The sequence below is a fragment of the Nocardioides sp. zg-1230 genome, assembly GCF_013155335.1.
GTDB lineage: Bacteria > Actinomycetota > Actinomycetes > Propionibacteriales > Nocardioidaceae > Nocardioides.
In genome coordinates, this window is sequence record NZ_JABJQZ010000002.1 from 1 (window position 1) to 226,580 (window position 226,580).

Annotated in this window: 206 protein-coding genes (1 of these 206 running past the window's edge); 110 read left to right on the plus strand and 96 right to left on the minus strand. The window is 72.2% G+C overall.

Annotated features, from left to right (window positions below):
- Both HOO61_RS08065 and HOO61_RS08070 read right to left on the minus strand, forming a co-directional pair.
- On the minus strand, positions 1-1,055 hold a 1,055-nt coding region (locus HOO61_RS08065), incomplete at its 3' end, for a DUF222 domain-containing protein (RefSeq protein WP_172258221.1).
- Between the two features lie 46 nt (positions 1,056-1,101).
- Complete coding sequence (locus tag HOO61_RS08070; RefSeq protein ID WP_172258222.1) at positions 1,102-2,121, minus strand: IS30 family transposase; 1,020 nt, start codon at positions 2,119-2,121, stop codon at positions 1,102-1,104.
- A gap of 199 nt (positions 2,122-2,320) precedes the next feature.
- On the opposite strand from HOO61_RS08070, the gene HOO61_RS08075 reads away from it, so the two are divergent.
- From HOO61_RS08075 to HOO61_RS23700, 4 genes are read left to right on the plus strand one after another with little or no spacing between them, the layout of a single operon-like run.
- The gene (locus HOO61_RS08075; RefSeq protein ID WP_172258223.1) at positions 2,321-4,000 is read left to right on the plus strand and encodes an ATP-binding cassette domain-containing protein; all 1,680 of its coding nucleotides are present in this window, start codon (positions 2,321-2,323) and stop codon (positions 3,998-4,000) included.
- On the plus strand, positions 3,997-5,013 hold the full coding sequence (locus HOO61_RS08080; protein ID WP_172258224.1) for a GNAT family N-acetyltransferase: 1,017 nt from the start codon (positions 3,997-3,999) through the stop codon (positions 5,011-5,013). The genes HOO61_RS08075 and HOO61_RS08080 overlap by 4 nt, the downstream gene beginning before the upstream one ends.
- A gap of 52 nt (positions 5,014-5,065) precedes the next feature.
- Entirely contained in the window at positions 5,066-6,088 is a 1,023-nt protein-coding gene (locus HOO61_RS08085) for a hypothetical protein (protein WP_172258225.1), read from the plus strand.
- A complete protein-coding gene (locus HOO61_RS23700; RefSeq protein ID WP_216658749.1) occupies positions 6,085-7,359 on the plus strand; it encodes a glycosyltransferase in 1,275 nt (424 codons plus the stop codon). The genes HOO61_RS08085 and HOO61_RS23700 overlap by 4 nt, the downstream gene beginning before the upstream one ends.
- Here HOO61_RS23700 and HOO61_RS08095 read toward each other — a convergent pair.
- From HOO61_RS08095 to HOO61_RS08135, 9 genes are all read right to left on the minus strand, one after another.
- On the minus strand, positions 7,356-8,594 hold the full coding sequence (locus HOO61_RS08095) for a WD40 repeat domain-containing protein (protein ID WP_172258226.1): 1,239 nt from the start codon (positions 8,592-8,594) through the stop codon (positions 7,356-7,358). The genes HOO61_RS23700 and HOO61_RS08095 overlap by 4 nt on opposite strands.
- Before the next feature lie 36 nt (positions 8,595-8,630).
- Entirely contained in the window at positions 8,631-9,782 is a 1,152-nt protein-coding gene (locus HOO61_RS08100) for an acyl-CoA dehydrogenase family protein (protein ID WP_172258227.1), read from the minus strand.
- The gene (locus HOO61_RS08105; protein ID WP_172258228.1) at positions 9,782-10,939 is read right to left on the minus strand and encodes an acyl-CoA dehydrogenase family protein; all 1,158 of its coding nucleotides are present in this window, start codon (positions 10,937-10,939) and stop codon (positions 9,782-9,784) included. Before HOO61_RS08105 ends, HOO61_RS08100 begins: the two co-directional genes overlap by 1 nt.
- A gap of 21 nt (positions 10,940-10,960) precedes the next feature.
- Positions 10,961-12,112 (minus strand): acyl-CoA dehydrogenase family protein, encoded by a 1,152-nt coding sequence (locus HOO61_RS08110; RefSeq protein WP_172258229.1) that lies wholly within the window; start codon positions 12,110-12,112, stop codon positions 10,961-10,963.
- Positions 12,113-12,236: 124 nt separating this feature from the next.
- The gene (locus HOO61_RS08115) at positions 12,237-13,550 is read right to left on the minus strand and encodes a S1C family serine protease (RefSeq protein ID WP_172258230.1); all 1,314 of its coding nucleotides are present in this window, start codon (positions 13,548-13,550) and stop codon (positions 12,237-12,239) included.
- A gap of 87 nt (positions 13,551-13,637) precedes the next feature.
- A complete protein-coding gene (locus HOO61_RS08120) occupies positions 13,638-14,168 on the minus strand; it encodes a GNAT family N-acetyltransferase (protein ID WP_172258231.1) in 531 nt (176 codons plus the stop codon).
- A gap of 21 nt (positions 14,169-14,189) precedes the next feature.
- Positions 14,190-14,732, minus strand: coding sequence for a SigE family RNA polymerase sigma factor (locus HOO61_RS08125; RefSeq protein ID WP_172258232.1), 543 nt, complete (start codon positions 14,730-14,732; stop codon positions 14,190-14,192).
- 1 nt (position 14,733) lies between these two features.
- Complete coding sequence (locus tag HOO61_RS08130) at positions 14,734-15,450, minus strand: hypothetical protein (RefSeq protein WP_172258233.1); 717 nt, start codon at positions 15,448-15,450, stop codon at positions 14,734-14,736.
- Positions 15,451-15,575: 125 nt separating this feature from the next.
- On the minus strand, positions 15,576-17,891 hold the full coding sequence (locus tag HOO61_RS08135; RefSeq protein ID WP_172258234.1) for a helix-turn-helix domain-containing protein: 2,316 nt from the start codon (positions 17,889-17,891) through the stop codon (positions 15,576-15,578).
- A 261-nt stretch (positions 17,892-18,152) separates the two neighbouring features.
- Between HOO61_RS08135 and pulA the strand changes: the two genes are divergently transcribed.
- Positions 18,153-23,906 carry a pullulanase-type alpha-1,6-glucosidase gene (gene pulA, locus HOO61_RS08140; protein WP_367650081.1) on the plus strand — a complete coding sequence of 1,918 codons (5,754 nt, stop codon included), beginning with the start codon at positions 18,153-18,155 and terminating at the stop codon, positions 23,904-23,906.
- Positions 23,907-23,946: 40 nt separating this feature from the next.
- Here pulA and HOO61_RS08145 read toward each other — a convergent pair whose 3' ends face one another.
- Positions 23,947-25,251 carry a citrate synthase gene (locus HOO61_RS08145; protein WP_172258235.1) on the minus strand — a complete coding sequence of 435 codons (1,305 nt, stop codon included), beginning with the start codon at positions 25,249-25,251 and terminating at the stop codon, positions 23,947-23,949.
- A gap of 117 nt (positions 25,252-25,368) precedes the next feature.
- A complete protein-coding gene (locus tag HOO61_RS08150) occupies positions 25,369-26,694 on the minus strand; it encodes an FAD-dependent oxidoreductase (protein ID WP_172258236.1) in 1,326 nt (441 codons plus the stop codon).
- 247 nt (positions 26,695-26,941) lie between these two features.
- Between HOO61_RS08150 and rplM the strand changes: the two genes are divergently transcribed.
- The 4 genes from rplM (at position 26,942) to HOO61_RS08170 (ending at position 29,896) form a co-directional block, all read left to right on the plus strand.
- Positions 26,942-27,385 carry a 50S ribosomal protein L13 gene (gene rplM, locus HOO61_RS08155; protein WP_172258237.1) on the plus strand — a complete coding sequence of 148 codons (444 nt, stop codon included), beginning with the start codon at positions 26,942-26,944 and terminating at the stop codon, positions 27,383-27,385.
- Between the two features lie 14 nt (positions 27,386-27,399).
- The gene (gene rpsI / locus HOO61_RS08160) at positions 27,400-27,900 is read left to right on the plus strand and encodes a 30S ribosomal protein S9 (RefSeq protein WP_172258238.1); all 501 of its coding nucleotides are present in this window, start codon (positions 27,400-27,402) and stop codon (positions 27,898-27,900) included.
- Positions 27,901-28,006: 106 nt separating this feature from the next.
- A complete protein-coding gene (gene glmM / locus HOO61_RS08165; RefSeq protein ID WP_172258239.1) occupies positions 28,007-29,353 on the plus strand; it encodes a phosphoglucosamine mutase in 1,347 nt (448 codons plus the stop codon).
- Positions 29,354-29,365: 12 nt separating this feature from the next.
- A complete protein-coding gene (locus HOO61_RS08170) occupies positions 29,366-29,896 on the plus strand; it encodes a hypothetical protein (protein ID WP_172258240.1) in 531 nt (176 codons plus the stop codon).
- On the opposite strand, the gene HOO61_RS08175 is transcribed toward HOO61_RS08170, so the two are convergent.
- Positions 29,893-30,243, minus strand: a complete 351-nt coding sequence (locus HOO61_RS08175; RefSeq protein ID WP_172258241.1) for a hypothetical protein — start codon at positions 30,241-30,243, stop codon at positions 29,893-29,895. The genes HOO61_RS08170 and HOO61_RS08175 overlap by 4 nt on opposite strands.
- A gap of 139 nt (positions 30,244-30,382) precedes the next feature.
- Between HOO61_RS08175 and HOO61_RS08180 the strand changes: the two genes are divergently transcribed.
- On the plus strand, positions 30,383-31,375 hold the full coding sequence (locus tag HOO61_RS08180; protein WP_172258242.1) for a GNAT family N-acetyltransferase: 993 nt from the start codon (positions 30,383-30,385) through the stop codon (positions 31,373-31,375).
- Here HOO61_RS08180 and HOO61_RS08185 read toward each other — a convergent pair whose 3' ends face one another.
- Positions 31,376-31,759 (minus strand): helix-turn-helix domain-containing protein, encoded by a 384-nt coding sequence (locus HOO61_RS08185; RefSeq protein WP_253942235.1) that lies wholly within the window; start codon positions 31,757-31,759, stop codon positions 31,376-31,378.
- Positions 31,760-31,842: 83 nt separating this feature from the next.
- On the opposite strand from HOO61_RS08185, the gene HOO61_RS08190 reads away from it, so the two are divergent.
- Positions 31,843-32,427 carry an NAD(P)-dependent oxidoreductase gene (locus HOO61_RS08190; protein WP_172258243.1) on the plus strand — a complete coding sequence of 195 codons (585 nt, stop codon included), beginning with the start codon at positions 31,843-31,845 and terminating at the stop codon, positions 32,425-32,427.
- A 193-nt stretch (positions 32,428-32,620) separates the two neighbouring features.
- On the opposite strand, the gene coaA is transcribed toward HOO61_RS08190, so the two are convergent.
- The gene (coaA, locus tag HOO61_RS08195; RefSeq protein ID WP_172258244.1) at positions 32,621-33,649 is read right to left on the minus strand and encodes a type I pantothenate kinase; all 1,029 of its coding nucleotides are present in this window, start codon (positions 33,647-33,649) and stop codon (positions 32,621-32,623) included.
- 65 nt (positions 33,650-33,714) lie between these two features.
- Between coaA and glmS the strand changes: the two genes are divergently transcribed.
- From glmS to tsaD, 9 genes are read left to right on the plus strand one after another with little or no spacing between them, the layout of a single operon-like run.
- The gene (gene glmS / locus HOO61_RS08200; RefSeq protein ID WP_172258245.1) at positions 33,715-35,559 is read left to right on the plus strand and encodes a glutamine--fructose-6-phosphate transaminase (isomerizing); all 1,845 of its coding nucleotides are present in this window, start codon (positions 33,715-33,717) and stop codon (positions 35,557-35,559) included.
- A gap of 15 nt (positions 35,560-35,574) precedes the next feature.
- Positions 35,575-35,928: a holo-ACP synthase gene (locus tag HOO61_RS08205; RefSeq protein ID WP_172258246.1), complete on the plus strand. Its 354-nt coding sequence runs from the start codon at positions 35,575-35,577 to the stop codon at positions 35,926-35,928.
- A gap of 9 nt (positions 35,929-35,937) precedes the next feature.
- Entirely contained in the window at positions 35,938-37,338 is a 1,401-nt protein-coding gene (locus tag HOO61_RS08210) for an NAD(P)H-hydrate dehydratase (protein ID WP_172258247.1), read from the plus strand.
- An 8-nt stretch (positions 37,339-37,346) separates the two neighbouring features.
- Positions 37,347-38,543: an alanine racemase gene (alr, locus tag HOO61_RS08215; RefSeq protein ID WP_172258248.1), complete on the plus strand. Its 1,197-nt coding sequence runs from the start codon at positions 37,347-37,349 to the stop codon at positions 38,541-38,543.
- Positions 38,540-39,607 carry an alpha/beta fold hydrolase gene (locus HOO61_RS08220; protein ID WP_172258249.1) on the plus strand — a complete coding sequence of 356 codons (1,068 nt, stop codon included), beginning with the start codon at positions 38,540-38,542 and terminating at the stop codon, positions 39,605-39,607. The genes alr and HOO61_RS08220 overlap by 4 nt, the downstream gene beginning before the upstream one ends.
- Complete coding sequence (gene tsaE, locus HOO61_RS08225; protein ID WP_172258250.1) at positions 39,604-40,494, plus strand: tRNA (adenosine(37)-N6)-threonylcarbamoyltransferase complex ATPase subunit type 1 TsaE; 891 nt, start codon at positions 39,604-39,606, stop codon at positions 40,492-40,494. The genes HOO61_RS08220 and tsaE overlap by 4 nt, the downstream gene beginning before the upstream one ends.
- A 23-nt stretch (positions 40,495-40,517) precedes the next feature.
- The gene (gene tsaB, locus HOO61_RS08230; RefSeq protein ID WP_172258251.1) at positions 40,518-41,156 is read left to right on the plus strand and encodes a tRNA (adenosine(37)-N6)-threonylcarbamoyltransferase complex dimerization subunit type 1 TsaB; all 639 of its coding nucleotides are present in this window, start codon (positions 40,518-40,520) and stop codon (positions 41,154-41,156) included.
- Positions 41,153-41,608: a GNAT family N-acetyltransferase gene (locus tag HOO61_RS08235; protein WP_172258252.1), complete on the plus strand. Its 456-nt coding sequence runs from the start codon at positions 41,153-41,155 to the stop codon at positions 41,606-41,608. The genes tsaB and HOO61_RS08235 overlap by 4 nt, the downstream gene beginning before the upstream one ends.
- Positions 41,601-42,647, plus strand: coding sequence for a tRNA (adenosine(37)-N6)-threonylcarbamoyltransferase complex transferase subunit TsaD (gene tsaD / locus HOO61_RS08240; protein ID WP_172258253.1), 1,047 nt, complete (start codon positions 41,601-41,603; stop codon positions 42,645-42,647). Before HOO61_RS08235 ends, tsaD begins: the two co-directional genes overlap by 8 nt.
- A 71-nt stretch (positions 42,648-42,718) precedes the next feature.
- On the opposite strand, the gene HOO61_RS08245 is transcribed toward tsaD, so the two are convergent.
- Both HOO61_RS08245 and HOO61_RS08250 read right to left on the minus strand, forming a co-directional pair.
- Positions 42,719-44,230, minus strand: a complete 1,512-nt coding sequence (locus HOO61_RS08245) for a hypothetical protein (RefSeq protein ID WP_172258254.1) — start codon at positions 44,228-44,230, stop codon at positions 42,719-42,721.
- On the minus strand, positions 44,230-44,676 hold the full coding sequence (locus HOO61_RS08250) for a hypothetical protein (protein WP_172258255.1): 447 nt from the start codon (positions 44,674-44,676) through the stop codon (positions 44,230-44,232). Before HOO61_RS08250 ends, HOO61_RS08245 begins: the two co-directional genes overlap by 1 nt.
- A 116-nt stretch (positions 44,677-44,792) precedes the next feature.
- Between HOO61_RS08250 and HOO61_RS08255 the strand changes: the two genes are divergently transcribed.
- Positions 44,793-45,452 (plus strand): hypothetical protein, encoded by a 660-nt coding sequence (locus tag HOO61_RS08255; protein WP_172258256.1) that lies wholly within the window; start codon positions 44,793-44,795, stop codon positions 45,450-45,452.
- A 6-nt stretch (positions 45,453-45,458) separates the two neighbouring features.
- Here the strand turns inward: HOO61_RS08255 and HOO61_RS08260 are convergent, their stop codons facing one another.
- Complete coding sequence (locus HOO61_RS08260) at positions 45,459-46,703, minus strand: hypothetical protein (protein WP_172258257.1); 1,245 nt, start codon at positions 46,701-46,703, stop codon at positions 45,459-45,461.
- Positions 46,700-47,245, minus strand: coding sequence for a SigE family RNA polymerase sigma factor (locus HOO61_RS08265; RefSeq protein ID WP_172258258.1), 546 nt, complete (start codon positions 47,243-47,245; stop codon positions 46,700-46,702). The genes HOO61_RS08260 and HOO61_RS08265 overlap by 4 nt, the downstream gene beginning before the upstream one ends.
- 165 nt (positions 47,246-47,410) lie before the next feature.
- On the opposite strand from HOO61_RS08265, the gene HOO61_RS08270 reads away from it, so the two are divergent.
- Together HOO61_RS08270 and HOO61_RS08275 are read left to right on the plus strand one after the other, a co-directional pair.
- Positions 47,411-48,580 (plus strand): S-(hydroxymethyl)mycothiol dehydrogenase, encoded by a 1,170-nt coding sequence (locus HOO61_RS08270; RefSeq protein WP_172258259.1) that lies wholly within the window; start codon positions 47,411-47,413, stop codon positions 48,578-48,580.
- Positions 48,577-49,197: an MBL fold metallo-hydrolase gene (locus tag HOO61_RS08275; protein WP_172258260.1), complete on the plus strand. Its 621-nt coding sequence runs from the start codon at positions 48,577-48,579 to the stop codon at positions 49,195-49,197. The genes HOO61_RS08270 and HOO61_RS08275 overlap by 4 nt, the downstream gene beginning before the upstream one ends.
- Before the next feature lie 6 nt (positions 49,198-49,203).
- Here HOO61_RS08275 and HOO61_RS08280 read toward each other — a convergent pair whose 3' ends face one another.
- Entirely contained in the window at positions 49,204-49,764 is a 561-nt protein-coding gene (locus HOO61_RS08280) for a TOPRIM nucleotidyl transferase/hydrolase domain-containing protein (protein WP_172258261.1), read from the minus strand.
- A gap of 83 nt (positions 49,765-49,847) precedes the next feature.
- Between HOO61_RS08280 and HOO61_RS08285 the strand changes: the two genes are divergently transcribed.
- Together HOO61_RS08285 and HOO61_RS08290 are read left to right on the plus strand one after the other, a co-directional pair.
- On the plus strand, positions 49,848-50,306 hold the full coding sequence (locus tag HOO61_RS08285; protein WP_172258262.1) for a GNAT family N-acetyltransferase: 459 nt from the start codon (positions 49,848-49,850) through the stop codon (positions 50,304-50,306).
- Between the two features lie 31 nt (positions 50,307-50,337).
- Positions 50,338-52,128, plus strand: a complete 1,791-nt coding sequence (locus HOO61_RS08290; protein ID WP_172258263.1) for a glycoside hydrolase family 3 N-terminal domain-containing protein — start codon at positions 50,338-50,340, stop codon at positions 52,126-52,128.
- Between the two features lie 25 nt (positions 52,129-52,153).
- Here the strand turns inward: HOO61_RS08290 and HOO61_RS08295 are convergent, their stop codons facing one another.
- A complete protein-coding gene (locus HOO61_RS08295) occupies positions 52,154-53,344 on the minus strand; it encodes a methyltransferase domain-containing protein (protein ID WP_172258264.1) in 1,191 nt (396 codons plus the stop codon).
- Between the two features lie 189 nt (positions 53,345-53,533).
- On the opposite strand from HOO61_RS08295, the gene groES reads away from it, so the two are divergent.
- The 3 genes from groES (at position 53,534) to guaB (ending at position 57,203) form a co-directional block, all read left to right on the plus strand.
- Positions 53,534-53,827, plus strand: coding sequence for a co-chaperone GroES (groES, locus tag HOO61_RS08300; protein ID WP_056605525.1), 294 nt, complete (start codon positions 53,534-53,536; stop codon positions 53,825-53,827).
- 137 nt (positions 53,828-53,964) lie between these two features.
- Positions 53,965-55,587: a chaperonin GroEL gene (gene groL, locus HOO61_RS08305; protein WP_172258265.1), complete on the plus strand. Its 1,623-nt coding sequence runs from the start codon at positions 53,965-53,967 to the stop codon at positions 55,585-55,587.
- A 113-nt stretch (positions 55,588-55,700) separates the two neighbouring features.
- Positions 55,701-57,203: an IMP dehydrogenase gene (gene guaB / locus HOO61_RS08310; protein ID WP_172258266.1), complete on the plus strand. Its 1,503-nt coding sequence runs from the start codon at positions 55,701-55,703 to the stop codon at positions 57,201-57,203.
- Positions 57,204-57,210: 7 nt separating this feature from the next.
- Here guaB and HOO61_RS08315 read toward each other — a convergent pair whose 3' ends face one another.
- Both HOO61_RS08315 and HOO61_RS08320 read right to left on the minus strand, forming a co-directional pair.
- Positions 57,211-58,836: a CHAP domain-containing protein gene (locus HOO61_RS08315; RefSeq protein ID WP_172258267.1), complete on the minus strand. Its 1,626-nt coding sequence runs from the start codon at positions 58,834-58,836 to the stop codon at positions 57,211-57,213.
- Positions 58,837-58,983: 147 nt separating this feature from the next.
- Entirely contained in the window at positions 58,984-60,207 is a 1,224-nt protein-coding gene (locus HOO61_RS08320) for a GAF domain-containing protein (RefSeq protein WP_172258268.1), read from the minus strand.
- A gap of 103 nt (positions 60,208-60,310) precedes the next feature.
- Here HOO61_RS08320 and HOO61_RS08325 point away from each other — a divergent pair, with 103 nt between their 5' ends.
- The 4 genes from HOO61_RS08325 to HOO61_RS08340 all read left to right on the plus strand — a co-directional run bounded on the left by HOO61_RS08325 (position 60,311) and on the right by HOO61_RS08340 (position 65,817).
- Positions 60,311-62,146 carry an NAD(P)/FAD-dependent oxidoreductase gene (locus tag HOO61_RS08325; protein WP_172258269.1) on the plus strand — a complete coding sequence of 612 codons (1,836 nt, stop codon included), beginning with the start codon at positions 60,311-60,313 and terminating at the stop codon, positions 62,144-62,146.
- A 26-nt stretch (positions 62,147-62,172) separates the two neighbouring features.
- Positions 62,173-62,856 carry a TetR/AcrR family transcriptional regulator gene (locus tag HOO61_RS08330; protein ID WP_172258270.1) on the plus strand — a complete coding sequence of 228 codons (684 nt, stop codon included), beginning with the start codon at positions 62,173-62,175 and terminating at the stop codon, positions 62,854-62,856.
- Between the two features lie 94 nt (positions 62,857-62,950).
- Positions 62,951-64,060: a GuaB3 family IMP dehydrogenase-related protein gene (locus tag HOO61_RS08335; RefSeq protein ID WP_172258271.1), complete on the plus strand. Its 1,110-nt coding sequence runs from the start codon at positions 62,951-62,953 to the stop codon at positions 64,058-64,060.
- 44 nt (positions 64,061-64,104) lie between these two features.
- Positions 64,105-65,817, plus strand: coding sequence for a glycerol-3-phosphate dehydrogenase/oxidase (locus tag HOO61_RS08340; RefSeq protein WP_172258272.1), 1,713 nt, complete (start codon positions 64,105-64,107; stop codon positions 65,815-65,817).
- Here the strand turns inward: HOO61_RS08340 and HOO61_RS08345 are convergent.
- Entirely contained in the window at positions 65,814-66,341 is a 528-nt protein-coding gene (locus HOO61_RS08345) for a hypothetical protein (RefSeq protein ID WP_172258273.1), read from the minus strand. The two genes, HOO61_RS08340 and HOO61_RS08345, sit on opposite strands and share 4 nt — an antisense overlap.
- Before the next feature lie 122 nt (positions 66,342-66,463).
- Between HOO61_RS08345 and HOO61_RS08350 the strand changes: the two genes are divergently transcribed.
- From HOO61_RS08350 to guaA, 3 genes are all read left to right on the plus strand, one after another.
- Positions 66,464-68,080, plus strand: coding sequence for a succinic semialdehyde dehydrogenase (locus tag HOO61_RS08350; protein ID WP_172258274.1), 1,617 nt, complete (start codon positions 66,464-66,466; stop codon positions 68,078-68,080).
- Position 68,081: 1 nt separating this feature from the next.
- A complete protein-coding gene (locus HOO61_RS08355; RefSeq protein ID WP_172258275.1) occupies positions 68,082-69,791 on the plus strand; it encodes a GMC family oxidoreductase in 1,710 nt (569 codons plus the stop codon).
- A 255-nt stretch (positions 69,792-70,046) separates the two neighbouring features.
- Entirely contained in the window at positions 70,047-71,624 is a 1,578-nt protein-coding gene (guaA, locus tag HOO61_RS08360; RefSeq protein ID WP_172258276.1) for a glutamine-hydrolyzing GMP synthase, read from the plus strand.
- A gap of 174 nt (positions 71,625-71,798) precedes the next feature.
- Here the strand turns inward: guaA and HOO61_RS08365 are convergent, their stop codons facing one another.
- A complete protein-coding gene (locus HOO61_RS08365; protein ID WP_216658750.1) occupies positions 71,799-72,416 on the minus strand; it encodes a pyridoxamine 5'-phosphate oxidase family protein in 618 nt (205 codons plus the stop codon).
- Positions 72,417-72,609: 193 nt separating this feature from the next.
- Here HOO61_RS08365 and HOO61_RS08370 point away from each other — a divergent pair, with 193 nt between their 5' ends.
- The 12 genes from HOO61_RS08370 (at position 72,610) to HOO61_RS08425 (ending at position 85,932) form a co-directional block, all read left to right on the plus strand.
- Positions 72,610-74,322, plus strand: a complete 1,713-nt coding sequence (locus HOO61_RS08370; RefSeq protein ID WP_172258277.1) for a sodium:solute symporter family protein — start codon at positions 72,610-72,612, stop codon at positions 74,320-74,322.
- An 11-nt stretch (positions 74,323-74,333) separates the two neighbouring features.
- Complete coding sequence (locus HOO61_RS08375; RefSeq protein WP_172258278.1) at positions 74,334-74,654, plus strand: hypothetical protein; 321 nt, start codon at positions 74,334-74,336, stop codon at positions 74,652-74,654.
- Positions 74,655-74,674: 20 nt separating this feature from the next.
- Entirely contained in the window at positions 74,675-75,931 is a 1,257-nt protein-coding gene (locus HOO61_RS08380) for an aldolase (RefSeq protein ID WP_172258279.1), read from the plus strand.
- A 3-nt stretch (positions 75,932-75,934) separates the two neighbouring features.
- Entirely contained in the window at positions 75,935-76,789 is an 855-nt protein-coding gene (gene pucL, locus HOO61_RS08385) for a factor-independent urate hydroxylase (protein ID WP_172258280.1), read from the plus strand.
- A complete protein-coding gene (gene uraD / locus HOO61_RS08390) occupies positions 76,786-77,325 on the plus strand; it encodes a 2-oxo-4-hydroxy-4-carboxy-5-ureidoimidazoline decarboxylase (protein WP_172258281.1) in 540 nt (179 codons plus the stop codon). The genes pucL and uraD overlap by 4 nt, the downstream gene beginning before the upstream one ends.
- The gene (uraH, locus tag HOO61_RS08395) at positions 77,325-77,645 is read left to right on the plus strand and encodes a hydroxyisourate hydrolase (protein ID WP_172258282.1); all 321 of its coding nucleotides are present in this window, start codon (positions 77,325-77,327) and stop codon (positions 77,643-77,645) included. The genes uraD and uraH overlap by 1 nt, the downstream gene beginning before the upstream one ends.
- A gap of 2 nt (positions 77,646-77,647) precedes the next feature.
- Positions 77,648-78,988, plus strand: a complete 1,341-nt coding sequence (gene allB, locus HOO61_RS08400; protein ID WP_367650082.1) for an allantoinase AllB — start codon at positions 77,648-77,650, stop codon at positions 78,986-78,988.
- Positions 78,985-79,824 carry a bifunctional allantoicase/(S)-ureidoglycine aminohydrolase gene (locus HOO61_RS08405; RefSeq protein WP_172258283.1) on the plus strand — a complete coding sequence of 280 codons (840 nt, stop codon included), beginning with the start codon at positions 78,985-78,987 and terminating at the stop codon, positions 79,822-79,824. The genes allB and HOO61_RS08405 overlap by 4 nt, the downstream gene beginning before the upstream one ends.
- Before the next feature lie 130 nt (positions 79,825-79,954).
- Complete coding sequence (locus tag HOO61_RS08410) at positions 79,955-81,337, plus strand: FAD binding domain-containing protein (RefSeq protein WP_172258284.1); 1,383 nt, start codon at positions 79,955-79,957, stop codon at positions 81,335-81,337.
- The gene (gene xdhB / locus HOO61_RS08415) at positions 81,334-83,709 is read left to right on the plus strand and encodes a xanthine dehydrogenase molybdopterin binding subunit (RefSeq protein ID WP_172258285.1); all 2,376 of its coding nucleotides are present in this window, start codon (positions 81,334-81,336) and stop codon (positions 83,707-83,709) included. The genes HOO61_RS08410 and xdhB overlap by 4 nt, the downstream gene beginning before the upstream one ends.
- A 1-nt stretch (position 83,710) precedes the next feature.
- Positions 83,711-84,538: a xanthine dehydrogenase accessory protein XdhC gene (gene xdhC / locus HOO61_RS08420; RefSeq protein ID WP_172258286.1), complete on the plus strand. Its 828-nt coding sequence runs from the start codon at positions 83,711-83,713 to the stop codon at positions 84,536-84,538.
- Positions 84,535-85,932 carry a guanine deaminase gene (locus tag HOO61_RS08425; protein ID WP_172258287.1) on the plus strand — a complete coding sequence of 466 codons (1,398 nt, stop codon included), beginning with the start codon at positions 84,535-84,537 and terminating at the stop codon, positions 85,930-85,932. The genes xdhC and HOO61_RS08425 overlap by 4 nt, the downstream gene beginning before the upstream one ends.
- Here the strand turns inward: HOO61_RS08425 and aceB are convergent.
- Positions 85,889-87,469, minus strand: coding sequence for a malate synthase A (gene aceB, locus HOO61_RS08430; protein WP_172258288.1), 1,581 nt, complete (start codon positions 87,467-87,469; stop codon positions 85,889-85,891). The genes HOO61_RS08425 and aceB overlap by 44 nt on opposite strands.
- A gap of 203 nt (positions 87,470-87,672) precedes the next feature.
- Here aceB and HOO61_RS08435 point away from each other — a divergent pair, with 203 nt between their 5' ends.
- From HOO61_RS08435 to map, 6 genes are all read left to right on the plus strand, one after another.
- Positions 87,673-88,770, plus strand: a complete 1,098-nt coding sequence (locus tag HOO61_RS08435) for a substrate-binding domain-containing protein (RefSeq protein WP_172258289.1) — start codon at positions 87,673-87,675, stop codon at positions 88,768-88,770.
- A 90-nt stretch (positions 88,771-88,860) separates the two neighbouring features.
- Complete coding sequence (locus HOO61_RS08440; RefSeq protein ID WP_172258290.1) at positions 88,861-89,637, plus strand: ATP-binding cassette domain-containing protein; 777 nt, start codon at positions 88,861-88,863, stop codon at positions 89,635-89,637.
- A 20-nt stretch (positions 89,638-89,657) separates the two neighbouring features.
- Complete coding sequence (locus tag HOO61_RS08445) at positions 89,658-90,938, plus strand: sugar ABC transporter permease (protein WP_172258291.1); 1,281 nt, start codon at positions 89,658-89,660, stop codon at positions 90,936-90,938.
- Between the two features lie 8 nt (positions 90,939-90,946).
- Positions 90,947-92,179 (plus strand): ROK family protein, encoded by a 1,233-nt coding sequence (locus HOO61_RS08450; protein ID WP_172258292.1) that lies wholly within the window; start codon positions 90,947-90,949, stop codon positions 92,177-92,179.
- 50 nt (positions 92,180-92,229) lie between these two features.
- On the plus strand, positions 92,230-92,931 hold the full coding sequence (locus tag HOO61_RS08455) for a hypothetical protein (protein WP_172258293.1): 702 nt from the start codon (positions 92,230-92,232) through the stop codon (positions 92,929-92,931).
- 10 nt (positions 92,932-92,941) lie between these two features.
- The gene (map, locus tag HOO61_RS08460; protein ID WP_172258294.1) at positions 92,942-93,712 is read left to right on the plus strand and encodes a type I methionyl aminopeptidase; all 771 of its coding nucleotides are present in this window, start codon (positions 92,942-92,944) and stop codon (positions 93,710-93,712) included.
- A 12-nt stretch (positions 93,713-93,724) separates the two neighbouring features.
- Here map and HOO61_RS08465 read toward each other — a convergent pair whose 3' ends face one another.
- The 4 genes from HOO61_RS08465 to HOO61_RS08480 all read right to left on the minus strand — a co-directional run bounded on the left by HOO61_RS08465 (position 93,725) and on the right by HOO61_RS08480 (position 99,762).
- Positions 93,725-95,875, minus strand: a complete 2,151-nt coding sequence (locus tag HOO61_RS08465; RefSeq protein WP_172258295.1) for an MMPL family transporter — start codon at positions 95,873-95,875, stop codon at positions 93,725-93,727.
- Positions 95,876-95,959: 84 nt separating this feature from the next.
- Positions 95,960-97,033 carry a hypothetical protein gene (locus HOO61_RS08470; protein ID WP_172258296.1) on the minus strand — a complete coding sequence of 358 codons (1,074 nt, stop codon included), beginning with the start codon at positions 97,031-97,033 and terminating at the stop codon, positions 95,960-95,962.
- 36 nt (positions 97,034-97,069) lie between these two features.
- A complete protein-coding gene (locus HOO61_RS08475) occupies positions 97,070-97,909 on the minus strand; it encodes a glycerophosphodiester phosphodiesterase family protein (protein WP_172258297.1) in 840 nt (279 codons plus the stop codon).
- A complete protein-coding gene (locus HOO61_RS08480; RefSeq protein WP_172258298.1) occupies positions 97,906-99,762 on the minus strand; it encodes a long-chain fatty acid--CoA ligase in 1,857 nt (618 codons plus the stop codon). The genes HOO61_RS08475 and HOO61_RS08480 overlap by 4 nt, the downstream gene beginning before the upstream one ends.
- 89 nt (positions 99,763-99,851) lie before the next feature.
- Between HOO61_RS08480 and HOO61_RS08485 the strand changes: the two genes are divergently transcribed.
- Positions 99,852-100,388 carry a DUF2243 domain-containing protein gene (locus HOO61_RS08485; RefSeq protein WP_172258299.1) on the plus strand — a complete coding sequence of 179 codons (537 nt, stop codon included), beginning with the start codon at positions 99,852-99,854 and terminating at the stop codon, positions 100,386-100,388.
- On the opposite strand, the gene HOO61_RS08490 is transcribed toward HOO61_RS08485, so the two are convergent.
- Positions 100,348-100,857: a metallophosphoesterase gene (locus HOO61_RS08490; protein ID WP_172258300.1), complete on the minus strand. Its 510-nt coding sequence runs from the start codon at positions 100,855-100,857 to the stop codon at positions 100,348-100,350. The two genes, HOO61_RS08485 and HOO61_RS08490, sit on opposite strands and share 41 nt — an antisense overlap.
- A gap of 54 nt (positions 100,858-100,911) precedes the next feature.
- On the opposite strand from HOO61_RS08490, the gene HOO61_RS08495 reads away from it, so the two are divergent.
- Complete coding sequence (locus tag HOO61_RS08495) at positions 100,912-101,193, plus strand: hypothetical protein (RefSeq protein WP_172258301.1); 282 nt, start codon at positions 100,912-100,914, stop codon at positions 101,191-101,193.
- On the opposite strand, the gene HOO61_RS08500 is transcribed toward HOO61_RS08495, so the two are convergent.
- The 3 genes from HOO61_RS08500 to HOO61_RS08510 form a co-directional block, all read right to left on the minus strand.
- Entirely contained in the window at positions 101,153-101,551 is a 399-nt protein-coding gene (locus HOO61_RS08500) for an HNH endonuclease (RefSeq protein ID WP_172258302.1), read from the minus strand. The genes HOO61_RS08495 and HOO61_RS08500 overlap by 41 nt on opposite strands.
- Before the next feature lie 20 nt (positions 101,552-101,571).
- Entirely contained in the window at positions 101,572-103,014 is a 1,443-nt protein-coding gene (locus tag HOO61_RS08505; protein ID WP_216658751.1) for a glycoside hydrolase family 32 protein, read from the minus strand.
- A 101-nt stretch (positions 103,015-103,115) separates the two neighbouring features.
- Positions 103,116-103,730 (minus strand): maleylpyruvate isomerase N-terminal domain-containing protein, encoded by a 615-nt coding sequence (locus HOO61_RS08510; RefSeq protein ID WP_172258303.1) that lies wholly within the window; start codon positions 103,728-103,730, stop codon positions 103,116-103,118.
- Between the two features lie 71 nt (positions 103,731-103,801).
- On the opposite strand from HOO61_RS08510, the gene HOO61_RS08515 reads away from it, so the two are divergent.
- Positions 103,802-104,245 (plus strand): hypothetical protein, encoded by a 444-nt coding sequence (locus HOO61_RS08515; RefSeq protein WP_172258304.1) that lies wholly within the window; start codon positions 103,802-103,804, stop codon positions 104,243-104,245.
- 48 nt (positions 104,246-104,293) lie between these two features.
- On the opposite strand, the gene HOO61_RS08520 is transcribed toward HOO61_RS08515, so the two are convergent.
- The 5 genes from HOO61_RS08520 to HOO61_RS08540 form a co-directional block, all read right to left on the minus strand.
- Positions 104,294-104,611 (minus strand): hypothetical protein, encoded by a 318-nt coding sequence (locus tag HOO61_RS08520; protein WP_172258305.1) that lies wholly within the window; start codon positions 104,609-104,611, stop codon positions 104,294-104,296.
- Between the two features lie 38 nt (positions 104,612-104,649).
- Positions 104,650-105,465, minus strand: a complete 816-nt coding sequence (locus HOO61_RS08525; RefSeq protein ID WP_367650083.1) for a phosphotransferase — start codon at positions 105,463-105,465, stop codon at positions 104,650-104,652.
- A 130-nt stretch (positions 105,466-105,595) separates the two neighbouring features.
- On the minus strand, positions 105,596-106,144 hold the full coding sequence (locus HOO61_RS08530) for a DUF6308 family protein (RefSeq protein ID WP_172258806.1): 549 nt from the start codon (positions 106,142-106,144) through the stop codon (positions 105,596-105,598).
- Positions 106,069-106,824 carry a DnaB-like helicase C-terminal domain-containing protein gene (locus HOO61_RS08535; RefSeq protein WP_172258307.1) on the minus strand — a complete coding sequence of 252 codons (756 nt, stop codon included), beginning with the start codon at positions 106,822-106,824 and terminating at the stop codon, positions 106,069-106,071. The genes HOO61_RS08530 and HOO61_RS08535 overlap by 76 nt, the downstream gene beginning before the upstream one ends.
- A gap of 170 nt (positions 106,825-106,994) precedes the next feature.
- The gene (locus HOO61_RS08540) at positions 106,995-108,290 is read right to left on the minus strand and encodes a DUF222 domain-containing protein (RefSeq protein ID WP_367650084.1); all 1,296 of its coding nucleotides are present in this window, start codon (positions 108,288-108,290) and stop codon (positions 106,995-106,997) included.
- Positions 108,291-108,598: 308 nt separating this feature from the next.
- Between HOO61_RS08540 and HOO61_RS08545 the strand changes: the two genes are divergently transcribed.
- Positions 108,599-108,874, plus strand: a complete 276-nt coding sequence (locus tag HOO61_RS08545; RefSeq protein WP_172258308.1) for an excalibur calcium-binding domain-containing protein — start codon at positions 108,599-108,601, stop codon at positions 108,872-108,874.
- A 47-nt stretch (positions 108,875-108,921) separates the two neighbouring features.
- On the opposite strand, the gene HOO61_RS08550 is transcribed toward HOO61_RS08545, so the two are convergent.
- A complete protein-coding gene (locus HOO61_RS08550) occupies positions 108,922-109,131 on the minus strand; it encodes a hypothetical protein (protein ID WP_172258309.1) in 210 nt (69 codons plus the stop codon).
- Between the two features lie 138 nt (positions 109,132-109,269).
- A complete protein-coding gene (locus HOO61_RS08555; protein ID WP_172258310.1) occupies positions 109,270-110,622 on the minus strand; it encodes a hypothetical protein in 1,353 nt (450 codons plus the stop codon).
- Positions 110,623-110,743: 121 nt separating this feature from the next.
- Here HOO61_RS08555 and HOO61_RS08560 point away from each other — a divergent pair, with 121 nt between their 5' ends.
- Together HOO61_RS08560 and HOO61_RS08565 are read left to right on the plus strand one after the other, a co-directional pair.
- Positions 110,744-111,979 (plus strand): NAD(P)/FAD-dependent oxidoreductase, encoded by a 1,236-nt coding sequence (locus HOO61_RS08560; protein ID WP_172258311.1) that lies wholly within the window; start codon positions 110,744-110,746, stop codon positions 111,977-111,979.
- A complete protein-coding gene (locus tag HOO61_RS08565; RefSeq protein ID WP_172258312.1) occupies positions 111,976-112,914 on the plus strand; it encodes an NAD(P)/FAD-dependent oxidoreductase in 939 nt (312 codons plus the stop codon). Before HOO61_RS08560 ends, HOO61_RS08565 begins: the two co-directional genes overlap by 4 nt.
- Here HOO61_RS08565 and HOO61_RS08570 read toward each other — a convergent pair.
- From HOO61_RS08570 to HOO61_RS24820, 3 genes are all read right to left on the minus strand, one after another.
- Positions 112,907-114,493: a RecQ family ATP-dependent DNA helicase gene (locus HOO61_RS08570; RefSeq protein ID WP_216658753.1), complete on the minus strand. Its 1,587-nt coding sequence runs from the start codon at positions 114,491-114,493 to the stop codon at positions 112,907-112,909. The genes HOO61_RS08565 and HOO61_RS08570 overlap by 8 nt on opposite strands.
- Positions 114,494-114,589: 96 nt before the next feature.
- Positions 114,590-114,961 (minus strand): hypothetical protein, encoded by a 372-nt coding sequence (locus tag HOO61_RS08575; RefSeq protein WP_172258314.1) that lies wholly within the window; start codon positions 114,959-114,961, stop codon positions 114,590-114,592.
- A gap of 22 nt (positions 114,962-114,983) precedes the next feature.
- Positions 114,984-115,781 carry a DinB family protein gene (locus tag HOO61_RS24820; protein ID WP_172258315.1) on the minus strand — a complete coding sequence of 266 codons (798 nt, stop codon included), beginning with the start codon at positions 115,779-115,781 and terminating at the stop codon, positions 114,984-114,986.
- A 55-nt stretch (positions 115,782-115,836) separates the two neighbouring features.
- Here HOO61_RS24820 and HOO61_RS08585 point away from each other — a divergent pair, with 55 nt between their 5' ends.
- Positions 115,837-116,724 carry an alpha/beta fold hydrolase gene (locus HOO61_RS08585; protein ID WP_172258316.1) on the plus strand — a complete coding sequence of 296 codons (888 nt, stop codon included), beginning with the start codon at positions 115,837-115,839 and terminating at the stop codon, positions 116,722-116,724.
- On the opposite strand, the gene HOO61_RS08590 is transcribed toward HOO61_RS08585, so the two are convergent.
- The 5 genes from HOO61_RS08590 to HOO61_RS08610 are packed head-to-tail and all read right to left on the minus strand — an operon-like array spanning position 116,714 to position 120,741.
- Positions 116,714-116,929 (minus strand): amphi-Trp domain-containing protein, encoded by a 216-nt coding sequence (locus tag HOO61_RS08590; protein WP_172258317.1) that lies wholly within the window; start codon positions 116,927-116,929, stop codon positions 116,714-116,716. The genes HOO61_RS08585 and HOO61_RS08590 overlap by 11 nt on opposite strands.
- Positions 116,930-116,959: 30 nt before the next feature.
- Positions 116,960-118,108: an acyl-CoA dehydrogenase family protein gene (locus HOO61_RS08595; RefSeq protein ID WP_172258318.1), complete on the minus strand. Its 1,149-nt coding sequence runs from the start codon at positions 118,106-118,108 to the stop codon at positions 116,960-116,962.
- Positions 118,101-118,805, minus strand: coding sequence for a hypothetical protein (locus HOO61_RS08600; RefSeq protein WP_172258319.1), 705 nt, complete (start codon positions 118,803-118,805; stop codon positions 118,101-118,103). Before HOO61_RS08600 ends, HOO61_RS08595 begins: the two co-directional genes overlap by 8 nt.
- Positions 118,802-119,713 (minus strand): oxygenase MpaB family protein, encoded by a 912-nt coding sequence (locus HOO61_RS08605; RefSeq protein ID WP_172258320.1) that lies wholly within the window; start codon positions 119,711-119,713, stop codon positions 118,802-118,804. The genes HOO61_RS08600 and HOO61_RS08605 overlap by 4 nt, the downstream gene beginning before the upstream one ends.
- Complete coding sequence (locus HOO61_RS08610; RefSeq protein WP_172258321.1) at positions 119,701-120,741, minus strand: LLM class F420-dependent oxidoreductase; 1,041 nt, start codon at positions 120,739-120,741, stop codon at positions 119,701-119,703. Before HOO61_RS08610 ends, HOO61_RS08605 begins: the two co-directional genes overlap by 13 nt.
- 50 nt (positions 120,742-120,791) lie before the next feature.
- On the opposite strand from HOO61_RS08610, the gene HOO61_RS08615 reads away from it, so the two are divergent.
- A complete protein-coding gene (locus tag HOO61_RS08615) occupies positions 120,792-121,304 on the plus strand; it encodes a Gmad2 immunoglobulin-like domain-containing protein (protein WP_172258322.1) in 513 nt (170 codons plus the stop codon).
- A 22-nt stretch (positions 121,305-121,326) separates the two neighbouring features.
- Here HOO61_RS08615 and HOO61_RS08620 read toward each other — a convergent pair whose 3' ends face one another.
- The 3 genes from HOO61_RS08620 to HOO61_RS08630 form a co-directional block, all read right to left on the minus strand.
- Positions 121,327-121,998, minus strand: a complete 672-nt coding sequence (locus HOO61_RS08620) for an alpha/beta hydrolase (protein ID WP_172258323.1) — start codon at positions 121,996-121,998, stop codon at positions 121,327-121,329.
- Positions 121,998-122,564, minus strand: a complete 567-nt coding sequence (locus HOO61_RS08625; protein WP_172258324.1) for a hypothetical protein — start codon at positions 122,562-122,564, stop codon at positions 121,998-122,000. Before HOO61_RS08625 ends, HOO61_RS08620 begins: the two co-directional genes overlap by 1 nt.
- Before the next feature lie 75 nt (positions 122,565-122,639).
- Positions 122,640-123,182 (minus strand): YbaK/EbsC family protein, encoded by a 543-nt coding sequence (locus HOO61_RS08630; protein ID WP_367650085.1) that lies wholly within the window; start codon positions 123,180-123,182, stop codon positions 122,640-122,642.
- 77 nt (positions 123,183-123,259) lie between these two features.
- Between HOO61_RS08630 and HOO61_RS08635 the strand changes: the two genes are divergently transcribed.
- Both HOO61_RS08635 and HOO61_RS08640 read left to right on the plus strand, forming a co-directional pair.
- Entirely contained in the window at positions 123,260-124,288 is a 1,029-nt protein-coding gene (locus HOO61_RS08635) for a glycerophosphodiester phosphodiesterase family protein (protein ID WP_172258326.1), read from the plus strand.
- A gap of 35 nt (positions 124,289-124,323) precedes the next feature.
- Positions 124,324-126,039 carry an aminotransferase class V-fold PLP-dependent enzyme gene (locus HOO61_RS08640; protein ID WP_367650086.1) on the plus strand — a complete coding sequence of 572 codons (1,716 nt, stop codon included), beginning with the start codon at positions 124,324-124,326 and terminating at the stop codon, positions 126,037-126,039.
- A gap of 21 nt (positions 126,040-126,060) precedes the next feature.
- Here the strand turns inward: HOO61_RS08640 and HOO61_RS08645 are convergent, their stop codons facing one another.
- On the minus strand, positions 126,061-126,375 hold the full coding sequence (locus HOO61_RS08645) for a hypothetical protein (RefSeq protein WP_172258327.1): 315 nt from the start codon (positions 126,373-126,375) through the stop codon (positions 126,061-126,063).
- Between the two features lie 11 nt (positions 126,376-126,386).
- The gene (locus HOO61_RS08650; protein WP_172258328.1) at positions 126,387-127,682 is read right to left on the minus strand and encodes a PspC domain-containing protein; all 1,296 of its coding nucleotides are present in this window, start codon (positions 127,680-127,682) and stop codon (positions 126,387-126,389) included.
- A gap of 156 nt (positions 127,683-127,838) precedes the next feature.
- Between HOO61_RS08650 and HOO61_RS08655 the strand changes: the two genes are divergently transcribed.
- From HOO61_RS08655 to HOO61_RS08685, 7 genes are all read left to right on the plus strand, one after another.
- A complete protein-coding gene (locus tag HOO61_RS08655) occupies positions 127,839-129,221 on the plus strand; it encodes an ATP-binding protein (RefSeq protein WP_172258329.1) in 1,383 nt (460 codons plus the stop codon).
- A complete protein-coding gene (locus HOO61_RS08660) occupies positions 129,218-129,883 on the plus strand; it encodes a response regulator transcription factor (protein WP_172258330.1) in 666 nt (221 codons plus the stop codon). Before HOO61_RS08655 ends, HOO61_RS08660 begins: the two co-directional genes overlap by 4 nt.
- Before the next feature lie 97 nt (positions 129,884-129,980).
- Complete coding sequence (locus HOO61_RS08665; RefSeq protein WP_172258331.1) at positions 129,981-131,417, plus strand: APC family permease; 1,437 nt, start codon at positions 129,981-129,983, stop codon at positions 131,415-131,417.
- Position 131,418: 1 nt separating this feature from the next.
- Positions 131,419-131,871, plus strand: coding sequence for a universal stress protein (locus tag HOO61_RS08670; RefSeq protein WP_172258332.1), 453 nt, complete (start codon positions 131,419-131,421; stop codon positions 131,869-131,871).
- A gap of 35 nt (positions 131,872-131,906) precedes the next feature.
- Positions 131,907-132,260, plus strand: a complete 354-nt coding sequence (locus tag HOO61_RS08675) for a hypothetical protein (RefSeq protein ID WP_172258333.1) — start codon at positions 131,907-131,909, stop codon at positions 132,258-132,260.
- Positions 132,261-132,296: 36 nt separating this feature from the next.
- Positions 132,297-134,705: a DNA helicase PcrA gene (gene pcrA, locus HOO61_RS08680; RefSeq protein ID WP_172258334.1), complete on the plus strand. Its 2,409-nt coding sequence runs from the start codon at positions 132,297-132,299 to the stop codon at positions 134,703-134,705.
- Positions 134,706-134,973: 268 nt separating this feature from the next.
- A complete protein-coding gene (locus tag HOO61_RS08685) occupies positions 134,974-135,222 on the plus strand; it encodes a hypothetical protein (RefSeq protein ID WP_172258335.1) in 249 nt (82 codons plus the stop codon).
- A gap of 257 nt (positions 135,223-135,479) precedes the next feature.
- On the opposite strand, the gene HOO61_RS24825 is transcribed toward HOO61_RS08685, so the two are convergent.
- Together HOO61_RS24825 and HOO61_RS08695 are read right to left on the minus strand one after the other, a co-directional pair.
- A complete protein-coding gene (locus HOO61_RS24825) occupies positions 135,480-136,247 on the minus strand; it encodes a M23 family metallopeptidase (RefSeq protein WP_216658754.1) in 768 nt (255 codons plus the stop codon).
- A 219-nt stretch (positions 136,248-136,466) separates the two neighbouring features.
- Positions 136,467-137,801: a deoxyribodipyrimidine photo-lyase gene (locus HOO61_RS08695; protein WP_172258336.1), complete on the minus strand. Its 1,335-nt coding sequence runs from the start codon at positions 137,799-137,801 to the stop codon at positions 136,467-136,469.
- 126 nt (positions 137,802-137,927) lie between these two features.
- Between HOO61_RS08695 and sucC the strand changes: the two genes are divergently transcribed.
- Positions 137,928-139,097: an ADP-forming succinate--CoA ligase subunit beta gene (gene sucC / locus HOO61_RS08700; protein WP_172258337.1), complete on the plus strand. Its 1,170-nt coding sequence runs from the start codon at positions 137,928-137,930 to the stop codon at positions 139,095-139,097.
- Between the two features lie 17 nt (positions 139,098-139,114).
- Complete coding sequence (sucD, locus tag HOO61_RS08705; RefSeq protein WP_172258338.1) at positions 139,115-139,996, plus strand: succinate--CoA ligase subunit alpha; 882 nt, start codon at positions 139,115-139,117, stop codon at positions 139,994-139,996.
- Positions 139,997-140,014: 18 nt separating this feature from the next.
- Here the strand turns inward: sucD and HOO61_RS08710 are convergent, their stop codons facing one another.
- The 3 genes from HOO61_RS08710 to HOO61_RS08720 are packed head-to-tail and all read right to left on the minus strand — an operon-like array spanning position 140,015 to position 143,645.
- Positions 140,015-140,236 (minus strand): hypothetical protein, encoded by a 222-nt coding sequence (locus HOO61_RS08710; RefSeq protein ID WP_172258339.1) that lies wholly within the window; start codon positions 140,234-140,236, stop codon positions 140,015-140,017.
- Positions 140,237-140,240: 4 nt separating this feature from the next.
- Positions 140,241-141,695 (minus strand): hypothetical protein, encoded by a 1,455-nt coding sequence (locus HOO61_RS08715; protein ID WP_172258340.1) that lies wholly within the window; start codon positions 141,693-141,695, stop codon positions 140,241-140,243.
- Between the two features lie 51 nt (positions 141,696-141,746).
- Positions 141,747-143,645 (minus strand): hypothetical protein, encoded by a 1,899-nt coding sequence (locus tag HOO61_RS08720; RefSeq protein ID WP_172258341.1) that lies wholly within the window; start codon positions 143,643-143,645, stop codon positions 141,747-141,749.
- Positions 143,646-143,757: 112 nt separating this feature from the next.
- Between HOO61_RS08720 and HOO61_RS08725 the strand changes: the two genes are divergently transcribed.
- The 6 genes from HOO61_RS08725 (at position 143,758) to HOO61_RS08750 (ending at position 149,857) form a co-directional block, all read left to right on the plus strand.
- Complete coding sequence (locus tag HOO61_RS08725; protein ID WP_172258342.1) at positions 143,758-145,059, plus strand: DUF6350 family protein; 1,302 nt, start codon at positions 143,758-143,760, stop codon at positions 145,057-145,059.
- A 2-nt stretch (positions 145,060-145,061) separates the two neighbouring features.
- Positions 145,062-146,252 carry a YibE/F family protein gene (locus HOO61_RS08730; RefSeq protein WP_172258343.1) on the plus strand — a complete coding sequence of 397 codons (1,191 nt, stop codon included), beginning with the start codon at positions 145,062-145,064 and terminating at the stop codon, positions 146,250-146,252.
- An 11-nt stretch (positions 146,253-146,263) separates the two neighbouring features.
- Positions 146,264-146,881 (plus strand): phosphoribosylglycinamide formyltransferase, encoded by a 618-nt coding sequence (gene purN / locus HOO61_RS08735; protein ID WP_172258344.1) that lies wholly within the window; start codon positions 146,264-146,266, stop codon positions 146,879-146,881.
- A gap of 102 nt (positions 146,882-146,983) precedes the next feature.
- Positions 146,984-148,570 carry a bifunctional phosphoribosylaminoimidazolecarboxamide formyltransferase/IMP cyclohydrolase gene (gene purH, locus HOO61_RS08740; RefSeq protein ID WP_172258345.1) on the plus strand — a complete coding sequence of 529 codons (1,587 nt, stop codon included), beginning with the start codon at positions 146,984-146,986 and terminating at the stop codon, positions 148,568-148,570.
- Positions 148,571-148,620: 50 nt separating this feature from the next.
- The gene (locus HOO61_RS08745; protein ID WP_172258346.1) at positions 148,621-149,469 is read left to right on the plus strand and encodes a bifunctional methylenetetrahydrofolate dehydrogenase/methenyltetrahydrofolate cyclohydrolase; all 849 of its coding nucleotides are present in this window, start codon (positions 148,621-148,623) and stop codon (positions 149,467-149,469) included.
- A 1-nt stretch (position 149,470) separates the two neighbouring features.
- Positions 149,471-149,857 (plus strand): DUF3017 domain-containing protein, encoded by a 387-nt coding sequence (locus HOO61_RS08750; RefSeq protein WP_172258347.1) that lies wholly within the window; start codon positions 149,471-149,473, stop codon positions 149,855-149,857.
- 46 nt (positions 149,858-149,903) lie between these two features.
- Here HOO61_RS08750 and HOO61_RS08755 read toward each other — a convergent pair whose 3' ends face one another.
- Positions 149,904-150,890: a malate dehydrogenase gene (locus tag HOO61_RS08755; protein WP_172258348.1), complete on the minus strand. Its 987-nt coding sequence runs from the start codon at positions 150,888-150,890 to the stop codon at positions 149,904-149,906.
- A 112-nt stretch (positions 150,891-151,002) separates the two neighbouring features.
- Here HOO61_RS08755 and HOO61_RS08760 point away from each other — a divergent pair, with 112 nt between their 5' ends.
- A complete protein-coding gene (locus tag HOO61_RS08760) occupies positions 151,003-151,695 on the plus strand; it encodes a hypothetical protein (protein ID WP_172258349.1) in 693 nt (230 codons plus the stop codon).
- Between the two features lie 6 nt (positions 151,696-151,701).
- On the opposite strand, the gene HOO61_RS23710 is transcribed toward HOO61_RS08760, so the two are convergent.
- Positions 151,702-152,826: an aquaporin gene (locus HOO61_RS23710; RefSeq protein ID WP_216658758.1), complete on the minus strand. Its 1,125-nt coding sequence runs from the start codon at positions 152,824-152,826 to the stop codon at positions 151,702-151,704.
- A gap of 171 nt (positions 152,827-152,997) precedes the next feature.
- Here HOO61_RS23710 and HOO61_RS08770 point away from each other — a divergent pair, with 171 nt between their 5' ends.
- The 5 genes from HOO61_RS08770 to HOO61_RS08790 all read left to right on the plus strand — a co-directional run bounded on the left by HOO61_RS08770 (position 152,998) and on the right by HOO61_RS08790 (position 157,574).
- Positions 152,998-155,211 carry an NADP-dependent isocitrate dehydrogenase gene (locus HOO61_RS08770; protein ID WP_172258810.1) on the plus strand — a complete coding sequence of 738 codons (2,214 nt, stop codon included), beginning with the start codon at positions 152,998-153,000 and terminating at the stop codon, positions 155,209-155,211.
- Positions 155,212-155,230: 19 nt separating this feature from the next.
- A complete protein-coding gene (locus tag HOO61_RS08775; protein WP_172258350.1) occupies positions 155,231-155,446 on the plus strand; it encodes a DUF6498-containing protein in 216 nt (71 codons plus the stop codon).
- A complete protein-coding gene (locus HOO61_RS08780; RefSeq protein WP_172258351.1) occupies positions 155,443-155,916 on the plus strand; it encodes a DUF6498-containing protein in 474 nt (157 codons plus the stop codon). The genes HOO61_RS08775 and HOO61_RS08780 overlap by 4 nt, the downstream gene beginning before the upstream one ends.
- A 103-nt stretch (positions 155,917-156,019) precedes the next feature.
- A complete protein-coding gene (locus tag HOO61_RS08785) occupies positions 156,020-157,264 on the plus strand; it encodes an MFS transporter (RefSeq protein ID WP_172258352.1) in 1,245 nt (414 codons plus the stop codon).
- A gap of 151 nt (positions 157,265-157,415) precedes the next feature.
- Entirely contained in the window at positions 157,416-157,574 is a 159-nt protein-coding gene (locus HOO61_RS08790) for a hypothetical protein (protein WP_172258353.1), read from the plus strand.
- A gap of 49 nt (positions 157,575-157,623) precedes the next feature.
- On the opposite strand, the gene HOO61_RS08795 is transcribed toward HOO61_RS08790, so the two are convergent.
- Positions 157,624-158,493, minus strand: coding sequence for a lipase family protein (locus tag HOO61_RS08795; protein WP_216658759.1), 870 nt, complete (start codon positions 158,491-158,493; stop codon positions 157,624-157,626).
- Positions 158,494-158,959: 466 nt separating this feature from the next.
- On the minus strand, positions 158,960-160,015 hold the full coding sequence (gene trpS, locus HOO61_RS08800; RefSeq protein WP_367650087.1) for a tryptophan--tRNA ligase: 1,056 nt from the start codon (positions 160,013-160,015) through the stop codon (positions 158,960-158,962).
- Between the two features lie 60 nt (positions 160,016-160,075).
- On the opposite strand from trpS, the gene HOO61_RS08805 reads away from it, so the two are divergent.
- The 3 genes from HOO61_RS08805 (at position 160,076) to HOO61_RS08815 (ending at position 162,872) form a co-directional block, all read left to right on the plus strand.
- A complete protein-coding gene (locus HOO61_RS08805; protein ID WP_172258354.1) occupies positions 160,076-160,585 on the plus strand; it encodes a 2'-5' RNA ligase family protein in 510 nt (169 codons plus the stop codon).
- A 4-nt stretch (positions 160,586-160,589) separates the two neighbouring features.
- Positions 160,590-161,636, plus strand: a complete 1,047-nt coding sequence (locus HOO61_RS08810) for a YihY/virulence factor BrkB family protein (RefSeq protein WP_172258355.1) — start codon at positions 160,590-160,592, stop codon at positions 161,634-161,636.
- A gap of 294 nt (positions 161,637-161,930) precedes the next feature.
- Positions 161,931-162,872 carry a hypothetical protein gene (locus tag HOO61_RS08815; RefSeq protein WP_172258356.1) on the plus strand — a complete coding sequence of 314 codons (942 nt, stop codon included), beginning with the start codon at positions 161,931-161,933 and terminating at the stop codon, positions 162,870-162,872.
- Between the two features lie 220 nt (positions 162,873-163,092).
- Here HOO61_RS08815 and HOO61_RS08820 read toward each other — a convergent pair whose 3' ends face one another.
- The 3 genes from HOO61_RS08820 to HOO61_RS08830 are packed head-to-tail and all read right to left on the minus strand — an operon-like array spanning position 163,093 to position 166,617.
- On the minus strand, positions 163,093-163,836 hold the full coding sequence (locus HOO61_RS08820) for a succinate dehydrogenase/fumarate reductase iron-sulfur subunit (RefSeq protein WP_172258357.1): 744 nt from the start codon (positions 163,834-163,836) through the stop codon (positions 163,093-163,095).
- Positions 163,836-165,857 (minus strand): fumarate reductase/succinate dehydrogenase flavoprotein subunit, encoded by a 2,022-nt coding sequence (locus HOO61_RS08825; protein ID WP_172258812.1) that lies wholly within the window; start codon positions 165,855-165,857, stop codon positions 163,836-163,838. The genes HOO61_RS08820 and HOO61_RS08825 overlap by 1 nt, the downstream gene beginning before the upstream one ends.
- Positions 165,858-165,897: 40 nt before the next feature.
- Complete coding sequence (locus HOO61_RS08830) at positions 165,898-166,617, minus strand: succinate dehydrogenase cytochrome b subunit (RefSeq protein ID WP_367650088.1); 720 nt, start codon at positions 166,615-166,617, stop codon at positions 165,898-165,900.
- A gap of 175 nt (positions 166,618-166,792) precedes the next feature.
- Between HOO61_RS08830 and HOO61_RS08835 the strand changes: the two genes are divergently transcribed.
- The 4 genes from HOO61_RS08835 to HOO61_RS08850 are packed head-to-tail and all read left to right on the plus strand — an operon-like array spanning position 166,793 to position 171,014.
- On the plus strand, positions 166,793-167,593 hold the full coding sequence (locus tag HOO61_RS08835; RefSeq protein WP_367650089.1) for a hypothetical protein: 801 nt from the start codon (positions 166,793-166,795) through the stop codon (positions 167,591-167,593).
- Positions 167,594-169,459: a fumarate reductase/succinate dehydrogenase flavoprotein subunit gene (locus HOO61_RS08840; protein ID WP_253942236.1), complete on the plus strand. Its 1,866-nt coding sequence runs from the start codon at positions 167,594-167,596 to the stop codon at positions 169,457-169,459.
- Positions 169,460-169,483: 24 nt separating this feature from the next.
- On the plus strand, positions 169,484-170,260 hold the full coding sequence (locus HOO61_RS08845) for a succinate dehydrogenase/fumarate reductase iron-sulfur subunit (protein WP_172258359.1): 777 nt from the start codon (positions 169,484-169,486) through the stop codon (positions 170,258-170,260).
- A gap of 4 nt (positions 170,261-170,264) precedes the next feature.
- On the plus strand, positions 170,265-171,014 hold the full coding sequence (locus HOO61_RS08850; RefSeq protein WP_172258360.1) for a glycoside hydrolase family 16 protein: 750 nt from the start codon (positions 170,265-170,267) through the stop codon (positions 171,012-171,014).
- Between the two features lies 1 nt (position 171,015).
- Here HOO61_RS08850 and HOO61_RS08855 read toward each other — a convergent pair whose 3' ends face one another.
- Positions 171,016-172,227 carry a hypothetical protein gene (locus tag HOO61_RS08855; protein ID WP_172258361.1) on the minus strand — a complete coding sequence of 404 codons (1,212 nt, stop codon included), beginning with the start codon at positions 172,225-172,227 and terminating at the stop codon, positions 171,016-171,018.
- Between the two features lie 147 nt (positions 172,228-172,374).
- On the opposite strand from HOO61_RS08855, the gene HOO61_RS08860 reads away from it, so the two are divergent.
- The 4 genes from HOO61_RS08860 to HOO61_RS08875 all read left to right on the plus strand — a co-directional run bounded on the left by HOO61_RS08860 (position 172,375) and on the right by HOO61_RS08875 (position 178,621).
- Entirely contained in the window at positions 172,375-174,195 is a 1,821-nt protein-coding gene (locus HOO61_RS08860) for a methylmalonyl-CoA mutase family protein (RefSeq protein WP_172258362.1), read from the plus strand.
- Positions 174,192-176,381 carry a methylmalonyl-CoA mutase gene (gene scpA, locus HOO61_RS08865; RefSeq protein ID WP_172258363.1) on the plus strand — a complete coding sequence of 730 codons (2,190 nt, stop codon included), beginning with the start codon at positions 174,192-174,194 and terminating at the stop codon, positions 176,379-176,381. Before HOO61_RS08860 ends, scpA begins: the two co-directional genes overlap by 4 nt.
- Positions 176,381-177,370, plus strand: coding sequence for a methylmalonyl Co-A mutase-associated GTPase MeaB (meaB, locus tag HOO61_RS08870; RefSeq protein ID WP_172258364.1), 990 nt, complete (start codon positions 176,381-176,383; stop codon positions 177,368-177,370). Before scpA ends, meaB begins: the two co-directional genes overlap by 1 nt.
- A 63-nt stretch (positions 177,371-177,433) precedes the next feature.
- On the plus strand, positions 177,434-178,621 hold the full coding sequence (locus HOO61_RS08875; protein ID WP_172258365.1) for an amidohydrolase: 1,188 nt from the start codon (positions 177,434-177,436) through the stop codon (positions 178,619-178,621).
- A 3-nt stretch (positions 178,622-178,624) separates the two neighbouring features.
- Here HOO61_RS08875 and HOO61_RS08880 read toward each other — a convergent pair whose 3' ends face one another.
- From HOO61_RS08880 to HOO61_RS08920, 9 genes are all read right to left on the minus strand, one after another.
- Complete coding sequence (locus tag HOO61_RS08880; protein ID WP_172258366.1) at positions 178,625-179,785, minus strand: HAMP domain-containing sensor histidine kinase; 1,161 nt, start codon at positions 179,783-179,785, stop codon at positions 178,625-178,627.
- A 103-nt stretch (positions 179,786-179,888) separates the two neighbouring features.
- Positions 179,889-181,412 (minus strand): Ppx/GppA family phosphatase, encoded by a 1,524-nt coding sequence (locus tag HOO61_RS08885; protein ID WP_172258367.1) that lies wholly within the window; start codon positions 181,410-181,412, stop codon positions 179,889-179,891.
- A complete protein-coding gene (locus HOO61_RS08890; protein ID WP_172258368.1) occupies positions 181,409-183,148 on the minus strand; it encodes a SulP family inorganic anion transporter in 1,740 nt (579 codons plus the stop codon). Before HOO61_RS08890 ends, HOO61_RS08885 begins: the two co-directional genes overlap by 4 nt.
- A 51-nt stretch (positions 183,149-183,199) precedes the next feature.
- The gene (locus tag HOO61_RS08895; protein ID WP_172258369.1) at positions 183,200-184,006 is read right to left on the minus strand and encodes an adenylate cyclase; all 807 of its coding nucleotides are present in this window, start codon (positions 184,004-184,006) and stop codon (positions 183,200-183,202) included.
- A 155-nt stretch (positions 184,007-184,161) separates the two neighbouring features.
- Positions 184,162-185,298 (minus strand): CDP-glycerol glycerophosphotransferase family protein, encoded by a 1,137-nt coding sequence (locus HOO61_RS08900; protein ID WP_172258370.1) that lies wholly within the window; start codon positions 185,296-185,298, stop codon positions 184,162-184,164.
- Between the two features lie 111 nt (positions 185,299-185,409).
- Positions 185,410-186,711, minus strand: coding sequence for an ABC transporter permease (locus HOO61_RS08905; RefSeq protein WP_367650090.1), 1,302 nt, complete (start codon positions 186,709-186,711; stop codon positions 185,410-185,412).
- Positions 186,708-187,988 (minus strand): ABC transporter permease, encoded by a 1,281-nt coding sequence (locus HOO61_RS08910; RefSeq protein ID WP_172258371.1) that lies wholly within the window; start codon positions 187,986-187,988, stop codon positions 186,708-186,710. Before HOO61_RS08910 ends, HOO61_RS08905 begins: the two co-directional genes overlap by 4 nt.
- On the minus strand, positions 187,985-189,508 hold the full coding sequence (locus tag HOO61_RS08915) for an ABC transporter ATP-binding protein (RefSeq protein WP_172258372.1): 1,524 nt from the start codon (positions 189,506-189,508) through the stop codon (positions 187,985-187,987). The genes HOO61_RS08910 and HOO61_RS08915 overlap by 4 nt, the downstream gene beginning before the upstream one ends.
- A 254-nt stretch (positions 189,509-189,762) precedes the next feature.
- Complete coding sequence (locus HOO61_RS08920; RefSeq protein WP_367650091.1) at positions 189,763-190,878, minus strand: BMP family protein; 1,116 nt, start codon at positions 190,876-190,878, stop codon at positions 189,763-189,765.
- A 165-nt stretch (positions 190,879-191,043) separates the two neighbouring features.
- On the opposite strand from HOO61_RS08920, the gene HOO61_RS08925 reads away from it, so the two are divergent.
- The 3 genes from HOO61_RS08925 to HOO61_RS08935 all read left to right on the plus strand — a co-directional run bounded on the left by HOO61_RS08925 (position 191,044) and on the right by HOO61_RS08935 (position 194,479).
- Complete coding sequence (locus HOO61_RS08925; RefSeq protein WP_172258374.1) at positions 191,044-191,472, plus strand: cytidine deaminase; 429 nt, start codon at positions 191,044-191,046, stop codon at positions 191,470-191,472.
- A complete protein-coding gene (locus tag HOO61_RS08930; RefSeq protein ID WP_172258375.1) occupies positions 191,472-192,770 on the plus strand; it encodes a thymidine phosphorylase in 1,299 nt (432 codons plus the stop codon). Before HOO61_RS08925 ends, HOO61_RS08930 begins: the two co-directional genes overlap by 1 nt.
- Before the next feature lie 116 nt (positions 192,771-192,886).
- On the plus strand, positions 192,887-194,479 hold the full coding sequence (locus tag HOO61_RS08935) for a VWA domain-containing protein (protein ID WP_172258376.1): 1,593 nt from the start codon (positions 192,887-192,889) through the stop codon (positions 194,477-194,479).
- A gap of 21 nt (positions 194,480-194,500) precedes the next feature.
- Here HOO61_RS08935 and HOO61_RS08940 read toward each other — a convergent pair whose 3' ends face one another.
- Positions 194,501-194,953: a MaoC family dehydratase gene (locus tag HOO61_RS08940; RefSeq protein ID WP_172258377.1), complete on the minus strand. Its 453-nt coding sequence runs from the start codon at positions 194,951-194,953 to the stop codon at positions 194,501-194,503.
- A 49-nt stretch (positions 194,954-195,002) separates the two neighbouring features.
- Between HOO61_RS08940 and HOO61_RS08945 the strand changes: the two genes are divergently transcribed.
- Positions 195,003-196,079 (plus strand): adenosine deaminase, encoded by a 1,077-nt coding sequence (locus HOO61_RS08945; protein ID WP_172258378.1) that lies wholly within the window; start codon positions 195,003-195,005, stop codon positions 196,077-196,079.
- Here HOO61_RS08945 and HOO61_RS08950 read toward each other — a convergent pair.
- Positions 196,066-196,680: an ATP-binding protein gene (locus HOO61_RS08950; protein WP_172258379.1), complete on the minus strand. Its 615-nt coding sequence runs from the start codon at positions 196,678-196,680 to the stop codon at positions 196,066-196,068. The genes HOO61_RS08945 and HOO61_RS08950 overlap by 14 nt on opposite strands.
- Before the next feature lie 97 nt (positions 196,681-196,777).
- Here HOO61_RS08950 and HOO61_RS08955 point away from each other — a divergent pair, with 97 nt between their 5' ends.
- Positions 196,778-198,445, plus strand: coding sequence for a substrate-binding domain-containing protein (locus HOO61_RS08955; RefSeq protein WP_172258380.1), 1,668 nt, complete (start codon positions 196,778-196,780; stop codon positions 198,443-198,445).
- 287 nt (positions 198,446-198,732) lie between these two features.
- Here the strand turns inward: HOO61_RS08955 and HOO61_RS08960 are convergent, their stop codons facing one another.
- The 3 genes from HOO61_RS08960 to deoC are packed head-to-tail and all read right to left on the minus strand — an operon-like array spanning position 198,733 to position 202,022.
- Positions 198,733-199,593 (minus strand): aldehyde dehydrogenase family protein, encoded by an 861-nt coding sequence (locus HOO61_RS08960; RefSeq protein ID WP_172258381.1) that lies wholly within the window; start codon positions 199,591-199,593, stop codon positions 198,733-198,735.
- Positions 199,590-201,035, minus strand: coding sequence for an aldehyde dehydrogenase family protein (locus tag HOO61_RS08965; protein ID WP_172258382.1), 1,446 nt, complete (start codon positions 201,033-201,035; stop codon positions 199,590-199,592). Before HOO61_RS08965 ends, HOO61_RS08960 begins: the two co-directional genes overlap by 4 nt.
- Before the next feature lie 9 nt (positions 201,036-201,044).
- Entirely contained in the window at positions 201,045-202,022 is a 978-nt protein-coding gene (gene deoC, locus HOO61_RS08970; protein WP_172258383.1) for a deoxyribose-phosphate aldolase, read from the minus strand.
- A gap of 51 nt (positions 202,023-202,073) precedes the next feature.
- Here deoC and HOO61_RS08975 point away from each other — a divergent pair, with 51 nt between their 5' ends.
- Positions 202,074-202,712: a hypothetical protein gene (locus HOO61_RS08975; protein WP_172258384.1), complete on the plus strand. Its 639-nt coding sequence runs from the start codon at positions 202,074-202,076 to the stop codon at positions 202,710-202,712.
- On the opposite strand, the gene HOO61_RS08980 is transcribed toward HOO61_RS08975, so the two are convergent.
- Complete coding sequence (locus tag HOO61_RS08980) at positions 202,696-203,367, minus strand: TetR/AcrR family transcriptional regulator (protein WP_367650092.1); 672 nt, start codon at positions 203,365-203,367, stop codon at positions 202,696-202,698. The genes HOO61_RS08975 and HOO61_RS08980 overlap by 17 nt on opposite strands.
- 89 nt (positions 203,368-203,456) lie before the next feature.
- Here HOO61_RS08980 and HOO61_RS08985 point away from each other — a divergent pair, with 89 nt between their 5' ends.
- Positions 203,457-204,398: an NAD(P)-dependent alcohol dehydrogenase gene (locus HOO61_RS08985; protein ID WP_172258385.1), complete on the plus strand. Its 942-nt coding sequence runs from the start codon at positions 203,457-203,459 to the stop codon at positions 204,396-204,398.
- Here the strand turns inward: HOO61_RS08985 and yidC are convergent.
- The 3 genes from yidC to HOO61_RS09000 are packed head-to-tail and all read right to left on the minus strand — an operon-like array spanning position 204,388 to position 207,259.
- Positions 204,388-205,185 (minus strand): membrane protein insertase YidC, encoded by a 798-nt coding sequence (yidC, locus tag HOO61_RS08990; protein ID WP_172258386.1) that lies wholly within the window; start codon positions 205,183-205,185, stop codon positions 204,388-204,390. The genes HOO61_RS08985 and yidC overlap by 11 nt on opposite strands.
- Before the next feature lie 56 nt (positions 205,186-205,241).
- Positions 205,242-205,550, minus strand: a complete 309-nt coding sequence (locus HOO61_RS08995) for a hypothetical protein (RefSeq protein WP_172258387.1) — start codon at positions 205,548-205,550, stop codon at positions 205,242-205,244.
- Positions 205,551-205,594: 44 nt separating this feature from the next.
- Positions 205,595-207,259 carry a phospho-sugar mutase gene (locus tag HOO61_RS09000; RefSeq protein WP_172258388.1) on the minus strand — a complete coding sequence of 555 codons (1,665 nt, stop codon included), beginning with the start codon at positions 207,257-207,259 and terminating at the stop codon, positions 205,595-205,597.
- A gap of 104 nt (positions 207,260-207,363) precedes the next feature.
- On the opposite strand from HOO61_RS09000, the gene HOO61_RS09005 reads away from it, so the two are divergent.
- Positions 207,364-207,735 carry a VOC family protein gene (locus tag HOO61_RS09005; protein ID WP_172258389.1) on the plus strand — a complete coding sequence of 124 codons (372 nt, stop codon included), beginning with the start codon at positions 207,364-207,366 and terminating at the stop codon, positions 207,733-207,735.
- A gap of 8 nt (positions 207,736-207,743) precedes the next feature.
- On the opposite strand, the gene HOO61_RS09010 is transcribed toward HOO61_RS09005, so the two are convergent.
- Complete coding sequence (locus HOO61_RS09010; protein ID WP_172258390.1) at positions 207,744-208,580, minus strand: NYN domain-containing protein; 837 nt, start codon at positions 208,578-208,580, stop codon at positions 207,744-207,746.
- A gap of 150 nt (positions 208,581-208,730) precedes the next feature.
- On the opposite strand from HOO61_RS09010, the gene HOO61_RS09015 reads away from it, so the two are divergent.
- Complete coding sequence (locus HOO61_RS09015; RefSeq protein ID WP_172258391.1) at positions 208,731-209,375, plus strand: MOSC domain-containing protein; 645 nt, start codon at positions 208,731-208,733, stop codon at positions 209,373-209,375.
- Between the two features lie 132 nt (positions 209,376-209,507).
- On the plus strand, positions 209,508-212,693 hold the full coding sequence (locus HOO61_RS09020) for an amidohydrolase family protein (protein ID WP_172258392.1): 3,186 nt from the start codon (positions 209,508-209,510) through the stop codon (positions 212,691-212,693).
- 70 nt (positions 212,694-212,763) lie between these two features.
- Here the strand turns inward: HOO61_RS09020 and tpx are convergent, their stop codons facing one another.
- Positions 212,764-213,261, minus strand: a complete 498-nt coding sequence (gene tpx, locus HOO61_RS09025; protein WP_172258393.1) for a thiol peroxidase — start codon at positions 213,259-213,261, stop codon at positions 212,764-212,766.
- 40 nt (positions 213,262-213,301) lie between these two features.
- Between tpx and HOO61_RS09030 the strand changes: the two genes are divergently transcribed.
- The gene (locus tag HOO61_RS09030; RefSeq protein ID WP_172258394.1) at positions 213,302-214,621 is read left to right on the plus strand and encodes a DUF2252 domain-containing protein; all 1,320 of its coding nucleotides are present in this window, start codon (positions 213,302-213,304) and stop codon (positions 214,619-214,621) included.
- A gap of 17 nt (positions 214,622-214,638) precedes the next feature.
- Here the strand turns inward: HOO61_RS09030 and HOO61_RS09035 are convergent, their stop codons facing one another.
- The 6 genes from HOO61_RS09035 to HOO61_RS09060 are packed head-to-tail and all read right to left on the minus strand — an operon-like array spanning position 214,639 to position 218,872.
- The gene (locus tag HOO61_RS09035; RefSeq protein ID WP_172258395.1) at positions 214,639-215,631 is read right to left on the minus strand and encodes an aldo/keto reductase; all 993 of its coding nucleotides are present in this window, start codon (positions 215,629-215,631) and stop codon (positions 214,639-214,641) included.
- A gap of 34 nt (positions 215,632-215,665) precedes the next feature.
- Complete coding sequence (locus tag HOO61_RS09040; RefSeq protein ID WP_172258396.1) at positions 215,666-216,040, minus strand: MerR family transcriptional regulator; 375 nt, start codon at positions 216,038-216,040, stop codon at positions 215,666-215,668.
- A 48-nt stretch (positions 216,041-216,088) separates the two neighbouring features.
- A complete protein-coding gene (locus HOO61_RS09045; protein ID WP_172258397.1) occupies positions 216,089-216,712 on the minus strand; it encodes a hypothetical protein in 624 nt (207 codons plus the stop codon).
- A 28-nt stretch (positions 216,713-216,740) separates the two neighbouring features.
- Positions 216,741-217,538, minus strand: a complete 798-nt coding sequence (locus tag HOO61_RS09050) for an NAD(P)-dependent oxidoreductase (RefSeq protein WP_172258398.1) — start codon at positions 217,536-217,538, stop codon at positions 216,741-216,743.
- 8 nt (positions 217,539-217,546) lie between these two features.
- Complete coding sequence (locus HOO61_RS09055) at positions 217,547-218,374, minus strand: purine-nucleoside phosphorylase (RefSeq protein ID WP_172258399.1); 828 nt, start codon at positions 218,372-218,374, stop codon at positions 217,547-217,549.
- Between the two features lie 45 nt (positions 218,375-218,419).
- A complete protein-coding gene (locus HOO61_RS09060) occupies positions 218,420-218,872 on the minus strand; it encodes a gamma-glutamylcyclotransferase (protein ID WP_172258400.1) in 453 nt (150 codons plus the stop codon).
- A 67-nt stretch (positions 218,873-218,939) separates the two neighbouring features.
- On the opposite strand from HOO61_RS09060, the gene lpdA reads away from it, so the two are divergent.
- Positions 218,940-220,340: a dihydrolipoyl dehydrogenase gene (gene lpdA / locus HOO61_RS09065; protein ID WP_172258401.1), complete on the plus strand. Its 1,401-nt coding sequence runs from the start codon at positions 218,940-218,942 to the stop codon at positions 220,338-220,340.
- Positions 220,340-221,731, plus strand: coding sequence for an NAD(P)H-quinone dehydrogenase (locus HOO61_RS09070; RefSeq protein ID WP_172258402.1), 1,392 nt, complete (start codon positions 220,340-220,342; stop codon positions 221,729-221,731). Before lpdA ends, HOO61_RS09070 begins: the two co-directional genes overlap by 1 nt.
- Here HOO61_RS09070 and HOO61_RS09075 read toward each other — a convergent pair.
- Entirely contained in the window at positions 221,667-222,575 is a 909-nt protein-coding gene (locus HOO61_RS09075) for an Fpg/Nei family DNA glycosylase (RefSeq protein WP_172258403.1), read from the minus strand. The two genes, HOO61_RS09070 and HOO61_RS09075, sit on opposite strands and share 65 nt — an antisense overlap.
- 115 nt (positions 222,576-222,690) lie before the next feature.
- Here HOO61_RS09075 and HOO61_RS09080 point away from each other — a divergent pair, with 115 nt between their 5' ends.
- Positions 222,691-223,926 (plus strand): SpoIID/LytB domain-containing protein, encoded by a 1,236-nt coding sequence (locus tag HOO61_RS09080; RefSeq protein ID WP_172258404.1) that lies wholly within the window; start codon positions 222,691-222,693, stop codon positions 223,924-223,926.
- Complete coding sequence (locus HOO61_RS09085) at positions 223,923-224,867, plus strand: SGNH/GDSL hydrolase family protein (protein ID WP_172258405.1); 945 nt, start codon at positions 223,923-223,925, stop codon at positions 224,865-224,867. The genes HOO61_RS09080 and HOO61_RS09085 overlap by 4 nt, the downstream gene beginning before the upstream one ends.
- Here HOO61_RS09085 and HOO61_RS09090 read toward each other — a convergent pair.
- Positions 224,854-226,580 carry the 3' portion of a pyruvate carboxylase gene (locus HOO61_RS09090; RefSeq protein WP_172258406.1) on the minus strand. It continues 1,666 nt past the right edge of the window, so the window shows 1,727 of its 3,393 coding nt (coding positions 1,667-3,393); its start codon lies off the right edge, out of view — the gene reads right to left on this strand; its stop codon occupies positions 224,854-224,856. The genes HOO61_RS09085 and HOO61_RS09090 overlap by 14 nt on opposite strands.

The following is a 226,580-nucleotide window of genomic DNA, read 5'->3' on the forward strand; positions in this document are numbered from 1 at the left end:
TAGGCATCGGTGGCCAGCTGGGTGTTGAGGTCAATGACCGGCTTGATCGTGACCTTGGTGCCGGAGTCGCCGCACCATTCCTGCACCTGCTCGAGCAGGACGAGCCGCTGGCCCTCCTCCAGACGGCCGGTGCGGCTGAACACGGTGGTGTCGCCGGAGAAACCCCCGTCGGAGTGGGCGTCGAAGTGGGCGTGCAGGACGACCTCACGTGCCGCGGGCAGGCGTTGCGGGTCGGCTCCGGCTCCGGTGAGGTCGAGGGCGGTCTGCGTCCTCGCGAGGTCGCCGAGGGCCTTGGCCCGTCGAGCATCAAGGGGCAGTGCGGACCCGAGGGCCTTCTGCATCTCGGCGCCGCGCGCCACCGCACGGTCGAAGTCGAGGGCGTCAGCGATGTCGACATCGGCCTCGATGCGCATGGTGCCGGCGAAGTGCACGTCCTGGGTGTCGATCGTGACGTGACGTGGGTCGACGTGGAGGTAGCCGTCCTCCGGATCCTGGGTCGGATCCGCGACAGCGAGGTCGTAGCGCTTGATCGCCTCCGCGACCAACCGGTCGAGCTGCGCCGGCCCCACCCGACCGGCGACCGCGGCGACCTGCGCGTCCACGAACCCGGCCGCCTCCTTGGTCAGAGCAGGCGAGGAGTGGATGGTGGCCTCGGCCACCGCCCGCGCCTTCCACGCCGGAACCCGACCCGCGTGGACCTGCGCCCACAACCGGGGCAGGCGGTGACGCAGCTCGAGCGCGTGGCCGATCAACTTCTTCGCCGCGGTCGACGACATCCCGAGCACCCCGCCGAGCTCGGCCACGCAGAACTCCGCCACCAGCGGTGTCCCCTCGCCGGCGATGGGTTCCTCGTGCTCCAAGCCCGGCACGGTGAACGACGCGGCGTCGTGGATCGACTCCGGCGGATGGAGGTCGGCCCAGGCCGCGGCGAGGACGAGCTGGCGAGCGGCCTCAGCGTGCTCGATCTCGCGGGAGGCCCTGATCGCGGCGAGCAGGTGGGTAGCCGCGAGGTCCTCGACCCCGCCTGCCTCCGCCGCTGCCAGCGCTTCGCTCATGTGTTCGATTGTACGGAAGATCACCGACACCGGCCACGGCGCGGACTCAAACGGCTGTTGCAACGAGCCTCTGGTTGAGGGCCTGGCCGGGAGTCTGCCATTCCAGGGTCTTGCGGGGGCGCGTGTTGAGCTTCAAGGCGACCGAGTCGCAGTCGGTGTCGGTGAGGTGACGCAGGTCCGCGCCCTTGGGCCAGTACTGACGCAGCAGGCCGTTGGTGTTCTCGTTCGTCCCGCGCTGCCAAGGCGACTGAGGGTCGCAGAAGAAGATCGGCATCCCGGTCTCGGTCCTGAACCTGGCGTGCTGGGCCATCTCTGATCCGCGGTCCCAGGTGATCGACTTGCGCAGCTCCAGCGGCAGGGTCGCGATCATCTCGCTCAGCTTCATCCGAGCGATCTCCGCGGTGTGCCGACCCGGTAGCGGTGCGAGGAGCACAAACCGTGAGGACCGTTCCACCAGCGTGATCACCGCACCCTTGCCCGTGCCGCCGAGCAGCAGATCGCCTTCCCAGTGCCCGGGCACCGCCCGGTCCTGGGCCTCGGCGGGGCGCTGTGAGATCCGGATGTCGTCAGTGATCCCGAGCGTGACCCGCTTCGCGCCACCTGTCTGGGGCTTGCGGCGCTGCCGCTGGCTGCGTAGGTGCGCGGTCAGCTCGCCCTTGGTCTGGACGAACAGCGACTGGTAGATCGTCTCGTGCGACACCCGCATCCTCAGATCGCGTGGGAACAACACCGGCAGTATCGCCGCGATCTGCTCCGGGGACCAGTCGTCCTTCAGCAGCTCCCACACCTTCTCCCGCAACGGCGCATGGTCCAGCCGCCGCGCCTTCGGCCGGCGGGCCTTCCTGGCGGCCTCACGCTGGGACCACTTCGCGGAGTACTTCACCCGATAACCACGCCCGCCGGCGCGTGCCGTGCGAGCACGCGGGGACCGCGTCCCGAACGACCCCGCACGCCGGAGCTCCCGCGAGATCGTCGACGGATGCTTGCCCACCAACGCCGCGATCGTCGCCTGCGGCAACCCCGCCATGTACGCCCGCTCAATCACCAACCGCTGATCCGCGGTCAACCTCACTCCCGGCACGCGCCGCAACCTCTCACTCACGATCGAGTTGCAACAACCGATTGAGTTCACCCGGTTGTGGACGGTTCCTGGCCAGCCCTTCTCAGGTGGTTCTGTGACTGGTTTTCGTCCGTCCTCGACCAGCGACGGCAGTCGCGCGGATATCCACGCGACGGGGGACCGGGTGGCTTGCGAGAATGCCGCCGTGGGTCACGTGGATGTCGCCGGGGTGCGGTACGAGCTGCCGGACGGGCGGGTGCTGCTCGACGATGTCAGCTTCCGGGTCGGGGACGGGCAGAAGGTCGCGCTGGTCGGCGCCAACGGCGCGGGCAAGACCACGCTGCTGCGGATCGTCACGGGTGACCTGAAGCCGCACGCCGGTGTGGTCACGCGCTCGGGCGGGCTCGGGGTGATGCGCCAGTTCGTCGGTCACGGGGGTGCCGACGAGACGGTCGCCGACCTGCTGCTGTCGGTCGCGCCCGCCGACGTACGTCGCTGGTCCGAGGAGGTCGCGGCGCAGGAGCTGCGGCTCATGGACGACGACAGCGAGCCGGTGCAGATGGCGTACGCCGAGGCGCTGGGCCACTACGGCGACGTCGGTGGCTACGACCTCGAAGTGGTGTGGGACAAGGTCACCACCGCGGCGATGGGGCTGCCCTACGACCGGGCCCGCTACCGCTCGCTCACCACCTTGTCGGGAGGCGAGCAGAAGCGGCTGGTCCTGGAGTACCTGCTGCAGGGTCCCGACCAGGTGCTGCTGCTCGACGAGCCCGACAACTACCTCGACGTGCCCGGCAAGATGTGGCTCGAGGAGCGCATCCGCGAGTCGTCCAAGACGATCCTGTTCATCAGCCACGACCGCGAGCTGCTCAACAACACCGCCACCCGCATCGTGACGGTCGAGCTCGGCAGCGCCGGCAACCTCGTCTGGACGCACCCCGGGGGCTTCGCGAGCTACCACGAGGCGCGCGCCGAGCGGTTCGAGCGCTTCGAGGAGCTGCGCCGCCGCTGGGACGAGGAGTACGCCAAGCTGCGCACCCAGATGCTGATGTACAAGCAGAAGGCGGCGTACAACTCCGACATGGCCAGCCGCTACCAGGCGGCGCAGACCCGGCTGAAGAAGTTCGAGGAGGCGGGGCCGCCGACCGAGCAGCCGCGCGAGCAGCAGGTGAAGATGCGGCTCAAGGGCGGCCGCACGGGCAAGCGGGCCGTGGTGTGCACCGACCTCGAGCTGACCAATCTCATGAGGCCGTTCGACCTCGAGGTCTGGTACGGCGAGCGGGTGGCCGTGCTGGGCTCCAACGGCTCCGGCAAGTCGCACTTCCTGCGCCTCCTCGCCGCCGGCGGCAGCGACCCCGACATCGAGCACCAGCCCGTCGGCGTACCGCCTGCACCGGTCGCGCACACCGGCAGCGCCAAGCTCGGGGCGCGGGTGCGGCCGGGGTGGTTCGTGCAGACCCACGAGCACCCCGAGCTCGTCGGGCGCACCCTGCTGGAGATCCTGCACCGCGGCGACGACCACCGTGACGGCATGGGGCGCGAGGCGGCCAGCCGCGTGCTCGACCGCTACGAGCTCGCGCACGCCGGCGAGCAGCGGTTCGAGTCGCTCAGCGGTGGCCAGCAGGCGCGGTTCCAGATCCTGCTGCTCGAGCTGTCCGGGGCGACGCTGCTGCTGCTCGACGAGCCCACCGACAACCTCGACGTGCAGTCCGCCGAGGCCCTCGAGGCCGGGCTCGAGGCCTTCGACGGCACCGTGCTGGCGGTGACGCACGACCGGTGGTTCGCCCGCGGCTTCGACCGCTTCCTGGTCTACGGCGCCGACGGCGAGGTCTACGAGTCCGACGGTCCGGTCTGGGACGAGGGCCGGGTGTCCCGCGCCCGATGAGCGTCACGATCACGCCGGTCGACCCGGCCGACGACGCCGCCTTCGGCGCCTGGCACCACGTCTACGAGACCTCGGCCCGCCACGAGCTGGGCGAGGTGGCGACGCCGTGGCAGCTGGAGGAGCTCCGGGCGATGGTGCAGGCAGGGGGCAGCCACAGCTGGTCGGGCGCCTGGTCCGCCGTGGTGGACGGCGACACGGTCGGTGCGGGCTGGCTGCGCACGCCCCTGCTGGACAACATCGAGCTGGCCGAGCTCGACGTCCACGTGCTGCCCGCCCTCCGCCGCCGGGGCATCGGGACCGCCGTCCTGGCGCGGCTCGACGAGGAGGCCCGCTCGCGCGGGCGCCGCGTGCTGACCGGGCTCTCGTCGTGGCCCTACGACGCCGGCTCGGACGGTGCCGGCGCACCGGGTCCGGAGTTCGCCCGGGCACGGGGCTTCGACCTCGCCCTGTCGGAGGTGCAGCGCGAGCTCACGCTGCCGGTCGCCGACGACCTGCTGTCCGGGCTGGCCGACAACGCGGCCCGCGCCCACGCGGCGTACACCCTGCGCTCGTGGAGCGGGCCGGTGCCCGACGACCTGCTGCAGGGGTGGGCCGAGATCACCTCGACCCTCGCGACCGAGGCGCCGACCGGCGACCTCGAGCTCGAGCCGGAGGCGGTCAGCACCGAGGCGGTGCGCGAGCGTGAGGCCACGATCGCCCGGCAGGGGCGCAGGAAGTACAACACCGTCGCGCTGTCGGCGTCCGGCGAGGTGGTCGCCTACTCCGACCTCGCCACGACCGTGCACGAGCCCGGCCGCGCCTACCAGTGGGGCACGCTCGTGCGGCGCGAGCACCGCGGCCACCGGCTGGGCGTGGCCGTGAAGGTGGCCGCCCTGCGCCTGCTGCAGCGCGAGCGCCCCGACGTCACCCGCCTGACGACGTACAACGCCGAGGTCAACAGCCACATGATCGGCGTCAACGAGGCGCTGGGCTTCCGGCCGGTCGCACGGCTGGGGGACTTCCAGCGGACCTGACCCACGCTTTGGGGGGAGCACGGGTCTGTCCAACGTGGATGAGGATGAGGGGATGCTCAGGCCCGCCTCCCACCTCCGCGACGCGGACCCCTCGGCGCCGCACCACCTGCTGCTGGGGCCCGACACGCACGGCGTCACGCGGTACGCCGGCGAGGTGGCCGACGCTGCCCGGGCGCCCGTCGTCCGCGACGTCGCCGAGCTCGTGCCCGGCGCGGCGGTGCACCTGCACCTCACCGACCGGCTGCTGGGCCGCGACCCGCGCGACGCGGCGGCAGCCGTGGAGCAGCTGGCCCGCCGCGTGCGGCTGACCGTGACCCTGCACGACGTCCCGCAGCCGACCGACGGGCCTGTGTTCGCCGCGCGCGCCGAGGCGTACGGCCGGATCGTGCGCGCGAGCCACGCGTGGGCGACCAACTCGTGGCACGAGCACGCGCTCGTCGACCGGTGGATCGCCGCCGGCGCCCGCGGCACGGTCATCCCGCTGCCCGTGCACGCCACGCCGGGTCCGGCCGGTCCGTCCCGCGCGGTGGCCGGGCTCGTCCCGGCGGAGCCCGTGGTCGGCGTCTTCGGCTTCGTCTACCCAGGCAAGGGCCACCGCCAGGTGGTCCGTGCGGTCGCCGCGCTGCGCCGCGCGGGCACGATGGCGTCCGTGCGCGTGCTCGGCGACGCCGCGCCGGGTCATGCCGACGAGGTCGAGGCCCTGGTGCGCACCAGCCGCGAGCGCGGCGTCCCGGTGGAGGTCACCGGCCGGGTCGTCGAGGACGACCTGGTCCGCGCCCTGCGCGACGTGTCGGTCGGCGTGACGGCGCACCGCAACGTGTCCGCCTCGGGCAGCCTGAACTCCTGGATCGCCGCCGGTCGACGTCCGCTCGTGCGCGACGGGTCGTACGCCCGCGAGATGGCCGCGCTCCGCCCCGGGACCCTCAACCTCTTCGACGACGCCACCCTCGTGCCGTGCCTCGACGCCGCGCTGCGCCGACCGACCTCGACGTGGACGTCGCCGAGCGCCGACCTCGGCCCGCGCCTCGAGGAGACGGCGGCGGCCTACCGCGCGTGGTGGGCGTCGGTCGGATGACCGCCCCGCCCTGGGGCACGTCGGTGCCGGGGAACCGCTGGGACCTCGCCCCCGACGGCACGCACCGGCGACGGGTGTCGGTGGTGATCACCCACTTCGAGCAGCAGGACGAGCTCGACCGCACGCTCGCCGCGCTCCGCCGCCAGACCCGCCCGCCGGACGAGGTCGTCGTCGCCGACGACGGGTCGGCGACGGCGCCCGAGGTGCCTGCCGGAGTACGCCTCGTGCGGCAGCACGACGACGGCTTCCGGGCGGCGGCCGCGCGCAACCTCGGCGTCGGAGCGAGCACCGGCGAGCTGCTGGTGCTGCTCGACGCCGACACGACGCCCGAGCCGCACTTCGTGGAGCGCATGGTCGCCCTCCCCGAGGCCCTTCCCGAGGCGCTGGTCGTGGGACGCCGGCGGCACGCCGACCTCGCCGGCACCGCTCCCGACGGATCGATCGAGGAGGTCGCACCCCCGCGGGAGCTGCCGGAGCCGGCCTGGCTCCGCGAGGCGTACGACGACAGCCGGGACCTGCTCGGCGCCGACCACACCAGCCACCGGTTCGTCATCAGCGCCGTGCTGGCGTGCAGCCGGTGGTGGTACGACGAGGTGGGTGGCTTCGACGAGACGTTCAGCTCCTACGGCGGGGAGGACTGGGACTTCGCCCACCGCTCCTGGACCGCGGGCGGGCTGGTGGCTCACCGTCGCGACGCCGTCGCCTGGCACGACGGTCCCGACGCCGGCGCACGCGACCTCGACCCGGACGCGCTCCTGGCCGAGACAGTGGCCGTCGCCGACCGCACCTCCGCGCCCGGCACCACCTGGCGCGGTCTCGGGCGTGGCCCGGCCGACCTCGTCGTCACCCTCGCCCCGACGCTCGGTGACGCCGAGCTGCTCGTGACCGTCGACTCGCTGTTGGCCGCGTTGCCGCGCGCCGTCGTACGCCTCCCCGAGGGGCACCGCGAGCTGGTGGGCGCCGACCCCCGTGTCGTCCCGGCCGAGCAGGACGTGCCCGCCTCGGCGCGGCTGCACCTCCAGGTGCGGCAGGGCCTCAGCGGGGATCCAGCGGCGTGGACCTCGCTCGTCGACGGCCTCGACGGGTGCACCGGTTCCCGCGAGCTGGTCGGCGGCCGCGCCGAGCTGCAGGACCTGCGCCTGCAGCGCCGGGCCGCGCGGTGGGGGCGGCCCGACCTGGCGCCCGCGGGCGCGCCCCTCGACACCTCGCTGCGCCCGTGGACCGAGGACGTCACCCTCGCGGCGTGGCTCGGCGGCTGGGCGGGGCGCTAGGACCGACGGGCGCGGCGGGTCGCGAGCCGCGCCAGGGCCCAGGCCAGCAGGCCGGCGGCCACGGCGAGGACGCCGCGGGCCGGCCACGGCCAGGGCCCGCGGTCCACGGTGTCGGGATCGACGACGGTGAGGGTCTCCGCGACCGACGACGCCAGCTGGAAGCGGCCCACGCCGTAGGACGTGAGGTCGGACATCCGCATGAGGGTGCGCGGCTCGGCACCGTCCAGCGGGACGCCCGAGAGCGTCTGCTGGTCGTCCCCGCAGCACGTGTCGGTGCCGTCGACGGCCAGCACCGTGAGCACCTCGTCCGGGCCGGACCAGCCCAGCACGCGCCCCGGGCCGGTGAGGTCGAGCAGGAGAGGGTCGGGCACCTCGCCGCGGCCCCCGGTCGCGTCGACGAAGGCCAGCCCCGTCGGGATGCCGGGTGCCTCCACACCCGGCGACGCCGGGGCCGGCTTCGTCGTCGTGACCGCGAGCAGCCGGCCGTCGGGTGACCAGGCCGCCGGCCCGGCCAGCACGCCGCCGACCTGGAGGCTCCGCTCGGCACCGTCCTGCAGGTCCACGACGCTGACCACCCCGGACTGGTCGACCGCGACCTCCGACCCGTCGGGGGAGAAGGCCGCCCCGGTGGACGACCGGTCGAGCTCGAGCACCTCGGCGGTGTCGTCGGTGAGGTCCAGCACCGCGACGTCGCCGGTGATCCGGCCGCCGGAGTAGGGGTTGGTGGCCTCGTCGGAGACCAGGCTCGCGAGCGTCCGACCGTCCGCGGACCAGGCCACCGGTACGACGCTGCGACCGGTGGGGAGCGGGTGGCGGGTGGTCTCGCCGGTGGCCAGGTCGACCACGACCACGTCGGGGCGGTCCATGTCGTGGTCGCCGACCGCCACCCGGGTGCCGTCGGGCGACAGCAGCATCGGCGCCGGGTCGCCCTGGGTCTCGCCGCCCGCCCGCTCCTCGGCCACGTCGACGCGGCGGTAGCTGTCGCCACCGGCCCCGAGCACGACCGCCTGCGGGAAGTCGAGGAACTCGACGCCGTAGCCGTGCTGCCACAGCGCGACGACGGGCCCCGGTGGCGACGCCGACACCGACCCGGTCAGGTGCGAGTAGCCCGCCATCTCCTGCGGCACCGCGGGCGTCGCGGCGGGCGCCGGGCTGTCGCCCGGTCCGGTGAGCACGACGACGAGCGCGGCGACGGCCAGGCCGACGACGGGAGGCACTGCGGCTGCCGGGCGCACGGCGGGAGTCTAGGGGCGTACCAAGGCCTTGCTGCGTCAGCCGAAGGCGCTGATGCCCGTCTCGGCGCGGCCGATGATGAGCTTCTGGATCTGCGAGGTGCCCTCGTAGAGCGTCATCACGCGTGCGTCGCGCAGGTACTTCGCGACCGGGAAGTCGTCGACGTAGCCCGCCCCGCCGTGCACCTGGATCGCGTTGTTCGCGGCGCGCACGGCGGCCTCCGAGGCGAACAGCTTGGCCTTCGACGCCGCGACCCCGAAGGGCTCGCCGCGGTCGATGAGGTCGGCGCACCGCCACGCCAGCAGCCGGGCGGCGTCGGCGTCGAGCGAGATGTCGGCGATGAGGTCCTGCACGAGCTGGAAGGACGCGATCGGCTTGCCGAACTGCGTGCGCTCGCCGGCGTACGCCACCGACGCCTCGAGACAGCCCTGCACGATCCCGACGCAGCCCGAGGCGACGGCGAGCCGGCCCTTGTCGAGCGTGCCCATCGCGATCCGGAACCCGCGGCCGACCTCGCCGAGCCGAGCCGAGTCCGGGACGCGTACGCCGTTCAGGAACAGCTCGGCGGTCGCCTGGCCGCGCAGGCCGAGCTTGTTGCGCACCTCGCGCGCCTCGAAGCCGGGGGAGTCGGTCGGGACGAGGAACGCCGTCACGCCCCGCGGGCCGTCGTCGCTGGTGCGCGCGAAGACGAGCGCCACGTCGGCCCACGTCCCGTTGGTGATGAAGAGCTTCTGGCCGTCGAGCACCCAGTCCGACCCGTCGCGGACGGCGCGGGAGGTGAGGTTGCCCGCGTCGGAGCCGGTCCCGGGCTCGGTGAGGCCGAAGCAGCCGAGCGCCGTCGCCGACGCGAGCCGGGGCAGCCACTCCTGCTTCTGCTCCTCGGTCCCGTGGTCGAGGATCGACTTGCCGACCAGCCCGCTGCTGACCGACACGATGCCGCGAAGCGCGGAGTCGGCGCGGCCGAGCTCCTCCATGGCCAGCGAGTAGGTGACGTAGTCGCCGCCCACCCCGCCGTACTCCTCGGGGATGGTGAGGCCGAAGAACCCCAGCTCGGCCATCTTCGGCACGATCGCGAGGTCGACCGACTCGTCGTGGTCCCACCGCATCCGGTGCGGGACCGCCTCCCGCTCGAGGAAGTCACGGGCCAGGTCGCGGAAGGCCTGCTGCTCCTCGGTCAGGGAGAGGTCCATCAGATGGCGTCCACGAGCTCGTGGTCGGCGACCCGCGCGGACAGGCGGGTGAGGTGGTGGCCGGCGTTGCCCAGCCACTGCTCGAGCACGGTGAGGTGCGCGGTGCCGACGCCGACGGCGTACTCCGCGGTCATGCCGATGCCGCCGTGGAGCTGGATCGCCTCCTGCCCGATGTGGCGCGCCGCCCGGCTCACCTGGAGCCCGACGCGGTCGGCGGCGTCGGCCACCGCCTCGCGGTCTCCGCCGGCGATCGTCATGGTGGCCCAGTCGATGGTGCTGTGGGCGAGCTCGAGCGAGACGTACATGTCGGCGGCGCGGAAGGTGAGCGCCTGGAAGGTGTTGAGCGTGACGCCGAACTGCTTGCGGCTCTTGAGGTACTCCGTGGTGGCGCGCACCTGGCTCTGCATCACGCCGAGCGCCTGGTTGGCGCCCATGATCCGGGTCAGGTCGCTGATCGTGGCGATGCTGGCCGACAGGTCGCGGCCGGGCTCGCCCAGCGGCGTCGCGGCACTGCCCTCGAAGCGCACCGTGGCCGCCCGGGTCAGGTCGGCCGCGGCGTAGCCGGTGACCGACGCGTCGGCGGCGTCCACGAGGAAGACGCCGGTGCCGCCGTCGGGCAGCGCCGCGGTCACGACGAGGTGGTCGGCGGACGCGGCCCCCATCACGGGGTCGGCGACGCCGTCGAGGGTCCAGGCCGCTTGTCCTGAGCCTGTCGAAGGGCCCGAGTCGGACGCACGTACGCCGTCGGCGCCCGCGGACCAGCGGCCGCCGGGCGAGGTGTCGGCCACGGCGAGGAGGACCTCGCCGGCGCTGAGGCGGCCCAGCAGGTCGGCCTTCTGCTCGGTCGTGCCGACCGCGGCGACCAGGCCGCCGGCGTGGACCACCCCGGACAGGTAGGGCTCGGGGGCGAGCACGCGCCCGAGCTCCTGGCACACGATCCCGATCTCGACGGGGCCGGCGCCGACCCCGCCGTCGGCCTCGCTGAAGGGCAACCCGAGGACGCCCATCTCGGCCAGGCGGCCCCAGAGCGCACGGTCGAACCCCGGGTCGTCGGCCACCGTGCGGCGCCGCGCCTCGTGGTCGGCGTACGTCGTCGCGAGCAGGCCGCGGACGGCCTCGCGCAGGGCCTGCTGCTCGTCGTCGTAGGTGAAGTCCATGCCAAGTCCTCTCCGGGCCCCTCAGAGTCCCAGGATCGTGCGGCTGATGATCTGGCGCTGGATCTCGTTGGAGCCGCCGTAGATCGAGGCCTTGCGCAGGTTGAGGTAGGTCGGCGCGGCCCGCCTCGCCCAGCCCTCCTGGGGCGAGTCGTCGCCCGCGCGAGCCGCGAGCGAGGCCGGGCCGGCGAGGTCGAGGGCGAGCTCGCTGACGGCCTGCTGGAGCTCGGTGCCCCGGAGCTTGAGGACCGACGAGGCCGGGTGCGGCGCGCCGTCGGACGAGTGGGCGACCACCCGCAGCGCGGTGAGCTCGAGCGCGAGCAGGTCGTTCTCCAGCTCGGCGACGCGGGCGCGGACCAGCGGGTCGTCCATCAGGGGGCCGGCGTTGACCTTCAGGGCGGCGAGCGCCCGCTTGGTCGCACCGACCGGCGCCACGCCGACGCGCTCGTTGCCGAGCAGGAACTTGGCGATCGTCCAGCCGCCGCCCCGCTCCCCGACCAGCAGGTCGCCCGGCACCCGCACGTCGGAGAACCACACCTCGTTGACCTCGTGGCCGCCGTCGATGAGCTCGATCGGTCGCACCTCGACGCCGGGCGTGGTCATGTCGATGAGGAGCATCGAGATGCCGGCCTGCTTCTTCACCTCTGGGTCGGTGCGGACGAGCGTGAAGATCCAGTCGCCGTGCTGGCCCAGCGTGGTCCACGTCTTCTGCCCGTTGACGACCCAGTCGTCGCCGTCGCGCACCGCGGTCGTGCGCAGGCTCGCGAGGTCGGAGCCGGCGTCGGGCTCGGAGAAGCCCTGCGACCACCAGATGTCGAGGTTGGCGGTGGCGGGGAGGAAGCGCTCCTTCTGCTCCTGCGTGCCGAAGTGGGCGATCACGGGCCCGATCATGGACGCGTTGAACGCCAGCGGGATCGGCACGCCGGCGCGCTGCATCTCCTCGTGCCAGAGGTGCCGCTGGAGCTCGGTCCAGTCCTGGCCGCCCCACTCCACTGGCCAGTGCGGCACGGCGAGGCCCTCGGCGTTGAGGGTCTGCTGGGCCTCGACGATCTGGTCCCGGGTGAGGTGGCGCCCCTCGAGGACGGTGTCGCGGATCTCCTGCGGGACCTTGGTGGTGAAGAACTCCCGCATCCTCGACCGGAACTCCGCGTCGGCGGGGCTGAGCTCGAGCTGCATGTGACTCCTCGGGTGGGGCGGCTGGCCCCATCATGTCGGTCGCCCGGTAACGGGTCCACGCACGCACTCCCGCCCCCAGCTGGTGGGGGCGGGAGTGCGGTGTCGGACCCGTCGGCGGGGTGACTCAGCCCTGGGCTGCGTCGGAGTCGAGCACGAGGTCGGCGCTCTGCTCCTCGCCGCCGCTCGTCCAGGTGACGGTCACCGAGTCGCCGGGGCGGTAGGAGCGGATGGTCGCCACGAGGGAGTCGGCGCCGGTGATCCGCTGGTCGTCGACCCGGGTGATCACGCTGCCGGCCTCCAGTCCTGCCTTCTCCGCCGTCGAGCCCGCCGTGACCTCGCGCACCACCGCACCCGCGGCGTCGCCGGTCTGCGGGTCGCCGACCGACACGCCGAGTCGCGCGTGGGTGGGGGTCTCGCCGGCGGCCATCTGGTCGACGATCGGCATCACCTCGTCGATCGGGATCGCGAACCCGAGACCGATCGAACCGCCCTGCGCCCCTCCGTAGGGGGACTGCGACGCGGCCGTCCGGATCGAGGAGTTGATGCCGACCACGGCTCCGGTCATGTCGACGAGCGGACCACCGGAGTTGCCCGGGTTGATCGCGGCGTCGGTCTGGATCGCGGGGTACGTCGTGGAGTTGCCCTGGTCGTCGGAGCCGACGTTGACCGGCCGGTCGAGCGCGCTGACGATGCCGCTGGTGACGGTCGCGTCGAGGCCGAAGGGCGAGCCGATCGCGACCACGCCCTCCCCGACGCCGAGGTTGGCCGACTTGCCGATCGTGGCCGGGGTGAGGTCGGTGACCCCCTCGGCCTGGATGACCGCCGTGTCGGTGAGCGGGTCGGTGCCGAGGACCTCCGCCTCCGCGCTCGTCCCGTCGTCGAACGACACGGTGACGCCGCCCGCCTCGGCGCCCTCCACCACGTGGTTGTTGGTGAGGATCGTGCCGTCCGCGGTCAGGATGATGCCCGAACCCGAACCGGCGCCCTCGGCGGTGGTGACGTCGATCTTCACGACGCTGGGCAGCACCTTCTGGGCCACCGACTCGACCGACCCGTCGGCCGGCGGCGCCTCCGACTGCGAGGAGACCTGCGACGTCGACACGGGGCTCGCCGCGGACGAGCCGTCCGACCCGTCCTGGGTGGCGTCCCACCAGGCGGCGCCACCGATGCCGGCCCCTCCGCCGACCAGCAGGGAGGTGGCGACGACGGCGGCGACCAGGCCCGCACGCCCCCGGCTGCGATCGCGCGGCGGCGCCTGGGTGGGGTGCTGGACCGGGAGACCCGCCTGGGCGCCGTACGTCGGCGGGATCGGCTGCGTGTGGTGCGCGTCCGTGCCGGACCACCCGGAGGAGGCGCGCTGGTAGGGGTTGTCGTCGGCCGGTCGCGGGTGCTGCGGCTGCTGCGGGCCGCCGTACTGGGGGGTCTGTCCGTCGCTCATGTCATCGACGATGCGTCGGGACCCTGTGGATGCCCTGAGAACGGGCTGGGAAGGTGCAGAGACCTCGCCGCGGATCACGGGGAGACCTCAGCGGGGCAGGTCGGGTAGTGCCAGCCACTCGGCCCAGGGGAGGTCGCGCCCGACGTAGCGGGGCTGCTCCAGCGGCCACTCCGTGGCGATCCACCGTGGCACGAGCTCGTCGAGGGCCGCCTCGAGCTCGGTCCCCACGCACTCGTCCACGACCCACCACGAGATCTCCGCGTCGGCGCCGGGCTTCTCGGGCGGGTCGATGTAGACGCACCCCAGCAGCGCCGTCTCGTCGGTGTCGAACAAGGCGTAGTTGAACGACTCGTGGGTCTCCATCTCGGCAGCGTGGCGGGCGAGGTCGGCGCGGTCGGCCTCGTGCGTCATGTCGGCGGGCGGCCAGCCCCACGCCTCGCCGTAGATGCTCCAGAGCCGCTCGCGCGAGCCCATCACGGCGACCATGTCGAGGTCGGTGTCCTCGGCCCGGATCGGCCGCAGGTGGTGGCCGAACGGGACCTCGACCCGGGTCGGGTGGCGGAAGTCGGCGGGCAGCCAGGTCGTGCCGGCGGGGCCGGTGCTGGGCGTGGACGACATGGGGACGGTCCTCTCTGGGGATCAGCGTGCCGGCTCGGCGGCGAGCCGGCGGAGTGCCGCGAGACCGCGGCTGGTGTTGGACTTGACGGTGCCGGTCGAGCAGCCGAGCACGGCGGCGGTCTCGGCCACGCTGAGCTGCTCGTAGTAGCGCAGTGCGACGGCGGCGCGCTGCTGGGGCGGGAGCGCGAGGACGAGGTCCCAGAGGTGCCCGGCGGTCTCCGGGGTCGCCTCCGGCCAGGCGACCGGCCAGGCGACCGGGTGGGCGGTCCGGCCGGTCTCGGGCACGGCGGCCGAGGCGACCTCGTCGCGCCGCCACGGCTGCCGCTGCCAGCTGACGTACTGGCGGGTGATGGTGCGCCGCACGTAGGCGTCCGCCGCGGCGCCCTCGCGGATGCCGTCCCAGCGGGGGAGGACCCGGACCAGGGAGTCCTGGAGCAGGTCCTCCGCGCTGTGCGGGTCGCCCGCGACGGCGTGCGCCCACCGGAGGAGCGCGGGCCGCCGTGCGGCGACGTACGACGCGAAGTCGGGCGCCGCCCGCACCTCTTCCTCCACGATGGAGGTCATCTCAGGCCCGGCGCGCCTGAGACGAGCGCAGGAGCGCGATCGAGACGACGACCAGCCAGATCGGGCCGGTCATGCCCGCCATGTACTGCACGGGGCTGACCAGGAACAGCGTGGTCAGGCCGCCGAGCACCAGACTGGTCCAGCCGACCCAGCGGGCGAACGTGCCCTGCTTCAGCGCGGCGCTCGCCATGGCGAGGGCGGTGAGACCGATGCCGCCCCAGAGCCACGGGATGGTGCCGACCCAGTGGCCGAAGAACGCGACCGACTCGGGGACGAAGGCATCGTCCGGGGCGGCGAACGCGAAGGCGAACTCGGTGGTCAGGCCGGCGCCCATCAGCTGGGCGACGCAGACCATCACGAGCCCGATCGCAGCGACGCCCGGCACGATGCTGTCGGGGTGCGTGCGCTTCTGCAGGTGCCGGTGCAGGCCGGCCGCGAACACGACCAGCAGGGCGCACGAGACCATCGTCGCGGTGTGGAACGTCAGGATCTGCGGGACCAGGTCCGAGGTGGCCTCGGCGATGGCCACGGGGTCCCCGTCGTTGGCGGGGTCGTAGACCGCGTCGACCAGGCTGCTGGCCACGACGGATGCGACCCCGGCGAGACCGGCGCCGAGGCCCGCCAGCACCCACCCGCGGCCGGGCGGCCGTGTCGGTGCGCCGGTGCTGGCGTCACGGTGCGGACCGGACGCGGTGGACGGATCGAGCGTGGTGCTCATCTGCAGCTCCTCAGGTGGTGGGGCACGGGTGCGTGCCGTGCCACCACCCTCAGCGCCTACGACGCCGTCGACCACGGACAGCTGCAGGTGTACGAGGGGTGTACGGGCCGCTGTCAGGCCCGCCGTCAGGCCGGGTCGGGGCTGCGCAGCATCGCCGCGGCCTGCACGGGGGAGAAGCCGCGCCCGGTGTCGAGGGCGTCGTCGTAGCGGTCGGCGCCGAGGTGCGACCGCGCGTCGTCGGCCGCTGCGGTGATGGCGTCGGGGTCGGGCCGGTAGTAGCCGTAGCCCTGCGCTCCCTGCGCCTCGCGGATCGCCTGTGCGGCACCGAGCAGCAGCGGCACCCGCGCGTGCTGGTCGGAGGCCGCGGCGAGCACCGCGCCCGCGTCGAGGAGGTAGGCGAGGTTGGCCTGGTCGCCGGTCTCCAGCGACAGCCGGGTGCTCTCCTCGAGGTGGCGGCGGGCGGCGGCGTGGTCGCCGCGCCCGAGCTCGACCTGGAAGAGGTTGTAGAGCGCGATGTAGGACGACAGCCGGTCCTCCCGGCTCGTCGCCGATTCCAGCCCGGCCTCGATGAGCCGCACGGCCTCGTCCGCGTCGCCCTCGAGGAGTGCCACCGTGCCCAGCCAGACGTGCGTCAGCCCCCAGGTCCACTGGACCTCGGGGCCGGCGACCTCGGCGTGGCGCCTGGCCGCCTCGAAGCGTTCGCGGGCCACGACGAGATCGCCGTCGACGAGAGACACCAGGCCCTCGCCCGCCACGGCGTTGGAGAGGATCGCCGGGTCGGCGCCGGCGCGCTCGTGGGAGCGTGCCCACCATCTGGCGGCCGCTCTGACGTCGTCCATGGCGAAGGCCATCGTGGCGGCAGCGAGTGCAGCGCGGGCGTGCACGTCGTCGGGCAGGTCCGCGGCGTGGTGGAGGGCGGTCTCCGCGAACTGCCGGCCGTGGTCGTGGTCGCCGCGCAGCCACCAGTAGAGCCACAGCTCCCATGCCATCCGGGCGGGGGTCTCGACGTCACCGGCCGCCAGGGAGCGCTCGGCGGCCGCGGTGAGGTTGGCGTGCTCGAGGTCGATGCGGTTGAGCGCCGCGACCTGGCCGCCGTCGCGGTAGCTCGAGTGGTTGGCCTCGGCGACCGTGAGGTAGTGAGCCGCATGGGCCCGCGCCGCCTCCTCCCACTCGTCCGCCTCGCGCAGCAGGTCGCGGGCGTACTGGGCCACCGGCTCCAGCATCCGCACGCGACCCGAGCTCCCGGCAAGGACCAGGGAGTGCTCGACCAGCTCCTCGAGGCTGGTCACGACCTCCTCACGGGCGATCCCGACCCGGGTGGCGATCGCCTCGAGGTCGACCAGGGTGGTGCCGCCGACGAAGACGCCCATGAGCCGCAGCAGCCGGCGGGCCGGCGCGTCGAGCAGGCCCTGGCTCCAGTCGAGCGTCGCGCGCATCGTGCGCTGGCGCGGCGGGAGGTCGCGTGGTCCGGCCTGCAGCGCCGTGTCGAGCCGTTCGAGCAGTGACCCGGGGTCGAGCAGCCGCGCCCGGGCGGCGGCGAGCTCGAGGGCGAGTGGCAGGCCGGAGAGACGCTCGCAGGTGGCTCCGACGGCCACGGCGTCGGCGGGGTCGGCGCCCCAGCCGGGGTTGACCCGCTGCGCGCGGTCGAGCAGGAGCAGGGCGGCGGGGGAGGGCGTCCCGTCCGGGTGGTCCTCCACCTCGAGCGGTTCCACCGCGTACTCCGTCTCGCCCCGCACCCGCAGGGGCGCCCGGCTGGTCGCCAGGACGGACAGGTCGGGCACGGCCTCCACGATCGCGGCGACGGCCGGCGCCGCGTCGAGGAGGTGCTCCACGTTGTCCAGCACGAGGAGCAGGTTCGAGCCGCGCAACCGGTCGACGATGTCGTCGCTGACGGACCGCGACGGGTCGCGGGTGGCGTCCACGGCGTCGGCGACCGCGGGGAGCAGCTGGCCGGGCTCGAGGAGAGGCGCGAGCTCGACCAGCCGTACGCCGTCGGCGTAGCGGTCGCGGACCGCTGCCGCGGCGGCCAGGGACAGGCGGGTCTTGCCGACGCCGCCGGGGCCGCTGAGCGTGACGAGACGGCTCGTGCGGAGCAGGTCGGCCACCCGCCCGACGTCGTCGTCGCGCCCGATCAGCGGCGAGGCCGGGACCGGCAGCTCCCGTCTGCCGACGGTGGCGCCGGCCGTGGTCGTGGCGGCAGCGCGCGTCCGGGAAGGGACGGCCGCGAGCAGCGCCGCTCGCTGCTCCTCGGAGAGGTCGAGGGCGGTGGCGAGCGCGCGCAGGGTGTGGGGGTAGGGACGCGTGCGGGTGCCCCGCTCGAGGGCGCTGATCGCGTGCGGGCTCAGGCCGGCGCGCTCGGCGAGCTCCTCCTGGGAGAGCCCGGCATCCTCGCGCAGCGCGCGCAGCACCGTGCCGAGGGTGGTGTCCCCACGTGTCCCCACGTCACCTCCGTGACCGCCCCGTCGTCCCCCGTCGCCCCGAGTAGGTCGAGAGTGTAGTGACCGGAGCGGGTCGGATGAAGCACCAGAAGGGTGGGCCGAGGGGGTCGATCCGGGTGGTTCCTGCAAGATCGGGGGTCCGCGCCGCGGGACGGACATGAAAGATCTTGCAGGCCTTGCAAGTTCTCTCAGGCGGACCTTAGTGTGACCGGCGCCACCCCGGCCATCCGCGGCCGGGGGCCTCGCATCGTCTCGGGAGCCATCGTGCGTCGTTCGTCCCCTGCCCTCCTCGGCCTGGCCACCCTGGCCACGCTCGTCGCCTCGCTGGCGCCCCTCACCCCCGCCCGCGCGGACCATCGGGCGGAACCTCCGTCCTCGGTCACGCTCGTGGGCAGCCTCCAGGACGAGGTCGGGTGCGCCGAGGACTGGGCGCCGGCCTGCGAGGCCTCGGGCCTCGACCGCCTGCCCGACGGCTCGTGGGAGCTCCAGACCGAGGTGCCTCCCGGCACCTACGAGTACAAGGTCGCGGTCAACGGCTCCTGGGAGGAGAACTACGGCGTCGGTGGCGCGGCCGACGGCCCCAACCTGCCGCTGGTGCTCGAGCACCCCACGCGCCTGCACTTCACCTACGACGACGCGTCCCACCGGGTCGCGGTGGCGCCGGCCGATCAGCCCTCCGCCACCCCGACCCAGGCCGACCGCGCACTCGCCGGCACGTCGCTGCGCGGCCCGCTGACGCGGGAGAACTTCTACTTCGTGATGGCCGACCGCTTCGCCAACGGCGACCCGGCCAACGACGCGGGCGGCCTGACCGGCGACCGGCTCGCGACTGGCCTCGACCCCACCGACAAGGGCTTCTTCCACGGTGGTGACGTGCAGGGCCTCTCCGACCGCCTCGACTACATCGCCGACCTCGGCACGACCGCCATCTGGCTGACCCCGAGCTTCAAGAACCGGCCGGTCCAGGGGAGCGGCTCCGACGCCAGCGCCGGCTACCACGGCTACTGGGTCACCGACTTCACGCAGATCGACCCGCACTTCGGCACCAACGCCGAGCTCGAGGCCTTCATCGACGAGGCGCACGGGCGCGGCATCAAGGTCTTCTTCGACATCATCACCAACCACACCGCGGACGTCATCGACTACGCGGAGGGGGAGCACGGCTACGTCAGCAAGGCCGACGCGCCCTACGTCGACGCCTCCGGCGCGGAGTTCGACGACCGCGACTTCGCCGGCACCGACGACTTCCCGGCTCTCGACGCGGCCACCTCGTTCCCCTACACGCCGACGTTCCGCAACGAGGCCGACCGCACGGTCAAGGTCCCGGAGTGGCTCAACGACACGACGAACTACCACAACCGCGGCGACTCCACCTTCGCCGGCGAGTCGTCGACGTACGGCGACTTCGTCGGCCTCGACGACCTGTTCACCGAGAAGCCCGAGGTCGTCGAGGGCATGACCGACATCTACGAGACGTGGGTCGACCTCGGCATCGACGGCTTTCGCATCGACACTGCCAAGCACGTCAACATGGAGTTCTGGCAGGAGTTCGCCCCCGCGATCCGCGAGCACGCCGCCTCGATCGGCAACGACGACTTCTTCGCCTTCGGCGAGGTCTACGACGCCGACCCGGCCTACCTCTCGACCTTCAGCACCGAGGGTCGCCTCGACGCCACGCTCGACTTCGGGTTCCAGGACCGGGCCGTCGGCTTCGCCAAGGGCGGGGCGACGACGCGGCTGCGCGACTTCTACGCCGCCGACGACTGGTACACCGACACCGACTCCAACGCGTACGCGTCGCCGACGTTCCTCGGCAACCACGACATGGGCCGGATCGGCACGTTCTTGAAGGGCGCCGACTCCGTGCTGGAGCGCGACCGGCTCGCGCACGCGCTGATGTTCCTCACCCGCGGCCAGCCGGTCGTCTACTACGGCGACGAGCAGGGCTTCGTCGGCGACGGCGGTGACAAGGACGCCCGTGAGGACATGTTCCCCAGCAAGGTCGCGTCCTACAACGACAACGACCTCATCGGCACCGACGCCACGACGGCCGTGGACAACTACGACACGGGACACCCGCTCTACCGCACCATCCGGAGCCTGGCGACGCTGCGCCGCACCTACCCGGCGCTCGCCGACGGCGCGCAGCTGCACCGCTACGCCTCGAGCGAGGCCGGGGTCTACGCCTTCAGCCGCATCGACGCCCGCGAGCGCCGCGAGCTGCTCGTCGCGGTCAACAACGCCACCACCGCGAAGACGGTCACCGTCGGCACCGAGATGCGTCGCAGCTCCTTCAGGCAGGTCTGGCCGGCGGGCCGCGAGTCGCTCCGCACCGACGCCGAGGGACGTACGACGATCACGGTCCCGCCGCTCTCGGCGGTGGTGTGGCGCGCGGCCGGCCGCCTCCCGGGACGTTCGGAGGCTCCGGCCGTGCAGTTCCAGAAGCCCTCGGCCGGCGGCACGGTCGGCGGTCGCGCCCCGGTCACGGTCGGCGTACCGGACGGCGGGTTCAACCAGGTCACCCTCGCGTGGCGTCGAGCCGGCGCGGACGGGTGGACCCCGCTCGGCACCGACGACAACGCGCCCTATCGCGTCTTCCACGACGTCAGCAGCCTCGCGGACGGCTCCCTCCTGGAGTACCGCGCGGTCCTGCGCGACAGCAGCGGCAACCTGTCGGCAGCCTCGACGTACGCCGTCGTCGGCGACCCCGAGACCGAGCCGACGCCCGGTGGCGGCGGCACCGGCGGGCCGGTCACCCAGCCCGGCGCGGTCTCGATGCCCGGCAGCCACAACTCCGAGATCGGCTGCCCGGGGGACTGGCAGCCCGACTGCGCCGAGGCCCAGATGTCGCTGGACCCGCAGGACCTGGTGTGGAAGCGCACCGTGTCGCTGCCCGCCGGCAGCTACGCCTACAAGGCCGCGATCGACGGCTCGTGGGACGAGAACTACGGCGCCGGCGGCAACCCCGGTGGGGGCGACATCCCGCTCGCGTTGGACGCGCCGCGCGACGTGACGTTCTACTACGAGCACGGCTCGCACTGGGTCACCACCGACGCCAACGGCCCGATCGTCACGCTGGCCGGGAGCATGCAGTCCGAGCTCGGCTGCGCCGGTGACTGGGCGCCCGACTGCATGCGCGGCTGGCTCAAGGACCCCGACGGCGACGGCACCTTCACGTTCACCACGACCGCCCTGCCCGCCGGCAGCTACGCCACCAAGGTCACCCACGGACTGTCGTGGGACGAGAACTACGGCGACGGCGGCGCGGCCGGTGGAGCCGACATCGCCTTCGACGTCCCCGCCAGCGGGGTCGAGATGGTCTTCACTTACGACGTGGCGACCCACCGGCTCACCGTGTCCAGCCGCGCCGCGGGCGCGTCGCCGGACCTCTCGAAGGCGAAGGCCCAGTGGCTGCGTGAGGACCTCGTCGCCTGGGACGTGCCCGACCCGGGGTCGCGCCGCTACCGCCTGCACTGGTCGCAGGCCGGGGGCCTCGGCGTCGACGCCGAGGCCGTCACCGGCGGGTCCAGCGCGCCGCTGACCCACGACCCGGCCGGCCTGCCGGCGGACGTGCTCGCCGACTTCCCGCACCTCGCCGGCTACGAGGCGTTCCGGCTCGACCGGGCGACCGCGCGCCGGGTGCCGGACATCCTCACCGGCCAGGTGGCCGTGGCGTCGTACGACACCGGTGGCGTGCTGAACGACGCCACCGGTGTCCAGCTGCCCGGCGTGCTCGACGACGTGTACGACGACGCGGCCGACGCCGACCTCGGCGTCACGTGGCGCGGCAACCGGCCGACCCTCACGCTGTGGGCGCCGACGGCGCAGGACGTCACCGCGACCGTCGCGGGACGGCGGGTACCGATGACGCGTCGACGCGACGGCACCTGGACCGCGTCCGGGCCGGCGTCGTGGCGCAACGCCCGCTACACCTACGACGTCACGGTGTACTCCCCGGCCGCCGGGAAGGTCGTCACCAACCGGGTGACCGACCCCTGGTCGGTGGCGCTGACGACCAACTCCGAGCAGTCGGTCGTCGTCGACCTCGCCGACCCGGCTCTCGCGCCGGCCGGCTGGTCGCGGACCCGGGCGCCCGTTGTGGCGGAGCCGGAGGACCGCAGCGTCTACGAGCTGCACGTGCGCGACTTCTCCATCGGCGACGAGACCGTCCCGGCTGCCGAGCGCGGCACCTACCTCGCGTTCACCCACGACGACACGGCCGGCATGCGCCACCTGCACAGGCTCGCCGACGCCGGGCTCAACACCGTCCACCTGCTGCCCGCCTTCGACATCGCGACGATCGAGGAGCGGCGCTCGGCGCAGCAGACCCCGGCCTGCGACCTCGCCTCGCTCCCGCCCGACTCGACGCGCCAGCAGGAGTGCATCGACGCCGTGCGCCAGCGCGACGGCTTCAACTGGGGCTACGACCCGCTCCACTACACCGCTCCCGAGGGGTCCTACGCGACCGACCCGGACGGGCCCGGACGCACGGTCGAGTTCCGCCGGATGGTCCAGGGCCTCAACGGCGCCGGGCTCCAGGTCGTGATGGACGTCGTCTACAACCACACCGCCGCGAGCGGCCAGGACCCGAAGTCGGTGCTCGACCGCGTCGTCCCGGGCTACTACCACCGCCTCGACGCGAAGGGTGCCGTCGAGACCTCCACCTGCTGCTCCAACACCGCGACGGAGCACCGCATGATGGAGAAGCTGATGATCGACTCCGTGCTCACGTGGGCGCGGGACTACAAGGTCAACGGCTTCCGCTTCGACCTGATGGGCCACCACTCGCTCGAGAACATGACGCGGCTGCGGGCTGCGCTCGACGGGCTCACCGTCAAGCACGACGGCGTGGACGGAAAGTCCATCTACCTCTACGGCGAGGGCTGGAACTTCGGTGAGGTCGCCGACGACGCCCGGTTCGTACAGGCCACCCAGGCCAACCTCGCGGGCTCCGGGATCGGCTCGTTCAGCGACCGGTTGCGCGACGCCGTCCGCGGCGGCGGTCCCTTCGACGAGGACCCGCGCGTGCAGGGCTTCGGCTCAGGGCTGTTCACCGACCCGAACGGGGCGCCCGTCAACGGCACCGCGGAGGAGCAGCGGGCGGACCTGCTGCACGCGCAGGACCTGGTGAAGCTGGGCCTGGCCGGCAACCTGGCCGACTTCTCCTTCCGCAGCTCCGACGGCGAGGACGTCCTCGGGTCCGAGGTGGACTACAACGGACAGCCGGCCGGCTACGCCGCCGACCCTGCCGAGACCGTCACCTACGTCGACGCCCACGACAACGAGACGCTCTTCGACTCGCTCGCCTTCAAGCTGCCGCAGGGCACCTCGATGGCAGACCGGGTCCGGATGAACACGGTGTCGCTGTCGACGGTCGCGCTGTCGCAGGGCGTGGTGTTCTGGCACGCCGGCACCGACCTGCTGCGCTCCAAGAGCCTGGACCGCAACTCCTACGACTCCGGCGACTGGTTCAACCGCGTCGACTGGCAGCGTCGGGAGAACACGTTCGGCTCCGGGCTCCCGCTCCGCGCGGACAACGAGGCCAAGTGGGACTTCATGCGCCCGCTGCTCGCCGACCCCGCCCTCGACCCGACGCCGGCCGCGATGGACGAGGCGCACACCCGCGCCCTCGACCTGCTGCGGATCCGTACGTCGTCGCGCCTGTTCCGGCTCGGCAGCCTCGAGGCGATCCAGGCCAAGGTGTCCTTCCTCGACGCCGAGCCCGGTGTCGTCGCGATGCTCGTCGACGACACGGCGGGGTCCGACGCCGACCCGGGGCGTGACGGCGTGCTGGTCGTCATCAACGCCGGTGCCGCCCCCACCACGGTCGCGGGCACGGGGTCCGGCTGGACGCTGCACGACGTGCAGGCCTCCGGCACGGACGCGGTCGTGAAGGGGAGCACGGTGGCCGCGGACGCCGTGACGGTCCCGGCGCGGACCACTGGGGTGTGCGGGCGCTGCGCAAGGGCGCGGCGGCGCATCCTGACCCCGAAATGCAGCCGAGTCGGCGCATCCTGACGTTCGCGGTGTCAGGATGCGCCGACTCGACGCGTGTGGCTCAGGCCCAGCGCTCGGACGCGGCGGTGAAGGTGAGCTCGCGGTCGCCGGTGTAGATCTGCTTGGGGCGGGCGATCTTCTGGTCCTTGTCCTGCACCAGCTCGGACCACTGCGCCAGCCAGCCCGGCGTACGGCCGATGGCGAACAGCACGGTGAACATCTCCGGCGGGAACTGGAAGGCCTCGTAGATCAGGCCCGAGTAGAAGTCCACGTTGGGGTAGAGCTTGCGCTTGACGAAGTACTCGTCCTCCAGCGCGATCTTCTCCAGCTCGAGCGCGATGTCGAGGAGCGGGTTGGTGCCGGTGACCTCGAAGACGTCCTCGGCGGACTTCTTGATGATCTTCGCGCGCGGGTCGTAGTTCTTGTAGACCCGGTGGCCGAAGCCCATCAGGCGCTCGTTGCCGTCCTTCACGCCGTCGATGAAGGCGGGGATGTTCTCCTTGCTGCCGATGCGCTTGAGCATCCGCAGCACGGCCTCGTTGGCGCCACCGTGCAGCGGGCCGTAGAGGGCGCCGATGCCGGCGGACACGGCCGAGTAGGGGTCGACCTGCGAGGACCCGACGGAGCGGACCGCGTTGGTCGAGCAGTTCTGCTCGTGGTCGGCGTGGAGGATGAAGAGCACGTCGAGGGCCTTGACCAGGCGCTCGTCGGCCTCGAACTTCGACTCGCTCATCTTGAACAGCATCGAGAGGAAGTTCGCGGTGTAGCCCAGGTCGTTGTCCGGGTAGACGTAGGGCTTGCCCTGCGCGTGGCGGAACGACCAGGCGCCGAGGGTCGGCATCTTCGCGATCATGCGCACGATCTGCATGTGCCGGTTGTCGGCGTCGCTGATGTTGCGGGCGTCGGGGTAGAACGTCGACAGCGCGCCGACGGAGGCCATCAGCATGCCCATCGGGTGGGCGTCGTAGCGGAAGCCCTGCATGAACGACTTGACGTTCTCGTGCACGAACGTGTGGTAGGTGATCTCGTGCACCCAGGAGTCGTACTGCTCCTTGGTGGGCAGCTCGCCGTGGACGAGGAGGTAGGCCACCTCGAGGAAGTTGGACTTCTCCGCGAGCTGCTCGATGGGGTACCCGCGGTACTCCAGGATGCCCTTGTCGCCGTCGATGTAGGTCACCGACGAGCGGCACGAGGCGGTGTTGACGAACCCGGGGTCGTAGGTCGCGAGACCGGGCTGCTCCTCATCGAGGCGGATCTGCCCGAGGTCCTTGGCGGCGATCGTGTTGTCGGTGATCGCGATGTCGTACGTCTGACCGGTCCGGTTGTCGGTGACAGTCAGGGAATCCTTGGCCGCAACGTCGGTCACGTCGGCTCCTGTTCATACGTCTTTGTACGTCTGTGGGGTCCCCTCAACCTAGACCGGAGCCCGTGACGACCGCGAATCAGGTGTCCAGCGTGGGACGTCCGGTGGCGACGTACGACGTCAGCGTCCCGCGACGCGGTGGGCGACCCGGGCGATGCGGCTGGTGCGCGGCAGGCCGGCGTCCTCACGACGGTCCGCGGCGCGGTAGAGGCCGTACAGCGCGTGCACGCCGGCCCACCTCAGCGGCTCCGGCTCCCACCTCCGCACGCGGTGCCCGGTCCACGGCAGCCGGGTCAGCTCGGTGTCGTGGCCGAGCACCAGGTCGCGCAGGGTGCGACCGGCCAGGTTGGTGGCGGTGAGCCCCGAGCCGACGTAGCCACCGGCATGGCCGAGGCCCGTCGCCGGGTCGTACGCCACGCTGGCGCTCCAGTCACGCGGCACGCCCAGCACGCCGCACCACGCGTGCTCGAGCCCCACGTCGGCAAGCGAGGGGAAGAGGGCCGTCAGCGTCGACCGCAGCTGCTCGACGGTCCGGTCCTGGGTGCGGCCGTCGACGTCGGTGCGCGAGCCGAAGCGGTACGGCACGCCGCGTCCGCCCATCGCGATGCGGCCGTCGGCGGTCCGCTGGGCGTAGCAGTAGGCGTGCGCCTCGTCGCCGAGCAGCTCCTCGCCCTCCCACCCGATCTCGCGCCACTGCGCCGCGGTGAGCGGCTCGGTGACCACGATCGCCGAGTTCATCGGCAGCCAGTCGCGCCGGTGGCCGGCGAGCCCCGCGGTGAAGCCCTCCAGGCACCGCAGCACCACCGGGGCGCGCAGGGTGCCGCGCGCGGTGACGACCGTGCCGGGGGAGACCGACGCGACGCGGGTGCCCTCGTGGATGCGTACGCCGCGCTCCCGCACGACGCGGGCGACACCGGCCACCAGCTTCGCCGGCTGCACCCGCGCGCAGTCGGGGTCGAGGTGGCCCGACACCGCCCCGGCCACCCGGATCCGCTCGGCCACCTGTGCCGCGCTGAGCTCGCCGGCGAGGCGTCGGCGCTGGGCCTCCGACCGCGCGACGGTCAGCACGCCGCCGCGGACGATGTCGGCCTCGATGTCCTCCCGTGCCGCCTCGCCGATGACCTCGTCGACCGTGGCGCGGAGCGCGTCGCGCAGACGTCGGACGCCGTCCTCGCCCGCCACGGCGGCGTACGTCCGCGCACTGCCGGCGAGCTCGCTGGACAGCCACCCGCCGTTGCGGCCCGACGCGCCGAAGCCGGCGAACTCCGCCTCGACCACACGGATGTCGAGGGTGGGGTCGGCCTCGACGAGGTAGTACGCCGCCCAGAGGCCCGTGAGGCCGCCGCCGACGATGGCGACGTCGCACGTGTCGTCCCCACCGAGAGGGTCCGTGCGGGTGGGCAGCCCGACCTGCTGCCACCAGAAGGACACGCCGCCGTTGCGCACGCGGTCATCATGGCCTCTGCCGTTGTGACCGCCGTTTTGACCCTCCCGCTCGGCGCGCCGTAATCTTGCTGGTCGCGACTCCTGCCGCGTCCGCCCCTCCGGGTGCGGGTGCAGATCCGGACGTCATCCCTCGTCTCCCGCTCGTGGAGCGGGGGAGCGATCCGGGCCGTGTTCGTCAGAAGCCGCAGCAGCACCAGCCGGCCCTCGTCCGGGGGCCGGGACCAACGAACCAGAACGGGATACCGCCGTGCGCACGTACAGCCCCAAGCCCGCTGACATCCAGCGCGAGTGGCTCGTCATCGACGCCACCGACGTGGTCCTCGGACGCCTCGCCGTCCAGACCGCCAACCTCCTCCGCGGCAAGCACAAGCCGACCTTCGCTCCTCACATGGACATGGGCGACTTCGTGATCATCGTCAACGCCTCCCAGGTGTCGCTGTCGGGGACCAAGAAGACCACCAAGATGGCCTACCGCCACTCCGGCTACCCGGGCGGCCTCTCGGCCACCCCGTTCGGTGAGCTCCTCGAGAAGGACGCCCGCAAGGCCATCGAGAAGGCCGTGTGGGGCATGCTCCCGAAGAACAAGCTCGGTCGCCAGATGCTGAAGAAGCTCAAGGTCTACGCCGGCCCCGACCACCCGCACGCGGCCCAGAAGGCCATCCCGTTCGAGATCTCGCAGATCTCCCAGTGACTGAGGACTCACAGATGACTGAGAACACCACCGAGGTCGAGGAGACCTTCGAGGCGAACGCCGAGGGCGTTTCCTACACCTCCGAGAGCGACGCCTCCGCCGACACCCCCGCCCGCCCGGCCACCATCGCGCCCGCCGGTGCGACCGGCCGCCGCAAGGAGGCCGTCGCCCGCGTGCGCATCGTCCCCGGCACCGGCGAGTGGACCATCAACGGTCGCTCGATGGACAGCTACTTCCCCAACAAGCTGCACCAGCAGATCGCCAACGAGCCGTTCGTCGAGCTGCAGCTCGAGGGCCGCTTCGACGTGATCGCCCGCATCCACGGCGGCGGCATCGCCGGCCAGGCCGGCGCGCTGCGCCTCGGCGTGGCCCGCGCGCTCAACGCCGTCGACGTCGAGGCCAACCGCCCGGCGCTCAAGAAGGCCGGTCTGCTCACCCGCGACGCCCGCGTCGTGGAGCGCAAGAAGGCCGGTCTCAAGAAGGCCCGCAAGGCCTCGCAGTTCAGCAAGCGCTGACCCAGCCTGCACCTCGAGGCCCGCACCGTCGTTTCGACGGTGCGGGCCTCGTCGCATGTCCTCTCGGTTCGGTGCCGGGTGCCGCGGACCCGTAGGCTCCCGGGCCATGACGCGACTCTTCGGCACGGACGGGGTCCGGGGCCTGGCCAACGCTGACCTCACGGCCGAGCTGGCCCTCGACCTCTCCGTCTGTGCGGCACACGTCCTGGCCGACCGCGGCGAGTTCGAGGGACACCGCCCCCTTGCCGTCGTGGGCCGCGACACACGCATCTCCGGTCAGTTCCTCGAGGCCGCGGTCGTCGCCGGCCTCGCCTCTGCCGGGGTCGACGTGCTCCTGCTGGGCGTGCTGCCGACCCCCGGCGTGGCCTACATGACCGACCGGCTCGGCGCCGACCTCGGCGTGATGCTGTCGGCCTCCCACAACCCGATGCCCGACAACGGCATCAAGTTCCTCGCCCGCGGCGGGCACAAGCTCGACGACGCGATCGAGATCGCCATCGAGCGCCGGATGGGGGAGCCGTGGCAGCGGCCCACCGGCGGTGCCGTCGGCCGCGTCGACGTCTACGAGAGTGCCGTCGAGGAGTACGCCGCACACCTCGAGAGCACGATCAGCCACCCGCTGGTGGGGCTCAAGGTCGTCCTCGACTGCGCCGAGGGCGCCGCGCACGCGGCGGGTCCGCGGGCGCTCGAGGACGCCGGCGCGACCGTGATCGCGATCCACGCCGACCCCGACGGCCTCAACATCAACGACGACTGCGGCTCCACGCACCTCGGCGACCTGCAGAAGGCCGTCGTCGAGCACGGCGCCCACGCCGGCTTCGCGCTCGACGGTGACGCCGACCGCTGCCTCGCGGTCGACGCCGAGGGCAACGTCGTCGACGGCGACCAGATCCTCGCCATCTTGTCCCTCTCGCTGCTCGAGCAGGGACGGCTGGCCAAGGACACGGTGGTCGCGACCGTGATGAGCAACCTCGGCTTCGTCCAGGCTATGCGCGCCGGCGGGGTCGGCGTGCGCCAGACGAAGGTCGGCGACCGCTACGTCCTCGAGGCGATGAAGGTCTCCGGCTACAACCTCGGCGGCGAGCAGTCCGGCCACGTCATCCTCAGCGACCACGCCACCACCGGTGACGGCATCCTCACCACGCTGCACGTCATGGAGCGGATGGCCACCACCGGGCGGTCGCTGGCCGACCTCGCCGCGGTGATGACCCGGCTCCCGCAGGTCCTCCTCAACGTCTCCGGCGTCGACAAGTCGCGCGCCGACGAGGACGCCGTGCTCGCCGCGGCCGTCGCCGAGGAGGAGGCCGTGCTGGGGGAGCGGGGCCGCATCCTGCTGCGCCCCTCGGGCACCGAGCCGATCGTGCGGGTGATGGTCGAGGCGCCCACCGAGGACGAGGCCGAGGGCGTCGCCTCGCGGCTCGCCGACGTCGTACGCCGCCAGCTGGCGCTGTAGGCAGCGTCTGCTGTGACCGACGATCCACGGCCCGGCTTCGAGGAGCGGGAGGCTCAGCACCGCGGCTGGCTCTCACCTGGTGACGTCGCGTTCGGGGTCGGGATGGGGCTGGTGCTCGCCGTGGTGCTCGTCGCCCTGATGCCCGGCACGCGCGTTCACCTGCTGGGCGGGACCGACCAGACGGAGACGACGGTCGTCGCCGTGCGCGAGGGCCCCCGCCCCGGGGAGGACGACCGCACCCTGACCTCCTACGAACTGCGCTGGTCCGAGGGCGACGACGTGCGGACCGCCACGTTCCGTCGCTCGGGGCCCGCGAAACGTGAGGTCGGCGACACCTGGACGATGTGGGTCTCACCGGACGGCTCGTCGATGGAGACGAGCTCACCGCTCGCCACCTGGCTCTGGCTGGGGATCGGCCTGCCCGCCTTCGTCCTCCTGATCGGAGCGATCGTGCGTTGGCGGGGGCGCGTGATGGCGAGGTCGGCGGTCCGCGAGGCCGACCGGATCGAGGCGGCACGCCGACGTCGCGCCGCGCGCCGCTAAGCCCCGCGCAGGGCACCGAGCCGGCGGGCGGCCTCGCGGGCCGCGGCAGCACGCTCGGGGACCGAGCAGGCGTACGCCCTCCCGGCGTCGTGCAGCGCAGCGATCTCCGCGTCGAGGATCGCGAGCTCGTCGGCCTCGCTCAGCACGCGGCGCTCGGCCTCGGCGGCCCCGACGCCGACGGGTGCGTCCTCCAGGGCGCCGGCGACGCGCTCGGTCGGCACGGCCTCGGCGTTCTCCAGCGCCGCGAGCGCGGTCCGCAGGGTCGACACGGTCTCGGCGTCCCGGGCGCGGCGGGCGTCGAGCAGCGCCGCACGGAGCCGGCTGCGGAGCGGCGAGTCGGTGGTCATGCCGCCACCCTGTCCGAGTGTCCCGCGCCGCGCACCCGGATATCTGAGGACACCACGGACGTCCACGGCCCGACCTGACGTCCACCACGTCCTCAGATATCGGCGTGCGCGCGCAGGGGTGCGCGGCTACGGTCACCGCGTGGTCGACATCGAGCAGATCAACCCGCGCAACGAGGCAGCGCTGCGGGCGTGGTGGGAGGTCGGGCACGCTGCCACCGCCGACCGGCCCGGCACGCCGTGGCCGCTGTGGGAGCAGAGCCGCATCGGGCTGCCGGCGGACAACCCCGAGCGCTCGACCACCCTGCTGGGGGCGATCGACGGCCGGGTGATGGTCGGGGCCGGGATGGCGATCATCACCTCGCAGGACAACCTGCACCTCGCCGGCTCGGCGGTGTACGTCGACGCGGGCCGGCGCCGTGAGGGGATCGGGTCCGCACTGCTCGCCGAGATCGAGGTCATCGCGGGCGGGCACGGTCGCACCACCCTCACCGGCGAGGCGTACCTGCCGCCGGGAGGAACGGCGCCGGCGGAGGCGTTCGCCCGCGCGCGCGGCTTCGAGGTGGCCAGCCGGGAGTCCATCAAGGAGATCGCGGTCGCCGACTACCTCGACCGTCGCGAGTCGCTGGCGGCTCAGGCGCCGACGCCCGACGGCTACCGGATCATCACGTTCGACACCGTCTGCCCCGAGGAGCACGTCGCCTCCTTCGGTCGGCTGCTCGGGATGCTGTTCTCCGAGATCCCGCTGGGCGACCTCGACCTCCGGGCCTCGGAGTGGACGCCCGAGCGCATCCGCGAGGCCGAGCAGCTGCAGGTGTCGGTCGGCCGGCACGTGCACACCGCGATGGCGCTCGCCCCCGACGGCTCCGTGGCCGGCGTGAGCGACGTACGCGTGAACGACACCGACCCGGCGCACGCCCAGATCGGCATCACCCTCGTCGACCCGGCCCACCGCGGCAAGCGGCTCGGGCTGGCGTTGAAGCTCGCGACCCACGACCTCGCGGTGGCGACGTACCCCGACCTGGTGTCCGTCGACACCTCCAACGCCGAGGTCAACACCCGGATGAACGCCGTCAACGAGGCGCTGGGCTACCGCACCATCGAGACGCTGCTGGAGCTGCAGAAGCGGCTGTGATCAGCGCGCGTCCGCGCTGTCGTCGTACGCCGCACGCGCCCCGAGGATCTGCGTCAGGTGGGTCTCGGCCCAGTCGGTGAGCGTCTGGATCGGGCCGCCGAGCGACGCGCCGAGGTCGGTCAGCTCGTAGTCCACCCGGGGCGGCACCTGGGCGTGCACCGTGCGGGTGAGCAGGCCGTCGCGCTCCATCGCGCGCAGGGTCTGGGTGAGCACCTTCGCCGCGACCCCGCCGATGCGCGCCCGGAGCTCGGTGAACCTCAACGGGCCGTCACGGAGGGCGCCGATGACCAGGACGGTCCACTTGTCGCCGATGCGGTCGAGCACGACCCGGGTGGGGCACTCGGGGTCGAAGGCGTCGCCGCGGTCGTCACGCATGGTTACCATGAGGTACTTATAGCACGTTGAAGTGCTTGGTTACCAGTGGTTACCGTCAGTGGTCCACCCCTCTCCTCACCGAAGGACACACCATGAAGATCGCCCTGTTCGGAGCCACCGGCATGGTCGGCTCCCGCATCGCCGCCGAGGCCACCGCCCGTGGCCACCAGGTCACCTCGCTCAGCCGGTCGACCGGCGCCGACATGGCCGACGCCGCGGCCGTGCGGGACGCCGCCGGGTCGCACGACGTCGTCATCTCCGCGACCGGGCCGAGCCGCGCGGGCGAGTCCCACGAGCCCTGGCTCGCCTCCGTCTCCACGCTGCTCGAGCACGCGGGCGACACGCGGGTGCTCTTCGTCGGTGGCGCCGGCTCGCTGCTCACCCCCGACGGCACCCGGCTGCTCGACACCGACGGGTTCCCCGAGGAGTACAAGGCCGAGGCCACCTCCGGTGCCGCCGCGCTCGACCTCTTCCGCACGGCGCCGGAGTCGTGCGACTGGACCTTCCTCAGCCCCGCGCCCGTCATCGCACCCGGCGAGCGCACCGGCGCCTACGCCACCGCCCTCGACACCCCCGCCGGCGACTTCATCAGCGCCGAGGACTACGCCGTCGCCCTCCTCGACGAGATCGAGCAGCCGCGCCACCGGCGCCAGCGCTTCACCGCGGCCGCGGCCTGAGCGACGTACGCCGGCGTCGGAGTCCCGGCTGTCCGGGGTGCTCCGGCACCGTCCCGGTCATCGAGCTGGCCCGGTAGATCGTGGAGTCCTGAGGTCACCCGGTGACCTCAGGACTCGACGATCCCGTGTGACCTCCCGCCCAATCCCCTCGCAGTCGTCGCGGCAGCCTCGGATGAGGCGTGCGGCAGACCTCTCAGAGCTTGCGCAGGCGCACGTAGCGCACGGAGTGGTCGGCGTCCTTGCGGAGCACCAGGTTGGCGCGGGAGCGGGTGGGAGCGACGTTCTGCACGAGGTTGGGCTCGTTGATGGAGTCCCAGATGCGGGTGGCCTGGTCGACGGCCTCGTCGTGGGAGAGGGCGGCGTACTTGCGGAAGTACGACGCCGGGTCGCGGAAGGCGGTCTCGCGCAACCGCAGGAAGCGGTCGACGTACCAGCGCTTGATGTCGGTCAGCGCGGCGTCGACGTAGACGGAGAAGTCGAAGAAGTCGCTGACCGCGAGGCCGGTGCGGCCGTCGTCACGCATGCGGGCGGGCTGCAGGACGTTGAGGCCCTCGACGATCACGATGTCCGGGCGCTTGACCACGACCTTCTCGTCGGGCAGGACGTCGTAGACGAGGTGGGAGTAGATCGGCGCCTCGACCTCGTCGCGGCCCGACTTGATGTCGATGACGAACTTGAGCAGCGCCCGGCGGTCGTAGGACTCCGGGAAGCCCTTGCGGTGCAGGATGCCGCGGCGCTCGAGCTCGGCGTTGGGGAGCAGGAAGCCGTCGGTCGTCACCAGCGCGACGTTGGGGTGCTCGGGCCAGTGGGCGAGCATCTGCTGCAGCACGCGGGCGGTGGTCGACTTGCCGACCGCGACGGAGCCCGCGAGCCCGATCACGAACGGCGTACGCGGTGGGGTGACGCGGTGCAGGAACTCCTCCTGCTCGCGGTGCAGCCGGGAGTTGGCCGCGACGTAGAGGCTCAGCAGGCGCGAGAGCGGGAGGTAGACCTGCTCGATCTCGCGCAGGTCGAGCTGGTCGCCGAGGCCGCGGAGCCGGGCGACCTCCTCGCGCGTCAGCGTCGTCTCGGCCTTGCCGGCGAGCTGCGCCCACGCGGCCCGCTCGAGCTCGACGTAGGGGGAGGTCTCATTGCCGTTGGGATTGCCGTTGGGATTACCAATGGGATTGCCGTTTGGGGTGCCGTCGGCGCCGCCGTTGGAGGGCGGTGCGACCTCGGACATGGGTGCGATTGTGGCACCGCACGGGGGCGCAGCCGTGCAGCGGCCTGCCGATAGACTCCCCGGCCATGTGTGGAATCGTCGGGTACGTAGGTGCCAAGCCGGCCGAGGGCGTCGTGATCGAGGGCCTCAGGCGTCTGGAGTACCGGGGCTACGACTCCGCCGGGATCGCGCTCGTCGACGGCGGCTCGATCGTCTCCGACAAGCGCGCGGGCAAGCTGGCCAACCTCGAGAAGGCCATCGCCGACTCCCCGCTGCCGCAGGTCACCACCGGCATCGGCCACACCCGCTGGGCCACCCACGGCCCGCCGACCGACCGCAACGCCCACCCCCACCTCGGACGTGAGCGCCGGGTGGCACTCGTGCACAACGGCATCATCGAGAACTTCGCCGAGCTGCGCGCCCGCCTCGAGTCCGAGGGCGTCGAGATGGCCTCCGACACCGACACCGAGGTCGCGGCCCACCTGCTCGAGGAGCAGCTCGAGACCGGCGTCGACCTGACGGTCGCCATGCAGAACGTCTGCCGCGGCCTGCACGGCGCCTTCACCCTGGTCGCCGTCGACTCCCAGGACCCCGACCGCGTCGTCGCGGCCCGCCGCAACAGCCCGCTCGTGGTCGGCATCGGCGAGGGCGAGAACTTCCTCGGCTCCGACGTCGCGGCCTTCATCGAGCACACCCGCGAGGCGATGGAGCTCGACCAGGACCAGGTCGTCACCATCACCCGCGACGGCGTCAGCGTCTCCGGCTTCGACGGCACGCCCGCCGAGGGCCGGCGCTACCACGTGGACTGGGACCTCTCCGCCGCCGAGAAGGACGGCCACGACTGGTTCATGCGCAAGGAGATCTTCGAGCAGCCGCGCGCCGTCGCCGACTCGCTCCTCGGGCGCCGCGGCACCGACGGCCTGCTGCAGCTCGACGAGATGCGGCTGTCCGACCAGGACCTGCGCGACATCGACAAGATCATCATCATCGCGGCCGGTACGTCGTTCTACGCCGGCATGGTGGCCAAGTACGCCATCGAGCACTGGTGCCGCATCCCCGTGGAGGTCGAGCTCGCCAGCGAGTTCCGCTACCGCGACCCCATCCTCACCGCCTCGACGCTCGTCGTGGCGATCAGCCAGTCCGGCGAGACCGCCGACACCCTGCAGGCGATCCGCCACGCCCGGGTGCAGCGCTCGAAGGTGCTGGCCATCTGCAACACCAACGGCTCGACCATCCCGCGCGAGTCCGACGGCGTGATCTACACGCACGCCGGGCCCGAGATCGGCGTGGCGTCCACGAAGGGCTTCCTGACCCAGCTCGTCGCTTGCTACCTCCTCGCGCTCTACCTCGCGCAGGTCAAGGGCACCCGCTACGGCGACGAGATCTCCCAGGTCATGGACCAGCTCGAGGAGATGCCCGGCCACATCGAGACCGTGCTCGCCAAGGCGGAGGAGGTCTACGCCCTCGCCCGCGACCACGTCGACAACCGCTCGGTGCTCTTCCTCGGTCGCCACGCCGGCTACCCGGTGGCCCTCGAAGGGGCGCTCAAGCTCAAGGAGATCGCGTACCTCCACGCCGAGGGCTTCGCGGCCGGCGAGCTCAAGCACGGCCCCATCGCGCTGGTGGAGGAGGGCCTGCCGATCCTGTGCGTCGTGCCGCCCCGCGGCCGTGACCAGCTGCACGACAAGATGATCAGCGGCATCCAGGAGGTGCGTGCGCGCGGCGCCCGCACCCTCTGCCTGGCCGAGGAGGGCGACACCACGATCACCCCCTACGCCGACGTGCTGATCACGCTGCCGCAGGTGCCGGTGCTGCTCCAGCCCCTCGTCGCCGTCGTACCGCTGCAGCTGTTCGCGTGCGAGCTGGCCACCCAGCTCGGCCACGACGTCGACCAGCCGCGCAACCTCGCCAAGTCCGTCACCGTCGAGTAGGCCGGGAAGGTTCCCGTGCCCGTCATCGGCGTCGGCATCGACGTGGTCGACATCGACCGCTTCGTCCAGTCCCTCGAGCGCACCCCGTCCCTGCGGGGGCGGCTGTTCACCGACGACGAGGCGTCGCGCCCACCGGCGTCGCTGGCGGCGCGCTTCGCCGCGAAGGAGGCGATGGCCAAGGCGCTCGGGGCGCCCGTCGGGATGGCGTGGCACGACGCCGAGATCGTCTCGGAGGAGACCGGGCGCCCGCGGTTCGAGATCCGCGGGACGGTCGCCGCCCGCGCGGAGGCGCTCGGGGTCGCCCACGTCCACGTCTCGCTGTCGCACGACGCCGGGATCGCCTCGGCCGTCGTGGTCCTGGAGAGCTGAGGAGCTGCCGTGCTGCGCGCCCACCTCGTCGAGGACGTACGTCGTGCAGAGGCGGCCGTGATGGCACGCCTGCCCGACGGCGCCCTGATGCAGCGCGCCGCCGCAGGCCTGTCCGCCGCCGTCCTCGACCTGCTCGGCGGCGGCTACGGCCGGCGGGTGCTCCTGCTCGTCGGACCCGGTGACAACGGTGGAGACGCCCTGTGGGCCGGCGCGCGGCTCGCAGCGCGCGGCGCGGCCGTCGAGGCGGTCCTGCTCGCCGACCGCGTGCACGCCGCCGGGCTCGCCGCGTTCGAGGCCGCCGGCGGACGGGCGACCCGCGACCTCGACGTCCTGCACCCTGCTCCCGACGTGCTCATCGACGGCATCGTCGGCATCGGCGGTCGTCCGGGGCTGCGGCCGGACGCGATGGCGGCGCTGGAGCGCTTCCCCGCGGTGCCCGTGGTGGCGGTCGACGTGCCGTCCGGGGTCGACGTCGACGGCGGCACCCTCGACGGTCCGCACGTCGGCGCCGACCTGACGGTCACCTTCGGCACCCACAAGGTCGCCCACCTCGTCGACCCCGCCTGCCTCGCGAGCGGCACCGTCCACCTCGTCGACCTCGGCCTCGACGAGACCGACCTGGGCGCCCCGGCCGTCGAGGCGCTGCAGCCCGCCGACGTGCGTGAGCTGCTGCCGCGGCCCGACGTCGTCGCCCACAAGTACACCCGCGGCGTCGTCGGCGTCCGCGCGGGCTCGGGCACCTACCCGGGTGCCGCGCTGCTCGCCGTCGCCGGAGCCAACACGGGGCTGGTCGGGATGGTGCGCTACGCCGGGCCGCACGCCATTGCCGACACGGTGCGCAGCGCGCACCCCGAGGTGGTCGGCGAGGGCCGCGTCCAGGCCTGGGTGGTCGGTCCCGGCGGTGGCGACGACGCCGGCACGATGCTGGCCGAGGCCCGCGCCGACGACGTACCGGTCGTCGTCGACGCCGACGCCCTGCGCCACGTCGACGGTCCGCTGCCCGGCGCCGTGCTGACCCCCCACGCCGGCGAGCTGGCCGCGATGCTGGGGGTCGAGCGCGAGGAGGTGGAGGCCTCGCCGCTCGCGCACGCGCGCGCCGCGGCCGACCGCTTCGGCTGCGTGGTGCTGCTCAAGGGCCACCACACCCTCGTCGCGGACCCGGACGGACGGGTGCGCGTGACCACCACCGGGGTGCCGTGGCTCGCCACCGCCGGGGCCGGCGACGTGCTCGCCGGCCTGGTCGGGGCCCTCCTGGCCGTCGGGCTCGCGCCGTACGACGCCGCGTCCGTCGGGTCGTGGCTGCACGGGGCCGCCGCCACCCAGGCGGCCGGAGGAGGACCGCTGACCGCGAGCCGCGTCGCGGTCCAGATCCCGCGGCTGGTGCGCGACACGCTGCAAGGTTTGGGATGATCGCTCGCATGAGCGATCCCGTGCCCTCACGCGCCGAGATCGTCGTCGACCTCGCTGCCGTTCGGCACAACGTCCGCATCCTCAAGGACCTCGTGAGCGTCGACGGTCCCGTCCAGCTGATGGTGGTCGTCAAGGCCGACGGCTACGGGCACGGCATGGTCGAGGTGGCCGCCACCGCCCGCGACGCAGGCGCCGACTGGCTCGGCGTCGCGACCCTCGAGGAGGCGCTCGCCCTCCGCGCCGCGGGCGACCACGGTCACCTGCTCTGCTGGCTCAGTGCCCCCGGTGACGACTTCGCCGCTGCCGTCGAGGCCGGGATCGAGCTGACCGCCTACTCCGTGGCCGAGCTCGAGGAGATCGCCGCGGTCGGCCCCGCGCGCGTGCAGCTGAAGGTCGACACCGGCCTGTCGCGTGGAGGAGCGCCCCGCTCGGAGTGGGAGCACCTGTTCGCGGTCGCGAGCGACCTCGAGCGACAGGGGCGGATCACGGTCACCGGCCTCTGGTCGCACCTCGCCGCCAGTGACGAGCCCGCCCACCCGGCCAACGACGCCCAGGAGGCGGCGTTCCGCGAGGCACTCGCGCTGGCCGACGCAGCGGGGCTCGACCCTGACGTCACCCACCTGGCCAACTCCGCCGCGGCCCTGCTGCGGCCCTCGTCGCACTTCGACCTGGTCCGCTGCGGCATCGCGACGTACGGCCTCGACCCGGCGCCCGGCACCACCCCACGCATCGGGCTGCGGCCCGCCATGACCGTCCGCGCCCGGCTCGTGATGAGCAAGGTCGTGCGGGCCGGGGAGGGGGTCTCCTACGGGCACACCTGGCACGCCGACGAGGACACCTCCATCGGGGTCGTGCCCGTCGGCTACGGCGAGGGGGTCCCGCGGGCCGCCGGCAACACCGCCCACGTCTGGGTCGAGGACTCGCAGCGACCGATCCGCGGCCGGGTGTGCATGGACCAGCTCGTCGTCGACCTCCACGGCGAGCTGCCGCCGACCGGGACCGAGGTCGTCCTCTTCGGCCCGGGCGACCGTGGCGAGCCCACCGCGCAGGACTGGGCCGACGCCGTCGACACGATCAGCTACGAGATCGTGACCCGGGTCGGCGGTCGGCTGACCCGCCGGCACGTCGACACGGACACCGACATCGACATCGAGACCGACCCCGACACCGACGAGACCGAGGTCTCCGGGAGGGCCACCCGTTGAGCATCAAGGGCCGCATCTTCGGCACCGTCGTGGGCGCAGCCGGCCTGGCCGCTGCTGCCGGCGCCGTGGGCATCGCGCGCCAGAACCGCGTCATCGGCAACCGTGTCGCCGGCGAGGAGGTGGAGTTCGGTGAGCTCCACAGCGCGCCGCGTGTGGTCGTCACCGACGACGCGGTCGACCTGCACGTCGAGATCGACGAGCCGGAGGACTTCGGTGGCCTGCCCGCCACCGACGACGACCTCACCGTCGTGTTCGTGCACGGCTACTCCCTCAACCTCGACTGCTGGCACTTCCAGCGCGCCGCCTACCGCGGCCAGGTGCGCACGGTCTTCTACGACCAGCGCAGCCACGGCCGGTCGGCACGCTCCGACGAGGAGCACTGCACGATCGAGCAGCTCGGCCACGACCTCCACCGCGTCATCGAGCACACGGTGCCGGGCCGGTGCGTGGTCGTCGGCCACTCGATGGGCGGGATGAGCGTCATCTCCCTCGCCGAGCACTACCCCGAGCTGTTCGGAGACAAGGTGGTCGGCGCGGCCCTGATGTCCACCACGGCCGGTGGCCTCGACCCCGGTCGCATCCTGTTCCCGATGCTGCCACTCGGCCTCGGTGGGCGGTTCGTCGGCCGCGCCGTGCGCACCCTCGACCGCGGGCACAAGATCGTCGACCTCGCCCGCGCGTGGGGCCACGCAGTCGCCGACGTGTTCACCGACCGCTACGCGTTCGGGACCGACCCCGTCCCCGCCTCGCACGTCGAGTTCGTCTTCTCGATGCTCGACGCGACGCCGTTCGCGGTGGTGGCCGACTTCTACCCCGCCTTCGCGACCCTCGACCACTTCGACCACCTCGAGCCGCTCGGCCGCGTCCCGACGTCGATCATCTGCGGCACCGAGGACAAGATCACCTCCATCGGGCACAGCCGCAAGCTGCACAGCCGGATCCCGGGCTCGAGCCTGCTGGAGTGCGAGGGCGCCGGTCACATGGTGCTGCTGGAGCAGCACAAGCAGGTCACCGCCGAGCTCGACGACCTGATCTCCCTCGCACAGGGGCAGGGTCTGCTGTGAGCGTCGTCGTACGCCGGGTGGGTCCCGAGGCGGCCGCCGAGGTGCTCGCGGTCGTGAAGGCGGCGTTCGGGGCACGGCCCGTGCTCGACCCGCCGGCCGACGCGCTCGGCGAGGACCTCGGCTCCGTACGGCGCCTGCTCGCCCGGCGCGGGGGACTGCTCGCCGTGCTCGACGACCGGCCCGTGGGATGCGTCGTCCTCGACCCCGACCCCGACGGGCTGGTGCTGCGTCGCTTCGGGGTGACGCCCGACGCCCAGGGCAGGGGGGTGGCCTCCGCGCTGGTGGAGGCCGCCGTGGAGGCGGCCACCGGCCGCTCGGCGGTGCGGGTCGTCGCCCGCGAGGAGCTGCCCGGCACGGTCGCCTTCTGGGAGGCCCACGACTTCGTCGTCACCGGGGGCACGAGCCCCTACGTCGAGCTCGCCCGGTGGCTCGGCACGACCTTCGACGCCCCCGACGCCGAGACGATGCGTGACCTCGGCGCCCGCGTGGGCTCGGGCCTCGTCGCCGGCGACCTCGTGGTGCTGACCGGCGAGCTGGGGGCCGGCAAGACCACCTTCACCCAGGGCCTCGGGGAGGGCCTGGGAGTGCGCGGGGGCGTGACCTCACCGACGTTCGTCATCGCCCGTGTGCACCCGGCCCTGGGCGACGGGCCCGACCTCGTGCACGTCGACGCCTACCGCCTCGGCGGTCTCGACGAGCTCGACGACCTCGACCTCGACGCCTCCCTCGACTCCGCCGTGACCGTGGTGGAGTGGGGAGCCGGCCTGGCCGCGAGCCTCGCCGACTCGCGACTCGAGGTCGTCATCGAGCGCGCCGTCGGCCACGCACCGACCACCGACGAGCTCGACCCACGCCGGGTTTCGCTGCGCTGGATCGTCGGCTCGTAGCCTCGACCAGTAGCCTCGGCGCCGTGCTCCTCGCCTTCGACACCGCGACCCCGCTGGTCTCCGTCGCCCTCCACGACGGTGAGCGGGTCGTCGTCGAGCACTCGTCCGAGCAGCCGATGAAGCACGGCGAGCACCTCGCGCCGCTCATCGAGCGCTGCATGGGCGAGGCGGGCGTCGTCCGGCAGGACCTCACGGCCGTCGCCGTCGGGGTCGGCCCCGGTCCGTTCACCGGGCTGCGCGTCGGCGTGGTCACCGCACGCACCCTGGGGTTCGTGCTGGACGTCCCGGTCTACGGCGTCTGCTCCCTCGACGCCGTCGCGCTCGAGGTCGTCGGCAGCCGCACCACGCCCGGCAGCTTCCTCGTCGCCACCGACGCGCGACGCAAGGAGGTCTACCTCGCCTCCTACGACGCGGACGCCCGGCGCCTCGAGGGGCCGGTCGTCACCCGGCCGGCCGAGGTCGCCACCGACGCTCCCGTGGCGGGCGCCGGCCCCGAGCTCTACCCCGACGCGTTCACGCACGCGATCGCCCCCGTCCGGCCGAGCGCTGGCTGGCTGGCTGCGGGCGTCGTGTCCGAGCTCGTAGACTTGCTCGACCCCGAGCCCCTCTACCTGCGCCGCCCCGACGCGGTCGCCGGCGCACCCAGAAAGCCCGTGTCGTGATCCGACCTGCCACCCTCGCCGACCTGCCGGCGCTCGTCGCCCTCGAGCAGGAGCTGTTCGGACCCGACGCGTGGAGCGAGGAGCTCGTCCGCCAGGAGATCGAGGGCCTCGGGCGCCGCTTCGTCGTCGCCGACGACCTCTCCGGCTACGCCGTCACGATGACCGCGGGCGACATCGTCGACCTGCTCCGCATCGGCGTACGTCCCGACGCACGGCGCACCGGCATCGCCTCGCGACTGCTCGACGAGCTCCTCGTCGACACCGAGGGCGCCTCGCGGATGCTGCTGGAGGTGAGCGTGGCCAACGCCCCTGCCCTCGGGTTCTACGTGGCGCGGCAGTTCAGCGTGATCGACGTGCGCCCGCACTACTACCGCGACGGGTCCGAGGCGTTGGTGATGTGTCGCTGGTTGCCGGGCGCCGCCCGCGAGCACACGGCGACGGCCCATGACTGACGAGCCGCTGGTCCTCGGCATCGAGACCTCCTGCGACGAGACGGGGGTCGGCATCGTCCGGGGGCACACCCTGCTGGCGGACACGGTCGCCAGCAGTGTCGAGGAGCACGCCCGCTTCGGCGGCGTCGTGCCGGAGGTCGCCAGCCGCGCCCACCTCGAGGCGATGGTCCCGACGATCGAGCGCGCCGCGGAGACGGCCGGCATCGCGCTCAGCGACATCGACGCCGTCGCCGTCACCAGCGGCCCCGGCCTGGCCGGGGCGCTGCTGGTCGGCGTGGCGAGCGCGAAGGCACTGGCGCTCGGCCTGGGCAAGCCGATCTACGGCGTCAACCACCTCGCTGCGCACGTCGCGGTCGACCAGCTCGAGCACGGTCCGCTGCCCGAGCCGTGCCTGGCCATGCTCGTCTCCGGTGGCCATTCGAGCCTGCTGGAGGTCACCGACGTCACCGTCGGGGTCGAGCCCATGGGCTCGACGATCGACGACGCGGCGGGGGAGGCCTTCGACAAGGTCGCCCGGCTGCTCGGCCTGCCGTTCCCCGGCGGGCCCCACATCGACAAACAGGCGCGCAGCGGCAACAGCGTCGCCATCGACTTCCCGCGTGGTCTCACCAGCCGCCGCGACCTCGAGCGGCACCGCTTCGACTTCTCCTTCTCCGGGCTCAAGACCGCCGTTGCGCGCTGGGTCGAGACGCAGCAGCGTGAGGGCGCCACGATCGACGTCGCCGACGTCGCGGCGTCCTTCCAGGAGGCGGTGTGCGACGTGCTGACCCGCAAGGCGATCGACGCGGCCACCAGTCGCGGGATCGAGGACATCCTCATCGGCGGCGGTGTGGCCGCCAACAGCCGGCTGCGCGCGATGGCCGAGGAGCGGGCCGCAGCGCAGGGCATCCGCGTGCGCGTGCCGCGGCCGGGCCTGTGCACCGACAACGGCGCCATGGTCGCCGCCCTGGGTGCCGAGCTCGTCGCCCGAGGTCGTACGCCGTCCCTGCTCGACCTGCCGGCCGACTCCTCACAGCCGATCACCACCGTCGTCGCCTGACGGGCCGACATGACGAAGGCCCCCGCCCGAGAGCGGGGACCTGCATCACGAACACCCGAACGAGGCGATGCTCAGTCGAGGACTCCGGGAGCGACGTCGTCGTCACCGAGCCAGTCCTGCTCGTAGACGAGGCTGTCGCGCTCGGTCGCCTGGTCACGGTCGCCCTTGCGGCCGCCGCGACCCGAAGCGCCGCCGGCACCCGCCCCGCGAGCACCGCTCGAGCCCCGGCCACCGGAGCCCTGGGCAGCGCCGCGGCCACCGGCCGAGCCGGCCGCGCGACCGCCGGCGGAGCCGGCGCCACGGGCGCCGGCAGCACCCGCGCCGCGGGCGGAGGCCGACCCGGCGCCGCGGGCAGCAGCGGAGGAGCCGGCCGAGGCGCCGCGGGCAGCCGGGCTGCCGGCCGACGCGCCGCGTGAGGCTGCCGAGCCGGTGGCGCCGGCGGGACGCGAGAGCGCACCCGCGCTGGCGCTGCGACCGGTCGCGCCGATCGGGCGGGCCGGCGAGCCGCCGGTCGGGGCAGGAGCCGAACCGGCGCGGATGCCGCCGGCCATGCCGCTGGCGCCGCCGGCGGCACCCGCAGCGCCCAGGGCAGCCGCGTTCACGCCGCCGGTCGACCCGCCAGCCGTCACGCCGCCGGGAGCCTGCCCCGCGGTGGGGTTGTAGGTGACCCCGCTCTGGGACGAACCGCCCACGGTGGTCGTGGGGCCCGGGACGTCGGTCGGGTGCGTCGGGTGGGTCGGGGTGGTGATCGGGTTGCGCGGCTGCTGCGGGTCCACCGGGTCCACCGGGTCCACCGGCTTCTCGGGTCGCTCGGGCTTCTCGGGCCGCTCGGGCTTCTCGGGGTCCTCCTCGAAGACCGGCTCGCCCCGGACGACGCCGTCGGTCCGAACCCCGGTCTCGCCACCGGGACGGTCTGGAGTGGTCGGGTCGGGCGTGCCGGGGGTCGAGGGCGTCACGGGGAGCGAGGGGCTGGACGGGCTGCTGGGCACGGACGGCGGCGGCTCGGTCGGGTCGGGCTGTCCGTGGATCGCCTTCATCGGCGGGATCGAGCCGAGGAACACGGCGTCGAGCTTCTGCGTCCACTGCGCGGCCGCGGCCTCCTGTGCCGCCCGGGCCGCGTTGTAGGACGCCATCTCCTGGTTGGCGGCCTGCCGCTTGGTGGCCTCGGCCTGGATCTCCTCCGGCGTGGGCGGTGCGCCCGGCGACGGGGTGGGTGCCGTGTAGGGCGGCGGCTGCTGGAGGTCGGCCATGCCCGCCTCGGCGGTCTTGGCGTTGGCCATCACCCGCGCGGTGTCCTTGAGCGCGTCGCCGCCGGCGACGAGGCGAGTGCCCTTCTCCTCCATGCTGGACGACGACGCCTCGAAGGCCGCCAGCAGGGCGTCGGCCATCATCCCGGACAGGCCGCCCTCCTGGCCCTCGCCCTCACCGTCGCGGACCTGCCTGGCGCCGCGGCGCAGGACCTCGGCGGTCTCGGCGAGGATGTAGCCGCAGTGCCTCCAGTTGTCGCCCGCGAGGTCGCTGGCCTCGTCCTTGGCGCCCGTGAGGTAGGTGCGCAGGCGGGCGCGCTCGGGTCCGTGGGTCATCAGGCACCGTCCCCTGCGGCCGGCGGCTCGGTGTACCGGCCGTCGCCCATGGTGCTGCTCGCGGACTGGTCGCGCGCGTGGTCGATGGTGTCGTTGACCTGGGCGAGCGCGGCCGCACGAGTCGTCATCTCGGCGTTGGTGCTGCCGTCGACGCCCTGGACCTCGTCGGCCCAGAGCTTGATGGCGTCGCTGTAGCCGCGCAGGGAGTCGGCGAGCTTCTGGAACTCGTCCTCGGCCTCCTGGTGCGCCATCTGGGCGTTCACGCCGAGGCGGTGGCCGGTGGTGGAGCCGCCGAAGTGCTCCGTCCCCACGGGGGTGACCCTCGTGCCACCGAGGCCGTCGGAGGTGCTGGTCAGCAGTGCGGTGATGCTCTGGATGAGGCTCTCGGGCGCGTTGATGCCCCTCATCACATCGGTCACGAGTCCTACGTCGGCAGCGGTCAGCATGCGTCCCCCATTCCCGCCGCTCGAGACGGCGAAACCACTTGTGCGGCGCATTTTCACAGATCATCCCGTCCGGTCGCGAAACGTGCGCGAAGTGCTGGGTCCGCTACCGTCTGGCCGTGCGACGACGACTCGGGGGTACGACGATGGGTGGACGCGGAACCGTGCCCGTGGCGGTCTCGATCCTGGCGGTGCTGGCGCTCGGCGCGTGCGGGGGCGGCGACGGCGGGACCGACCCGTCCGGTGCCGAGACCTCGTCGGCGTCCCCTACCGACGACCCCACGGAGAGCCTGACCCCGAGCCCGACCGAGCCGCTGCTCGTGCCCGAGACCGAGACGGCCGAGCCCGCCTCCGGACCGCGGCTCGAGGTCAGCGACATCCGGGTGAACATCCCCAAGGGCTGGTACCAGACCTTCGACTCCGTCGTCGTCGACTCCGCCCTCGGGCGTGTGGACGGCAAGAGCGGCGGCGTGCTGCTCAGCGTGGTCGCGACGGGCGGTGACGTGCTGACGCCGAAGCAGGCGGAGAAGTACTTCTGGACGCGCGGGCGCAAGCCGAAGGGCTACGAGAAGCAGGACGACGTCCTCATGGGCGGGCTCACCTCCGGCTACTACACCGCGAGGGACAAGTACTACGACATGCACGCCGCCACGCTGTGGGAGGACAACCACGTCACGAAGGTCCAGGTGAACTTCGACCTCGAGGTGCCGGACGAGGTGCAGCAGGAGCTGTTCCAGTCGGTGATCGCGAGCTACTCCAGCCCGCGGATGCGCTTGTGATCTCCCTCAGCCGGGTGTGACGCCGGGAGCGGCGAGCTTGAGCGCGACATCGCCGGGGGCGACGTCGAGGCCCTCGCCGCCGACCCGCTCGACGGTGCCGTCGAGCCCGAGCCGTACGACGTACTGCCGCTGGTTGGTCACGAGCGTCGCCACGACCGTGCCGTCGTCCTCCCAGGCCACCTCGGGGTTGATGGCGACGACGCCGGTCCGGGCTCCGGCCACCTCGAAGTCGACGACTCGCTCGCCGGTCGCGGCGTCGAGGACCGCCAGTGTGGGGGAGCCTCCTGCCGTCAGGTAGTCGGTGAAGCCGAGCACGTGGCGGCCGTCGGGGCTGAAGCCGAGGAGCGAGTAGTCGCACGTCCGCCAGACCGTCGCGCCGCCGGCCCCGGCGTCGCGCACCTGCCAGCAGGAGCCGTCGCCGGTGAACCGGGTCTGGACCGAGATGAGCGCGGTGACCTCGGACGACGAGCCCACGCGGAGCGAGCCGGGCAGGGGGGAGGTGCTGCCGTCGGGACCGACGACGAGCGCCGACTCCTGGCCGGTCGCCGGGTCCGTGGTGCCCATGAGCAGCGCGTCGCCGGGGAGGAAGCCCACCGGCCGGACGCGGGCGTCCGCGGGCCCCGGCGGAAGCGAGGTCCGGCGCTCCTCCCGGGTCCCGTCGCGGTCGCGCTCGACGACCGTCCAGCGCTCTCCGTCGTGCTCGGCCCAGGCGATCCGCGAGCCGTCCGTCGACACGGCGAGGTGGCTGGTCGGCGACGCCTCCTCCAGCACCTCGAAGTCGGGACCGAGCACCTGGACCCCGACGGCGCCCTCGTCCTGGGGGTCGATGAAGGTGATCCCGACCCAGCCGTCGGCGTACGGCGTCAGCTGGTCGTAGCGTCGCGGGAGGTCGACGGTCTCCCCGGCGACGACCAGGCGCTGCTCGTTCACGTCGATGAGGGGTAGCGAGAGCTCGCCGCCGACGGCCGCGCTGAGCGGGTCGATGCGCACCGTCTCCGTGATCCTCGGGGCCGGGGGCTGCGTGACGGGCGGGACCTCGCTCCGCGGGGTCGGACCGACCATGTTCGCGCCGACCGGTACTGCGATCGCCAGGACCGCGGCGACCGCTGCTCCTGCGACGGCGGTCCGTCGGCGTTGGATGCGTCGGGCGCGGGTCCGGACGTCGGTGACGGTGAAGGGTGCGCGCTCCACCGGGTCGGCGGTGCGGTGCAGCGCTTCCTGCACCTGGTCCTCGAGGGGAGTGGGGCTCATCGGGAATCGTCTCCGGACTCGTGGGGGTGGAGGGAGTGGGGGGCGCGTGCCCGCAGCGCGGCCAGCGCACGACTGGCCTGCGACTTGACCGTCCCGACGGAGATGCCGAGGACGTCGGCGATCTCGGCCTCGCTCAGCTGCTCGTAGTAGCGCAGCACGACGACGGAGCGCTGCTTGGGCGGCAGGGTCTGGACGAACGACCAGAGCACCCCGCCCATGCCGTCGTCGTACGTGTCGAGCGCCCCGGTCTCGGGCATCGTGTCCGTCGCGTGCTCGCGCCGCTTCCACGCCCGACGCCACAGCGAGTTGTTCTCGTTGACCATGATCCGGCGGACGTACCCGTCGAGGGCCTCGCGGTCGCGGATCCGGTCCCAGGAGAGGTAGAGCTTGGCGAACGCCGTCTGCAGCAGGTCCTCGGCTCCGGCGTGGTCGCCGGCGAGGAGGTACGCCGTCCGGTACAGCGCCGGCTGGCGCGCCGACATGTACGCCGAGAAGTCGGCGTCCTTGTCGGACAGGTCGCCCCGACGGTCCTGCGCTCCCATGTCGACGAGTGTGGCGCCCATCCTCCACCTCCAGTCCTGTTGTCGGTCCGCGTGTTCTCCGGCGTGGTGTGTCGGGGTGAGGACGCGGCTCGTGGGCAGGTGGTTGCATCTGGTTGGTAGACGTTTGGCAGGCTCGGGTCGACCCCACTCACAGGAGGCACATCGATGCAGCAGGTCCAGGCCGTCGTCGCGCTCGCGAAGGGCGAGCCGGTGCAGCTCACCACGATCAACATCCCCGACCCCGGCCCGGGCGAGGCGGTGGTCACGATCCAGGCCTGCGGGGTGTGCCACACCGACCTGCACTACCGGGAGGGCGGCATCAACGACGACTTCCCGTTCCTGCTGGGCCACGAGGCCGCGGGGGTGGTGGAGTCGGTCGGCCCTGACGTCACGGGTGTCGCGCCGGGTGACTTCGTCGTCCTGAACTGGCGCGCGGTGTGCGGCGACTGCCGGGCCTGCAACCGTGGCGAGCCGCAGTACTGCTTCGCCACCCACAACGCGACCCAGAAGATGACGCTCGCCGAGGGCGACCTGGTCGGCACCGAGCTCTCGCCGGCGCTGGGCATCGGCGCGTTCGCGGAGAAGACCCTGGTCGCGGCCGGACAGTGCACGAAGGTCGACCCCTCGGCGCGGGCTGCGGCTGTCGGTCTGCTCGGTTGCGGCGTCATGGCCGGGCTCGGCGCGGCGATCAACACCGGCAACGTGGGCCGTGGCTCGACGGTCGCCGTGATCGGCTGCGGCGGCGTCGGTGCCGCCGCGATCGCCGGCGCGGCGCTCGCGGGAGCCTCGAAGATCATCGCCGTCGACATCGACGACCGGAAGCTGGAGAAGGCGCGCTCGCTGGGCGCCACGCACACCGTGAACTCCAGCGAGGTCGACGCGGTCGAGGCGATCCGCTCGTTGACGCCGCCGCCGGACGGCACCGGCCACGAGGGTGGCGCGGACGTGGTGATCGACGCGGTCGGTCGCCCGGAGACGTGGAAGCAGGCGTTCTACGCGCGCGACCTCGCCGGGACCGTCGTCCTGGTCGGGGTGCCCACGCCGGAGATGAAGGTGCCCGTCATCCCGCTCATCGACGTCTTCGGCCGCGGTGGGTCTCTCAAGTCCTCCTGGTACGGCGACTGCCTGCCCTCGCGCGACTTCCCGATGCTGGTCGACCTCTACCAGCAGGGCCGCCTCGACCTCGACGCCTTCGTCACCGAGGAGATCGGCATCGGCGACGTCGAGGCCGCCTTCGAGAAGATGCACGGCGGCGACGTGCTGCGCTCGGTGGTGGTCTTGACACCCCACGAAGACGCTCGCTCCGCTCCCGTCTCCGCGGGGACCCCGTCGTGACCGCGCGCGTGGACCACGCCGTCGTCTCGGGCACCTTCTCCCTCGACGGGGAGACGCACGACGTCGACAACAACGTGTGGGTGATCGGCGATGACGAGCAGTGCCTGGTCATCGACGCTCCCCACGACGTCGACGCGATCCTCGAGGTCGTCGCCGGCCGGACCGTCAAGGCGATCGTGTGCACGCACGCGCACGACGACCACGTCCGCGTCGCGCCGGAGCTGCGTCGGCGTACCGGCGCGCCGATCCTGCTGCACCCCGACGACCGGCCCCTGTGGGAGCTGACCCACGGTGGTGACGAGGAGGGGGCCGAGCTGTGGGACGTCGACCTGGCCGACGGCCAGACGCTGACGGTCGGCGGCGCGGCGGTGACGGTCATCCACACGCCGGGCCACGCGCCGGGCGCGGTGTGCCTCTACGTCCACGACCTCGGCTGCGTCTTCACCGGTGACACCCTCTTCCAGGGTGGTCCGGGTGCCACGGGTCGTTCCTATTCCGACGAGGACCTCATCAAGGAGTCGATCCGTCGCCGGCTCCTCGAGCTGCCCGACGAGACCGTCGTGCACACCGGCCACGGTCCCGACACCACCATCGGCGACGAGAGGGCCAACGTCTGACGATCGTCAGCCGACCGGTCCGACCCCGAGGTGGGCGAGCAGCGCGCGCAGAGGTGCCGGCTCGCTCCCTCGGGGCATCGCCTCGACCAGCAGTCGGGCGTACCTCTCCTTGCGGCCGCTCCTCGAGGTCATGAACCTCGCGAGCAGGTCCTCGCGCGACCAGCCCGCCTGCGCCGGCATCTGCGCCAGCCGCTCGAGCGAGCGGGCCTCGCCGGCCGCCGCGATCACCCGCTCGACGCGCGCCGTGCCGAGCGCGCGCAGGAGCTCCGCCTCGAGGTCGTGAGTGCAGCAGAAGAAGCCGTGCGGCTCCAGGTCGGCGCCCTCGTCCGCGGTGACGCCCGCGGCAGCGAGGCCGCGGCGCACGAACCTCACCTCGGGAGCGTCGTACAGGCCCGCCAACCGGTGGCCGTGGGCGTGCAGGCTCGTCGCGACGGCCCGGATGTTGGTGATCCCACCCATCGGCCGCACGTCGATGCCCGCAGCGGCTAGGTCGCGTCCGTACGTCTTCGCGAGCGCGTGCAGTGCCTCGGCGTCGCTGTGACCCTCGACGAGGACGGTGGTGTGCACGCGTCCAGTGAACCCTCCGTCGCCACCGCGCGCCGAGCGATATTCCGTTGTCGGGTGCGCGGGCGGGTCCTAGCGTCGCGGGCATGACCAGCCCGTCGTTCGTGCCCGCCGACTTCGACCCGCCCACGCACCTCGCGACCGACGACGTCGTGCTCGAGCCGCTCGGGCCGCAGCACAACGAGTCGGACCATGCGGCGTGGACGTCGAGCATCGCGCACATCCGCGCGACCCCCGGCTACCCGGACGGGTCCTGGCCGCCCGTGGACGGGATGTCGCTCGAGGACAACCGCGCCGACCTGGAGCGGCACGCGGCGGATTTCGAGGCGCGACGCGGGTTCACCTTCACCGTCCTCGACCCGGACAGCGCGGAGGTGATCGGGTGCGTCTACCTCTACCCGTCCGCGTCGCCCGAGCATGACGTGGAGGTGCAGTCCTGGGTGCGCGCGGACCGCGCCGCGCTCGACCAGCCGCTGGCGGATGCCGTGGCCGGCTGGCTCGAGGTCGACTGGCCCTGGGAGCGTCCGGACCGCCACGGGCGGTGAGTGATCCGGGGTGCCGTGCCACCATGGCGCGATGCGCTCGCGACCGGCCTCCCACCTGGCGAGCCTCGGAGCCTTCCTCGCGATGGTCGCCTCCCTGGCCGCGTGCGACGGCCAGGACCCGGGTCGGGACGAGGAGCGGTCGACCGAGAGCGCGGCTGCGACGAGCACGCCGACCGTCCCGCCGACGCCGTCCGAGGCGCTCGGGCTGGCCGAGGGCTGGGGCCCCGTCCGGGAGGATTTGGACCGGGCGGCGCGGATCGTCGGCCGGATGAGGCTGCCGGACCTCGCGGGACAGGTCATCGTCGCCGACTGGCAGGGCACCGCGGCTCCGGTGCGGATGGTGCGCGACCTGCACCTCGGCGGGGTCATCGCCTTCAGCGCCAACGTCGCCTCGGCCGACCAGGTCCGGGCCGTCAACCGGACCCTCACGAGCCAGGTCCGACGGAAGTGGCCGCTCTTCCTCGGCGTCGACCAGGAGGGCGGCGTGGTCGAGCGGCTGCGTGGAGCGGCGACCCGGTTTCCGGCCTTCATGAGCGCCGGCGCCGCCGACGACCCCGGGCTCACGCAGCAGGCGTACACCGCCGGCGCCGCCGAGCTGCGCGGGCTCGGCTTCACCGTCGACTTCGCACCCGACGCCGACGTCACCTCGGGCCCCGGCGACCCGACGATCGGGTCACGGTCGGCCTCGTCACGCCCCGCCGTGGTCGCCGAGCACGTCGTCGCAGCGGCCACCGGCTTCAGCACAGCCGGCGTGGTGCCGGTCATCAAGCACTTCCCGGGACACGGGTCCGTGCCGGCCGACAGCCACCTGACACTGCCGGTGCAGACCAGGACGCGGGCCGAGCTCGAGGCGTCCGACCTCGTCCCCTTCGCCCGCGGTGTCGAGGCCGGGCTCCCGGCGGTCATGGTCGGCCACCTCGACGTCCGCGCCATCGACCCCCGGGTGCCGTCATCCCTGTCGCGCGAGGTCGTCACAGGTCTGCTGCGCGAGGAGATCGGCTTCCAGGGCCTGGTGGTGACCGACTCGCTCGAGATGGCAGCCGTCACGCGCGGCCGCGACCCGGGACGTACGGCGGTGCAGGCCCTGCGCGCGGGGTCGGACGTGCTGCTCATGCCTCCGTCGCCGGCCGTGGCCCGGGCTGCGCTGGTCCGTGCGGTGCGCACCGGCGGCCTGCCCCGTCGCCGCCTCGAGCAGGCAGCCGCCCGGCAGATCGCCCTGCTGACGCACCTCTCCGGACCCGGTGAGGCGAGCGGCTCGGCGCAGGCTGCCTCGCGCCGCCTGTCCGCCGCCGCCGTGACCGTCACCGACGGCGCGTGCTCGGGCCGGCTGGTCGGCGACGCCGTGCACGCGTACGGCGACCCGGGGGCGGTGGGGACGTTCACGCCCGCCGCCCAGGCTGCCGGGATCACCGTCCTGGCGCGCCGCTCGCCGCCGGCCGACCTGACGACGGCGAAGCCGCGGCCCGAGCGCAGGAAGAAGGAGCGCAAGCGCGCCTTCCAGAAGCGCCTCCGTGCCTGGGAGAAGGCCGAGGCACGCCGCGAGCGGCGCCTCGACGCGTGGAACGCCGGTGAGGAGGCCCGGCTGGCCGCGGGCACGCAGGTCGGCTTCACCGGGTTCAGGGACGCCCCGGTCGACGGCGACGTCGCCGTGGCCACCGACAGCCCGTGGGTGCTGGGCCGGGTGGGAGCCCCGACCCGGATCGCGACCTACGGGGACACGCCCGCGGCGATGCAGGTGCTGGTCGAGGTGCTGACCGGACAGGCCGCGGCGCCGGGTCGGCTGCCCGTGACCGTGGCGGGCGTCGCGCGGCCGGGCTGCTGACGCAACGCGGGACCGGCGGGACCGCTCAGAACGGCTCGACGAGCAGTGCCGTCCCCTGCCCCGCGACCCGGGTGAGCACCAGCGTCGCCTCGGCGTCCCCGCGCAGGGCCAGCCGCTTGCGCAGCTCCTCGGGGACGACCTGAACCCCGCGCTTCTTGATCGTCAGGCGACCGATCCCGCGCTCGTGCAGGGCGGCGCGGAGCTGCTTCTCGCGGTAGGGCAGGTGCTCGACGACGCGGTAGCCCCGCGCGAACGGCGTACGGAACGAGGCGTCGCTGGTGACGTAGGCGATGTGGGGGTCGACCAGCCCACCGCCGACGCCGGCGGCGACCGCGGTCACCAGCCCGGCGCGGATCACGGCGCCGTCGGGCTCGTAGAGGTAGTCCCCGACCTCGCGGACCTCCGTCCCCGCCTCCCCGTCGGCGGGCGAGTCCTCATCGGTGAGCGTCGCGAGACCGTGCTCGCCGATGACGGTGGCGCGACGGTCGGTGGTCGACAGGTCCGGCGACCAGAGCACGGCCTCCTTGACGTCACCGCCGTCGCTCACCCACTCCGCCTCGACGCCGACCGGGACGAGGTCGTGCCCGATGCCCGGCGCGACCTTCACCAGCGAGCGGCGGGCCAGCAGGTCCAGCACCCACGCCCACGGCGGCGTCCAGCCCTCCACGTCGAACACCCGGCCGCGACCACCCCGTCGCGCCGGGTCGGCGAAGGCGGCGTCGAACGCACGCGGGTCGATCGTCGTCGCGTCACCCACCTGCGCGGCCCCGGGGAGGCCCAGGGCCTCGAGGTTCGCACGCGCCATCGCCACGCGCACGGGATCGAGGTCGACCCCGCCCGCGACGAGCCCGGCGCGCGCGAACGCCATCAGGTCGCCGCCGATCCCGCAGCCGAGGTCGATGACGCTGCCGCCGGGGATGGCGGCAGCGAGCCGGGCGGCCCGGTGGTCCGCCACTCGCGTGCGCGTCGCCTGCTCCAGCGCGTCGGGGGTGAAGAACATCAGGTGGGCGGCCTCACCGAACTTCGCGACCGCCCTGGTCCGCAGGTGCGCCTGGGTGGTGGCCGCGGCGGCCTTCTCGGCGTCGGGCTCGAGACGTCGTACGACGCCCGCGACCCGCACCGGGTCTCCCGGGTGGTCCGTCCAGGCCTGGGCGGCAGCGGCCAGCAGCTCGGCACCGTCGACCGTGCGCAGCCAGTCCAGCGTCTCGATCTCCACGCCGTCATCCTGTCAGCGGCGACACCCGCTAGCACTCGATTGGGCAGAGTGCTAGCGTCTGCTCTGGCACTCTCACCCCGAGAATGCCAACGCTCGTGGGCCTGGCACGACCCCCGCGACGGCGTGCCGCCGGACCACGAGCCCACGTCCTGATGATCTCTTGAAAGAGAAAGTGGAGGTTGATCCGAAGTGTCGGTCAACATCAAGCCCCTCGAGGACCGCATCGTCGTCCAGACGCTCGAAGCCGAGCAGACCACGGCCTCCGGCCTGGTCATCCCGGACACCGCCAAGGAGAAGCCCCAGGAGGGCGAGGTCGTGGCGATCGGTCCCGGTCGCATCGACGACAACGGCAACCGCGTCCCGCTCGACGTCGCCGTGGGTGACAAGGTCATCTACAGCAAGTACGGCGGCACCGAGGTCAAGTACGCCGGCCAGGAGTACCTCATTCTCTCCGCCCGCGACATCCTCGCCGTCGTCTCCTGACGCACCTGGCATCCCGGCTGGCGGCGTTGCCGCCGCTCGATGACCCGCTTCGCTCAGAGGTCGCCTTCGCGGCGGCGCCTTGCCAGCCGGGCGCCAGGCACGTCAGGTCCTTTTCATTTCTCCCTAGGAGCACTTAGATGCCCAAGATCCTGGAGTTCGACGAGAACGCCCGCCGCGCCCTCGAGCGCGGCGTCGACGCCCTCGCCAACGCCGTCAAGGTGACCCTCGGCCCCAAGGGCCGCTACGTCGTCCTCGACAAGAAGTGGGGCGCCCCCACGATCACCAACGACGGCGTGACCGTCGCTCGCGAGGTCGAGCTCGACGACCCGTTCGAGAACCTCGGTGCCCAGCTCACCAAGGAGGTGGCCACCAAGACCAACGACATCGCCGGTGACGGCACCACCACCGCCACCGTCCTGGCCCAGGCCATGGTCCACGAGGGCCTGCGCGCCGTCGCGGCCGGTGCGAACCCGATGGGTCTCAAGCGCGGCATGGACGCGGCGGCCGAGGCCGTCGGCGACGCCCTGCGCGAGGCGGCCCGCGAGGTGGAGTCCCGCGAGGACATGGCGTCCGTCGCCACGATCTCGAGCCGCGACAGCCACATCGGCGACCTGCTCGCCGAGGCCTTCGACAAGGTCGGCAAGGACGGCGTGATCACGGTCGAGGAGTCCAACACCATGGGCACCGAGCTCGAGTTCACCGAGGGCATGCAGTTCGACAAGGGCTACATCTCGGCCTACTTCGTCACCGATCCGGAGTCGATGGAGACCGTCCTCGACGACCCCTACATCCTTCTCCACCAGGGCAAGATCTCCTCGATCCAGGAGCTGCTCCCGGTGCTCGAGAAGGTCATCGCGACCGGCAAGCCGCTCTTCATCCTCGCCGAGGACGTCGAGGGCGAGGCGCTGTCCACCCTGGTGGTCAACAAGATCCGCGGCACCTTCAACGTCGCCGCAGTGAAGAGCCCGGCCTTCGGTGACCGCCGCAAGGCGATGATGCAGGACATCGCGATCCTCACCGGCGGCCAGGTCGTCGCCCCCGAGGTCGGCCTCAAGCTCGACCAGGTGGGCCTCGAGGTGCTCGGCCAGGCGCGTCGCGTGGTCATCACCAAGGACAACACCACGATCGTCGACGGTGCGGGCGATCGCACGGCCGTCGACGGCCGCGTCAACCAGATCAAGGCCGAGATCGAGAACACCGACTCCGACTGGGACCGCGAGAAGCTCCAGGAGCGCCTCGCCAAGCTCGCCGGCGGTGTCTGCGTGATCAAGGTCGGCGCCGCCACCGAGGTGGAGCTCAAGGAGAAGAAGCACCGCATCGAGGACGCCGTCTCCGCGACGCGCGCCGCGATCGAGGAGGGCATCGTCCCCGGCGGTGGCTCCGCGCTCATCCACGCCGTGTCGGTGCTCGAGGACAACCTCGGCCTGACCGGTGACGAGGCCGCCGGTGTCCGCGTGGTCCGCAAGGCCGCCGACGAGCCGCTGCGCTGGATCGCCGAGAACGGTGGCGTGAACGGCTACGTCGTGACGTCCAAGGTCCGCGAGCTCGGTGTCGGCAACGGCTACAACGCCGCCACGGACGAGTACGGCGACCTGGTCGCCCAGGGCGTCCTCGACCCGGTCAAGGTCACCCGCTCGGCGCTGGTCAACGCGACCTCGATCGCCGCGATGCTGCTCACGACCGAGACCCTGGTCGTGGACAAGCCCGAGGAGGAGGAGCCGGCGGCCGCCGCCGGCCACGGTCACGGCCACGGCCACTGACCGCCACCTGCTCGACAGCTCGACCGCGACAGGCCCGCACCGGACTCCGGTGCGGGCCTGTCCGCCGTACGGGGGCGTCGCCGACCCGCCGCTCCCGCCCGTAGAATGGGCCCGTGGAGATCCCGGAGAAGTTCGCTGCGCTCGGCCTCACCTACGACGATGTGCTGCTGCTGCCGGGGGAGTCCGACCTCGCCCCCAGCGACATCGACACCACCACCCGCCTCACGCGCGAGATCTCCATCCGCGTGCCGCTGATCAGCGCCGCGATGGACACCGTCACCGAGGCGCGGATGGCGATCGCGATGGCCCGCGAGGGCGGCATCGGTGTCCTGCACCGCAACCTCTCCATCGAGGACCAGGCCCGCCAGGTCGACCTGGTCAAGCGCACCCAGACCGGGATCATCTCCAACCCCGTCACCATCGGCCCCGACGCGACCCTCGAGGAGCTCGACCGCCTGTGCGGTGAGTACCGCGTCTCGGGCCTGCCCGTCGTCGACGTCGACAACCACCTGCTCGGCATCATCACCAACCGCGACCTGCGCTTCACCCCCGTCGCGGAGTGGGCGACCACCAAGGTCGACGAGGTGATGACCCGCGACGGCCTGATCACCGGGCACGTCGGGATCTCCCGCGACGAGGCCACCACGCTCCTGCGGGCCCACAAGCGCGAGCGCCTGCCGCTCGTCGACGGCGAGGGCCGGCTGAGCGGCCTCATCACCGTCAAGGACTTCGTGAAGGGCGAGCAGTTCCCGCACGCGTCCTACGACGCCGACGGCCGGTTGCTGGTCGGCGCCGCCATCGGTTACTTCGGCGACGCCTGGGAGCGGGCCACCACCCTCGTCGAGGCCGGGGTCGACGTGCTCGTCGCCGACACCGCCCACGGGCACGTGCACCTCCTGCTCGACATGGTGCGCCGGCTCAAGACCGACCCGGCGACCAAGCACGTGCAGGTCATCGGCGGCAACGTCGCCACCCGCGAGGGCGCCCAGGCGTTCGTCGACGCCGGGGCCGACGCGGTCAAGGTCGGCGTCGGGCCGGGCTCCATCTGCACCACCCGCGTGGTCACCGGCGTCGGCGTCCCGCAGGTCACGGCCGTCTACGAGGCGTCCCTGGCCACCAAGCCCGCTGGCGTCCCGCTCATCGCGGACGGCGGCATGAAGCACTCCGGGGAGATCGCCAAGGCACTCGTCGCCGGCGCCGACGCGGTGATGGTGGGCTCGATGCTCGCCGGCTGCGAGGAGTCGCCGGGCGACGTCGTGTTCGTCAACGGCAAGCAGTTCAAGTCCTACCGCGGCATGGGCTCGCTCGCCGCGATGAGCAGCCGCGGCAAGAAGTCGTACTCAAAGGACCGCTACTTCCAGGCCGAGGTCGCCAGCGACGACAAGATCGTGCCGGAGGGCATCGAGGGCCAGGTCGCCTACCGCGGTCCGCTGTCCGCCGTCGCGCACCAGCTCGTCGGCGGGCTCAACCAGTCGATGTTCTACGTCGGCGCCCGCACCATCCCCGAGCTGCAGGACAAGGGCCGGTTCGTCCGCATCACGTCGGCCTCGCTCAAGGAGAGCCACCCGCACGGCGTGCAGATGACGGTCGAGGCGCCCAACTACAGCGGCAGCTGACCAGCCCTCAGCGGGTGGTGTCGGGTCGGCTCGGCAGCGGGTCGACGACGGCCGGCGTCGGTCGGGCGAGCAGGCGTGGTCCGGAGCGCGTCACCACGAAGAGGCCGGCCTCGCGACGCGTCACCAGAGCGGGCGAGCGCGTGAGGTCGCGCGGGGCGCGCACGCGGACCGGCAGGCGGGGCTGACCCCGGACGGCGCTCCGCACGACGACGGCCCCGGTGCCGTCGGTGGCCACCACGTGCAGGCCCCCGCCGGCCTCGCCCACGGCCGGTGAGGCGTACGGCGACCACTGCCCGGCCAGCGTGTCGGGCCGGGTCCACCGACGACCGGCGAGGGTGCGTACGACGAGGCGTCCGGTCGCGGCGACCTGGTGCAGCAATGTGGTGCCGTCGCCGGCGGTGGTGAGCGCTGGCGTCGAGGTGGGCGACCCCGCCGGTCCGGCCAGCCGCTGCAGGCGGCCGCGTTCGAGCGACTGCGCGTAGGTGGCGCCCCCGGCGCCGACCGCCACCAGCCACGTACGGCCGGTCGCGTCCTTGCCGAGCACGGGCGCGGTGTGGGTCGACCAGGACGCCGGCCGCCCCACGCGGTCGGGACGGCTCCAGCGACCCGCGCGGGTCAGGCGCCGGGTGACGAGGGTGCCGTCCGCCGAGACGGTCGCGAGCACCGGGCGTCGGGTGCGTGACTGCGCGAGCGCGGGGCTCGCGGTCGGCGCCGACGTGCCGACGACGCGCAGGACCTGGCGCCCACGCCGCGCCGTACCGGCGAGCACCCGGCCGTCGCGCGCTGTCGCGGCCACCCACGGCCGGCCGCGGTGGTCGACGCTCAGTGCCGGGGCCACGACCGGGGTGAAGGCGCCCCGCGCGCCGACCGTCCGGGCTGGACGGCCCGGGGCGGCCACGAGCAGGGTGCCGCTGTCGTCGACGCGCGCGGTCCAGGAGCCGCCGCGGACGTCGGGCGCGGAGACGACGGGCCGGTCCGAGCCGACCAGCGGCGAGGGGGCGACGTCGGCGAGGTGGAGGTAGCGGAAGTCGCCGACCGGGACCGTGCGGGTGCCGTAGCCCCCGGGCGTGGCGTGGTTGTACTCCTCGATCGTCACCGTGCCGGGGCCGATCGCGCTCACCCACGCCACGTGACCGACGCGGCCCGCGTCCGTCTGCGCGACGGCACCGATGGCGGGCACGGAGTCGACCCGGTAGCCCAGCCGGCGCGCCACGTCGTCCCACCTGTCGGCGTTGCCCCAGTGCTCGCCCCGGAAGTGGTTGGCGAAGCCCGCGAGGCCGTTGCGCTCGTGCAGGCGCCACGAGACGAAGCTGGTGCAGTTGCGGAGGACGAATCCCCACGGGTCGCCGATGGAGCCGTTGATCGACCAGACGTTCCGCGCGCAGGTCGGTCGCGGGCCGCGCGGGTCGTAGAGGTGGCCGGACACCGGGTCGAGGACCGGCGGAGGCGGCGGGGGCGGCGGAGGAGGCACGACGGCGGGCGCCGGTTGGCCGGGCTGGGCGGGATCGGTGGCGGGCGGTGCGGGCGGAGGAGTCGGCTCGGGCTCCTCGATCACCGGCAGCGGCAGGATCGGGCACTGGCCCTGCCAGGCCCACGGGTAGTCGTCGGCCGCGTGCGCTGCCGCGGCGCCCACACCCAGCACCCCACTCGCCAGGCAGGTCACCGCGACAACGCGCGCGAGCCTTCTGCTCCCTCGTCCCCCCACCTGCACGACGGTAGGCAGGGCGTCGGGAACGCGTGACCGGCTTTGCCGAGCTGTGCACGAGCCGTTGCCGAAGCCTCACGCAGCAGCGGCGCGCCACCGGCGTACGACCGGGGCGGAGGAGCGCGGCAGGGCCGACACCCGGTCGCCGCGGACCTCGGTCGCCAGGCCGGGCGCGAGCCGGTAGGGCGCGGAGAGCAGCAGGCTGCCTGCGAGCCGGCGCAGCCGCGACATCTCGGCACGGACGGTGACGGTGCGGCCGGGGTCGGCGAACAGGTCCTCGGAGAGCTGGGTCGCCGTCCGTCCCTCCGGACCGGCGGCCAGCAACGACAGCATGATCTCGGCGTGGCGTGGTGACAGGCTGCGCGACCACGAGCCGCTGGAGCCGGTGACGCGCAGGCGGGGGTCGCCGTCGAGCTCGAGGACCAGCGACGACGTCGATGACTCGACCTCCTCGCCGCCCTCGAGGCGCAGCAACCAGCCACCGTCGAGCGGTTCGGCCGTGGCGTGGCCGAGCGTGGGCAGCCACACCCGCCCGGCGACGAGCCGGTCGGGCAGCGCCACCCGGTCGGGGCTGCGCCTGCCGATCGCGGCGGCGAGGTGCCCGGCGTGGTCGATGGCGAGGGCATCGCCGGTCAGGCCGGCCAGCAGGGGAGCGGCCCGTGCCCGCAGCCGGTCGAGGTCGGCGCGGTGCCGGGCGACCAGCTCGGACGACGTCATCTGCGCCGCCAGCTGCACGAGCGCGAGCTCCGCAGGATGCATGCCCCGGCTGGGTCCGCTCACGTCGAGGACGCCCAGGGTGCGTCCGGTCCACGGGTCGACGAGCGGCGCCGCGGCGCAGCCCCACTGCGTGTGCGACTCGACGAAGTGCTCGGGCCCCTGCACGTGGACGGCCGCGCCCAGCACGAGGGCGGTGCCGATCGCGTTGGTCCCGACGTTGGCCTCGGTCCACGCCGAGCCGCCCACGAAGCCGAGGTCGTCGGCCATCCGCCGCACCGCGCTGCTGCCCAGGCGCCACAGCACGCGTCCCTCGCCGTCGGCCACGACCACCAGCTGGCCGGCGTCGACGACGGGTGCGAGCGACTCGGCGAGGCGGGGGACCAGGTCGGCCAGGCCGCTCGCGGCACGGCGGCGCTCCAGCTCGAGTTCGACGAGCGGCGGGATCTCGGCGCCGGCACCCGGGTCGAGGCCGGTGGCGGCCACCCGCCGCCACGACGCAGCGATCTCGGTGCGGGCCCGCGGTCCGCGCGCAGCACCGGACATCGCGGCCTCACGGCTGCGGTGCAGCTCGCGGTCGGTCATGGATGTCCCTCCGGGCCGGGCCGTTGCAACGTCTCGCAACCCTGTCGCCACCGGGCGTGCGAGGTGTGTGCTCGGTCACACCAGCGTAGGCGAAGGAGACACGATGACCCAGACCCTGGACCCGGAGACCACCAGCGGCGCGAGCGACCCCCAGAGACGCGTCGACGCGTGGCTCGCCCGCTTCGAGGCAGCGGTGTCGGCCGGCGATGGAGAGGAGGCCGCAGGGCTGTTCGCGACCGACTGCTACTGGCGCGACCTGGTGGCCTTCACGTGGAACATCAAGACCGTCGAGGGTCGCCGCGCGGTGGCCGACCTCGTCACCGACGTCGGGGTGCGGGTCGCCCCGTCGAGCATGGCGACCACCGAGCCCCCGGACGAGGCCGACGGTGTCGTGACCGCATGGATCGGCTTCGAGACGAGCGTCGGCCGCGGCAACGGCCTGCTCCGACTGACGCAGGAGGACGGCGAGGACCGCGCGTGGACGCTGCTGACCGCGCTCTACGAGCTCAAGGGACACGAGGAGCCGCGCGGGACCCACCGACCGAGGGGCACCCACCACGGCGCGACCAAGGACCGGGTCACGTGGAAGGAGCAGCGCCAGGCCGAGGCCGAGAGCCTCGGCAGCACGACCCAGCCGTACGTCCTGGTGATCGGCGGCGGTCAGGGCGGCATCGCCCTGGGCGCCCGGCTCCGCCAGCTCGGCGTGCCCAGCCTGGTCATCGACAAGCACCCGCGGCCCGGAGACCAGTGGCGCAACCGCTACAAGTCGCTGTGCCTGCACGACCCGGTCTGGTACGACCACCTGCCCTACCTGAAGTTCCCCGACAACTGGCCGGTCTTCGCGCCCAAGGACAAGATCGGCGACTGGCTCGAGTCCTACGTGCGGATCATGGAGGTGCCCTACTGGTCCAGCACCGTGGCCGCGAGCGCGAGCTGGTCCGAGGAGACGCAGGAGTGGACGGTCGAGGTCGAGCGCGAGGGGAAGCCACTCACCCTCCGGCCGACCCACCTGGTCTTCGCCACCGGGATGAGCGGCAAGCCGCGGATCCCCGACCTCCCCGGCACGGACGTGTTCCGCGGCGACGTGCACCACTCGTCCGCCCACCCCGGCCCCGACGCGTACGGCGGGAAGAAGGCCGTGGTCATCGGCAGCAACAACTCGGCCTTCGACATCTGCGGAGCGCTGTGGGAGCACGACGCGGACGTGACGATGGTGCAGCGCTCGTCCACCCACATCGTCAAGAGCGACAGCCTGATGGAGATCGGGCTCGGCGACCTCTACTCCGAGCGGGCACTGGCCGCGGGGGTCACGACCGAGAAGGCCGACCTCATCTTCGCCTCGCTGCCCTACCGGATCCTGCACACCTTCCAGATCCCCGCCTACGAGGCGATGGCCGAGAAGGACAAGGACTTCTACGAGCGGCTGGAGAAGGCGGGGTTCCGCCACGACTGGGGCGACGACGGGTCGGGGCTGTTCATGAAGTACCTGCGCCGCGGCTCCGGCTACTACATCGACGTCGGTGCCGCCGACCTGGTCGCGAACGGGGACGTGAAGCTCGTGCAGGGACAGGTCGACCACCTCACCGAGGACGCGGTCGTGCTCGAGGACGGGACCACGCTGCCCGCGGACGTCGTCGTCCTCGCCACCGGCTACAACTCGATGAACGGCTGGGTGGCCGACCTCGTCGACCAGGAGACCGCCGACCGACTGGGCAAGTGCTGGGGCCTCGGGTCGGACACGACCAAGGACCCCGGTCCGTGGGAGGGCGAGCAGCGCAACATGTGGAAGCCGACCCAGGTCGACAACCTCTGGATGCACGGCGGCAACCTGCACCAGTCGCGGCACTACTCCCTCTACCTCGCGCTGCAGCTCAAGGCCCGGCACGAGGGCATCGACACCCCGGTCCACGGACTGCAGGAGGTCCACCACACCGGGTGAGGCGATGGGTCGCCTAGGCTCGCGGGGTGGAGCAGGACGCCGCCCCGGAGCGCCGCTCGTACGACGCCAGCGGGCGCCGCGCGGCCGCGGAGCGACGACGGCTCCACGTCGCCGAGGTGGCGGCGCGGCTGTTCGCCGAGCGGGGCTGGACCGGCACGACCCTCGCCCTGGTCGCCGCCGAGTCCGACGTGTCGGTCGAGCTGGTGAGCAAGACCTTCGACGGCAAGGCCGGTGTCTTCATGGCGGCCTTCCGGTCCGCCGGGTTCGGGCAGCGGGGCGGGTTGCTGGAGGCCTTCGCCGACCTGCGGCTCGAGGACGAACCCGACGTCGAGATGCGGCTCGACCGGTTCGTCGAGTTCGCCTGCAGCATCGTCGTACCGATGGGGCCGCTGGTGCCGGTGCTGGCGCACGGCGCGGAGGCCGACCCGGCCCTGCGGGACCTCGTCCGTGGCGCGCACCTCGGTCACGCGGTGATGTGCGGCGACGTGGCACGGCTCCTCGCGCGCGGTGAGCCGGCCCCGGACGCCGTCGACGAGGTCTACCTGCTGACGCGCGCCGAGACCTACCTGACCCTCGCGCAGCACCGCGGCTGGACGGTCGAAAGGTACGCCGCGTGGTTGCGACGGTCGCTTCGCACAGCCGTTGACGGGCCGGCCACCGACTCGCGTGAGACAGGCGCCCCACTCGCTCCCGAATTGGGTACGATGTGACCGGATCCAAATATGGGGTATGGATTCCGGGTCAAGGAGGTCCGGTCGGGTGGGGGCCCGGCCGGACCTGCTGCTCGCCGATAGGCTGCCGAGCATGAGCGAGATCGAGATCGGCCGTGCCAAGCGCGGTCGCCGCGCGTACTCCTTCGACGACATCGCGATCGTGCCCTCGCGGCGCACCCGCGACCCCGAGGAGGTCAGCACCGCCTGGCAGATCGACGCCTACCGCTTCGACATCCCCGTGCTGGCCGCGCCGATGGACTCGGTCATGTCGCCCTCCACCGCGATCGCCCTCGGCCAGATGGGTGGCCTGGGCGTGCTCAACCTCGAGGGGCTCTGGACTCGGTACGACGACCCGACGGGCCTGCTCGAGGAGGTCGCCGGCCTCTCCGGGCACGAGGCCACCCGCCGCATGCAGGAGATCTACACCGAGCCGATCAAGCCCGAGCTGATCACCGAGCGCCTCAAGGAGGTGCGGGCGGCCGGCGTCACGGTCGCAGGATCGCTCTCGCCGCAGCGCACGAAGGACCACGTCAAGGCCGTCGTCGACGCCGGCGTGGACATGTTCGTCATCCGCGGCACCACCGTCTCCGCCGAGCACGTCAGCAGCCAGGCCGAGCCGCTCAACCTCAAGGAGTTCATCTACGAGCTCGACGTGCCGGTCATCGTGGGCGGGTGTGCGACCTACCAGGCCGCCCTCCACCTGATGCGCACCGGCGCTGCCGGCGTGCTCGTCGGCTTCGGTGGCGGGGCCGCCCACACCACGCGGACGGTCCTCGGTGTCGCGGTGCCGATGGCGAGCGCCGTCGCGGACGTGGCCGCCGCCCGCCGCGACTACCTCGACGAGTCGGGCGGCCGCTACGTCCACGTCATCGCCGACGGCTCGATCGGCAGCTCGGGCGACATCGCGAAGGCCATCGCGTGCGGCGCCGACGCGGTGATGATCGGTTCGCCGCTCGCCCGCGCGACCGAGGCGCCCGGCCGCGGCTTCCACTGGGGAAGCGAGGCCACGCACGCCGAGCTGCCCCGCGGCGAGCGGGTCGGCTTCGAGCCCGTCGGGTCGCTGGAGGAGATCATGTTCGGCCCCTCCCGGGTCGCGGACGGCACCATGAACCTGGTCGGCGCCCTGCGCCGCGCGATGGCCACCACGGGCTACACCGAGCTCAAGGAGTTCCAGCGCATCGAGGTCGTCGTCCAGCACTGATCGGAGCGCGACGTGGATTCGGGCGTGCCTGAGACACTCACTGCATGACGCTCGCCAAGGCCCTCGATGCCGACCAGCGCGCCGACGCGCTCCAGCAGCTCGGGTCCGGTGAGCTCGACGTGCTCGTGGTCGGCGGTGGCATCGTCGGAGTGGGGGCCGCGCTCGACGCGGTGACCCGCGGCCTCAAGGTCGGGCTCGTCGAGCAGCGCGACCTCGCGTCCGGCACCTCGTCGCGCTCGTCGAAGCTGGTGCACGGCGGCCTGCGCTACCTCGAGATGTTCGACTTCGCGCTGGTCAAGGAGGCGCTCGAGGAGCGCGGCCTGCTGCTCACCCGGCTCGCCCCGCACCTGGTCCGGCCCGTGCCGTTCCTCTACCCGCTCGAGCACGCGTGGGAGCGCCCCTACGTCGGTGCCGGCGTCGCGCTCTACGACACGATGGCGATGACGGGCAAGTACGACATGGGCGTGCCGAAGCACAAGCACGTCTTCCGCAAGCAGCTGGCCCGGATGGCGCCCGACATCCGCACCGACGACCTCCACGGTGCGATCCGGTACTACGACTGCCAGGTCGACGACGCCCGGCTGGTGATGACCATCGCCCGCACGGCCGCCAACAACGGGGCCCACGTGGCGACCCGCACCAAGGTGACCGGGTTCCTGCGCGATGGCGACCGCGTGGTCGGCGTACGGGCCCGCGACCTCGAGGGGCAGCGCGACCTCGAGATCCGTGCCCGCGTCGTCATCAACGCGGCCGGCGTGTGGACCGACGAGGTGCAGGACCTCGTCGGCGGCAAGGCGCAGCTCGACGTCGACGCCAGCAAGGGCATCCACGTGGTCGTGCCCAAGGACCGGATCCGGTCCGAGTGCGGCTTCATCACCAAGACCGAGAAGTCCGTGCTGTTCGTGATCCCGTGGGACGACTTCTGGATCATCGGCACGACCGACACTGCCTGGGACCTCGACCTGGCCCACCCCGCCGCCAGCAAGACCGACATCGACTACGTGCTCGAGCACGCCAACCGGCTGCTCAAGGACCCGCTCGACCACCGCGACGTCGTCGGGGTCTACGCCGGCCTCCGGCCGCTCCTCAAGCCGATGCGCAAGGAGGGCGAGATGGGCGAGACCACCAAGCTCTCCCGCGAGCACACCGTCACCAACCCCGTGCCCGGCCTCGTGCTGGTCGCCGGCGGCAAGCTGACGACGTACCGCGTCATGGCGCGCGACGCCGTCGACCACGCCATCCGCGACTTCGACGCCACGCCCTCCTCGATCACCGACCGGGTGCCGCTGATGGGGGCGTGGGGCCACGAGGCGCGCACCAACCAGCGGGTCGCGCTCAGCCGCGCGTCCGGCCTGGAGATCGGGATGATCGACCACCTGCTCGGTCGCTACGGCGGGCTCGTCGACGAGCTGCTCGCGCTGATCCACCGTCGCCCCGAGCTCGGTGAGCCGCTGCCGGGCGCCGAGCACTACCTGCGCGCCGAGGTGCTCTACGCCGTCACCCACGAGGGCGCGCGCCACCTCGACGACGTGCTGGCCCGGCGTACGCGCGTGTCCATCGAGACCTTCGACCGCGGGATCGCCGCCGCCAGGCCGGCTGCGGAGCTGATGGCCGAGGCGCTGGGCTGGGACGACGCGCAGACCGACGCCGAGGTGGACCACTACCTGCGCCGCGTCGAGGCGGAGCGGCAGAGCCAGCTCATGCCGACCGACCAGGAGGCCGACGAGGCGAGGGTCAAGGCTCCCGAGATCGTCTAGAGCCGCTGGTTCGGACCCGGTGCCGACAGGCCGAAGGCCTCGCGCAGGCCGGAGCGCCTGCCGCCGGCCTCGAGCGCGTCGGCGACCTTGCCGACCGGCCGCGCGCCCGGCCAGACGTGCACGACCATGAGGACCAGCGAGACGGCGGCGCCGCCGAGGTAGGTGAGGATGCTGCCGTCGGGCAGCACGAACGCCGCCGCGACCGAGGCGATCGCGACGAACTCCGCGATCGCGAACCGCATGATCATCAGCGCCTGCCAGCGGGTGCGGGCCTGTGCGGCGGCCTCGTCGTCGGTGAGGTTCGTGGCCAGCGCCGGGGTGCGGTAGCCGACGGCCTCGAGCAACAGGTGCGCGGCGACGCCGGCCAGCACCTGCACCGCCAGGGGCGCGAGGGGGAACGTGTCCGGCGCGGGCAGCACCACCGACAGGGCGACGCCGATCACCACCAGCGCGCCCATGAGCGATCCGGCCAGGATGCGGGTGGACAGGGCGAAGGGCGCGGAGGCGGGCACCGGCGTCGTCATGCGGCGAGCCTAGACGTGGCGGCGGCTCGCGCCCGGTTGGACAAAACGGGCGGATATGTCGAATGCTGGGATGAAGTGACCAACCGGTAGCAACGGCGTCAGCCGCGACCTACGCTGCAAGGATGAGTGAGCAGACCCCCGCCTCCGGTCCCGTCACCGACGGGCCCGCGGACCCCGAGCACGACGCGACCGCGGCCTACGGCCTCGACCGGGCGTACGTCGCCAGCCTGACGCGGCGCCTCGTCAGCACCACCGGGGAGACGGTCGCGGTGGCGTCGCCGATCGGCGGCACGCCGCTTGCGCACGTCCCCCAGTCGAGCCCCGCCGACGTCGCCGAGGCGTTCGTCCGGGCTCGCCGCGCCCAGGCGTCGTGGGGGGCCACCTCGGTCGACGACCGGGCGGCAGCCCTGCTCCGGCTGCACGACCTGCTGCTCGACCGGCAGGAGGAGCTCATCGACCTGGTGGTGTGGGAGTCGGGCAAGGCACGCAAGGACGCCTACCTCGAGGTCGCCCATGTCGCCCTGACGGCGCGCTACTACGCCCGCACCGCGCACGAGCACCTCGACACCAGCCGGGTCGGTGGCATGTTCCCGCTGCTCACCCGGGCCGAGGTCAACCGCGTGCCCAAGGGCGTCGTCGGCATCATCTCGCCGTGGAACTACCCCCTCACGATGGCGCTCTGCGACGGCATCCCCGCGCTGCTGGCCGGCAACGCGGTGGTCGCCAAGCCCGATGCCCAGACGGTGCTGACCGCGCTGCTCGCCGCGCAGCTCCTCGAGGAGGCGGGCTTCCCGCCCGAGACGTGGCAGGTCGTCGCCGGGCCCGGTCCCGAGGTGGGCGGTGCGATCGTCGCCCATGCCGACTACGTCTGCTTCACCGGCTCCACCGCCACCGGCCGGAAGATCGCCCAGGGGTGCGCCGAGCGGCTCATCGGATGCTCGCTCGAGCTCGGCGGCAAGAACCCGATGCTCGTGCTCCGTGACGCCGACGTGCAGCGGGCCGCCGAGGGCGCCACCCGCGCGGTCTTCTCCAACGCCGGCCAGCTCTGCGTGTCGATGGAACGCCTCTTCGTCGCCGACCAGGTCTACGACCGGTTCGTCGACGCCTTCGTCTCGCGCACCCAGGCGATGACCCTCGGCGCCAGCCAGGACTGGTCGGTCGACATCGGCTCGCTGATCTCCCAGGCGCAGCTCGACACCGTGACCCGGCACGTCGAGGACGCCGTCGCCAAGGGGGCGCGCGTGCTCACCGGCGGCCGGCACCGCCCCGACCTCGGCCCCTTCGTGTTCGAGCCCACGATCCTCGAGGGCGTCTCGGCCGACATGGAGTGCTTCGGCAAGGAGACCTTCGGCCCCGTCGTCTCGCTCTACCGCTTCCACAGCGAGGACGAGGCGGTCGAGCGCGCCAACGACGGCAGCTACGGCCTCAACGCCTCGGTCTGGACCCGCGACACCGCGCGCGGCCGCGCTCTCGCCCGTCGCATCCGGTGCGGCACCGTCAACGTCAACGAGGCCTACGGCGCGACCTTCGGCTCGCTCGGTGCCCCGATGGGCGGCATGCGGGACTCGGGCCTCGGCCGCCGCCAGGGCGCCGAGGGCATCCACCGCTACACCGAGGCACAGTCCGTCGCGACCCAGCGGCTGGTGCCGATCGCGCCGATGTTCGGCATGTCGGAGGAGACCCACGCCAAGGTCATGACCCGCGCGCTCCGGGTGCTCAACAAGCTCGGCATGGCCTGAGGTGTCCGTCCACTACGACGTCCTCGTCATCGGGTCGGGCTTCGGCGGCTCGGTCTCGGCCCTGCGGCTGACGGAGAAGGGCTACAAGGTCGGCGTGCTGGAGGCCGGCGCCCGGTTCGCCGACGACGAGCTGCCCGAGAACGGCGGGGACGTGAAGAAGTTCCTCTTCCGCCCCGAGGTCGGTCTCTACGGCATCCAGCGCATCGACATCGTCCACGACTGCTTCATCCTCGCCGGCGCCGGTGTGGGCGGCGGCTCGCTCAACTACGCGAACACGCTCTACGAGCCGCCGGACCCGTTCTACCGGGACCCACAGTGGGCGCACATCACGGACTGGAAGTCCGAGCTCGCGCCCTACTACGACCAGGCCAAGCGGATGCTCGGCGTGACGGAGTACGCCCGGACGACGCCTGCGGACGTGGCGATGAAGCAGGTCGCGGACGAGATGGGCGTCGGGGACACGTTCCACCCCACACCGGTGGGCGTCTTCTTCGGCGAGCCCGGGCAGGCCGAGGGCGAGACGGTGCCCGACCCGTTCTTCGGCGGCGCCGGGCCCGAGCGATCCACCTGCATCAACTGCGGCTCGTGCATGACCGGCTGCCGGCACAACGCCAAGAACACCCTGGTCAAGAACTACCTCCACCTCGCCGAGCAGGCGGGCGCCGTCGTGCACCCGCTGACCACCGTCACCGACGTACGCCCGCGCGCCGGGGGCGGCTACGAGGTCACGGCCCGCTGGACCAAGGCCAAGCTGTCGCGGCGGCGCGCGGTCAAGACGTTCACCGCCGACCATGTCGTGTTCTCCGCGGCCGCGATCGGAACCCAGCGCCTGCTGCACCGCCTGAAGGCCGAGGGCTCGCTGCCCGAGATCTCCGACCGGCTCGGTGTCCTCACGCGCACCAACTCCGAGGCGATCCTCTGGGCCACCGCCAACGACGACGCCGTCGACTGGACGGAAGGCGTGGCGATCACCTCCAGCTTCCACCCCGACGAGCACACGCACGTCGAGCCCGTCCGCTACGGCCGCGGTCGCAACGTGATGCCGCTGATGGCGACCGTGCTGGTCGACGAGGTGCTCGGCGAGAAGCGGTGGCGCACGTGGGGCAAGGAGCTCTGGCGCCAGCGCAACGGGCTCAAGGACCTCTACTCGCTCAACTCGTGGTCACGACGCACGGTGGTCGCGCTGGTCATGCAGACGCTCGACAACTCGATCACCACGGTCTGGAAGAAGCGCGGCGGCATCGGCTACCTGTCGTCCACCCAGGGCCACGGCGCCCCCAACCCGACCTACATCGCGTCGGCGTACGACGCCGTCCGCCGGCTGGCGCGGATCATGGGCGCCCGCCAGGCCTACGGCGCGATCGGGGAGCCCCTCGGGATGCCGTTGACGGCGCACTTCATCGGCGGCTGCGCCATCGGGGACTCGCCCGCGACGGGCGTCGTGGACCCCTACCAGCGCCTCTTCGGCTACGACGGGCTGCACGTGGTCGACGGCTCGGCCGTGTCGGCCAACCTCGGGGTGAACCCGTCCCTCACCATCACCGCCCAGGCGGAGCGGGCGATGGCGTTCTGGCCCAACAAGGGCGAGGCGGACCCGCGGCCCGCGCTCGGCTCGACCTACCGTCGGCTCGCCCCCGTCGAGCCGAAGAACCCGGCCGTCCCGGACGCCGCGCCGGGAGCACTGCGCCTGCCGATCGTCGGCATCAGCTGATCCCGGCGCGGCCGGCCGGGTCCCGGTGAACTCGGTCGGGTCGAGGCCGTAACCACCCCCCGGAGGAGTCGTTGGGCCGGGTGAGGGGCCCGGCAGTCATGCTCCCTCCCAAGGGCCGGGTCTCTCGTCTCGGCAACTGTTCGCAGTGGCTGGGAGCCAAGCCCCAGGGCCCGATCACCCTCCCTCCCCGATCGGGCCCTGGGGCGACTCCGGGCCGATCCCGGCCCGGGGCGGTCGCGCCGATAGACTCGGTGCGTGACGCAGCCTGGAGAGCACGACCTGGTCCTCGTCGTCGACTTCGGGGCGCAGTACGCCCAGCTGATCGCGCGGCGCGTCCGCGAGGCGCGGGTCTACTCCGAGATCGTGCCGCACACCATGCCGGTCGCCGAGATGCTCGCGCGCAAGCCGAAGGCGATCATCCTCTCCGGTGGCCCGTCGAGCGTGTACGCCGAGGGCGCCCCGGGCATCGATGACCACGTCTTCACGGCCGGGGTGCCGGTCTTCGGGATGTGCTACGGCTTCCAGCTCATGGCCAAGGGCCTCGGCGGCGAGGTCGCCCACACCGGCGCGCGCGAGTACGGACGTACGCCGGTCTCCGTCTCCGAGCCGGGCACCCTCCTTGAGGGCATCCCGGCCGAGCACAAGGTCTGGATGTCGCACGGCGACTCCGTTGCGAAGGCCCCCGAGGGCTTCACCGTGCTCGCTTCCACCGAGGACACCCCGGTCGCCGCCTTCGAGGACGTGGGCCGCGGCCTCGCCGGCGTCCAGTGGCACCCCGAGGTGCTCCACTCCGAGCACGGCCAGAAGGTGCTCGAGCACTTCCTGCACCACATCGCCGGCGCCCGCCAGACCTGGACGATGCTCAACATCGCCGAGGAGCAGATCGAGCGCGTCCGCGAGCAGATCGGCGACACCGGACTCGCCATCTGCGGGCTCTCCGGCGGCGTCGACTCCGCCGTCGCGGCCGCCATCGTGCAGCGCGCCATCGGCGACCGCCTCCACTGCGTCTTCGTCGACCACGGCCTGCTCCGCGAGGGTGAGGCCGAGCAGGTCGAGCGCGACTTCGTGGCCGCGACCGGCGTCAACCTCCACGTCTACGACGCGCGCGAGACCTTCCTCGCCGCCCTCGCCGGGGTCACCGACCCGGAGGAGAAGCGCAAGATCATCGGCCGCGAGTTCATCCGCGCCTTCGAGGCCGCCGAGGTCGAGGTGCTCGGCGAGGCGGCCGAGCACGGCGACAAGGTCGGCTTCCTCGTGCAGGGCACGCTCTACCCCGACGTCGTCGAGTCGGGCGGCGGTGCCGGCACCTCCAACATCAAGTCCCACCACAACGTGGGCGGCCTCCCCGAGGACCTCGAGTTCGAGCTCGTCGAGCCGCTGCGCACGCTCTTCAAGGACGAGGTGCGCCTCGTCGGCGAGCAGCTCGGCCTGCCGGCCGAGATGGTGTGGCGCCAGCCGTTCCCCGGCCCCGGCCTCGGCATCCGGATCATCGGCGAGGTCACGGCCGACCGCCTCGACATCCTCCGCCGGGCCGACGCGATCGCCCGCCAGGAGCTCACCCGCGCGGGCCTCGACCGCGACATCTGGCAGATGCCCGTCGTGCTCCTCGCCGACGTCCGCTCCGTCGGCGTCCAGGGCGACGGTCGCACCTACGGCCACCCCGTCGTGATCCGCCCCGTCACCTCCGAGGACGCGATGACCGCCGACTGGGCCCGCCTGCCCTACGAGGTCATGGAGCGCATCTCCACCCGCATCACCAACGAGGTGGCCGAGGTCAACCGGGTCACCCTCGACATCACCTCCAAGCCCCCGGGCACCATCGAGTGGGAGTGAGCAACGTAGGCAGTTCACGCCCCGCTCATACACACTGAGCGCTGCCGGCGCGAGCGGGGACCCGAACTGCCTACGTTGGTGGCGGTGCCCTCGACCGAGCCGGCCTCCTCCAGGCAGGTCTCGGTCGAGGGGTTGCGCGGGCAGCCGCGCAGGTCGTCGTCGGAGGCTGACGCCTCAGAACTGCGGGATCGACGGCGCGCTGGGGTTGGTCGCATCCAGCGCGGGGTCGCCGTCGGCGAGCGTGCCGTCGAACCACTCGTCGAGCTTCCAGTCGGGCACGGGCGGCTGGGCGCCCTCGACGGGCACGAAGACCGAGCGCCGCTGCGGACCGTGCGTGTGGACGTACCTCCGGCAGTTGGGGAACACGGCGTGCGCACGCACCCGGACGACCAGCTTGGCGCCGGGGAGCTCCGCGAGGAGCGGGTCGGAGGGATCGATCGAGGCCTCGCCGCTGAGCCGCAGGCGCGAGCCGTTGGCGAAGTCGATGAACAGCAGCCCGACCGACGGGTTCTCGGTGACGTTGCCGGCGCTGAGGAACATCCCGTTGCCGTCGTAGAGCGGGAAGGCGAGCGTCGATGCGTCGACCACCCGGACGAAGCCGGGGTCGCCGCCCTTGTAGGAGCACTGCGGCTGCCCGCCGGCGTCCGCGGTGGCGAGGAAGAACATGTCGCGCGCCTCGATGAAGTCCTTGAAGGCGGTCAGGTCGTCGCCGGCCACGCTGCCGAGGCGGTCGGCCAGCCGGCGGGTGTCGAAACGGTCCTGCAGGACCCGGTGCGCGTCGCGGTACTCCATGTCGATGCCTCTCCTCCTCCGAGGATCGCACCGCCGGTCGCCCGACGGAAGGGCGACGGAAGGGCGACGGAAGGGCGGCGGAAGGGCGGACCGAGCTGGACTGACCCACCACGGGGTGGTCGCAGCGCGGTGGGGAGGGGTCTAGGTTGCTGGGTGGCCCGACCGGGTCACCGCTGACGCTCGGGAGGCACGCGTGTCCGACACCCTGATCGACGCGAACTGGCTGGACTACCTGCTGGTCGCGATCTACTTCGGCTTCGTGCTCGGCATCGGCGTGATGGCCCGGCGGTCCGTGTCGGACTCGATCGACTTCTTCCTCTCCGGACGCTCGCTCCCGGCGTGGGTGACCGGCCTGGCGTTCATCTCCGCCAACCTCGGCGCCGTCGAGATCATGGGCATGTCGGCCAACGGCGCCGAGCTCGGCCTGCCGACGTTCCACTACTTCTGGGTCGGCGCGGTCCCGGCGATGCTGTTCCTCGGCGTCGTGATGATGCCGTTCTACTACGGTTCGAAGGTGCGCTCCGTGCCGGAGTTCATGTTCCGACGGTTCGGGACCGGCGCGCACCTGGTCAACGCGATCAGCTTCGCGGTCGCACAGCTGCTGATCGCGGGCGTCAACCTCGCGCTCCTCGCGGGGATCGTGCGTGCCCTGCTCGGCTGGGAGATCTGGATCGCGTTGATCGTGGCGGGCGTCGTGGTGCTGTCGTACATCACCCTCGGCGGGTTGAGTGCGGCGATCTACAACGAGGTGCTGCAGTTCTTCGTGATCGTGGCCTCCCTGTTGCCGCTCACCCTGATCGGCCTGCACCGCGTCGGCGGGTGGGACGGGCTGACCGACAAGATCGCCGCTGCCTCGGAGGGAGCGTCCTCCGCCTCGGAGGCGCCACCAGCGGCCGACCAGCTCAACGCGTGGCCGGGACAGGCGCTCTCCGGTTTCGACTCCCCGCTCCTGTCGGTCATCGGCATCGTGTTCGGGCTCGGCTTCGTCCTGTCCTTCGGCTACTGGACGACCAACTTCGTCGAGGTCCAGCGGGCGATGGCCTCCGACTCGATCTCCGCCGCCCGGAAGACGCCGATCATCGGCTCCTTCCCCAAGATGTTCATCCCGTTCATCGTGATCGTTCCCGGCATGATCTCCGCCGTCCTGGTCAGGGAGATGATCGACCTCAAGAACGGCGGCAGTCCCGAGGGCGGCGCGTCCGGGGAAGGGGTCGCCTACAACGACGCGCTGCTGCTCCTGATGCGCGACACGCTGCCCAACGGCCTGCTCGGCCTCGCGATCGCCGGTCTCCTCGCGGCCTTCATGGCCGGCATGGCGGCCAACATCTCCGCCTTCAACACGGTCTTCTCCTACGACCTGTGGCAGCGCTACATCCGCAAGGACCACTCCGACGACTACTACCTGCGGATCGGCCGGCTGGCCACCGTGGGGGCGACCGTGATCGCGATCTTCACCGCTCAGATCGCGCTCGGCTACGACAACGTCATGAACTACCTGCAGACGCTGTTCGGGTTCTTCAACGCGCCGCTCTTCGCGACGTTCATCCTGGGCATGTTCTGGAAGCGGATGACCCCGACCGCCGGCTGGGTGGGTCTCGTCGCGGGCACACTGTCGGCCGTCGCGGTCGACCGGACAGCGGCAGCCGGTGTCTTCGAGCTCTCGGGCCAGGGGGTGGCGTTCCTCGCGGCGTCGGTCGCGTTCGTGGTGGACATCGTGCTGAGCGTGGTGGTCTCGTTGGTGACGAAGCCCAAGCCCGCCTCCGAGCTGAAGGGCCTGGTCTACTCCGAGACGCCGCGCGAGGACCGCACCGACCCCAACGAGGCGTCGTACCCCTGGTGGCGTCGCACGCTGCCGCTCGCCGGCATCTCGCTCGCGATGGTCATCGTCCTCAACTTCGCCTTCTGAGAGGGGCCACCATGACCGACACGTCCGGGAAGTCCGGGACCACAGACGCTCCGCGCAAGGCCGGTGCGTTCGACATCCGCAACATCATCGGCGCCCTGATGGGCATCTACGGCGTGATCCTCGTGCTCGCCGGGCTGCTGGGCGAGCACGAACCGGCCAAGACCGGGGGCGTCAACGCCAACCTCTGGACCGGGCTGGCGCTGATCGCGTTCGCCGCAGGTTTCATCGGCTGGGCTCGCTGGCGGCCGGTCGTGGTGCCCCAGGACGTCGACCGGCCCGACGACGACCCGACCCGCCCGGCCCCGCAGCGGAAGCGCCCCCCGTCGCACTGACCCGGGTCTAGGGTGCCGACATGCGTCCGGACCTCGACCACCTCGTCGATGGTCTGGCGCGCGACCTCGACGCACGCCTCGCCGACGTCGACGCGGCACTCGCGGCCCACTACCCGGGTGAGCGCGCCGGGCGCCAGCCCGTGCACACGGTGTACGTCCCGGCCGACCGCTTCCACCCTGGCCTGGTCGGCGACCACGGCGCGGCGGCGCTCGCCGCGGTGGAGCAGCACGAGGACCGCCTGCTCGCGCTCCTCGACGGGGATCGCGACCTGCTGTCGCTGGTGCGCGCGAAGCTCGGGCGCGAGCCCGTCGAGGACCTGCGCATCGACTTCGAGGACGGCTACGGCACCCGGCCCGACGAGGAGGAGGACGGCGACGTACGACGCGCGGCGGGCGACCTGCGTGCCGCGCTTGACGGCGGGGCGGCGGCACCGTTCACCGGCATCCGGTTCAAGGGGTTCGAGGCGCCGACCCGGGCCCGCGGCGTACGCACCCTGACGCTCTTCCTCGCCGGGCTCGTCGAGCACGGGCCGTTGCCGCAGGGCTTCGTCGTCACGCTTCCCAAGGTCACCGCGGTGGAGCAGGTGGAGGCGCTCGTCCACGTGGCGGCGCGGCTCGAGCCCGAGCTGGGGCTCGACGACGGCACCCTGCGCTTCGAGATCCAGGTGGAGACGCCGCAGTCGATCCTCGGTCCCGACGGGAGCGCGCTCGTCGCACGGATGGTGCACGCCTCGGCCGGTCGCTGCACCGGCCTGCACTACGGCACCTACGACTACTCCGCCGCCTGCGGCATCGCCGCGGCCCACCAGAGCCTCGAGCACCCCGTCGCCGACCACGCCAAGGCGGTCATGCAGGCGGCCGCGGCCGGCACCGGCGTACGCCTCTCCGACGGCTCCACCAACGTGCTGCCGGTCGGTGGCCCCGACGAGGTCACCGCCGCGTGGGCCAACCACCTGCGGCTCGTACGCCGGTCGCTGGAGCGCGGCTTCTACCAGGGGTGGGACCTCCACCCGGCGCAGCTGTCGACGCGGTTCGCGGCGACGTTCGGCTTCTACCGCGACGGGCTCGCGTCCGCGGCCGACCGGCTGCGCACCTACGTGGAGCGCCGCGACTCCGGCATCCTCGACGAGCCGGCGACCGCCCGGGCGCTCGCGGACTTCCTGCTGCGCGGGACCGACTGCGGTGCCCTGTCGCAGGACGAGGTGACCGGGAGGACCGGGCTGGACGCGCACCGGCTCGCACGGCTGGCGCACCGCGCCCACGGAGAGGCAGGCTGAGGCATGGGGATCGTGCTGGGACCGAACCGCTACGGCAAGGCGGAGTCACGCGTCGTGCGCATCGTGCGCGACACCGAGCGCCACCAGATCAGGGACCTCAACGTGTCGACGGCGCTCTACGGCGACTTCACCGCGGCGCACACCGACGGCGACCAGTCGCACGTGCTGCCCACCGACACGCAGAAGAACACCGCCTTCGCCTTCGCGAAGAAGCACGGCGTCGACTCGCCCGAGGACTACGCGATCGCGCTCGGCAGTCGGCTTCTCGAGGCCACGTCGGCCGCAGGAGGTGCCGTGGTGCAGGTCGAGGAGTACGCGTGGGACCGGATCCCGGTCAACGGCTTCGGCCACGACCACGCGTTCGTACGTCGCGGTGGCGAGGTGCGCACCTCGGTGGTGGAGGTGACGGCGGCCGGTGCCGCGGTCACGTCCGGGCTCAAGGACATGGTGGTGCTGAAGTCCACCGGCTCGGAGTTCAAGGGCTTCCTCCGCGACGACTACACGACGCTGTCCGACGCCGACGACCGCATCCTCGCGACCGCGCTTCGCGCCGAGTGGCGTTACCGCGACGGCGCGCGGCCCGGTTGGAGCACGACGTACGAGTCGGTGCGGGCGCTGCTGCTCGAGACGTTCGCCACGACCTACAGCCGGGCCCTGCAGGAGACCCTCTACGCCATGGGACGCGTCGTGCTCGAGGCCCACGACGACATCGAGTCGATCGGCTTCACGGCGCCCAACAAGCACCACCACCTCGTCGACCTCGAGCCGTTCGGGCTCAACAACCCGGGCGAGGTCTTCATCGCCGCCGACCGGCCCTACGGGCTGATCGAGGCCGTGGTCGTGCGGGAGGACCGATGAGCGTCGCGCGCTTCAACGCCCTGACCGACCACGACGCCCGCGGGCTGCTGCTCACCTGCCTCGACGCGCCCCTGTGGGCGGACCGCGTGGTGGCCGGACGGCCCTACGAGACCGTCGGCGAGGTCGAGGCCGCCATGGTTGCGGCGTCGGCGGCCATCTCCGACGAGGAGCTCGAGCAGGCGCTGGCCCGGCACCCGAGGATCGGCGAGCGCGCCGATGCTGACCGGCACGACGCGGCCCACTCGACGCGCGAGCAGTCCGGCGTCGACCGGGACGACGCCGACCTCGCCCGCCGGCTCGCGGAGGGCAACCGGGCCTACGAGGAGCGCTTCGGCCGGGTGTTCATCGTCCGGGCGGCGGGACGCGACGGGCACGACATCCTCGAGCACCTGCAGCAGCGCCTCGACAACAGCGACGGCCTCGAGCGCGCCGCCACGATCGACCAGCTGACCGAGATCGCGGTCCTGCGGATGCGGGAGCAGCTGGGGGAGCCAATGGGGGAGACGAGCGGAAACCCAGAGGAGGGAGTGTCCTGATGGCGTCGTTGAGCACCCACGTCCTCGACACCGCGGCCGGCCGGCCGGCCGAGGGCCTGCGCATCACCCTGGAGGCGGCCGACGGGAACGTCCTCGCCGAGGCGGTCACCGACGCCGACGGGCGCGTCGGCTCCTTGGCCGCCGACCTCGTCGCCGAGGACCACGTCCTCAGGTTCGACACGGGCGGGTGGTTCGCCGCTCGGGGCGAGACCGCCTTCTACCCCGAGGTCGTGGTCACGTTCACCGTCGGCGACGACGGGCACTACCACGTGCCCCTCCTGCTGAGCCCCTTCGGCTACTCCACCTACCGGGGCAGCTGAGCGTGGCCGAGGAGGCCGGGCCCGAGACCCTCGTCCGGGCGGCCCGCGCCGTCGTCGGAGGGGTCGAGCGGGCGGCGTCGGTGCGCGTGCGCGACGGCGTCGTCGTGGAGGTCGGGGCGGTGGACGCGGACGCGGGCGGTGCCGAGGTGGTCGTGCTGGCCGACGACGAGGTGCTGCTGCCGGGGCTGGTCGACACCCACGTCCACGTCAACGAGCCGGGCCGTACCGACTGGGAGGGCTTCGCCAGCGCCACCCGGGCCGCGGCGGCCGGCGGCGTCACCACGATCGTCGACATGCCGCTCAACAGCATCCCGCCCACCACGACGGTCGCGGCGCTGGAGGAGAAGCGCCGCGTCGCAGCCGACCAGGTGTGGGTGGACGTCGGCTTCTGGGGCGGCGCCGTGCCGGGCAACGTCGCCGACCTGGGCCCGCTCCACGAGGCCGGGGTCCTCGGCTTCAAGTGCTTCCTGCTCGACTCCGGAGTGGAGGAGTTCCCCCACCTCGCGCCGGGCGAGCTCGCCGACGCGATGGCCGAGACCGCGCGGATCGGCTCGCTGATGGTCGTGCACGCCGAGGACGCCGACGAGATCGCCGAGTGCGCCCACGGCACGGCGTACAGCGGCTTCCTGGAGAGCCGGCCCGACGCGGCGGAGGAGCGAGCGATCCGGCTCGTCGTCGACACGGCCCGCCGCACCGGCGGGCGGGCCCACGTCGTGCACCTCAGTGCCTCCGGGGCGGTGCCGACCCTGCGGGCCGCGCGGGCCGACGGCGTCGACGTCACGGTGGAGACCTGCCCCCACTACCTCCACTTCGACGCGGCGACGATCGCCGACGGCGCCACCGAGCTCAAGTGCTGCCCGCCGATCCGCGGCACCGCCAACCGCGAGGCGTTGTGGCAGGCGCTCGTACAGGGCGACATCGACCTCGTCGTCACCGACCACTCGCCGTGCACCGCCGACCTCAAGGCCCGCGACACCGGCGACTTCGCCGCAGCCTGGGGCGGGATCGCCTCGCTCCAGCTGGGCCTGCCCGTCGTCTGGACGGGCGCCCGCGAGCGGGGCGTACCCCTCACCGACGTGGTGCGCTGGATGGCCACCGCGCCGGCCCGACGCGTCGGCCTGGCCGGCAAGGGCGAGATCGCCGTCGGCGCCGACGCCGACCTCTGCGTGTTCGCGCCCGACGAGCATTGGATCGTCGACCCCGCCGCGCTGCACCACAAGAACCCGGTCTCGCCCTACGCCGGGCGTACGCTCACCGGCACCGTGCGGGCCACCTGGCTGCGCGGGCGTCCGGTCGACCTGGCGGCCGGACCACGGGGACGACTGCTGAGGAGGGGTGCATGAGCAGCTACTGGGTCCCGCGGGGCGGGCTGCCGTCGCAGACCGACCTGACCACCGGGCAGTCGGGCCGGGCGGTCTTCACCGAGGCGTACGCCGTCATCCCGCGCGGCACGCTCAGTGACATCACCGCCAGCCGGCTGCCGCACTGGGACGACACCCGCCTCTGGGTCATCGCCCGCCCGCTGTCGGGCTTCGCCGAGACCTTCAGCCAGTACGTCGTCGAGGTGGCGGCGGGCGGGGGGTCGGACCGGCCCGACGCCGACCCCCACGCGGAGTCGGTGCTCTTCGTCGTCGACGGGGCCGCCGAGCTCCGCGTCGGCGACGAGGCCGGGGGAGAGGTGCACGCGATGCGCGCCGGGACGTACGCCTTCCTCCCGCCCGGCACGACGTGGACGCTGCGCAACACGAGCGCGTCGAGCGCGACGTTCCACTGGATCCGCAAGGCCTACGAACGCGTCGACGGCGTGGAGGTGCCCGAGCCGTTCGTGGTGCACGAGGACGATGTGGCGGTCGAGCCGATGCCCGACACCGGCGGCGCCTGGGGCACGCAGCGCTTCGTCGACCCGCTCGACGTGCGCCACGACATGCACGTCAACATCGTGAGCTTCGAGCCGGGCGGAGCCATCCCGTTCCCGGAGACCCACGTGATGGAGCACGGGCTCTACGTCCTGGAGGGCAAGGCGGTCTACCTGCTCAACCAGGACTGGGTCGAGGTGGAGGCGGGCGACTTCATGTGGCTGCGCGCCTTCTGCCCGCAGGCCTGCTACGCCGGCGGGCCCGGGCGGTTCCGCTACCTGCTCTACAAGGACGTCAACCGGCACCCGCGGCTGCACCCCTGATGTGACCCGGGTCACGTAGCATGGACGGTGGCAGGTCGTCGTTCGGCATGGACAACCGGCGGCCCGTGACTCCCTGAACCATGCGCCGCACCACGCCACGCGCAGAAGCGCTTGCCCGAGGGGAGAGCACGTGCCGGATCCGCAGGTCACCGTCAACGGGCAGCCACGCCCGCTCGCCGGCACGCCCACCCACACCAACGCGCTCGACTTCCTGCGCGGCCTCGGGCTCACCGGCGCCAAGGAGGGGTGCGCGGAGGGGGAGTGCGGCGCCTGCGCGGTGATGGTCGCGCGCCCCGCCGGGGCGCGGAGCCGGTGGACGCCGGTCAACGCGTGCCTGGTGCCGGCGCTCGCGCTCGACGGGCAGGAGGTCGTCACCGCCGAGGGCCTCGGCACGCCCGAGCACCTGCACCCGGTGCAGGCCGGGCTCGCTGCGGGAGGCGGCTCCCAGTGCGGCTACTGCACGCCCGGCTTCGCCTGCTCCATGGCCGCGGAGTACTACCGGCCCGACCGCGGGGAGGGGCCCGACGGCTTCGACCTGCACGCGATTGCCGGCAACCTCTGCCGCTGCACCGGCTACCGCCCGATCCGCGACGCGGCGCGCGCGCTCGAAGCCCCGGCGCCCGCGGACCCGCTGGCCGAGCGGCAGGCGCGGCCCGCGCCCGACGCCGTACCCACCCGGGTCGAGGGCTTCGCCCGTCCCGCCGACCTCGGCGAGGCCCTCGCGCTGCTCGCCGAGCACCCCGACGCGGTGGTGGTCGCCGGGTCCACCGACTGGGGCGTGGAGGCAAACCTGCGCGGTCGCCGGGCGTCGTACGTCGTCGCGGTCGACCGGCTGCCCGAGCTGCGCCAGGTCTCGACCGACGGCCCCGTCGATATCGGTGCCGCGCTGACCCTCGCCGAGGTCGAGGACGCGCTCGGGGACACCGTCCCGCTGCTCGCCGAGGTGTGGCCGCTCTTCGCCTCGCCGCTGATCCGCAACGGCGCCACCATCGGCGGCAACCTCGCCACCGCGTCGCCGATCGGCGACCTCGCGCCCGCCCTGCTCGCGCTCGACGCGTCGCTGGTGCTGACGTCCACCACCGGGGACCGGGAGGTTGCGCTGTCCGAATTCTTCACCGGCTACCGCGAGACCGTGCTGCGGGTCGGCGAGCTCATCCGCGCCGTCCGGGTGCCGACGCCGCTGGCCGGGCGCACCACCTTCCGCAAGATCGCGAAGCGGCGTTACGACGACATCTCCAGCGTCGCGGTCGCAGCCGCGGTCGACGTCGTCGACGGCACCGTCGTGAGGGCGCGCATCGGCCTCGGCGGCGTCGCCGCCACCCCTCTGCGGGCCCGCGCCACCGAGGCGGCCCTCGAGGGCCGGCCGTGGATCGGGGAGACCGTCGAGGCCGCGTCGGCGGTGCTGGCGGGGGAGGGCACGCCCATCGACGACCAGCGCGCCAGCGCCGCCTACCGCTCGGCGATGCTGGGCAACGCGCTACGGGCCTGGTGGGACGAGGAGGGGGAGTCGTGAGCCGCCTCTCCGACCGCCCCGACGACGCTGTCGTCGGGCTCGCGCTGCCCCACGAGAGCGCGGCCCTCCACGTCACCGGCCACGCCCTCTACACCGACGACCTGGTGCACCGCACGCCCCACGTGCTGCACGCGCACCCGGTCTGCTCTCCGCACGCGCACGCCCGGGTCACCCGGCTCGACGCCGCGCCCGCGCTCGCCGTCCCGGGCGTCGTGCGCGTGCTGACCGCCGACGACGTGCCGGGCACCAACGACGCGGGCGTGAAGCACGACGAGCCGCTCTTCCCCGAGATCGTGATGTTCGTCGGGCACGCGGTGTGCTGGGTGCTGGCCGACACCCTCGAGGCCGCCCGGCTGGGGGCGGCGGCGGTCGAGGTCGACTACGAGCCCCTGCCCGCCATCGTGTCGCTCGCCGAGGCGATCGAGGCCGAGCACTTCCAGGGCGGCCGGCCGGTCATCGCTCGCGGCGACGTCGAGGCGGGCCTGGCCGGCGCCGCCCGCGTCTTCAGCGGCGTCACCGAGATGGCCGGGCAGGAGCACTTCTACCTCGAGACCCACGCCTCGCTGGCGCTCGTCGACGAGGCCGGCCAGGTGTTCGTGCAGAGCAGCACGCAGCACCCGAGCGAGACGCAGGAGATCGTGGCGCACGTGCTCGGCCTCGACAGCCACCACGTCACCGTGCAGTGCCTGCGGATGGGCGGCGGCTTCGGCGGGAAGGAGATGCAGCCGCACGGGTTCGCCGCTGTCGCCGCGCTCGGTGCCGTCCTCACCGGACGCCCCGTGCGCCTGCGCCTGAGCCGCACCCACGACATGACGATGACCGGCAAGCGCCACGGCTTCCACGCCCAGTGGCGCGTGGGCTTCGACGACGACGGCCGGCTGACGGCGCTCGAGGCGACCCTGACCTCCGACGGCGGCTGGAGCCTCGACCTCAGCGAGCCGGTGCTCGCCCGGGCGCTGTGCCACGTCGACAACGCCTACTGGATCCCGCACGTGCTCCTGCACGGCCGGGTGGCGCGCACGCACAAGACCTCGCAGACCGCCTTCCGCGGCTTCGGCGGGCCGCAGGGGATGCTCGTCGTCGAGGACATCCTCGGCCGCTGCGCCCCGCTGCTCGGGATCGATCCGGTCGACCTGCGCCGCCGCAACTTCTACGTGGACGGTCAGGCCACGCCCTACGGCCAGGTGGTGCGCCACCCCGGGCGGCTCGCCGCCGCGTGGGAGCAGGTGCTCGCCACCGGAGACGTCGTACGCCGTCGCGCCGAGGTCGCGGCCTTCAACGCCGCCCACCCCCACCGCAAGCGCGGCCTCACGGTGACGCCGGTCAAGTTCGGCATCTCCTTCAACTTCACCGCCTTCAACCAGGCCGGCGCTCTCGTGCACGTCTACAAGGACGGCTCGGTGCTGATCAACCACGGCGGCACGGAGATGGGCCAGGGCCTGCACACGAAGATGCTGCAGGTCGCCGCCACCACCCTCGGCGTACCCCTCGACAAGGTGCGCGTGGCACCCACCCGCACCGACAAGGTGCCCAACACGTCGGCGACCGCGGCGAGCTCCAGCACCGACCTCAACGGTGGCGCCGTCAAGGACGCCTGCGAGCAGGTCCTCGCACGCCTGCGCGACGTCGACGCAGGGCGCGGCCTCCCGTGGGAGGAGCTCGTGCGCGAGGCCTACTTCAGCCGGGTGCAGCTGTGGGCGGCCGGCTTCTACCGGACCGAGGGCATCCACTGGGACTCCACGCTGATGAGCGGCCACCCGTTCAAGTACTTCGCCTACGGGGTCGCGGCAGCGGAGGTCGAGGTCGACGGCTTCACCGGCGCCCACCGCACCGTGCGGGTCGACATCGTGCACGACGTGGGAGACAGCCTCTCCCCGCTGGTCGACATCGGCCAGGTCGAGGGCGGCTTCGTGCAGGGCGTGGGGTGGTTGACGATGGAGGACCTGCGCTGGGACGAGTCCGACGGCCCCGGGCGCGGCCGGCTGACCACGCAGTCCGCGAGCACCTACAAGCTCCCGAGCCTGGGCGAGCTGCCCGAGGAGCTCCACGTCGCCCTGCTCGAGCACGCCCACGAGGACGGCGTCGTCTACGGCTCGAAGGCGGTCGGCGAGCCGCCGCTCATGCTCGCCTTCGCGGTGCGGGAGGCGCTGCGCGAGGCGGTCGCGGCGTTCGGACCCGACGGCATCTCCGTCGAGCTCGCCTCCCCGGCCACGCCTGAGGCCGTGTTCTGGGCGGCCGAGCGAGCCCGGAGCGCGGTCACCCACCACGTCGTCGAGGGCCTGCCGGGCGCGGTGCCCGACCGGCCCGACCCGGCGGCGCCGGCCCTGCACCCACGGTCCGAGCAGGCCGCGCACGCGGCGGGGGAGGCCTGACGTGCACTGGCTGGGAGCGGTCGAGCGGCTGCGGGAGCAGCGGCAGGCGGGGGTGCTGGTGACCGTCGTGGAGGTCCGCGGGCACGCGCCCCGCGACGCCGGCGCCAAGATGGTCGTCGCGGGCGACCGGTCGTGGGGCAGCGTGGGCGGCGGCAACCTCGAGGAGACCGCCCTCGCCCGCGCCCGGGCGATGCTCGCGGAGGGGACCGACGTCCCCGAGCAGCTCGTCCTCGGCCTCACCGACAAGGCCCGCACCGACCACGGCCGCCAGTGCTGCGGCGGTGAGGTCACCCTGCTGCTCGAGCCGCTGCCCGTGGTCGGGTCCGTCGCGATCTTCGGGGTCGGCCACGTCGGCCTCCAGCTGGCCCGCATCCTCGCGGCCCACGACCTCGACCTGCACCTCGTCGACTCCCGTCCCGGACTGCTCGACGACGACCGGCTGGCGTTGCCGGCCGACGGCGAGGCGCGGGTGCGGGTCCACCACTCACCGGTGCCGGAGCTGGCGCTGGGAGCCGTCCCGGCCGGCACCCACCTGCTGGTGATGACCCACGACCACGCCGAGGACTTCGCCCTCTGCGACGCGGCGCTGCGCTGCACCCACCTCGGCTCGATCGGGCTGATCGGGTCGGCCGCCAAGTGGGCCCGCTTCCGCGCCGGCCTGGCGGTGGAGGGCCACGACCAGGCGACCATCGCCCGCGTCCGCTGCCCCATCGGGCTGTCCGGGCCCTCCTCCAGCTCCACGTCAAAGGTGCCGGCCGCGATCGCCGTCTCGGTGGCGGCCGAGCTGATGGACCTCCTCGCGGCCGACCCCGCGCGGTCCCTCCGGTGACCGTTCGAGGGGCCGGGGTCGTCTACCGGGCCCGCGCCTACGACGCCCCCGACGACCCGTTCACCACCGGCGGCCCGGCCTTCCGCTACGACGACGACCTCGGCCTCGCGGTGTCCGACGACGGTGTGATCACCGAGCGCGGCCCCTTCGCCGCGGTCGCCGCCGCACACCCCGCAGCGCCGGTGATCGACCTGCGGTCGGGGCTGCTCCTGCCCGGCCTGGTCGACACCCACGTCCACTTCCCCCAGGTGCGCATCATCGGCGCCCTCGGCATGCCGCTGCTGGAGTGGCTCGAGCGGTGCGCCCTGCCGGAGGAGCAGCGCCTCGCGTCGACGACGTACGCCGCCACGGTGGCCGGTGAGCTCGTCGCCGGGCTGATCGCCGCGGGGACGACGACGTCGCTGGTCTTCGGCTCCCACTTCGCGCCCGCCGTCGACGCCCTGTTCGCCGAGGCGGAGCGGTTCGGGCTGCGGATCACGAGCGGGCTGGTCGTCAGCGACCGGGTGCTGCCCGAGCCGCTCCTGACCACGGCGGAGCGGTCGCACGACGAGGCCGTGCGCCTGGCGGAGGACTGGCACGGGCGCGGTCGGCTGCGCTACGCCGTCACGCCGCGCTTCGCGCTGTCGGCCTCCGACGACATCCTGGCCGCTTGCGCCGACGTCCTCTCCGTCGTCGACGGCGCCTGCTTCACCTCGCACGTCAACGAGAACAACGCCGAGGTGGCCACGGTCGCCGACCAGTTCCCGCACCGCGAGCACTACGTCGACACCTACGACCACCACGGGCTCCTCGGCGGCTGCTCGGTGCTGGCGCACAACGTCCACCCGACCGACGCCGAGCTCGCCGTGCTGGCCGCCCGGGGCACCGCCGTGGCCTACTGCCCGACGAGCAACGCCGCCCTGGGCTCGGGCATGTTCTCCCTGCGCCGGCACGTCGCGGCCGGCGTGCGCGTGGCGCTCGGCAGCGACGTCGGCGCGGGCACCGGGTTCTCGATCTTCAAGGAGGGCCTGCAGGCCTACTTCCTGCAGCACCTGCTCGGCGCCGACGGGCTGCCGCTCGCCGCCGGCCACCTCCTCCACCTCAGCACCGCGGCCGGCGCGGCGGCCCTCGGCCTCGGCGACGTGACGGGCGACCTCAGCCCCGGCAAGCAGTTCGACGCGATCTGCGTGCGGCCACCGGTCGGCACCGCGCTCGACATCGGGCTGCGGCACGCCGGGTCGCCGGAGGAGGCGCTCGGCAAGGTGTTCGCGCTCGCCGGCGACGCCGACGTCGCCGACGTGTGGGTCGGGGGCGACCAGGTGGCCTCGGGCGGGTTCGTGCGCCCCGTCGGCAGCCCGGTCAGCCGGCCGGTCAGTCGCCCCGCGCCAGCAGGACGTCGTACGCCTGCAGGGTGAGGAAGTCGGGGAAGTGCTCCCCGAGCGCGCAGTCGACGAAGAGCCGGCGGGCGTCGTCGTTCACCGCGCCGGCGAGGGCCTCGTGCTCCTCGGCCACCAGCCGCTCGACGAGCTCGCGCGTGACCACCTCGCCGGTGTCGAGCGTGGCGCCGTTGTTGACCCACTGCCACACCTGCGAGCGCGAGATCTCCGCGGTGGCCGCGTCCTCCATGAGGTTGTCGATGCCGGCCGCGCCGTTGCCCGACAGCCAGGCGTGGAGGTACTGCATGCCGATCCGCACGTTGCCGCGCAGCCCGGCCTCGGTGCGCTCACCGGGCGTCTCTCCGACCGCGAGCAGGTCGTCAGCGGCGACCGACACGTCGTCACGGAGCACGTCGAGCTGGTTCGGACGGTCGTCGAGGACGGCGTCGAAGACCTCCTGGCAGACCGGCACGAGGTCGGGGTGGGCCACCCAGGAGCCGTCGAAGCCGGCGCGGGCCTCGCGGGTCTTGTCCTCGCGCACCTTGGCGAAGGCGCGCTCGTTGACCTCGGGGTCGCGACGGCTCGGGATGAAGGCCGCCATCCCGCCGATCGCGAAGGCGCCCCGGCGGTGGCAGGTCTGCACGAGCAGGTCGCTGTAGGCGCGCATCATCGGGGCCGCCATGGTCACCGCGTTGCGGTCGGGGAGGGTGAAGCCGGGGCCGGCGTCGCGGAAGTTCTTGATGATGCTGAACAGGTAGTCCCACCGGCCGGCGTTCAGGCCCGCAGCGTGGTCGCGCAGCTCCCAGAGGATCTCGTCCATCTCGAATGCGGCCGTGATGGTCTCGATCAGCACGGTCGCCCGCACCGATCCGTGCGGCACACCGAGCGTCGCCTCGGCGTGGGTGAAGACGTCGTCCCACAGCCGCGCCTCGAGGTGGGACTCCAGCTTGGGCAGGTAGTAGTAGGGACCGCTCCCGGCGGCGAGCAGCTCGCGGGCGTTGTGGAAGAAGTGGAGCCCGAAGTCGACCAGCGCGGCGACCACCGGCCGGCCGTCGGCGGTGAGGTGGGCCTCGTCGAAGTGCCAGCCGCGCGGGCGGGGGAGGATCACCGGCGCGTGCGCGGGGTCCGCGACGGCGTACTGCTTGCCCTCGGGTGAGGTGAAGGTGAGCTGCCCGCGTACGGCGTCGCGGAGCGTCAGCTGTCCGCCCACGACGTTGCGCCAGTGCGGGGTGTTGGCGTCCTCAAGGTCGGCGAGCCACACCCGCGCGCCCGAGTTGAGGGCGTTGATCGCCATCTTGGGGTCGGTCGGGCCGGTGATCTCGACGCGGCGGTCGCGCAGGTCGTCGGGCACCGGGGCGACGGTCCACGCAGCGGCGCGCACGTCCACCGTCCCGGGCAGGAAGTCGAGCCGGCCGGTCCGCGCGACCTCCGCCCGCCGGGTCCGACGCGCCGCCAGCAGCTCGTCGCGCCGGTCGTGGAACCGGGCGTCGAGGTCGGCCACGAAGGCGAGCGCCTCGGGCGTGAGCACCTCCTCCGACCGCGGCACGGGCGGGGCGGACACGTCGAGGCCGGTCATGGCGCCACGCTAGCCCTCACGGCGGGTGGGTGGTCCAGTCCACAGGGGCCTCCGCACCCCGTTTTGGTAACGAACCGGCAACAGCGGGTCCATCGATCTGGACGTGACGGTGATCACTCCATATGTTGCGTGGAACAACATATGTACGCGCCTCCGCGCTGAGCGGCAGCCGACGTACGACAGATCGCTAGGAGGCGGTTCGCGTGAAGCGGAAGCACAGTTTGGTCCTCGTCCCCCTGCTCGGACTTTCGATGGCGCTGACCGCCTGCGGCGACGACAGCGACAGCGGCAGTGACAGCGGCAGCGACAGCGGCGGTGGCGGCGAGGCGGCCGGCAAGATCGGCGTCATCCTCCCCGACACCGAGTCCTCGGTGCGCTGGGAGAGCGCGGACCGCCCCGCCCTCGAGGCGGCCTTCGACGAGGCCGGCGTCGACTACGACATCCAGAACGCCGAGGGTGACGCGGAGCGGATGACCCAGATCGCCGACACCATGATCGGCGACGGCGTGACGGTCCTCGCGATCGTCAACCTCGACTCCGAGTCGGGCGCTGCGATCCAGGAGAAGGCCGCCTCGCAGGGCGTCGCGACCATCGACTACGACCGCCTGACCCTCGGCGGCTCGGCGGAGTACTACGTGTCCTTCGACAACACCGTCGTGGGCGAACTGCAGGGCCAGGGCCTCGCGGACTGCCTCGGCGACAAGAAGGCCAACATCGTCTACCTCAACGGCTCACCCACCGACAACAACGCCACGTTGTTCTCCGAGGGCGCGCACAGCGTGCTCGACGAGATCAGCAACTACACCGTCGTCGGTGAGCAGGCGGTGCCGGACTGGGACAACGAGGAGGCTGCCACGATCTTCCAGCAGCTCTACACCGCTGCCGACGGCAAGGTCGACGGCGTCCTCGCGGCCAACGACGGCCTCGCCGGTGCCGCGATCAGCATCCTCGAGGGCAACGGCCAGGCCGGCAAGGTCCCGGTCACCGGCCAGGACGCGACGGTCGAGGGCCTGCAGAACGTCCTCGCCGGCACCCAGTGCATGACGGTCTACAAGTCCGCCACGCAGGAGGCGGGCGCGCTGGCCGACGCCGCGATCGCGCTGGTGAACGGCGACGAGGCCGAGACGACCGGCACGACCGAGGACAGCGAGGGTGGCCGCGACGTCCCCTCGATCCTGCTCGAGCCGCAGTCCATCACCAAGGACAACGTCGGTGACGTGATTGAGGACGGGGGCCAGAAGGCCGAGGACGTGTGCACCGGCGACTTCGCCGACCTGTGCGCCGAGGCCGGCATCTCCTGATCGCCTCGTGCGGAGCGGTGTCCGGGTCGTGCGCGACCCGGATGCCGTTCCGCGACGCGGACAACAAATTCTCTGGATCGGAGTAGGTCAATGCCTGAACCGCTGCTCGAGCTGCGCGGCGTCAACAAGAGCTTCGGTGTGGTGCACGTGCTGCACGACGTCGACTTCGCCGTCTATCCCGGACAGGTCACCGCGCTCGTCGGCGACAACGGTGCGGGCAAGTCCACCCTCGTCAAGATCATCGCCGGCATCTACGGCCGCGACAGCGGGGAGTACCTCTTCGAGGGCAAGGAGGTCGACGTGCACGGGCCGCGCGACGTGGCCGCCCTCGGCATCGAGATCGTCTACCAGGACCTCGCCCTGTGCGACAACCTCGACATCGTCGAGAACATGTTCCTCGGGCGCGAGGAGACCAGCCGCTTCGGCCTCGACGAGGTCACCATGGAGACCCGTGCCCGCGAGACCCTCGCCTCGCTCTCCGTACGAACCGTGAAGTCGGTGCGCCAGAGCGTCGCCAGTCTCTCCGGCGGTCAGCGTCAGACCGTGGCCATCGCCAAGGCGGTCCTGTGGAACTCCAAGGTCGTCCTCCTCGACGAGCCCACCGCGGCCCTCGGTGTGGCCCAGACGCGACAGGTCCTCGACCTCGTACGCCGGCTCGCCGACCGCGGCCTGGGCGTGGTGCTGATCTCGCACAACATGGGCGACGTCCTGGAGGTCGCTGACCGGATCACCGCGCTCTACCTCGGCCGGGTGGCGGCCGACGTCCCGGCCAAGGACGTGACGCACAGCCAGATCGTCGAGCTCATCACCGCCGGACGCTCCGGGGACCTCGGCATCGCCGAGAACCCCCTGACCGCGGACGTCTGAGAAGGACCGGAGACCCCACCATGACCACTGACACCGACACCGCGTCCGTTCCCAGCCCCGCCCCCAGCGGCTTCGACAACGACAACCGGCAGGCCGCCACCATCGGTGACTCGGCCCGCGACTACGTCAACCGCCTGCGCGGCGGCGACATGGGCTCCCTGCCCGCGATACTCGGCCTGGTCTTCCTCTTCGTCGTGTTCGCCTCGCTCAACGACCGGTTCCTGACGACCTACAACATGGCCAACCTGGTCATCCAGGCCGGCTCGATCATCGTCCTGGCCATGGGCATCGTCTTCGTCCTGCTGATCGGCGAGATCGACCTGTCCGCCGGCGTCGCGGGCGGCGCCTCGGCCACGATCATCGCGCTGATGCTCATCGACTACGACTGGACCTGGTGGATGGCGACGCTCGCCGGCATCGCCTGCGGCGCGCTCATCGGGCTCGCCATCGGTGCGCTCGTGTCGATGCTGGGCATCCCGTCGTTCGTCGTGACCCTCGCGTTCTTCCTCGCCCTGCAGGCGGTGCCGCTGCGGCTCATCGGCTCGGGTGGGTCGTTGCGCTTCAACGACGAGGTCCTGCGTGGTCTGTCGATCAAGAACGTCCCGGTCACCGCGGGTTGGATCGCTGCGATCCTGATCGTCGTGGGCTTCGCGGCGCTCTCGTTGTGGCGCTACCGCTCGCTCTCGGCGAAGGGGCTGGTCCACAAGCCCCTCGGTCTGGTCGTCATCCAGATCGCCGTCCTCGCGGTGATCGTGCTCGGCCTGACCGCCCTCCTGAGCGCCAACCGCGCGCCCAACCCGGACCTGTTCACCATCGCCGGCATCCCGTGGGTCGCCCCCGTCGTGATCGCGCTGCTCCTCTTCTGGACGTTCATCCTGACCAAGACCCGCTTCGGTCGCCACCTCTACGCGGTCGGCGGCAACGCCGAGGCGGCACGGCGCGCCGGCATCAACGTGCGCCGCGTGCGGATCATGGCCTTCGTCATCTGCTCGAGCATGGCCGCCATCAGCGGCCTGCTTGCCGCCTCCTACACCGGCAAGGTCTCGCCGGGATCCGGTGGCGGCAACGAGCTGCTGTACGCCGTCGGCGCCGCGGTCATCGGCGGCACCAGCCTCTTCGGCGGCCGTGGCCGAGCCCTCGACGCCGTCGTCGGCGGCCTCGTCATCGCCACGATCCCCAACGGCCTCGGACTGCTCAACCAGGCGAGCTACATCAACTTCCTGGTCACGGGAGGCGTGCTGCTGCTCGCTGCGAGCGTCGACGCCATCTCGCGGCGTCGTCGCTCCTCCGCCGGCGTGTAGGGCCCGACATGACCACCCGCCGGCGCCCGGGCCTGGGGACCAACCAGGAGCTCGCGCGTCGCCACAACCTCGGGACCGTCCTGCGGCACGTCCACGGAGCCGGCCAGATCTCGCGCGCCGAGCTGACCGGCCTCATGGGCCTCAACCGCAGCACCATTGCCGCACTGGTCAACGAGCTGGAGGCACTCGGCATCACCGAGCGCGCCCTCCCCGTGGAGGGGACCCCGCGCCAGGGCGCCGGTCGCCCGTCTGCGGGGGTGCGCATCGCGGAGCAGGGCCCGTTCGTGATCGCCGTCGACCTCGGGGTGGACCGCGCCGTGGTGGCGCGCATCGGCCTCGGTGGGCGGGTGCTCCAGCGGGCGCAGGCCCCCGTGCGCAGCGACGGTGAGGCGTGGCAGGTGGGCGCGGCCGTCGCCGGGCTGATCCGCTGCGTCGTCGAGGGCGTCCCCGACGCAGCCCAGCTGGTCGGCATCGGGATCAGCGTCCCGGGCCTGGTGCGCAGCAGCGACGGCCTGATCCGCCTCGCCCCCAACCTCGAGTGGCACGACGTGTCCTTCGGCGGGATCGTCCTGGCCGCCCTCGGCCTCGACGTGCCGGTGTCGATCGCCAACGACGCCGACCTGGGCGCGCTCGCCGAGCACGTGCGGGGGGTGGCCGTCGGGGTGGACGACCTGATCTACCTCTCCGGCAACGTCGGCGTCGGAGCCGGCGTCATCACCGGTGGCGTCCGGCTCGAGGGTGCCGCGGGATATGCCGGGGAGGTGGGCCACCTGCGCTTCAACCCGGCGGGTCGCGAGTGCCACTGCGGCAACCGGGGCTGCTGGGAGACCGAGGTCGGTGCCCACGCCATCGCCGAGGCCATCGACTGCCCGGTCGACAAGGTCGCCCAGCTCGACGAGGTGCTGGCCGGGTTCGGGGAGCCGTCGGCGGCGCTCCGTGCCACCGGGAGCGCCCTGGGCCACGGGATCGCCAGCATCGTCAACGTCTTCAACCCCCGCCAGGTCGTGCTCGGCGGCTACTTCCGCTCGCTCTACGCGCTGGTGGGTCCCGAGATCGAGGCCGGTCTCGCCGACCGCGCACTCCCCGCGCCCCTCGAGTCGGTGACGCTGACCCTGCCGGGGCTGGGCTCGGACTCGTCGTTGCTGGGAGCCGCGGAGATCGCCCTGGAGCCGCTGTTCGTCGACCCGGTCGCCGCCCTGGGCACGGCCCTGGTCGGCGTCGGCACGCGCCTGGCCGGATGAGTGGCCCCGCCGACGCCGTTCCCGGTGGGCCAGCCGATAACCTCCTCGGGATGCTCCGCGCCCGACTCCTCACCCGATTCCTCACCGCCGCCCTCGTCGTCGCCCCGCTCCTGTCGGGCTGCGCCGGCGACGAGCCGACGATCGCCGTCCTCGTCGACGACGCCGGTGACGCCTCGTCGCGGGTGGTCGACGTCGAACGGCTCACCGACCGCGTCGAGGCCACGTGCGACGAGTGCCGCGTGCGGGTGTACGACGCGGAGGGCGACGCCGCCACCCAGAAGAGCCAGGCCCGTCAGGCCGAGGCCGCGTCGGCGGACGTCGTCGTCGTGGTGCCGGTCGACCCGGACGACCTCGCGACGCTCACGGGGGGAGACCTCCCGGTCGTGTCGCTCGGTGAGCTCGTCCCGGGCTCCGACCGGTTCGTCGGCCTGGAGGGCGGCGCGCCGACCGGCCGGTCGGGCTCCGACGTCGAGGCCGCCCGCGACGTCGTCCTGGGCAAGGAGCAGTCGATGACCTACGTCCCGACCGGGCCGATGAGCGACCGGGCGGCCGACCTGGCTGTCGCCTACCTCGCCGACAACCCCGTCGAGGGGGGTGTGGACGTCGACGGCGTGGAGTCCTGGCTCTACACCGACAGCGAGGTCACCGTCGACACCCTCACCTCCGTGCTCGTCGCGGAGGGCATCATGACCCTCGACGACCTGTGCAGCGGGTCCACGCGGAAGCGATGTGCGAGGCTGGGACTGAGATGATGAGCCCGCGATGATCGAGATCCTCACCCAGGCCCAGGTCGACCGCGCCCGTCGCACCGGCGCCCTCGTCGCCCACATCCTGCAGACGCTGCGCTCGCGCGCCGAGGTCGGCACCAACCTGCTCGACCTCGACCGTTGGACGGCCGAGATGATCCGCGAGGCCGGCGCCGAGTCCTGCTACGTCGACTACGCCCCGTCCTTCGGTCGCGGTCCCTTCGGCCACTACGTCTGCACGGCGGTCAACGACGCCGTGCTGCACGGTCGACCGCGTGACCAGCGCCTCGCGGACGGCGACCTGCTCACCCTCGACCTCGCGGTCCGCCTCGACGGGGTGGCCGCCGACTCCGCCATCAGCTTCGTGGTGGGGGAGAGCCGCCCGGCCGGGAGCGTCGAGCTGATCGAGACCACCCAGCGGGCGCTGGCGGCCGGCATCGCCGCTGCGGGCCCCGGTGCCCGGATCGGGGACCTGTCCCACGCGATCGGCACGGTCCTCGGCGACGCCGGCTACCCGATCAACATGCAGTTCGGCGGCCACGGCATCGGCACCACGATGCACCAGGACCCGCACGTGTCCAACGACGGCCGACCGGGTCGGGGCTACAAGCTCCGCCCCGGCCTGCTGCTGGCGCTCGAACCGTGGATCATGGCCGACACCGACGAGCTCGTCACCGACGACGACGGGTGGACGCTCCGCAGCTCGACCGGCTGCCTGACGGCCCACAGCGAGCACACCATCGCCATCACCGAGGACGGCGCGGAGGTCCTGACCCTCCCTCGCTAGTGCACCCTCTCGCTAGTGCACCGTCTCCAGGGGGGCCTCCGCCTCCTCGGCGGTGAGCGGGGCGTCGTCGCGGTCGAGCTTGCTGGGCCACCAGATCTTGCCGCCCAGGTCGAGGTTGAGGGCCGTCACCAGCACGGACCGCACCACCAGGGTGTCGAGCATGACGCCGAGGGCGACGGCCACACCGAGCTCGGCGAGGAACACCAGCGGCAACGATCCCAGGACGAGGAACGTCGCCGCCAGGACGACGCCGGCCGAGGTGATCACGCCGCCCGTGGAGGCGAGGGCGATCAGCGAGCCGCGCCTCGTGCCGTGCTGCATGGTCTCCTCCCGCACCCGGGTCATCAGGAAGATGTTGTAGTCGATGCCGAGCGCCACGAGGAACACGAACGCGAAGAGCGGGAACCCGGGGTCGGAACCGGCGAAGCCGAAGACGTACTCGAACAGCAGCGCCGAGATGCCCAGCGCCGCGCCGAAGGACAGCACGACGGTGGCGATGAGGATGAGGGGCGCGACCAGCGCGCGCAGCAGGCCGATGAGGATCAGCAGCACCACGAGCAGCACCAGCGGCATGATTACCCAGCTGTCCCGCACGGAGGCGATCTTGGTGTCGAGGTAGAACGCCGAACCGCCACCCACCAGTGCGTCGGCACCGTCGACGGCGTGCACGGCGTCGCGCGAGGACTCCACGATGTCAGCGGCGGTGGTGGAGGAGATGTCGGCGTCGATGGTGGCCTCGAACCATGCGCGCCCGTCGCCCAGCGGCTGGACGTCGCCCGCCTCGCCGAGGCCGTCGATCCCCTCGAGCGAGGCGACCACGTCGTTCGCACGGTCGGCGGCGGTGACGACCTGGATGGTGTTGGAGTTGTCGGACAGTCCGTGCTCCTCGAGCAGCTTCTGCCCCTTGATGGAGTCGAACTCCTTCGTGTAGGTGTCCTCGGTCGCGAGCCCAGCGGTGTCGAGGCGGAACAGGCCGAGGCAGGCGAGCAGCAGCAGCCCGGTGGTGGTCACCCAGACCCGGCGCGGGCGGTGGCTGATCCGGCGGCCGACACCGGCCCAGAGGCCGTCGGCGGTGGGCTCGGCGCTGCCGAAGGCGGGGCGCTTGGGCCAGAACACCCAGCGCCCGCAGATCACCAGGAGGGCGGGGAGCAGCGTGAGCATGACCACCATCGTCACGACGACGCCGATCGCGGCGACCGGACCGAGGCCGGCAGTGGAGTTGAGCTCGGCGAAGGACAGGCAGAGCATGCCGACCGCCACGGTCGCGGCGCTCGCGAGGATCGCCGGCGAGGCCCGGTGCAGCGCGAAGGCCATCGCGTCGTGGCGGTCGGCGTGCCGGCGCAGCTCCTCGCGGTAGCGCGCGACGAGCAGCAGGGCGTAGTCGGTGCCTGCCCCGATCACCAGGATGCTGAGGATCGCCTGGCTCTGCCCGTTGACGGTGAGACCGGCGTGCTTCGCCAGCAGGTACACCAGGCCGGTCGCGATCGTGTTGGCGACGACCGCGCAGATGATCGGCAGCAGCCACAGCACGGGGCTGCGGTAGGTGAAGAGCAGGATGACGATCACCACGGCGAGCGTGGCGAAGATCAGGTCGGTGTCGATGCCCTCGAACGCCTCGGCCGAGTCGGCCGCCTGTCCGCCGAAGCCGGCGAGGTGCACCTCGCCGCCGTCGAGCGTGGCGATGTCGCGGATCTCGTCGGCGGCGTCGGGGATGGCGTTCCACCCGTCGGCGCCGAAGTTGAGCACGAAGTAGAGGTAGGCGACCTCGCCGTCGTCGGCCACGAGCGTCGGCACCGGTGCGCCCTGCGCGGCGGCGGCCTCGGCGGCCGCGGGTGTCAGCACGCCCTCCTCGGTGACGCCGTCCAGCTCGGCCATCTCCGGCCCGTGGGCCTCCATCTGGGCGAGGTCCTCCTCGGTCAGCCCGCCGTCGCGGTGGTAGACCACCAGGGTCGGGATGTCGTTGGGGTCGACCGACTCGGACAGCTCCTCCAGCACCTGGGTCGACTCGGCCGACTCGGGCAGCCATGACGATGCCTCGTTGTTCTGGACGTCGGCGAGCTGGGTCGAGAACATCCCCATGAAACCGGTGATGACCACGGCGACGGCGAGGACGACCCACTTCGTGATGCGGCCCGTGAGGGACCCGGCGATCTGTCGGTGCATGACCCCCAGTCGAACAGGCGCGAGCCGATCCGCGCATCGGTAATAGCCCCGAGGTCTAGACAGGGAGGGCCCCGGGCGCGCGGCTCAGCGGGTCTGGAGCTGGAACGGGGACCAGGTGTCCATCGACCCGCGGCGCGGCGCGACGGCGTACTCCATGGACCCGTCGATCCCGAGCCGGACCACCGCCCACTCGCCGTCCTGGTAGGTCACGACGAGCACGTGCTCGGCGTCCTCCCAGGCCTCGTCGAAGTACGTCGCCGAGCCGCCGCCGCGGCGGGGGGTGAAGGAGTGGACCACGGAGCCGTCAGCGGTCGCGAGGACGTCGAGCGCGCCGGGGCCGAAGCCGTCGGCGTACGCCGGGGTGCCGAGGACGTGGCGGTTGTCGGTCGAGATGTCGGAGAGCTGGTTGTCGCAGGTGCGCCACCTCACCCGCCAGCTGCGGAGCATCGCGCTGCACGAGCCGAAGTCGGAGGCCGAGGTGAGGCCGCCGAGCCAGCGACCGCGGCCGGTGTCGGTCTGGCGCAGGTGGGGGATCGTGTCGACGATGCCGTGCGACGACGTGTAGAAGGCGCGGTGCGGCCCGTTGACGGCGATCGAGCAGCCGACGCCGGGGTCGCCCTCGGCCTCCTTGCAGTTCTCGCCGGTGACCGCGGCCGCGTGGGCGGTGCCGGTGACCGGCGGGCGGTGGTAGCGGAACACGCGGTCGCCCTCCTGGTCGATCGTCCACACCCGGCCGGCGCGGCCGGCGAACGCGACGACCTCGCCCTTCGGGGAGACGGCGAGGCCGTAGCCGGTGCGCCACTCGCCGCGGCCGGGCGTGCCGTCGGCGGCGATCCAGCGGGTGGTCGCACCGCGGCCGATGGTCTGCACGACGTGGCCCGACCCCATCGGCGCGAACTGGTCGAGCCTGTTGGGCGCCGGCGTCCTCGTGCCGCCGACGCCGTGGATGACGGTGCGGCCGGACCGTCGCTCGGACCACGCGATCGCGGGAGGCGCGCCCTGCTCGAGGTCGGAGACGTCGAGGACGGTGCGTGCCGCCTTCCCCAACGTCGACGTCGCCGGACTCGCCTGCGTCGTCGCGGCGAGGGAGACGGCGAGGGAGACGGAGAGCGCGACGGCGGTCGCGGCGAGGAGGATCGCCCGAGGCAGGGTCTTCATGCATGGGAGACGCATCGCACTGCCCCGGGGTTGCCCTCAGCCGGGGAAGGATTCCGGCAGCTCGAGACCCTCGGACGCGAGGACCTCCCGCAGCAGGTCGGGACGGTTGGTGATCAGCCCGTCGACGCCCAGCCGCACGAGGTGGCGCATGGTGGGCTCGTCGTCCACGACGTAGGGGACGACCGCGAGCCCGGCGCCGTGGGCCGCCTCGACGAGCGCCGCGGTCGTGAAGGGGGTGTAGTCGGGGTCGGCCACGCCGGAGCGGAAGGGCGAGCCGTGGATCGGCGAGATCGCCGTGAAGCCCTGCTGGGCCGCGGTGGCGATGAAGTCGTCGGCGACCGCGAGCCCGTCGAACCACGGCGAGGGGGACCCCTCGGTGTCGCGGAGGTACTTCGGCGACACGAGCAGGTTCCGCGCGAGGCCCGGCTCGGCCTCGCCGACGCGGTCGAGGACGCCCCAGTCGAAGCACTGGATGCTGGTGCGCGGGACCAGGCCGTCGATGCGCAGCGCATCGACGACCCGCTCGACGAAGGCCTCGCGGCTGGTCAGGCCGCTGGCGTCGAGGGCGTCGTACTTGACCTCCAGGTTGACCCGCACGGGGTCCGCCCCGCGCTCGTCGAGCAGCGCGGCGACCTGCCGCAGCAGCGGCATCGTCGGCGGCAGGTCGCGACGGGTCAGCTCCCGGATGCGCCTCGCGTCGGCCAGCTCGCCGCGGACGGTCGGGTCGTGGTGGACCACGACGTCGTCCTCGGCGGTGAGGTGGACGTCGAGCTCGAGGGTGGTGACCCCCAGTGCGAGGGCGCGACCGAAGGCCTCGAGGGTGTTCTCGGGCCAGAGCCCGGCGCCGCCGCGGTGGGCTTGCAGGTCGAACGTCACGTGTAGAGCTTGTCCACCACGTCGGAGTACTTGGTCCTCACGACGCGGCGCTTCAGCTTGAGCGTCGGCGTGAGCTCCTCGGACTCCGCCGTCCACTCGTCGGGCAGCAGCTCCCAGGCCTTCACCTGCTCGGGGCGGGAGAGGCGCTCGTTGGCCTCGTCGACGGCGGCCTGAGCCATCGCGCGGATCTCGGGCTTCTGCGACAGGTCGGCCAGGTCGGTGAACTCGATGCCCATCTTCGCGGCCACGTGCGGGGCGATCTCCCCGTCGAGGGTGAGGATCGCGACGACGTAGGAGCGGTCGTCGCCGAGGGCCATCGCGTGGCCGACGATCGGCGACTCCTTGAGGTAGTTCTCGATGTTGGAGGGGGCGATGTTCTTGCCCGACGAGGTGATGATGAGCTCCTTCTTGCGGTCCACGACGGAGTAGAAGCCGTCCTCGTCGACCGTGCCGATGTCGCCCGTGCGGATCCAGCCGTCGGCGTCGATGAGGTTGCGGGTGGCCCCCTCCTGCTTGTAGTAGCCCGGCGTGTTGACCGGCCCGCGGCACAGGATCTCGCCGTCCTCGTCGAGCCGCACCTCGATGCCGGGGTTGGGGCGCCCGACCGTCCCCAGCTTGAACGCGTCGGGTCCGTTGGAGGTGAAGGCCCCGGTCGTCTCGGTCATGCCGTAGACGTCGTACACCCGCAGGCCGAGGCCGCCCATGAACTTGGCGACCTCCAGCGGCATCGGCGCGGCGGCGCTCGCGGCCCACTTCACCTGGTCGAGACCGAGCAGCAGGCGCAGGAAGCCGAGGATCGCCTCATCGGCCTTCGCGTAGGCCTCCTCGACCTCCGGCGTCATCTCGTTGCCGTACTCGTGGGCCTGCGTCCACGCGAGCCCGGCGGCCATCGCGTCGGTGACGAGCTTCTGGTTGGCGGGGTCGGGGTCCTCGGCGAGCTTGGCCGAGATGCCGGTCTTGATCTTCTCCCACACGCGCGGCACGCCGAAGAACGCCGTCGGGTGCACCTCGCCGAGCGCGCCGAGGAGCCCGGCGGGGTCGGGGATCGCGTGCACGTGGCTGCCCAGGAACGGGGGAGCGTACGTCGCCAGGATCCGCTCGGCGATGTGCGCGAGCGGCAGGTAGCTGATCGTGCGCTGCGGGCCGTGCAGGCCGCCGGCGTCGAGCGTGGAGACCGCCTCGTACATGACGTTGTGGTGGGTGAGCACGACGCCCTTGGGGTTGCCGGTCGTGCCGGAGGTGTAGAGGAACGTCGCCGGCAGGTCCGGCGTGATCCGCTCCATGCGCTCGTCGACCGCACCGGTGTCCTCGCCGCGGGCGAGGAGGTCGTCCCAGGTCATCACGCGCGGGTCGTCGACGCGGTCGGCGTCGGCCAGCATCACGACGTGGCGGATCGAGTCGACCTCGTCGAGCGCCTTCTCCCAGCGTTGGTAGCGGTCGTGGTCCTCCAGCACGACCACGACGGGCCGTGACTCTCCTGCGATGAAGGCGACCTGGTCCTGGGCGAGGGTGTTGTAGATCGACATCGGCACCGCGGCCGCGGTCATGGCGCCGTAGTCGGCCAGCGTGTGCGCGGTGCGGTTGGCGGCCATGATCGCCACCGGGTCGCCGGGCTCGACGCCCAGGTCGATCAGGGCGGCGGCCACCCGGCGGGTCAGCTCCCACGTCTCGGCCCAGGTGATGGTCGACCAGGTCTCCCCTTCGGGCACGTCGAACCGGTCGGAGAAGGCGGGCTGGTCGCCGTACTTCTCCGCGGCCTGCCGCACCGTGGCCGGCATGTGGAGGCCGAGGATGCGGGCCTCGTACTCCTCGCGCACTGCCAGCACGTCGGGGTGTGTCTCGGTCGCGGTCATCTCCGGCTCCTCGGGTGGGTCGGTCCTGTGGCGGGGGTCACATCATGGAGTGCCGAGCGTGTGCTGGCTAGGGCCATGGGTACTGGCCCATGACGACGACTGTGGGAGAGCCCCCGTCCGCCGCGGCGAGCCTGATGTACGGCGTCGGGCTGGGCGGGTTCGTCGACGGGATCGTGCTGCACCAGATCCTCCAGTGGCACCACATGGTCAGCGCCACCGCCGACCACCCCGTCACGACCGTGGCGGGGCTGGAGGTCAACACGTTGGCCGACGGCTTCTTCCACCTCATCACGTGGTTCGTCGTGGTGGGGGCGTCGGTCGTCACGCTCGTGCAGTGGCGCCAGGGCCGGCTGCCACCGAGCTGGCGCTTCCACGTCGGCGGGCTGCTGGCCGGGTGGGGCGGGTTCAACGTCGTCGAGGGACTCCTGGACCACCAGCTGCTCGGCGTGCACCACGTGCGCGACGACCTCGGCGGCCCCCTGGCGTGGGACCTGGGCTTCCTCGCGATCGGTGCGGCCCTCGTCGCGCTGGGTTGGGTGGTGATGCGGGCGGGCTCCCGTTCGCTCGACGACGGCGGGTGGGCGCCTACGCCCGTGGCGGGAGCCGGTGCAGCACCACGTCGCTGAGCCCGCCGTCCTCGGCCGTCGCGGTCAGGTAGGTGCAGTGCGGCTGGCGCCGGCGGTCGGTGGGGGAGCCGGGGTTGAGCAGCCGCAGCCCGGTCGTGGTGACGGTGTCCCACGGGATGTGGCTGTGGCCGAACACGAGCACGTCGAGGTCGGCGTACTCCCTGCTCATGCGCTCCTCGCGGCCCTTCGCCTGCCCGGTCTCGTGGACCACCCCGAGGCGGAGTCCCTCGACCTCGACGCGCGCGACCTCGGGCAGGCGCTCGCGCAGCTCGCCGTGGTCGTTGTTGCCCCAGCACGCGACCAGCCTGGCGGAACGCGCCTCGAGCTCGTCGAGGAGGCGTACGTCGACCCAGTCGCCCGCGTGCACGACGAGGTCGGCCTCCTCGACCGCCCGCCACACCTCGGCGGGCAGGTTGCGGGCCCGCTTGGGGAGGTGGGTGTCCGCCAGGAGCAGGAGTCGGGTGGCCATCCGGTCAGTCAACCGGCGCCGGTCAACCTGCACCCAGGTGGGTACCTTCGACGCATGACCCCCGATCAGCCCACCACCGACGACATCGTCGCCGAGTCCGCGCTGCAGCTGTGGTCGGCGGCCCAGACCGACTTCGACCCCTTCGAGGTCGACTCGGCCGACTGGCCGGAGGCGGCGGTGCCGGTCCGCGACGCCGACATCGCCGTCGACACCCGCCTCGAGGTCGACGACGTACGCGACTCGCTCGAGCGGCTCGACGGGGTGAAGGTCGTCGTGGGCCGCGAGGCCGGCACGCTCAGCGTGCTGCGGGTGGTGCCGGCGGACACTCCGCTGTAGGCGCCTGCGCCTCGACCGGCTGCCGCAGCTCCGCCTGCACCGCCGCGAGCCGGGTCAGGAACGCGCGCTCGTCTAGCCGCTTGCGGCGCAGCCACCCGGTCACCTCGTCGTTGCACTTGCTCGCGTTGCACGAGGCGCACGCGGGCACGACGTTGAGCAGCGTGTAGCGACCGCCCCGCGAGATGGGCAGCACGCAGTCCTTCTGCACCGGCGTGCCCGTCGCACCGCAGTAGGCGCACCCGCCCCACGCCTCCTGCAGCGCCGTCCACTCGCCCGGGCTCAGGTCGTGCTCGACCGCCGCCATCCGCCGCTGCCGCTTCTTCGCAGCCCTGGCGCGGCGGGTGCGGGTGGGAGGCATGGGCTCAGGGTAGGGGTGCGTCACCCTCGCTCGACCGGCGTGCTCGTCAGGTGGCGCAGGTGGGCGGTGCCGCCCTCGGCGAAGAGCGCGATGCCGTCGCTGCCGGGTGAGGGGAACACCTGGTCGGTGATCACGACACGTCCACCGTCGGCGTAGACCTCGACCGACGTCGCGTCGACGTGGACCTCGAGCACCAGTGCGGCGTCGGCGTCGAGCTCGAGCGGAGCGGTGTGGACGGCGCCGAAGCCGGGATGGAAGTCGGTGTCTCCCGAGGTGGTCCGGTCGACGTAGAGCGCGCGCCGAGCGGCGTCGTACCCGACCACGGTGCGCTCGCGTTCCCCGGCACGCACGTGGAGGCCGCACCGGGATGCCGTGCCGGGATCCAGCTCCAGGGTGAGCACGGTGCTGGTGGCCCGGAACTCCTCGGGAAGGGGATGCACACCGTCGTGCACGTCCTGCGATTCGGCCAGGCGCACCGGGCCCGGAAGACCTTCGACCACCGGCGTCTGCGCCAGGACGAGCCGGTCGCCACGGGTGCGCAGCTCGTACGCCCGGGGCGTCGACATCGCGCCACGGTGCGGACGCGTGGGGACGTCCCTGGCGTAGTCCCAGTTGCTCATCCAGGCGACGAGCAGCCGGCGGCCGTGCGGCTCGTCGTTGAACGAGACCGCGGCGTAGTAGTCGGCACCGTGATCGACCCACGACACACTCCCGTCCGACGGATCGGCCGCGAAGGTGGTGCCGTCGAAGTCGCCCACGAAGTACTGCGTGCCCGACCCCCCGGCGGGCGCGCCCTCCTGCACGCTCACGACCAGCAGCCAGCGCGTGCGGGCGGGATCCCCGTCGACGGCCACCGTGAAGAGGTCGGGGCACTCCCAGACGCCGTCGACCGAACCGGCCGGTCCGAAGTCGCTGAGGTGGGTCCAGGCGAGCAGGTCGTCGGAGCGGTACAGGCGTACGACGCGCTCGGTCGAGAGCGCGACCACCATCACCCAGCAGCCGCCCTCGGCGTACCACCACACCTTGGGGTCCCGGAAGTCGGTGGAGCCGATCTCGAGCACCGGGTTCTTCGGGTGGCGCGTCCACGTCCGTCCGCTGTCGGTGCTCCACGCGACCGACTGCCCCTGGTGCCCGGTGAGGAGGTCGTGGCTGGTGTAGATCGCCACCATCGCTGGGGCGTCGTCGCCGCCGAGACCTGAGGTGTCGGCACGATCGACCACGACGCTGCCGGAGAAGACGGCCTCGGTGGGCGTGTGCTCCAGGGCGACCGGGAGCTCCTCCCAGTGGAGGAGGTCGCGGCTGACCGCGTGCCCCCAGGACATGTTGCCCCACCCGCTGCCCTGCGGGTTGTACTGGAAGAACAGGTGGTACTCCCCGTCGTGCCAGACGAGACCGTTGGGGTCGTTCATCCAGTTGCGGGCGGGGGTGAAGTGGAAGGTGGGCCGCATGGCCGCGTCGGACACGAAGGGCTCCTGGGTGGCATAGAGGAACCGGGTCTCGGTCCATCATCCGATTCTCGCGCGGGAGCCTTCCCCCGGGCAACGGGTCCCCGGGCGGGCCACGTTCACAGCACGGAGAAGCCCGGCGGCAGTCCCTCCCGACCGGTCACGGCACGCAGGAGCGGGCCCGCGGCCCGTTGCTCGACGGCGAGGTCCGCGACCAGCTCGAGCGCCTGCGCAGCGGGAACCGCTGGCGGCTCGGACGGTACGCCGATCGCCGCTGCAAGGTCCGCGGTGTGCACCACGAGCTCGAACGTGCGCGTCGGCAGGTAGTCGCTCAGTCGCATCCCGCCGGCGATCGTGGTGACCACCTCGGTGCCGTCGCAGGCAGCGACCAGGGGCAGCACCCGGGCGGCGATCGCTGCCACCGTGGCGACAGGATCCGCACCCAGTGCTGACCCTGCCTCGCGACCGCGTTCCGCCACGCCCGGGCCGGCGGCGAGCGCCCGGGTCGCTCCGTAGTACGCAGCGGCCGAGTCGACCTCGGCGACCTCTGCGGGCCGACCGAGGTAGGTCTCCACGGTCAGCAGCGCGCGACTCGTGTGGCCGGCCAGGCTGCGCACGTCCCACTCACCCAGCCCGGGTGCGTCCCACCTGCCGTCGACCAGCGTGGTGGTCGCGACGAACCACTCCGCGGCGTCGGCGAACGCCTGCTGGGAGGTCGGCCACCGGGCGTTCACGTTCTCGAGGCTACGACGCCGCGGCGCTCCGACGCATCGCACGCGGGCGGCTCGTACGCCACAATGGAGTCATGGACCAGGACGCCAGCGCGGGGGACGATGGGTCCCACGACGAGCCGCAGCAGGAGCACAGGGGCCTCGTGCACTCGGCGACGGATCAGTTCCTGAGCAGCACGCGAATGCTGGTGGAGCAGATCGCCCGGGCCGGAGGGGCGGGCGCGCAGGCTGTCGTCCCGGAGCCAGTCCTCTCCTCGGCCAACCGCATGCTCGTCTCCATGCGCCAAGCGGTCGAGTCGGCGCCGCAGGTGGGAGCCGAGCTCGAGATCGTCCTGAAGGAGATCCGTGCCAAGAGGCTGACCATCCAGGCCATCACGGCTGAGCTGGCCGTCCTGGACGACCAGCTGGAGGTCCTGGAGCGTTCCCTGGTGCCGCTCCAGGCCTGGAGCGCTCAGTGGACCAAGGTGCAACACACGCTGCTGCACTCTCTCGACCTGGCTGAGGACAAGCAGGACTGAGCTCCCGGCAGCAGCAGGATCGGCCGTGTGGAGGGGCGGGCAGGCTCCTCAGTCTCGGGCGTCGCGTCGCTCCTGAAGACGTGCGCGCGCCTGGGACAGGTAGCTCAGGCAGGGCGCTTCGACGTCCGGGTGCTTGGACGTGAGGTGCAGGATCCATCGGTCCATCGCGGCCATGTAGCCGTTGTCCTCGCCCGGCCGGCGCGTGCTCCAGGCGCGGGTGCCGGTCCCGGGTCGCGGGACATCGCACTCCGTGCACGAGATCTTGTAGGCGAAGGAGTTGTCGGGGCTCACGTCGATGCGGACCTCGGCCAGCGCTCCTGCCTCGGCGCTGGCCTTCCTCTGTCGGGCGGAACGGCTGGCGGGCACGCGGACCTCGGTTCCTGCTGGGGGATGGCTGCCCCAGCCTAGGCACCGGCTGAGGTGTCCGGTGCACACGTCAGTGGATCGAAGAGCGCCCTGTTCGCTTCGATCCAACTGATCTCCGCCTTCTCTTCCTCGAGGCTTCCCTCAGCGACCCAGGTCTTCTGAGGTTCCACCCCTTGGGCGACCAATGAGCGGACGTGCTCGATGGTCGCGTGACGGCGTCGGATGACGACGTCAGCCACGTCGAAGTCGGCCCCCATCCCGTAGGCCGCGAGGAAGGCGTCGATGCGGGCGCGACGGTCGGGCCCCTGCGGGAAGTGATGCCACTCCAGAGACGCTCCATCGTCGCGCACCGGGGCGATCCACAGCAGGGCGTACGCCACGTCGTCCAGTCGTCGTGCACGGTGCAGGAAGTCCCAGTCGAGGAGCGCCACCGCCTCTCCGTCTCGCCATACAAAGTTCCATGGCCCGGGGTCGCCGTGGACGAACACGTCGCCGCCTGCAGCGGTCGCGGGCGCGGCAAAGACCCGGCCCTGCGGCGGAACCCAGTCAGCGGCGGCGTCGTGGATGCGTCGGAGCAGTCGTGCTGCCGAACGCAGGCCCCGCTCGTCGTGCTGGTGCTTCCACCCGTCCCCGCCGCTCTCTCCAGCGATGTATCCGAGCACCTCGAGCTCTTCGTCCAGCGACAGCGGTTCGGGGACACAATCCAAGCCCTTCTCGCGACGATGGCGCAAGAACGCATGCTCCGTTCGGCTCTGAGGCCCTGCTGGTCGGACGACTGTCTCGCCAGAGAATTCCACCGGACGGAAATGGTCATTCGCTTCTGCCGCTCGGCTCCGCGCCTCGTCGTTCGCCACGACTGCACCTTCACATGGGTGGCCGACAGCTCACCATCGAGTTCTGCAGGACTGGATGTGCGGAAGGTCCGAGGTTTGGGGGATCGCCGACATACGGCGACGTGACGCATCCGCTGTCGTGGGCACTGCCTCAGCTAGCGCCCTTGCCTTCCATCCATGCGATCACGTCGAAGACACGGAGTGCTGTGACGGCGTCCGTGAGGCCGGCTTGCTCTCTCAGGTGCAGGAGGCGCAGATGGATGTCGTTCTGCTCGGTGAGGAGCCGCCGTAGGGGCTCCCAGATGTCGTGGGAATCGATCACGGTCGCGACTACCGAGTCATAGATGGGGCGCAGACGGGGTCGTTTCCGAGCCAGGAGCTTGCTTGCAGTTGTGGCGCCTACGCCTGGTAGCGCCATCAGCTCGGTCCAAAGTCTCCATCCCGCCCAGTCATCACTCCACGGTTGAGTTTCCTCCGCCAGGTCGCGATCACTGCCGAGCTCGGTCAGGAGCCGACTGAACTCCGCCGCGCTTGTGTCGAGCAAGCCGATGGCGGCGGCTGGAGGAACGTCCACTGATAGCAGGCTGACGGCGACTAGGTCATCGACCCTTCCACCGTTCGAGTTCAGCCATGGGCCATATCGACGAATCGCGAGTAGTGCCCTTGAAAGGCGACCAAGTGAGACTGAGTCGGTCCCCAGCGGTTGCGCACGAGGTGGAGGTCAGCTTCGCCAGGTCGCAATGAGGTGCGCTCGAGGAGGTCGGGGCGATCGATGTCGAGGATGAAGTCCGCGACGTCGGCCCACATCGGATCGATTCCCGCCTCGGATACAACTCGATCGCGGGGGAGCGTCAAGACGACGAGGTGCCCGCGAGCGGTGAGCTCGACTATTCGTCGCGGAAACGTTCCGCTCGATTGGTGAGCATCGTCCACGACGAGCACCTGCGAAGTCGACAGCCCATCCACGTCCACGTCGGCCATCGAAAGATCGCCCGGCCCAACTATCGAGAGGGGCGCGGACTCCAGCCTCGGGCCGACTATGCGCAGCTTCTCCGGATCATGTCCCGACAACCCGCGATGACCGAAGTGACTCATCGGGACTTTCGCGACCAACGCTGCGAGGCGGGCCGCAGTACGGGTCACCGGCTCCCTCGTCGAGGCCAACTCCGTAGTGAAGTCGTGTTGGCTGGCCAGCAACCAGGACCATTGAGCAGCTAGTGCGCTGCGCCCCTGGCCGGGGGTTCCAACCACGATCCAGCACTGTCCGAGATCGAATCCTCCAGTGGATTCGTCCAGCGCCGAGAATCCTGTGGTCCTCGATTCGTGGCGTCCGGCGCGCGCTACTTCCAAGAGCTGCAACGCTTGGACCACGGAGACCATAGGGCGCATGCTGCCCCGAAGCACCGACATCGCTTGGCGGACTGACAGGTCGATCGATCTCGATAGATGCGCTGAAGCGGCGGTGTGCAGCGCCTCCGAGCCACCACTCGCGTGGCTAGAGCCTGGGCCTGGCTAGAGCCTGGGCCCGTGACGCCGTACCTTCCTTCGGCCTATCTGCGTGGGTGGAAGCGGAGGTCGCCGCTGGGGAGGCGGTCGGTGCGGTAGCTGGTGTCGTGGGCGCGGTGGTGGTGGTGACTGCAGAGCAGGATGCCGTTGTCGAGATCGGTAGGTCCGCCCGTGGTCCAAGGGTCGAGGTGGTGGGCTTCGCACCAGGTGCCAGGCGTGTCGCAGCCTTCGGCCCGACAGGTCTGGTCGCGAATCAGCAGGGCCTTGCGTTGAGCGGGGGTGAAGAGGCGGCGGACGCGGCCGAGGTCGAGGGGCAGGCTGGCGCCGCCGAGGACGGCGGGCAGGATCTTCGCACTGCAGGCCAGGCGTCGGGCCTGGGCGGCGGTGATGGCATCGCCGGTGAGCTCGTCGCCGGGGACGAGCCCGGCACCGACGAGGTCAGCAGTGGCGAGCCTCGCCTTCAGCGACTCGAGGTCGATGGTGACGACGACCGTGGTGGCGTCGCCCCCGTGCACGGGCAGCCGGGTGGGGTCGAGGCTCTCGAGGAGCTGGACGAACGCCTGGCCCATCCGCTTGGGGTAGGCCATCCGCGCGACCGGGTCGTGGGCCGTCGCGTCTCCCGCGAGCGAGGTGTCAGCTGGTGGTTGCACCTCGCGCTCGACGCGGGGGTTGGTGAACGCTTCCAGGTAGGTGGCGAACCGGGTCGCGGCGGAGTCGGGGACGCGGGAGGAGATGCGGGTGGTGCCGTCGCCGAGGCGTCGCATGGTGAGGCGGGTCTTGTCGGCCGCGTGGGCTTCGAGGTCGGCCAGCCGCTGAGCCTCGGCGGCCTCGGCGATCTCGGGGGCGACGACGTCGAGGATCCGGCGCCCGATCCTCCCCAGCTCCTTGGGGCCGAACTCGCCCGCGTGGTCGACGAGGTGCTTCTCAGCCAGCGCCACGGTCTCGGCATCCACGGCCGCGGGCAGGTTGCGCAGAGCGCGGTCAATGACGCGCGCCTGAGCCAGGGACGCGGCGCCGTCGCGCATCGCCGCGGCCAAGACGGGACGGTCACGGTCCAGCGCGGTCGCGAGGCGCAGGTCGGCGCGGGCGTCGGCGTACGGCGTGCGGGTCTGCCGCGCCAACCACGCGGCGGCATCCTTGGCTGCGGTCGTCTCGGCGAGGTCGCCGGCGTCGGCGAGGATCCGCAACCGCAGCTCGCCCAGCTGGGCCTCGGCGGCGGCCAGCTGGACCAGCGCCGTCGCCTTCTCCTGTGTCGTCATGAACGTCGGGTTCGCGTCGGCAACGGCCTTGAGCGACGCACGGACGTCGGAGGCAGCAGCGATGATCAGGTGACGGGTCACGAGCGGCCTCCTTCGACGACGATTCACAGGCCGCACGCGCGTGCGGCAGGTCAACGGGTCGTCACCAGGACGCCAACTGGGCCGAGGCCCTCGTAGCACACCCCCATCCAGGAGTTCACGGATAGTCTATCCGCCATGAGTACTATTCGCAAGGGTGTTCGCACGCCCGAATCTCACCAGGAGGCTTCTCCGCGCCCACGGGCAGAGACGCTTGGGGCGCTCCATACCGGATCCGGCACGAGTCGACCGGTTCAGGCACTCCTCTGCTTTCGCTGCGGAGCGACGTGTGTCGGACGTACGGTCCCGACATGATCAAGACCTTCCGTGGAGCGCTCGTGGCGCTCGCTGTCACGGCGCCACTCGTGGTGCTGTCCCCGGCCGAAGCCGCGGCCCCGTCCTTCCGCTCCTGCGACGCGCTGACGGCCAAGTGGCCCAACGGCGTCGCCAAGGGTCCTGTCGCAGCTGCCAAGGCCGTGCGCGACGGCTACTCCCGTCCCGCCACCACCAAGCTCGCCGTGCAGGTCTACTGGACCAACTACCGCAGGCTCGACCGCGACAAGGACGGCACCGCCTGCGAGAACTGATCCGGGTTCGCCGGTCGGAAGTCCGGTGGGACAGGCCGTTCCATCGCTCAGCACACGTGGTCGGGACTCCAGCCGGAAAGTCCCTGGTGCATTCCCGGGTTCATCGCGCCGTCGAAGCCCATGGCCTGCTGGCAGTCGCGCACGTGGTGGCTGAAGTCCTGCCCCGTGCTGGCAGAGGCTGGGCCCGTGACGGAGCCGAGCGCCACGAGGAGCCCTGCGAGGAGCAGGCCCGCTGACGCAGTGATGGTGGTGTGCATGTCTGTCCCCGTTCCTCGTGACTGACGGACGCTCCGCCTGTCTCCCAGACTCCGTGTGCATGGAGGCGCGAGGGAGTGCCGGACGTCATCACGCAGGGGAACCGAATGGCCCTGCCGGCCCGGTGAGACCTGGTTCGCTCAGCCGGGTCGACGCCGTTCGAGGTCCCGCCGGCCGGGCGTGACGTCCGTCCAGACGTAGCCGTCCTTCGAGACCGCGATCGTGCGCATCCCGGTGCGCGCCACGATCAGTCCGCCCGAGAAGCGGATGCCGACGGCCCAGAAGGGGCCGAACAGCGGCGGAGCGCTCGGCAGCAGCTCCGGCACGGCGTCGCCGGAGGCCAGTCGCCAGATGCGGCCGGGGCGGTTGCAGGTGAGCTGGTCGCAGTAGTGGTCCGAGCCTCCCACCTCGGCGATCAGCAGCGCGCCGTCCGATGCGAACGCCATGCCGCCGAAGCGCAACCGGTCCCGCGGCAGCCTGACACGACGGAACTCCTTCTCGTCGTCGGTCCACCACAGCTCCCACATGTAGAGCGGGAGGTCCTCCCAGGCGTGCGACATCGCGATCGCCTGCCGGCGTCCGGGCCCGACCGCATGCGTGGTGACGTCGGTGTACCAGTGCAGGTTCATGTGTCCGAGCGGAAGGCTCACGTCCGTGCGGTGCCACGAACGACCGTCGTCGGGAGAGGTCTCGTAACGCCAGACTCCACCTGCGATGCCGCGCCGGTACTCCAGGACGTTCATCAGGGTGCGGTCGCGTCCCGGGAGGTGTTGGTGGACGACACCGTTCGGCGACCGAGCGATCGGAAAGACCACAGCCGCCTCGACGTCGGCGGCCCAGAGGCCGGGGGACCTCTCGTCGCGGTAGTAGAACAGGAGGTCGTGGACTGCCCTGCCGACCACCTCGGTGTCGTCGTCGGGCATTCGACGGTCGGTGACTCGCAGTGGCTTGGTGTCGCCGTCCGGGTAGAGGACGAACGGCGGGTACATCCGGGTTGGGTACTGGTCCTGCGCCTTGATGGCGACGGCACCGCGGCCGAGTGGCGCGTAGTCGACGAGGTCGGCGAGCTCGTCGCTGATGCGGATGCGCGCGGCGTGGGCCCAGTTGTCGTCGGTGGTGGCGATGATCGTTCCTCGGTCGTTGATCCCCGGGGCCACGAAGTAGGCGACGGCGTCGTTGGGGGAGGTGTAGTCGACGTCCCTGAGCTCGAAGTCGGGAGGGACGCGGTTGAGGACCTCGACCCGCTCGAGGAGGTGCGCCAGCTTGTCGAGCCGGTGCTGCGCCATCGGCCTCGGCGACGTGCCGGACGACGAGTCCTCCGACGCCGTCGCCGTCGAGGGATCGGGGGAGGACCCGGTCGAGCCCGCGCCCCCGGGCGACCCCGCCCCGCCGACGTTGCAGCCCACGAGCAAGGTCGTTACCAGCACCATCACGATGGGGACCCGGAGCTCGGCGGGGGTCGCGCGGCGCCCGGCGCCTGGGATGTCGGACACCGTCATGTCCTCAGGATGGGCGGGGCGCGGGCCGCACGCACGGGGCGGCAGTCCCGGTAGGGCCGGGACGGACGGGAAGTCGCACGCAGCCCTCGTTGGCGTGCTCACCTAGGGTCACCGCATGAGAGCCGACGTGGTGGTCGTGGGCGCCGGGCTGGCCGGGCTGCGATGTGCGCAGGTGCTGGCCGGGGCCGGACGCGACGTCGTGGTCCTCGAGGCCTCCGACGGGGTCGGCGGCCGGATCCGCACCGACCGCGTCGACGGGTTCCTCGTCGACCGCGGCTTCCAGCTGCTCAACCCCGCCTACCCAGCCGTACGCCGGTGGGTCGACGTCGACGCCCTCCACCTGCAGCCGTTCGGCGCGGGGGTGGCCGCCCGCACCGAGAACGGCATGGACGTGCTGGGCCACCCGCTCCGCAGCCCGGCCCTGGTCCCGGCCACGTTGCGCACCGCAGCCCGGCGACCGAAGGAGGTCGCCGCCCTGGCGCGCTGGGCGGCCCCGCTGCTCCGACCCAGGCGCACCACCGAGCTGTCCGACGTGCTGGAGCGCCGCGCCGACGTGGACCGGCGTACGGCGCTGGACGGGGCCGGCGTGGACGGGTTGCTGCGACGGGTGGTCGACCGGTTCTTCGCCGGGGTGCTGCTCGAGGACGACGGCACGACCGCCGACCGCTTCGCCCTGCTGCTCACCTGGATGTTCGTCCGCGGGGTCCCGGCGCTGCCGCGGGACGGCATGCAGGCGCTGCCCGAGCAGCTCGCCGCGACGCTCGGCGACCGGGTGCGACTGGGGCAGCCGGTGCGTCGCGTCACCGGTACGTCGGTCCAGACCGACGACGGCACGTGGGCTGCCGACCACGTCGTCGTCGCCACCGGTGCGCCCGAGGCGGCCGAGCTGACCGGTGTCCCGGTCCCGCCGACCAAGGGCGTCGTCACCGTCTGGTGGTCGGCCCCGACGGCTCCCGACACCGACCTGCTCCATGTCGACGCGCGGCAAACGCCCGTGGGTCCGCTCGTCAACGCGGCGGTCGTCTCGCGCGCCGCACCGTCGTACGCCCCACCGGGCCGGTACCTCGTGCAGGGCTCGGCGCTGCTCGGGCCGAGTGGGGCACCCGACACGGACGAGATGCGGCGCCACGCCGGCGACCTCCTCGGGGTCGATCCGACCCGGTGGGAGGTCGTCGTGCGCCACGAGGTGCCGCACGCCCTCCCGGCGCAGCCGGCGCCCTTCAGTGCGACCCGACCGGTGCGGCACGGAGACGTGGTCGTGTGCGGCGACCACCGCGACACCGGATCGATCCAGGGCGCGCTCGTCAGCGGCCAGCGTGCGGCGGACGCACTGCTGGAGGGGCGCCGATGAGGCGGGTGGTCGTCGTCGGAGCCGGCCTCTCGGGGGTGGCCTGCGCGCGCGAGCTCCGCGCGGGCGGCGTCGACGCCGTGGTCCTCGATCGGGGTCGCGTCCCCGGCGGTCGCATGGCGGCCCGCACCTTGTGGGACCGCCGGGTCGACCTGGGCGCGTCCTACCTCACCGTGAGCGACCCGGGGTTCGCGGCCGTCGTCGACGACTGGGCAGCCCGCGGCCTCGCCCGCGAGTGGACCGACACCTTCACGGCGCTGGGAGATGGCCGCGCCGACAGCAAGGACGGCCCCGTGCGCTGGGGAGCGCCCCGCGGCCTGCGGTCGTTGGTCGAGGACCTCGCAGCCGACCTCACCGTCGAACGGCGGGAGGTCGGGTCGCTGGACGAGCTCGAGGCGGACGCCGTCGTCCTCGCCATGCCCGACCCCCAGGCCCGCCGGCTCGTCGGTGACCATCCCGTGGCGGACGTCCTCGACCGCGCGTGGGAGCCCGTCATCGCCGTCGCCGCGTGGTGGGCCGACCGCACGTGGGACGGAGCGAGCCCGACCGGCCGTTTCGACGGCGCCTTCGTCAACGACGACCCCGACGTCGCCTGGATCGCCGACGACGGCCGGCGCCGCGGCGACGACGCCCCGGTCCTCGTCGCCCACTCGACACCCGGGCGTGCCGCGCGCCACCTCGACGACCCGGCCGGAGCGGTGCCCGCGGTGCTCGACGCCGTCCGGCGGCTGCTCGACGTCGGGGAGCCCGAGGACGTCCATGTGCACCGCTGGACCTTCGCCCGCCCGACGGGTCGACGCGAGGAGTCCTACGCCCTCGTCGAGGGCGACCGTCTCGTCGGCGCCTGCGGCGACGGGTGGGGCGAGACACCCAAAGTCGAGACCGCCTGGCTCTCCGGCGTACGCCTCGGGCGCGCGCTGGCGGACCGGCTCAGGTGACCTCGAGCAGCCCTCGCTCCTCGACCAGGTCGAGAGCCAGGGTGCGGTAGCCCTCGTCCTCGAAGAGCACGGTGATCCGGTCCTCCTCGACGTCGGTGACGGTGCCGAGGCCGAACTCGGCGTGGCGCACCGTGGCCTGGACGGCGTACGGAACGTCGGGCGCCGCGGTCTCGTCGGGCGCCAGGCCGGCCACGCAGTTGTCGCAGATCCCGCACCGGTCTCGGACCTCGGCGCCGAAGTAGCCGAGCATGAACGCGCTGCGGCAGCGCTCGGTCTCGGCGTAGGCGCGCATCATCTCCACCCGCGAGCCCTCCAGCTTGCGCTGTGCCTCGGCCCGCTCCACGACGGCGTCGACGATCGCGCCGAGGCCCGCGTCGGCGGGGAGGTCGCCGGCCTCGCGGGCCAGGCCCACGAGGTTGACCAGCCGACCGGCCTTCCGCGGCCCGAAGTCGAGGTGCTCGCCGAGCTCACGGGGGTCGTCGCTGCCGGTCGCCTCCATGGCGCGGAGGACAGCGCGTACGTCGGCTCGCTTCGGGATCGGGGTGGTGAAGAAGCGTCCCAGCGAGAGGTCCTCGGCCCGGTAGGCCAGCACCGCCGTCGCGACGGCGCGGTCACGGCCGGCCCGCCCGACCTCCTGCCAGTAGGTGTCCGGCGACTCGGGGACGTCGGCGTGCACCACGAAGCGGATGTCGGGCTTGTCGACGCCCATGCCGAAGGCCGACGTCGCCGCGACCAGCGGGAGGTCGCCGGCCATGAAGGTCTCGTGCACCTCGTCGCGGCGTCGCTGCGAGAGGCCGGCGTGGTAGGCCGCGGCGTCGTGGCCCCGCTCGACGAGCGACTCCGCGACGGACTCCGCGCCCTTGCGCGTGCGGCAGTAGACGACGCCGCTGCCGCGGTCGTGGGACAGCTCGTCGACGATGGCCAGCACCCGCTCGCGCTGCTCGTCGGCGTCGGAGAAGCGCTCCACCGTCAGCGCGATGTTGTCGCGCTCGAACCCGGTGAGCACGACGAGCGCCTCGCGCAGGGCGAGCCGGTCGACGATGTCCTGCTGGGTCGGCAGCGCGGCGGTCGCGGTCATGGCGATGACCCGCGGCGAGCCGAGCTGCTGGACCAGCTCGCCGAGCCGCAGGTAGTCGGGGCGGAAGTCGTGTCCCCACGACGAGACGCAGTGCGCCTCGTCGACCGCGACGAGCGTCGGCTCGAGGGCGGCGACGTCCGCGAGCACGTCGGGATTGGCCAGCTGCTCGGGGGAGAGCAGGAGGAAGCGCAGGTCGCCGTCGCGCGCCGCGGTGAGGATCCGCTCGCGCTCCTCGGCGGACTCGGCCGAGCTCAACCGCGCGGCGCTGAGACCGACCGTCTCCAGCGAGGCCACCTGGTCCTGCTGCAGCGCGAGCAGCGGGGAGACGACGACCGTGCAGCCGTCGAGCAGCATGCCGGCGAGCTGGTAGGCCAGGGACTTGCCGGCCCCGGTGGGTGCGACGAGCAGCACGTCGCGTCCGTCGAGGAGCGCCTGCACAGCCTCCTCCTGACCGGGCAGCAGCTCCCGGTGTCCGAACCATCGCTCGGCAGCCTCGCGCACCCGCGCGGACAGTGTGGATCGGGAGGGAGGGTTCGTCACCCGGCAGGAGTACCCCGCGGAGGTGACGCCCATGAGCGGGACGTCAGGAGGCCTGCATCACCTCGGGCGGAAGCCCGAGCACATGACCCGCAGGTGCTCGATCGTCTGCCCGCCCCGGTAGTAGGCCTGCTGCTCGGCGACGAACGAGCCGCCCGGCGTGCGGAGGTCGAAGCGGTAGCTGACGTGCGAGGTGTCGGCCACGTCGTCGCGCTCGGTGACGTCGACGACCCGCTCGATCTCGTCGTGCGGCTCGAACCACGAGCCGAGCACCGTCTGCACGACCTCGTCCGGGCCGCTGCCCTCCCACGTCCGCCCGGGGGTCAGCCCCCGGAAGTCGACGTCGTCGGCGAGCAGGGCTCGCAGGGCGGACTCGTCCTTGGCGGCGATGGCGTGGGCCAGCCGTGCGCCCAGGGTCTCGGTGTCGCTCACCCGCCCAGTGTGCGGCAGCGGGTCAGCGTTCGGCCAGCACCGCGAGGTCACGCTCGGCGTAGAGCCGGTGCTCCCACTCCTCGTTGAGGACGACGCGCAGGCAGTCCGCGACGGTGAGCCCGGTGGCGTCGGTGAGGAACGGCGTGGCGGATGAGACCGCTCGACCCAACCCGGCGTCGGTGAGCCCGTCGAGCACCTCCGCGACGGTCGCGCGGCGCTGCCGACGCAGGGCCATGACCTCGTGCAGCTCCGGCCGCACCCGTCGCGCCCACGGCACACCCTCGTGCGCGGGAGCCTCGTCCCAGGGCAGGTCGAGCGGGTGCCACGGGGACGGGTCGGCGAGCACCACGCCGCCCACCCAGCACGCGTGGGCGAACCCGAGGTGGCGCAGGGTCTCGATGAACGACCACTCGCCGTCGACCTGCTCGTGCAGCTGCTCGGCGGGCACGGTCCGGGCGTGTCCCATCGTCTCGCCCCACAGCCGGTCGAGGACGGCGAACGCCTCCTGGAAGCCGGCGACGTCGGTCGGCGCCATCAGCGCGCGCTCGGGCATCCGGCGGTTGAGCTCGGCCTCCACGAGCGGGACGACGTCGACCCCGTTGACCACGAGGCGCAGCACCTCGCCGCTGATCTCCATGTCGGGGATCTCGACGCCGGTCATCCGGACGCCGTCGAAGTACGCCGCCCGCACGCGGCTGCGGCTCAGGTCGACCTCGCGGACGTCCAGGCCGCTCATGTCGGCGCCCCGGAACGTGCTGCCTGAGAGATCCACCCGCCGGAAGGTCGAGCCGCTGAGGTCCTGCTCGCTGAAGTCTGTCACCCGGGCAGGCTAGGGGTCGTTGCGGACGATCCGCGACCGGTTCGATGATGGCGCCATGACCGGTGCTCCCCGCACGCCCGGCACCGTCGCGGTGCCCGGCGCCGTCCTGTCCTTCGACGTCGTCGGCGACCTCGCCGACGCCACGCCCGAGTCCCCGCCGCTGGTGCTGGCGGGATCGCCGATGGACAGCACCGGCTTCGGCAGCCTCGCGTCCCGGCTCAAGGGCCGCGTGCTGGTGCTGACCGACCCGCGCAACGTGGGCCGGAGCACGCGTGAGAACGACGCCGCAGCCGTCGCGCCCGAGCAGCACGCCGAGGACCTGCATGCGCTCGTCGAGGCGCTCGGCGTCGGCCCGGTGGACCTGTTCGCCTCGTCCGGTGCCGCGGTCAACGCGCTCTTCCTCGTCGCCGCGCACCCAGACGACGTACGACTCCTGGTGGCGCACGAGCCTCCGATGGCCCCGCTCCTGCCCGACGGCGCCGCCATCGTCCGGGCGTGCGACGAGCTGGTGGCGGCCTACGACGCCGCCGGCATCGGACCCGGGATGGCCCGCTTCATCAGCCTGGTGATGCACCGCGGTGAGTGGACGGGCGACGAACCCGTCCCGGACCCGGCGGTGTTCGGCCTGCCCACCGAGGACGACGGCACGCGCGACGACGGCCTCATGGCCAACATGCGGGGCGGGGGGTGCTCCCGCGTCCCCGACCTCGACGCGGTCCGTGCCGCTCCCACCCGCGTCGTGCTGGGCGTGGGGGAGGAGTCGGGTGGCCCCGACGACGGCGAGATCGCCGGCCGGGCCGGACACGCCGTCGCGCGTGAGCTGGGCGTCGAGCCGGTCGTCTTCCCCGGCGGGCACAACGGCTTCCTGGGCGGCGAGTACGGCCAGACGGGCAAGCCGGACGAGTTCGCCGCCCGGCTGCGCGAGGTGCTGGCTACCAGGTGAGCTCGATCTCGATCTCGTTGTCGTCGCCGAGCTCGACCTCCACCTTGAGGTTCACCTGGTCGGGGACGGCCACCGTGACCCGGCCGCCTCCGCGGGAGAACTCGACGGAGTTGTGCTTGGCGAGCGAGTCGGCGAGGGCACGCAGCCGGGCAGCAGCCTCCTCGCGGGTCATCGTCTGGGTGTCGTCCGTCTCGAAGAGGTCCATGCCCCGAACCTAACGACTGCGGCCGGTGATCTACAGCCCCAGCATGCGTCCGATGATCTCCTTCTGGATCTCGGTCGTGCCGCCGTAGATCGTCTGGATCCGCGAGTCGGTGTAGGCCTTCGAGATCGGGTACTCGTCCATGTAGCCGTAGCCGCCATGGAGCTGGACGCCGGCGTCGACGACCCGCTTCTGCAGCTCGGTGGTCCACCACTTCGCCATCGAGGCGAGCGCGGTGTCGACCTTCCCGGCGTTGAGCCGGAGCACGCAGTCGTTGATGAAGACCCGCGCGATGTGCGCCTCCGTGGCCATCTCGGCGAGCACGAAGCGGTTGTGCTGGAACTTCCCGATCGGCCTGCCGAAGGCCTCGCGCTCCTTGGCGTAGGCCAGGCAGAGGTCGAGGACGTGCTCGATCGCGGCGACGGCGATGCAGCCGATCGAGATGCGCTCCTGCGGCAGGTTCTCCATCAGGGAGACGAAGCCCGACCCCTCGGCGCCCAGGAGGTTCGCCTTCGGCACGTGTACGTCGGTGAAGGACAGCTCGGCAGTGTCCTGGGCGTGCAGCCCCATCTTCGCGAGGTTGCGGCCCCGCTCGAACCCCTCCATGCCTCGCTCGACGACGAGCAGCGAGATGCCCTGGTGACCTGCGTCGGGATCGGTGCGGCACACGACGATCACGAGGTCGGACAGGATCCCGTTGGAGATGAAGGTCTTCGACCCGTTGAGGACGTAGTGGTCGCCGGCATCGACCGCGGTCGTCCGGATGCCCTGCAGGTCCGACCCGGCCCCGGGCTCGGTCATCGCGATGGCGGTGATCAGGTCGCCGGAGACGCAGCCGGGCAGCCAGCGCTGCTTCTGCTCCTCGGTCCCGAGCGAGGAGATGTAGGGGACGATGATGTCGGTGTGCACGGCGAAGCCCGGGCCCGACGCCCCGGCCCGCGCGGACTCCTCGGCGAGCACCATGTTGTAGCGGAAGTCCTTGATGCCCGGCCCGCCGTAGGCCTCGTCGACGTCGAAGCACAGCAGCCCGCGCTCGCCCGCCTTGCGCCACACCTCGCGGTCGACGACGCCCGCCTGCTCCCAGGCGGCGTGGTGCGGGGCGACCTCCTTGTCGAAGAAGGCGCGTGCGAGAGCGCGGAAGTCCTCGTGCTCCTGCTCGAGGATGCTGGGGCGGTCAGGCATGGTGTCTTCCTCCGGTGGTGGGACGTGCGCAGGCCACTGCCCGCGCCGCGACGTAGGCAGGCTCGCGCAGGCCCTCGACGACGGCGTACTGCTCGAGTCCGGCAAGGGGGTGGGTGATCGGGTCGAACCGGTCGGCGGTGTCCGCCTCGGCCCACGTCACGTCGATGCTGCCGACCGGCTGCCAGTCCCCGGTGCCCAGGGCCAGGTCGAGCGCGTACGTCGCTGGCGGCAGGCCCTCGTGGGGATCCGACTGCGGGCTCAGGCGGAAGGTCACGGCGCGTCCGCCGGCCTTCGCGGGGAGCAGCGTGGTCAGTCGGCCGAACCGGCCCGGCCCCCGCAGGGTCAGCAGGTAGCGGTTCCAGCCACGCTCGCCGGTGCTGGCGAAGAGCAGGTCGCCGTCGGCCCCGTCAGGTGCGGCGGCCTGGAGCCGGAGGGCGAGACCCTCGATGTCGGGCCACCCCTGCGGGAGGCCCATCGATCGCGACCACCGGGTTCGGCATGGCCGGGTGCCGGCCCGGGAGAACGCTTCGATTCCGAGGGCGGGCGCAGGGTCGGTGACGGTCAGCCGGCCCGTCCCCAGGTGGCCGACGGGGTGCAGGGCCTTGTCGCGGCGGACCAGGCCGGTGATCGCGGCGGCCACCGCGAGCAGCACTCCGGACGCGGCGCCGGCGAGGGACAGGGGAGATCGATGCATCATGGTGCGCCGTACCCGCTTGCCGCTGCGGACACCCGGTTGAGCTGGTCGAGCATGGACAGCGGACCGAGGTCCTCGAGCCGGTGGCCGTGCGGGTACGTCGTCGGCCGGTGGACGTACGCCGTGCGGCGCGGGGGAGCCAGCCGCAGCAGCCGGCCGCGCAGCCTGAGCCCACCGCGTACGGCACGGACGAACCACGTCGGCTGGCGCGGAAGGCCGAGCGCCTCGCGCAGGGGCTCGTCCATCACCGCAATCGTGACGCGCCGCACGAGCGGTCGCAGCGGGGCGGGCGCGAGGTCGCGCGCGATCCGGATCGACGCCTCCGCGAGCCGGGTGGCCGCGGGGGTGTGGGCGAAGTGGTGGCGCTCGTAGTCGACGAGCAGCGCCAGGTAGCCGTCGTACGTCGTCGGCAGGCCCTTCAGGCCCATCAGCTCGCCGAAGCGGGTGCTCACCTTCGTGATCGCGGCCAGCTCGACGGGGTCGAGCCGGCGCCAGCCGTTGGCCTCGATCCAGCGGACCGGGCCCACGACGGTGGTGGCGAGGACGTAGGCGAGCTCGTGGTCGGGGATGTCGTAGTGGCCGTGGATGCGGTTGAGCCGGCGCAGCGCGGCGTGCGAGCGCGGCGAGTCGATGCCGTCGAGGGTGGCCTCGTCGCCGATGAGGATGGTGTCGTCGTAGCGCTTGGTGCCGTGGTCCTCGAACTCCCGTGTGCGGTCGAGGAGGGCGGCGATCGAGGGGATGCCGTAGTCGCGCATGAATGCGGTGCCCGTGCCCTGGGAGTAGTCCCACGGGAACTCGAGACGGGCGGTCAGCCGCAGGATCTCGTCGTGGTCGACCTCCGGGTCCAGGGACCGGATCCGGCGGAGGTTGGCGTAGCGGCCCGGCGCGTGGACGAGGCTCAGGACACCCATTCCTTCACCTGGGCCACGGTCGCAGCCGGGTCGTCGCTGACGGGTGTGATGTTGAGGTCGGTGACGCCGGCCTCGCGGAACGCGGCGATGCGCTCCTGCACGTACGACGCCGAGCCGACGAGGTTGGCGGCCTCGAGCCACTCGGTGGGGACGAGCGCCTCGGCCTGCCGCTTCTTGCCGGAGAGGTAGAGGTCCTGGATCTCCTCGGCCTCCTTCTCGTAGCCGTAGGCGCGGGCGACGTCGTTGTAGAAGTTCTTGCCCTTGGCGCCCATGCCGCCGACGTAGAGGGCGAAGACCGGGCGCGCGAAGTCGAGCAGCGCCTTGGTCTCGGGGCCCTCCCCGATCGCGACCATGCCGCCGGCCATCACCTGGAGCGGGCCGAGGCCGTCGAGGCGCTTGGCGGTGCCGGCCGCGAGCGAGTCGCCCCAGACGACGTGCGCCTTCTCGGGGTGGAAGAGGTGGGGGATCCAGCCGTCGGCGATCTCGGCGGTCTGCTCGACGTTCTTCGGGCCCAGCGCGGCGATCCAGATCGGGATGGTGTCGCGCTCGGGCTTCGTCAGCAGCTTGATCGGCTTGCCGAGCCCGGTGACCGCGCCGTGCTCCTTGTCGAGCGGCAGGTGGAACTCGCCGTCCGCGGTCAGCGGCTCACGCATGAGGCCGCGCCGGATGATGTCGACGACCTCGGCAGTGCGCGCCATCGGCTTGCGGTAGGGCACGCCGTGGAAGCCCTCGATGACCTGCGGTCCGCTGACGCCGAGGCCGAGGATCGCGCGCCCCTGGCTGACGTTGTCGAGCCCGGCCGCGGTCTGCAGCAGGGCGCCGGGGGTGCGGGAGTAGATGTTGAGGATGCCCGAGCCGATCTGCACGGTCTCGGTCTTGGCCGCGAGGTAGCCCATCAGCGTGGGCGCGTCGAAGCCGTAGGCCTCCGCGACCCACACGCTGTCGAGCCCCGCCCGCTCCAGCGCGACCACGTCGTCGGCCGCCTTGCGCGGGTTGCCGTCGTACATCAGCAGGGTGGCGAGGCGCATGCGGCAATCGTGACAGTGTCACTGTCACGGTGCAAGGGTGATACTCGACCATGGGACTGATCACAGACGTGCGGGTGCGCCAGCCCGCCAAGGACGACCTGGTCGGACGACGATTCCTCGTCGCCGGCATCGGCAACGGCTTCGAGGGCACCATCGGCATCCGAGTGCTCGACGGGCGGGGACGTGTGCTCGCGGAGGACTCGGCCCAGTCCGTCGGCGGCATGGCGGCGGTCGGGGAGTTCTCCACCCGGGTGACCGTGCCGCACCCGCCACGCGACGGCACCCGGCTCACGGTGCAGGTCTTTGGCGACAACCCCGGACTCCCCGACGAGGGCCCGAGTCCCGGCTTCAACCTCCGCGAGGTCGAGGTGATCATGTTCGCCGAGCTCCGCGGCTTCCTGCTCTACCGCGTCGAGGCGGGCGACACCCTCGCCTCGATCGTGCGCACGCTGCGCGACTTCACCCGTACGACGGTCGCCCAGGTCGTCGCCGCGAACCCGCGGATCACCGACCCCGACGTCATCCGGGTCGGCCAGCGGCTGCGGATCCCGCAGAAGGACTGACGGTCACTGCGGGCAGAATGCCTCACCCCTCGACGTACGTCGACCCGGCGAGGACGGCGGCCACCGCATCGGTGCGGGGTGCGGTGCGGAGCAGGGTGGCGGTGACGAAGTCGGTGGCGTAGGACTCGAAGGCGCGCGCGTGCCGGAGCATCGCGTGCCGTCCGCCGGGGATGGCGACGTAGCCGACCGGGGTCGTCGCCTCCAGTCGGCGGGCGAGCTCCGACGAGCGCGTGGGCAGGGCGATCCGGTCCTCGCCGCCGTGCACGACCAGGACCTGCGTGTCGTGCAGCCCGCCCCGGTCGGTCGGCAGCACCCAGGGGTTCAGGGCCACCACGCTGCGCACCTGGGGGTCGTGCCCGGCCAGCAGCGCGGCGCGCCCGCCCAGCGAGTGGCCGACGAGGGCGACCGGCAGGTCGCCGTGCTCCTCGGTGACGCGGTCGAGCGCCCACGCGACGTCCATGACCGGCGTGGTGCGGGAGTCCCAGCCGCGGTGCGTGTTGAGGAGGCGGTGGACCGCCAGCCGCGACCTGCCCGCGAGGGCGATCCGCTGCGCGAGCGGCACCATGCGCAGCACCGAGAGCTGCGCGGGGCTGACCATCGCCCGGTCGCCGCGGCTGGCCCCGCCGTGCAGGACCAGGACGATCCCGCGCGGGGCACGCCCCCTGCGGACGGGGACCAGCCGGGCGCCGGTCATCAGGACAGGCCGGGCACCCGGGCAGTGACCTTGTCGAGCACGCCCTCGACCACGTTGGACGGTCGCTGCTGCTCACCGAGGCGCGCGTCCAGCACGATCATGGCGGCGGTCAGCGCGGGGACCGCCCACTGCAGGAGCTTCAGCTTGCGCTGGGCCTCGGCGACGTCGCGCGGCGTGCGGGTCGACGGCTCGGTGCCCGACTCGGCCGGCACCTGCGTGTCGGCCGAGACCCGACGCCCGAGCATCCGGCTGTAGGCCGTCACGCCGATCGCGGCACCGGTGAGGGCGGTCTTGACCAGAGAGGTGCTCGCGACCCCACGCTGGCCGACCACGCGGCCCTTGTTGCCGAGCAGCAGGCCGGTGCTGCCGACCAGGTGCGCACCGATGGCGGCCGCGTTGACGGGCGTCCACCGGTCCCAGCCGGTGTTCGCCACCGAGCCGACGCCGGACGGGGAGTCGGCCGCGCCTGCGGCGGGGTTGAGCGCGACGGCGTTGGCCAGCGTGCCGCCGAACCAAGCGGCGAGGCCGACGTCGTTGAGCGTGCGGGACAGGGTGTTGCTGGACATGCAGGTCTCCAGACCTCGGGTACGGGGAGCCCGTCCCGTACCCGGAGCCGCGCCTCGCATTCGCGACTGCCGGGCTCAGCGGCCCAGGCCCGGGACCACCTCGGCGCCGGGCAGGTCGGCGAGCACGCGCCCGGGCACGAGCAGCTTGGAGCGTCGTACGCCGCTGCCGAGCACGACCACGGGCTCGTCGAGCAGCGCGTCGTGGACCAGCACGCGCCAGCCCTCGGGCAGCCCGAAGGGAGTGATCCCGCCGTACTCCATGCCCGTCTCGGCGACCGCGCGCTCCATCGACAGGAAGGAGGCCTTGCGCACGTCGAGCATCTTGCGCACGAGCGTGTTGACGTCGGCACGGGTGTCGGCGCGGACCACGCACGCCGCGATCCGCTCGTCGCCGGCCCGCACGCCCGCGACGACGACGCAGTTGCCGCCCGCCGCCATCGGGATGTCGTAGGCCTCGCTCATCGCGGCCGTGTCGGCGAGGTCCGGGTCGATCTCGACCACCGCCACCTCGGTCGCCCCGGGCCACCCCGCGAGGGCGGCGGCGACCGGGGGAGCGACGAGGTCCGGGTGCTCGACGGCGGGGAGGGACGTGAGGGACGGGAAGCTCGGCAGCGTCACGCGGTCATCATGCGGCATTCACCCTGAGGTCATCGCGGCACCACCGTGCGGTCCCCGGGTCCGGGCAGCGTGGTGCCATGACGGTGACCCGCGAGGCGCCCCAGCTGAGGGAGGTCTCGACCTCGTCGTTGGTCCCCACCCCCACCGTGGTTGCGCACCGCGGCGCCAGCGGGCACCGTCCCGAGCACACCCTCGACGCCTACCGCACCGCCATCCGGATGGGCGCCGACGACATCGAGCTCGACCTCGTCGCCACCGGCGACGGGGTGCTCGTGGCGCGCCACGACCTCGAGCTCAGCGTGACGACCGACGTGGCCGACCGCCCAGCGCTCGCGCACCTGCGCCGCAGGATGGTCGTTGACGGCGTGGAGCAGCACGGCTGGTTCGCCCAGGACCTCACGCTCGCGGAGCTCAAGACGCTCGCCGCGAGGGAGCGGATGCCGGGCACCCGGCCCGGCAACGCGGCGTACGACGGTGCGGAGGGCGTGCCGACGCTCACCGAAGTGCTGGCGATGGTCGGCGCCGAGTCGCTGCGGCGCGGCCGCACGGTAGGCGTTGCGCTCGAGCTCAAGCACGCCGCCCACCACGACGCGGCCGGCCTCCCGCTGGACGTGCCGCTGCTGCGCGAGCTCGCCCGCCAGGGCCTCGACCACCCGTGGGCGCGGGTGACGCTGATGTCCTTCGAGGCGCCGGTCCTGCGGCGCCTCGCCACGCGGACCCGGCTGCCCCTCCTGCAGCTGCTCGACCGCGGGCACCGGGTGACGTCCGAGGAGCTCGACGAGATCGACGAGTACGCCGACGGCCTCGGCGCCCACACGTCGCTCGTGCTGCCCCGCGATGCCGCGGGAGCGGTCGGCACCCCATCGACGCTCGTCCGTGAGGCGCACCGCCGCGGCCTCACCCTCCACGCCTGGACCGTGCGCGCGGAGAACCGCTTCCTGCCGACCGACCTGCGGCGCGGCGACGCGCCCGACGCGCTCGGAGACATGGCGGGGGAGGTGCGGGCGCTGCTCGCCGCGGGGGTCGACGGGGTCATCACCGACCACCCCGAGCAGGCGCTCGCGGTGCTCCGCGAGCGCGTGGGCCAGACCGCCTCGCAGCGGTGACAGGCAGGGCTTCGCACCGGCGTACGCTCGTCGTCGTGACGTACGCCGGTGCTGCCCCGACCGCGACCCCGACCGCGACCCCGACCGCCCTGCTCGAGCGGATCCGTGCCTCCGTCATCGGCGACGACCAGGTGATGCAGGGCCCCTACGGTCCCCGCCGCGTCACCTACGCCGACTACACCGCGTCGGGCCGCAGCCTGACCTTCATCGAGGACTTCATCCGCCACGAGGTGCTTCCCGCCTACGCCAACACCCACACCGAGGCGAGCGGCACCGGGCTCCAGACCACCCGGCTGCGCGAGGACGCCCGGCGGATCATCCGCGACGCCGTCGGCGGTGACGACGACACGGTGGTCATCTTCTGCGGCTCCGGCAGCACGGCCGCGATCGACAAGATGATCGGCATCCTCGGCCTGCGCATTCCGTGCGCGCTGGAGGACCGTCACCATCTCAGCGCCGCGATCCCCGCCGACCAGCGCCCCGTCGTGTTCATCGGCCCGTTCGAGCACCACTCCAACGAGGTGAGCTGGCGCGAGACCATCGCCGACGTCGTCACCATCCACGAGGACGCCGACGGCCGGGTCTCGCTGGAGCACCTGCGCGAGGAGCTCGAGCGCCACGCCGACCGCCCGCTCAAGATCGGCTCGTTCTCAGCGGCCTCCAACGTCACCGGCATCGTGACCGACACCGAGGGCGTCGCCGACCTGCTCCACGAGCACGGCGCCCTCAGCTTCTGGGACTTCGCTGCGTGCGCGCCCTACGTCGACATCGAGATGTACGGCCCGGGCACCTCCCGCAAGGACGCGATCTTCATCAGCCCCCACAAGTTCATCGGCGGCCCCGGCACCCCGGGGGTGCTCGTCGTGCGCCGCGAGCTGATGGCCAACCGGGTACCGGTCGTGCCCGGCGGCGGGACGGTGATGTACGTCAACCCGACCGAGCACCGCTACCTCGACGACCCGGCCCACCGCGAGGAGGGCGGCACGCCCGCGATCGTCGAGTCGATCCGCGCCGGCCTGGTCTTCCAACTCAAGCAGGCCGTGGGCGTCGAGACGATCCAGGCCCACGAGGAGGAGCTGCTCCAGCGGGCCGTGGAGGCCTGGCGGGCCGAGCCGACGATCCAGATCCTCGGCAACCTCGACGCCCAGCGGCTCTCGATCGTGTCCTTCGTCGTCAAGGCACCCGACGGCACCTACCTCCACCACAACTTCGTCGTCGCGCTGCTCAACGACCTCTTCGGCATCCAGACCCGCGGGGGCTGCTCGTGCGCCGGGCCTTACGGCCACCGGCTGCTCGACATCGACCTCGACCACAGCCATCGCTACGAGGAGCAGATCCGCGGAGGCTGCGAAGGCATCAAGCCGGGCTGGGTGCGGGTCAACTTCAACTACTTCGTCGACGAGGAGGTCTTCACCTACGTCACCGAGGCCGTCCGCCTCGTGGCGCGCGAGGGGTGGCGCCTCCTCGGCGACTACCGCTTCGACCCGGCCACCGGTCTCTGGCACCACCGCACGGGCCCCGTCGAGCCGCCGCTGCGCCTGGCCGACGTGAGCTACGCCGCCGACGGTGCGATGACCTACCCGCGGCACACGCAGACGGCCCCCGTCTCGGCGCTCCGTGAGCACCTCGACGAGGGCCGCGCGATCATGGCCGCCGCGTCTCCGCCCGACTGGTCCGACACCGCCCACCTCACGGAGGACTTCGACGACCTCCGGTGGTTCGCGCTGCCCGCCTGCTCGCTGGGGCCGTGACGGTCCCGGACCCGTGACGGGCTAGGCCCCGAGCTGCCGCCGGGAGGGCCAGACCGTCGCGGCGAGCCCGGCAGCGCCGGCCGCGAGCCACGGGATCGGCATCAGCCAGCGGAGCTCGGAGGTGTCGACGACATCGCCCTGCACGAGGGCCCACACCAGCACCATGCCGGCGAAGGCGACGCCCATCACGAGGTGGCCGATGTTGACCGGGTGGAGGCCGGACGGCTTGGCGGGTGCGTCGAGCGGGCCCGTCATCGGCTCGTCGTACGGGCCGTAGGTGTCGAAGGTCGCGTCGAGGCCGTAGAGGTCGGCGTCGTCGTTGCGGTGCTCGGTCATGGCAGATCTCCTCAGGCCGCTTCGCGGACGAGGATCTCGCCGCCGACCAGGTCGATGGTGATGGACATGTCCGGGACGTCGTCGCCGCCGTCGAGGAACCCGTCCTGGGTGATGTCGAAGCCGTCGCTGCGCTGGTCGAAGACCTGGCTCTGGCCGCCGACGACCTGGGTGCTGACGTCGACGTCCATCCCGTTCGGGACGACCACCTCGACCACGCCGCCGACCCCGTCGATGGAGATGTCGCGGCCGTCGAGCTCGTCGACGTCGGAGACGTCCGACAGGTCGAGGGTGAAGCGGCCGCCACCGAAGTCGTAGGCCTGGCGGACCTCGCTCGCGTCGGTCGGCGCGTAGAAGTGGGTCTCGTCGCCGATGCTGCCGCCGACGGTCGCCGCGGCCGTGGCCAGCGCAGCGACCAGGCCGACGAGGATGAGTCCGCCGGCACGGCCGTAGAACGAGCCGACGACCAGCATCAGGGCGGTGATGCCGAGCGCGAGTGCGGGGTAGGCGCTGTCCGCGACCGGTACGCCGGCCACGTCGACGACGCCGAGGACGCCCTCGGCGAGGGCGATCAGCGCGAGCGTGAACCAGAACAGGATCGGTCCGCGCTTGCGCGGGTTGCGCGGTCGCCGCGGTCGGTCGTACGACGCCCACGGGCCGGCCGGGTCGTGGGCCGACACGGGTCCGTACGCCGGGTCGTACCCCGTGCCGTAGCCCGTCTCGTACCCGGCGCCGTGGCCCGGGTCGTAGCCCGCATAGCCGGCGGCCGGGTCGGCGCCCAGACCGCCGTCGTACGCCTGCGGCGTGGTGCCACCGGCCTGGGGCACCGACTGCTGCTTGCGGTGCAGGAACCACACGACGAGCGCGGCGCCGATGGCCAGCGGCCAGGGGAACCAGAACGCCCCCGCCCAGTCGCCGAGGGCCGCGACGAGGGCGAGCACGCCCACGCCCACGAGGGCGATCGTGCGGCTGCGCTGGTCGAGGCCGAGGGGCTCGTCCGCGGTCCCCTCCTCGGGGACGAGGATCCAGGCGGCGACGTAGAGCAGGAGGCCGGCGCCGCCGAAGAAGACAGCCACCACGAGGGCCACGCGCACGATGATCGGATCGACATCGAGGTGGCGGGCGATGCCGCCGGCGACGCCGGCCACGTGCCGGTCGGTGACGCTGCGGCGCAGGCGGCCGAGGTCCTTCATCTCGTCGCGGGTGACCCGCGGTCCCGGCCGGGGCGGGGTGCCCGGGGCGGGATCTGTCGCCGCTGAGGATGACGGCGGGGAGGCGTCAGCGGGGTTCGGAGGGGTGGCGTTGTCCATGGCTCAACTCTCCTCGTCATCACCGCCGCGCACCATCGGGGACAGCCCTGATCCGCGTCCCGCGTTCCGGGCGTGGCTCCCGGGGTCCGGGTCAGGGTCGGCTCGGGGTCAGTCCTCATGGTCGCGCACCTGCGCGCCTGCGACGATGGAGGCACGATGAGCCACCCGACGCCCCCCGCACCCCCGTCGACGCCCCCGGCCGGCCACCCGGCTGCCCGGCCGCCGCGGGCGGGCGCGCCCCGTCGCGCCTACCGCGACATCTCGGCGCCGATCGCCGGTGGCGTCGCCGCAGGCCTCGCCCAGCACCTGGGCGTGCCCGTGCTGTGGGTGCGCGGCTTCTTCGTCGCCACCGCGTTCCTCGGCGGCTTCGGCCTCATGCTCTACGCCGGCCTGTGGATGTTCCTGCCGGCTGACCAGCACTTCGAGGTCGGCGCCCCCGGTCTGGAGAGCGCCACCCGCACCGGCAAGCGACCGGGGCGGCGCTCGCGGCTGCGCGACGCCGGACCGGCGATCGCGCTGGGTGCCCTGTTCTTCGGGGTGGTCCTCGGCGTCGAGGGCATCTTCGGCCAGGGGGTCCTGTTCTGGCCCGTGGTCCTCGGCATCGCCGGCATCGGGTTGCTGTGGCGCCAGGCCGACGAGGCCCAGCGCGAGCGATGGACGGACTCCTCGGGGCGCATCGACCCCTTCCGGGCGATCTTCGGCAACGGAGGGTGGGCGGCGTACGCCCGCATCGCCGCCGGCCTCGGACTCATCGTCACCGCCCTCATCGTCTTCGCCGTCGCCGCCGGACAGGCCACGTTCGCCGTCCCGGTGCTCGTCGCAGGACTGCTCGGGCTGCTCGGCCTCGCCATCGTGGTCGGGCCGTGGGCGCTGCGCCTGGTCAGCGACCTCGGCGCCGAGCGCGCCGAGCGGGTCCGCACCCAGGAGCGTGCCGACATGGCCGCCCACCTCCACGACTCGGTGCTGCAGACCCTCGCGCTCATCCAGAAGAACGCCCACGACGCCACCACCGTCGCCCGCCTCGCCCGCTCGCAGGAGCGCGACCTGCGCCAGTGGCTCTTCGAGGCCGACACCGCCGACGCGACGACGCTCGCCGGGGCGCTGAAGGAGATGGCAGCCGACGTCGAGTCGCAGCACCCCGTCGTCGTCGACGTGGTGACCGTCGGCGACTGCGACCTCGACGAGGCGCTCCGCCCGATCGTCCTCGCCGCCCGCGAGGCCGTGGTCAACGTCGCCAAGCACGCCGGCACCCAGCGGGCCGACGTCTACGCCGAGACCACCGCCGGGGCCGTCGACGTGTTCGTCCGCGACCGCGGCGCGGGCTTCGACCTCGGCGCCGTGGCCGGCGACCGCCACGGCGTGCGCAACAGCATCGTCGACCGGATGGCGCGCCACGGCGGCAGCGCGGACGTACGCTCGGCTCCCGGTGAGGGCACCGAGGTACGGCTCCACATGCCCCGCACCGGCCAGCGCGCCCACCCCGACCAGCCGCACGACCAGCCGCACGACCTGCCGCACGATCCCGAGGAGACCCGATGACCCAGGCCCCCCAGACGCGTCCCGTGCGGGTCGTGCTGGTCGACGACCACGCGATGTTCCGCGCAGGGGTGCGCGCCGAGCTGGCCGCGAGCGGGGCCGGTGTGGTCGAGGTCGTCGGTGAGGCGGCCGACGCGGACGCTGCCATCTCCGTCGTACGAGAGCTGCAGCCGCAGGTCGTGCTGCTCGACGTGCACCTGCCCGGCGGGGGAGGGGTCGAGGTGATGCGCCGCCAGCCGTCGCCTGACACGCTCTACCTCGCGCTGTCGGTCTCCGACGCCGCAGAGGACGTCATCGGCACCATCCGAGGCGGCGCCCGCGGCTACGTCACCAAGACCATCACCGGTCCCGAGCTGGTCGATGCGATCACCCGGGTGGCCGGTGGGGACGCGGTGTTCTCGCCGCGGCTGGCCGGGTTCGTGCTCGACGCCTTCGCCGGGTCGATCGACGTGGCCGCGGTCGACGAGGACCTCGACCGGCTCACCGAGCGCGAGCGGGAGGTGATGCGGCTGATCGCCCGTGGCTACGCCTACAAGGAGGTCGCGAAGGAGCTGTTCATCTCGGTCAAGACCGTCGAGACGCACATGTCGTCGGTGCTCCGCAAGCTCCAGCTGTCGAGTCGTCACGAGCTGACGAAGTGGGCCTCCGACCGCCGTCTGCTCTGACGCGGGGACGCGCCCGTGCGGGTGGGCGACGATTGACAAGAGCAGGCGGAACCGGTGGGGTCGGGGGGTCCCATTCGCACTCGGAAGCGACCCTCCTGTGGCTGACTCGACCGCAACCGTCCCCACGACCGACGACGACAACGGCCTCAAGAGGTCCATCACCGGCGCGCAGCTGTTCTTTTACACCCTCGGGGACGTGCTGGGTTCCGGCATCTACGTCCTCATCGGACTGGTGGCGGCCGCCGTCGGCGGCGCGTTCTGGATCGCCTTCGCTGCCGGCGTCACCGTCGCGGCCATCACCGGAGCGGCGTACGCCGAGCTCGTGACGAAGTACCCCCAGGCGGCGGGCTCGTCGCTCTACGTCCAAAAGGCGTTTCGCAACAAGGCGCTCACATTCCTGGTCACCGTGTCCTTCCTGTCGGCGAGCTTCGCGGCCTCAGGCTCGCTGGCGGCCGGGTTCGCCTCGTACTTCGGCCAGCTCTTCGACGGCGGCGGCCCGCCGGCGCTGCTGGTCTCGCTGGTCTTCGTCGCCGTGCTGGTGGTCATCAACTACATCGGCATCACGGAGTCGGTCGTGATGAACATGCTCATGACCTTCATCGAGCTCAGCGGCCTGGTCATCGTGATGATCATCGGCATCTGGTACATCGCCGAGGGCAACGCGGACTTCGGCACGCTCACCGACATCAGCGTCTCCGGCAACCCGGCGCTCGCCGTCCTCGCCGGGGTGGCGCTCTCCTTCTTCGCGATGACCGGCTTCGAGAACACCGCCAACGTGGCCGAGGAGACCATCGACCCCTATCGGGCGTTCCCGCGCTCCCTCATCGGCGGCATGATCGTGGCCGGTGTGGTCTACGTGCTCGTGTCGATGGCCGCGGCGCTGACCGTGCCGACCGACAAGCTGGCCGATTCCGAGGTGGCGCTCCTCGAGGTGGTCAAGCAGGGGATCCTCCCGTTCTCCACCGACCTGATGACCACCATCTTCACCATCATCGCGCTCGTGGCCATCACCAACACGACCCTCGTGACCCTGGTGACGCAGCCCCGCATCCTCTACGGAATGGCTCGCGAGGACGTCGTCCCCGGAGTCTTCGCCAAGGTCCACGCGAGCCGGCGCAGCCCCTGGGTGGGCCTGCTGTTCAGTGGCCTGGTGGTCGGCGGCCTGCTCGTCACCGGCACCCTCGTCACCGAGGCCGGCGGCAAGCTCGACCTCGTCAACCGACTGGCCCTCGTCACGGTCGTCTTCCTGCTCGCGATCTACGCGCTCGTCATCGTGACGTGCCTGAAGCTGCGCGGACACGACGAGGACGAGCGGGCGTTCCGCGCCAGCACGCCGCTGTTGGTCGTGGGGCTGGTCGGCAACCTGGCGATCCTCTACTACGCCATCTACGACGACCCCGCGTCGCTCTACTGGTGCGCCGGGCTGCTCGCCGTCGGAGTGGTGCTCTACCTCGCCGAGCAGCTGTTCGGCAAGAGGGGCACCGGCTCGCGCACCCCCGACCTCGACGACTCCACCGCCACCAAGGAGGGCTGACATGCACGTCATCGTCGCCACGGACGGCTCGCGCCAGTCGCTGGCCGCCGCCAAGCACCTCAAGTCCTTCGCCGACCCGACCAAGGTCACCGAGATCTCCGTCGTCGCGGTCATCCGGCCCCTGGCCTCGGTGGCTTTCGCCGACGACGTGTCCGAGCAGCAGTTCGACGGGTCGTTCCGCGACGCCGCGCAGAGCGCGGTCGACACCATCGCTGCCGTGTTCGAGGGCTGGGGTCCGAAGGTCAACAAGCGCATCCGCAGCGGCTCGGCGGCCAACGAGATCATCAAGGCCGCCAAGCAGTACGACGCCGGGCTGGTCGTGGTCGCGGCGGGCGGGCGCGGCCTCAGCGACGCGGTGCTCGTCGGCAGCACGGCACAGCGGGTGCAGCACTACGCGCCGTGCCCGGTGCTCGTCGTACGCCCTGCGCCGAAGCCGAAGAAGCACCGGGCCTGATCGGCGGACGTCCCGCCTTCACTAGGGTGGGGCGCATGGAGACCCTGCGGCTGGTGCTGCTCTTCGTCCACATCCTCGGCTACGCCGCCCTCCTCGGTGGCCTCCTCGTGCAGGTGCGCGACGACGACAAGCGGGTGAACTCGCTGATGCGCGACGGCTCCGGGACGGCGTTCCTCGCCGGGCTGCTGCTGGTGGGGGTGCTCGAGACCCTGGGCTCGCCCGACCACGCCAAGATCGGCGTCAAGTTCGCCATCGGCCTGGTCATCCTGGTGCTGGTGATGGTCAACATGCGCAAGCCGAGCATCCCGCAGGGGCTCTACTTCGGCCTGCTCGCGCTGACGATCGCCAACATCGCGGTGGCGGTCTTCTGGTCGCCCGCCCACGCCTGATCGACTGTCACCGCCCCCGCATAGGCTGGGGGCGAGATGACCCCCACTGACACCTCCCCGACCGGCCCCGCCGACCAGGCCCTGTTCGAGCTTCGCGACCACCCGCTCCTCGAGGGGCTCAACGAGCCCCAGCGGGCGGCGGTGACCCACGCCGGGCCGCCCCTCCTCGTCGTGGCCGGCGCGGGCTCGGGCAAGACCCGGGTGCTGACGCGTCGCATCGCCTGGCTGATCAACGAGCGCAAGGCACACCCGGGCTCGATCCTGGCGATCACCTTCACCAACAAGGCCGCGGCCGAGATGAAGGAGCGCGTCGAGGACCTCGTCGGCAAGCGGGCGCGGGTCATGTGGGTCTCGACCTTCCACTCCGCGTGCGTGCGCATCCTCCGCAAGGAGATCGACCGGGTGGGCTTCAAGTCCAACTTCTCGATCTACGACGCGGCCGACTCCAAGCGACTGATGACGCTCGTGCTGCGCGACCTGGAGCTCGATCCCAAGCGCTACCAGCCCAACGCGGTGCTCCACTGGGTCTCCGACCAGAAGAACGAGCTGCGTGACGCCGAGGATGCCGCCAAGGAGGCGCGCAACTCCTTCGAGGAGGCCTACGCCAAGGCCTTCAGCGCCTACCAGCGCCGCCTGCGCGAGGCCAACGCGCTCGACTTCGACGACCTCATCATGACCACGGTCCACCTGCTGCAGGCGTTCCCCGACGTCCGCGAGAACTACCGCCGCCGGTTCCGCCACGTGCTCGTGGACGAGTACCAGGACACCAACCACGCCCAGTACAGCCTGATCCAGCAGCTGTGCGGGACGTCGTTGGAGATGGGCACTGTGTTCGAGGAAGGACACCAGGAGGTCGAGCCGAGCGAGCTGATGGTCGTCGGCGACGCCGACCAGTCCATCTACGCCTTCCGCGGCGCCGACATCCGCAACATCCTCGACTTCGAGCAGGACTTCCCCGACGCGACGACGATCCTGCTCGAGCAGAACTACCGCTCGACGCAGACCATCCTGTCCGCGGCCAACTCGGTCATCGGCAACAACCGCGGTCGCAAGCCCAAGCGGCTGTGGACCGACGCGGGGGAGGGCGCGCGGATCGTCGGCTACGTCTCCGACGACGAACACGACGAGGCCCGTTTCGTCAGCGAGGAGATCGACAAGCTCGTCGACGACGCCGACGTACGCCCTGCCGACGTCGCGGTGTTCTACCGCACCAACGCGCAGTCCCGCGTGTTCGAGGAGGTGTTCATCCGCACCGGTCAGCCGTACAAGGTGGTCGGTGGGGTGCGCTTCTACGAGCGCAAGGAGGTGCGCGACGCGCTGGCCTACCTCCGCATGCTGGTCAACACCGCCGACGAGATCTCGCTGCGGCGGGTGCTCAACACCCCCAAGCGCGGCATCGGCGAGCGTGCCGAGGCCTGCATCGCCGCCCTGGCCGACCGCGACCGGATCACCTTCTGGGAGGCCCTGACCCGGGCGGCGGAGGCCCCGGGCCTGGCCACGCGCAGCCTGAAGAACATCGAGGCGTTCGTCGCGATGGTGCAGGAGCTGCAGTCGATGGTCGAGGCCGACGAGCGCCCCGACGTGATCCTCGAGTCCGTGCTGGAGCGATCGGGCTACCTCGCCGAGCTCGAGGCCAGCGACGACCCGCAGGACGGCACCCGTGCGGAGAACCTCGCCGAGCTCGTCGCGGTCGCCCGCGAGTTCGCCGAGGACCCCCAGCCCGGGCCCAGCGCCGACCCGGCCGAGGTCGAGGCCGGCACGGTCGCCGTGGGCCTCGGCGACTTCCTCGAGCGGGTCGCCCTGGTCGCCGACGCCGACCAGATCCCCGACGCCCCCGACGGCGACGACTCCGGCGTCGTCACCCTGATGACCCTCCACACCGCCAAGGGCCTGGAGTTCCCGGTCGTCTTCCTCACCGGTCTGGAGGACGGCGTCTTCCCCCACCAACGCTCGCTGGGCGACCAGCCCGAGCTCGAGGAGGAGCGCCGGCTCGCCTACGTCGGCCTCACCCGCGCGCAGCGGCGCCTCTACGTCTCCCGGGCCCTCGTCCGCTCCGCGTGGGGCGCGCCCAGCCACAACCCGGCCAGCCGGTTCCTCGACGAGCTCCCGGTCGACCTCGTCGACTGGCGCCGTACGGCCGCCGAGCAGACCCGTTGGGGCCGCGCCGACCTGACCGGCGGCTCGACGCGTCTCGGCACCCCCACCGACGCCGGACGGCGCAACTTCAGCTCCGCCGCGCTGCGGGCCGACGCGGCCGCCAAGGCCAAGCCCGCCCGCGAGATCCCGAGCCTGTCACCGGGCGACCGGGTCGTGCACGACTCCTTCGGCATGGGCACCGTGGTGGCCGTCGAGGGCGTGGCCGAGAAGTCCGTGGCCTCCATCGACTTCGGTTCCGAGGGCGTCAAGCGTCTGCTCCTGCGCTACGCGCCGGTCGAGAAGCTCTGAGAAGCGAAGCGCCGAAGAGCTTCTGATGATGGTCGAGCGAGACGTTCGACCGTGGCACGAGGTCGAATCCGGCGTGTCGAGACCCGCCTTGGTCGCCACACTTCTCAGCGGCGTCGTTCCGTAGCCGCGCGTCGCTCGGCTGGGCGACGCGCGGGGTGTCTAGTCCGCGCCGCCGCGAGCTCGGGTGCGCATGTACAGGGGTCCGGCCGTGCCACTACCGTCCGAGGACTCGGCCCGGGGGACACGGGCCCTGCGACAGGGGAACAGCATGCGCACATCAGCGATCAGCGTGGCGGCGGCGGTGGCAGCCGGAGCGGCGGTCCTCGTGGCCGGCGGCCCGGCCGCCGCGGCAGGGGCGCCGAGCCCGCAGGCTCCGTGCCTGGCCCAGGTCTTCCAGGCGCAGGCGGTGACCGCGCCCCAGACAGTGTCCGACCGGATCCTGGAGATCCGCGAGCTCTACCTCGACGGTGCCCCGTTCGGGCAGGTGCTCACGCCGCTCGCGCAAGGCCCGTGCTGACGCCCGTTCCCTGAGCCGTCGGCCACCGCTCGCGCGGGTGTCGGCGTACGACGCGCCGTTGGGCGGTGCGTGAGATGCGGCTCAGGCGCCGCTGGGCGCCTCGCTCGCCGCGGCTTCGTTCCTCAGCCGCGGGTCGCTCGACTGGGGCGGTCGCGCACACGGGTCGAAGATTTCGACACGCGCGGTAGCGCCTTCGCAAGCTCAGGCGCTTGCGCTGCTCAATCTCCCCTGACCTCGGGGCCGCTGACGCGTCCCCGTCAGGGGACGATGCCGTGCTCGACGAAGGCCTGGAACGGGTCGACCGGACCGCCGCCGCCGGGGCGGACCTCGAGGTGGAGGTGGGAGCCGGTGACGTTGCCGGTGGCGCCGACGGTGCCGATGGTCTCACCGCCGTTGACGCGGTCGCCGACCGAGACGTAGATCGAGGTCTGGTGGCAGTACCAGATCTCGGTGCCGTCATCGAGGGTGACGACGGTCTTGTTGCCGTAGGCGCCGTCGTAGCCGGTCTCGGTGACGGTGCCGTTGGCGACGGACAGGATCGAGTCGCCGCTGTTGGCGTTGAAGTCCAGGCCGGTGTGGTAGCTCGCCCAGAGGCCGTACTGCCCGAACGTGGCGGTGATGCCGTAGCTGGCGAGGGGGAGAACCCACTTGTTCTCCTTGATCTTCGCGGCCTGCTTCTCCGCAGCCCGGCGCATCTCCTCGAGCTTTGCGGCGCGCTCGGCCATCTGCTTCTCGGCCAGCGCGACGAGCTCGGGGTCGGTCTCCTCGGTGCCGGAGTCGCGGACGTGGTCGCGGCTCACCACGACGCTGCGGCGCGTCAGGGCCTGTCCGGCCGCGGAGCCGATGGCCTGGGTGGCCTCGACGGCCGAGCCGGTGGAGGCGAGGGCGGTGACGCCCGAACCGGACCCGGTGACGGCGCCACCGGCGGAGACCGCCAGCACGGCCACACCGGCGACGAGGGGCAGGGACGGCAGCCGGACCACGGAGCGGCGCGGCGGCGTGGAGGCACGTCGCTTGCCGCTCACGGGTGCAGCCGTTGCCGAGGTGCGTCGCTTGGGAGCGCGCTCCGCTCGGTGGTTGCCCATGAAGGAGTTACCAATCTGCCGGGTCGTCGGGGGGGTCGGGTCGGCTAGACCGCGCACGACTGTAACGGAAGGATCACGGGAAAGTGCAACCCTCGACCAAATAAGTTCATGTACCCCGCTCGGCGGCCGATAAACGGACGCGCGGGCGTGACGCAGTGCTCAGCCACGTGCCGCCCGGTAGCGCTCGAGCGCTTCCTGCCGCTCGTCGGCGTGGTCGACGATGCGCAGCGGGTAGTCCCGTTCGTAGCCGACGTCGGACTTCCACGGCTCGTGGGCGGCCTTGCCGGGCAGGTGCTCCAGCTCGGGCACCCAGCGGCGTACGTAGTCGCCCTGCGGGTCGAACTTCAGCCCCTGGGTCACGGGGTTGAAGACCCGGAAGTAGGGGGAGGCGTCGGTCCCGGTGCCGGCGACCCACTGCCAGCCGTGGTTGTTGGAGGCCACGTCGCCGTCGATGAGCAGGTCGAGGAAGTGGCGCGCCCCGACCGGCCACCACACGTGGAGGTCCTTGGTGAGGAAGGAGGCGGTGATCATCCGCACCCGGTTGTGCATCCACCCGGTGTGCAGGAGCTGGCGCATGCCGGCGTCGACGATCGGGAATCCGGTGGTGCCGGTGCGCCATGCCTCGACGGCGTCGTCGGGGTCGTCGTACCTCATGCCCCGCAGGGCGGGCTTGAGGTCCTTCCAGGCCGAGGACGGCGTGTGCCACAGCACGTCGGCGTAGAACTCCCGCCAGGCCAGCTCGGTGGCGTACGTCGACGTGTGGGGGATCTCGGCGAGCAGCGAGCGCGGGTGGAGCACCCCGAGGTGGAGGTAGGGGGAGAGTCGCGAGGTGCCGTCGTGGTCCGGCCGGTTCCGCTCCTCGGGATAGCTCCCGAGTCCCTCGTCGCGGAAGGCGCGCCAGCGCCGCCACGCCGCGTCCTCCCCGGCGCCGGGCAGCTCGAACGGCGCGTCGGCGACCGCCTTCTCCAGCAGGTCGAGCGCCCGCTGGTGGGAGTCGGCCGGCTCGAGGTCGGGGGAGCGTGGCGTCGGCGCGGGCTCCGGCCAGCCGTGCTCGCGCCAGGCGCGGGCGAAGGCGCTGAACACCTGGTAGGGCTCGCCGCTGCCGTTGCGGATGAGCCCCGGCCCCACGGCGTACGGCGACCCGGTGGCGACGAGCTCGACCTGGTCGCCGACCGCGTCGTCGCGCCGGCGGCCGTAGGGCGTGGTCTCGGCCGCGACGTGCACGCGCCGTCCGCCGGCCACCCGCGGCACGACGTCGCTCGGGTCGCCGTGCTGGATGCTCAGCGGGATCCGCTCGGCGAGGGACAGCACGTTGGCGGCCAGCCACGCCTGGCGGCCCGGCCCGGCGGTCGCCCAGATGGCCGGGTCGAGGACGAAGAGCGCGGTCACCGACCCCTCCTCGAGCGCGGCACGGAGGGCCGGGTTGTCGCGCACCCGGAGGTCGCGCCGGAACCACATCACCGCTGAGCTCGCGTCGCGCTTCGGGGTGGGCATGCTCGCCAACCTAGCCCGGGCGTGAGCACCACCACGCTCACCCGACCTCGTGCGACCCCGCTCAGGAGGTCTAGGGTGCCGAGAGGTAATCCCCCTTGCTCGCAACGAAAAGGACTGGTCACTCTCGTGGACCTGATGGAATTTCAGGCGAAGGAGCTCTTCGCCAAGCATGGAGTAGCGACCACGTTGGGTGTCGTCGCCGAGACCCCGGAGGCGGCTCGTGCGGCTGCCGAGGAGATGGGCGGCGTGACCGTCGTCAAGGCCCAGGTCAAGGCCGGCGGACGCGGCAAGGCGGGTGGCGTGAAGATCGCCAAGACCGCCGACGAAGCCGAGTCCTACGCCCGCGACATCATCGGCATGGAGATCAAGGGCCTGCGCGTCAACCGCGTGCTGGTGACCCCGGCGACGCCGCCGGTGGAGGAGTACTACTTCTCCTTCCTGCTCGACCGCTCCAACCGCTCGCACCTGTGCATCGCCTCGGTCGAGGGCGGCGTGGAGATCGAGGAGGTCGCCAAGACCAACCCCGACGCCGTCAAGCAGATCCGCATCGACGCCCTCGAGGGCGTCACGCCGGAGAAGGCCGCCGCGATCGTCGACGAGGCCAAGTTCCCCGCCGAGCTGCGCGACCAGGCCATCGAGATGGTCCAGGCGCTGTGGAAGGTCTACGTCGAGGAGGACGCCACCCTCGTCGAGGTCAACCCGCTGGCCCGGCTCGAGGGCGACAAGCTCGAGGCCCTCGACGGCAAGGTGTCGCTCGACGACAACGCCTCCGAGGTGCGCCACCCCGACCACGAGCAGTTCGAGATCCGCGAGGAGGCCGACCCGCTCGAGGCGAAGGCCAAGGACAAGGGCCTCAACTACGTCAAGCTCGACGGCCAGGTCGGCATCATCGGCAACGGCGCGGGCCTCGTGATGAGCACCCTCGACGTCGTCGCGTACGCCGGCGAGGCGCACGGCGGCGTGAAGCCCGCCAACTTCCTCGACATCGGTGGCGGCGCCAACGCCCAGGTGATGGCGGACGGCCTCGACGTGATCATCAACGACCCGCAGGTGAAGAGCATCTTCGTCAACGTCTTCGGCGGCATCACCGCCTGCGACGAGGTCGCCAACGGCATCAAGGGCGCGCTGGAGATCCTCGGCGACGAGGAGAGCAAGCCCCTCGTCGTCCGTCTCGACGGCAACAACGTCGAGGAGGGCCGCCGCATCCTCGACGAGCTCAACCACCCGCTGGTCACCCAGGTCGACACGATGGACGGCGCGGCCGACAAGGCCGCCGAGCTCGCCCACCAGGCCTGAGAGAGAGAACTGAACAGATGAGCATCTACCTCAACAAGGACAGCAAGATCATCGTCCAGGGCATGACGGGCGGCATGGGTGCCAAGCACACCACCCTCATGGTCGAGTCCGGCGCCAACATCGTGGGCGGCGTCAACGCCCGCAAGGCCGGCACCACCGTCGAGCTCGGCGGCAAGGAGCTCCCGGTCTACGGGACCGTCGAGGAGGCGATGAAGGAGACCGGCGCCAACGTGTCCGTCGCCTTCGTGCCGCCGGCGTTCACCAAGGACGCCTGCATCGAGGCCATCGACGCCGAGATCCCGCTCCTCGTCGTGATCACCGAGGGCGTCCCCGTCCTCGACACCGCCGAGGTCGTGGCCTACCTCGAGGGCAAGTCCACCCGGATGATCGGTCCGAACTGCCCCGGCATCATCACGCCCGAGGAGTCGCTGGCCGGCATCACGCCGCACACCATCGCGGGCAAGGGCCCGGTCGGCCTGGTGTCGAAGTCGGGCACGCTGACCTACCAGATGATGTACGAGCTGAAGGACCACGGCTTCACCACCGCCATCGGCATCGGTGGTGACCCGATCATCGGCACCACGCACATCGACGCGCTCGAGGCCTTCGAGAACGACCCGGAGACCAAGGCCATCGTGATGATCGGCGAGATCGGCGGCGACGCCGAGGAGCGCGCCGCGGCCTACATCAAGGAGCACGTGACGAAGCCGGTCGTCGGCTACGTCGCCGGCTTCACGGCTCCCGAGGGCAAGACCATGGGCCACGCCGGCGCCATCGTGTCGGGCTCGTCGGGCACCGCCCAGGCGAAGAAGGAGGCCCTCGAGGCCGCCGGGGTCAAGGTCGGCAAGACGCCGTCGGAGACCGCCGCGCTGATGCGGGAGATCCTCGAGTCGCTCTGACCTCGGGTCGAGGAGCGCTCAGTCGCGATCGACAGCTTCTTCCAGACGGCCCCGCAGGTCCACCTGCGGGGCCGTCTGCGATTTCGCGTGCCGGTCGTGGCGGGTGGGCGGGTGCGCCTCCCACAGCAGCCGCCACACGACGTGCGCGCCGAGCAGGCGCACGGGCGCGACGGCGGAGAGTCGACGTGGTGACGGCAGCGTCGGACAGGCCGCACTGGCCAGGGTCGATGGAATGGACATGGTTCTAGCACCCCGTTCTCGTGAACAGACACATCTTCGCGATCGCAACGGCAGCCTGTGAGCCCATGGCCTCGACCTGCTTCCGCCCGTCGCCGTCGGGATAGCCGGCGTGCCCCCCGTGGCGCACCACCAGCAGGGCGCGACCGACCCGGACGACCAGCGCGCTCTCGCCGAAGACCGACGGGCTGCCGTCGAAGGTGTCGCGCTCGAGTATCGCCCACGCCTCGTCGCCCAGCTCGACCGGGCGGACCTCGCGGGTGGTCCCGAAGCCGTCCTCGCCCACCGGTTCGCTCGGGCAGGCCCGCTGGTGGTCCGCGAGGCCCTCGATCGCCGCGTCGGCAGCGGCGGCGTCCTGGTACGTCGTGAGCTGGCGACTCCGGTAGTCCTCCGCGTTGGCCCATCCGGCGACCAGGCGGTCGACGTGCTCGGGGTCGCGCCACACCTGGCCGCAGGCGCGGAGCTCCGGGGCTTCGGCCGTGCGGCTCGGGCCCTGCCTGCCGTTGTCCGCGCCGGGCTCGGCCGTCGCGTCCTCGGGCCATCCGGCCAGCAACGGGAAGTCGTCGGGGATCTCCTCGGTCCGCTGGGTCGGCTCACCGGACGGCAGCGGGGACGTCGGCGCGGGCGTGGACGGCGACGACGGTGGCTCGGACGAGGGAGCGGACGGAGGAGCGGTCGGCTGGCTGGGCGTCTCGGTGGGCGAGTCGGTCGGCTCGGCGGGTGGCCCGGTGGGTGGCTCGGTGGACGGCTCGGTGGACTGCTCGGTGGACGGCGAGGTCGTCGGGGTCTCACCGAACAGCGTGAGGGCCGCGACGGTCCTGCGCAGCGGCGCCACGGTGGCGTCGACCGCCTCCGGGGCGCCGTCGCGCGTCCACTGGCCGTAGGTGGAGCTCACGAGCAGCGCGGCCCCGACGGGCACGACGTGGACGACGGTCGCACCCGTGCCGGGCTCGCCGTCGACGCTGTAGGTCTGCAGGAGCGTGGTGGCCGGCCCGGGGCCGAAGGGCGAGGCGAGCACCTCGGTGCGCGTCTCCATGTCACGGCCGGGGTCCGGCTCGGCGCAGTCCGAGGCGAGACCGGCGAGCCGCTCCGCGAGGCGTACGGCGTCCTCGGGTGCCCCCAGGACCAGCAGCTCCCGGGTGTCGGCGGACTCGCCGCCGCTGTTGTCGGCGACCATCCGGTCGCGGGTGCCCAGTCCGCGCAGCGGGGAAGTGCCGCACAGCTCGAGGTCACGCAGGCCGGTGCCGGTGCGCGAGGTGGGGACGGTGTCCGCGGGTCCGCCCATGCCCGAGGACAGCGGGAAGTCGTCGGGGATGGTGGTGCCGGCGGTCCGGTCGCTCGCCGTCGTGACGGAGCCCGACGAGCCGCCCGGCGCCGCTCCGCCGGACGACCGGTCGCCGCACCCGGCGAGCGTCAGGGCGCACGCCAGTGCGGCCGTGACGAACCGTGCGCGGCGCTTCATGCCGGTGAGACACCCTCACGGGCCGGAAAGTTGCGTCGGCAGGTTGCGTCGTCAGCGTGAGGAGTCGAGCGGCTCGAGGCGCTGCGCCACGCGTCGGGCGAGGTCGACGAAGTCGGCGCGCGACATCGTCATGTTGCGGTCGGGAGCGAAGCCGAGCTGGGAGACGGCACCGCCGTCGCGCACCATGGCCATCAGGAACGGGAACGACTGGCTGTCGTTGATCTCGAAGGTCAGCGCCCAGACGCTCAGGTCGCCGGCCTTGCTGGCGCTCGAGGCCAGCTCGGTGACGTCGGTGCCCAGGTTGGCGCGCCCGCACTGGCGGATGCGGTCGCGGACCTGGTCGACGAAGGTGCCGGCCTTGCCCGGGCTCATCGCGCCCACGGTCTGGGTGAGGCCGAGCTGGGAGGCGTTGGGCGTCTCGGGGAAGAGGAAGGTGCGGGTCAGGGCCTTGCTGATGCCCTTGCCCTGGAAGGTGGTGCGGTCGCAGCGGGTCGCGGCGTAGTTGTTGCGGGCCTTCTCGGGCTCGGTGCCGACCCAGGGGCCGCGCACGCCCGCGACGGGCGGCAGGTCGACCACCGACAGCAGCCCCGGCGGCGTACCGATCGCGAGCGGGGGAGTGGCGCGGGACTTCGCGCGCCCCGCGCAGGTGCCGGCGCCCTCGGCGCCGCAGACGCCGTTGACGGCGGCGGACAGCCCGGTCAGCACGGCCTTGTCCGGGACGGGCCGGCCCTGGCTGCGCACGACCTGGGTGACCACGAGGCTGCCGCTGCGCGCCATGGCAACGGTCAGGGTGGCCGGCTCCTTGCCCCACGACCGGAGGCGGAACGTGCGGGCCTCGTCGCCGACGCGCTTGACGGTGCGGGTGTCCATCAGCTGCGTGCGGGGGTCGATGCAACCGGCGAACCACAGGGACGCCGTGTCGAAGCCCTGGGCCGCCTGCCGGGGGCTGCGCGACATCTCGACCATCTCGACGGCCGTCGACCGCACGTCGGTGACCTCGCGCTCGCGGGTGCGCTGGCGGTCGCCCTTGCCGACCTTCCTCTTCTCGACGCGTGTCTCGCTGCCCTCCCACGTGCGGGCCACCGCCGTGATGCCGTCGGGGTCGGCGAACCGCTCGCGCTGGCACGGCGCCAGCAGGCCGTCGCCGGTCAGGTTGTCCGTGGTCGCGGTCTCGGTCCACTCGAGACCGGGGCCGAACCGGGCGAGCTGGGCCGGGGAGAGCAGCGAGTCGCCACTGATCATCTCCGCCCCGACCTCGTCGGCGACCGGCTCGTGCACCGTGACGCCGGGGGTGGCCTTCTCCTCGCTGAGGCTGGTGGGCTCGGCGCCGGCGCCGGTGGCGACGAGGGAGCCGGAGGCGAGGAGCGCGGCGGTGGCGAGTCCGGCGCCGATGACGGTGTGCGTACGACGTCGCGCGGCGCCGGCGCGCCGGATGACGGTGGCGCGGGGCCAGCGGATGTCCTCGAGCGGGCCGGCGAGGGCGTGGAGCAGCCGCGGGATGTCGGTCGTCGGCGCGTCGCGGTGCAGCGAGAACTGCGAGCTCGCCGTCTGCAGCTCCCGCTCGGCGTCGGCCCGCGGCAGGCCAACCGTGCGTGCCACCTCGCCGAGCGAGAGGGCCGAGAGGACGTTGAGCACGAGCAGCTCGCGCTGGCGGGTGGTGAGCTTGGACAGCGCCTCGAGCGTGCTGCGCACGTCGGGGTCGAGGGACTTGTCGCGGTGCCAGATCCGGGCGGTGTGCCGCCGTCGGGCACGGCCGAGGGCGAGGGGACGGACGTAGCCGTCGCGGTCCTCGAGCTGCCCGACCTTGCGCCAGCGGTGCCACGCGACCACGAAGGCGTCGCGCACGGCGGCGCGGGACGCCGGCGCGTCACCGGTGAGGGCGTACGCCTCGTGCAGCAGGCGGTTGCGCGTCTCGACGTAGTAGGCGTCGAAGGTCTCGGGGCTCCTCATGACCGCTCCACGGTACGGGAGGTGGTCACGTGGCGCACATCGATCCCCGCACATCGCCGGGGCGGCGTGGCAGCGCGATCTGCCGAGGGGAGCGGGTGATGATGGGGCGGCCATGACGTCGCTCCTCACCCGACCCGACCACGCACGGACCGACGCTGCCCGGCCGCGTCCGCTCGTGCTGATCGCCACCCTCGGCGGGGCGCTCGCCGCGCTGGGCCCGCTCGTGGTGCTGCTCGCGATCGGCGTCATCGGCTGGTTCGCGACCGACGCCGGGGTGCACGGCGCACCCCGCGACGGCATGCGCGTGGGCGCCCTCGCCTGGCTGGCCGGTCACGGCTCCGGCATCACGGTGATGGGCGCGCGGATCACCATCGTCCCCCTCGGCGTCACGGCGATCGCCGCGTGGTCGATGTGGCGGCTCGGCCACCGCGTCGGCGACTCCGTGTCCGGCCACGGGCCCGACGCCGACCGGATCTCCGACGGCGAGCGCGACTTCACCGTGCCGACCGCCATCGCCCTCTTCTTCGCGGCGTACGCCGTCGTGGCCGTGGTGGTCGCGACCCTCGCCGCCGGCACCACGGCCGACCCGTCGCTGCCGCGGGTGCTCGGCTGGACCCTCCTGCTGACGGCCTTCGTCGCCGCTCCTGCCATCGCGATCGGGTCGGGCCGTGCGGCGATCTGGGCGGCCTTCCTGCCCGCCTCGGTGCGAGCGGGCGCCGCCGTCGCGGGCGCGGTGCTGGCGCGTCTCCTGGCCGTCTCTGCCCTGGTCTTCCTCATCGGCTTCGTCGCCTCCTTCGACGAGGCCGCCACCATGACCTCGCGGCTGCACCCCAGCCCGGGCGAGGCCGGCCTCTACGCCCTCGTCAACGCCGCCTTCGCCCCCAACGCCGCCCTGTTCGCCGGCTCGTGGCTGCTCGGCCCGGGGTTCGCGGTGGGCGGCGCCACGCTCGTCTCGCCCGGGGCGGTCGTCCTCGGCCCGCTCCCGGTCGTGCCGCTGCTCGCCGCGCTGCCGGCGGTCGGCACCCCGCCGGGTTGGGTGGGTGCGCTGCTGGCACTCCCGACGTTGGTCGCCGCGGTGACGACCCACCGCACGCTGCGCGGCCGCCTCCTGACCTGGGACCGGATCGCCCTCGCCGGGTGCGGTGGCGGGCTGGCGGCCGGGGTCGGGTTCGCGCTGCTCGCCTCGCTGTCCGGTGGCGCGGCCGGACCTGGTCGGATGCGCTTCGTCGGGCCCTTCACCCGTGACGTCCTGGTCCACGCCGTGACGGCGTGCGGCATCGGCGCGCTCCTCGGTGCCTCGGTGCTGGCGTGGTTCGCCTGGCGTGCCGCGCGCAGCGTCCCGTCCGACCCGGGACCCGCCGCCAGCACCGGCACCGGCTCCGGCACCGGCTCTGACTCCGTCGCCGAGGACTGACCGTGGGGGCTGGACACAGCCACGGTGCGAGCGCCTCGTGGGGGCCGGCGCCGCGGCAGATCAGGTTGCTGATGGCGGCCCTGGTGGGGCCGCTGGTGCTGGCGACCCTCGTCGGCCTCGTCGTGCTGTGGCCCGACGGCGACCTCGAGGTCAGCGGGCCGGGCGTCGACGTGGAGCGTGGCACCGCGGAGGTGCAGTCGATCGGTCCGTGCCGGCAGGAGGTCGAGGGGTGCCAGCTCGCGCAGGTCGAGCTGCTCAGCGGCCCCGGCGCCCCCGGTGAGACGGAGGCGCTGCTGCCCTACGGCTCGCAGGCCCCGGAGGTGGTGGCGGGTGACCGCATCATCGTGTCGTTCACCGCACAGGCGCCCGACGGCGAGCAGTACGCCTTCCAGGACTTCGACCGCGGACCGCCGCTTCTCGTGCTGCTGATCCTGTTCGCGGTGGGCGTCCTCGCCCTGTCGCGCTGGCGCGGCATCGGAGCGCTCGCCAGCCTGGCGTACTCGCTGGTCCTCATCGCTGCGTTCACGCTGCCCGCCATCATGGAGGGCTCCTCGCCGCTCCTCGTCGCCGTGACGACCGCGGCCGCGATCATGCTGGTCACGCTCTACCTCTCGCACGGCCTCAGCGTCCGGACGACGGTCGCGATGCTCGGGACCCTGGTGTCGCTGGTGGTGATCGGCGGCGTGGGGTGGGTGTTCACCGAGGTCGGCCACTTCACCGGCCTGGTCGACGAGGGCAGCCAGTACATCTCCGGCATCGCCGCGCAGGTCGACCTGCGCGGGCTGCTGCTCGCGGGACTGGTCATCGGTGCCCTCGGCGTGCTCGACGACGTCACAGTCACCCAGACGTGGGCGGTCTGGGAGCTCGCCGACGTCGACCCCGACGCCAGCACCCGCTCGCTCTTCACCCGGGCGATGCGCATCGGTCGCTCGCACGCGGCCTCCACGGTCAACACGCTCGTGCTGGCCTACGTCGGCGCCACCCTGCCGCTGATGCTGGTCTTCTCCGCGCTGTCGCTGCCCTTCGGGATCGCGGTCAGCCAGGAGGTCGTGGCGCAGGAGGTGGTCCGCGGACTCGTCGGCGGGCTCGGGATCCTGGCCGCCGTGCCGGTCACCACGGCGATCGCTGCCCTGGTCGCGAGCCGGCTGGTCCGGGAGCGGACAGCCGGATCCGCGCCCTCGCACCGCGCCTAGACTCACGCCTCGTGAACCGCCCCACCCGCCTCGTCGTCCTCGTCTCGGGGTCCGGCACCAACCTGCAGGCGCTGCTCGACGCCTGCGCCGATCCGGCGTACGGCGCCCGGGTCGTCGCCGTCGGCGCCGACCGGGAGGACATCGAGGGCCTGGCCCGCGCGGAGCGCGCCGGGATCCCGACCTTCGTGCGGAAGGTGTCCGACTTCGAGACGCGCGAGGGCTGGGACGCGTCGCTGGCCACCGTCGTGGAGCGCTTCGAGCCCGACCTCGTCGTCTCGGCCGGCTTCATGAAGCTGCTCTCACCTACGTTCCTCGACCGGTTCCTGACCCTCAACACCCACCCAGCGCTGTGCCCGGCCTTCCCCGGCATGCACGGTCCGCGCGACGCGCTCGAGCACGGCGTGAAGGTGACCGGCGCGACGCTGTTCGTGGTCGACGCGGGTGTCGACACCGGGCCGATCATCGCCCAGGTGCCGGTGGCGGTGGAGGACGACGACGACGTCGAGTCGCTGCACGAGCGCATCAAGACCGCCGAGCGCGCGATGCTCGTCGACACCGTCGGCCGCATCGCCCGCGAGGGCATCACGGTCGAGGGCCGCAAGGTGCGCATCGGCGCCGGGGCTCGGTAGTCTGAGGGCACACGACTGGCGCAGGTGGGTCACCACCAGGGAGTGACGCCGGGGACCATCGAACGCCTGGGTGCCCCCGACTCGAATCGACCGAGGAGTCCCGTGTCTGCTGAGCACCGCATCCCGATCCGCCGAGCGCTCGTCTCCGTCTACGACAAGGCCGGTCTCGACGACCTGGTCCGCGGCCTCCACGAGGCCGGCGTCGAGCTCGTCTCCACCGGTGGCTCGGCCGCGCTGATCGAGTCGCTCGGCCTGCCCGTCACCAAGGTGGAGGACCTGACCGGGTTCCCCGAGTGCCTCGACGGCCGCGTCAAGACGCTGCACCCGCGCGTGCACGCCGGCATCCTCGCCGACCGCCGCCTCGACACCCACGTCGCGCAGCTCGAGGAGCTCGGCGTGGAGCCGTTCGACCTCGTCGTGAGCAACCTCTACCCCTTCACCCAGACCGTCGCCTCGGGCGCCGGCCCCGACGAGTGCGTCGAGCAGATCGACATCGGCGGCCCGTCGATGGTGCGCGCCGCGGCCAAGAACCACCCCAGCGTCGCCATCGTCACCTCGCCCGCGACGTACGACGCCGTGCTGGCCGCCGTCACCGCCGGCGGGTTCACGCTGGCCGAGCGCCAGCGCCTCGCCGCCGAGGCGTTCGTGCACACCGCGACGTACGACGTCCACGTGGCGTCGTGGATGGGCAACGTGCTCACCGACACCAGTGAGGGATCGGGCTTCCCGGCGTGGATGGGCGCGACGTGGACCAAGGAGGCGGTGCTGCGCTACGGGGAGAACCCGCACCAGTCCGCCGCGCTCTACAGCAACGGCTTCCTGCCGGGCGGTCCCGGCCTCGCCCAGGCGACGCAGCACCACGGCAAGGAGATGTCCTACAACAACTACGTCGACGCCGACGCGGCGCGGCGGGCGGCGTACGACTTCGACGAGCCGGCCGTGGCGATCATCAAGCACGCCAACCCGTGCGGCATCGCGGTCTGCTCGGACGACGTGCCTGACCCGATCTCTGTGGCCCACCGCAAGGCCCACGAGTGCGACCCGGTCAGCGCCTTCGGCGGCGTGATCGCCACCAACGTCCCGGTCTCCGTCGCGATGGCCGAGCAGGTCGCCGAGATCTTCACCGAGGTCGTCGTCGCGCCCGGCTACGAGGACGGCGCCGTCGAGGTGCTCCGGGCCAAGAAGAACATCCGCGTCCTCGAGTGCGCGCCGCTCACCCGCGGCGGCGGTGACCTGCGGTCGATCTCCGGCGGGCTGCTGCTGCAGGACCGCGACGTGATCTCCGCCGAGGGCGACGACCCGTCGACCTGGACCCTCGCGACGGGGGCGGCGGCCTCCGACGAGGTGCTGGCCGACCTCGCGTTCGCCTGGCGCGCCTGCCGGGCGGTGAAGTCGAACGCGATCCTGCTCGCCTCCGGCGGCGCCTCGGTCGGCGTCGGGATGGGTCAGGTCAACCGCGTCGACTCCTGCCGCCTCGCCGTCGAGCGGGCGGGGGAGCGGGCGTCGTCCGCGGTCGCCGCCTCCGACGCGTTCTTCCCCTTCGCCGACGGCCCGCAGATCCTCATCGACGCCGGGGTGAAGGCGATCGTCCAGCCCGGTGGCTCGGTCCGCGACGCCGAGGTGGTCGCGGCCTGCGAGGCCGCCGGCGTGACGATGTACCTCACCGGCGCGCGCCACTTCTTCCACTGATCACGGACGCGCAGGCCTCAGCCCATCTCCCTCTCCCTAGGATGACCACCGTGACCGCACAGACCCTCGACGGCGCAGCCACGCTGCGGACCATCAAGGCGGAGCTGGCCCAGCGCGTCGCCGCGCTGAAGGAGCACGGGATCACCCCGGGCCTCGGCACGGTGCTCGTGGGCGACGACCCCGGCTCGCACTGGTACGTCGGCGCCAAGCACAAGGACTGCGCGGAGATCGGCATCACCTCCATCCGCCGCGACCTGCCCGCCACGGCCACCCAGGCCGAGGTGGAGGCCGTCATCGACGAGCTCAACGCCGACGACGCGTGCACCGGCTTCATCGTCCAGCAGCCCACCGGGCTCGACGAGTTCGCGCTGCTCTCACGGGTCGATCCCGACAAGGACGTCGACGGGCTCCACCCGGTCAACCTCGGCAAGCTGGTGCTGGGCGAGGCGGGCCCGCTGCCCTGCACCCCCGTCGGCGCCATCGAGCTGCTGCGCCGCCACGGCGTCGAGATCGCCGGTGCGGAGGTCGTGGTCGTCGGCCGTGGCATCACGGTCGGGCGCCCGCTCGGGCTGCTGCTGACCCGCCGGTCGGAGAACGCCACCGTCACGCTGTGCCACACCGGCACGCGCGACCTCGCCGCGCACGTGCGCAGCGCCGACATCGTCGTCGCGGCCGCCGGCGTGCCCGGCATCATCACCGCCGACATGGTCAAGCCGGGTGCGGCCGTCCTCGACGTCGGCGTCTCGCGCGTGGACGGCAAGGTCACCGGCGACGTGGACCCCGGCGTGTGGGACGTGGCGGGGTGGGTCTCGCCCAACCCGAAGGGCGTCGGGCCGATGACGCGCGCGATGCTGCTCACCAACATCGTGGAGATCGCCGAGAAGTCCGTCCGGTCCTGACATGGCCGATCCCGAGCGCCCCGACCGGCCCGAGCCGACCGTCGAGCCCCCCGAGTCGGTGCCGCCGGTCTCGGCCGAGCCGCCCCCGGAGGACCCCGACGAACCGCGCCGCTACCCCTCGACGATCGGGGGAGCGTTCTACCTGCTCGTCCTCGGCGTCGTCGCGGTCGCGCTGGTCGTGGTGGCGCTCGGCGAGTGGCGCAGCGGCATCCGGCTGATGGGCGGGGCGCTGATCTTCGCCGCTGCCGTGCGGCTGGTGCTGCGGCGACGCGACGCCGGCATGCTCGCCGTACGTCACAAGGTGCTCGACGCGGCCGTGCTCATCGTGCTCGGCGGGTTGCTGATCTTCCTCGCCGGGTCCATCCCCGACCAGCCCGGCGGGTTCTAGACAGCACGAAGGACCGGACCCGACGGGTCCGGCCCTTCGCAGGTGATCAGATGAGACCCAGCTCCGTGACGGCCTTGCGCTCGTCGGCGAGCTCGGCGGTGGAGGCGTCGATCCGGGCGCGGGAGAAGTCGTCGATCTCGAGACCCTCGACGATCGACCAGTCGCCACCCGAGGTGGTGACCGGGAACGAGGAGATCAGGCCCTCGGGGACGTCGTACTCGCCGCTGGACACGACCGCCATCGACACCCAGTCGTCCTGCGCCGAGCCGAACAGCCAGTCGCGGGCGGCGTCGATCGTGGCCGACGCGGCCGAGGCGGCCGAGGAGGAGCCGCGCGCGTCGATGATCGCGGCGCCGCGCTTGGCGACGGTCGGGATGAAGTCGTTCTCCAGCCAGGACTGGTCGCCGACGAGCTCGGCGGCGTTCTGGCCCTTGACCTCGGCGTGGAAGAGGTCGGGGTACTGGGTGGCGGAGTGGTTGCCCCAGATCGTCATCTTCTTGATGTCGGTGACGCTGGCCCCGGTCTTGGCCGCGAGCTGCGAGATCGCGCGGTTGTGGTCGAGGCGGGTCAGCGCGGAGAACCGCTCGCGCGGGATGTCGGGGGCGTTGCTCATCGCGATGAGCGCGTTGGTGTTGGCCGGGTTGCCGGTCACGCCGATGCGCACGTCGTCCGCGGCGACGGAGTTGAGGGCCTTGCCCTGGGCGGTGAAGATCGCGCCGTTGGCCGAGAGCAGGTCGCCGCGCTCCATGCCGGGGCCGCGGGGGCGGGCGCCCACGAGGAGGGCGAGGTTGACGCCGTCGAAGATCTTCTCGGCGTCCGAGCCGATCTCGACGCCGGCGAGCTGCGGGAACGCGCAGTCGTCGAGCTCCATGACGACGCCCTCGAGCGCCTTGAGGGCCGGCTCGATCTCGAGCAGTCGCAGCTCGATCGGGCGGTCCGCGGCCAGGGCACCGCTGGCGAGGCGGAAGAGCAGGCTGTAGCCGATCTGACCGGCGGCGCCGGTGACGGCCACCTTGAGAGGTTCGGAGGTCACGGTTCGTACTCCTCGTGAGGGTGGTCTCGGATCTGTTCCGGGTTGTCCGGCTGACGCTAGCAGCGCCCGATCCGCCGTCGACCGCTGGTCTGCGGCTGGCATGCTGGCGCCCATGACGAGGGGGCCCGGAGCCGTACGCCGCCCGCTGGCGGCGGCAGCGCTGGCGACGGTCCTGCTCGGTCCCGTCGGCCTCACCGGCTGCGCGGGCATCGGTCAGCCCGCGCCCTACGACTCCCCGGGCATCAACGGCCTCGTCATCCCGACGCCGACCCCGGCGCCCGCCGACTTCGTCCGGGGCGTCGACAACCCGTGGCTGCCGCTCGAGCCGGGGACGCGGTGGACCTACGACGTCCGCGAGTACGGGCGCACGACGGGCAGCATCGTGGTGGACGTGCGCGACGGCACGGTCCCGGTGGCTGGCCTCGACGCCACGGCCGTCGAGACCACGACCGACCTCGCCGAGGGCGCGACCACCGTGGAGACCCACCTCTACGCCCAGGACGAGGCGGGGAACGTGTGGCTGGTCGGCGCGGACGTGGGCGACACCTCCTGGCGCGCGGGCGACGGCGGCGCGCAGGCCGGGCTCGCGATGCCCGCCGACCCGCGGCTCGGCGACGGCTGGCTGTCGTACGACGTCTCGGACCTGCCGCGCGCGAGCGCCACCATCGAGGACCAGTCCAGCGAGCTGGTGCAGCTGCGCAACGAGGCCGACACCTCGACCCGCACGGTGTACGAGAAGGGTGTCGGCCTCGTGGGCCTGCAGGACCTCGATGCCGGCTGGACCGCCGAGCTGGTCGAGGACTGAGCGGAGCTAGTCGGGTCGGCGCACCTGGGTGCGGCCGTCGTCGTCACCCTCGGGGTTGCCCCAGTGGCCGGGCGCGCTCTGCCCGGGCTGCTGCGGCTGCTGGCCGGGCTGCTGGGGCGCACCCCACTGACCCGGCTGGGACTGACCGGGTTGGGCCGGCTGCTGCTGCGGTACGGGCTGACCCCACTGCCCGGGCTGCCCGGGCTGCTGGGGCTGCTGTGGGGGAGCGGCCTGCGGCGCGCCGTACGCCGGGTCGGGCTGCTGGCCGGGCTGGCCCCACTGCTGCTGCGGGGGAGCGCCCCACGCGGCGCCGGGCTGGCCCCAGCTGCCCGGCTGGCCCTGGTTCCACTGGGCCTCGTAGTTGCCCGGCACGAACTGGTCCTTCTTGCCGCCGCCGAAGTTGAGGCCCGAGCCGGCGACCGGCTCGGCGCCCTGGCCGAAGAGGACCGGGTAGGTGAGGCCGGCGATCGCGGCGCCGAGCAGCGGAGCGAGCACGAACAGCCACAGCTGGACGACCGCATCGGTGCCGGCGAAGACGCCGACGCCGATCGAGCGGGCCGGGTTGACCGAGGTGCCGGTCAGGGGGATCGAGGCGAAGTGGATCATCGCGAGCGACAGGCCGATCGCGAGCGGGCCGAGCGCGACGTTGACCTCGTTGCGCGCGTCGGTGACGGCGAGGATGACCCACACGAAGACCGCGGTCATGAGCAGCTCGAGCAGCAGGGCGGCCCACCAGGCGAAGCCGGAGCCCTGGTCGCCGAAGAAGTTCTGGCCCATGTTGCCCTCGGCGACGAAGCCGTCGAAGCCGTGGCCGAGGCCGAAGAGCACGGCGCCGGCGAGCAGGGCGCCGAGCAGCTGCGCCGCCATGTAGATGCCGACCTGGCTCCACGGCAGGCGTCCGCCCAGGACGGCGCCGAGCGTCACGGCCGGGTTGAAGTGACCGCCGGAGATGCGCCCGAAGGCGTAGGCCATCACGAGGACGGTGAGGCCGAAGGCCAGGCCTGTCGCGACGAGGTCGCCGCCGCTGTAGACGGCGGTGCCGCAGCCGAAGAACACCAGCACGAAGGTGCCCAGTGCCTCTCCCGTGAACTTCTGCCCGGTGGTCGGTGTGTCTTCGACGGTGTCGCTCATCGCGAGTTCCTCCAGAGTCAGGTGGCCGTACCCCTCGTAGGCCGCTGCGAGCCTAGCGGCGTGGGGAGAGGGGTGCGAGGGTAGGCGAGTCGCCACCGCTTCCCCGCGTCAGGTATCTTGACGTCAAGAGTTATGACCGGACCAGATCACGAGCTGCAGGAGCTGTCGTACATGGCCAAGATCATCTACACCCACACCGACGAGGCGCCGCTGCTCGCGACGTACTCGTTCCTCCCGATCATCGCCGCCTACGCGAAGACCGCCGGTGTGGACGTCGAGACCCGTGACATCTCGCTGGCCGGTCGCGTGATCGCGCAGTTCTCCGACCGGCTCACCGACGAGCAGCGCCTCGACGACGCGCTCGCCGAGCTCGGAGAGCTCGCGACGAAGCCCGAGGCCAACATCATCAAGCTGCCCAACATCTCCGCCTCGATCCCGCAGCTCAAGGCCACCATCGCCGAGCTGCAGTCGCAGGGCTACGACCTGCCCGACTACCCCGAGAACCCGCAGACCGACGAGGACCGCGAGGTCCGCGCCCGCTACGACAAGGTCAAGGGCTCCGCGGTCAACCCGGTGCTGCGCGAGGGCAACTCCGACCGTCGCGCGCCCGCCTCGGTCAAGAACTACGCCAAGGCCCACCCCCACTCGATGGGCGCGTGGAGCAGCGACTCGAAGACGTCGGTCGCGACGATGGGCCACGACGACTTCCGCAGCAACGAGCAGTCCGTCGTGCTCCCGGCCGACGACACCCTGTCGATCGTCCACGTCGGCAGCGACGGCCAGGAGACCGTCCTCAAGGAGGGTCTCGCGGTCCTCGAGGGCGAGGTGGTCGATGCGACCTTCATGAGCGCGGCCCACCTCGACGAGTTCCTCGAGCAGCAGGTGGCCAAGGCCAAGGCCGACGGCGTCCTGTTCTCCGCCCACCTCAAGGCCACGATGATGAAGGTCTCCGACCCGATCATCTTCGGCCACGTCGTGCGCGCCTACTTCGCCGACGTCTTCGCCCAGTACGGCGAGCAGCTGGCCGCCGCGGGCCTGTCGGCCAACGACGGCCTCGGCGCCATCCTGTCCGGCCTCGACAAGGTCGACGGCGGCGCGGAGATCAAGGCCGCCTTCGAGAAGGGCCTCGCCGAGGGGCCGGCGCTGGCGATGGTCGACTCCGACAAGGGGATCACCAACCTGCACGTCCCCTCCGACGTCATCATCGACGCCTCCATGCCGGCGATGATCCGCACGTCCGGCCAGATGTGGAACGCCGACGGCGAGCAGCAGGACACCCTCGCGGTGATCCCGGACTCCTCCTACGCCGGTGTCTACCAGGCCGCCATCGACGACTGCCGCACCCACGGCGCCCTCGACCCCTCGACCATGGGCTCGGTGCCCAACGTCGGCCTGATGGCCAAGGCGGCCGAGGAGTACGGCTCGCACGACAAGACCTTCGAGATCCCGGCGGCCGGCAAGGTCGAGGTCCGCAACGCCTCCGGTGACGTGCTGATGTCGCACGACGTCGAGGCCGGCGACATCTGGCGCGCCTGCCAGACGAAGGACGCCTCCATCCGCGACTGGGTCAAGCTCGCCGTCACCCGTGCCCGGGCCAGCGAGACCCCGGCGATCTTCTGGCTCGACGAGACCCGCGCCCACGACGCCAACCTCATCGCGCTCGTCCAGAAGTACCTGGCCGACCACGACACCGAGGGCCTCGACATCCAGGTCATGGCGCCGGCCGAGGCGACGACGTACTCCCTCGAGCGCATCCGCAAGGGCGAGGACACCATCTCGGTGACCGGCAACGTGCTGCGCGACTACAACACCGACCTCTTCCCGATCCTCGAGCTCGGCACCAGCGCCAAGATGCTCTCGATCGTCCCGCTGATGAACGGCGGCGGCCTCTTCGAGACCGGTGCCGGCGGGTCGGCCCCCAAGCACGTGCAGCAGCTCGTCAAGGAGGACTACCTCCGCTGGGACAGCCTGGGCGAGTTCTTCGCCCTGGCCGCCTCGCTCGAGCACCTCGCCGACTACGACGACAACAAGCGGGCGAAGATCCTCGGCGACACGCTCGACAAGGCCACCGAGACGTTCCTCAACGAGGACCGCTCGCCCGGTCGCAAGCTCGGCACGATCGACAACCGCGGCTCGCACTTCTACCTCGCCCTCTACTGGGCCGAGGAGCTGGCGAAGCAGACCGAGGACGCCGACCTCGCGGCGGCGTTCGCCTCGCTTGCGACCTCGCTGCGCGAGAACGAGCAGACGATCGTCGACGAGCTGCTCGCCGTGCAGGGCAAGCCGGCCGACATCGGCGGCTACTTCCGCCCCGACGCGGAGAAGGCCGCCGCGGTGATGCGCCCGTCGGCCACGTTCAACGACGCCATCGCCTCGCTGGGCTGAGCACGGACACCACGACGACATGACCACGGGGGAGCAGTGGCCGCCGCGCGCGCCCCTGCTCTCCTCGGGCTGGCTGGTCCTCGGCAACCTGCTGCCCCTCTGGGCGGTGTGGGCCGGCCACATGTCGGTCGGTGACGTCTTCGTCGTCTACTGGATCGAGAACGTCTCCTACTGGGCGATCACCATCGTCAAGGTCCGCACCGCCCGCGGCCCTGACACGCCCGGGGCCGGATGACCCTCAACGGACGACCGGTCGACGCCTCGGACGCAGGGGCGCTGTCGTTCTTCTTCGCCCTCCACTACGGCATCTTCACGCTCGTCCACGGCGTGTTCGCCTTCGTCATGGCCTTCCTGTCCGGCGGTGACCTGCACCCCGGCACGTGGGCGTTGGCCGGCCTGGTCCTGGCGTTGAGCCACCTCGGCTCGCTGTGGATCAACTGGTACGACAACGGCGAGCGGTGGCGGGTCTCCACCTCGACCGCCATGTGGCAGCCCTACCCCCGCATGCTCGTGCTGCACGTCGCGATCATCCTGGGCTTCGGCCTCGTGCTCCGCTCGGTCGGGACGGACGACGCCACGACCGGGCTCGAGGAGGTGGCGCCGGTGCTGCTCCTCCTCGGCCTCAAGACGGTCGTCGACCTCGCCCTCCACCTCTGGGAGCGACGCCGCGCGGCGGCCCCCGCGGCTGCGACCGACCCGGTCTGATCCCGGCCTGGTGCCGCCCTGATGCCGTGATCCCGGCCACCTCCCGCTCCGACGCGCCGTTGCCGGGGAACAAAACCCGCTGCGCCCCTCCTTGCGCCAGGTGATGACCACGACCGCCGAGACCTCCGCCCTGCCCGCCGACCCCTCCGGCGACCTCGACGTCCCCTCGGTGACCGCGCGCCACTTCGGCCTCGCCGTCCTCGCGCTGGCGATGGGCGGGTTCGCCATCGGCACCACCGAGTTCGTCACGATGGGCCTGCTGCCCCAGATCGCCGCCGGCGTCGGCGTCTCGATCCCGACCGGTGGGCACGTCATCTCGGCGTACGCCGTCGGGGTGGTCGTCGGCGCGCCGGTGCTGGCGTTCCTCGGTGCCCGCCTCCCGCGTCGCGCCCTGCTGGTGGCCCTGATGGCGGCCTTCGCCGTCGGCAACGGGCTGAGCGCGCTGGCGACGTCCTATGAACAGCTGATGCTCGCCCGCTTCGCCGCCGGGCTGCCGCACGGCGCCTACTTCGGTGTCGCCTCGCTGGTGGCCGCGAGCATGGCGCGCCCGTCCCGCAAGGGCCGCGCGGTCTCGCTGGTGATGCTCGGCCTGTCGGTCGCCAACGTGATCGGCGTACCAGCGGCCACCGTGCTCGGCCAGGAGCTCGGCTGGCGCGCGGCCTTCTGGGCCTCTGCCGCCCTCGCCGTGGTGACCCTGGCGCTCGTCGCGTGGCTGGTCCCGTCCGTGCCCGGTGACGCGGGCGCGAGCGGTCGCCGCGAGCTCTCCGCCTTCAAGGTCCCGCAGGTGTGGCTGACCCTGCTCGCCGGCGCGGTCGGCTTCGGCGGCATGTTCGCCGTCTACTCCTACATCGCCCCCGTCGTGACCGACGTCGCCGGCCTGGGCGAGCGGTCGGTGGCGGTCTTCCTGCTGTCCTTCGGTCTCGGCATGGTGGCCGGCACCTGGCTGGCCGGGGTCATGGCCGACTGGTCGATCTTCCGCTCGCTGATCATCGGCGGTGTCGGCATGGCCTTCACCATGCTGGCCTTCTGGCTCGCCGCCCCCCACGGCTGGGCCGCCCTGCCCGTCGTCTTCCTCATCACCACGCTCGGCTCGGTGCTGGTGGTCAACCTCCAGCTGCGGCTGATGGACGTCGCCGGTGACGCCCAGACCCTCGGTGCCGCGATGAACCACGCCTCGCTCAACATCGCCAACGCGCTCGGCGCGTGGCTGGGCGGGCTCGTCATCGCGGCCGGCTGGGGGCTCCGCGCCCCCGCCCTGGTCGGTCTCGGCCTCTCCGTCGCCGGGGTGGCCATCCTGCTGCTGTCCGCCGCCCTCCACGTGCGGGGACGGGACGCCGTACCCGCCTGATCGGCGCTGCCTTGCGGGCAGGACCGTGCACGCTCTTTCCGTTGATGTTGCGTGGTGTTAACACGGGCGGAACTCTTGCGTAGCCCAGACTTGGAACGATCCAATCCATGAGGGCGGGCAGGCCGCCCAACATCTTCCGGAGGGGGACGTCATGGACGAGGACAAGATCGCGCGGCAGGTGGAGCGTCGCCGGCAGCTGGCCGACCGCAACACGGGTGCGGTGGTCGAGCTGCTCAGGCGGCGCGAGGAGCTGCGAGGGATCTACCCGGCAGCCGACCTGGTCGCCGAGAACGTCGGCTGGGCCGTCTGACTCCGTCCTGGGCGCAGGTCGCCGCTCACCGGGAGAGCGGGGCCTGCGCTCAGAGCGACCAGCAGTTGCCGAGCTCGGGCAGCCCGGCAAAACGCGCCTCGAAGAACGGCAGCGCCTCGGCCAGGTGCGGCGCCATGCCACCGACGTGGAGCGGCGCGACGTTGGTCGAGAACCGGACGTTGGCCCCGGACGCGCACCACGACCGCGCCATCGCCCGGCCGACGCCGTACGGAATGGTGTCGTCGAGCACGGAGTGGGTGACCAGCACCGGGACCCGCGGCCGGATCGTGCCGATGCGCTGCGCCTCGATGATCGAGGCGAACGGCTCCCGCGTCATCAGCTCCGACATCGGTCGGCCGTCGGCACTCAGCGTCGACGACCGGACGAAGGCGTTGTCGAGCAGGTCGAACACGCAGTCCTGCTCGACGCCGTCCATCGCCGCCCGTCCGGCGGTGTTGAGGTAGGGCGTCAGGTCCACGTCGTGGCTGGCCGCGAGCCCGCGCAGCGCAAAGAACGCGAACGCGGAGAACAGCCCGCCGTCGAGGTTCGTCGCCACCGTGGCGAGGTCGGCCGGCACCGCGCCGACGACTGCGCCGCGCACCTTGAGGTCGGGCGCGTAGGTCGGGGCCAGCTCGACCGCCGAGGCGGCCGCGCCGCCGCCCTGGGAGTAGCCCATCAGGCCGACGGGGCTGGCGCTGCTGAGCCCGGTGCCGGACAGTCGCTGCGCGGCGCGTACGACGTCCAGCGTGGCGCGGCCCTGCGAGACGCGGTCCATGTAGGTGTGGATGCCGGCTGTGCCGAGGCCCTCGTAGTCGGGCATCGCGACGGCGTAGCCGCGCAGCAGCAGGCCCTCGATGCCGATGCCCTCGTACTCGATGCCCTCGGAGAACTGGCGCGAGGGAGCGCACCGGTCGGCCATGCCCTGGGTGCCGGGGCGTAGCCGATGACCGGGCGCGACCCGAGGCCGACCCACGGCGAGCTGGGCACCAGGACTGTGCCCGAGACGGCGATCGACGTGCCGCGGCGGTTGGTCGTCGTGTAGAGCACGCGCTGGGCGTTGCGGACCAGGCTCGTCGCGTCGAGCGGGTCGAGCAGGAACGTCATCTTCTCGCTGCGGATCACGGTTCCGTTGCCGGCGGGCAGGGTCGCGGGGGCCTCGTAGAACGCGGGCCGCGGCGGCTCGTCGACGACGGCGTGCGCGGACGTCGTACCGAGTGCGGTGGTCGCGGCCGTGGCGGCGATCGTGGCGGTGAGCATGGTCGTGACCGTCGCGAGCGCGCGGCGGAGCGGAGCGGTGTGCATGGCGATTCCCTCCCGGCCGGACCCGGACCGGCCGATGGAGGGAACCTACTCGTGAGTCACATCACGCGTTAGTGTGACGTGCGTCACGCCCAGCCGTAGACCATCCCCATGGCCTCGCGCACCTCGTCGAGCGTGGCCTCGGCGACCTCGTTGGCCCGGGCGTTGCCACGGCGGAGCACCTCGTCGAGGTAGCCCGGGTCCGCCTCGAGCTCGGCGCGGCGGGCCCGCAGCGGGGCGAGCTCGGTGTTGATCGCCTCGGTGAGGCGGCCCTTGAGCGCACCGCCGCCGCCGTCGCCGATCTCCTCGGCGACCGCCGCCGGGTCGACGCCCTCGCACAGGCCAATGAGCGTCAGCAGGTTGGCCACCTCCGGGCGGCCGTCCGGGTCGTAGGTGATGAGGCGGTCGCTGTCGGTCTTGGCGCCCTTGAGCTTCTTGGCGGTCTCGTCGGCACTCATCCGCAGCTCGACGACGTTGCCCTTGGACTTGCTCATCTTGGTGCCGTCGGTGCCGAGGATCAGCGGCGCCTCCGACAGCAGGGCGCCGGGCTCGGGGAACACCGGGGCGTACCGGTCGTTGAAGCGGCGCGCGACCACCCGCGTCTGCTCGAGGTGGGGGAGCTGGTCGCGACCGACCGGCACCACGTTGGCCTTGCAGAACAGGATGTCCGCGGCCTGGTGCACCGGATAGGTGAGCAGCAGGCCGCCGATGGAGGTGATGCCGGCCGACTTGGCCTCGTCCTTGACGGTGGGGTTGCGTTGCAGCTCGGCCACGCTGACCAGGCTGAGAAAGGGCAGCATCAGCTGGTTGAGCGCCGGCACCGAGGAGTGCGTGAAGATCGTCGCCTTCTCCGGGTCGAGCCCGGCCGCGATGTTGTCGACCAGCAGGTTGCGCACGTTGCCCGCGATGTCGCCGGCGATGTCGCGGTCGGTGATCACCTGGTAGTCCGCGATCAGCTGCCAGATCTCGGCGCCGCTGTCCTGGAGGCGGAGGCGGTTGCGGATCGAGCCGAAGTAGTGGCCGATGTGCAACGCCCCGGTCGGACGGTCCCCGGTCAGCATGCGCAGCGAGGCCGGGTCCTTCGCCATCTGCTCCTCGATGGCGTCGCTGCGAACCTGTGCGGCGCGGAAGGTGTCACTCACGCGGTCGATCCTAATCAGGGGCCGAGCGACGTCGCGAAGGGGTTCTGTAGGGTCTCGGGGGTGCCCACCATCGGAGTAGCGATCGCGATTCCTGAGCCCTGGGCGACAGAGCTCCAGGACTACCGGACCAGCGTCGGCGACACGACGGCGACGCAGATCCCCACGCACATCACGCTGGTCCCGCCGACCGAGGTGCCCGACGCCGACCTCCAGACCGTCTGCGCGCACCTGACCCGTGCTGCGTCCAGCGTCCCGCGGTTCGACATCCACCTGCGCGGCACCGGCACGTTCCGCCCGGTCTCGCCGGTCGTGTTCGTCACCCTGGCCGAGGGGATCTCGGGCTGCGAGGTGCTCGCGGGCGCCGTACGACAGGGACCGCTCGAGGTCGAGCTGCACTACCCCTACCACCCGCACGTCACCATCGCCCACCACCTCGACGACCAGGCGCTCGACCGGGCGTTCGCGGAGCTCGCGGACTTCGAGTGCCGCTTCGCCGTCGACGCGTTCAGCCTCTACGTCCACGAGGCCGACACCGGCTGGCGGGTCACCGACCACTTCGAGCTGGGCTGAGAGCGTGCCGGTCCTCGACACCGTCAAGCAGCGCATCGGTGACGCGCGCGAGCGTCGCCCGCTCCTCGACCACCTCGTGCGCGCGGTCGAGCACTACGGACAGGTCAACGGCAGCGCCCTCGCCGCCGCGGTGACCTACTTCGCGTTCCTGTCGTTCTTCCCGATCCTCGCGCTCGCCTTCGCGATCTTCGGCCAGGTGACGGAGGTCTACAAGGACGCCGAGGACACGTTGGTCGACGCCGCCAACTCCGTCCTCCCGAACCTCGTCGGCGGCGAGAGCGGGGTCCCGCTCGACACCCTCCAGTCCGCGGCTCCGGGGATCTTCAGCGTCGGCATCCTGCTGACCCTCTACTCCGGTCTGGGGTGGCTCTCGGGCATGCGCACCGCGTTGATGGCGATCTTCGAGGAGCCCGAGCGCGAGCAGCCCAGCTTCGTGGTGGGCAAGCTGCGTGACGTGCTCGCTCTCATGGCGCTCGGTTCGATCCTGGTCGCGAGCGTCGCGGTGTCCGGTGTCGCGACCAAGGTGCTGACCCCGATCATGGAGTGGCTCGAGCTGGGCGCGGTCGCCGAGGGCTTCTTCTGGGTGCTGGCGCTGTGCCTCGGCCTGGCGGCCAACACGGTGCTCTACTTCGCCTTCTTCCGCCTGCTCGCCCAGCCCGACATCCCCAGCCGGTCGCTGTGGTCCGGTGCACTGCTGGGTGCCGTGCTGTTCGAGGTCCTCAAGCAGCTCTCCACCTTCCTGCTCAAGGCGACGGCCGAGTCCGCCGCGTTCCAGGCCTTCGGCATCGCGCTGATCCTGCTCGTCTGGATCAACTACTTCTCCCGCGTCGTCGTCCTCTCCGCCGCGTGGGCCCACACCTCGCCCGAGGCGCGCGCCCTCCGCGACGCGAACCGGGTCGTCGACCAGATGCCCGAGGGCCCCCGTATCGATCTCGCCGCGGCTGCGACCGTCGTACGCCCCACCGCCCCCGGCGCGACTTCGCCCAAGGCGGCCTTCGCCGCCGGCGCCGCCACGATGCTCGGCCTCGTCGCCCTCCTCCGCCGCCGCTGACCCGCCCTCCCGCCCGGGTTCGTCCCGCGCGCTGCCCCTCTCCGCCCTCCCGAGCGGTGGTCCAGCCACATTCGGCCGCCGGAAAACGTGGGTGGATCACCGCTGACCGAGCGAGTCCGAGCGAGTCGGCAGCGAGCGGTGGTCAGCCCACACTCCGGCTGGCGGAACTGTGGGTGGACCACCGCCAGCTCGCCGTGGGCCACCAGACGTCCACAGGTCGTCGTGTTGCCCTGTTGTCCCCAACCCCGGGGTCGCGGCCGGGTGCGGGAGTCCAGCACGTGGCGGAATCGGCACATGTTCCTGGTTCCGCACGAGTTCCTGCACGCTCCGTTCGACCGGCCCACAGCGATCGCCGCCGGCGTCCCCGCGCGCGTGCTCGAGGGCACCCGCTTCCACCGACTGCACAAGGGCGTCTACTGCCACCGGAACCACGTGCTGACGTGGAACGACCGCCTGCGCGCCGCGAGGTTGGCGCTTCCCGACACGGCGCGTACGACGGGTGCGACGCGGCTGCGCGAGCTGGGGCTCGACGTCGGGGCGCCGTTCCCGCTGCACTTCGTCGTCGGGGGCGACCTCCACCTGGTGCTGGATGGCGTGTTTCTGCACCGGACCGTGAAGATGCCGCCGCACGACGAGCACGGCGTCAGTGCAGAGGCGGCGTTCCTCGCCTTCTGTGCCGAGTCGCGGCTCGTCGATGCGATCAAAGTCGGGTCGGTACTGCTGTACCGCGAGCTGATGGACCTCCGGCTGCTCGAGGAGCTGCTGACGGAGGAGCGGTGGCGCCGCGGGGTGCCCGAGACATCGTTCGTGCTGCCGTTCCTCGACGCGCGTTGCCGGTCCCTGCCGGAGGCGGAGCTGGTCGCGTACGTCGTCTTCGCGGAGCTGCCCGTGCCGGAGGTCAACCAGATCATCGAGCTCGCCGACGGTTCCGCCGTGACGCCGGACCTGTGGTTCGAGAGCTTCGGGCTCGCGGTCGAGTACGAAGGCAGCCAACACCAGGACGACCGGGCGCAGTACGTCGCCGACATCGACCGCTACGCGGCCTACCGCCGCAACGGCATCCCGTACGAGCAGGTGACAAAGGAGCGGCTGCGCTCGCCGAAGGCGACCGTCCGGCTGGTGCACCGCGCCGTGGTCGCGCGCGGGTACGACGGTCCGCCGCCGAACTTCGACGGCGCGTGGCCCACGCTGTTCAAGCCGCTCCGCGACCTCGTACGCCGCCAGCGCGCCGCATAGGCGAGCGGTGGCGCACCCACATTTCCGAGCGGTCGATTGTGGCTGGGCCACCGACGACCGGTTGGGCAACACGGACGCGGCCCCCGGCGGTGGTCCACCCACACTTGCGAGGCCTCAAATGTGGGTGGATCACCGCTCGGGCAGCAGGGGGCAGACCCCGGGGCGCGCAACGAGGGCCGGGGGCGACCCCCGGCCCTCGTTGCGTGTGGAGCGGACCTGCTCAGTGACCGTGCTTGATCGCGGTGCGGAGGTCCTTGTTGAGCTGCGAGATCACGTCGAGCGGGATCTCCTTGGGGCAGGCGGCGGTGCAGGCGCCGATGTTGGTGCAGCCACCGAAGCCCTCGTGGTCGTGCTGGGCGACCATGTTGACCACGCGCTCGTCGCGCTCGGGCTGGCCCTGGGGGAGCAGGCCGAGGTGGGTGACCTTGGCGCCCATGAAGAGCGAGGCCGACCCGTTGGGGCAGGCGGCGACGCAGGCGCCGCAGCCGATGCAGGTCGCGACGTTGAAGGCGCGGTCAGCGTCGTCCTTGGGGACCGGGACCGAGTGGGCCTCCGGCGCCGAGCCGGTGTTGACCGAGACGTAGCCGCCGGCCTGGATGATCCGGTCGAAGGCGCCGCGGTCGACGACGAGGTCCTTGACGACCGGGAAGGCGTCGGAGCGCCACGGCTCGATCGTGATGGTCTCGCCGTCGCTGAACGAGCGCATGTGGAGCTGGCAGGTCGTGGTGACCTCGGGGCCGTGCGCGTCGCCGTTGATCATCAGCCCGCACATGCCGCAGATTCCCTCGCGGCAGTCGGAGTCGAACGCGATCGGGTCCTCGCCCTTGTCGTTGAGCTGCTCGTTGAGCACGTCGAGCATCTCGAGGAACGACATGTCGGGGGAGACGTCGGCCAGCTCGTAGGTGTGCATCGCACCAGCGCTGGCGGCGTCGGGCTGACGCCAGATCTTGAGGGTCAGGTTCATTACTTGTAGCTCCGCTGCTTCATCTCGATGGCGGTGTAGACCAGGTCTTCCTTGTGCAGCACGGGCCGCTCGTCGAGCCCGGCCCACTCCCACGCGGAGACGTAGGCGAACTCGTCGTCGTGGCGCAGCGCCTCGCCGTCCTCGGTCTGCGACTCGCCGCGGAAGTGGCCGCCGCAGGACTCGCGCCGGTTGAGGGCGTCGATGCACATCAGCTCGCCGAGCTCGAAGAAGTCGGCCACGCGACCTGCCTTCTCGAGCGACTGGTTGAGCGACTCACTGGTGCCGAGCACCTTGACGTTGCGGTAGAAGTCGTCGCGCAGCCCGCGGATCAGGTCGATCGCCTTCTTGAGGCCCGTCTCCGTGCGCTCCATGCCGCAGTACTCCCACATGATGTTGCCGAGCTCGCGGTGGTAGGAGTCGACGCTGCGGGTGCCGTTGACGGACAGGAAGTGCTCGATGCGCTCGGTGACCGACGTGCGTGCCTCGACGACCGCCGGGTGGTCCTCGCTGATCGGCTCGAACGGGCCGTCGGCGAGGTAGTCGCGGATCGTGTGGGGCAGGACGAAGTAGCCGTCGGCCAGGCCCTGCATCAGCGCCGAGGCGCCGAGGCGGTTGGCGCCGTGGTCGGAGAAGTTGGCCTCGCCGGTGACGAACAGGCCGGGGATCGTGGACTGCAGGTCGTAGTCGACCCACAGGCCGCCCATGACGTAGTGCACGGCCGGGTAGATCCGCATCGGCACCGAGTAGGGGTCCTCGCCGGTGATCCGGGCGTACATGTCGAAGAGGTTGCCGTACTTGTTGGCCACCGCGTCGCGCCCGAGGCGGTCGATCGCGTCGGCGAAGTCGAGGTAGACACCACGTCGTACGCCGTCCACCTCGGGGCCGACGCCGCGACCCTCGTCGCAGACGTTCTTCGCGGCCCGCGAGGCGATGTCGCGGGGGACCAGGTTGCCGAAGGAGGGGTAGATCCGCTCCAGGTAGTAGTCGCGGTCCTCCTCGGCGATCTCGCGCGGGTCCTTGTCGCAGTCGGCCTGGTTCTTCGGCACCCAGATGCGGCCGTCGTTGCGCAGCGACTCCGACATCAGCGTCAGCTTGGACTGGTGCGAGCCGGAGACCGGGATGCAGGTCGGGTGGATCTGCGTGTAGCAGGGGTTGGCCATGTAGGCGCCCTTGCGGTGCGCGCGCCAGGCGGCGGTGACGTTGGAGCCCATCGCGTTGGTGGACAGGTAGAACACGTTGCCGTAGCCGCCGGACGCCAGTACGACGACATCGGCGAGGTGGGTCTGGACCTCACCGGTGACCATGTCGCGGGCGATGATGCCGCGCGCCTTGCCGTCGGCGACGATCAGCTCGAGCATCTCGTGGCGGGTGAACATCGAGACCGTGCCGGCGGCGATCTGGCGCTCGAGGGCCTGGTAGGCGCCGATCAGCAGCTGCTGACCGGTCTGGCCGCGGGCGTAGAACGTGCGGGAGACCTGCACGCCGCCGAAGGAGCGGTTGTCGAGCAGGCCGCCGTACTCGCGGGCGAACGGGACGCCCTGCGCGACGCACTGGTCGATGATGTTGGTGCTGACCTCGGCGAGGCGGTAGACGTTGGACTCCCGCGAGCGGTAGTCGCCGCCCTTCACGGTGTCGTAGAAGAGGCGGTGGACGGAGTCGCCGTCCTCCTTGTAGTTCTTCGCGGCGTTGATGCCGCCCTGCGCGGCGATCGAGTGCGCACGCCGCGGCGAGTCCTGGTAGCAGAAGGTCTTGACGTTGTAGCCGGCCTCGCCGAGCGTGGCCGCGGCCGAGGCGCCGGCCAGGCCGGTGCCGACGATGATGATGGAGAGCTTGCGGCGGTTGGCCGGGTTGACCAGGCGGGCCTCGAACTTCCGGTTCTGCCAGCGGTCGGCGATCGGGCCCTCCGGCGCCTTCGTGTCGACGAGCGGCGTGCCCGGGGTGTAGTAGCCCGCGGCGTCGTCGTAGTCGCCGTCGAGCGATCCGCTGTGCGACGCCTCCGTCGAGGTGACGGTGTCGGGCATGTCCATGTCGTGGCTGTCGTGGCTCACGTGCGGTGACCCCTTACTTGGTGATGATGCCCGCGAGCACGGCGAGCGGGACGAGGGAGAAGCCGATCGAGACGATCAGCGCGGTGACGAAGCCGAAGACCTTGGCGCGCTGCCGCTTGGCCGCGGTGCCGGTCCAGCCGAGGGTCTGCGCCGCGCTCCAGATGCCGTGGTGCAGGTGGGCGCCGAGCGCCAGCATCGCGACGATGTAGATCAGCGTCATCCACCACAGGTCGAAGGTGTCGACCATCAGGTTGTAGGGGTCGTTGGTCGAGCCGCCCTGCGGGTTGACCTTGCCGATCGTGAAGTTGAGCAGGTGCCAGACCAGGAACACGAGGATCGTCACGCCGCCCCAGCGCATCATCAGGCTGGCCCGCGTCGCGCCGGTGTCCTTCTTCATGACGTACTTGGTGGTGCGCGCGCGAGCGGCGCGGCGCCAGAGCACGACGGCGCAGTAGACGTGCACGACCAGCGACAGGATCAGGCCGAGTCGCAGGATCCAGAGCGCGCCCTCGTGCGGCAGCATCGGCTCGCCGAGCTCGCGCAGGTGGTGGGCGTACTCGTTGAACGCGTCGTGTCCGGCGAAGGCCTTGAGGTTGCCGTACATGTGCGCGAGCACGAAGCCGAGGAAGATGAAGCCGCTGACCGCCATGCCCAGCTTGAGCGCGATGGTCGTGCGCGAGGCCCGCGCACCCTTCACCAGCGTGGGCCGAGGGGGAGTGAGTTGGGATGCCACGCCGCCACGGTATCGCGGCGGTCGGGCGCACGACGCGCCGAGGGCGTGTGAGGTTTTGCTGGGCGCGTTGTCTTCCGCTCAGGCGTGACACAGGTCATAGTCGGGACCGTCGTCCGGGAGCACTCCCGGATTGCCGGACCTTCACGGAGGACGCATGGCGACAACCGACCGCGGCGTGAGCAGCCCAACCCGCGCGCGCATCGACGCGCGGACGTTGCGCCAGGACCGGTGGTGGCTCCAGCCCCTGGCCACGTTCGTGGTCTTCTCCGGCTTCGTCGTCTTCGCCACGATCCGCGCGTTCATGGGCCGTGACTACTACGCCGAGCCGTACCTGTCGCCGTTCTACTCCCCGTGCCTGGGCGACTGCGTCGAGGGCGCCTCGGACTTCGGCCAGCCGTTCGCCTGGTGGCCGCTGTCCGCGGCGCTGATCATCCTCATCTTCCCGCTCGGCTTCCGGATGACCTGCTACTACTACCGCAAGGCCTACTACCGCGCCTTCTGGCTCAGCCCGCCGGCGTGCGGCGTCGCCGAGCCCCACGGGGCCTACTCGGGGGAGAGCCGGTTCCCGCTCATCCTGCAGAACGTCCACCGCTGGTTCTGGTACGCCGCCGTGCTGGTCGGCCTGGTGCTGACCTTCGACACGGTCCTGGCCTTCCGGCCGATGCCCGCGGAGTACGCCGTCGGCGACGGCGAGACCAGCGGCATCCACATGGGCCTGGGCACGCTGCTGATGATCGTCAACATCGTCTTCATCTGGCTCTACACGCTCTCGTGCCACTCGTGCCGCCACATCGTCGGCGGCCGGCTGCGCCACTTCTCCAAGCACCCGGTCCGCTACAAGCTCTGGACCTGGGTGTCGCGGCTCAACGAGAGCCACGGGAAATGGGCGTGGTACTCGCTGTTCTCGGTGGCGGTCGTCGACTTCTACATCTACCTGCTGGCCACCGGAGTGATCCAGGACGTGAGGTTCTTCTAGATGACCAGCGACACCAGGCACCCGATGACCGGCAACGAGATGTCGTACTACGCCGAGGGCGGCATCGAGCGCCACCGGTACGACGTGGTGGTGGTCGGGGCGGGCGGTGCCGGCCTGCGGGCCGCGATCGCCGCGCACGAGGCGGGCGCGGAGACCGCGATCGTGTGCAAGTCGTTGCTCGGCAAGGCGCACACGGTGATGGCCGAGGGCGGCATCGCGGCAGCGATGGGCAACCGGTGGCCGGAGGACAACTGGGAGGTCCACTTCCGCGACACCATGCGCGGCGGCAAGATGCTCAACCACTGGCGGATGGCGCAGCTGCACGCGCAGGAGGCGCCCGAGCGGGTGCTCGAGCTCGAGGACTGGGGTGCCCTCTTCGACCGCACCGAGGACGGGTTGATCAGCCAGCGCGACTTCGGCGGCCACAAGTACGCCCGCCTCGCCCACGTCGGCGACCGCACCGGCCTCGAGATGATCCGCACGCTGCAGCAGCGCGCGGTGCAGGTCGGGATCGACGTGTTCATGGAATGCACCGTCACCGACGTGCTGAAGGACGACGGTGGCGCCCTGTCCGGCGTCTTCGGCTACTGGCGCGAGACCGGTCGGTTCGTGACGATCGAGGCCCCGGCGGTCGTGCTGGCCACCGGCGGGATCGGCAAGTCGTTCAAGGTGACCTCCAACTCCTGGGAGTACACCGGCGACGGCCACGCGCTCGCGCTGCGGGCCGGCGCCTCGCTGATCAACATGGAGTTCGTGCAGTTCCACCCGACCGGGATGGTGTGGCCCCCGTCGGTGAAGGGCCTGCTCGTCACCGAGTCGGTGCGCGGTGACGGCGGGGTGCTGAAGAACTCCGAGGGCAAGCGCTTCATGTTCGACTACATCCCCGACTTCTTCCGGGCGGAGACCGCCGACACGGAGGAAGAGGCGGACCGGTGGTACGACGACAAGAAGAACAACCGCCGACCGCCCGAGCTGCTGCCCCGCGACGAGGTCGCGCGCGCCATCAATTCCGAGATCAAGGCTGGCCGCGGGTCACCGCACGGCGGGATCTACCTCGACATCGCCTCGCGCCGCGACGCCGACTTCATCCGCAAGCGATTGCCGTCGATGTACCACCAGTTCAAGGAGCTCGCCGACGTCGACATCACCCAGGAGCCGATGGAGATCGGGCCGACCTGCCACTACGTCATGGGCGGCATCGAGGTCGACCCCGACACCGAGCTCAGCTCGGTCACCGGCCTCTACGCGGTTGGTGAGTGCTCGGGCGGGATGCACGGCTCCAACCGCCTGGGGGGCAACAGCCTCTCCGACCTCCTGGTCTTCGGGCGACGCGCCGGCGAGGCGGCAGCGGCGTACGCCCTGCAGTTCGGGGAGGGCGGCCTCGCGGAACGGCCCGCCGTCACCGACGCGTCGATCCGGGCCGGCGAGTGGTCAGCGCTGACGCCGTTCCAGATGGAGGGCGGCGACAACCCGTACACGATCCAGCAGGAGCTCCAGCAGACGATGAACGACCTCGTCGGCATCATCCGCACCGCCGAGGAGCTCGAGCAGGCGCTGGTGCGGATCGAGGAGCTCAAGGAGCGGGCGCAGCGGATGTCGGTGGAGGGCCACCGCCAGTACAACCCGGGCTGGCACCTCGCCCTCGACCTGCGCAACATGCTGGTCGTCTCGGAGTCCATCGCGAAGGCGGCGCTCGCCCGGCAGGAGTCACGCGGGGGCCACACGCGCGACGACTACCCGAAGACCGACGCCGAGTGGGGCACGAAGAACCTCGTCGTCCGCCTCGACGACGCCGGCACCGGTGTGACCCTCGCCGAGCAGCCGCTGCCCGAGATGCCCGACGACCTGCTCCGCCATTTCCAGTAGGGCCCACTTCGAGGGAGCTGACTCATGAGTTATGACCTGAAGCTGCGCGTGTGGCGGGGCGACCAGGACGGCGGGGACCTGCAGGACTACACCGTCGAGGTGTCCGAGGGCGAGGTCGTGCTCGACGCGCTGCACCGCCTCCAGGCCACCCAGACCGGCGACCTCGCGATCCGGTGGAACTGCAAGGCCGGCAAGTGCGGCTCCTGCAGTGCCGAGGTCAACGGCCGACCGCGGCTGATGTGCATGACGCGGCTGTCGGACTTCGAGCCGTCCGAGACGATCACGGTCACGCCGATGCGGACCTTCCCGGTGGTCCGCGACCTGGTCACGGACGTGTCATTCAACTACCGCAAGGCGCGTGAGCTGCCGTACGCCGAGCTCGGCCCGCGCGACGCCGACGGCAAGCGCCGGATGATGCAGGTCGACGTGGAGCGCGGGCAGGAGTTCCGCAAGTGCATCGAGTGCTTCCTGTGCCAGGACGTCTGCCACGTCGTGCGCGACCACGAGGACAACAAGCAGCACTTCGCCGGGCCGCGCTTCTTCATCCGCTACGCCGAGCTCGACATGCACCCCCTCGACACCCACGACCGACGCAAGCTGGCGCAGGAGGCGGCCGGCCTCGGGATGTGCAACATCACCAAGTGCTGCACCGAGGTGTGCCCCGAGGGCATTCACATCACCGACAACGGCATCATCCCGATGAAGGAGCGCGTCGCGGACCGGAAGTACGACCCGCTCGTGTGGCTCGGCAACAAGATCGGGATCCGCAACAAGGACAACGAGGGCCGCGAGGAGCTCTGACCCAGTGCTCCGTGACGACTTCGACGGCGACGGGCTCGACCTGTCGGTGTGGCTGCCGCACTACCTGCCTGCGTGGAGCTCCCGCGCGGCCACGTCGGCGAGCCACCGCATCGAAGGCGGCCGGCTGGTGCTGGACGTCCCGGTCGACCACCCGGTGTGGTGCCCCGACGACCACGACCCGCCGCTGCGCGTCTCCGGCGTCCAGTCGGGCAATTGGTCGGGACCGGTCGGCAGCACCCGCGGTCAGCAGCGGTTCGCCGAGGGGCTGACGGTCAAGGAGGAGCAGCCGCGCTTCGAGGGTTGGCTGCCTGCGTCCGGCCACGTCGAGATCCGCTGCGCCATGGACCTGTCGCACCGCTCGATGGCCGCCCTCTGGATGTCCGGCTTCGAGGACGACGAGCAGCAGCTGCGATGCGGCGAGCTGTGCGTCGTCGAGGTCTTCGGCAACGCGGTGCAACCGGGGTCCGCCGAGGTGGGCATCGGCATCAAGGCGTTCCGCGACCCGGCACTCACACAGGACTTCGCGGCGCCCCGGGTCGACGTCGACGTGTCCGGCTTCCACACGTATGCCGTCGACTGGGACGCCGACGTCGCGGTCTTCACCCTCGATGGGCACGAGCTGCGTCGCTGCCCGCGCCCGCCCACGTACCCGCTGCAGCTGATGGTGGCGGTCTTCGACTTCCCCGACGCCTCCACGGGCGACGACGACCACCTGGTGCCGCGGCTGGTGGTCGAGCACGTCGCAGGGTGGTAGGTCACCACTGCGACGACGGCGAGGTGCGAGCCAGGTAGAGCTGCGCCGCGCGCGCCGCGAGCCCGTTCTCGTCGGCGTGGTGGACGGCCCGCTTCCGCAACCAGAACCCGCCGGCCCGGGCCTGGCTGGTCAGCACCTCGGCAGGCCCCGGCAGCCGACCCTCCCGCTCGAGGAAGGCGCTGCGGTAGCGCCGGAAGAGGCGCCCGTGGTCGAGTGCCATCGACACGAGCGCCGCCTGGGTGGCGGCGAGCAGCTCGGGCTCGGTGAGCTCGTCGAGGGCCGGGCCCGCCGCCGCGGCGTCGTACGCCACCAGGTCGCCGAGGTCGCCGTGAACCGTGAGACCGCGGCGCTCGAGCTCGGCCACCAGCCGCCGGCCGTACGACTGCGCCCACCCGAGGTGCTCGGCCGGCAGCTCGAGCGGCCGGGCGGTCGTGCCGGCCAGCCGCGCCCGGATCCCGGCCTCGATCACGAAGCGGTGCTGGGTGGCGTTGAAGCGGTCGCCGACCGCCTCGTTGAGGCGCCGCACCACCTCCAGCTCCGCCGCACCCAGCGAGACGTTGCGGGCGACCTGCTGGTCGCCGGGCCAGTCCGCCGGCAGCTGCGCGGCCTCGGCGAAACGCGCCAGGAGGGCCCCGCCCGGTGCGCCCCGCGGTGGCACGGTGACGAGCCGGACCCGCTCGGGCGGCACCGCCGACGACCAGCTGTCGACGACGCGGAGGAGGTCGTGGCGCCAGTGGAAGGACACGCCCTCGCTCGGCGGCGCGCCCTCCTGTCCCCGCACCGACGCCACGAAGTCCGCCCAGGTGGCGGTGCCGCCGTTGACGATCGTCTGCTGCCACGCCGAGACCAGCGTGCGCGCCATGTCGCGGGCGCCGACGACGACGTGCACCCGGTGGGGCGCGAGCGCGCGCACCAGCCGGCGCGCCTGGCGCGGCCGCGCCAGGGACAGCTCCTCCTCGGAGATCACCACGGTCGGGCCGTCGTGGGCCGCGACCAGGTCGACCAGCCGGCCCAGCGCCCCCGCGGCCTCCCCGCGCAGCTCGCCCCCCACGCGCTGGCCGAGCAGGTCGTACGCCGCGAGACGCTGGGCACGGTGGCCCCCCGGGAAGAGCACCCCCGCGGCGGCGAGCTGCTCCGCCGTGGCCGCCAGGGCGCCCTGGATCGTGGTCGTCCCTGTCTTGTAGAGACCCACGTGGAGGAAGACGTCTGCCATGGCCACGACGCTAGGAACGCGCGGCGGCGAGCACATGGGGCCCGCGTCCCGGTCGGCCGGGAATCTCCGGCGGCGGGCCGGGACGGTGACCTATCCCATAGCCGGCGGCAGTGACCCTCGCCACGGCGCGGGCCTATCCTGCGCAGCATGACCGACCTCCCCGGTGATCCCACAGGCGGACTCGACGAGCCCGAGGAGCTGCAGCCCGCGGAGGGCACGCTCCGGCTCGTCGGCGACGGCGACGCGTACGACGTCGCGGCGTGGGAGGCGGCCACCGCTGCCGTGCTGCGCAAGGCGCGGCGCCTCGGCGACGACGCACCCGACGCCGACGTCTGGTCGGTGCTCACGCGGACGACGCTCGACGGCGTCGAGGTCGCCCCGATCGGCCAGCAGGCCGACCTCGAGGGCCTCACCACCGCGGGTCGTCCGCAGCGAGTCGGCGCGTGGGACGTGCGGGCGCAGGTCGAGGTCGTCGACGACAAGGAAGCCAACGAGGCAGCGCTGCAGGACCTCGAGAACGGCGCCACGTCGCTGCTGCTCCACCTCGACGACGAGGGCGAGCACGACTGGGACGTCCTGCTGGACGGCGTGCTGCTCGACCTCGCACCGGTTGTGCTGGACCGGCCCTCCACCGAGCAGGTCGAGGCCTTCGCCACCTTCCTGGAGGGCGTCGAGGGAGCGCTGCACCCCGGCACCAACCTGTCCTTCGACCTCCAGACGCTCGAGATGCTCCACTCCCGCGTGCGTGGGGACGACGCCACGGCGCGCGACCTGTTCGCACCCGTCGCCCGCCGCGGCTTCCAGCTCGGCGTGCGCGCGCTGCTCGTCGACGGGACGGCACTGCACGACCAGGGCGCGAGCGATGCGCAGGAGCTGGGCTGGGCGATCGCCACGGGTGCGTCCTACCTCCGCCTCCTCGCCGACGAGGGCTTCACCGTCGACCAGTCGGCGAGGCTGGTGGAGTTCCGGCTCGCCGCCACCGACGAGCAGTTCCCGACCATCGCCAAGATGCGCGCGGCCCGTCGGCTGTGGGCCCGCGTGCTGGAGGCCAGCGGCGGGAGCGGTGAGATGGCGCTGCACGCCGTCACGAGCCGACCGATGACCAGCCGCCGCGACCCGTGGGTCAACATGCTGCGCGGCACCGTCGCGGCCTTCGCCGCGGGTGTCGGGGGAGCGGACGCCGTCACCGTCGTGCCGTTCGACGAGCCGCTCGGGCTGCCCGACGCGTTCGGGCGCCGGATCGCCCGCAACACCTCCTCGCTGCTCATCGAGGAGTCGCACGTCGCGGCCGTCACCGACCCCGCCGGCGGCTCGTACGCCGTCGAGAAGCTCACCGACGACCTCGCCGTCGCCGGGTGGGCCGAGCTCGGTCGCATCGAGTCCGACGGCGGCTCGCTGGCCGACGCTGCCCGACTCGGTGTGAAGGCGCGCGTCAAGGAGGTCGCAGCGAAGCGCGACGCACAGGTCGCCGACCGCTCGCGGCCGCTGACCGGCGTCTCGGAGTTCCCGAACCTCGACGAGGTGCTGCCCGAGCGCCCGCACAAGCCGCACCGCTACACGCACCACTACGGCTGGGCCTTCGACGACATGCGCGCCGAGCCAGCCGGGCGGCCGGTCTTCCTCGCCACCATGGGCCCCATCGCCGCGCACACCGCGCGCGCGACCTTCGCCACCAACCTGTTCGCCGCCGGCGGCGTCTCCGTCGAGGCGGCCGGTGCGACCGACGGCGTCGACGCGGTGCTGGAGGCCTACGCCGGCCAGCCCGTCGTCTGCCTCGCCGGCACCGACGCGGCGTACGCCGAGTGGGGCGCCGACCTCGTCGCCGCGCTGCGGGCGGCAGGGGCGTCGTACGTCGTCCTGGCGGGCAAGCCGGGGGAGAAGACCGTGACCGACGTCGATGACTCGTGTGCCATGGGAGTCGATGCGCTCGGCTTCCTCGGCCGGATCCGAGAGGAGCTCGCCCGATGAGCATTCCGGAGAACTTCGCCGACGTCAGCCTCGGTTTCGACACGCCTCGTCCCTCGGCTGCTCAACCAGCGGCTGACCACGAGCCGTGGCGCAGCCCGGAGGGGATCGACATCCTCCCCGTCTACGGACCCGAGCACCTCGAGGGCCTCGACGGCCTCGACACGTGGCCCGGGATCGCGCCGTTCCTGCGCGGGCCCTACCCGACGATGTACACCACCCAGCCGTGGACGATCCGGCAGTACGCCGGCTTCTCCACCGCCGAGGAGTCGAACGCGTTCTACCGCCGCAACCTCGCGGCCGGGCAGAAGGGCCTGAGCGTCGCCTTCGACCTCGCCACCCACCGCGGCTACGACTCCGACCACCCGCGGGTGCGCGGTGACGTCGGCATGGCGGGCGTGGCGATCGACTCGATCTACGACACGCGCACGCTGTTCGACGGCATCCCGCTCGACGAGATGTCGGTGTCGATGACGATGAACGGCGCGGTGCTGCCGGTGCTGGCGCTCTACATCGCCGCGGCCGAGGAGCAGGGGGTTGAGCCGGAGCAGCTCGCGGGGACCATCCAGAACGACATCCTCAAGGAGTTCATGGTCCGCAACACCTACATCTACCCGCCGGCGCCGAGCATGCGGATCATCAGCGACATCTTCGCCTACACCTCGCAGAAGATGCCTCGCTTCAACTCCATCTCGATCTCGGGCTACCACATCCAGGAGGCCGGGGCGACGGCCGACCTCGAGCTGGCCTACACGCTCGCCGACGGCGTCGAGTACATCCGCGCGGGCCTCGACACGGGCATGACGATCGACCAGTTCGCCCCGCGCCTGTCGTTCTTCTGGGCCATCGGGATGAACTTCTTCATGGAGATCGCCAAGATGCGCGCGGCCCGGGCGCTGTGGGCGCGGCTGGTCGACGACTTCGACCCGCAGAACCCCAAGTCGCGCTCGCTGCGCACGCACTCCCAGACCTCGGGCTGGTCGCTGACCGCGCAGGACGTCTTCAACAACGTCGGCCGCACGTGCATCGAGGCGATGGCCGCGACCCAGGGGCACACCCAGTCGCTGCACACCAACGCCCTCGACGAGGCGATCGCGCTGCCGACCGACTTCTCCGCGCGCATCGCCCGCAACACCCAGCTGCTGCTGCAGCAGGAGTCCGGCACGACGCAGGTCATCGACCCGTGGGCCGGCTCCTACTACGTCGAGAAGCTCACCCACGACCTCGCCGAGCGGGCCTGGGGCCACATCCAGGAGGCCGAGCGGGCCGGCGGCATGGCAGCCGCGATCGAGCAGGGCATCCCCAAGATGCGCATCGAGGAGGCAGCCGCCCGCACCCAGGCGCGCATCGACTCGGGCGCGCAGAAGGTCATCGGCGTCAACACCTATCGCCTCGCCGCGGAGGACAAGCTCGACGTGCTGCGCGTCGACAACGACGACGTCTACCGCCAACAGGTCGCCAAGCTCGAGCGGCTGCGCGCCGAGCGCGACGACGACGACGTACGCCGTGCGCTGGAGGCGCTGACGAACAGCGCCGAGCGCGGCCCGGTCGGCGGCGGCTCCCTCGACGGGAACCTCCTCGCGCTGGCGGTCGACGCGGCGCGCGCGAAGGCGACCGTCGGGGAGATCTCCGACGCGCTGGAGAAGGTCTACGGCCGCCACCAGGCGGTGATCCGTACGATCAGCGGCGTGTACCGCGACGAGGCCGGCGCCGCCGAGGGCTCTGCCGTTGCTGCCGTCCTCGCCGCGACGGAGGAGTTCGAGGCCGAGGAGGGCCGCCGCCCGCGCATCCTCGTGGCCAAGATGGGCCAGGACGGGCACGACCGCGGCCAGAAGGTCGTCGTCACCGCGTTCGCCGACCTCGGCTTCGACGTCGACGTGGGGCCGCTGTTCTCCACGCCCGAGGAGGTCGCCCAGCAGGCGATCGACGCCGACGTGCACATCGTCGGCGTCTCCTCACTCGCGGCCGGCCACCTGACCCTGCTGCCCGCGCTGAAGCAGGCGCTGGCCGACCAGGGCCGGCCCGACATCATGGTCGTCATCGGCGGCGTGATCCCGCCCGACGACGTCCCGACGCTCCACGAGATGGGCGCCGCCGCGGTGTTCCTGCCGGGCACGGTGATCGCCGAGTCCGCCCTCGACCTGATCGCGCGCCTGCGGGAACAGCACGGGGACGAGCCGGGAGCCTGATGCCGCGGCCGATCGACGTCGACGCCCTCGTCGAGGGGGTCCAGGCAGGGCAACGGGCCGCGGTCGCGCGCGCCATCACCCTCGTCGAGTCGTCGCGCCCCGAGCACCGGGCGGCGGCGCGCGACCTGCTGACGACGCTGGCGTCGACCGAGCGCCCGATGGCGACCCGGGTCGGCATCTCCGGCGTACCCGGGGTCGGCAAGTCCACCTTCATCGAGGCGCTCGGCACCCGGTTGACCGGGGCCGGGCACCGCGTCGGCGTCCTCGCCGTCGACCCGTCGTCGGTGCGCACCGGGGGCTCGGTGCTTGGCGACAAGACCCGGATGGCGACGCTCTCGGTCGACCCGCAGGCCTTCATCCGGCCCTCGCCGACGGCCGGCACGCTCGGCGGCGTGGCCCGCGCGACGACGCAGGCGATGCTGGTGCTCGAGGCGGCGGCGTACGACGTCGTCCTGGTCGAGACGGTCGGCGTGGGGCAGTCGGAGGTCACCGTCGCCGGGATGGTCGACACCTTCCTCTTCCTCACCCTCGCCCGCACCGGCGACCAGCTCCAGGGCATCAAGAAGGGCATCCTCGAGATCGCCGACGTGGTGGCGGTCAACAAGGCCGACGGCGACTTCGAGGCCGGTGCCCGGGTGGCTGCGCGCGAGCTGGCCGGTGCGATGCGCCTGGTGCGCGGGCACTCCGAGTGGGCCCCACCCGTCGTCACCTGCTCCGCGCTGACCGGGGCCGGCGTCGACGACGTGTGGCAGCGGGTGGCCGCGCACCGCGAGCACCTCGGTGTCGACGGCCTCCACCACAAGCGCGCCGCGCAGCAGCTCGAGTTCACCTGGGCACTGGTGCGCGACGAGCTCGACCAGCGGTTGCGCTCCTCGCCCGGGGTCGCCGCGGTGCGCGACGACGTACGCCGGGCCGTGCTCTCTGGTGAGCTGCCGGCTCCGCTCGCCGCAGATCGGATCCTCGCCGCGTACGACGGGGACGTCACCTAGGCGCGTCTCGGTCGGTGCGTAGCGGGCCCGGGGGAGGGGTCGCGCCCGTAGACTGGGTCGGTCATGCCACCGGAACTCCCTGCCACCCATGTCATCGCCGAGGTCGTCGACAAGTACGCCGACGAGCTCGTCGCGCTCCGCCGCGACCTGCACGCCCACCCCGAGCTGAGCTGGGCCGAGGAGCGCACCTCCGACGCGGTCGTGACCGCGCTGGAGGGGGCCGGCTGGACGGTGAGGCGACCCGACGGTGGCGGAGTGCTGGCCGAGATCGGGCACGGCGGCCGGCTGGTCGCGCTGCGCGCCGACCTCGACGCGCTGCCGGTCGACGACCTGATCTCCGACCCGTGGCGGAGCACCAACCCCGGGGTCGCCCACGCCTGCGGCCACGACGTCCACACGGCCGGGCTCGTCGGCGCGGGGCTCGCGCTGGCGGAGGTCGCCGCCCGCGGCCTGCTGCCCGGGCGCGTCCGCCTGCTCTTCCAGCCCGCCGAGGAGGTCATGCCCGGCGGAGCGCTGCAGCTGATCTCCGCCGGAGCGCTCGAGGGCGTCTCCCACGTCTTCGGCCTGCACTGCGACCCGAGCCTCGACGTGGGCCGACTCGGCCTGCGCGAGGGACCGCTCACCGGCGCCGCCGACGCGCTGACCGTGCGCCTCATCGGCAAGGGCGGCCACACCTCGCGCCCCCACCTCACCGAGGACCTCACGTTCGCCCTCGGCAAGGTCATCACCGAGCTGCCGGCGATCCTGAGCCGACGTCTCGATCCGCGCGCCGGGGTCAGCGTGGTCTGGGGCATGGTGCGTGCGGGCTCGGCCCACAACGTGATCCCCCACGGCGGGGTGGTGGCCGGCACGGTCCGCATGCTCGACGCCGTCGCCTGGGCCGACGCCGAGCACCTGATCCGCCAGCTGATCACCTCGATCGTGGCGCCCTACAGCGTGACCGCCGAGGTCACCTACCAGCGCGGGGTGCCGCCGGTCGTCAACCACGAGGAGTCCACGCGGCTGCTCGGCACGGCGGTCGAGAACGTCCTCGGCGTGCACGGCCACGTCTCCACGGCCCAGAGCCTGGGGGGCGAGGACTTCGGGTGGTACCTCGACTCCGTCCCCGGGGCGATGGCCCGGCTCGGCACCCGCACGCCCGGCGGACCGACGTACGACCTGCACCAGGGCAACCTCCGCGTCGACGAGGGCGCCACCACCATCGCGGCCCGCGTGCTGGCCGAGGCAGCGGTGACAGCGCTCAGCGACTGATCCTCAGGCGACCGGCAGGGGGAAGCCGAAGGTGAAGGTGCTGCCCTCGCCGGGAGTCGACTCGACCTCGAGCCGGCCGTCCATCAGCGCCGCGAGCTCGCGTGCGATCGCCAGCCCGAGGCCCACGCCCAGACGGTCGCCGGCGGGCTGCGGGCCGACCTGGACGAACGGCCCGAAGAGGGTCCCCAGGTCGTCGCGGGCGATGCCGATGCCGGTGTCGCGCACGCGTACGTCGATCCAGGTGGCGCCGCCCGGGACGTCGTCACCGGACGGCCGGGCCGACACGTGCACGTCGACGGAGCCGCGCTCGGTGAAGGTGATGGCGTTCTCCACGATGTTGGTGACGACCTGGCGGATCCGCCGCGCGTCGCCGGTGCCGTCCAACGGCACGTCGTCGGCGACGGCGATGGTGGTGGAGACGCCCTTCGCCTCGGCGAGCTGACCGGCCCAGCACGACACCTCTCCGAAGATCTCGCGGAGGTCGACCGGGCCGCGGCGCAGCACGGTCTGGTGGGCCTCGAGGCCGGAGAAGTCGAGGATCTCCTGCAGGAGGTGCAACAGACGGTCGCCCGAGCGGTGCACGATCTGCGCGAAGTGGGCCGGCTCGGGTGCGAGGTCGGTGTCGAGCAGGAGCTCGGACGCTCCGATGAGCGCGGCCAGCGGCGTACGGACCTCGTGAGCGACGGTCGCCAGGAAGAGGCTCTTCGCGGCATTGGCCTCCTCGAGCTCCCGCAGCACGCGCTTGGCCTCGGTGACGTCCTCGGAGACGCCGTGCACGCCGACGACCTCGCCGCCCACGATCACCGGGATCGCGGTGCAGCGGATGTCGGTGTGCTCGCCGTCGGCGCTGACCACGCGGGCGTCCACGACCTGCGGTTCGCCGGCCAACGCCCCCTCGAAACCCTCCTGGATGGCGGGCAGGTCCTCGGGGTGGATGACCTGCGCGAAGTGGGCCTGCCGGAGCTCGTCCAGGGTCAGGCCGGTCATCTCGAGCGTGCGCTCGTTGGCGTCGGTGAAGTAGCCGTCCGGGTCCACGGAGTAGGTCGCGTGGGGGTGGTGGGTGAACATCGAGGCGTAGCGCTCACCGCCCTGCGCCAGCGCCTGCGCGCCGAGGGTCGCGTCGTTCGACGGTGAGCGATCGCGGCCGAGATCGCCGGGAGCCATCAGAACCTCCGAGAGTTCGGGTGGGGTGCGTTGCACCGTACCCCGCGGTATACGCCCCGCATGCGCCGGCCCGGGCGGTCCAGGCGTTCGAAAAGGCGCGTTCTCAGCCGAACCGCTCCGCGATGACACCGTGCCTCAGCCCGCGGTCGCTGACGGTCAGGGCGTCCTGGCCCGTGAGCGTGAGGATCGTGCGGACGACGCACGCCCCGGCGAGGATCACCTCGGCCCGGGCCGGCTGCAGCCCGGCGATCGCCCGCCGCTCCTCGGCGGAGCGGGTCCGGAACGCCTCGATCTGCCGGTCCACCTCGCCCAGGTCGAGGATCGTCGCGTGGACGACGCCCGGGTCGTAGTCGTGCAGACCGTGCTTGACGGCGGCCAGGTTGGTCGAGGTGCCACCGATCGCGACCACCATGTCCGGGCGTGGTCGGTTCGTCAGCGAGGCGAGCTCTGCCGCGATCGCGCCGAGGGCCTCCTCGACCCGCTCGCGGGGTACGGCGTCCGCGAGCCCGAAGCGCTCGGCGAACCGCGCGGCTCCCACGTCGACGCTGAACTGGTCCTCGATCCGGTCCACGCTCCCGAAGGTGAACTGGCTGCTGCCGCCGCCGGAGTCGAACACCAGCAGCCGGTCGCCGGTCAGGGAGAGGCTCGACACGGCGGCCAGGTAGGCGAGCCGCGCCTCCTCGCGGCCCGAGATGACCTCCACGACGACCCCGCAGCGGCTGTGGACGGCCGCCACGAGCTGGTCCCGGTTCGACGCCTGCCGGAGTCCGGCGGTACCCACCGCAACGATGTCGAGCGGAGCGTCACGTCGGGCCTCGTCGACCAGGTCGGCGATGGCGTCGACCATGCGGTCCATCGACGCGCGCGCCAGCTCACCGGTCGCCGCCAGGCCCTCGCCCAGCCGGGTGACCACGGCGGTGTCCACCTCGATCCTCGGGACGCCGTCCGCGTCGAGGCGACCCATGGCGAACTTGGTCGAGTTGGTGCCGACGTCGACGACGGCGAACCGTCGCGGTCCCCAGCCGAGCATCGACTTGAGCCCCCTGGGCACGCAGACGTTGGTCCGACCGTCCAGCCCCAGCCGCCTGATCGTCCGGGACACGACGCCGGGGTCGGGGGACTCGACGGCGACGGTGCTGGCGGTGCGTCCCTCGGCGACCACCTCGGTGAGCTCGACCATGCAGTTGTCCACGACCGACCGGCGGCGGCGCTTGCGGGTCACCACGACGCGTACGTCGTCACGCGGAGCGACCAGGTCGCCCAGCAGCTGCACCAGGCTGAGCCCGGTCCGCCGGGGCGTCGGGGGCGGTGCGCCGAGAGCCGTGAAGGCGGCGGCCACCGCGTCGGGGTCGAGCGGGAGTGGGGCCTTCATCGTCGGCAGCCACAGCTGCAGCCCCGCGCCGTCGACCTGCTGGAGGACCTTGACGTCCAGGACGCCGTCGCGCACCTTCACGGAGGCGTCGCCGTACATCGACAGGAGATAGGTCTCCTGGCTCTCCACGGATGCCGCGGCCCGCAACGAACCGAGGGCGCCGAGCTGGTCGAGGTCGTCGCCGAAGGTGCGCCACTCCCACCGCGGTACGACGGTCGGCGCGGATGGGTGGATCGTGGGGTCGCTCGTGGTCATTGTCCCTCCTCCTTCTCGGTCCCTCCCAGCCCCTGAGCCGGGAGGGAGTGGGACGTTCCCAGTGCGGCCACGGCCCTGTGCACGTTGCCGTGGATGTGGTCGGCCCCCAGCAGCTCCACCGCACCCTGCCGCTCCAGCACCCGTCGTACCGCCGGCCGCACCGCCGCCAGGCGCAGCTCGACATCCGACTCCTCCGTCATCCGCACGATCTCCGACACCGTCGCCGCCCCCTGGGAGTCCATGAAGTTGACCCCCGCGAAGTGCAGCACCACGCTGCGCACGCCGGGGGTGAGCACGGCGACGCGCACCTGGTCGACCAGCGCGTCCGCGGTCGCGAAGAAGACGCCGCCGTCCATCCGCAGGACCACGGTGCCGGGGGTCGTCTCGTCCTCGGGGTGTGTCTCGAGGTCGCGGAACACCTGCGTGCCGGGCTCGCGCCCGAGCGTCGACACGAGCGGGTGCGTGACGACGTACACCAGCCAGACCAGGGACAGGGCGATGCCGATGACCACGCCGGCGAGGACCCCGAACACGAGGGTCCCGAGGATCGCTGCCGCGGCCACCCAGAAGTCGGCCCGCGAGACCCTGCGCAGTCGTCGCATCTCCCCGAGGTCCATCATCCCCATCACGACGGCCTCGACGATGAGGGCGGCGAGGACCGGCTTGGGCAGGGACGAGAAGAGGGGAGCGAGGAAGAGGAGCGCCAGCAGGACGGTGGTCCCCGACGTCAGGGACGCGAGACCGGTGCGCGCGCCCGACCGGTCGTTCAGCGAGGTGGCGGAGAGGCTCGTGGAGACCGGCATCCCGTGCAGGACGCCGGCGCCGATGTTGGCCGCCGACTGGGCGACGGACTCCTGGTCCACGTCGACCCGATAGTGGTGCCTGGCCGCCATGGCCCGGGCATCCCCGGCGGTCTGGGAGAACCCGATCATCACCAGCGCGAAGGCGGCCACGAGGACCGTGCCGGCATGGTCCACCAGAAGACCGGCGTCGGGCACCTCGAACGACGGCAGCCCTCTGGGGATGTCTCCGACGAGGGCGACCCCGCGGCCCTCGAGGTCAAGGACGCCCGCCGCGACGAGTCCGCCCACGAGCAGCACGAGGGCGCCGGGGACCTGTGGGGCGATCCAGCGCAGCCCGAAGACGACGACGAGGGCCACGGCGCCGACCACCACGGTGGCGAGGTGCGCCTCGTCCAGCGTGGACAGCCACGACCAGAGCTCCTCGAACGAGCTGCTGCCCTTGCTGTCGGTGCCGGTCAGCTTCGGCAGCTCCCCGACGACGACGTCGATGGCCGCGCCGAAGAGGAACCCGGTGACGACGGCCCGGGACAGGAACTGGGACAGCCACCCCATCCGGAGCACCGCGAGCACCAGGAAGAACAGGCCGCTCGTCAGGGTGATGCCGGCCACCAGGGTCGCCACGTCGGCGGGGTCGGTCAGGCCGGTCGCCAGCACGGCGCCGCCGGCGACGGCGGCCAGGCCAGAGCTGGGGCCCATCGAGATCTGGCGGCAGGTGCCGAGGAGGGCGTAGAGGATCGTGCCGGCGGCGGCGGCGTAGAGCCCGTTCTCGAGTGGCACACCGGCGATCCCCGCGTAGCCGAGGTTCTTGGGGATGATCAGCGCCGCCACCACGACACCGGCGACGAGGTCACCGCGCAGCCAGCCCCGCTGGTAGTCGCGCAGCTGATCGACGATCGGCAGGACGCGGAGCAGCGACCTCCGAGGGGAGGCCATGGAGCTGTCATCTGGCGCACCTGTGCTCATGTGACCGGCCGCCTGTCCGGGTCACCCCGGCCCGGCAGCCGGCGTCGCGCCCGGGTCCCCCGACAGCTCGGCGGAGAAGAACTCGAGCGCGGTCTTCGTCTTCGTCTGTTGCTCGCCCGAGACGTCCAGGCCCTTGCCGGCCAGGAAGGCCCTGAGCTCGGCTGCGGCCTGGAAGGCCTCGGAGGGCGGAGCCTTGGCGGACAGCTCGACGATCCTCGACCCGTCGGGGTAGAACCAGAGCTCCGCGACGAGGCGCATGCTGAGCTCCGGGGGTCGGAGCTTGAGCTTGAAGACGGTGATCGGCCCCAGGACGGACAGGTCGTCCAGCCCCAGGCCATCGGGCGCGTGAGCCGCGTAGAACCGCCGCTGCCCCTTGGAGAAGAGCGTGCGGATGCCCTTGGATCCCGACGCGACCTCCTTGACGGCCTTCGGGCCGAGCGTGCCCTTCATCGACGCCGAGCACACGAAGCCACCGGGCATGGCGTCGACCTCGACGACCATGTCGTCCGAGCTCCGCTCCGGCTCCACATCCGCAGGTGTCACCGGCCTGAGCTTGACCACGGAGTCGTCGCCCCGTCCCTGGACCCGGCGAGCCCGCACGACCACGCCGACCCTGTTGAGGGCCAGATCAGGGGTGTCGAAGAAGTACACCTGCCGGATCTGCGCGTCGAGCGGGTCGACGCCGAGCGCAATGGCAGCTTGGCGCCGGTAGGAGTCCGGGACCGTGAGCTTGAGCTCGACGCTGTCGGCGTCCCGTGCCAGGGCCAGGACCTCGCCGACCTGGGCGTCGGTGAGCCGGGCCGGGGCCTCGTCGGGTCTGACCGTCATCCTGTGCTCCCTTCCCTGACGGGACGCCGTGCCGCCACGACACCCGTCCGACACCGACTGTGCAGCGCGTCGCGGTGCCGGGCATCACCCGGAGCGTGTGACGTCGCCGCGGGGAACGCGGCGAGGCCGGGCCATTGATGCCGTACGGCCTCGACTCAGGCCGTGATCGCGGCCTGCGCCCCGCCCGCGAGGAGCTCGTCGCGCAGGGTGACCAGCCGGCTGACCTCGGTGAGGAAGCGACCGGTGCTCTCGCCGACGTCGAGGTCGTCGAAGTAGTGGTGCCTCATGGCGACGCGGGCGAGGTGGTGCTCGTCGTGCGCGAGCCGGTCGGCGAGGAGCGAGGCGAGGTGGCGTACGTCGTCGGGGCCGACGACGTCCGCGCACCGGCTGATCGGTGCCTGGTGGTGGAGCGCCTCGAGGTCGCCGTGGGGATCGGTGAGGAGGATCGGCTTGTCGGTGTGCAGGTAGAGCCAGTCCAGGCCCACCGAGGACACGTCGGTGACCATGGCGTCGCACCCGGGCATCACGGCGAGGATGTCACCGGTGAGCACCCGTTTGTGCCCCGCGGCCGGGTCGAGGCGCGCCGCCTCGTCGATCAGTCCCATGACGGCCAGGTGTGCGTCGGCGATCACCGGGGTGAGGCTGGTGGTGACCTTGGGGTGCGGCTTGTAGACCAGGCGGACGTCGGGGACCTCGAGGATCGCCCGGACGATCGCCTCGCCGAGGGAGTCGAGGGAGGTGTAGTCGTTGTAGTCGGCGTCGCCCTCCCAGGTGGGGGCGTACATCACCGTGCGTCGCGTGCTCGGCGCCAGCAGCGGCGGGTGCGGGAGGTCGAGCTGCGGTCGTCCGACGCGGACCAGCCGGGAGGAGTCGAAGTCGAGGAGCCCGGTCACGTAGCGGTGGACCGCGGCGTCCCCGGCGACGAAGACGCGGTCGTAGGCCTTGGCGTTGTTGCTGGCCATGGACTGCTTGTCGCTCTCGCCGTGGTTGACGTGCACGTGGAGCATGCGGCTGTCGAGCAGGGACTCGAAGTTGAGCACGGAGTTGTTGCAGTAGAGGACGACCTTGGCGTCGAGCCCGGCGTAGAGCTCGGTCAGCTCGGGGAACGTCGCTGCGGTGAGCACGGGCAGCTCGGTGCGCGAGGCGATCAGCTCGGCCGAGTCGGGGTCGCGCAGGACGAGACCGACCGGGTGCACCCGGTCGAGCACCTCGAGGACCTCGAGCCACTGCGCCAGCTGGTAGGTCCTCGTCGGGTCGCCTGCGAAGTAGGCGATCACGCGCACGTCGTTCACGACGAAATCCTACTCGCGTCCCCGTGGGCGGGAGGCCCGTTCCACAAGGACGCAGGAGGGCCCGGCGCACACGGCGCCGGGCCCTCCTGGGGTCGGGGGAGCGGGGGGTTCCTACTGTGGTCGGTAGGGCACGCCGTCCGCTGCCGGCGGTCGCGAGCGGCCCACCAGGCCCGCCACCGCGAAGATGGTGACGAGGTAGGGGAGCATCAGCATGAACTGGCTCGGCACGGGCGAGCCGATCGCCGAGAGCACGCCCTGCAGGTTGGTCGCGAAGCCGAAGAGCAGCGCGGCCAGGGTGGCGCGGATCGGGTCCCACTTGCCGAAGATGACGGCGGCCAGCGCGATGAACCCGGCGCCGCCGGTCATCTCGCGGTTGAACTGGGACACCGACACCAGGCTGTAGTAGGCGCCGCCCATGCCCGCGATCGCCCCGGCGAGCAGGATCGTGCGGTAGCGGGTGCGGTTGACCTTGATGCCGACGGTGTCGGCGGCCTTCGGGTGCTCACCGACCGAGCGGACCCGGAGTCCCCAGCGCGTGCGGTAGAGGGCGTACGCCACCACGGCCACGACGATGTAGAGCAGGTAGACCAGCGGCGTCTGGCGGAACAGGATCGGGCCGATCAGCGGGATGTCGCCCAGGATCGGGATCGGCAGCCGCTGGAAGCGGTCGGGGTTGTTGAGCGTCTCGGCGTTGGGGGTGAGCACCTGGCGGAACAGGAAGTTCGTCAGGCCGAGCACGAGCACGTTGAGCACGACGCCGACGATGACCTGGTCGACGAAGTAGGTGATCGCGAACAGGCCGAGCACCAGCGCCACCAGGGCGCCCGCGACGGCAGCGGCGACGAGGCCGGCCCACGGCGAGCCCGTCGTCGACGCGGCGACCGCGGCGGCGAAGGCACCGAGGAGCAGCTGGCCCTCGATCGCGATGTTGACCACGCCGGCGCGCTCACCCAGCACGCCGCCCAGGGCGCCGAAGACGAGCGGGACCGCCAGCGCGACGGCGCCGCCGAGGAGGCTGACGACCAGGAGGCGGCCGTCGACCGCCGCCCAGCTCAGGAAGCCGGTCATCCAGGCGATCGCGAAGCCGATCGGGATCCAGCCGGGCTGGCGCAGGTGCGTGAGCAGGCGGCGGATGGACTCGGCCGTGAGCGCGAGGCAGATCACCACCATCACCCAGGCGGTCGGCCCGGAGGGCACCACGATGTCGGGCAGGGTGACGAAGTCGCTGTCGGCCGCGAGCTGGAACGTCGTGTCGCCGGAGTGCGGGGAACCCAGCAGGATCGCCGCGAGCAGCAGGGTGAGCACGCCGAGCGCGACCGGGAGCTTGCGTCCGCCCGAGGGGCGGGCGGGCGCGACCGCTGGGTCGGGAGCCAGGCCGCCGGTGTCGGGGGCCGTCGGGGTCACGGTGCTCACTTGGCCTCCTGGGCGGGGAGCCGGAAGATCGCACGCACCAGGGGAGGTGCAGCGAGGAAGAGGACGATCAGCGACTGGACCACCAGGACGAGGTCGACCGAGATGTTCTCGGACGTCTGCATGGTGAATCCGCCGGCCTTGAAGGCGCCGAACAGGAGTCCGGCGGCGAGGATGCCGAGCGGACGCGAGCGACCGAGCAGAGCCACCGTGATGGCGTCGAACCCGATGGCGGCGTCGAGGTCGAGCGAGACGCCGCTGGTCACGGTGCCGAGCACCTGGTTGATGCCGGCGAGGCCGAGGAGCGAGCCGGCGACCATCATCACGACGATGTAGGTCCGGCCGACGTCGATGCCGGCGGCCCGGGCGGCGTGGGGGTTCTCACCGACGGCGCGGATGCGGTAGCCGAACGTCGCGCGGTTCAGCACCCACCACACGACAGCGACCGCGAGGAGGGCCAGCACGAATCCGAGGTGCAGGTTGAACTGGTCGCCGAGCACCTTGGGCAGCTGCGCCGACTCCTTCATCGGCGGCGACTTCGGGTTGACCGACCCCGGCGTCTTGAGCAGCCACTCCTTGGTGAGGGCGTAGAAGAGCAGGTAGTAGGCGACGTAGTTGAGCATGATCGTGACGATCACCTCGTGGGCCCCGGTGCGGGCCTTGAGCACGCCGGCGATCCCGCCCCACAGGGCACCGGCGACCATGCCGAGGAGGATGGCGAGCGGCAGGTGGATGGCGAGCGGCAGGTCGAGCTGGAAGCCGACCCAGCCGGCCACGCCGCCGGCGATGAGCATCTGACCGCGGCCACCGATGTTGAACAGCCCCGCGCGGAAGGCGAGGCCGACGCCGAGGCCACCGAGGATGAGCGGGGCCGCGAACTTCAGCGTCTCGGTGAGCGGCCGCCACTGCTGGGCCGGCTCGGTGAGGTTGTAGTTGAAGATCGCGCCGCGGAACATCGCGCTGTAGGCGCCCGAGATCGCCTCCCACACCGCGGTGAAGAAGTCCGAGGGCCGGGCGGTGAGGTAGCTGGCGGTCTCGCGCACCGTGTCGTCGGTCGCGGCGATCATCACCGAGCCGACGAAGATCGCGAGGAACACCGCCAGCACGCCGGCGAGCACGTCGCCGGAGGCGATCTCGCGCAGCAGCGAGCGCGACCGGTCGCCGCGGGTGTCCGGGGCGTCGTGCGGGTCGGTCTCGGGCGCGGCCTCGGTGGTCGCGGTGCTCGACGCGGAACCGTCGGGCTGGGGCTTCTCGGCGTCACTCTTGCCGGTGTCGCTCATGCGACCACGTCCTTCAGGTCCTTCGGGCGTTCGCCGGTCATCATGAGTCCGAGCGTCTGGCGGGGGGTGTCGGCCGGCACGATGCCGACGACCTTCCCGCGGTAGAGCACCATGATGCGGTCGGCGAGCGCGACCACCTCGTCGAGCTCGGTAGAGACCACCAGGACGGGGATGCCGCTGTCGCGGGTCGCGACGATCTGCTTGTGGATGAACTCGATGGAGCCGACGTCGACGCCGCGCGTGGGCTGGGCGGCGACGAGCAGCCGCAGGTCACGCGAGAGCTCACGGGCGACGACGACCTTCTGCTGGTTGCCGCCGGAGAGGTTGGCGGCCAGCGAGTCGATGTCGCGCGCGCGGACGTCGTACTCCTTGAGCTTCTTCTGCGCGAACTCGCGCAGCGCGCCGAGCCGCAGCGAGCCGTTCCGGGCGAACGGGGACTTGAAGCTGCGGTTGAGCATGAGGTTCTCGGCGATGGTGAAGCCGGGCACGAGGCCGTCGACCTGGCGGTCCTCGGGGATGAACCCGACACCGGCGTCGAGGATCTTGCGCGTCGACCGCCCGACCAGCTCCACGCCGTCGAGGGTGATGGAGCCGCGGACGTCCTCCTGCAGGCCGAGGAGGGCCTCGGTGAGCTCGGTCTGGCCGTTGCCCTGCACGCCGGCCACCGCGAGGATCTCGCCGCCGCGGATCGTGAAGCTCAGGCCGTCGACGTGGGTGTTGCCGGCGACGTCGACGACGCGGAGGTCCTTCACCACGAGGGCGGGCTCGCCGAGCTTCGGGGCGTCCTTGTGCACGACCAGCTCGACCGGGCGGCCGACCATCATGGAGGCGAGCTCGGCGTTGCTGGCCTTGGGGTCGGCCTCGCCGACCACCTTGCCGAGCCGGATGACGGTGATGCGGTCGGCGACCTCGCGGACCTCGCGGAGCTTGTGGGTGATGAAGACGATCGCCTTGCCGGCCTCCTTGAGCTGGCGCATGATCTCCATCAGCTCGTCGGTCTCCTGGGGCGTGAGCACCGCGGTGGGCTCGTCGAAGACGAGGAGCTCGGCGTCGCGGGAGAGTGCCTTGATGATCTCCACGCGCTGCTGCACGCCGACCGGGAGGTCCTCCACGAGGGCGTCGGGGTCGACGTGGAAGCCGAAGCGCTCGGAGATCTCGGTGACGCGCTTGCTGGCGGCGTCGAGGTCGAGGCTGCCGGCGAAGCCGGTGGTCTCGTTGCCGAGCATCACGTTCTCGGCGACGGTGAAGACCGGGATGAGCATGAAGTGCTGGTGGACCATGCCGATGCCGGCGGCCATCGCGTCACCGGGCCCGGTGAAGTGCTGGACCTCGCCGTCGAGCTCGATCTCGCCCTCGTCGGCCTTGTAGAGGCCGTAGAGCACGTTCATCAGCGTGGACTTGCCGGCGCCGTTCTCGCCGAGGAGGCAGTGGATCTCCCCGGGCTCGACCGTGAGCGAGATCGAGTCGTTGGCCACCACGCTGCCGAAGCGTTTGGTGATGCCTCGCAGGACGAGTCTCATGGCATCGCATCCTAGGGGTCAGAAGGGTCCAGAGGTCTGGACCGGGGTCTGGTACGGGGGGCCGGCTCAGGGCCCGGCAGCGGGCGCGTACGGCGCTGCGCGAAGGCGCGCGGGGAAGGGTAACCGGCGACGTCGGGGGCGCACTGCCCCGAGATCTGCCAAAGGTCGGTGCCGTCGTGTGGCAACCGGTCCGACATGGCAGAGGGAGGCCGACGAACCCGTCGGCCTCCCTCCGTGGTGGAGCGTGGTGGCGATCAGCCCAGGTAGGACTCGACCTTGATGGAGCCGTCGATGATCCCGGCCTTCACCTCGTCGAGCTCACCGGCCAGCGAGCCGCTGACCTTGTCCTCGAAGTTGTGGAACGGGGCGATGCCGACGCCGTCGTTCTCGAGGGTGCCGATGTAGGGCTCGAAGTCGAACTCGTCGTTGCCCGCGGCCATGACGGCCTCGTAGGTGGAGACCTTCATGCCCTTGAGGATCGAGGTCATGACGTAGTCCTGCGTGTTCGGGTCGGTCTCGAAGAGGTCGGCGTCGACGCCCACCATCGCGATGTCCTTGCCGGAGTCCTCGATCGCGGTGATCGCGCCCTGGTAGATCGGGCCACCGACCGGCAGGATCACGTCGACGTCCTGGTCGAGGATCTGCTTGGCGGTGCTGGTCGCGGCCTCGTTGGCCTCGAAGCCACCGGTGAAGGAACCGTTCTTGCCGTCCCAGCCGACGACCTCGACGTCCTTGCCCTTCTCCTTGGCGTAGTACTCGGCGCCCTGCTTGAAGCCGTCCATGAAGATCGTCACGGTCGGGAACGGCATGCCGCCGTAGGTGCCGACCTTGCCGGTCTTGGTGTAGTCGGCGGCCGCGTACCCGGCGAGGAAAGCGGCCTCGGCGGTGTTGTAGAGCAGCGGCTTGATGTTGGGCTCGTCGGCCTTGCCGTCGAAGGTCGCGCCGTCCTCGCCACCGTCGGCGGAGTCGTCGATGAGGACGTACTCGATGTCGGGGTTGGCGGCGGCCGACTCCTTGGTGGCCGCGGCCAGGGCGAAGCCGACGGTCACGATGACGTCGCAGCCCTCACCGACGAGGCTCTCCAGGTTGGGGCCGTAGTCGTTCTCGCTGTTGGACTCGACGGGGGTGAGCTCGACGCCGAGCTCGTCGGCAGCCTGCTGGGCGCCTTCGAAGCCGAGCTGGTTGAACGACTTGTCGTCGAAACCACCCGCGTCGGAGACGATGCACGGCTGGAAGTCGCTGGCGGCGGCCTCCCCGCTGCCCCCGCTCCCGGTGGTCTCCTCCTCGGGTGCGTCACCGCACGCCGCCAGGGTCGCGGCCGTCAGCAGGGCCACGAGGCCGCTCGAGACGACCTTCCTCGACTTCTTCACAAATGCCTCCAAGTTCGTGCCCCCGGAGTGGGGTCGCTTTCGGGGAGCATGATGCCTGTCCCCGGGCACCCCGTCACGAGGTTCGCGACTTCTGAAATGTGTTTGAGACATAAAACCCGCCGGACATCTTTCGGCGAGACCTGCCAAAGACCGTGGCTCTCCCGTATGCGCCATAGTGTCCGCGTGGAAGACAGCTGGGACCAGGACGACTGGGACGACCTCCGGGAGCGTGCCGTCGACGTCATGCGCCACGCCTACGCGCCGTACTCCGACTACCCCGTCGGCGCGGCCGCGCGAGCCGCTGACGGGCGTGTCCTGGTGGGCTGCAACGTGGAGAACGCGGCGTACGGCGTCGTGCTCTGCGCCGAGTGCGGGGTGGTCTCGCAGCTGCACGCCACGGGTGGTGGCCGGCTCACGCACTTCGTGTGCGTCAACGGTGAGGGCGAGATCATCATGCCGTGCGGCCGGTGCCGCCAGCTGCTCTTCGAGCACGGCGGTCGTGACCTGCTGGTCTGGACCGTCTCGGGCGTCAAGCCCATGTCCGAGGTGCTCCCCGACGCCTTCGGACCCGACGACCTTGAAGGGATCAAGTAGTGGCCGCCCACGACGCCGTCGAGGTCATCCTCGCCAAGCGCGACAAGCACGAGCTCTCCGACAGCCAGATCGACTGGGTGATCGACGCCTACACGCGCGGGGAGGTCGCCGACGAGCAGATGTCGTCGCTCGCGATGGCCATCCTGCTCAACGGCATGAACCGCCGGGAGATCTCGCGCTGGACCGGCGCGATGATCGCCTCGGGGGAGCGGATGGACTTCTCCGCGCTCTCGCGCCCGACCGCGGACAAGCACTCCACCGGCGGTGTCGGCGACAAGATCACCCTGCCCCTGGCCCCGCTCGTCGCCGCCTGCGGGGTGGCCGTCCCCCAGCTCTCCGGCCGCGGTCTGGGCCACACCGGCGGCACGCTCGACAAGCTCGAGTCCATCCCCGGGTGGCGCGCCGCGCTGAGCAACGAGGAGATGTTCGCGATCCTCGAGGACGTCGGCGCCGTCATCTGCGCCGCCGGCGACGGCCTCGCGCCGGCCGACAAGAAGCTCTACGCCCTGCGCGACGTCACCGGCACCGTCGAGGCGATCCCACTGATCGCGAGCTCCATCATGAGCAAGAAGATCGCCGAGGGCACCGGCGCCCTGGTGCTCGACGTCAAGGTCGGGAGCGGCGCCTTCATGAAGGACCTCGCCACCGCGCGCGAGCTCGCCGAGACGATGGTCGCGCTCGGCACCGACGCAGGCGTGCACACGGTCGCGCTGCTCACCGACATGGCCACCCCGCTCGGCCTCACGGCTGGCAACGCGGTCGAGGTGCAGGAGTCCGTCGACGTGCTCGCCGGCGGGGGTCCGGCCGACGTGGTGGAGCTGACGCTGGCCCTGGCCCGCGAGATGCTCGCCGGAGCCGGCCGCGACGACGTCGACCCGGCCGACAAGCTGGCCGACGGCTCGGCGATGGACGCCTGGAAGAGGATGATCCGCGCCCAGGGCGGCGACCCCGACGCGGCGCTGCCGCAGGCGAAGGAGTCGCACGTCGTCACCGCACCGACCAGCGGCACCCTCACCCGCCTCGACGCGATGGCGGTCGGCATGGCCGCGTGGCGGCTCGGTGCCGGGCGGGCGCGCAAGGAGGACCCCGTGCAGGCCGGCGCCGGCGTCGTGTGGCACGCCCGCCCCGGTGACGTGGTGACCGAGGGCGAGCCCCTCTTCACCCTGCTCACCGACGAGCCGGAGCGCTTCGAGCGGGCGCTGGCCTCGCTCGAGGACGGGTACACGGTGGCGTCCGGAGAGGGCGCCGCCGACGCAGCGGACGCCCGCCGCGACATCGTGCTCGACCGCATCGGCTGAGCGTCACCGACCGCGCGCACGGTCCTCCCCAACTCTGACGATGACCGACCAGTAGCAACGGCTCCATCGGGCCCCCTGCCTAGCGTTTCTTTACCTTCGGGATCTTGGGGGACCCCATGCAGAGCAACGACGAGCGCGGGCGTGGCCGCGCGACGATGATGTCGACCGCCGTGATGGCGGCCGTGGTGCTGGTGACGGGCCTGGCGATCGGCGCGGGCGCCACCTGGCTGGCCCTCTCGCGCGACGACGACGGCACGGCGGCGTCCGACGGCTGCGCGGAGTTCCGCAGCGTCGACGTCGCGGTCGCCCCGGAGATGTACGGCGTCGTGGTGGCCGCGCTCGCGGACGTCACGCCCGACTGCGTGCAGGTCGATCCGGCGTCACGGCCGGGCATCGCCGTCGCGCAGGGTGTCTCGATGGGGGGAGACCTGCCCGACATCTGGATCCCCGAGGCACACGTGCTGACCACTGAGGCCTACCTCGGCCGGGCCGCCCGGCCCAAGCTCCTCGTGGGGAGCCTGGCCCGGACGCCGGTCCTGCTGGTGGGCGGGGGCCGAGCCCGCCAGTGGCCCTCGTGGGGTGATGCCGAGGCGTCCGGACTGGTGTCGACCCCTGACCCCGAGTCGTCGCTCGCCGGCGCCCTGGCCCTGACGGCTCCCGGTGTCGAGGCGCGGGCGATCGGTCGCAGCCGTGCCGAGGCCCGCCAGATGCTGGTGCCCTTCGCCCAGGCGGAGGGCGCGCGTCGGGTCGACGGCCAGGACGCCGCGGTGCGCCCAGCGATGTTCCCGCGCCGGTCGCCCCGCCTGGTCGTCACCACCGAGCAGGACTTCCGCTCGGTCGAGGGCCGTGGCGACCTGCGCGACCTCACCCCGGACGTCGGCTCTCCGGTGCTCGACTTCCCGCTCACGCTCAGCCGCGAGGCCCCCGAAGGGTCCCGCGCCCTCGCCCGCGCGCTCGGGGCCTACCTCGCCGGTGAGGAGGGGAAGGCTCTCATCGCCGCCGAGGGCCTGCGCAACCCGGAGGAGTCGCGCGGATCGCTACCCGCGCCCTCGGCGAAGGCGATCGGCGAGGCCGTGCTGTCCTGGCGCTCGCTCAGCGTGCCGTCGGCGATGCTCGCCGTGGTCGACGCCTCCGGGTCGATGGACTTCGACGCAGGGACCGGCTCCCGGATGGACCTGCTGGCCGACGCCGCCCGGATCGGCCTGGGCTTCCTGCCCGACCACGCGCGGGTGGGGCTGTGGGTGTTCTCCATCGACAAGGGAGGGCCGGGGCAGGACTGGCGCGAGCTCGAGCCCATCCGGCGTCTGGACGACCTGCGCTTCGGCCGCACGCAGCGTTACGCGCTGCGCGAGCGGGCCGCTGAGCTGCCCGGCCTGACCGACGGGGGGACGGGTCTCTACGACACGGCGCTCGCGGCCTACCGGGAGGCGCTGCGCAACTACCGGCCGCACTACTCCAACGCCGTCGTCCTCATGACCGACGGCCAGAACGAGGACCCGGGGTCGATCAGCCTGGAGGCGCTGCTGCAGCGCCTCGAGGAGCTCAAGGACCCCGACAGGCCGGTGCGGGTGGTGGGCATCGCGATCAGCGGCGACGCCGACCTCGACGCCCTGCGCCGGATGGCGCGGGTCACCGGGGGCGAGGCCTACCTGGCCGCCGAGCCCGAGGACATCCTCGGGGTGTTCGCCCAGGCGGTGCTGTCGCGCTGACGGACCTTGCGTGGCGCGGAGTCAGCCGAGCAGCAGCACGACGTGGGCGGCCACGCAGGCCGGCTTGTCGTGGCCCTCGATCTCGACCGTGTGCTCGACGACGAGCTGCTTGCCGGCGGCCAGCTCGCGGACCTCGCCGAAGCGCACGTGCGACCGCAGCCGGCTGTCCACGGGCACCGGGCTGGGGAAGCGCACCTTGTCCAGCCCGTAGTTGAGCCGGGCGCCCGGCGTCTCGAGCCGGAACACCTGCGAGGCGAAGTGGGGGAGGAGGCTCAGCGTGAGGAAGCCGTGGGCGATGGTGGTCCCGAACGGCCCGGCCGCGGCCGCCTCGACGTCGACGTGGATCCACTGGTGGTCGAGGGTGGCGTCGGCGAACGCGTCGATCCGGGCCTGGTCGACGAGGAGCCACTCGCTGGTGCCGATCTCGGAACCGGCGGCGGCGACGACCTCGTCGAGCGTGGTGAAGGTGCGCATGCGCACGAAGATAGTGCTTGACCCGGGCGGGCCCTGATTGGATGTGCCGATGAGCACTCCCACCCGCGACCAGGTGCAGGCCGCCCCCAAGGTCCTGCTGCACGACCATCTCGACGGCGGGTTGCGTCCGCAGACGATCGTGGAGCTCGCCGCCGAGGTCGGCCACGAGCTGCCGGCCCAGGACGCCGAGTCCCTGGGCCACTGGTTCGCCGAGTCGGCCGACTCCGGCTCGCTCGTGCGCTACCTGGAGACCTTCGACCACACGGTCGCGGTGATGCAGACCGGCCCGGCGATCGCCCGCGTCGCCCGTGAGTGCGTCGAGGACCTCGCCGCCGACGGGGTCGTCTACGCCGAGGTTCGCTACGCACCGGAGCAGCACGTCAGCGGTGGGCTGACCCTCGACGAGGTCGTCGCCGCGGTCCAGGAGGGCTTCGACGCCGCGATGGCCGCCAGCGGCGGCAGGATCGTCGTACGACAGCTGCTGACGGCCATGCGGCACCAGGCGCGGTCGATGGAGATCGCCGAGCTGGCCATCGCCTGGCGCGACCGCGGCGTCGCCGGCTTCGACATCGCGGGCGCCGAGGCGGGCTTCCCGCCCACCCGCCACCTCGACGCCTTCGAGTACCTCCAGCGCGAGAACGCGCACTTCACGATCCACGCCGGCGAGGCCTTCGGCCTGCCCTCCATCTGGCAGGCGATCCAGTGGTGCGGCGCCGACCGGCTCGGCCACGGCGTGCGGATCATCGACGACATTACCGTCCACGACGACGGCTCGGTCGAGCTGGGCCGGCTGGCGGCCTACGTGCGGGACAAGCGCATCCCGCTGGAGATGTGCCCGAGCTCCAACATCCAGACCGGCGCCGCGACGTCGTTCGCCGAGCACCCGATCGGGCTGCTGACCGACCTGCGCTTCCGGGTCACCGTCAACACCGACAACCGCCTGATGAGCGGCACGTCGATGACGCAGGAGATGTTCGGGCTGGTCGAGGCGTTCGGCTACACGCTCGAGGACCTGCGCTGGTTCACCATCAACGCGATGAAGTCGGCGTTCCTGCCGTTCGACGAGCGGCTCGCGATCATCGACGGGGTCGTCAAGCCGGGCTACGCGGCCCTCATCGCCGGCTAGCGGCGTCGGTGTCGGCGGACAGCTCGGCGTAGGCCTGGTCGCCCGTCGCCCGCCGGCATCCCTGCCGGACGGCGTGCGAGACGACCCGCTGCTGGTCGCGCAGCAGGGCCAGCCCGCGGCGCAGGAGCACCAGCGGCGGCTTGCGGTGCTCGCGCAGGTCGCGGGTGAGGCGACGCCAGAACGTCACGAGCGGGTGCTGGGTGATGCAGTAGGCGGCGGCGAGGATCCCCTCCTCGCGGCAGGTGGCCACCACGTCGGGGGCGAAGATGCCCTCCGCGACGAAGTGGGTGGCGCCGCCGAGCTCGACGGTGTGCGTGCCGCAGCGCCCGTTGCGGGCGATCTCGTAGACCGGCACCTCCGTGCGCCCGGTGGCGCACAGCTCGCGCAGCGCGGCCAACGCATCGGCCTCGTGCCAGGAGTCGGGGTGGTCCCAGTCGACGAGCCCGGCGTTCGCGCCGTGGGTGATGCGGGGGAGCGAGGGGTCGTCGCCGTCCTTGTAGAAGTCGTCGAGGCGCAGGACGGGGAGTCCGAGGCGCTCGGCGAGCCGGGACTTCCCGGCGCCGCTGGGTCCGGCCAGGACGACCACCTGGGCTGTGCTCATTTGTTGCGAACTCATTTCGTCGTTCGGCCACGGAGGGTAAAGGCTTGACATTAGTCTCGCCCAGACCCCCGATCGACACCTCTGTGGGAGGACCTCCATGAGTCTCGACGACTCGACCGCGGCCGAGACCGCGGACAGCTCCGGCGGCCCGGGCGGACGCCCCGCCAAGACCTTCGTGCTGGGCGGGCTCGCGCTCGCGCTCGTCGTCGGCCTCATCGGCTTCTTCGCGGTGCGCGGTGCCAGCGGTGAGCCCGAGGGCGCCGACTGCATCTCCGAGGTGGTCACGCTGACCACCGCCCCGGTGATGGAGGACCTCGTCAACGAGGCTGTCAAGGACGTCAACGAGGACGAGCCCTGCATCGACATCCAGGTCACGGCCGGCACCGTGAAGGACGTCGTCGCGCTGCTGAGCGACCCCAACTCCGAGCTGCCCGAGATCTGGATCCCGGACAGCCCGACCTGGAAGGGCCAGCTGACCAGCGCCGGGTGGACCGGTACGCCGATCGCCGACGTGCTCGCCCAGACGCCGGTCGGCCTCATCGGCGGCCCCGCGGCCGAGGCCCCGGCCTCCTGGTCCGCCGTGCTCGACGGCGGCAGCCTGGCGATGGCCGACCCGAGCGCCGAGGGTGCCTCCGCGCTCGCGCTGCTCGCGCCGTACGCCGAGATGAAGAAGACGGGCGAGACCGCGCAGACCATCGAGGAGAAGACCGTCCCGGTCGCCCAGACCTACGGCGAGCGCGCCGTCGCCGGCAGCGCCAACGAGACCGACCTCTCCACCATCACCGCCTCCAGCACCCAGCTGGTGCCCGCGACCGAGCAGGCCTACCTGGCAGCCCGCCGCAGCAACGACCAGCTCGCGCTGGTGGCGCCGAAGACCGGCGTGCCGATGCTGCAGTACCCGCTGATCGACGTGAACCGCGGCAGCAAGGACATCCTCGCCTCCGGCGGCGACCTGTCCGCCCGCGTGGGCCGTGCCCTCGGCCGCTGGTTCTCCTCGAGCGCCGGCGTCGAGGCCATCGCGGCCGCGGAGCTGCGCGGTCCCGACGGGGCCCCGCTGCCCAACGACATCGGCCTCGGCAGCGCGCCGGTGCTCTCCAAGGTGCCGCAGAAGACCACCGACGACACCCTGCGCCAGTGGCGCGTGCTCTCGGTGCCCTCCAGCATCCTCGCGGTCGTCGACCTCTCCGGGTCGATGAAGATGGCGATCGGCGACACCACCCGCATCGGGCTGGCCGTCACGGCGTCCCAGGTGGCGCTCGACGCCTTCCCGGCCCAGGCCCGGATCGGCATCTGGGGCTTCTCCAAGAACCGCGGCGAGGACGGCACCTCGTGGGCCGAGTACTCGCCCCTCGATCGGCTCGACGCCCCGGGCGCCGACGGCAAGACCCACGGCGACGAGGTCCGGTCGATCGCCACCGCCCTCCCCGGCAAGGTGCGAGGCGGCACCGGTGTCATGGACACCACCCTGGCCGCCTACAAGCACGCGCAGGAGATGTGGGACCCGGCGTGGTTCAACTCCGTGGTCATCATGACCGACGGTGCGAGCGACGACTCGAGCTCGCTGTCGCTCGAGTCGCTCGTCAACCAGCTCAAGTCGCTGCGTGACCCGGCCAAGCCCGTCAAGGTGATCATCATCGGCATCTCGCAGGACGCCGACACCGGCGAGCTCGAGCAGATCGCGGCCGCCACCGGTGGTCAGAACTACCTCGTGAACAACCCCAACGAGATCCTCGGCGTGCTGGCCTCGGCCCTGCTCAACCGCTGATCCTCGCTGGCACAGGAATGGGCCGTCACTCTCCGGAGTGACGGCCCGTTCCCGTTGTCGAGCTGCTCTCTCCGTCCCGGGCTCGCACGGGGAACGCTCGGGCTGCTGAACCTGGCATTCCACTACCCGACGGTTCCCCACCCGGCTCCCTGGGGAACCATCAACACCTCGAACGCTCGGTCTGGGGTGCATCTGGTTCCCCACACGCCCCCGACGGCGACAAAGAGAAAGCTCGAAGTCCACTCGCACCATGTGCGAGGGGACTTCGAGCTTCTCGGGTGTGTGGCTCAGACGCCGATCGGGTGCCAGACCGTCTTGGTCTCGAGGAACTGCGTCATCCGGTCGAGGCCGGGCTCGGCGAGCCAGTCGGTGTCGGGTGCGGGACGGCGTACGCGCTTGAGGTTGTCGGCCGCGGCCACCTCGAGCTCGGCGGCGAGCTCGGCGTCCTCGATGCCGGTCAGGTCGATGCCGTTGACGTCCATGTGCGAGGCCAGCCAGGGCGCGATCTCGGCCTGGGAACCGGTGAGCACGTTGACGACGCCGCCGGGCAGGTCGCTGGTGGCCATCACCTCGCCGAGGGTGATCGCGGGCAGCGGGTGGTCCTCGCTGGCGATCACGACGACGGTGTTGCCGGTGATGATGAGCGGCGCGACCACGCTGACCAGGCCCAGGAGCGGCCCGCGGGGGGCGACGACGGCGATGACGCCGCTGGGCTCGGGCGTGGACAGGTTGAAGAACGGGCCGGCGACCGGGTTGGCGTTGCCGACGACCTGGGTGATCTTGTCGGCCCAGCCGGCGTACCAGACGAGGCGGTCGATCGCGGCGTCGACGGCGGCGCGGGCCTTGGCCGGGGTGACGCCCTCCGAGGCGCGGATCTCGGCCTCGAACTGCTCACGACGGCCCTCGAGCACCTCCGCGACGCGGTAGACGACCTGGGCGCGGTTGTACGCCGTCTTCCCGGACCAGCCGCCGAACGCGGCACGGGCGGCGACGACCGCGTCGCGGGCGTCCTTCCGGGAGGCCTGGGCGGCGTTGGCGAGCAGACGGCCCTTGGCGTCGTTGACGACGTAGGAGCGGCCCGACTCCGAGCGGGGGAACTGGCCCCCGATGTAGAGCTTGTACGTCTTGCGTACGTCGATGCGGCTCACGCGTCCGCTCCCTTCAGGCTGGGCGTCTTGAGATAGGCCTCGAGGCCGTGGCGCCCGCCCTCGCGGCCGTAGCCGGACTCCTTGTAGCCGCCGAACGGCGAGGTCGGGTCGAACTTGTTGAACGTGTTGGCCCAGACCACGCCCGCGCGGAGGCGGTTGGCCATGGACAGGATGCGCGAGCCCTTGTCGGTCCACACGCCGGCCGAGAGGCCGAACGGCGTGTTGTTGGCCTTCTCGACCGCCTCGGACGGCGTGCGGAAGGTCAGCACGGACAGCACCGGGCCGAAGATCTCCTCGCGGGCGATCCGGTGGGCCTGCGACACGCCGGTGAAGATCGTCGGGGGGAACCAGTAGCCCTTGGTGGGCAGGTCGCAGGCGACCTCCCAGCGCTCGGCGCCCTCGGCGTCACCGACCTCGGACAGCTCGCGGATGCGCATGAGCTGCTCGCCGGAGTTGATGGCGCCCACGTCGGTGTTCTTGTCGAGCGGGTCGCCCATGCGCAGCGTCGACATGCGGCGCTTGAGCCGCTCGAGCACCTCGTCGGCCACCGACTCCTGCACCAGCAGGCGCGAGCCCGCGCAGCAGACGTGGCCCTGGTTGAAGAAGATGCCGTCGACGATGCCCTCGACGGCCTGGTCGATCGGGGCGTCGTCGAAGACGATGTTGGCGGCCTTGCCGCCGAGCTCGAGGGTGACCTTCTTGTCGCTGCCGGCGACGGCACGGGCGATCGCCTTGCCGACCTCGGTGGAGCCGGTGAAGGCCACCTTGTCGACGTCGGGGTGCGACACGATGGCGCGGCCCGTCTCACCGGCGCCGGTGACGATGTTGACGACGCCCGGCGGCAGGTCGGCCTGCTGGCAGATCTCGGCGAACAGCAGCGCGGTCAGCGGGGTGGTCTCGGCCGGCTTGAGCACGACGGTGTTGCCGCAGGCCAGGGCCGGGGCGATCTTCCACGCCAGCATCAGCAGCGGGAAGTTCCAGGGGATGACCTGGCCGGCCACACCCAGCGGGGTCTCGCCGTAGCCGGAGTACTTCAGCTTGTCAGCCCAGCCGGCGTAGTAGAAGAAGTGGGCGGCGACGATCGGTACGTCGACGTCGCGCGACTCCTTGATCGGCTTGCCGTTGTCGATCGACTCCAGGACGGCGAGCTCGCGGCCGCGCTCCTGGATGATCCGGGCGATCCGGTAGAGGTACTTGGCGCGCTCGGCGCCGGACATCCGCGACCAGACGCGGGTGTAGGCGCGGCGGGCGGCCTTGACGGCCTCGTCGACGTCGGCGTCGCTGGCCTCGGCGACCTCGGCCAGCACCTCCTCGGTGGCGGGGTTGACCGTCTTGAACGACGTGCCGTTGCCGTCGACGAACTCGCCGTTGATGAACAGGCCGTAGGACGGCTTGATGTCGACGATGGCGCGTGACTCGGGTGCGGGGGCGTACTCGAACATGGTGGGACCTCAGTCCAGCGTGAAGTAGTCGGGACCGGAGTAGCGACCGGTCGTCATCTTGGTGCGCTGCATGAGCAGGTCGTTGAGCAGCGTGGAGGCGCCGAAGCGGAACCAGTCGGGGTCGAGCCAGTCGTCGCCGCAGATCTCGTTGACCATCACGAGGTACTTGATGGCGTCCTTGGTGGTCTTGATGCCGCCGGCGGGCTTGACGCCGACCATCTGCCCGGTCTGCTCGCGGAAGTCGCGGACCGCCTCGAGCATGATCAGCGTGACCGGGAGGGTCGCGGCCGGCTGGACCTTGCCGGTGGAGGTCTTGATGAAGTGGCCGCCGGCCATCATCGCGAGCCAGCTGGCGCGACGCACGTTGTCGTAGGTCTGCAGCTCGCCGGTCTCGAAGATCACCTTGAGGTGCGCGTCCCCACACGCCTCCTTGACCTGGGCGATCTCCTCGAACACCTCGAGGTAGCGCCCGGAGAGGAACGCGCCGCGGTCGATGACCATGTCGATCTCGTCGGCGCCGGCCTCGACGGCGTCACGCGTGTCGGCGAGCTTGATGTCCATCGCCGCGCGGCCGCTGGGGAACGCCGTGGCGACGGCTGCGACGTGGACGCCGCTGTCGCCGAGAGTCTGCTTGGCGGTGGCGACCATGTCGGGGTAGACGCAGACGGCCGCGGTGGCCGGGCACGTCGGGTCGGCGGGGTCGGGACGCATCGCCTTGGACGCGAGCGCGCGGACCTTGCCGTGGGTGTCCTGGCCCTCGAGCGTGGTCAGGTCGACCATCCGGATGGCCAGGTCGATGGCGTAGGCCTTCGACGTGGTCTTGATCGATCGGGTCGCCAGGCCGGCGGCGCGGGCCTCGCACCCGACCTGGTCGACCCCGGGGAGTCCGTGGAGGAAGCGGCGGAGCGAGGACTCCGAGCGCACGATGTCGTCGAAGACGCCGGTCGCGGAGGCGGAGCTCGCCGTTGAGCTGGCAGTGGGTGTCACCGACCCAGCATAGAGTTGGCGCGGACGCCCCCGGCAATCCGCAGGGGGCCAATGTCTGCCCAAAACCGCGAGGAGATCATGGCACGCCTGCAGGACGACGGTGAGGCCGTGGTGGAGCGGTTCCAGCCCACGAGCGGACGGCTCTCCGGATGGTCGGCGGTGGCGCTCAGCGCGACGCTCGTCGTCGCCGCGGTGGTCTACCGCGACCAGGGCTTCCCGGCGTGGGTGGGGGCGGCCGCGCTGCTGGTCGGCGTGCTCGCCTGGGCCTCGATGCTGCGCCCGGCGCTGTGGGCCACCGAGGAGCACCTGGTCATGCGCAACCTCGGCGAGACGGTCCGCATCCGGCTGGCCGCGGTCGAGGAGATGGCCGTGCGGCAGGTCCTCGCCGTCCGCGCCGGCGACCGGCGCCTGGTCAGCACCGTGCTCGGCCGCACGTGGCGCAAGACGGTCACCTCCCGCCGCGACCCGTCCGCCGCGGAGGAGGGCACGCGTGAGGGGATGAACTACGCCGACTGGGCCGAGCAGCGGCTCCGCGAGCTCGTCGATGCCGCTCGCGAGCGCACCGGAGTCACCGGCGGCTCGGAGGAGCAGCGCGCGCTCCCCGACGCCGTACGCCGTGAGCCGGCCGTGTTGCCCCTCGCCCTGATCGGGGCGGCAGCCCTGCTCCTGGTGGTCAGCTTCTTCCTGTGACCTCGGCGTCGACGCGCCGCTCGATGCCGTCGAGCACCAGGGCGAGGCCGTAGTCGAACTCGTCGCCGTAGGCGTAGTCGCGTCCGACGACCTGCTCGTTGACCATCTCGGCGAGATGGGGGTACGCGACGGCCAGGGGACCGAGGCCGGCGACGAAGTCGTCCGGGCTCTCGCCGGGCGCGAACGGCAGGTTCACCTCGGTGAGCACGAACCCGTAGACGTAGGCATCGAGCACCGAGAACGCGTGAGCGGCGAGCGCAATGGTGAAGCCGGCCGTGCGCAGGCAGCCGATGACCGCGTCGTGGTGGTGCAGCGTCGCGGGACCGGGGGAGCGGCGCGACTCGATGAGCCCGAGTCCCCACGGGTGCGAGGCCAGGACCGTGCGCGCGGAGTGTGCCCGCCTCTCCATCTCGGCGCGCCACGGGCCCGAGGCCGAGGGCGTGTCGATGCGCTCGAAGACCCAGTCGGCCAGCCCGTCGAGCAGCGCCTCCTTGCTCGCGACGTGGTGGTAGAGCGACATCGCCTCCACGTCGAGCTCGCGGCCGACGCTGCGCATGCTCACCCCGCCCAGCCCCGAGGCGTCGGCCACCCGGCTGGCCGCGTCGACGACGCGCTGCGTCGACAGTGCTGGTCGAGCAAGAGGTGGTCTGGACACGGGCTGCTCCTGGGTTGGCTGACTTACGGGCGTAAGGCTACTGTGTCGAACGCCGGACTTACAGGTGTAAGGCACCAGGAGGAGATGTCGTGAAGGCAGCAGTCGTGGAGCGGTACGGCCCGCCCGAGGTCGTCTCCGTGCGGGACGTGCCGGACCCGGTGGCGGGCAAGGGTCAGGTGCTGGTGCGTGTGCGCGCCACGGCTGTCACCTCGGGCGACGCCCGCATCAGGGGGCGTCGCTTCCCGCCCGGCTTCGCGCTGCCTGCCCGCCTCGCGATCGGGTGGCGGGGTCCCCGGCGGTCGGTCCTCGGAGTCGTCTACTCCGGCGTGGTCGAGGCGGTGGGCCCGGGCGTGAACGGCGTCGCCGTCGGCGACGAGGTCTGCGGGATGACCGGGACCCGGATGGGCGCGCACGCCGAGCTCGTCGCCGTACGCGTCGACCGGGTCTGCGCCAAGCCGGCCGGCGTGGACCACGAGCAGGCCGCCGCGATCCTCTTCGGCGGCAGCACCGCCCGGCACTTCTTGGGCGACCTGGTCGGTCCCGGCACGCGGGTGCTGGTCAACGGGGCCTCGGGCGCCGTCGGGAGCGCCGCCGTCCAGCTCGCCCACCTCGCGGGCGCCCACGTCACCGGCACGTGCAGCGACCGCAACGCCGACCTGGTGCGCTCGCTGGGTGCCCAGGAGGTCGTCGACCACGCCCGCCACCGGGTGGCCGAGCTGCCCGACAGGTACGACGTCGTGCTGGACACCGTCGGCAACCTCGACCGGCGCTCGGGACGCGCGCTGCTGGCGACCGGCGGCGTCCTGGTCCTCGCGGTGGCCGGCCTGGCCGAGACCGTCCTCGCGCGCGGCAACGTCCGTGCGGGTGTCTCCTCGGAGGACCCGGAGAGCTTCGCCTGGTGGCTCGAACGGATCGCCGCGGGCGAGGTGAGGGCGGTCGTCGACCGCACCCTGCCGCTCAGCGGGATCGTCGAGGCCCACCGCATCGTCGACTCGGGCCGCAAGGTGGGCAACCTGGTCATCACACCGTGAGGCGTCGGGCTGCGGCCGCCGTCCCCGGCGTGGGCCACCAGCGCGCGACGACCGCCGACTGGCCGAGCGTCCACGTCGAGCTGCACACCCAGTAGACGAGCAGCGCCACGGGCACCACGCCGCCTGCGAGGAGCAGCCCACCGGCCGACAACACCGGCATGAGGCGCTGGGCGGCGACCATCGCCTCCGGCATGCCCTCGGTCGAAGTGTTGGTCGCGACCACGAAGCGCTGGGTGACGTACGACAGCCCGGCCGCGGTCACGGCCAGCCCGGCCACGACCGCGAGGTGGACGCCGCCGGAGCCGAGGTAGCCATGGCCGGCGAGCGAGACGCCGACGACCGAGGCGGCGCCGAACGACGAGACGAGGCCCGGGCCCATCGCGCCGACGGCGACGCCGGAGGCCACATCGGAGACGAGGTGGTAGAGCCCGAGCCACACCGGTAGCTGCACGAGCACCGGCAGGCAGCCGAGGCGGCTCACCCCGTGCTCGGCGGACACGGCTCGGCGCTCCTCCATGTGGGCGCGCAGGCTCTCGACGTCGGTGCGTCCGCGGTAGCGCTCGGTGATGCCCTGCAGGTGGGGCCGGGCCCGGGCCGCCGCGTGCGCCTGGCGGACGCCGTGGATGACGAAGGGGAGCAGCGCGAGCCGGACGAGGACGACGAGCGAGGCGATGCCGAGGACCCAGGTGGCGGCGGAGTCGGCGGAGGCGCCGAGGGCGGTGAGGCCGTCGTGGGTGGTCGCGAGGACCACGGCGAGGACGTGCTTGATGGGGTCGAGCAGTGACATGGGTGGTCTCCTGGATGAGGTGGAAGGGTCTGTACGACGTCGCGCGGGGCGACGGGTCAGACGCGTCCAGGAGCGCGCGGACGCACCGGGTGGACCACGTCGGTGGTCCGTCCGGCGAGCACGAGCGGGATGTCGGCGGCGCGACGGCGCGGCCTGAGGGAGTGGATCCCGGCGTCCGGCACGGCCAGGAGGCAGTGCACGCCGGTCAGGGTGCTGGCGGCGGAGAGGGCGGTCAGGACGACCACGGTCTGGGCGGTCGCCGTCGGGTCAAGCGAGGCCGCGGCGAGCACGGACGCGACGCCGAGCAGGGCGAGCACGAGCGCGAAGCGCGCGCGGGCTGCCACGTCGGCGACGGTCCGGACCATGGGCCGAGCGTAGCGGTTGGTCCGCGGACCTCGGGTCCTCCGGCTCAGCCGCCGAACGCAGTCCCTCGCAGGTCGGCCTTGATGGCGTCGAGGCGTCCCGCGGCGGAGATGCGGGCCGCGTCGGGGCCACTCCCGTCGGGACCGGACTCCACCGGGATCACGACCTCGAGGTAGCACTTCACCTTGGGCTCGGTGCCGCTGGGACGCACGATGACGCGGGCGCCCTCGGCCAGCGTGTAGCGCAGGCCGTCGGTGGGCGGCAGGGCGGCCGACCCCTCCGCGAGGTCCTCGACCCGCTCGACCGCGAGACCGCCCAGGGAGGCCGGCGGGGTACTGCGCAGGCGGTCCATCGTCGCCGGGATCTGGGCGAGGTCCTCGAAGCGCACCGACAGCTGGTCGGTGGCGTGGAGGCCGTGCTGGCGGGCGATGTCGTCGAGGATGTCGGTGAGCCCGCGGCCCTCGGCCTTGGCCTGCGCCGCGAGCTCGCAGACGAGCAGCAGCGCGGAGACGCCGTCCTTGTCCTTCACGTGCTCGGGGTCGCAGCAGTAGCCCAGCGCCTCTTCGTAGCCGAACGCGAGCCCCTCGACCCGGCCGATCCACTTGAAGCCGGTGAGCGTCTCCTCGTGCGGCTGTCCGGCGGCGGCGGCCATCTTGCCGAGCAGGCTGGAGGAGACGATCGAGTTGGCGTAGGTGCCCGTCCGGCCGCGCGCGATGAGGTGGTGGGCCAGGAGGGCGCCCACCTCGTCGCCGCGGAGCATCCGCCAGCCGTGGACGTCCGGCACCGCGACGGCACAGCGGTCGGCGTCGGGGTCGTTGGCGACCACGAGGTCGGCCTTCTGCTCCGCCGCGAGCGCCATCGCGAGGTCCATCGCGCCCGGTTCCTCGGGGTTGGGGAAGGAGACCGTCGGGAAGTCGGGGTCGGGGTGCTCCTGCTGCTCGACGACGTGCGGGGCGTCGAATCCCGCGGTCTCTAGCACCTGCGCGACCGTCGTACCCCCGACGCCGTGGAGCGGGGTGTAGACGATGCGCAGGTCGCGCGGTCCGTCCTCGGCCAGGCCGGCGACGGTGTCGAGGTAGCGGTCGACGATCTCCTCGCCGACCACGCGGCCGGCGTCACCGCGTGGCAGCTCGGCGAGCGGGCCGACCGCAGCGATCCGGGCGGCGATCTCGACATCGGCGGGTGGCACGATCTGGCTGCCGTCGCCGAGGTAGACCTTGTAGCCGTTGTCCTGCGGCGGGTTGTGGCTGGCGGTGACCATCACGCCGGCCGCGCAGCCGAGCTCGCGGATCGCGAACGCCAGCAGCGGGGTGGGCAGCGTCCGCGGCATCACCAGGGCCTTGAACCCGGCCCCGGTCATCACCTCCGCGGTGTCGCGCGCGAAGACGTCGGAGTTGTGGCGAGCGTCGAACCCGATCACCACGGACCCGCCGGCGTGGCCGGTGTCGCGGAGGTACGCCGCCAGGCCGGCCGCCGCGCGGGTGACCACGACCCGGTTCATCCGGTTGGGGCCGGGGCCGAGGGCGCCGCGCAGGCCGGCGGTGCCGAACTCGAGGGTGCCGGCGAACCGGTCGGCGAGGTCGGTCTCCTCGCCCCGCTCGGCCGCGGCGAGAATCGCCTCGAGCTCGGCGCGGGTCTGCTCGTCGGGGTCCTCGGCGGCCCAGGCGCGGGCGGCCTCGAGCAGGTCGGTGTGGTCGGTCCGGTCGGTCATGGACGCACGCTATCCCCACCCGGGGCCGTGGGACGTCATGGCCGGTGGCTGCCCGGACGACCGGAGGTCATGACGTTGTCGGTGGGCGGTGCCACGATCGGTGCATGATCGATCACCTGGGCATCAACTGCACCGACCTGCCGCGTGCTGCGACGTTCTACGACCGGGTCCTGGGCGTGCTCGGGCACCGGCGCCTGATGGACCTCGAGGAGGCCATCGGCTACGGCACCGACGCGCCGGACTTCTGGATCAGCACCTTCGACGGCGTCGGCCCCAACCGCGAGGTCCACGTGGCCTTCAGCGCCCCCGACGCCGCCACGGTGCGGGCCTGGCACGCCGAGGCGGTCGCAGCCGGGGCGGAGTCGCTCCACGAGCCGAGGCTGTGGCCGGAGTACCACCCGGCCTACTACGGCGCCTTCGTCCGCGACACCGAGGGCAACAACGTCGAGGCCGTCTGCCACTCCGGTGACTCCTGAGGCCCGACTCAACGCAGGCGTACGAGCTGGTGGGTGTCCCGCATCTTGGTGGTGACGACGGCCGAGCACGAGTCGGCGAACACCTTGAATGACGAGAAACCAAGAGACTTCTCGTCGAACGCCGGGTCGATGCGCTTCATCTGGCTCTTGAGGGCGGCGGCGTAGACCCATCCATCGTCGGTCTTCTTCGCGACCTTCAAAGTCCGTACGAGCAGGGCGGAGGCCCTCGCGTGTCCGGACGTTGTTCTCGTCGTCCCGCCCGGCCCCACTGGCGGCGCGCTCGGTGGGACGAGGGCAGGGGTCACGGCTCCGACGGGCGCGGGATGCGTCTCCGAGACCTCGTCGGGCGTAACCCCGGGCAGTTCCTCGTACCTGGCGAACTCGTCGCAGGCCCGCACCAGCACTGGGCTTGTCGAACCCGCTACTCCGATGCCGACGACGCCGCGGCCGAGCCTCTTGCAGCGCTGGGCAAGCGGGACATAGTCGGAGTCACCGGCGACGAGCACCACATGGCTGATGTCGGGGTGCCGCGACAGGTCATCGACGGCATCGACCGCGAGTCGGATGTCCGCACCGTTCTTCGTTCCGGAGACGGGGAAGAGCTGGACCAGGTCGACTGTCTGATTCACAAGGTCTTCTCGGTACGCGGCGTTCGCTCGCACGGACCAGTCGGCATACGCACGAGTCATAGCGACGACGCCGAAGGACGTGGCGTAGTCGATGATCGCTCCGAGGTCATGGTCCCGCGCGCCGTCGTGCGCCCAAGCGCCCTTGCCGTGAACATGGTCGTAGCGCGAGATCACAACATTGTCGAAGTCGATGTAGACAGCCACCCGTTCCGTCATGGGGCGACCTTGGGACCGCATCTTCGGAAGATCAGAGGATCGTGGAATCTCAAGGTCACTGGGTGACCCTGATCCTCCACGATCGTTGCCGACGGCTCCTGTCGCGGTATTGCCGCGCGGCGGTGAGCGCCCGGCGGCTAGCGTGTGCGGGTGCCAGCCGCCGTCCGCTCCGTCAACGCCGGCGCGGCCGGGGAGGTCCCCGGGCTGAAGCGGCCCAGCGGCATCCACAAGCGCCCGGTCGACCTCATCGAGGTGCGCGACCCCGGGCCGAAGCGCGGCGGGCTCGGCAGCGGAGTCGTCGGCGACGCGATCATCAGCCGCAAGCACCACGGGGGGACGACCCAGGCCGTCTACGCCGTCGCCCGCGAGGAGCTCGACTGGTGGGGCGAGCACCTCGGCCGCGACCTGCCCGACGGCATGTTCGGCGAGAACCTCACCACCGTCGGACTCGAGGTCGACACCGCCGAGGTGGGGGAGCGGTGGCGGGTCGGCGGCACGCTCCTCGAGGTGTGCGGGCCGCGCATCCCGTGCGCGACGTTCGCCAAGCACATGGCCGAGCGGGCATGGGTACGCCGCTTCGCCGAGCGCGGCCTGACGGGTGCCTACCTCGCCGTCGTCGAGCCCGGCGCGATCAGGACGGGAGACCCGGTCGAGGTCGTCCACCGGCCCGGGCACGGCCTGCGGCTGCCGGCGTACTTCCGCGCCCTGATGGGCGACAGGGACCTGGCCGCGACCTTCCTCGCCTCGGGACTGCTCCCGCAGGTCGAGCACGACTGGCTGGCCCGGCGCCAGTAGCGCCGAGGCGACCGCTCGACGCAGATCTCCGACCGTTCGTCCCGGTGCGCAGGTCCGCTCTGGCGCTGCGGCGGAGCCCGCGCGCACAGTGACGGGGGTCACACCAGTGACCACTTCACTCTCGGGAGCACCATGAACACGACACCCACCACCCTGCCCCGGCGGCTGCGCCGGGCCACGGCGAGCGTCACCACCCTGGTGGTCGCGGCCGCCGTGATGGCGGCAGCGCCTCCGGCCGGAGCCGCCGACAACGGCTCGACCCAGCCCCGCGCCGTCACCGTGACCCTGACCGAGGGCACGAACATCGCCGCTGCGCTCGCCCCTGACGGCTCGATCGTCATGGACCTGCACGGCCTCCTGCACCGCGTCCCCGCAGGCGGCGGGGAGACCCGCCGCCTCACGACGGCCGCGGACGAGGCGGCCCGACCGGACGTCGGCCCGGACGGCCGCCTCGTCTTCCAGGCCTACCGCGACGGCGGGTTCCACATCTGGACCGCCGCTGCGGACGGCAGTGACCTGACCCAGCTGACCAGCGGAGGCTTCGACGACCGGGAGCCGCGGTGGTCGCCAGACGGCAAGCACGTCGCGTTCGCCTCCGACCGGGCCGGCAGCTATGACATCTGGAGCGTCGAGGTCGCCACCGGGGCGCTGACGCAGTGGACCACGGCGCCCGGGCAGGAGTTCACGCCGTCCTGGTCGCCCGGGGGCGACCGCGTGGTGCACGTCGCCGACAACCAGGTGGTCGCCACGGATCGGGCGGGCGCGTCGACGGTGCTGGTGCCCCGACCGGCAGCCGGGGTGACCCTCAACGTCCCGGCGATGGCGCCGGACGGCCAGCGGGTCGCGTACGTCGAGCAGCAGGGCACCCGCGCGGACCTGAAGGTCGACGGCCGGGCGGTGACCCAGGGGCAGGACGTCTTCCTCTTCACCCCGGAGTGGACCGGCGCGGACGGCATCCTCTACACCGCCGACGGCGGCATCCGGACCGTCGTGCCCTCGACCGGCGCCACGGCCGAGGTGCCCTTCAGTGCGGACATCCGGCTGACGGGGCGGACGTACCCGAAGAAGGAGCACGACTTCGACTCGCGCGCGCCGCGACGCCTCTCTGGAGTGCTCACCCCGCAGCTGTCGCCCGACGGCAAGCGGGTGCTCTTCGTCGCCCTCAACGACCTGTGGCTGATGCGGATCGGTGGCACGCCGCGTCGCCTCACCCGCGACTCCTACCAGGAGGTGAACCCCGTCTGGTCCCCGGACGGCAGACGCATCGCCTACAGCTCCGACCGCGCCGGCACCGAGGACATCTACGTCCGCGACCTGCGCTCGGGCCGGCAGCGCCGGGTGACCGCGCTGCCTTCGGCCGAGGTGTCCGCGTCCTTCTCGCCCGACGAGAAGTCGCTGGCGTTCCAGGACGAGAAGGGGGCGACGTACGTCCTCGACCTCGCCAGCGGCGACGTCCGGGAGCTGGTGACCCCCCTCTTCGGTCCCGGCCGCCCCACGTGGTCGGCGGACTCGCAGACGCTCGCCTTCGCCTCGGTGCGGCCCTACTCGCAGCGGTTCCGCGAGGGAGTCAGCCAGATCCTCGTCGTCGACGTCGCGACCGGTGCACAGCGCTACGTCGAGCCGGGGGACCGCCACGCGTCCCTGTCCACCCGCGGTGACGACGGCCCGGTCTGGTCGCCCGACGGCAGACGGATGGCGTTCGTGATGGGCTCGCAGCTGCACGTGATGCGCGTGGACGCCACCGGCACGCCGACCGGTGACCCGAAGCGGGTCAACGGCGAGGTCGCCGACGCGCCGTCCTGGAGCGGGGACTCGCGCAAGCTGCTCTACCTGTCGCAGGGCCGGCTGCGCCTGGCGAACGCCCGGACCGGCAGGGCCCGGACCGTCGACGTCCCGCTGCGCTACCGACCCCGGGTCCGCACCGGACGCCAGGTGGTCCACGCCGGACGGTTCTGGGACGGCCAGGCCAGGAAGCTGCGCCGCAACGTCGACATCACCGTGGTCGGCAACCGGATCCGGAGCATCGCACCGCACCGCCCGCACCGCGGCGGGAAGGTGGTCGACGCCTCCGGACTGACCGTCATGCCGGGGCTCATGGACTCCCACGTCCACCAGGCCTACGAGTCGCGATTCTTCGGCGACCGCCAGGGCCGGATCAGCCTGGCGTGGGGCATCACCTCGACCCTGTCGGTCGGTGACCAGGTCTACCGCGCGATGGAGGACCGCGACGCGCTGCGCGCCGGTGTCCGGGTGGGACCCCGCTTCTACGCCACCGGCGAGCCGGTCGACGGGTCGCGGGTCTACTACAACTTCATGCGGCCCACCACCAGCGACGCCCAGGTCAGGCGTGAGCTGACTCGGGCCCGGCGGCTGGACTACGACTTCGTGAAGTCCTACGTGCGGCTCCAGGCGACCCGGATGGCGATGGTGGTCTCGGCCGCGCACGCCCTCGGTGTCCCGTCGTCGTCGCACTACCTCACCCCGGGCGCGCTCGTCGGCCAGGACGGCACCACGCACCTCGCCGCGACGCAGCGGCTCGGCTACGCCCACACGCTGACGCCCACCGGGAACAGCTACGACGACGTGCCGCTGCTCTACGGCCGGGGCAACCGCACGGTGACCACCACCCTGTTCACCACCGACTTCCTCACGGCCGGCGAGCTCGAGGGTGACCGACGGTTGCGGCTGCTGCCGCCGTGGAAGCGCGAGTCGCTGCTCACCGCGACGGCCGACAACGCGACCGAGCCGTCGGACCCCGGGTGCGCGAGCGCGGAGTGCAAGGAGGCACGGAGCCTGCTGCGCATCCACCGGGCCGGCGGCCAGGTGCTGGTCGGCACCGACAGCCCGCTCGACAACGTCGCGATCGGGGTGCACGCCAACCTGCAGGAGATGGTGGGTTACGGATGGTCGCCGTACGCCGCTCTGCGGGCCGCGATCGTCACGCCAGCGCGCTACCTCGGGGTCAGCGACGACGTCGGCACGTTGCGCCCGGGCAAGGTGGCCGACCTGATCGCCGTCGACGGCAACCCGCTCCGCGACATCGACGCGGCGGCGCGGGTGCGGATGACGATGGTCGGCGGGCAGCGCCACACCCCGCGGCAGCTGCTGAAGCCGTTCCGCACGGTCCGCGCCTCGGGGCGCGACGCCGTGCTGCCCGGTCCGGCTCCCGCCACCTCGGTGCGTGGGCGGGTCCCGGCGTCGGCCGGGAGCAGGTTCTGGTGGCACGACCCCGACGTCGTCGCCGAGCAGTACGCCCACGCGTGCGACGCCTACGAGGCGTTGATCCACCAGGCGCGCGCGGGGGACGAGGCGCACTGACGCAGGACGACCGTGGCCGCGGACCCGATGTCGGGTCCGCGGCCACGGTCGTGTGCGTGTGTGCGGTCGATCAGCCGAGCGCGGCCACCGCTGCGTCGTAGTCGGGCTCCTCGCCGATCGCGTCGGTGAGCTGGGTGTGCAGCACGGTGCGGTCGGTGTCGAGGACGACCACGGCGCGGGCGAGCATGCTCTTCCAGCTCCCGTCGGCCATCGCGATGCCGTAGTCCTCGCCGAAGGACGAGCGGAAGGCCGAGCCGACGAGCACGTCGTCGATGCCCTCCGCGCCGCAGAAGCGGGCCTGGGCCAGGGGCAGGTCGACCGAGACGTTGACGACGGCGGTGTTGTCGAGGCCGGCGGCGAGCTCGTTGAACTTCTTCACGCTCGCCTGGCACACGCCGGTGTCGATGCTCGGGAAGATGTTGAGCACGACGCGCTTGCCGGAGACGTCCGCGTCGGTGAGGGCCTCGAACTTCGAGTCGACGAGGTCGAAGCCGGGAGCCTGGGAGCCGACCGTGGGGAGCTCGCCCACGGTGCTGACGGTGTTGGGGCCGAGTTGTGTGGTTGCCATGGTCCCCAACCTACTGGCCACCCGGTCCTAGAGTGCCCGCATGGCCACTGCACGAACCGACGCCCGCACCAAGGTGATCGTCGAGGTGCTGCGTGACGCATTCGCGCCCCTGATGCGGGCCGACCCGGCGGCCTTCCGGGCGAAGTACCGCAAGATGGCGCGCGACCCGCTGGCGTTCTACCGCGGGTCGGCGTGCCTGTTCTACTGCGACGTCACCGGCGAGGAGGACGACTGGGCCGACCGCGGGGCCGAGCGCATCTGGATCCACGGGGACCTGCACGTCGAGAACTTCGGCACCTACCTCAACTCCGACGGTCGGCTGATCTTCGACATCAACGACTTCGACGAGGCCTACCTCGGTCCGTTCACCTGGGACCTGCAGCGGTTCGCAGCGAGCCTGGCGCTGCTCGGCTGGCAGAAGGCGCTGCCCGAGGACGCGATCCGCAAGCTCATCGCCCGCTACGCCCGCTCCTACCTCGCCCAGGTCAACCACTACACGGGCACCCACGACGACGAGGAGTTCGAGATCCGGCTCGACACGGCCCACGGGCCGGTCCTCACCGCCCTGGAGTCGGCGCGGAGGATGCGGCGGGCCGACCTCCTCGACAGCGTGACCGAGATGCAGCGAGGGACCAGGAAGTTCACCGAGGACGGGACGACGCGGCGGCTGTCGAGCACCGAGCGCGCGAAGGTGGTGGACGCCTTCCGGGCCTACCTCGACACGATCCCGGAGTCCAAGCGCTTCGACCGCGACCTGTTCTACGAGCTGCGCGACGTCGTCGGCAAGTCCGGATTCGGCATCGGAAGTGCCGGCCTGCCGGCGTACAACGTGCTGGTCGAGGGCTACAGCCAGGCGCTCGACAACGACGTGGTGCTCAGCATGAAGCAGGCCAACATCCCGGCCGTGAGCCGCTTCGTCGACACCGCCGACGTCGACGCCTACTTCGACCACGAGGGCCACCGGACCGCGGTGAGCCAGCGGGCCCTGCAGGTGCACACCGACCCGCTGCTCGGCCACACCAGCATCGACGGCGTGGGCTACGTCGTCTCCGAGGTGTCGCCCTACGAGGTCGACCTCGACTGGAGCGAGATCAACGAGCCCGAGGACATGCGCGCCGTCGTCGACCTGCTCGGACGCGCGACCGCCAAGATCCACTGCGCCTCCGACGAGGACAGCCAGCAGGACCTCGTGGACTTCCAGGTCGAGGAGGCGATCGCCGCGTCGCTGGAGGGGCGCCGCAACGACTTCGTCTCGTGGCTGTGCGGCTGGGGGATCGCGTACGCCGTCCGCGTCCGCGAGGACCACGCGCTGTTCGTCGACGCCTTCCGCGAGGGCCGGGTCGGCATCGCCTCGACCTGACCCTCGCAGCGGCCAGCTCAGGCGTCGATGGTGGACATGTCGCCGTAGCGGTCGCCGGCGACCGCGTCGCGCGGCACGGCCTGCTCGAGCGCGGCCAGGTCGTCGGCCGTGAGCTCGACGTCGAGTGCGCCGACGTTCTCCTCGAGGTACTTCACGCGCTTCGTGCCGGGGATCGGTGCGACCCCGAGCTGGTCGTCGCCCTGCGCCAGCACCCACGCCAGCGCGAGCTGGCCGGGGGTGCAGCCCTTGTCCGAGGCCAGCTCCCTGACCTTGTCGACGAGGGCGAGGTTGGCGTCCAGGGCGTCGCCGCTGAAGCGGGGGAAGCGTCCGGTGGCGCGGGAGTCGTCGGACTCCAGCGACTCGCGGGTGACGGCCCCGGTGAGGATGCCGCGGCCCAGCGGGGAGTAGGGGACCAGGCCGATCCCGAGCTCACGCAGGACGGGGATGATCTCGTCCTCGAGGTCACGGGTGAAGAGGGAGTACTCGGTCTGCAGCGCGGAAACGGGGTGGGTGGCGTGGGCGCGGCGGATCGTCTCGGCGGACGCCTCGGACAGCCCGAGGTGACGCACCTTGCCGGCCTCGACGAGCTCGGCCATCGCGCCGACCGTCTCCTCGATGGGAACGGTCTTGTCCACGCGGTGCTGGTAGTAGAGGTCGATGTGGTGGACGCCGAGCCGCTCCAGCGAGGCGTCGCAGGCGCGGCGGACGTAGTCAGGCGAGCCGTTGATGCCGACCCACGAGCCGTCGGGGTTGCGCTCGTTGCCGAACTTGGTGGCGAGCTGCACCTCGCCGCGGCGGCCCGCGATGGCCTTGCCGACGAGCCGCTCGTTGGTGAACGGGCCGTACATGTCGGCGGTGTCGAGGAACGTCACGCCGAGGTCGAGGGCGCGGTGGATCGTGTCGATGCCCGACTGCTCGTCGGGGGTGCCGTAGAACTCTGACATCCCCATGCAGCCGAGGCCTAGGGCGGAGACGGTGAGGGAGCCGATCTGTCGTGTCTGGATGCTCATGCCTGCCACCCTTCGCCTTCGAGCGCGCTCAAGGTCAAGGGGCTGGAGCGACCTTGTTCTCGTAGAGCGCGATCTTGTGGTCGATCGCGCGCAGGTGGCCGGTCACCTCGGCGAGCTGACGCTCGACGACCTCGCGGTGGGCAAGCAGCAGCGCCAGGCGTTCGGACTCGTTGCCGTCGCCGTCGCGCACCAGGCCGGCGTAGCGGCGTACGTCCCGGATGGGCATGCCGGTGGCGCGTAGCCGCGTCACCATCTGGATCCACCGGAGGTCCTCGTCGGTGTAGCGACGATGACCTGAGGGGGCCCGGTCGACCGAGTGCAGCAGCAGCCCGTCACGCTCGTAGTACCGCAGGGTGTGGGCGGTGAGCCCGGTGCGCTCGGCCGCCTCGGCGATGCTCAGGCTGGTCATCCGACCAGTGTCCGACTTGGAGTGCGCTCCAAGTCAAGGGCGGAGGCCTCAGTAGGCGAGTGGCCGGCTCTCCGGCGGGAGGTCCTCGAGCTCGATGTATCCCTGGGTCGGCGTGATCCGCCCGCTCCGGTAGGCGGCCACCATGGCCGCGACCATGCCGGTGAGGCTCGGGTACCACGGTCGGAGGTCGAACGGGTCGTTGGCAGCGTGGGTGTCCCACACGAACAGGCTCCCGACCGGGCCTGCAGTCCCGATCGTGTCGACACAAACGAGCCAACCGTCGAGTGCCACCAGCACAGGGAACCAGCCGTCCTTGTACCAGCCGGTGCCGAGCGCCTCGATGACACCGGCCTCGTCCTCCAGGGCGAGCGCGGCGTGGTGCAGCACCGCCGCCTGACCGAGCGTCGGCAGGTGCCAGACCCCGAACAGGCACGTGTCGTCGGACAGCCACGGCGCGCCCGGCGGGGTCGTCGCAGACACCCCGGTGCCGTCGTGCCAACCGAACCAGGCGAGGAGGTCGGGGAGCGCCTCGGCCCCACACGTCGCGAGCTGCCCGGTCACCGCGCCGGGTTCGGCGCCCGGCTGCCAGTGGTGGACCAACGGCGCCTGGAGGCGGAGGAGCTCCGCCTCCAGGGCCGCGAGGGCGACCTCGAGATCGCTGGGCGAGCTCATCCGGTCCCTCGTGCCCCGCCCGCCTCGATCAGGCACCCAGTGCGGGCCGGTGGAACGCCGCCGTCGCGTAGGGACCGCCGACGTGTGCGGCCTCCGTCTCGTCGTCGGGGCCGGCCTCGACGCGGTCGGCGTACGCCTCGGCGTCGTCCTGCGGCTCGTAGCCCAGTCGGCGCCCCGGCTCGAGGTCCCACCAGGCGCGGGTGTTGGCGCTGATGCCGTAGAGCACCGCGTATCCGGGGGCGGGGGTGGTCAGGGCCGCCTCGACCATGCGGACGCAGTCGTCGGGGGAGAGCCACGTCGAGAGGCCGCGCAGGCTGGCCGGCTCCTCGAGGAACGAGCCGATCCGGCAGGCGACGGCGTCGATGTCGTGGCGGTCGGCGAAGAGGTGCAGGAGCGCCTCGGCCGCGACCTTGGCGACGCCGTAGTAGGTGTCGGGCCGGGGGAGGGCGTGCTCGGTGAGCACCCCGTCGGCGCGCGGCGTGCGGCCCACGGCGTGGTTGGACGAGGCGTAGACGATGCGCGGCACGTCGTGGGCGACCATCGCGTCGAGCAGGGCGGCGGTCGTCACGACGTGGGAGGTGAGCTCGTCGGGCAGCGACGCCTCCTCGGGGATGCCGGCCAGGTGGACGACGGCGTCGAGCCGCTGCTCCGCGAAGACCGCCTCGACGGCGTCCGCGTCGGCACAGTCGGCCTCGTGCCAGGGGAACGGCGTGCCGTCGGGCGGCGGGACCAGGTCGAGCCCCACCACCTCGTGGCCGGCCGCCGCCAGGCCGGTGGTGACCACCCGGCCGATGCTGCCGGCGGCGCCGGTGACCAGCACGCGCATCGCAGGCCTCAGATCCGCGTGACGACCTGGCTGAGCAGGCCGCCCATCCGGCTGGCGGCGGAGCGACCCGCCTCGAGGACCTCCTCGTGGTTGAGCGGCTCACCGCTCAGGCCGGCGGCCAGGTTGGTGACCAGGCTGATGCCGAGGACCTCCATGCCGGCCTCGCGGGCGGCGATGGCCTCGAGCGTGGTGCTCATGCCGACGAGGTGGCCGCCGAGGACGCCGGCCATCCGGACCTCGGCGGGCGTCTCGTAGTGGGGACCGGGGAACTGCACGTAGACGCCCTCGTCGAGGGAGCCGTCGACCTCCTTGCACATCGCTCGCAGGCGGGGGCTGTAGAGGTCGGTCAGGTCGACGAAGTTCGCGCCGACGATCGGGCTGGTGCCCGTCAGGTTGATGTGGTCGGAGATCAGCACCGGCTGCCCGGGCTGCCAGCCCTCCTTGAGGCCGCCGCACCCGTTGGTGAGGACGATGGCCGAGCAACCTGCCGCGGCCGCCGTACGCACGGGGTGCACGACGGCGGCGACGCCCTTGCCCTCGTAGAAGTGGGTGCGGGAGAGGAAGACCAGCAGGTTGCGCTCGCGCCCCTCCGCGTCCGCGCAGCGGATCGAGCGGATCTTGCCGCTGTGCCCGGCGACCGCGGCTGCGCTGAAGCCGGGGAGGTCGGTGGTGTCGATCTCGGCGGTCGCCTCGCCGAGCGCGTCGACGGCCGGGAGCCAGCCGGAGCCCAGCACCAGGGCCACGTCGTGGCGCTCCACGCCGGTCAGCTCGGCGAGCCGGGCGGCGGCCTCGGCCGCGCTCTCGTAGGGGGTGGGGACGGTGGCAGCGTGGGTCACGTCCGGAACTCTAGACCGAGTCTGAGGCCGACCCGGCACCTCGCCTCAGAGTCCGGTGGACCGGCAGGCGCGGCGACGCAGGGCCGCGACGTAGTCCTCCGGGGCGCCGGCGGCGTCCGCCGCGTCGGCGAGGACCCCGAGGTAGGACGCCGAGGGCAGGCCGCCCTCGTAGGCGTCGAGGACGTAGGCCCACACGACGAGCTCGCCGGTCAGCGTCTGCACCCGCACCTTGGTCTTGCGGTAGAGCCCGGTGTCGGCGGCCTCCCAGCCGTCGAGGGCGCGCTCGTCCTCGGGCGTGACGTCGTAGACCGCGACGAAGACCTGCTCGAAGGCGTCCTGGACGATCGTGGAGAGGGCGCCGTCCCAGCCGTGCTCCTCGCCACCGAACGTCAGCCGCCAGCCCGTGAGCCACCCCGTGGAGTGCAGGATCGAGTGGGGGCAGCGCTCGCCCATGCGGGCGGGATCGAGGTTCGTCCCGTAGGCGGCGTACAGGGTCACGGGCGACACAGTATCGAGCCACGACCTCGGGTGTTCCCCAGCGCGGGCCGACAACTAGGGTGGAGGCGTGACCGACACGCACTTCGACACCCTCGTCCTCGGCGCCGGCCCCGGTGGCTACGTCGCCGCGATCCGCGCCTCCCAGCTCGGCCAGAAGGTGGCCGTGGTGGAGGAGAAGTACTGGGGAGGGGTGTGCCTCAACGTCGGCTGCATCCCGTCCAAGGCGCTGCTGAAGAACGCCGAGCTGGCGCACACGCTCCAGCACGAGAAGGCGAAGTTCGGCATCGAGGGCGACGTCACCATGTCGTTCGGGCCCACCCACAAGCGCAGCCGCGACGTCAGCGCCGGCATCGTCAAGGGCGTCCACTTCCTGATGAAGAAGAACAAGATCACCGAGATCGACGGCTGGGGCACCCTCACCAGCGCGACCGGGATCGACGTGGAGAAGGACGGCCAGAAGACCGGCTACACCTTCGACAACCTCATCATCGCCGCGGGCGCGACCGTGCGCCTGGTCCCCGGCGTCGAGCTGAGCGAGAACGTCGTGACCTACGAGGAGCAGATCCTCACCGACCAGCTCCCCGAGTCGATCATCATCGGCGGGTCCGGCGCGATCGGAGTCGAGTTCGCCTACGTGATGGCCAACTTCGGCGTCGACGTCACGATCGTGGAGTTCCTCGACCGGATGGTGCCGACCGAGGACGCGGACATCTCCAAGGAGCTGGCCAAGCAGTACAAGAAGCTCGGCGTGAAGGTGCTGACCTCCACCGCCGTGAAGAACGTCGAGGACACCGGCTCCGGGGTCAAGGTCACCGTCGCCCCCGCAGCGGGCGGCGACGAGCAGGTGCTCGAGGCCGGCAAGTTCCTCGCCGCCTTCGGCTTCGCGCCGCGGGTGAAGGGCTACGGCCTCGAGAACACCGGCGTCAGCGTCTCCGAGCGCGGCGCGATCGAGATCGACGACTTCGGCCGCACCAACGTCGACAACGTGTACGCCATCGGCGACTGCACCGGCAAGATGATGCTCGCCCACGTCGCCGAGGCGATGGGCATCGTGGCGGCCGAGACGATCAACGGCGCCGAGACCATGCCGGTCGCCTTCGACTTCGTCCCGCGCGCGACCTACTGCAACCCGCAGATCGCGTCCTTCGGCTACAGCGAGGCGCAGGCCAAGGAGAAGGGCTACGACGTGAAGACGGCGTCGTTCCCGTTCAGCGCCAACGGCAAGGCGATGGGTCTCGGGGAGCCGATCGGCTTCGTCAAGGTCGTCGCCGACGCCGAGCACAACGAGATCATCGGCGCGCACATGATCGGCCCCAACGTCACCGAGCTGCTGCCGGTCCTGACGATGGCGCAGCAGTGGGACCTCACCGCCGACGAGGTGGCCCGCAACGTCTTCGCGCACCCGACGCTGGGTGAGGCCGTCAAGGAGGCCGTGCACGGCATCGCCGGCCACATGATCAACTTCTGATGGCCGACCACATCGTCATCATCGGCGGCGGCCCCGGTGGCTACGAGGCCGCGCACGTCGCGGCCCAGCTCGGCGCCGAGGTCACCGTCGTCGACACCGACGGCGTGGGCGGGTCGGCGGTTCTCACCGACTGCGTGCCGAGCAAGACGCTGATCGCCACCGCCGAGCTGATGACCGACATGTCGACGGCGCGCGAGCTGGGGGTCAACTTCCACGACCACCAGGGCGACGCGGCCACGACGATCTCGGTCGACCTGGCGCGGGTGAACGCCCGGGTCAAGCAGCTCGCGGCCGACCAGTCGTCCGACATCGCCGCCCGCCTCGACCGCGACGGCGTACGCGTGCTCACCGGGCGCGGTCGTCTCGGGCCCGACCTGACTGTCGTCGCCACGACCGCGGACGGCGAGGAGACCCTCCAGGCCGACGCGATCATCGTCGCCACCGGGGCCGCGCCCCGCACGCTGCCGAGCGCCCAGCCCGACGGCGAGCGGATCCTCACCTGGGAGCAGGTCTACGACCTGACCGAGGTGCCGGAGAAGCTGATCGTGGTCGGCTCGGGCGTCACCGGCGCGGAGTTCGCCAGCGCCTACCTCGCGCTCGGCATCGACGTGACGCTGGTCAGCAGCCGCGACCGGGTGCTGCCCGGCGAGGACGCCGACGCCTCGGCGGTGCTCGAGGACGTCGCGACCCGCCGCGGGATGAAGGTGCTCAGCCGCTCGCGCATGCAGTCGGTGACCCGCGACGGCGACGAGGTCACGGTGACCCTGACCGACGGCCGTACGGTCTCGGGCAGCCACTGCATCCTCGCGCTGGGCTCGATCCCCAACACCGCCGACCTCGGCCTCGAGGACGCGGGCGTGGCCGTCGACGAGGGCGGGTTCATCACCGTCGACCGCGTGTCGCGCACGTCGGCGCGGGGGATCTACGCCGCGGGCGACTGCACCGGCGTGCTGATGCTCGCCTCGGTGGCCGCGATGCAGGGCCGGATCGCGATGTGGCACTTCCTCGGCGACGCCGTGGCACCGCTCGACCTCAAGAAGGTCTCCTCCAACGTCTTCACCTCGCCCGAGATCGCCACCGTCGGTTGGTCGCAGCAGGCCGTCGACGCCGGCGAGATCGCCGCCGAGGTCGTCACCCTGCCGCTGGCCGGCAACGCGCGCGCCAAGATGCAGGGCGTGCGCGACGGCTTCGTGAAGCTCTTCTGCCGTCCCGGCACCGGGATCGTGGTCGGTGGCGTGGTGGTCGGGCCGCGCGCCTCCGAGCTGATCCACCCGGTGTCGGTCGCGGTCGCGGAGTCGCTGACCGCCGACCAGCTCGCCCAGGCGTTCACCGTCTACCCGTCGATGAGCGGGTCGGTCGCCGAGGCCGCCCGGCGCCTGCACCACGTCTGATCCCGGGCCCGTCGCCCACCCGGGCCTCGGGCCCCGGCCCGGGCTGGCAGGAGCGGCACCACCACGTACGGCGGTTGGCGGCGTCGCCCGGCACCTCGGCCTGCACGCTCACCGGACCGCCGCAGCGGCGGCACCCCTGCCGCTGGCGACCGGTGATCCAGTGGTCGTCGCCCCTGACCGGTGAGCCGGTGGTCACCTGGTAGGCGCCGGGGACGGTCGCGGAGTGGCGCAGCATGGCGGCGGCCCGCTCGACGAGGTGGGGCACGTCGACCTCGCCGATCGGGGTCCACGGGCTCACCCCGCTGAGGAACGCGAGCTCGTTGGCCCAGAGGTTGCCCAGACCGGCCATCGACCGCTGGTCGAGCAGCGCGGTCACCAGCGGCACGTCGGGCTGCGCGAGGAGGCGGCGCACCGCCTCCTCGGCGTCCCAGTCGTCACGCAGCGGGTCGGGCCCGAGGTGGCCGACCAGGTCGGCCTCCCGGTCGGTGGGCACGAGGGCGAGGTCGTGCAGCCGGATGCCGTGGACCGTGCGCCCGTCGTCGAGGGTCCAGACGAGCCGCACGTGGGGCTGCAGCTTGGCGGGGAGTCGCTTGCCCGGCGCGAGGGTCGACCAGGAGCCGTCCATGCGGAGGTGGCTGTGCAGCGTCGCCGGCGGGGAGCCGGCCGTGCCGGAGAACCGGGTCAGCAGGTGCTTGCCGTGGGTGTCGTGACCGACCACCTCGCGACCCGAGAGTTCGCGCGTGGCCAGGGCGGGCGTGCGGAAGTCGGAACGCGTGACCGTGTGCCCGGTCAGCTGGCGGTCCAGCCGACGCGCGAGCTTCCAGACGCTGTCTCCCTCGGGCACCCGTCCAGTGTCACAGGCGGGTGTGACAGTCCCCAGATCTCCTGGTCCATGCCCCGGCCGCCCGGCCCGCCTGTAACCTCGGAGGTTCGCCGAACGTTCTCGGGGGAGAGACCACATGACGACCCGTACCCGCCTGCTGCTCGCGCTCGCCGCGAGCGCTTTGCTGCTGCCCGCCCTGCCGGCGTCCGCCGACACGTCGGCTGCCGAGCCCCGTCGGGCGATCGAGGCGTGGTCCACGCCGGGCAGCACCGCGATCACCATCACCGGCCACGGCTTCGGCCACGGCCACGGCATGTCGCAGTACGGCGCCCTCGGCGCGGCCCAGCAGGGCCTGACGTGGCAGCAGATCAACGAGTTCTACTACCCCGGCACCACGTGGGGCGCTGTCCGCGGCAAGGTCCGCGTGCTCATCACCGCCGACACCGGGCGCGACGTGCAGGTCGTGGCCGAGCGGGGGCTCAGGGTCGGCTCGGTGGGTCGCTCGCGCACCTGGCGCCTGCCCTCCAACGGCGCCAGGAAGTGGCGCCTGGTCGCTGCTGGGCGCGACACCGCCGTGCAGTGGACGAAGGGCGGCTCGTGGCGCAGGTGGAAGAAGGTGCGCGGCGAGGCCGAGCTCCGATCCGCCGACAGCAGCCTGACCCTGGTGCTGCCCGGCGACCGTCGCGACTACCGCGGCACCCTGCAGTCGGTGGCGGCACGGGAGGGCGGCAAGCGCGAGACCGTCAACCGGGTCGGCATGGAGGCCTACCTGCGTGGCGTCGTGCCGGAGGAGGTCCCCGCGCTCTGGACCTCGGCGGCGGTCAGCGCCCAGTCCGTCGCGGCGCGCACCTACGCGGCCTTCGAGCGATCGCAGCCCGCTGCCGCCCACTACGACCTCTGCGACACCACCCAGTGCCAGGTCTACGGCGGCGTCGACGTGGAGCACGACGCGGCGACCGCGGCCATCCAGGCGACCGCCGGGCAGGGCCTCTTCCACGACGGGCGCCCGGCGTTCACGCAGTTCTCGGCTAGCAACGGCGGCTTCTCCGCGGCCGGCTCCATGCCCTACCTCGTGGCGCAGGTCGACCCCTACGACGGCCTCGCCAACCCGACGTACTCCACCTGGAGCAGGACGATCGACGACACCCAGGTCGAGAAGCAGTGGCCCGGGATGGGCGACCTCACCGGCATCGAGGTCGTCGCGCGCGACGGCAACGGCGAGTGGGGCGGTCGCGTCACCGCCATGGCGTTCGTGTTCACCGGCGGCCGGGTGAGCGTGAGCGGCGACGACGCCCGCTCGTTCCTCGGCCTGCCCTCCGACTGGTTCACGTTCAGCGTGCTGCCGCGCCAGAAGGGGCCCGCACGCCTGTGACCCGACGGCTCCGTCTCGCGGCGGCAGTGGCCGCCCTCGCCCTCACCGCGTCCGCCTGCGAGTCCGGCCAGGCGGCCGGCGACGGCGACGTCGACCTGCCCGACCCCGTCGTCGACACCGAGGTCACCACCCGGGTCGACTACGTCGCGATGGGCGACTCGTTCTCCGCGGGCCCGTTCATCGGCACGATGCGCACCGACCCGCAGGGGTGCGCGCGCTCGAAGGACAACTACCCGGCCTTCGTGGCCGACTGGCTCGACGTCGCCAGCTACACCGACGTCACCTGCTCGGCCGCGACGACCCGCGACCTCGTCGAGCCGATGGTGATGTTCGACGGCAACACCGCGCCACCCCAGGTCGACGCGCTCTCGGCCGAGACCGACCTGGTGACGCTCGGCATCGGCGGCAACGACTTCGGCATCTACGACTCGCTCATCCAGTGCCAGCGGGGTCCGGCAGCGATCTGCCCGGTGGACCAGCTGCGCGCCGACACCGGCAAGGTCGCCGGCCGCGTGCAGCAGGCCGTGCGTCGCATCGCGAAGGCCGCCCCCGACGCGGAGGTGCTCGTCGTCGGCTACCCCGACATCCTGCCCACCGAGGGCACCTGCCGTGCCGTCGGCGTGCCGGCCGAGGTGCTCGAGCCGGTCGCCGAGGTCGCCGGGCTCCTCAACGCCTCGATGCGCCGCGGCGCGCGGGCGGCAGGGGCGTCGTACGTCGACATGGCGGCGGTCTCCGACGGGCACGACGTGTGCGCGAAGGGCCGGGCGTGGGTCAACGGCCCGCGGTTCCGCGCGGGCGTGGCGGCGCCCTTCCACCCCAAGATCAACGGCATGCGCGCCGTCGCGGTCGAGGTGTTCCGTGAGGTGACGGGGGCGGACCCCGAGGAGGTCACTGAGTACGCCGAGCCCGACCCCGACGTGATCGTCCTCAACGAGGGCTGATCACCAGCACCAGGTCGCCGCCCTCGACGGCCTGCGTGGCGGGCACCGCGAGGCGGCTGACCGTCCCGGCGACCGGCGCGGTGATGGAAGCCTCCATCTTCATCGCCTCGATGGTGGCGACCGTCTGGCCCGCCTCGACCGCGTCGCCCTCGGCGACGGTGACCGTCACCGCCCCGTCGTAGGGCGCGGCGACGTGGCCGGTGTTGGTGGGGTCGGCCTTCTCGGTCGACGCGACGTCGGCAGAGATGCTGCGGTCGCGCACCTGGACGGGTCGCATCTGGCCGTCGACGGTCGCCATCACGTTGCGGAAGCCGCGTTCGTCGGGCTCGCTGATCGCCTCGAGGCCGAACAGCATCTCGCGGCCCTCGCGCACCTGCACGCGGTGCTCCTCGCCGCGACGCAGGCCGTAGAGGTAGTCGATGGTCGACACCGCCGACAGGTCGCCGTAGGAGTCGCGCGACTCGTGGAAGGCGGCCGTGGGGCCGGGGAAGAGCAGCTCGTTGAGCGTCGAGCGGCGGTCGGAGGCCAGGGCCGCCTGCTGCTCGTCGGTGAGGCTCTCGGTGGGCTGCTTCCAGGTGCGCCCGGCGAGCGCCTTAGTGCGGAACGGCTCGGGCCACCCGCCCGGTGGGTCGCCCAGCTCACCGTTGAGGAAGCCGATGACGGAGTCCGGGACGTCGTACGACGCCGGGTCGGCCTCGAACTCCGCCGGGTCGGCGTTGGCGGCGACGAGCGCGAGCGCGAGGTCACCGACGACCTTGGACGACGGCGTCACCTTCACGACGTTGCCGAGGATGTCGTTGGCCGCGGCGTACATGTCCTCGACCTGCTCGAACCGCTCGCCGAGGCCCAGCGCGATCGCCTGCTGGCGCAGGTTGGAGAGCTGGCCGCCGGGGATCTCGTGGCGGTAGACGCGTCCGGTCGGCGACGGCAGGCCGGACTCGAAGGGGGCGTAGACCCGGCGGACGGCCTCCCAGTAGGGCTCCATCGCGTTGACCGCGGCCAGCGACAGCCCGGTCTCGCGCTCGGAGTGGTCGGTCGCCGAGACCAGCGCCGACAGGGCCGGCTGCGACGTCGTGCCGGCCATCGAGGCACAGGCGGCGTCGACGGCGTCGACGCCGGAGTCGATCGCCGCGAGCAGCGTGGCGAGCTGGCCGCCGGGGGTGTCGTGGGTGTGGAGGTGCACCGGCAGGTCGAAGCGCTCGCGCAGCGCCGTGACGAGGGTGCGGGCGGCGGGCGCCCGCAGCAGGCCGGCCATGTCCTTGATCGCCAGCACGTGGGCGCCGGCATCGACGATCTGCTCGGCGAGGCGCAGGTAGTAGTCGAGCGAGTAGAGCCGCTCGTCGGGCGAGGACAGGTCGCCGGTGTAGCACAGGGCCACCTCGGCCACCGACGTGCCGGTCGCGCGGACGGCGTCGATGGCCGGGCGCATCTGGGAGACGTCGTTGAGGGCGTCGAAGATCCGGAACACGTCGATGCCGGTCTCGGCGGCCTCCTGCACGAAGGCCTCGGTGACCTGCGTCGGGTAGGGCGTGTAGCCGACGGTGTTGCGACCGCGCAGCAGCATCTGGAGGCCGACGTTGGGGATCGCCTCCCGCAGGGCGGCCAGCCGCTCCCACGGGTCCTCGGCCAGGAAGCGCAGCGCGACGTCGTACGTCGCCCCGCCCCAGCACTCGACCGACCACAGCTGCGGTGTGGTGCGCGCGACGTGCTCGG

What these genes read in the sequence shown, in the direction of transcription:
- HOO61_RS08615 (WP_172258322.1), top strand. Translation starts at nt 120,792, where the DNA reads ATGGGACTGATCACAGACGTGCGGGTGCGCCAGCCCGCCAAGGACGAC.
- HOO61_RS09070 (WP_172258402.1), top strand. Translation starts at nt 220,340, where the DNA reads ATGGCCGACCACATCGTCATCATCGGCGGCGGCCCCGGTGGCTACGAG.
- HOO61_RS08760 (WP_172258349.1), top strand. Translation starts at nt 151,003, where the DNA reads ATGACGAGGGGGCCCGGAGCCGTACGCCGCCCGCTGGCGGCGGCAGCG.
- tpx (WP_172258393.1), bottom strand. Translation starts at nt 213,261, where the DNA reads ATGGCAACCACACAACTCGGCCCCAACACCGTCAGCACCGTGGGCGAG.
- HOO61_RS08440 (WP_172258290.1), top strand. Translation starts at nt 88,861, where the DNA reads ATGCCTGAACCGCTGCTCGAGCTGCGCGGCGTCAACAAGAGCTTCGGT.
- HOO61_RS08940 (WP_172258377.1), bottom strand. Translation starts at nt 194,953, where the DNA reads ATGCGCACCTTCACCACGCTCGACGAGGTCGTCGCCGCCGCCGGTTCC.
- sucD (WP_172258338.1), top strand. Translation starts at nt 139,115, where the DNA reads ATGAGCATCTACCTCAACAAGGACAGCAAGATCATCGTCCAGGGCATG.
- HOO61_RS08110 (WP_172258229.1), bottom strand. Translation starts at nt 12,112, where the DNA reads ATGCAGCTCGAGCTCAGCCCCGCCGACGCGGAGTTCCGGTCGAGGATG.
- HOO61_RS23710 (WP_216658758.1), bottom strand. Translation starts at nt 152,826, where the DNA reads ATGAGCGACACCGTCGAAGACACACCGACCACCGGGCAGAAGTTCACG.
- HOO61_RS08915 (WP_172258372.1), bottom strand. Translation starts at nt 189,508, where the DNA reads ATGAGACTCGTCCTGCGAGGCATCACCAAACGCTTCGGCAGCGTGGTG.
- HOO61_RS09040 (WP_172258396.1), bottom strand. Translation starts at nt 216,040, where the DNA reads ATGACCAGCCTGAGCATCGCCGAGGCGGCCGAGCGCACCGGGCTCACC.
- HOO61_RS08080 (WP_172258224.1), top strand. Translation starts at nt 3,997, where the DNA reads ATGAGCGTCACGATCACGCCGGTCGACCCGGCCGACGACGCCGCCTTC.
- HOO61_RS08245 (WP_172258254.1), bottom strand. Translation starts at nt 44,230, where the DNA reads ATGACCCACGGACCCGAGCGCGCCCGCCTGCGCACCTACCTCACGGGC.
- HOO61_RS08320 (WP_172258268.1), bottom strand. Translation starts at nt 60,207, where the DNA reads ATGACCGACCGCGAGCTGCACCGCAGCCGTGAGGCCGCGATGTCCGGT.
- glmS (WP_172258245.1), top strand. Translation starts at nt 33,715, where the DNA reads ATGTGTGGAATCGTCGGGTACGTAGGTGCCAAGCCGGCCGAGGGCGTC.
- HOO61_RS08785 (WP_172258352.1), top strand. Translation starts at nt 156,020, where the DNA reads ATGACCACGACCGCCGAGACCTCCGCCCTGCCCGCCGACCCCTCCGGC.
- HOO61_RS08100 (WP_172258227.1), bottom strand. Translation starts at nt 9,782, where the DNA reads ATGGACCTCTCCCTGACCGAGGAGCAGCAGGCCTTCCGCGACCTGGCC.
- HOO61_RS08445 (WP_172258291.1), top strand. Translation starts at nt 89,658, where the DNA reads ATGACCACTGACACCGACACCGCGTCCGTTCCCAGCCCCGCCCCCAGC.
- rpsI (WP_172258238.1), top strand. Translation starts at nt 27,400, where the DNA reads ATGACTGAGAACACCACCGAGGTCGAGGAGACCTTCGAGGCGAACGCC.
- HOO61_RS08935 (WP_172258376.1), top strand. Translation starts at nt 192,887, where the DNA reads ATGCAGAGCAACGACGAGCGCGGGCGTGGCCGCGCGACGATGATGTCG.
- HOO61_RS08250 (WP_172258255.1), bottom strand. Translation starts at nt 44,676, where the DNA reads ATGCTGACCGCTGCCGACGTAGGACTCGTGACCGATGTGATGAGGGGC.
- HOO61_RS09005 (WP_172258389.1), top strand. Translation starts at nt 207,364, where the DNA reads ATGATCGATCACCTGGGCATCAACTGCACCGACCTGCCGCGTGCTGCG.
- HOO61_RS08105 (WP_172258228.1), bottom strand. Translation starts at nt 10,939, where the DNA reads ATGGACTTCACCTACGACGACGAGCAGCAGGCCCTGCGCGAGGCCGTC.
- HOO61_RS08270 (WP_172258259.1), top strand. Translation starts at nt 47,411, where the DNA reads ATGCAGCAGGTCCAGGCCGTCGTCGCGCTCGCGAAGGGCGAGCCGGTG.
- HOO61_RS08290 (WP_172258263.1), top strand. Translation starts at nt 50,338, where the DNA reads ATGCGCTCGCGACCGGCCTCCCACCTGGCGAGCCTCGGAGCCTTCCTC.
- pucL (WP_172258280.1), top strand. Translation starts at nt 75,935, where the DNA reads ATGGGGATCGTGCTGGGACCGAACCGCTACGGCAAGGCGGAGTCACGC.
- HOO61_RS08820 (WP_172258357.1), bottom strand. Translation starts at nt 163,836, where the DNA reads ATGAACCTGACCCTCAAGATCTGGCGTCAGCCCGACGCCGCCAGCGCT.
- HOO61_RS08840 (WP_253942236.1), top strand. Translation starts at nt 167,594, where the DNA reads ATGACCAGCGACACCAGGCACCCGATGACCGGCAACGAGATGTCGTAC.
- HOO61_RS08260 (WP_172258257.1), bottom strand. Translation starts at nt 46,703, where the DNA reads ATGAGCCCCACTCCCCTCGAGGACCAGGTGCAGGAAGCGCTGCACCGC.
- HOO61_RS08770 (WP_172258810.1), top strand. Translation starts at nt 152,998, where the DNA reads ATGGCCAAGATCATCTACACCCACACCGACGAGGCGCCGCTGCTCGCG.
- HOO61_RS08495 (WP_172258301.1), top strand. Translation starts at nt 100,912, where the DNA reads ATGACCCCCGATCAGCCCACCACCGACGACATCGTCGCCGAGTCCGCG.
- HOO61_RS08185 (WP_253942235.1), bottom strand. Translation starts at nt 31,759, where the DNA reads ATGGTAACCATGCGTGACGACCGCGGCGACGCCTTCGACCCCGAGTGC.
- HOO61_RS08655 (WP_172258329.1), top strand. Translation starts at nt 127,839, where the DNA reads ATGAGCCACCCGACGCCCCCCGCACCCCCGTCGACGCCCCCGGCCGGC.
- HOO61_RS08130 (WP_172258233.1), bottom strand. Translation starts at nt 15,450, where the DNA reads ATGAGCACCACGCTCGATCCGTCCACCGCGTCCGGTCCGCACCGTGAC.
- HOO61_RS08610 (WP_172258321.1), bottom strand. Translation starts at nt 120,741, where the DNA reads ATGCGCCTCGCCACCCTGCTGATGTACGACGGCAACCCGCGCAAGGCG.
- HOO61_RS08925 (WP_172258374.1), top strand. Translation starts at nt 191,044, where the DNA reads ATGCGCCATAGTGTCCGCGTGGAAGACAGCTGGGACCAGGACGACTGG.
- HOO61_RS08975 (WP_172258384.1), top strand. Translation starts at nt 202,074, where the DNA reads ATGTCTGCCCAAAACCGCGAGGAGATCATGGCACGCCTGCAGGACGAC.
- HOO61_RS08660 (WP_172258330.1), top strand. Translation starts at nt 129,218, where the DNA reads ATGACCCAGGCCCCCCAGACGCGTCCCGTGCGGGTCGTGCTGGTCGAC.
- HOO61_RS08125 (WP_172258232.1), bottom strand. Translation starts at nt 14,732, where the DNA reads ATGACCTCCATCGTGGAGGAAGAGGTGCGGGCGGCGCCCGACTTCGCG.
- HOO61_RS09050 (WP_172258398.1), bottom strand. Translation starts at nt 217,538, where the DNA reads ATGCGCGTGCTGGTCACCGGCGCCGCCGGCAGCATCGGCCGGGTGGTC.
- HOO61_RS08605 (WP_172258320.1), bottom strand. Translation starts at nt 119,713, where the DNA reads ATGGGTGTCCTGAGCCTCGTCCACGCGCCGGGCCGCTACGCCAACCTC.
- HOO61_RS08405 (WP_172258283.1), top strand. Translation starts at nt 78,985, where the DNA reads ATGAGCAGCTACTGGGTCCCGCGGGGCGGGCTGCCGTCGCAGACCGAC.
- HOO61_RS08265 (WP_172258258.1), bottom strand. Translation starts at nt 47,245, where the DNA reads ATGGGAGCGCAGGACCGTCGGGGCGACCTGTCCGACAAGGACGCCGAC.
- map (WP_172258294.1), top strand. Translation starts at nt 92,942, where the DNA reads ATGATCGAGATCCTCACCCAGGCCCAGGTCGACCGCGCCCGTCGCACC.
- HOO61_RS23700 (WP_216658749.1), top strand. Translation starts at nt 6,085, where the DNA reads ATGACCGCCCCGCCCTGGGGCACGTCGGTGCCGGGGAACCGCTGGGAC.
- HOO61_RS08085 (WP_172258225.1), top strand. Translation starts at nt 5,066, where the DNA reads ATGCTCAGGCCCGCCTCCCACCTCCGCGACGCGGACCCCTCGGCGCCG.
- HOO61_RS08715 (WP_172258340.1), bottom strand. Translation starts at nt 141,695, where the DNA reads ATGAAGCGCCGCGCACGGTTCGTCACGGCCGCACTGGCGTGCGCCCTG.
- HOO61_RS08635 (WP_172258326.1), top strand. Translation starts at nt 123,260, where the DNA reads ATGACGGTGACCCGCGAGGCGCCCCAGCTGAGGGAGGTCTCGACCTCG.
- HOO61_RS08875 (WP_172258365.1), top strand. Translation starts at nt 177,434, where the DNA reads ATGCCACCGGAACTCCCTGCCACCCATGTCATCGCCGAGGTCGTCGAC.
- HOO61_RS08845 (WP_172258359.1), top strand. Translation starts at nt 169,484, where the DNA reads ATGAGTTATGACCTGAAGCTGCGCGTGTGGCGGGGCGACCAGGACGGC.
- HOO61_RS09020 (WP_172258392.1), top strand. Translation starts at nt 209,508, where the DNA reads ATGAACACGACACCCACCACCCTGCCCCGGCGGCTGCGCCGGGCCACG.
- HOO61_RS08965 (WP_172258382.1), bottom strand. Translation starts at nt 201,035, where the DNA reads ATGTTCGAGTACGCCCCCGCACCCGAGTCACGCGCCATCGTCGACATC.
- glmM (WP_172258239.1), top strand. Translation starts at nt 28,007, where the DNA reads ATGACGCGACTCTTCGGCACGGACGGGGTCCGGGGCCTGGCCAACGCT.
- HOO61_RS08650 (WP_172258328.1), bottom strand. Translation starts at nt 127,682, where the DNA reads ATGGACAACGCCACCCCTCCGAACCCCGCTGACGCCTCCCCGCCGTCA.
- tsaD (WP_172258253.1), top strand. Translation starts at nt 41,601, where the DNA reads ATGACTGACGAGCCGCTGGTCCTCGGCATCGAGACCTCCTGCGACGAG.
- meaB (WP_172258364.1), top strand. Translation starts at nt 176,381, where the DNA reads ATGCCGCGGCCGATCGACGTCGACGCCCTCGTCGAGGGGGTCCAGGCA.
- HOO61_RS08710 (WP_172258339.1), bottom strand. Translation starts at nt 140,236, where the DNA reads ATGTCCATTCCATCGACCCTGGCCAGTGCGGCCTGTCCGACGCTGCCG.
- HOO61_RS08775 (WP_172258350.1), top strand. Translation starts at nt 155,231, where the DNA reads ATGACCACGGGGGAGCAGTGGCCGCCGCGCGCGCCCCTGCTCTCCTCG.
- HOO61_RS08945 (WP_172258378.1), top strand. Translation starts at nt 195,003, where the DNA reads ATGAGCACTCCCACCCGCGACCAGGTGCAGGCCGCCCCCAAGGTCCTG.
- HOO61_RS08515 (WP_172258304.1), top strand. Translation starts at nt 103,802, where the DNA reads ATGGACCAGGACGCCAGCGCGGGGGACGATGGGTCCCACGACGAGCCG.
- uraD (WP_172258281.1), top strand. Translation starts at nt 76,786, where the DNA reads ATGAGCGTCGCGCGCTTCAACGCCCTGACCGACCACGACGCCCGCGGG.
- aceB (WP_172258288.1), bottom strand. Translation starts at nt 87,469, where the DNA reads ATGACCGGCCTCGACGTGTCCGCCCCGCCCGTGCCGCGGTCGGAGGAG.
- HOO61_RS08190 (WP_172258243.1), top strand. Translation starts at nt 31,843, where the DNA reads ATGAAGATCGCCCTGTTCGGAGCCACCGGCATGGTCGGCTCCCGCATC.
- HOO61_RS08590 (WP_172258317.1), bottom strand. Translation starts at nt 116,929, where the DNA reads ATGGACCTCTTCGAGACGGACGACACCCAGACGATGACCCGCGAGGAG.
- scpA (WP_172258363.1), top strand. Translation starts at nt 174,192, where the DNA reads ATGAGCATTCCGGAGAACTTCGCCGACGTCAGCCTCGGTTTCGACACG.
- HOO61_RS08115 (WP_172258230.1), bottom strand. Translation starts at nt 13,550, where the DNA reads ATGAGCGACGGACAGACCCCCCAGTACGGCGGCCCGCAGCAGCCGCAG.
- HOO61_RS08450 (WP_172258292.1), top strand. Translation starts at nt 90,947, where the DNA reads ATGACCACCCGCCGGCGCCCGGGCCTGGGGACCAACCAGGAGCTCGCG.
- HOO61_RS08880 (WP_172258366.1), bottom strand. Translation starts at nt 179,785, where the DNA reads ATGGCTCCCGGCGATCTCGGCCGCGATCGCTCACCGTCGAACGACGCG.
- HOO61_RS08675 (WP_172258333.1), top strand. Translation starts at nt 131,907, where the DNA reads ATGGAGACCCTGCGGCTGGTGCTGCTCTTCGTCCACATCCTCGGCTAC.
- HOO61_RS08380 (WP_172258279.1), top strand. Translation starts at nt 74,675, where the DNA reads ATGCGTCCGGACCTCGACCACCTCGTCGATGGTCTGGCGCGCGACCTC.
- HOO61_RS09035 (WP_172258395.1), bottom strand. Translation starts at nt 215,631, where the DNA reads ATGAGCATCCAGACACGACAGATCGGCTCCCTCACCGTCTCCGCCCTA.
- HOO61_RS08560 (WP_172258311.1), top strand. Translation starts at nt 110,744, where the DNA reads ATGAGAGCCGACGTGGTGGTCGTGGGCGCCGGGCTGGCCGGGCTGCGA.
- HOO61_RS08175 (WP_172258241.1), bottom strand. Translation starts at nt 30,243, where the DNA reads ATGACCACCGACTCGCCGCTCCGCAGCCGGCTCCGTGCGGCGCTGCTC.
- HOO61_RS08465 (WP_172258295.1), bottom strand. Translation starts at nt 95,875, where the DNA reads ATGCACCGACAGATCGCCGGGTCCCTCACGGGCCGCATCACGAAGTGG.
- HOO61_RS08995 (WP_172258387.1), bottom strand. Translation starts at nt 205,550, where the DNA reads ATGGTCCGGACCGTCGCCGACGTGGCAGCCCGCGCGCGCTTCGCGCTC.
- HOO61_RS08725 (WP_172258342.1), top strand. Translation starts at nt 143,758, where the DNA reads ATGACGTCGCTCCTCACCCGACCCGACCACGCACGGACCGACGCTGCC.
- HOO61_RS08780 (WP_172258351.1), top strand. Translation starts at nt 155,443, where the DNA reads ATGACCCTCAACGGACGACCGGTCGACGCCTCGGACGCAGGGGCGCTG.
- HOO61_RS08545 (WP_172258308.1), top strand. Translation starts at nt 108,599, where the DNA reads ATGATCAAGACCTTCCGTGGAGCGCTCGTGGCGCTCGCTGTCACGGCG.
- HOO61_RS08480 (WP_172258298.1), bottom strand. Translation starts at nt 99,762, where the DNA reads ATGACCGCGACCGAGACACACCCCGACGTGCTGGCAGTGCGCGAGGAG.
- pcrA (WP_172258334.1), top strand. Translation starts at nt 132,297, where the DNA reads ATGACCCCCACTGACACCTCCCCGACCGGCCCCGCCGACCAGGCCCTG.
- HOO61_RS08950 (WP_172258379.1), bottom strand. Translation starts at nt 196,680, where the DNA reads ATGAGCACAGCCCAGGTGGTCGTCCTGGCCGGACCCAGCGGCGCCGGG.
- HOO61_RS08345 (WP_172258273.1), bottom strand. Translation starts at nt 66,341, where the DNA reads ATGACGACGCCGGTGCCCGCCTCCGCGCCCTTCGCCCTGTCCACCCGC.
- HOO61_RS08600 (WP_172258319.1), bottom strand. Translation starts at nt 118,805, where the DNA reads ATGATGCATCGATCTCCCCTGTCCCTCGCCGGCGCCGCGTCCGGAGTG.
- HOO61_RS08895 (WP_172258369.1), bottom strand. Translation starts at nt 184,006, where the DNA reads ATGACGGTCAGACCCGACGAGGCCCCGGCCCGGCTCACCGACGCCCAG.
- HOO61_RS08365 (WP_216658750.1), bottom strand. Translation starts at nt 72,416, where the DNA reads ATGGAGTACCGCGACGCGCACCGGGTCCTGCAGGACCGTTTCGACACC.
- HOO61_RS08585 (WP_172258316.1), top strand. Translation starts at nt 115,837, where the DNA reads ATGACCGGTGCTCCCCGCACGCCCGGCACCGTCGCGGTGCCCGGCGCC.
- HOO61_RS08620 (WP_172258323.1), bottom strand. Translation starts at nt 121,998, where the DNA reads ATGACCGGCGCCCGGCTGGTCCCCGTCCGCAGGGGGCGTGCCCCGCGC.
- HOO61_RS08910 (WP_172258371.1), bottom strand. Translation starts at nt 187,988, where the DNA reads ATGAGCGACACCGGCAAGAGTGACGCCGAGAAGCCCCAGCCCGACGGT.
- HOO61_RS08795 (WP_216658759.1), bottom strand. Translation starts at nt 158,493, where the DNA reads ATGGCCGACCGGTGCGCTCCCTCGCGCCAGTTCTCCGAGGGCATCGAG.
- coaA (WP_172258244.1), bottom strand. Translation starts at nt 33,649, where the DNA reads ATGTCCGAGGTCGCACCGCCCTCCAACGGCGGCGCCGACGGCACCCCA.
- HOO61_RS08335 (WP_172258271.1), top strand. Translation starts at nt 62,951, where the DNA reads ATGAGCGAGATCGAGATCGGCCGTGCCAAGCGCGGTCGCCGCGCGTAC.
- HOO61_RS08490 (WP_172258300.1), bottom strand. Translation starts at nt 100,857, where the DNA reads ATGGCCACCCGACTCCTGCTCCTGGCGGACACCCACCTCCCCAAGCGG.
- HOO61_RS08550 (WP_172258309.1), bottom strand. Translation starts at nt 109,131, where the DNA reads ATGCACACCACCATCACTGCGTCAGCGGGCCTGCTCCTCGCAGGGCTC.
- HOO61_RS08890 (WP_172258368.1), bottom strand. Translation starts at nt 183,148, where the DNA reads ATGGCCTCCCCTCGGAGGTCGCTGCTCCGCGTCCTGCCGATCGTCGAT.
- HOO61_RS08625 (WP_172258324.1), bottom strand. Translation starts at nt 122,564, where the DNA reads ATGTCCAGCAACACCCTGTCCCGCACGCTCAACGACGTCGGCCTCGCC.
- HOO61_RS08375 (WP_172258278.1), top strand. Translation starts at nt 74,334, where the DNA reads ATGACCGACACGTCCGGGAAGTCCGGGACCACAGACGCTCCGCGCAAG.
- HOO61_RS08720 (WP_172258341.1), bottom strand. Translation starts at nt 143,645, where the DNA reads ATGAGGAGCCCCGAGACCTTCGACGCCTACTACGTCGAGACGCGCAAC.
- HOO61_RS08285 (WP_172258262.1), top strand. Translation starts at nt 49,848, where the DNA reads ATGACCAGCCCGTCGTTCGTGCCCGCCGACTTCGACCCGCCCACGCAC.
- HOO61_RS09080 (WP_172258404.1), top strand. Translation starts at nt 222,691, where the DNA reads ATGACGACCCGTACCCGCCTGCTGCTCGCGCTCGCCGCGAGCGCTTTG.
- HOO61_RS09030 (WP_172258394.1), top strand. Translation starts at nt 213,302, where the DNA reads ATGGCCACTGCACGAACCGACGCCCGCACCAAGGTGATCGTCGAGGTG.
- HOO61_RS08120 (WP_172258231.1), bottom strand. Translation starts at nt 14,168, where the DNA reads ATGTCGTCCACGCCCAGCACCGGCCCCGCCGGCACGACCTGGCTGCCC.
- yidC (WP_172258386.1), bottom strand. Translation starts at nt 205,185, where the DNA reads ATGTCACTGCTCGACCCCATCAAGCACGTCCTCGCCGTGGTCCTCGCG.
- HOO61_RS08500 (WP_172258302.1), bottom strand. Translation starts at nt 101,551, where the DNA reads ATGCCTCCCACCCGCACCCGCCGCGCCAGGGCTGCGAAGAAGCGGCAG.
- HOO61_RS08670 (WP_172258332.1), top strand. Translation starts at nt 131,419, where the DNA reads ATGCACGTCATCGTCGCCACGGACGGCTCGCGCCAGTCGCTGGCCGCC.
- HOO61_RS08595 (WP_172258318.1), bottom strand. Translation starts at nt 118,108, where the DNA reads ATGCCTGACCGCCCCAGCATCCTCGAGCAGGAGCACGAGGACTTCCGC.
- HOO61_RS08750 (WP_172258347.1), top strand. Translation starts at nt 149,471, where the DNA reads ATGGCCGATCCCGAGCGCCCCGACCGGCCCGAGCCGACCGTCGAGCCC.
- HOO61_RS08860 (WP_172258362.1), top strand. Translation starts at nt 172,375, where the DNA reads ATGACCGACCTCCCCGGTGATCCCACAGGCGGACTCGACGAGCCCGAG.
- alr (WP_172258248.1), top strand. Translation starts at nt 37,347, where the DNA reads ATGAGCGATCCCGTGCCCTCACGCGCCGAGATCGTCGTCGACCTCGCT.
- HOO61_RS09045 (WP_172258397.1), bottom strand. Translation starts at nt 216,712, where the DNA reads ATGAGCTCGCCCAGCGATCTCGAGGTCGCCCTCGCGGCCCTGGAGGCG.
- HOO61_RS08340 (WP_172258272.1), top strand. Translation starts at nt 64,105, where the DNA reads ATGACGCTCGCCAAGGCCCTCGATGCCGACCAGCGCGCCGACGCGCTC.
- HOO61_RS08485 (WP_172258299.1), top strand. Translation starts at nt 99,852, where the DNA reads ATGACGACGACTGTGGGAGAGCCCCCGTCCGCCGCGGCGAGCCTGATG.
- groL (WP_172258265.1), top strand. Translation starts at nt 53,965, where the DNA reads ATGCCCAAGATCCTGGAGTTCGACGAGAACGCCCGCCGCGCCCTCGAG.
- HOO61_RS08350 (WP_172258274.1), top strand. Translation starts at nt 66,464, where the DNA reads ATGAGTGAGCAGACCCCCGCCTCCGGTCCCGTCACCGACGGGCCCGCG.
- HOO61_RS09010 (WP_172258390.1), bottom strand. Translation starts at nt 208,580, where the DNA reads ATGACGGAACGGGTGGCTGTCTACATCGACTTCGACAATGTTGTGATC.
- HOO61_RS08455 (WP_172258293.1), top strand. Translation starts at nt 92,230, where the DNA reads ATGCTCCGCGCCCGACTCCTCACCCGATTCCTCACCGCCGCCCTCGTC.
- HOO61_RS08855 (WP_172258361.1), bottom strand. Translation starts at nt 172,227, where the DNA reads ATGGCAGACGTCTTCCTCCACGTGGGTCTCTACAAGACAGGGACGACC.
- HOO61_RS08645 (WP_172258327.1), bottom strand. Translation starts at nt 126,375, where the DNA reads ATGACCGAGCACCGCAACGACGACGCCGACCTCTACGGCCTCGACGCG.
- HOO61_RS08790 (WP_172258353.1), top strand. Translation starts at nt 157,416, where the DNA reads ATGGACGAGGACAAGATCGCGCGGCAGGTGGAGCGTCGCCGGCAGCTG.
- HOO61_RS08565 (WP_172258312.1), top strand. Translation starts at nt 111,976, where the DNA reads ATGAGGCGGGTGGTCGTCGTCGGAGCCGGCCTCTCGGGGGTGGCCTGC.
- HOO61_RS08815 (WP_172258356.1), top strand. Translation starts at nt 161,931, where the DNA reads ATGTTCCTGGTTCCGCACGAGTTCCTGCACGCTCCGTTCGACCGGCCC.
- uraH (WP_172258282.1), top strand. Translation starts at nt 77,325, where the DNA reads ATGGCGTCGTTGAGCACCCACGTCCTCGACACCGCGGCCGGCCGGCCG.
- HOO61_RS08695 (WP_172258336.1), bottom strand. Translation starts at nt 137,801, where the DNA reads ATGCCCACCCCGAAGCGCGACGCGAGCTCAGCGGTGATGTGGTTCCGG.
- HOO61_RS08470 (WP_172258296.1), bottom strand. Translation starts at nt 97,033, where the DNA reads ATGAAGACCCTGCCTCGGGCGATCCTCCTCGCCGCGACCGCCGTCGCG.
- HOO61_RS08685 (WP_172258335.1), top strand. Translation starts at nt 134,974, where the DNA reads ATGCGCACATCAGCGATCAGCGTGGCGGCGGCGGTGGCAGCCGGAGCG.
- HOO61_RS08325 (WP_172258269.1), top strand. Translation starts at nt 60,311, where the DNA reads ATGACCCAGACCCTGGACCCGGAGACCACCAGCGGCGCGAGCGACCCC.
- HOO61_RS08825 (WP_172258812.1), bottom strand. Translation starts at nt 165,857, where the DNA reads ATGCCCGACACCGTCACCTCGACGGAGGCGTCGCACAGCGGATCGCTC.
- HOO61_RS09000 (WP_172258388.1), bottom strand. Translation starts at nt 207,259, where the DNA reads ATGACCGACCGGACCGACCACACCGACCTGCTCGAGGCCGCCCGCGCC.
- HOO61_RS08535 (WP_172258307.1), bottom strand. Translation starts at nt 106,824, where the DNA reads ATGGTCTCCGTGGTCCAAGCGTTGCAGCTCTTGGAAGTAGCGCGCGCC.
- HOO61_RS08955 (WP_172258380.1), top strand. Translation starts at nt 196,778, where the DNA reads ATGAGTCTCGACGACTCGACCGCGGCCGAGACCGCGGACAGCTCCGGC.
- HOO61_RS08885 (WP_172258367.1), bottom strand. Translation starts at nt 181,412, where the DNA reads ATGACCACGAGCGACCCCACGATCCACCCATCCGCGCCGACCGTCGTA.